General features: G+C 36.5%; 159 protein-coding genes, 2 pseudogenes and 1 riboswitch (1 of these 162 cut by a window edge). Of the genes and pseudogenes, 119 read left to right on the top strand and 42 right to left on the bottom strand.

Features of this window, described 5'->3' with window-relative positions; translation table 11 throughout:
* The 4 genes from atpB to atpD all read right to left on the bottom strand — a co-directional run.
* Positions 1 to 276, bottom strand: the beginning of a protein-coding gene (gene atpB, locus IR022_RS13785) for a F0F1 ATP synthase subunit A (protein WP_194204149.1). Its footprint begins 816 nt before the window's first position; 276 of the gene's 1,092 nt are visible here — the first part of the coding sequence; it begins with the start codon at positions 274 to 276; its stop codon lies beyond the left edge, outside the window.
* A complete protein-coding gene (locus tag IR022_RS13780; protein ID WP_194204148.1) occupies positions 269 to 679 on the bottom strand; it encodes a hypothetical protein in 411 nt (136 codons plus the stop codon). The genes atpB and IR022_RS13780 overlap by 8 nt, the downstream gene beginning before the upstream one ends.
* 3 nt (positions 680 to 682) lie before the next feature.
* Positions 683 to 928 carry an ATP synthase F1 subunit epsilon gene (gene atpC, locus IR022_RS13775; RefSeq protein WP_050708155.1) on the bottom strand — a complete coding sequence of 82 codons (246 nt, stop codon included), beginning with the start codon at positions 926 to 928 and terminating at the stop codon, positions 683 to 685.
* Positions 929 to 1,037: 109 nt separating this feature from the next.
* Positions 1,038 to 2,564: a F0F1 ATP synthase subunit beta gene (gene atpD, locus IR022_RS13770; protein WP_050708154.1), complete on the bottom strand. Its 1,527-nt coding sequence runs from the start codon at positions 2,562 to 2,564 to the stop codon at positions 1,038 to 1,040.
* Between the two features lie 389 nt (positions 2,565 to 2,953).
* Between atpD and IR022_RS13765 the strand changes: the two genes are divergently transcribed.
* Complete coding sequence (locus IR022_RS13765; protein ID WP_194204147.1) at positions 2,954 to 4,147, top strand: saccharopine dehydrogenase family protein; 1,194 nt, start codon at positions 2,954 to 2,956, stop codon at positions 4,145 to 4,147.
* 109 nt (positions 4,148 to 4,256) lie between these two features.
* On the opposite strand, the gene aldA is transcribed toward IR022_RS13765, so the two are convergent.
* Positions 4,257 to 5,693, bottom strand: coding sequence for an aldehyde dehydrogenase (gene aldA / locus IR022_RS13760; protein WP_194204146.1), 1,437 nt, complete (start codon positions 5,691 to 5,693; stop codon positions 4,257 to 4,259).
* Between the two features lie 168 nt (positions 5,694 to 5,861).
* Positions 5,862 to 6,389 (bottom strand): hypothetical protein, encoded by a 528-nt coding sequence (locus tag IR022_RS13755; protein WP_194204145.1) that lies wholly within the window; start codon positions 6,387 to 6,389, stop codon positions 5,862 to 5,864.
* Between the two features lie 127 nt (positions 6,390 to 6,516).
* Positions 6,517 to 6,583, top strand: a riboswitch (Fluoride riboswitch).
* A 27-nt stretch (positions 6,584 to 6,610) separates the two neighbouring features.
* Between IR022_RS13755 and IR022_RS13750 the strand changes: the two genes are divergently transcribed.
* The 13 genes from IR022_RS13750 (at position 6,611) to IR022_RS13690 (ending at position 21,555) form a co-directional block, all read left to right on the top strand.
* Entirely contained in the window at positions 6,611 to 7,933 is a 1,323-nt protein-coding gene (locus tag IR022_RS13750) for a voltage-gated chloride channel family protein (RefSeq protein ID WP_194204144.1), read from the top strand.
* Positions 7,934 to 8,010: 77 nt separating this feature from the next.
* Positions 8,011 to 8,883: a YicC/YloC family endoribonuclease gene (locus IR022_RS13745; protein ID WP_050708150.1), complete on the top strand. Its 873-nt coding sequence runs from the start codon at positions 8,011 to 8,013 to the stop codon at positions 8,881 to 8,883.
* A gap of 132 nt (positions 8,884 to 9,015) precedes the next feature.
* Positions 9,016 to 9,579, top strand: a complete 564-nt coding sequence (gene gmk / locus IR022_RS13740; RefSeq protein ID WP_194204143.1) for a guanylate kinase — start codon at positions 9,016 to 9,018, stop codon at positions 9,577 to 9,579.
* Entirely contained in the window at positions 9,576 to 10,151 is a 576-nt protein-coding gene (gene nadD, locus IR022_RS13735; RefSeq protein WP_194204142.1) for a nicotinate (nicotinamide) nucleotide adenylyltransferase, read from the top strand. Before gmk ends, nadD begins: the two co-directional genes overlap by 4 nt.
* A gap of 77 nt (positions 10,152 to 10,228) precedes the next feature.
* The gene (locus IR022_RS13730) at positions 10,229 to 11,410 is read left to right on the top strand and encodes a M24 family metallopeptidase (protein WP_194204141.1); all 1,182 of its coding nucleotides are present in this window, start codon (positions 10,229 to 10,231) and stop codon (positions 11,408 to 11,410) included.
* Between the two features lie 108 nt (positions 11,411 to 11,518).
* Positions 11,519 to 12,352 carry a dihydropteroate synthase gene (gene folP, locus IR022_RS13725; RefSeq protein ID WP_194204140.1) on the top strand — a complete coding sequence of 278 codons (834 nt, stop codon included), beginning with the start codon at positions 11,519 to 11,521 and terminating at the stop codon, positions 12,350 to 12,352.
* Between the two features lie 92 nt (positions 12,353 to 12,444).
* Positions 12,445 to 13,239, top strand: coding sequence for a diadenylate cyclase CdaA (gene cdaA / locus IR022_RS13720; protein WP_082204015.1), 795 nt, complete (start codon positions 12,445 to 12,447; stop codon positions 13,237 to 13,239).
* 179 nt (positions 13,240 to 13,418) lie between these two features.
* A complete protein-coding gene (locus IR022_RS13715) occupies positions 13,419 to 14,393 on the top strand; it encodes a lytic transglycosylase domain-containing protein (RefSeq protein WP_050708145.1) in 975 nt (324 codons plus the stop codon).
* A gap of 165 nt (positions 14,394 to 14,558) precedes the next feature.
* Positions 14,559 to 17,393 carry an excinuclease ABC subunit UvrA gene (gene uvrA, locus IR022_RS13710; protein WP_194204139.1) on the top strand — a complete coding sequence of 945 codons (2,835 nt, stop codon included), beginning with the start codon at positions 14,559 to 14,561 and terminating at the stop codon, positions 17,391 to 17,393.
* A gap of 83 nt (positions 17,394 to 17,476) precedes the next feature.
* A complete protein-coding gene (tpx, locus tag IR022_RS13705; RefSeq protein ID WP_194204138.1) occupies positions 17,477 to 17,977 on the top strand; it encodes a thiol peroxidase in 501 nt (166 codons plus the stop codon).
* A gap of 218 nt (positions 17,978 to 18,195) precedes the next feature.
* A complete protein-coding gene (locus IR022_RS13700) occupies positions 18,196 to 20,481 on the top strand; it encodes an NADP-dependent malic enzyme (RefSeq protein ID WP_050708142.1) in 2,286 nt (761 codons plus the stop codon).
* Between the two features lie 70 nt (positions 20,482 to 20,551).
* Positions 20,552 to 20,896: a DUF4878 domain-containing protein gene (locus tag IR022_RS13695; protein WP_194204137.1), complete on the top strand. Its 345-nt coding sequence runs from the start codon at positions 20,552 to 20,554 to the stop codon at positions 20,894 to 20,896.
* Between the two features lie 71 nt (positions 20,897 to 20,967).
* A complete protein-coding gene (locus IR022_RS13690) occupies positions 20,968 to 21,555 on the top strand; it encodes a YiiX/YebB-like N1pC/P60 family cysteine hydrolase (protein ID WP_194204136.1) in 588 nt (195 codons plus the stop codon).
* Positions 21,556 to 21,567: 12 nt separating this feature from the next.
* Here IR022_RS13690 and dgt read toward each other — a convergent pair whose 3' ends face one another.
* The 3 genes from dgt to lgt form a co-directional block, all read right to left on the bottom strand.
* On the bottom strand, positions 21,568 to 22,896 hold the full coding sequence (dgt, locus tag IR022_RS13685; RefSeq protein ID WP_194204135.1) for a dGTP triphosphohydrolase: 1,329 nt from the start codon (positions 22,894 to 22,896) through the stop codon (positions 21,568 to 21,570).
* Positions 22,897 to 23,179: 283 nt separating this feature from the next.
* Positions 23,180 to 24,382 carry an FprA family A-type flavoprotein gene (locus IR022_RS13680; RefSeq protein ID WP_050708138.1) on the bottom strand — a complete coding sequence of 401 codons (1,203 nt, stop codon included), beginning with the start codon at positions 24,380 to 24,382 and terminating at the stop codon, positions 23,180 to 23,182.
* Positions 24,383 to 24,397: 15 nt separating this feature from the next.
* Entirely contained in the window at positions 24,398 to 25,249 is an 852-nt protein-coding gene (gene lgt / locus IR022_RS13675; protein ID WP_050708137.1) for a prolipoprotein diacylglyceryl transferase, read from the bottom strand.
* 333 nt (positions 25,250 to 25,582) lie between these two features.
* Here lgt and IR022_RS13670 point away from each other — a divergent pair, with 333 nt between their 5' ends.
* The 9 genes from IR022_RS13670 to ahpF all read left to right on the top strand — a co-directional run bounded on the left by IR022_RS13670 (position 25,583) and on the right by ahpF (position 36,964).
* Positions 25,583 to 26,023 (top strand): DUF6769 family protein, encoded by a 441-nt coding sequence (locus tag IR022_RS13670; RefSeq protein WP_194204134.1) that lies wholly within the window; start codon positions 25,583 to 25,585, stop codon positions 26,021 to 26,023.
* 91 nt (positions 26,024 to 26,114) lie between these two features.
* Positions 26,115 to 27,245 (top strand): efflux RND transporter periplasmic adaptor subunit, encoded by a 1,131-nt coding sequence (locus IR022_RS13665; RefSeq protein WP_194204133.1) that lies wholly within the window; start codon positions 26,115 to 26,117, stop codon positions 27,243 to 27,245.
* Between the two features lie 109 nt (positions 27,246 to 27,354).
* Positions 27,355 to 30,447, top strand: a complete 3,093-nt coding sequence (locus tag IR022_RS13660; RefSeq protein WP_194204132.1) for an efflux RND transporter permease subunit — start codon at positions 27,355 to 27,357, stop codon at positions 30,445 to 30,447.
* Between the two features lie 74 nt (positions 30,448 to 30,521).
* The gene (locus tag IR022_RS13655) at positions 30,522 to 31,709 is read left to right on the top strand and encodes a TolC family protein (protein ID WP_194204131.1); all 1,188 of its coding nucleotides are present in this window, start codon (positions 30,522 to 30,524) and stop codon (positions 31,707 to 31,709) included.
* 28 nt (positions 31,710 to 31,737) lie between these two features.
* Entirely contained in the window at positions 31,738 to 32,160 is a 423-nt protein-coding gene (locus IR022_RS13650) for a Fur family transcriptional regulator (protein WP_194204130.1), read from the top strand.
* Between the two features lie 242 nt (positions 32,161 to 32,402).
* Complete coding sequence (locus IR022_RS13645) at positions 32,403 to 32,756, top strand: DUF3244 domain-containing protein (RefSeq protein ID WP_194204129.1); 354 nt, start codon at positions 32,403 to 32,405, stop codon at positions 32,754 to 32,756.
* An 80-nt stretch (positions 32,757 to 32,836) separates the two neighbouring features.
* Entirely contained in the window at positions 32,837 to 34,159 is a 1,323-nt protein-coding gene (locus IR022_RS13640; protein WP_194204128.1) for a tetratricopeptide repeat protein, read from the top strand.
* 575 nt (positions 34,160 to 34,734) lie between these two features.
* Complete coding sequence (ahpC, locus tag IR022_RS13635; RefSeq protein ID WP_050708130.1) at positions 34,735 to 35,301, top strand: alkyl hydroperoxide reductase subunit C; 567 nt, start codon at positions 34,735 to 34,737, stop codon at positions 35,299 to 35,301.
* Positions 35,302 to 35,407: 106 nt separating this feature from the next.
* Positions 35,408 to 36,964, top strand: a complete 1,557-nt coding sequence (gene ahpF / locus IR022_RS13630) for an alkyl hydroperoxide reductase subunit F (RefSeq protein ID WP_050708129.1) — start codon at positions 35,408 to 35,410, stop codon at positions 36,962 to 36,964.
* 104 nt (positions 36,965 to 37,068) lie between these two features.
* Here ahpF and IR022_RS13625 read toward each other — a convergent pair whose 3' ends face one another.
* Positions 37,069 to 37,890: an aldo/keto reductase gene (locus IR022_RS13625; RefSeq protein ID WP_050708128.1), complete on the bottom strand. Its 822-nt coding sequence runs from the start codon at positions 37,888 to 37,890 to the stop codon at positions 37,069 to 37,071.
* A gap of 460 nt (positions 37,891 to 38,350) precedes the next feature.
* Here IR022_RS13625 and IR022_RS20380 point away from each other — a divergent pair, with 460 nt between their 5' ends.
* From IR022_RS20380 to IR022_RS13500, 25 genes and pseudogenes are all read left to right on the top strand, one after another.
* Complete coding sequence (locus tag IR022_RS20380; protein WP_410492739.1) at positions 38,351 to 38,518, top strand: DUF3915 family protein; 168 nt, start codon at positions 38,351 to 38,353, stop codon at positions 38,516 to 38,518.
* Between the two features lie 164 nt (positions 38,519 to 38,682).
* Positions 38,683 to 41,928, top strand: a complete 3,246-nt coding sequence (locus IR022_RS13615) for a SusC/RagA family TonB-linked outer membrane protein (RefSeq protein WP_194204127.1) — start codon at positions 38,683 to 38,685, stop codon at positions 41,926 to 41,928.
* Between the two features lie 13 nt (positions 41,929 to 41,941).
* Entirely contained in the window at positions 41,942 to 43,738 is a 1,797-nt protein-coding gene (locus tag IR022_RS13610; RefSeq protein ID WP_194204126.1) for a RagB/SusD family nutrient uptake outer membrane protein, read from the top strand.
* Positions 43,739 to 43,759: 21 nt separating this feature from the next.
* Complete coding sequence (locus IR022_RS20250; RefSeq protein WP_317174073.1) at positions 43,760 to 46,114, top strand: hypothetical protein; 2,355 nt, start codon at positions 43,760 to 43,762, stop codon at positions 46,112 to 46,114.
* 10 nt (positions 46,115 to 46,124) lie between these two features.
* Positions 46,125 to 48,251, top strand: coding sequence for a hypothetical protein (locus IR022_RS13600; RefSeq protein WP_194204208.1), 2,127 nt, complete (start codon positions 46,125 to 46,127; stop codon positions 48,249 to 48,251).
* A 127-nt stretch (positions 48,252 to 48,378) separates the two neighbouring features.
* Entirely contained in the window at positions 48,379 to 51,990 is a 3,612-nt protein-coding gene (locus IR022_RS13595; protein ID WP_194204125.1) for a DUF4450 domain-containing protein, read from the top strand.
* Between the two features lie 251 nt (positions 51,991 to 52,241).
* Positions 52,242 to 53,324, top strand: a pseudogene (locus tag IR022_RS13590) (glycoside hydrolase family 105 protein); the annotation flags it as partial.
* 120 nt (positions 53,325 to 53,444) lie between these two features.
* Positions 53,445 to 56,222, top strand: a complete 2,778-nt coding sequence (locus IR022_RS13585; RefSeq protein ID WP_194204123.1) for a glycosyl hydrolase — start codon at positions 53,445 to 53,447, stop codon at positions 56,220 to 56,222.
* A 2-nt stretch (positions 56,223 to 56,224) separates the two neighbouring features.
* Complete coding sequence (locus tag IR022_RS13580; RefSeq protein WP_194204122.1) at positions 56,225 to 57,901, top strand: glycoside hydrolase family 28 protein; 1,677 nt, start codon at positions 56,225 to 56,227, stop codon at positions 57,899 to 57,901.
* 117 nt (positions 57,902 to 58,018) lie between these two features.
* Positions 58,019 to 59,482, top strand: a complete 1,464-nt coding sequence (locus IR022_RS13575) for a rhamnulokinase (RefSeq protein ID WP_194204121.1) — start codon at positions 58,019 to 58,021, stop codon at positions 59,480 to 59,482.
* 42 nt (positions 59,483 to 59,524) lie between these two features.
* Positions 59,525 to 60,781, top strand: a complete 1,257-nt coding sequence (locus tag IR022_RS13570; RefSeq protein WP_194204120.1) for an L-rhamnose isomerase — start codon at positions 59,525 to 59,527, stop codon at positions 60,779 to 60,781.
* Positions 60,778 to 61,806 carry an L-rhamnose/proton symporter RhaT gene (rhaT, locus tag IR022_RS13565; protein ID WP_194204119.1) on the top strand — a complete coding sequence of 343 codons (1,029 nt, stop codon included), beginning with the start codon at positions 60,778 to 60,780 and terminating at the stop codon, positions 61,804 to 61,806. Before IR022_RS13570 ends, rhaT begins: the two co-directional genes overlap by 4 nt.
* A 66-nt stretch (positions 61,807 to 61,872) precedes the next feature.
* Entirely contained in the window at positions 61,873 to 62,682 is an 810-nt protein-coding gene (gene rhaD / locus IR022_RS13560) for a rhamnulose-1-phosphate aldolase (RefSeq protein ID WP_194204118.1), read from the top strand.
* Between the two features lie 131 nt (positions 62,683 to 62,813).
* On the top strand, positions 62,814 to 64,115 hold the full coding sequence (locus tag IR022_RS13555; RefSeq protein ID WP_194204117.1) for a glycoside hydrolase family 105 protein: 1,302 nt from the start codon (positions 62,814 to 62,816) through the stop codon (positions 64,113 to 64,115).
* Positions 64,116 to 64,168: 53 nt separating this feature from the next.
* Positions 64,169 to 65,071 carry an AraC family transcriptional regulator gene (locus IR022_RS13550; protein WP_194204116.1) on the top strand — a complete coding sequence of 301 codons (903 nt, stop codon included), beginning with the start codon at positions 64,169 to 64,171 and terminating at the stop codon, positions 65,069 to 65,071.
* Between the two features lie 235 nt (positions 65,072 to 65,306).
* The gene (locus IR022_RS13545) at positions 65,307 to 66,287 is read left to right on the top strand and encodes a lipoate--protein ligase (RefSeq protein WP_194204115.1); all 981 of its coding nucleotides are present in this window, start codon (positions 65,307 to 65,309) and stop codon (positions 66,285 to 66,287) included.
* Positions 66,288 to 66,338: 51 nt separating this feature from the next.
* Positions 66,339 to 67,430: a glycine cleavage system aminomethyltransferase GcvT gene (gene gcvT / locus IR022_RS13540; protein WP_194204114.1), complete on the top strand. Its 1,092-nt coding sequence runs from the start codon at positions 66,339 to 66,341 to the stop codon at positions 67,428 to 67,430.
* Positions 67,431 to 67,465: 35 nt separating this feature from the next.
* The gene (gene gcvH, locus IR022_RS13535) at positions 67,466 to 67,843 is read left to right on the top strand and encodes a glycine cleavage system protein GcvH (RefSeq protein ID WP_050710859.1); all 378 of its coding nucleotides are present in this window, start codon (positions 67,466 to 67,468) and stop codon (positions 67,841 to 67,843) included.
* Between the two features lie 20 nt (positions 67,844 to 67,863).
* Positions 67,864 to 69,201, top strand: coding sequence for an aminomethyl-transferring glycine dehydrogenase subunit GcvPA (gcvPA, locus tag IR022_RS13530; RefSeq protein WP_194204113.1), 1,338 nt, complete (start codon positions 67,864 to 67,866; stop codon positions 69,199 to 69,201).
* Between the two features lie 3 nt (positions 69,202 to 69,204).
* A complete protein-coding gene (gene gcvPB, locus IR022_RS13525; protein WP_194204112.1) occupies positions 69,205 to 70,659 on the top strand; it encodes an aminomethyl-transferring glycine dehydrogenase subunit GcvPB in 1,455 nt (484 codons plus the stop codon).
* Positions 70,660 to 71,024: 365 nt separating this feature from the next.
* Positions 71,025 to 72,380 carry a dihydrolipoyl dehydrogenase gene (lpdA, locus tag IR022_RS13520; RefSeq protein WP_194204111.1) on the top strand — a complete coding sequence of 452 codons (1,356 nt, stop codon included), beginning with the start codon at positions 71,025 to 71,027 and terminating at the stop codon, positions 72,378 to 72,380.
* 18 nt (positions 72,381 to 72,398) lie between these two features.
* A complete protein-coding gene (locus IR022_RS13515; protein WP_110309937.1) occupies positions 72,399 to 73,145 on the top strand; it encodes a biotin/lipoate A/B protein ligase family protein in 747 nt (248 codons plus the stop codon).
* 187 nt (positions 73,146 to 73,332) lie between these two features.
* Positions 73,333 to 74,655, top strand: coding sequence for a dihydrolipoamide acetyltransferase family protein (locus tag IR022_RS13510; protein WP_194204110.1), 1,323 nt, complete (start codon positions 73,333 to 73,335; stop codon positions 74,653 to 74,655).
* Between the two features lie 30 nt (positions 74,656 to 74,685).
* Complete coding sequence (locus tag IR022_RS13505) at positions 74,686 to 76,719, top strand: thiamine pyrophosphate-dependent enzyme (protein WP_050710853.1); 2,034 nt, start codon at positions 74,686 to 74,688, stop codon at positions 76,717 to 76,719.
* 45 nt (positions 76,720 to 76,764) lie between these two features.
* Positions 76,765 to 77,271: a flavodoxin gene (locus IR022_RS13500; RefSeq protein ID WP_050710852.1), complete on the top strand. Its 507-nt coding sequence runs from the start codon at positions 76,765 to 76,767 to the stop codon at positions 77,269 to 77,271.
* Positions 77,272 to 77,408: 137 nt separating this feature from the next.
* On the opposite strand, the gene IR022_RS13495 is transcribed toward IR022_RS13500, so the two are convergent.
* Positions 77,409 to 78,632, bottom strand: coding sequence for a DUF4374 domain-containing protein (locus IR022_RS13495; protein ID WP_050710851.1), 1,224 nt, complete (start codon positions 78,630 to 78,632; stop codon positions 77,409 to 77,411).
* Between the two features lie 103 nt (positions 78,633 to 78,735).
* Positions 78,736 to 81,147, bottom strand: a complete 2,412-nt coding sequence (locus IR022_RS13490) for a TonB-dependent receptor (protein WP_194204109.1) — start codon at positions 81,145 to 81,147, stop codon at positions 78,736 to 78,738.
* 306 nt (positions 81,148 to 81,453) lie between these two features.
* Here IR022_RS13490 and IR022_RS13485 point away from each other — a divergent pair, with 306 nt between their 5' ends.
* From IR022_RS13485 to IR022_RS13370, 24 genes are all read left to right on the top strand, one after another.
* Positions 81,454 to 82,188, top strand: coding sequence for a lysophospholipid acyltransferase family protein (locus IR022_RS13485; protein ID WP_050710849.1), 735 nt, complete (start codon positions 81,454 to 81,456; stop codon positions 82,186 to 82,188).
* A 650-nt stretch (positions 82,189 to 82,838) separates the two neighbouring features.
* On the top strand, positions 82,839 to 83,825 hold the full coding sequence (locus IR022_RS13480) for an acyl-ACP desaturase (protein ID WP_050710848.1): 987 nt from the start codon (positions 82,839 to 82,841) through the stop codon (positions 83,823 to 83,825).
* Positions 83,826 to 84,088: 263 nt separating this feature from the next.
* On the top strand, positions 84,089 to 87,679 hold the full coding sequence (locus IR022_RS13475; RefSeq protein ID WP_194204108.1) for a glycoside hydrolase family 2 TIM barrel-domain containing protein: 3,591 nt from the start codon (positions 84,089 to 84,091) through the stop codon (positions 87,677 to 87,679).
* A 398-nt stretch (positions 87,680 to 88,077) separates the two neighbouring features.
* On the top strand, positions 88,078 to 89,514 hold the full coding sequence (locus IR022_RS13470; protein WP_194204107.1) for an alpha-L-fucosidase: 1,437 nt from the start codon (positions 88,078 to 88,080) through the stop codon (positions 89,512 to 89,514).
* A 176-nt stretch (positions 89,515 to 89,690) separates the two neighbouring features.
* Complete coding sequence (locus IR022_RS13465; RefSeq protein WP_194204106.1) at positions 89,691 to 92,876, top strand: SusC/RagA family TonB-linked outer membrane protein; 3,186 nt, start codon at positions 89,691 to 89,693, stop codon at positions 92,874 to 92,876.
* A gap of 104 nt (positions 92,877 to 92,980) precedes the next feature.
* Positions 92,981 to 94,513 (top strand): RagB/SusD family nutrient uptake outer membrane protein, encoded by a 1,533-nt coding sequence (locus IR022_RS13460; protein ID WP_050710844.1) that lies wholly within the window; start codon positions 92,981 to 92,983, stop codon positions 94,511 to 94,513.
* A gap of 33 nt (positions 94,514 to 94,546) precedes the next feature.
* Positions 94,547 to 95,221, top strand: a complete 675-nt coding sequence (locus tag IR022_RS13455; protein ID WP_194204105.1) for a fasciclin domain-containing protein — start codon at positions 94,547 to 94,549, stop codon at positions 95,219 to 95,221.
* A 25-nt stretch (positions 95,222 to 95,246) separates the two neighbouring features.
* Positions 95,247 to 96,317, top strand: a complete 1,071-nt coding sequence (locus IR022_RS13450) for a hypothetical protein (RefSeq protein ID WP_194204104.1) — start codon at positions 95,247 to 95,249, stop codon at positions 96,315 to 96,317.
* 125 nt (positions 96,318 to 96,442) lie between these two features.
* Positions 96,443 to 97,114: a TonB-dependent receptor plug domain-containing protein gene (locus IR022_RS13445; protein WP_194204103.1), complete on the top strand. Its 672-nt coding sequence runs from the start codon at positions 96,443 to 96,445 to the stop codon at positions 97,112 to 97,114.
* A 56-nt stretch (positions 97,115 to 97,170) separates the two neighbouring features.
* Complete coding sequence (locus IR022_RS13440; protein WP_194204102.1) at positions 97,171 to 98,694, top strand: hypothetical protein; 1,524 nt, start codon at positions 97,171 to 97,173, stop codon at positions 98,692 to 98,694.
* 11 nt (positions 98,695 to 98,705) lie between these two features.
* Positions 98,706 to 100,595 carry an alpha-L-fucosidase gene (locus tag IR022_RS13435; protein WP_194204101.1) on the top strand — a complete coding sequence of 630 codons (1,890 nt, stop codon included), beginning with the start codon at positions 98,706 to 98,708 and terminating at the stop codon, positions 100,593 to 100,595.
* A 277-nt stretch (positions 100,596 to 100,872) separates the two neighbouring features.
* A complete protein-coding gene (locus IR022_RS13430) occupies positions 100,873 to 104,964 on the top strand; it encodes a two-component regulator propeller domain-containing protein (RefSeq protein ID WP_194204100.1) in 4,092 nt (1,363 codons plus the stop codon).
* 163 nt (positions 104,965 to 105,127) lie between these two features.
* Positions 105,128 to 106,987, top strand: a complete 1,860-nt coding sequence (locus IR022_RS13425; RefSeq protein WP_194204099.1) for a TonB-dependent receptor plug domain-containing protein — start codon at positions 105,128 to 105,130, stop codon at positions 106,985 to 106,987.
* An 85-nt stretch (positions 106,988 to 107,072) separates the two neighbouring features.
* The gene (locus IR022_RS13420; RefSeq protein ID WP_194204098.1) at positions 107,073 to 108,833 is read left to right on the top strand and encodes a pectate lyase; all 1,761 of its coding nucleotides are present in this window, start codon (positions 107,073 to 107,075) and stop codon (positions 108,831 to 108,833) included.
* Between the two features lie 123 nt (positions 108,834 to 108,956).
* Entirely contained in the window at positions 108,957 to 110,096 is a 1,140-nt protein-coding gene (locus IR022_RS13415; protein WP_194204097.1) for a glycoside hydrolase family 105 protein, read from the top strand.
* Positions 110,097 to 110,120: 24 nt separating this feature from the next.
* Positions 110,121 to 112,259 carry a TIM-barrel domain-containing protein gene (locus IR022_RS13410; RefSeq protein WP_194204096.1) on the top strand — a complete coding sequence of 713 codons (2,139 nt, stop codon included), beginning with the start codon at positions 110,121 to 110,123 and terminating at the stop codon, positions 112,257 to 112,259.
* 25 nt (positions 112,260 to 112,284) lie between these two features.
* The gene (locus IR022_RS13405; RefSeq protein ID WP_194204095.1) at positions 112,285 to 115,245 is read left to right on the top strand and encodes a glycoside hydrolase family 88 protein; all 2,961 of its coding nucleotides are present in this window, start codon (positions 112,285 to 112,287) and stop codon (positions 115,243 to 115,245) included.
* Positions 115,242 to 117,839: a glycosyl hydrolase family 95 catalytic domain-containing protein gene (locus tag IR022_RS13400; RefSeq protein ID WP_242053256.1), complete on the top strand. Its 2,598-nt coding sequence runs from the start codon at positions 115,242 to 115,244 to the stop codon at positions 117,837 to 117,839. The genes IR022_RS13405 and IR022_RS13400 overlap by 4 nt, the downstream gene beginning before the upstream one ends.
* The gene (locus tag IR022_RS13395) at positions 117,836 to 119,278 is read left to right on the top strand and encodes a DUF362 domain-containing protein (RefSeq protein ID WP_194204094.1); all 1,443 of its coding nucleotides are present in this window, start codon (positions 117,836 to 117,838) and stop codon (positions 119,276 to 119,278) included. Before IR022_RS13400 ends, IR022_RS13395 begins: the two co-directional genes overlap by 4 nt.
* A gap of 16 nt (positions 119,279 to 119,294) precedes the next feature.
* A complete protein-coding gene (locus IR022_RS13390) occupies positions 119,295 to 121,463 on the top strand; it encodes an alpha-galactosidase (RefSeq protein WP_194204093.1) in 2,169 nt (722 codons plus the stop codon).
* A 51-nt stretch (positions 121,464 to 121,514) separates the two neighbouring features.
* Positions 121,515 to 123,503, top strand: coding sequence for a hypothetical protein (locus IR022_RS13385; RefSeq protein ID WP_194204092.1), 1,989 nt, complete (start codon positions 121,515 to 121,517; stop codon positions 123,501 to 123,503).
* A 117-nt stretch (positions 123,504 to 123,620) separates the two neighbouring features.
* Positions 123,621 to 124,865, top strand: coding sequence for a glycoside hydrolase family 88 protein (locus IR022_RS13380; RefSeq protein ID WP_194204091.1), 1,245 nt, complete (start codon positions 123,621 to 123,623; stop codon positions 124,863 to 124,865).
* Between the two features lie 235 nt (positions 124,866 to 125,100).
* Entirely contained in the window at positions 125,101 to 127,545 is a 2,445-nt protein-coding gene (locus IR022_RS13375) for a glycoside hydrolase family 2 protein (RefSeq protein ID WP_194204090.1), read from the top strand.
* A gap of 123 nt (positions 127,546 to 127,668) precedes the next feature.
* Complete coding sequence (locus tag IR022_RS13370) at positions 127,669 to 128,847, top strand: alginate lyase family protein (protein WP_194204089.1); 1,179 nt, start codon at positions 127,669 to 127,671, stop codon at positions 128,845 to 128,847.
* Between the two features lie 65 nt (positions 128,848 to 128,912).
* Here IR022_RS13370 and IR022_RS13365 read toward each other — a convergent pair whose 3' ends face one another.
* From IR022_RS13365 to ureA, 10 genes and pseudogenes are all read right to left on the bottom strand, one after another.
* Positions 128,913 to 129,800: an urea transporter gene (locus IR022_RS13365; protein WP_194204088.1), complete on the bottom strand. Its 888-nt coding sequence runs from the start codon at positions 129,798 to 129,800 to the stop codon at positions 128,913 to 128,915.
* A gap of 41 nt (positions 129,801 to 129,841) precedes the next feature.
* Positions 129,842 to 131,017, bottom strand: a complete 1,176-nt coding sequence (locus tag IR022_RS13360) for a porin (protein WP_194204087.1) — start codon at positions 131,015 to 131,017, stop codon at positions 129,842 to 129,844.
* A gap of 67 nt (positions 131,018 to 131,084) precedes the next feature.
* Positions 131,085 to 131,786 carry a hypothetical protein gene (locus IR022_RS13355; RefSeq protein WP_194204086.1) on the bottom strand — a complete coding sequence of 234 codons (702 nt, stop codon included), beginning with the start codon at positions 131,784 to 131,786 and terminating at the stop codon, positions 131,085 to 131,087.
* A gap of 6 nt (positions 131,787 to 131,792) precedes the next feature.
* Positions 131,793 to 132,641, bottom strand: coding sequence for an urease accessory protein UreD (locus tag IR022_RS13350; RefSeq protein WP_050708295.1), 849 nt, complete (start codon positions 132,639 to 132,641; stop codon positions 131,793 to 131,795).
* A gap of 93 nt (positions 132,642 to 132,734) precedes the next feature.
* Positions 132,735 to 133,376, bottom strand: a complete 642-nt coding sequence (gene ureG / locus IR022_RS13345) for an urease accessory protein UreG (RefSeq protein WP_050708296.1) — start codon at positions 133,374 to 133,376, stop codon at positions 132,735 to 132,737.
* Positions 133,377 to 133,454: 78 nt separating this feature from the next.
* The gene (locus IR022_RS13340) at positions 133,455 to 134,141 is read right to left on the bottom strand and encodes an urease accessory protein UreF (protein ID WP_194204085.1); all 687 of its coding nucleotides are present in this window, start codon (positions 134,139 to 134,141) and stop codon (positions 133,455 to 133,457) included.
* A 15-nt stretch (positions 134,142 to 134,156) separates the two neighbouring features.
* Complete coding sequence (ureE, locus tag IR022_RS13335) at positions 134,157 to 134,666, bottom strand: urease accessory protein UreE (protein WP_050708298.1); 510 nt, start codon at positions 134,664 to 134,666, stop codon at positions 134,157 to 134,159.
* Between the two features lie 160 nt (positions 134,667 to 134,826).
* Entirely contained in the window at positions 134,827 to 136,548 is a 1,722-nt protein-coding gene (ureC, locus tag IR022_RS13330; protein ID WP_050708299.1) for an urease subunit alpha, read from the bottom strand.
* Between the two features lie 72 nt (positions 136,549 to 136,620).
* Positions 136,621 to 136,920 (bottom strand): annotated as a pseudogene (ureB, locus tag IR022_RS13325) (urease subunit beta); the annotation flags it as partial.
* A 19-nt stretch (positions 136,921 to 136,939) separates the two neighbouring features.
* Positions 136,940 to 137,242, bottom strand: a complete 303-nt coding sequence (gene ureA / locus IR022_RS13320; protein WP_050708301.1) for an urease subunit gamma — start codon at positions 137,240 to 137,242, stop codon at positions 136,940 to 136,942.
* A 1,139-nt stretch (positions 137,243 to 138,381) separates the two neighbouring features.
* Here ureA and pdxY point away from each other — a divergent pair.
* Positions 138,382 to 139,206 (top strand): pyridoxal kinase, encoded by an 825-nt coding sequence (gene pdxY, locus IR022_RS13315; protein ID WP_050711457.1) that lies wholly within the window; start codon positions 138,382 to 138,384, stop codon positions 139,204 to 139,206.
* Between the two features lie 34 nt (positions 139,207 to 139,240).
* On the opposite strand, the gene IR022_RS13310 is transcribed toward pdxY, so the two are convergent.
* The 11 genes from IR022_RS13310 to IR022_RS13260 all read right to left on the bottom strand — a co-directional run bounded on the left by IR022_RS13310 (position 139,241) and on the right by IR022_RS13260 (position 161,823).
* Entirely contained in the window at positions 139,241 to 140,557 is a 1,317-nt protein-coding gene (locus IR022_RS13310; RefSeq protein WP_194204084.1) for a TolC family protein, read from the bottom strand.
* A 31-nt stretch (positions 140,558 to 140,588) separates the two neighbouring features.
* Positions 140,589 to 143,633, bottom strand: a complete 3,045-nt coding sequence (locus IR022_RS13305) for an efflux RND transporter permease subunit (protein WP_194204083.1) — start codon at positions 143,631 to 143,633, stop codon at positions 140,589 to 140,591.
* A 98-nt stretch (positions 143,634 to 143,731) separates the two neighbouring features.
* Positions 143,732 to 144,823, bottom strand: a complete 1,092-nt coding sequence (locus IR022_RS13300; RefSeq protein WP_194204082.1) for an efflux RND transporter periplasmic adaptor subunit — start codon at positions 144,821 to 144,823, stop codon at positions 143,732 to 143,734.
* A gap of 193 nt (positions 144,824 to 145,016) precedes the next feature.
* The gene (locus tag IR022_RS13295; protein WP_050711460.1) at positions 145,017 to 145,832 is read right to left on the bottom strand and encodes an SDR family oxidoreductase; all 816 of its coding nucleotides are present in this window, start codon (positions 145,830 to 145,832) and stop codon (positions 145,017 to 145,019) included.
* A 16-nt stretch (positions 145,833 to 145,848) separates the two neighbouring features.
* Positions 145,849 to 147,024 carry a mannonate dehydratase gene (uxuA, locus tag IR022_RS13290; protein WP_194204081.1) on the bottom strand — a complete coding sequence of 392 codons (1,176 nt, stop codon included), beginning with the start codon at positions 147,022 to 147,024 and terminating at the stop codon, positions 145,849 to 145,851.
* 76 nt (positions 147,025 to 147,100) lie between these two features.
* Positions 147,101 to 149,224: an alpha-glucuronidase family glycosyl hydrolase gene (locus IR022_RS13285; RefSeq protein ID WP_194204080.1), complete on the bottom strand. Its 2,124-nt coding sequence runs from the start codon at positions 149,222 to 149,224 to the stop codon at positions 147,101 to 147,103.
* 172 nt (positions 149,225 to 149,396) lie between these two features.
* Positions 149,397 to 152,048 carry a glycoside hydrolase family 3 C-terminal domain-containing protein gene (locus IR022_RS13280; protein ID WP_194204079.1) on the bottom strand — a complete coding sequence of 884 codons (2,652 nt, stop codon included), beginning with the start codon at positions 152,046 to 152,048 and terminating at the stop codon, positions 149,397 to 149,399.
* A 77-nt stretch (positions 152,049 to 152,125) separates the two neighbouring features.
* A complete protein-coding gene (locus IR022_RS13275; protein WP_199330314.1) occupies positions 152,126 to 154,060 on the bottom strand; it encodes a sialate O-acetylesterase in 1,935 nt (644 codons plus the stop codon).
* A gap of 6 nt (positions 154,061 to 154,066) precedes the next feature.
* Complete coding sequence (locus IR022_RS13270) at positions 154,067 to 156,574, bottom strand: glycosyl hydrolase 115 family protein (RefSeq protein ID WP_194204078.1); 2,508 nt, start codon at positions 156,572 to 156,574, stop codon at positions 154,067 to 154,069.
* Positions 156,575 to 156,799: 225 nt separating this feature from the next.
* Entirely contained in the window at positions 156,800 to 158,755 is a 1,956-nt protein-coding gene (locus IR022_RS13265) for a RagB/SusD family nutrient uptake outer membrane protein (protein WP_194204077.1), read from the bottom strand.
* Positions 158,756 to 158,766: 11 nt separating this feature from the next.
* Complete coding sequence (locus IR022_RS13260; RefSeq protein WP_194204076.1) at positions 158,767 to 161,823, bottom strand: SusC/RagA family TonB-linked outer membrane protein; 3,057 nt, start codon at positions 161,821 to 161,823, stop codon at positions 158,767 to 158,769.
* Positions 161,824 to 162,283: 460 nt separating this feature from the next.
* Here IR022_RS13260 and IR022_RS13255 point away from each other — a divergent pair, with 460 nt between their 5' ends.
* Together IR022_RS13255 and IR022_RS13250 are read left to right on the top strand one after the other, a co-directional pair.
* Entirely contained in the window at positions 162,284 to 166,387 is a 4,104-nt protein-coding gene (locus tag IR022_RS13255; protein ID WP_194204075.1) for a hybrid sensor histidine kinase/response regulator transcription factor, read from the top strand.
* A gap of 268 nt (positions 166,388 to 166,655) precedes the next feature.
* Complete coding sequence (locus IR022_RS13250; RefSeq protein WP_194204074.1) at positions 166,656 to 169,361, top strand: endo-1,4-beta-xylanase; 2,706 nt, start codon at positions 166,656 to 166,658, stop codon at positions 169,359 to 169,361.
* Positions 169,362 to 169,449: 88 nt separating this feature from the next.
* On the opposite strand, the gene IR022_RS13245 is transcribed toward IR022_RS13250, so the two are convergent.
* A complete protein-coding gene (locus IR022_RS13245; protein ID WP_194204073.1) occupies positions 169,450 to 170,259 on the bottom strand; it encodes an MBL fold metallo-hydrolase in 810 nt (269 codons plus the stop codon).
* 178 nt (positions 170,260 to 170,437) lie between these two features.
* Here IR022_RS13245 and IR022_RS13240 point away from each other — a divergent pair, with 178 nt between their 5' ends.
* The 5 genes from IR022_RS13240 (at position 170,438) to IR022_RS13220 (ending at position 177,152) form a co-directional block, all read left to right on the top strand.
* The gene (locus IR022_RS13240; RefSeq protein WP_194204072.1) at positions 170,438 to 170,887 is read left to right on the top strand and encodes a GNAT family N-acetyltransferase; all 450 of its coding nucleotides are present in this window, start codon (positions 170,438 to 170,440) and stop codon (positions 170,885 to 170,887) included.
* A gap of 191 nt (positions 170,888 to 171,078) precedes the next feature.
* Complete coding sequence (locus IR022_RS13235; protein ID WP_242053252.1) at positions 171,079 to 174,300, top strand: S41 family peptidase; 3,222 nt, start codon at positions 171,079 to 171,081, stop codon at positions 174,298 to 174,300.
* A gap of 217 nt (positions 174,301 to 174,517) precedes the next feature.
* A complete protein-coding gene (locus IR022_RS13230; RefSeq protein ID WP_194204070.1) occupies positions 174,518 to 175,063 on the top strand; it encodes a lipocalin family protein in 546 nt (181 codons plus the stop codon).
* A gap of 256 nt (positions 175,064 to 175,319) precedes the next feature.
* Positions 175,320 to 176,180: a deoxyribonuclease IV gene (locus IR022_RS13225; protein WP_194204069.1), complete on the top strand. Its 861-nt coding sequence runs from the start codon at positions 175,320 to 175,322 to the stop codon at positions 176,178 to 176,180.
* Between the two features lie 39 nt (positions 176,181 to 176,219).
* On the top strand, positions 176,220 to 177,152 hold the full coding sequence (locus IR022_RS13220; RefSeq protein ID WP_194204068.1) for a DUF1848 domain-containing protein: 933 nt from the start codon (positions 176,220 to 176,222) through the stop codon (positions 177,150 to 177,152).
* A 46-nt stretch (positions 177,153 to 177,198) separates the two neighbouring features.
* Here the strand turns inward: IR022_RS13220 and IR022_RS13215 are convergent, their stop codons facing one another.
* Complete coding sequence (locus IR022_RS13215; protein ID WP_194204067.1) at positions 177,199 to 177,654, bottom strand: GNAT family N-acetyltransferase; 456 nt, start codon at positions 177,652 to 177,654, stop codon at positions 177,199 to 177,201.
* Between the two features lie 147 nt (positions 177,655 to 177,801).
* Between IR022_RS13215 and IR022_RS13210 the strand changes: the two genes are divergently transcribed.
* Both IR022_RS13210 and IR022_RS13205 read left to right on the top strand, forming a co-directional pair.
* Positions 177,802 to 178,221: a hypothetical protein gene (locus IR022_RS13210; RefSeq protein ID WP_194204066.1), complete on the top strand. Its 420-nt coding sequence runs from the start codon at positions 177,802 to 177,804 to the stop codon at positions 178,219 to 178,221.
* A gap of 106 nt (positions 178,222 to 178,327) precedes the next feature.
* Positions 178,328 to 179,263, top strand: a complete 936-nt coding sequence (locus tag IR022_RS13205; protein ID WP_194204065.1) for a helix-turn-helix transcriptional regulator — start codon at positions 178,328 to 178,330, stop codon at positions 179,261 to 179,263.
* 167 nt (positions 179,264 to 179,430) lie between these two features.
* Here IR022_RS13205 and IR022_RS13200 read toward each other — a convergent pair whose 3' ends face one another.
* From IR022_RS13200 to IR022_RS13170, 7 genes are all read right to left on the bottom strand, one after another.
* Positions 179,431 to 180,015, bottom strand: coding sequence for a sugar O-acetyltransferase (locus IR022_RS13200; protein ID WP_194204064.1), 585 nt, complete (start codon positions 180,013 to 180,015; stop codon positions 179,431 to 179,433).
* Positions 180,016 to 180,135: 120 nt separating this feature from the next.
* Positions 180,136 to 181,290, bottom strand: a complete 1,155-nt coding sequence (locus IR022_RS13195; RefSeq protein WP_194204063.1) for an aldose epimerase family protein — start codon at positions 181,288 to 181,290, stop codon at positions 180,136 to 180,138.
* 179 nt (positions 181,291 to 181,469) lie between these two features.
* On the bottom strand, positions 181,470 to 183,215 hold the full coding sequence (locus IR022_RS13190) for a sodium:solute symporter (protein ID WP_194204062.1): 1,746 nt from the start codon (positions 183,213 to 183,215) through the stop codon (positions 181,470 to 181,472).
* Positions 183,216 to 183,320: 105 nt separating this feature from the next.
* Entirely contained in the window at positions 183,321 to 184,988 is a 1,668-nt protein-coding gene (locus IR022_RS13185) for a ribulokinase (protein WP_194204061.1), read from the bottom strand.
* A 110-nt stretch (positions 184,989 to 185,098) separates the two neighbouring features.
* A complete protein-coding gene (gene araA / locus IR022_RS13180) occupies positions 185,099 to 186,604 on the bottom strand; it encodes an L-arabinose isomerase (RefSeq protein WP_194204060.1) in 1,506 nt (501 codons plus the stop codon).
* Between the two features lie 101 nt (positions 186,605 to 186,705).
* Positions 186,706 to 187,389, bottom strand: coding sequence for an L-ribulose-5-phosphate 4-epimerase (locus IR022_RS13175; protein ID WP_050710194.1), 684 nt, complete (start codon positions 187,387 to 187,389; stop codon positions 186,706 to 186,708).
* A 186-nt stretch (positions 187,390 to 187,575) separates the two neighbouring features.
* Entirely contained in the window at positions 187,576 to 188,268 is a 693-nt protein-coding gene (locus IR022_RS13170; RefSeq protein WP_050710193.1) for an NUDIX hydrolase, read from the bottom strand.
* Positions 188,269 to 188,724: 456 nt separating this feature from the next.
* Between IR022_RS13170 and IR022_RS13165 the strand changes: the two genes are divergently transcribed.
* The 37 genes from IR022_RS13165 to IR022_RS12985 all read left to right on the top strand — a co-directional run.
* Positions 188,725 to 188,982: a GlsB/YeaQ/YmgE family stress response membrane protein gene (locus tag IR022_RS13165; protein ID WP_050710192.1), complete on the top strand. Its 258-nt coding sequence runs from the start codon at positions 188,725 to 188,727 to the stop codon at positions 188,980 to 188,982.
* A gap of 569 nt (positions 188,983 to 189,551) precedes the next feature.
* Positions 189,552 to 191,711 carry a TonB-dependent siderophore receptor gene (locus IR022_RS13160; RefSeq protein WP_194204059.1) on the top strand — a complete coding sequence of 720 codons (2,160 nt, stop codon included), beginning with the start codon at positions 189,552 to 189,554 and terminating at the stop codon, positions 191,709 to 191,711.
* A 10-nt stretch (positions 191,712 to 191,721) separates the two neighbouring features.
* Positions 191,722 to 192,741, top strand: coding sequence for an ABC transporter substrate-binding protein (locus IR022_RS13155; RefSeq protein WP_194204058.1), 1,020 nt, complete (start codon positions 191,722 to 191,724; stop codon positions 192,739 to 192,741).
* The gene (locus IR022_RS13150; RefSeq protein ID WP_194204057.1) at positions 192,741 to 193,427 is read left to right on the top strand and encodes a class I SAM-dependent methyltransferase; all 687 of its coding nucleotides are present in this window, start codon (positions 192,741 to 192,743) and stop codon (positions 193,425 to 193,427) included. Before IR022_RS13155 ends, IR022_RS13150 begins: the two co-directional genes overlap by 1 nt.
* Positions 193,428 to 193,452: 25 nt before the next feature.
* On the top strand, positions 193,453 to 194,466 hold the full coding sequence (locus IR022_RS13145; RefSeq protein ID WP_199327726.1) for a FecCD family ABC transporter permease: 1,014 nt from the start codon (positions 193,453 to 193,455) through the stop codon (positions 194,464 to 194,466).
* Positions 194,457 to 195,236, top strand: a complete 780-nt coding sequence (locus IR022_RS13140) for an ABC transporter ATP-binding protein (protein ID WP_199330313.1) — start codon at positions 194,457 to 194,459, stop codon at positions 195,234 to 195,236. Before IR022_RS13145 ends, IR022_RS13140 begins: the two co-directional genes overlap by 10 nt.
* A gap of 41 nt (positions 195,237 to 195,277) precedes the next feature.
* Complete coding sequence (gene nikR / locus IR022_RS13135) at positions 195,278 to 195,676, top strand: nickel-responsive transcriptional regulator NikR (protein ID WP_050710561.1); 399 nt, start codon at positions 195,278 to 195,280, stop codon at positions 195,674 to 195,676.
* Positions 195,677 to 195,960: 284 nt separating this feature from the next.
* A complete protein-coding gene (locus IR022_RS13130; RefSeq protein WP_194204056.1) occupies positions 195,961 to 199,827 on the top strand; it encodes a TIM-barrel domain-containing protein in 3,867 nt (1,288 codons plus the stop codon).
* Positions 199,828 to 200,902: 1,075 nt separating this feature from the next.
* Positions 200,903 to 201,298 (top strand): type VI secretion system tube protein TssD, encoded by a 396-nt coding sequence (gene tssD / locus IR022_RS13125; protein WP_050710635.1) that lies wholly within the window; start codon positions 200,903 to 200,905, stop codon positions 201,296 to 201,298.
* Between the two features lie 187 nt (positions 201,299 to 201,485).
* The gene (locus tag IR022_RS13120; protein WP_194204055.1) at positions 201,486 to 201,947 is read left to right on the top strand and encodes a hypothetical protein; all 462 of its coding nucleotides are present in this window, start codon (positions 201,486 to 201,488) and stop codon (positions 201,945 to 201,947) included.
* A 16-nt stretch (positions 201,948 to 201,963) separates the two neighbouring features.
* Positions 201,964 to 203,337, top strand: a complete 1,374-nt coding sequence (locus IR022_RS13115; RefSeq protein WP_194204054.1) for a DUF5458 family protein — start codon at positions 201,964 to 201,966, stop codon at positions 203,335 to 203,337.
* Between the two features lie 94 nt (positions 203,338 to 203,431).
* Positions 203,432 to 203,851: a type VI secretion system tube protein TssD gene (gene tssD, locus IR022_RS13110; protein WP_050710632.1), complete on the top strand. Its 420-nt coding sequence runs from the start codon at positions 203,432 to 203,434 to the stop codon at positions 203,849 to 203,851.
* On the top strand, positions 203,851 to 204,297 hold the full coding sequence (tssD, locus tag IR022_RS13105) for a type VI secretion system tube protein TssD (RefSeq protein ID WP_194204053.1): 447 nt from the start codon (positions 203,851 to 203,853) through the stop codon (positions 204,295 to 204,297). The genes tssD (IR022_RS13110) and tssD (IR022_RS13105) overlap by 1 nt, the downstream gene beginning before the upstream one ends.
* On the top strand, positions 204,294 to 204,773 hold the full coding sequence (locus tag IR022_RS13100; RefSeq protein WP_194204052.1) for a hypothetical protein: 480 nt from the start codon (positions 204,294 to 204,296) through the stop codon (positions 204,771 to 204,773). Before tssD (IR022_RS13105) ends, IR022_RS13100 begins: the two co-directional genes overlap by 4 nt.
* Before the next feature lie 26 nt (positions 204,774 to 204,799).
* Positions 204,800 to 205,243 carry a GPW/gp25 family protein gene (locus IR022_RS13095; RefSeq protein WP_050710629.1) on the top strand — a complete coding sequence of 148 codons (444 nt, stop codon included), beginning with the start codon at positions 204,800 to 204,802 and terminating at the stop codon, positions 205,241 to 205,243.
* 4 nt (positions 205,244 to 205,247) lie between these two features.
* Positions 205,248 to 207,083 carry a type VI secretion system baseplate subunit TssF gene (locus IR022_RS13090; protein ID WP_194204051.1) on the top strand — a complete coding sequence of 612 codons (1,836 nt, stop codon included), beginning with the start codon at positions 205,248 to 205,250 and terminating at the stop codon, positions 207,081 to 207,083.
* 10 nt (positions 207,084 to 207,093) lie between these two features.
* Positions 207,094 to 207,957, top strand: coding sequence for a TssN family type VI secretion system protein (locus tag IR022_RS13085; RefSeq protein WP_194204050.1), 864 nt, complete (start codon positions 207,094 to 207,096; stop codon positions 207,955 to 207,957).
* Between the two features lie 46 nt (positions 207,958 to 208,003).
* Positions 208,004 to 209,158 (top strand): hypothetical protein, encoded by a 1,155-nt coding sequence (locus tag IR022_RS13080; protein ID WP_194204049.1) that lies wholly within the window; start codon positions 208,004 to 208,006, stop codon positions 209,156 to 209,158.
* 6 nt (positions 209,159 to 209,164) lie between these two features.
* The gene (locus tag IR022_RS13075; RefSeq protein ID WP_194204048.1) at positions 209,165 to 210,115 is read left to right on the top strand and encodes a type VI secretion system baseplate subunit TssG; all 951 of its coding nucleotides are present in this window, start codon (positions 209,165 to 209,167) and stop codon (positions 210,113 to 210,115) included.
* A gap of 13 nt (positions 210,116 to 210,128) precedes the next feature.
* Positions 210,129 to 211,964 carry a type VI secretion system Vgr family protein gene (locus IR022_RS13070; protein ID WP_194204047.1) on the top strand — a complete coding sequence of 612 codons (1,836 nt, stop codon included), beginning with the start codon at positions 210,129 to 210,131 and terminating at the stop codon, positions 211,962 to 211,964.
* Positions 211,965 to 212,005: 41 nt separating this feature from the next.
* Positions 212,006 to 213,157, top strand: coding sequence for a DUF2931 family protein (locus tag IR022_RS13065; protein WP_194204046.1), 1,152 nt, complete (start codon positions 212,006 to 212,008; stop codon positions 213,155 to 213,157).
* Between the two features lie 11 nt (positions 213,158 to 213,168).
* Positions 213,169 to 214,365 (top strand): DUF2931 family protein, encoded by a 1,197-nt coding sequence (locus IR022_RS13060; protein ID WP_194204045.1) that lies wholly within the window; start codon positions 213,169 to 213,171, stop codon positions 214,363 to 214,365.
* 11 nt (positions 214,366 to 214,376) lie between these two features.
* The gene (locus IR022_RS13055) at positions 214,377 to 215,570 is read left to right on the top strand and encodes a DUF2931 family protein (protein WP_194204044.1); all 1,194 of its coding nucleotides are present in this window, start codon (positions 214,377 to 214,379) and stop codon (positions 215,568 to 215,570) included.
* A gap of 11 nt (positions 215,571 to 215,581) precedes the next feature.
* Entirely contained in the window at positions 215,582 to 217,423 is a 1,842-nt protein-coding gene (locus tag IR022_RS13050) for a T6SS phospholipase effector Tle1-like catalytic domain-containing protein (protein WP_194204043.1), read from the top strand.
* Positions 217,420 to 218,220: a hypothetical protein gene (locus IR022_RS13045; protein ID WP_194204042.1), complete on the top strand. Its 801-nt coding sequence runs from the start codon at positions 217,420 to 217,422 to the stop codon at positions 218,218 to 218,220. Before IR022_RS13050 ends, IR022_RS13045 begins: the two co-directional genes overlap by 4 nt.
* A gap of 13 nt (positions 218,221 to 218,233) precedes the next feature.
* Entirely contained in the window at positions 218,234 to 220,186 is a 1,953-nt protein-coding gene (locus IR022_RS13040; RefSeq protein ID WP_194204041.1) for a DUF4280 domain-containing protein, read from the top strand.
* Between the two features lie 129 nt (positions 220,187 to 220,315).
* A complete protein-coding gene (locus IR022_RS13035; protein ID WP_194204040.1) occupies positions 220,316 to 220,876 on the top strand; it encodes a hypothetical protein in 561 nt (186 codons plus the stop codon).
* Positions 220,877 to 221,008: 132 nt separating this feature from the next.
* Positions 221,009 to 221,572, top strand: a complete 564-nt coding sequence (locus IR022_RS13030; RefSeq protein ID WP_194204039.1) for a hypothetical protein — start codon at positions 221,009 to 221,011, stop codon at positions 221,570 to 221,572.
* Positions 221,573 to 221,752: 180 nt separating this feature from the next.
* On the top strand, positions 221,753 to 222,295 hold the full coding sequence (locus IR022_RS13025) for a hypothetical protein (protein WP_194204038.1): 543 nt from the start codon (positions 221,753 to 221,755) through the stop codon (positions 222,293 to 222,295).
* Complete coding sequence (locus IR022_RS13020) at positions 222,264 to 223,040, top strand: hypothetical protein (RefSeq protein ID WP_194204037.1); 777 nt, start codon at positions 222,264 to 222,266, stop codon at positions 223,038 to 223,040. The genes IR022_RS13025 and IR022_RS13020 overlap by 32 nt, the downstream gene beginning before the upstream one ends.
* An 18-nt stretch (positions 223,041 to 223,058) precedes the next feature.
* Positions 223,059 to 223,877 carry a hypothetical protein gene (locus IR022_RS13015; protein ID WP_194204036.1) on the top strand — a complete coding sequence of 273 codons (819 nt, stop codon included), beginning with the start codon at positions 223,059 to 223,061 and terminating at the stop codon, positions 223,875 to 223,877.
* Complete coding sequence (locus tag IR022_RS13010; RefSeq protein WP_194204035.1) at positions 223,870 to 224,616, top strand: hypothetical protein; 747 nt, start codon at positions 223,870 to 223,872, stop codon at positions 224,614 to 224,616. The genes IR022_RS13015 and IR022_RS13010 overlap by 8 nt, the downstream gene beginning before the upstream one ends.
* A 433-nt stretch (positions 224,617 to 225,049) precedes the next feature.
* A complete protein-coding gene (gene tssO / locus IR022_RS13005; RefSeq protein ID WP_194204034.1) occupies positions 225,050 to 225,547 on the top strand; it encodes a type VI secretion system TssO in 498 nt (165 codons plus the stop codon).
* Between the two features lie 4 nt (positions 225,548 to 225,551).
* Positions 225,552 to 226,064, top strand: coding sequence for a type VI secretion system transmembrane protein TssO (locus IR022_RS13000; protein ID WP_194204033.1), 513 nt, complete (start codon positions 225,552 to 225,554; stop codon positions 226,062 to 226,064).
* 6 nt (positions 226,065 to 226,070) lie between these two features.
* Entirely contained in the window at positions 226,071 to 226,955 is an 885-nt protein-coding gene (locus IR022_RS12995) for a PKD domain-containing protein (protein WP_194204032.1), read from the top strand.
* Positions 226,956 to 227,050: 95 nt separating this feature from the next.
* Entirely contained in the window at positions 227,051 to 229,564 is a 2,514-nt protein-coding gene (tssR, locus tag IR022_RS12990) for a type VI secretion system protein TssR domain-containing protein (protein ID WP_194204031.1), read from the top strand.
* 54 nt (positions 229,565 to 229,618) lie between these two features.
* Positions 229,619 to 230,686, top strand: a 1,068-nt coding sequence (locus tag IR022_RS12985) for a DUF2931 family protein (RefSeq protein WP_194204030.1), incomplete at its 3' end; no start/stop codon positions are given.

Raw genomic sequence — 230,686 nt, 5'->3', positions numbered from 1 at the left:
TGCAGCGTGTCCATGATCGAATCTGGCTGATGAGAATACATTCCATCCACTGTTTTCGCCTTTTACTATGACTGGAAGTGAAACGACAATCTGATGATCTCCCCAAGTTGTAATATGCCACTGGTAAGAATCTGCAAGGTGATCAAGAATTAATTCTTTAACATTCAAGCTTTTTTCACCTTCTAAAGAATGCTCCTCAGACGATGCGTAAGAAGACGTACTTCCTATCACAAATAAGCATACCAGTACAAATATGTATTTTAATCGGCTATTCATTGCTACTATTTTTTTCTTTGATACGCTTCTCTATCTTCATAAAGATGAATGTTTCGGCGATCAGGTATAATAAATAAAATAATATAAAAACAGCTACAAAAGCTTTGATGTTTTCTTTCACCGTAAGCACATACACAGTAACAAAGATCAGTGAAGTAATAACTTTTATGACTTTGGTTAGCATATACATGTTCACTAACTGTTTTTTATCTTTCTTCTGACTACATTTTTCGACCAGAGATACTACCAATGATTCTATTATCAGATAAAATATGGCAAGACCTACAAACCAATTCCAATCAAATGTGGGCAAAAAATAGGACAGACCAACTCCAATGCAACCACTGATTATGAGACCGAAGGCAGTTATAGATATAATTAGTTTTGTTTTGAATATATTCATAAATTATTCTACGCAAACGGTAACTATATTTTTTTTGACTTCAACGAACCCACTTTCGATGACTACTTTCAGAGGTGAACCTTTTTCTATTTCGTATGAAATTTCACCTTTATGCAAAGAAGATATAAGTGGAGCATGATCGGGTAATATGCTAAACTCTCCCTCTGTTCCCGGTAGTTTTACGGATAAAACTGTTCCTTGAAACAACATCTTTTCGGGTGAAACTATCTTTAATTGTAATTCTTTCATTGCTTATAAATAACATTAAATGTTTATTGCTGTATTTTATAATTATAACTGCCTTTGGCTATTACACCCAGTCACAGCAATAAACAAGGTCTGCTACCTCTTTAGGTTATTAACCTTTAGAAGCTTGAGCCATTAGTTTTTTACCTTTCTCAATAGCTTCTTCAATTGTTCCTACATTTAAGAATGCTTGTTCGGGTAGGTTATCTACCTCGCCGTCAAGTATCATTTGGAATCCTTTGATTGTATCTTTAATATCTACAATTACTCCAGGAACTCCTGTAAACTGAGTAGCCACGTTAAATGGTTGAGATAAGAAACGTTGTACACGTCTTGCTCTGTTTACTGTTTGGCGGTCTTCATCCGAAAGCTCTTCCATACCTAATATGGAGATAATATCTTGAAGTTCTTTATTTCTCTGTAGTATTTGTTTTACACGCTGTGCAACATCATAATGATCTTGTCCAACCACATTTGGATCTAAGCTGCGTGATGTTGAATCCAGAGGATCCACCGCAGGATAAATACCAAGTTCGGTAATCTTACGACTTAATACTGTTGTTGCATCCAAGTGAGAGAATGTTGTTGCAGGAGCAGGGTCAGTCAAGTCATCCGCAGGCACATAAACAGCCTGAACAGATGTGATAGATCCATTCTTAGTAGAAGTAATACGCTCTTGCATAGCTCCCATCTCTGTAGAAAGGGTAGGTTGGTAACCCACAGCCGAAGGCATACGACCTAATAGTGCTGATACCTCAGAACCTGCTTGTGTAAAACGGAAGATATTATCAATAAAGAATAATATATCTTTTGGTGCACCATCTTCGTGGTCTGCGTCACGGAACGATTCCGCAACAGTTAGTCCCGAAAGAGCTACTGACGAACGTGCCCCAGGAGGTTCGTTCATCTGTCCGAACACGAGCGATATTTGTGATTTTTCAAGTTCTTTAGGATCTACTTTAGATAAATCCCAATGACCTTCTTCCATGCTTTTCTTAAATTCGTCACCATAACGAACAACATTCGATTCGATCATTTCTCGTAGTAAATCATTACCCTCACGAGTACGCTCTCCAACTCCGGCAAATACCGAATATCCGTTGTGTTTTTTAGCAATATTATTGATAAGCTCCATAATTAATACAGTCTTACCAACTCCTGCTCCACCAAAAAGACCAACTTTACCCCCTTTTGCATAAGGTGCTAATAAGTCGATAACCTTTATTCCTGTAAATAGTACATCACGAGAGGTTATAAGATCTTCAAATTTAGGTGGTTCTCTATGTATAGGTAATCCTCCTGAATTATCAAGAGTTTCCATTCCGTCAATAGCTTCTCCTACCACATTTAGTAAGCGACCCTTTACTTGATTACCAATTGGAACAGTTATAGCCTTACCGGTTGCAATAACATCAAGATTTCGTCTTAAACCGTCCGTACTATCCATTGCAACACCACGAATAGTGTTTTCTCCAATATGTTGTTGCACTTCAATAATTAAAACTTTACCGTTGGGTCTTTGAACGTGTAATGCTTCATATATCTGGGGTAAGTTTGGTGCTGAACCTTCTTTTTGCTCAAAATAGACATCCACCACTGGACCTATGACCTGAGATATACGACCTACTAATTGTGACATAATTATATATTTTTTATTTTTTCTCTTCAATAAGTTTACTGTGCAGGGTCTTTGCTGACGGGTGTGTCAGAAAAGCGATGTTCGCAGTAAAACGCAACAACAATTTATTATTTTTATGCTTTCCAGGTTATCCAATATTTCTTCTTTAAGAAATATGAGTCTTTACAATCAATAACAGTATTTAATAACTTTCATCCTTTATCCGTGCATTGCAATAATGTTATTTCCGTAAGGGGCGAAATATTATATTATTACTATCTGTTTGCGATGATTGTTGAAGCAAATATAGCCAATATTTCATTTTTAAGTTTTATTTTTGTGGGAAAAATAAGTGTACTTACTATTTTTTAAGTATAAATTAACAATATGCTTTTAATACAATTTATAAAATGGGTAGAGTCTTAATTATTGGAGCAGGTGGTGTGGGCACTGTAGTGGTGCACAAGGTCGCTCAAAATCCGGAAGTATTTACAGAAGTAATGCTTGCTAGCCGCACCAAGTCGAAATGTGATGCTATTGCCCAAACTATTGGGGGTGGTAAAATTCAAACAGCTCAGGTGGATGCTGATAATGTAGAGGATTTGATCAGATTATTCAATTCTTTTAAACCCGAGTTGGTAATAAATGTAGCCCTTCCATATCAGGATTTGACTATTATGGATGCTTGTTTGGCATGTGGAGTCAATTATTTAGATACAGCCAATTATGAGCCTAAAGATGAAGCTAAATACGAATATAGCTGGCAGTGGGCTTATCAAGATAAATTTAAAGAAGCTGGTTTAACTGCAATTTTAGGTTGTGGATTCGATCCGGGAGTAACAAGTGTTTTTACTGCTTATGCAGCAAAACATCATTTTGATGAGCTACATACATTAGATATTGTAGACTGTAATGCTGGGGATCACGGAAAGGCTTTTGCAACTAACTTTAATCCGGAAATCAATATTCGTGAGGTTACTCAAAAAGGAAAATATTGGGAAAATGGAGAATGGGTGGAGACTGAGCCACACGAAATTCATAAACCTTTGAATTATCCAAATATCGGTGCAAAAGAATCGTATGTGATTTATCACGAAGAATTAGAATCGTTGGTGAAGAACTTTCCTACTTTGAAACGTGCTCGTTTTTGGATGACTTTCGGACAAGAGTATTTGACTCACTTACGTGTAATTCAGAATATCGGAATGGCTCGTATTGACCCTATTATATATAATGGTGTTGAAATTGTTCCTATTCAGTTCTTGAAAGCTGTATTACCTGATCCGGGAGAGCTTGGAGAAAACTATACTGGCGAAACATCTATAGGTTGTCGTATCACAGGTATAAAGGACGGAAAAGAACGCACCTATTATATATATAACAACTGCTCGCATGAAGCTGCATTCAGAGAAACAGGTATGCAAGGTGTGAGCTATACAACAGGTGTACCTGCAATGATTGGAGCAATGATGTTCTTTAAAGGCATTTGGCGTAAACCGGGAGTATTTAATGTAGAAGAATTTAATCCTGATCCATTCATGGAACAATTGAATATACATGGATTGCCTTGGCATGAATTGTTTGATATCGATTTAGAAATGTAATATCTCAATTATATCAAAAAATAAAAAGACTCGGGGTAATTACTCCGAGTCTTTTTATTGTATAAACTAATTTTAAACTTATCTTATTCATGTTTTTATTCGTCCCTTATTATCCTTTAGTTTCAAGGTAAACAACATGAGTTCTTAAGTATTCTTCTAAACCGTGTTTGCCATCAGCGCCACCAATGCCCGATTTTCGGCATCCTGCGTGAAATCCTTGCATTGCTTCGAAGTTTTCGCGGTTGATGTATGTTTCGCCGAATTTAAGAGCTCTTACGAGTTTAAATGCAGTATCTAAATTTTGAGTGTAAACCGAAGAGGTTAGACCGAACTCCGAGTCATTCGCCCAAGCGATAGCATCATTAATGTCGGAGAATTCAACAATCGGAAGTACAGGCCCAAATGTTTCTTCTTGAATAATATCCATTTTATTGGTAACTCCGTCAAGTACTGTTGGCTCAAAGAAATATCCTTTGTCGCCTATGCGTTTACCTCCGCAAACTAATTTAGCACCTTGTTTGATTGCTTTATCTACTTTCTCCTGAACCGATTTTAAAGCATTGGATTCTACTAATGGACCCATATCTAGGTCTTGAATCTTATTCGGGTCTCCCACTTTTACGGCTTTCATTCCTGCAACTAGCTTAGTCATGAATGCTTCCTTCACGTTTTTGTGTACATAAACACGTTCAGCACAATTGCAAACTTGTCCAGTATTGATGACTCTCGAAGCTATAATTGCTTTAACTGCTAAATCAAGATCGGCATCGTCCATTACAATTGCAGGAGCTTTTCCTCCTAACTCCAGAGATACTTTTGTAATATTTGGTGCGGCAGCAGCCATCGTTTGTTGTCCCGCAGATACACTACCTGTAAGACTTACCATTCCTACTTTAGGGTTAGCTGCCAATTCGTGACCTATAACAGAGCCTCGTCCATTCACCAAATTGAAAACACCTTTTGGTACCCCGGCTTCCTCTACTATCTGTGCAAAGATATATGCATTGATAGGTGTTAATTGACTTGGTTTTACAACTATTGTATTTCCGGTAACAAGTGCAGGAGCAGCTTTACGTGCAATGAGGAAAAATGGGAAATTCCAAGGTAAAATACCTGTTGTTACTCCAATTGCTTTTTTGAATAAGAATATATTTTCGTTAGGGCGATCACTTTGAATTATTTCACCTTCATAGCGGCGAGCCCATCCTGCCATATATTCGAGGTAGTCGGCAGTAAATAATGTTTCTACATTGGCTAAGCCTTGAGTTTTACCACCTTCTTGTACAATAATATCTGTTATTTCTTTTTCTCTTTTGCGGATGCCGGCAGCAATTTTAAGTAGGTAACTGGCTCTTTCAACAGCAGGAATTTTTTCCCATTGGTCTTGAGCTGCATCTGCTGCATCAATTGCTTTTTTTGTATCATCCAATGTGCCATCAGGCATACGAGCGATAACTTCTTCTGTTGAGGGGTTTAGGACATCAATCCATTTTCCGGAAGTATTTTCGATGAATTTACCATCGATAAACATTTTTAATTCTTTCATGGCGTTACGAATAGTATTTTTAATTGGTTAAAGATTATTAGCCTTAAATTGTGATAAGTAGCTATAATCCCAAAAATATGAAAATACTTTAGACTTCCGGCACGAAAGAATGCGAAAAAAACAAAAAAAAGACTCTTGCTTTTGTCCTTTCGACTGTGTTAAATGGATTCAGTTGATCTCTTTTTCAGAAAGTAGGCTATCGGGTTCTCCGATAGTTTCGGGAGATATATTCTCGCTAACACTCTTTTTTTTCCTTGAACAGTAAATAAAAGACCATATTAATCCAATAATACTAACAAAAAGTAAAAGATGTATGCCACCTCCTGCATTTTTTAGTTTAAACATCTTGGAGCTGATGAAGTAAACATACATATATAGAGAAACAAATATCCCCAAAGCTGAAGTTAAGAGCAAAATGAAGTTGGCTGTACGATATTTTATTTTAAATAGGAATGTTGCCGATAGTAAACCTAGTAACGGTACAATATAAAAGACATACGCCAGATGTGGTGAGTCTTTTTTTGAGAAGAACATTATCGTATTCGATATTTTAGTAGTCTTTTTATAGAGTGAAGGTAGATCCCAACCTGTAACGATAAGTTTGCCCCAACTAATCCAAGTAAGAGAAAAAGCAACAAGGATGAATATTATAATAATAGTCTCGAATCTGAGTAAAGAAGTATATTTTGATTTCATGAATAAGCCGTTTTTAATTCGGGCTCAAAAGTATGTAAGAGTTGTAAATCCTGCAACAAAAAAACTGCTATTTTAATGAGTCCTTTTTTTATTTTTTAATATAAAGCAATTATATTTGTGGTGTGATAAATACCCGGGAAATGGTGTCTTCCTTAACCAACCGCCTTGAACAAGCTGATGACGCCTTATTATTAGATATTAATATATTTAATTTATAAGGTATGAAGCTATTAAATAAAGAAACAAACCCATTTTCTGTGCGAAAAATCAGAATTCGATTTCTACTACTCCTAAGAAATTTTCCTGCGATATTATATATTCTTAAATGGATATTGATTACTGCGATTATCGGTGTCTGTATTGGCTCGGCTTCGGCTCTGTTTCTACACTCTTTGGACTTCGTAACCAATTATAGAGAATCACATATCTGGATTATATCATTGCTCCCGATAGCAGGTCTGATTATTGGATTGCTTTACCACTATTATGGTAAAGAAGCCAATGCTGGAAATAATCTCTTGATTGACACCATTCACAAGCCCGAAAAAAGAATTCCTTTTCGAATGGCTCCTTTAGTCTTTTTGGGAACGGTAGTCACTCACTTGTTTGGAGGTTCTGCTGGACGCGAAGGTACAGCTATTCAGATGGCAGGGGCTATTGCAGATGTGTTTCGTAAGCCTTTTCGGTTAACAGCCCAAGATAGCCGTATTTTGCTTGTTGCAGCTACTGCTGCCGGATTTGGTTCTGTCTTTGGAACACCTTTTGCCGGTGCAATCTTTGGTCTTGAATTTTATTTAATAGGCAGATTAAGGTATAATGCGCTGCTTCCTGCTCTTTTGGCTTCGGTTATTGCTGATTGGGTAACGAAGGCTTGGCAGGCAGAGCATACGCATTATACAATTTCTTTTGTTCCGGATATTTCCCCTCTCAATTTATTGTACACAATTCTTGCAGGTATTGCATTCGGACTTTGTGCTGTACTTTTCAGTAAAGGAATTCATTATGTGACGAATGTTTTTAAAACAAAAATAAAATATCCGCCTCTTCGACCTTTTATTGGTGGTATAATTGTAATTATTGCTGTTTGGGCAATTGATACTACCGATTATATCGGGTTAGGCATTCCTATTATTGTAGATTCGTTCGATAATCAATTGGAGCCTTATGCTTTTCTCCTGAAAATAGCATTTACAATAGTAACCCTTGCCGCAGGTTTTAAAGGTGGTGAGGTTACCCCCCTGTTTTTTATAGGTGCTGCATTGGGAAATGCACTCTCATTATTTATTCCACTGCCTATGGTTCTGTTGGCGGGAATAGGATTTGTAGCGGTTTTTGCCGGAGCTACTAACACGCCTATTGCTTGCTCTATAATGGCTATCGAGTTGTTTGGTGGCGGGTGTGGCGTATATGCTGCAATTGCATGTGTTGTTTCTTATTTAATATCTGGACATACAGGTATTTATGGAAAGCAAATGGTAGGCGAGCCCAAGTATGGCAAGTATCTACATGAGAAAGGTAGTCGCTTGGACGAAATAAAGCGCTGAGGAATATATTTGAAGAGTGAATTTTGACCATAGTTTCGTCTAAAAAAGTTACTTTTGTAAAAAATAAAACAAATTATATGATACAATCGATGACAGGATTTGGCAAAGCAACAGCCGAATTATCAAATAAGAAAATTACTGTTGAGGTTAAATCTTTGAATAGTAAACAACTAGACTTGTCTGTGCGTATTCCAAGTGTTTATAAAGAGCAAGAGCTGAATGTGCGTAGCCTGATAGCACGTCGCCTTGAGCGAGGCAAAGTTGATTTTGCCATTTATATCGAAAACACAAGTAAAGAAACTACATCGCAAATTAATCAAAATGTGCTTGAAGCATATTATAACCAGATAAAAAATTCTTCTGAAAAGCTAGGAGTAGCTGTCCCTGCAGATTGGTTTCAAGTATTATTGAGACTGCCTGATGTGCTGAAATATGAAGCTCAGGAAGCTGACGAAGAAGAATGGAAAGTGGTATCTGAAACTATAAATAAAGCATTAGATCAACTTGTAGAATTTAGAAAACAAGAAGGTAAAATGTTGGAAGATTTATTCATTCAGAAGGTTACTAATATCAGTACTCTTATGACAGATATAGAACCTTTTGAAGCGGAGAGAGTTGAAAAGGTAAAAAATCGAATCATCGAAGCCCTTCAAAAAATTGAGAATTTTGACTATGATAAAAATCGTTTCGAGCAAGAAATGATTTATTATATTGAAAAACTTGATATTAATGAGGAAAAAGTACGCTTAAGAAATCACCTTAAATATTTCCTTGAAACATTGAACGATACTTCGGGACAAGGTAAAAAACTAGGATTTATTACTCAGGAGATGGGGCGTGAAATAAACACAACAGGTTCTAAAGCAAATCATGTTCAGATGCAGCAAATAGTTGTTCAGATGAAGGATGAATTAGAGCAGATTAAAGAGCAGGTGCTTAACGTACTCTAAATCTTTAGATGTAGTTGCGAAATTGTAAAAGTAAGGGCAAGTATATATACAATGTTATCTCGGTAATTGCTATAAGTTGTATTTATACTTGCCAAAATAATAAATAGGTCTAAAACCTTAGTGTAAATTTTAATGGGTAAACTTCTTATCTTCTCGGCACCTTCGGGCGCAGGAAAATCGACAATAGTAAATTATTTATTACAGCAGAATCTGAATCTTTCTTTTTCTATTTCGGCTACAAGTCGTCCTCCACGGGGGACCGAGCAACATGGGGTAGAGTACTATTTTTTATCTCCCGATGAATTTAGAGAGAAGATAAAAAATAATGAATTTCTGGAATACGAAGAGGTTTACTCTGATAGGTATTATGGTACATTAAAATCAGAAGTTGAACGCATTATGAATAATGGCGGCAATGTAGTTTTTGATGTAGATGTAGTTGGAGGTTGTAATATTAAAAAGTATTATGGCGACAAAGCATTGTCTGTATTTGTTGAACCACCATCGATTGACGAACTTAAGGACAGATTAGAGAAAAGAGGTACAGATAGCCCCGAAGTAATAAAGGATAGAATAGCGAAAGCCGAATTTGAGATGACATTTGCTCCTCAATTTGATGTGGTTATTCATAACGAAGACCTGGAAGTTGCTAAAACGGAGGCTTTGTCTGTAGTCTCTAAATTTTTGGAACAATGAAAGTCGGTATTTTCTCAGGGTCATTTAATCCGATTCATATCGGACATATGGTGTTAGCTAACTTCATCACCGAATTTACGGATATAGATGAAGTTTGGTTTTTGGTGACACCACAAAATCCACTGAAAGAGGATACTATTTTGTTAGATGAGAATACTCGTTTCGAGATGACAAAACTGGCATTGGCGGAATATCCTAAATTGAAAGCTTCTGATTTTGAGTTCTCTTTGCCAAAACCATCCTATACTATACATACTTTGGAGGCTTTGAGCGAAGCTTATCCCGAAAATACATTTGCCCTGATTATTGGAGCTGACAATTGGGAGGCATTTGATAGATGGAGGGATTTCGAAGAGATATTAGAGCAATATAGAATATATGTATACCCTCGATTTGGTTATCGTATTTCTATCTCTAAGAAATTGAAGGATAGAGTTGAAGCTCTTAATTCTCCCGTTATAGAAATCTCGTCTACCTTTATAAGAGAGGCTTTGATTAAAGGTAAAAATATGCATGCATTTTTATCCGAAAGTGTACATAAGTATATCATTGAAAAAGGCTTATACCTGTAAAGCATAATTGTTGTTTCGGGTAGTTCTAGCTTTTAAATAAGAATAATAAAAGGTCTGAGACCTTAAAATATAAAATTATGGATTTCAATACATCTTTATTCAACGATTTGCAATCACGTAAAGAACGCCTTCAAAACGAAATGCAAAAAAGTGGAGTAGATGCTTGTATCCTGACAACAGGGGTTAATGTATTTTACGTAGCCGGATCTATCTACAATGGATATTTCTATTTGCCTGCTGAGGGAGAAGCATTCCATTTTCTAAAAAGAACTACTGAGGCGGTTTTAGAAAATGCAATATTTATTCGCAAACCAGAACAAATTGTAGAAGAATTAGAAAAACACGGACTTACTTTACCCAAGAAAGTATTATTGGAAGTAGATACGCTATCTTTTACAGAATGTAGCCGACTGATTTCTTCTCTTCAAATTACTGAAACCGTAAATGCTTCGGTATTGCTACGTCAATTACGTTCCGTAAAATCGGAGTTCGAAATATCTCAAGTAAGAGAATGTGCTAAAAAGCATGTTGAAGTTTACAAGCAAATACCTCGCCTATATAAAAAAGGAATGACCGACCTCGAATTACAATTCGAGATAGAACATCTTATGCGTAAACATGGTTCTTTAGGTATATTCAGAAGTTACGGTGCTAACATGGATATATATATGGGAAGTTTACTTGTGGGTGAAAATGCTGAAAGTCCATCTCCTTTTGATTTTGCTTTAGGTGGAAAGGGTGGAAACCCCATACTTCCCCTTGGAGCTTGTGGTGAAGCCATAAAGCAAGGTGATGCAATTATGGTAGATATGGCTGGTAACTATGGTGCTTGGATGACAGATATGACTCGTGTTTTTTCTGTGGGAAAACTTTCGGATTTGGCTTATAAAGCACATGAAGTTTCGAGAGAGATACATGAAATTATCAAGCAGAATACTAAACAAGGAACAGCTTGTGCCGACCTTTATAATACAGCAATGGATCTGGTGAAAAAGAACGATCTCGAAGCTTATTTTATGGGGACAAAGCTACAAGCTAAGTTTGTAGGACATGGGGTTGGTCTCGAAATAAATGAACCACCTGTACTTACACCTCGTTCGAAAGAAGTTTTTGTAAGCAATACTGTTTTTGCACTTGAACCCAAATTTGTAATTCCAAATGTAGGGGCAGTAGGTGTAGAAAATACTTATTTAATACATGACGATAGTATTGAGAATCTTACAGTTTTAGAGGAAAGTATAATCGATCTGGAAAAATAAAAGTCTTAGTTAATTAAATAAATGAAAGTATTTAATGATATGCTTTCTGATTATAACAGTCTATCGCTGTGCATACCAAATAAGAAAATAGATCAGAGATCTTAAGATATGGGAAAAACGATAAATATTAAGGGCGAATTACTGGATCTATCCACTCCTGTTGTGATGGGGATACTTAATATTACTCCCGATTCTTTTTATGAAGGAAGTCGCAAACAAAATGTGGCTGACATATTAAAGAGGGTAGAGGAGATACTTCTTCAAGGGGGTACAATGGTTGATATAGGTGCGCAATCTACGCGCCCTTCATCTCAATTTCTCACTTCAGAAGAAGAGATAGACCGTCTATCACCAGCTTTGTCTGCTATCAATAAAGAGTTTCCCGAAGTTGTTTTGTCTGTAGATACTTTTTATGCAGATGTTGCCAGAATCTGTGTGAAAGATTATAATGTGGCAATTGTTAATGATATTTCAGGCGGTGAGCTCGATTCTCAAATGTTTCAAACTGTTGCTGACCTTCAAGTACCCTATATTTTGATGCATATGCGGGGAACTCCTCAAACAATGCAACAATTGAATAAATACAACGATTTAGTTCCTGATATTGCTTATTATTTCTCAGAAAAAGTAGCCCATTTGCATCGGTTAGGGGTGAATGATATTATACTCGATCCCGGTTTTGGATTCTCAAAAGACGTCCCTCAAAATTACGAATTGATGCGTCATTTGAATTTCTTTGAAAATTTTGAATTACCTTTGCTTGTAGGCATATCTAGGAAAACGATGATAACCAAGTTCCTTGAAGTCTCATCTTCTCAGGCTCTTAATGGTACATCTGTACTGAATACATATGCTTTAATGAATGGGGCTAATATCTTACGGGTACATGACGTAAAGGAAGCTTGTGAGGCTATTAAGATAGTTGAACAATTGAAAGTTTAGGTTTCAATCTTATTTATTATATTGGCTAGAGCAATACCTAAGATTGTTGTAATTATCAAAATATGACAATAAATATTTAACGTTACTTAGCATTGGAAAATTTCGGAATAAAAGACATTATAGATATTCTGCTGGTTGCATTCGTTATGTATCAGTTGTATAATCTTGTCAAAAAATCGGGAACTACCACTATCTTTAAGGGTATCATTGCATTTATTATACTTTGGATTCTTATAGCCCATGTGCTGCAAATGAGACTTATGGGAGCTATTCTCAATAAGTTTGTAAGCATCGGGATGTTCGTTATAATTATCCTCTTTCAGGACGAAATTCGGCGGTTCCTTATGACTTTGGGTGCTAATAGTGTATTCAGATCATTGGTGAAACTCTTCGGAGGAAAAAGTAAAGATACAGGAAGCAATGCTTTTGTGACTCCAATTGTTTTGGCATGTATGAATATGTCGAAATCTTATACGGGGGCTCTTATTGTTATAGAACAAGAAATGTCGTTGGGGCTTTACGAGCAAACCGGAGAATATATAAATGCTGATATAAGCACACGTTTAATAGAGAATATCTTTTTCAAGAATAGTCCACTTCACGATGGAGCTATGATTATTTCCAAAGGGAAAATAAAGGCTGCAGGATGCATACTTCCAGTATCTCAAAATCCTAATTTACCCAAACAGTTTGGTCTTAGACATAGAGCAGGATTGGGTATAAGTCAGGAAACTGATGCGCAGGTAATAACCGTTTCGGAAGAAAGGGGTAAAATCTCATTCATGAGCAGAGGACACATATATCCTAATATAACCCCTGAGAAATTGCAGGAGTTGTTAAATCAGCCTGTTGAAACTGCTGAAAAATCGGAGCGAGTACATAAATAAAAGGATACAAATAAAAGTTCAATTTTAATGACACATTTTAAAATCTGAACTTACAATTATAGTCACACTTAACTTAAAAGTAAAAAAGGTTTTAAACCTTAAATTAGGATTTTTTGGGAAACCGAAAGTAATAATTTCCCTAACTTTACATCGAAAATATAATCTAAAGGAAATTTATAATGAAGAAATATATAATACTGGCAATCTCCGCTATCTGTGTATGTTCGTTAGGAGTTATTCTTCTGTCAACTTCTGAAGCGACACTAGAGGAGCGTAAGAATCCTAAAGTGCTGGCTATGACAACATCCATAGATATTCCTGAGGAGGTAAGTTTTGCCGGGGAGAAATTAAAATTAGATCGCTATGATCTTCATGAACGTTTCGATCGCGAAATAAATAGTTTCGCATATTTGCATTCTACTACACTTCTACTTATAAAAAGAGCTAATCGTATATTCCCTATTATAGATCCAATCTTGAAAGAGAACGGTATACCCGAAGATTTTAGGTATTTGGCCGTAATAGAAAGTTCACTCGATCCTAGAGCCGTATCATCTGCTAAAGCATCAGGCTTGTGGCAGTTAATGCCTGCTACGGGAACTCAATTTGGATTGGAAGTATCTAGCGAGGTAGACGAACGATACTCTATTGAAAAATCTACATTAGCAGCATGTAAGTATCTGAATAGTGCTTATCGGAAATATGGAAACTGGTCGAGTGTTGCCATGTCATATAATGCAGGTATGGGACGTATTAGTGGAGAGCTAGATAAACAACAAGCGGAGGATAGTGTAGATTTATGGTTGGTAGAAGAGACTTCTCGTTACTATTTCAGAATGTTGGCTATCAAATGTATTTTCGAAAATCCATATAAATATGGTTATGTAATATCTGCTGAGCATCTTTACAAACCAATTAAATTTAAATCGGTTGAAGTTTCGGAAAGTATACCCGACTTAGCTTCTTTTGCAAAAGACAATGGGGTAACTTATGCACAACTAAAAGATTTCAACTCTTGGCTACGAGACCGAAAATTGACTATCACGGCTAAAAAGCCAAGCACATATACCATTCTTATACCCGATAGCGAATCGCTTTACTACAAAAGGGGCGAAAAAGTAAAAGTGTATGATAAAAGATGGATTACAGAATAATGTTCAAAAGGTATTTTATATTAGATAAAATACCTTTGATGTATTATTTCTGGGAAGGTGAGAAACTTTCATATTATAATTTATTGGGCAAATAATCATTTGCCCTGCAATTTTTTAATAACAAATAGGTCAGGCGACCTTAAAAGGAGCGTTTAGGATAAAATAATGGATCAGAAAGTTGAAGAAACTGAATTAATATCTGTATACGGTGCACGTGTACATAATCTAAAAAATATTGATGTTGATATTCCCCGTAATTCGCTAGTCGTTATTACTGGATTGAGTGGCAGCGGAAAATCATCCCTAGCTTTCGATACAATATTTGCAGAAGGACAACGACGTTATATAGAAACATTTTCGGCATATGCCCGCAACTTCCTTGGCGGAATGGAGCGTCCTGATGTGGATAAGATAACGGGATTGAGTCCGGTTATCTCGATTGAACAAAAAACTACGAATCGTAACCCTCGTTCTACGGTTGGAACAACGACCGAAATATATGACTTCTTACGACTTTTATATGCAAGAGCCGGAGATGCGTATTCGTACCTGACGGGTGAAAAGATGGTGAAGTACACTGAGGATCAGATACTAGAGCTTATCTTAACTCGTTATCTGGGTAAGAAAATATACATCTTAGCCCCTGTTGTAAGAAATCGTAAAGGACATTATAAAGAACTTTTCGAACAAATCAGAAAGAAGGGCTATTTAAATGTACGTATTGATGGCGAAATCCGTGAGATTCTACCAGGAATGCGTGTTGACCGTTACAAGAATCACAGTATTGAAATTCTTGTAGATAAGATGGCTGTCTCTAATAAATTTGCTGATCAATTAAAGAACAGTGTTAGAGTTGCTATGAAGCAAGGTGAGGGGCTAATCATGATTCAGGATGTTGAGTCGGGAGAAGTTCGTCATTATAGTAGCCAGTTGATGTGCCCTAGTTCGGGTTTATCTTATGGAGAACCTGCTCCACATAATTTTTCGTTCAATTCTCCTTTTGGCGCATGTCCTAAATGTAAGGGTTTGGGAGTTGTCAATCAGATCGATATGGATAAGATTGTGCCGAAACCCGACCAAAGTATACATGCCGGAGGTATAGCTCCTTTGGGTAAGTATAAAAACTCTTTATTTTTCTGGCAGATCGAAGCTATTTGTGAAAAATATGGTGTAACGATAAAAACGCCTATCAAAAATATTCCTGCGGAGGCTTTAGACGAAATAATGTTTGGAACGGATGAGAAACTCGAAATAAAAAACGAGACTCTGGGAGGTTCTACTTATAGCGTTACATTCGAAGGTGTTGCAAAATACATTAATATGCAACAGGAGAGTGAAGCTTCTGCAACGGCTCAGAAATGGGCAAACCAATTTATAAAGACTACCACTTGTCCTGATTGTAAAGGGCAACGTCTCAATATAGAAGCTCTGCATTATAAGATCAACGAGAGAAATATTGCCGAATTGTCGGTTATGGATATCCAAGAACTTTATGATTGGATACAGACCATGGATGAGCATATCTCGGAAAAGCAAAGATTTATAGCAGAAGAGATCAAAAAAGAAATTCTTTCGCGATTGACTTTCTTGTTGGATGTTGGATTGAGCTATTTGTCTCTTAATAGAGCATCTGCTTCCTTGTCGGGAGGTGAAAGCCAGCGTATACGATTAGCTACTCAAATTGGGTCGCAGCTTGTAAATGTACTTTATATTCTTGATGAGCCTAGTATTGGTCTTCATCAAAGAGATAATGTGAGGCTGATTAAATCATTGAAGAAATTACGTGATTCGGGCAACTCTGTAGTTGTAGTAGAGCATGATAAAGATATGATGCTCGAAGCGGATTACATTATTGATATGGGACCTTTTGCAGGTCGAAGAGGGGGCGAAGTCGTTTTTGCAGGAACTCCAGAAGAAATGCTAAAAGCTGATACGATGACTTCAGACTATCTGAATGAACGTAAAATGATAGAAGTACCTAAGAAAAGGAAAAAAGGAAACGGACATTCTATTGAATTAAAAGGTGCAACAGGTAATAATCTCAAATCAGTAGATATAAAAATACCTTTGGGAACACTCACTTGTGTTACCGGAGTATCGGGTAGTGGTAAATCGAGTTTGCTTAATGGGACTTTGTTACCAATACTTAGCCAACACTTTTTCAGGTCATTGGCAGATCCTCTTCCATATAAGTCTTTCAAAGGAATGGAATTTGTGGATAAAGTGATCAGCGTAGACCAATCGCCTATCGGGCGGACGCCTCGTTCTAATCCGGCTACTTATACAGGAATATTCTCAGATATTAGAAACTTATTCGTAAGCCTTCCCGAAGCCAAAATCAGAGGCTATAAGCCTGGTAGATTCTCCTTTAACATAAAAGGAGGGCGTTGCGAAACGTGTGGGGGAAATGGATACAAGACAATTGAAATGAACTTTTTGCCAGATGTGTTTGTTCCATGTGAGGATTGTCACGGTAAGCGTTATAATAGAGAAACTCTAGAGGTTAGATTTAAAGGAAAATCTATTGCCGATGTTTTGAATATGACCATTAATGCGGCAGTTGAGTTCTTTGAGAATACTCCAAATATTTTACATAAAATAAAAGTCCTGCAAGATGTAGGTTTGGGCTATATTAAGCTAGGGCAACCGTCGACCACTCTTTCAGGAGGGGAATCGCAACGGGTTAAACTGGCTACCGAACTGGCTCGAACCGATACCGGTAATACTATTTATATTTTAGATGAACCAACTACGGGACTTCATTTTGAGGATATAAGAGTTTTACTGACTGTATTAAATCAACTTGTTGATAGGGGGAATACCGTAATTGTAATTGAGCATAATTTAGATATAATTAAATGTGCCGATTACATTATTGATATGGGACCTGAGGGCGGTTCTGGCGGTGGAATGTTAATGATGCAGGGTACACCTGAAGAATTAGTGAAAAAAAACGTAGGAATTACGTCGGAATTTCTTAAATTAGAGTTAAAAATGTAAAAAAAGAGATTTTTGTGAGATAAATAACAAAAAACAGATTAAATTTGCTCTTGAATTAGAGAGCATCAATAAAACAATAGATTATGGCAAAAATAAGTTTTAAAGGTGGTGAGGTTAATACTATAGGTGCATTACCAAGTAAAGGAACTCAAGCTCCTAATTTTACATTAGTAAATGGTCAGTTAGCAGAAGTGTCTCTTTCTGATTATAAAGGAAAAACAGTTGTTTTGAATATTTTTCCGAGTTTAGACACTAGTGTATGTGCTGCTTCTGTTAGAAAATTCAATCAGGAGGCTGCTAAATTAAACAACACAGTTGTTTTGGCAGTATCAGCAGACCTTCCTTTCGCTGCAGGAAGATTTTGTACAGCAGAAGGAATTGAAAATGTAACTCCGGTGTCAGTTTTTAGAAGCCCGGAATTTGGAAAAGATTATGGTGTGTTGATGACAGATGGTCCACTTAAAGGCCTTTTAGCCCGTGCAGTGGTAGTTATCGACCCAAAAGGAAATATATCGTACATTGAGTTGGTTCCTGAGATTACGCAAGAGCCTAATTATCAGACCGCAATCAACTCTATTGTGTAGTTTTGTAAAGTTTGTGTTAAGAAGGAGAGTCTGCGAAGTGATTTCGCGGACTTTCTATTTTTATAACACTTGCTTTATTTTTAATCCACATATATAAAGAGCAAATCACGCTTTTTTCACTAACTTCGTTTTTGTATCAGAATCCATTATTTCTGGCATAATTCTTCTATCATTTAAGAATTTAATTTGTAAAATAATCTAGAACCTGTATTGGCATTATGAGAAAAGTTACCAAAGAAGCAGCCTTGCTTTATCACTCGAAGGGCAAACCCGGAAAAATAGAGGTAGTTCCAACCAAACCTTATAGTAATCAAACCGATTTGGCATTAGCCTATTCGCCGGGCGTAGCAGAACCTTGTCTCGAAATAGAGAAAGATCCAGATACGGCATACGATTATACCATCAAAGGTAATTTAGTAGCAGTTATATCAAACGGTACATCAGTACTAGGGCTCGGTGATATTGGTGCTTTGGCAGGTAAACCCGTAATGGAAGGTAAAGGATTACTTTTTAAGATATTTGCAGGTATAGATGTATTTGATATAGAAGTGGATGAAAAAGATCCTGAAAGATTCATACAAACAGTAAAGGCTATTTCTCCAACTTTTGGAGGAATCAATCTTGAAGATATAAAAGCTCCTGAGTGTTTTGAAATAGAACGTCGACTAAAAGAGGAACTTGATATCCCCGTTATGCACGACGATCAACATGGTACAGCCATCATCTCGTCTGCTGCTTTATTGAATGCTTTGGAAATTGCAGGAAAGAAGATAGAGGAGGTAAAGCTTGTTGTGAGTGGTGCAGGAGCGTCTGCCGTAGCTTGTACTAAATTGTATATGAGCTTAGGTGTGCGTAAAGAGAATGTTGTGATGTGCGATAGTAAAGGGGTTATATCTTCAAGCAGAACAAATTTGGATGATCAAAAGAAGTTCTTTGCTACTGATAGAGATATTTCTACTTTGACAGAAGCTATGAAAGACGCTGATGTTTTCTTAGGCTTGTCTAAAGCAGGAGTGGTAACTCCCGATATGTTGAAATTGATGAATGATAATCCTATTGTATTTGCTTTGGCAAATCCCGATCCGGAGATTGCTTATGACGATGCAGTTGGAGCAAGAGAGGATGTTATATTTGCAACCGGAAGATCTGATTATCCTAATCAGGTAAATAATGTACTAGGATTCCCTTATATATTTCGTGGAGCTTTGGATGTTAGAGCCAAAGGTATAAATGAAGAAATGAAATTGGCTGCCGTAAAAGCTCTGGCTAATTTGGCAAAAGAATCGGTTCCCGATGTCGTAAATGCTGCTTATGGGCTTCAACGCACTGTATTTGGACGAGATTATTTTATCCCCAAGCCATTAGACCCTCGTTTGTTAACTGCTGTGTCTATTGCTGTTGCAAAGGCTGCAATAGAATCGGGTGTTGCGCGTAGACCTATTGACGATTGGTCTGCTTATGAGAATAAACTAACCGAGATGATGGGGTATAGCAATAAATTGGTGAGACAGTTGACCAGTCTGGCTAAAAAGCATCCCAAGAAGATTGTATTTTGTGAAGGTAATCACATCAATATGATAAAAGCGGCTGTTATTACTAAGAACGAAGAGATTTGTGATCCTATTCTTATTGGTAATGCAGAACGTATACAACGAATTGCAAAAGATAATAATTTGAATATTTCAGGTATTGAAATTATAAATCATAGAGCTTTGACCGAAGATATTCGTCGTGATAAATATGCTCGTATATTATCTGAAAAAAGACAAAGACAAGGTATTACCTATGTTGAGGCTTTTGAGAAAATGAATGACCGTAACTATTTCGGTATGATGATGGTTGAAACCGGAGAAGCTGATTCTCTTATTACAGGGGTGTATAGTCATTACCAAGAGTTTGCTCAAAAGGCTATTGAGGTAATAGGTTTACGTCCAGATACCGATCATTTTGCAGCAATGCATATTTTACAGACTAAAAAGGGTACATTCTTTATTGCTGATACGCTAATAAATAGATGGCCTAATAAGGATGCTTTGGTTGATATTGCAAAATTGACTCACAATGCAGTGAAGTTTTTTAATATTGATCCTGTAATGGCAATGCTATCTTTTTCTAACTTTGGCGCAGATAAAGACGGAAGTCCTCATAGTATTGCTCAGGCGGTAGATTATTTGCATAAGAATAATCCGGAGATAGAAATTGATGGAGAGATGCAGGTTAACTTCGCTCTAAATAAGGAATTAAGAGATACAACATTCCCTTTTAATACATTGAAGGGTAAAGATGTAAATACACTTATATTTCCCAATTTAAGCTCGGCAAATGTAGTTAGCAGATTACTTGTCGATTTGGGAATATCGGGTGAAACAATAGGACCTATTCAAATGGGGTTGAACAAGCCAGTACATTTTACAGATATAGAAAGCTCGGTGCGAGATATAATAAATCTAACAACGGTAGCTGTTATTGATGCAATTGTATATGAGAGTAAATCGTCAAATTAATAAATTGAAGGTATCCAAATAATGGCGAAAAGCTCGTATGGATGCTTGCTAAAATAATAAATAGATATTTATGAAAAAAATAGTATTACTATTATTCGTTTCGGTTGCTTTTGTTTCTTGTAATAGTAATTCACCGAAAGTAGCTGCCGAAAAATTCACCGAAAGTATGGCTAAAGGAGATATGGAAGGTGCTAAAAAATACGTGACTGCAGGAACTGCTTCTCTTATTGATATGGCAACTCAAATGTCGGGTGATGCATTACCTAAATATCCTGACTTTAAGTTTGAGATGATTAAAGATTCAATTGTTGGAGATTCAATAGCTTGGGTTACTTATTTATCGCCTCAGGGTAATCAAGAGGAACTTAACTTAGTGAAACGAGATGGTGAATGGAAAGTTACAATGGGTAAATAAGGCACAGACCTTTTTATTACCTCGGTAAATGTTATTACCCGTTACTGTTTTATATATTATACGGTAAATAGTTGGATACTCTTAAAATCTTTTTGTTAAGCTTGTTTTTGTTATTATTGGGCTGTCATAAGAATGAAAAGATCAATGATAATGGATTAAATACACAAGAGTTTCAAAATGGAGATATTATATATCGTCATGGGAATGGATTCTTCTCTGATTATTTTAGAAAATCATCAAATAGAGAACAATTGTATTCCCATGGCGGTATTGTTGTTATAGACAGTAGCCAAGTGTATGTAATACATTCTGAGGCGAGCGAGTTTACAGGAATAGGAGGTGTCAGAAAAGAGGAACTAAACACTTTTCTGAAAGATATATCTACTTGGGGAGTTTATAGATTAGATACAACACAAATAGTTCGAGATTCTATCGTTTGCGTTGCTACTCAATATTTGAATAAGGAGACACCTTTCGATCTCGATTTTGACAATAGTTCTGATGAGAAAGTATATTGTACGGAATTGATCGCTATTTCGATCAATAACGCCATCCATCGGAATTTGATAAAACCGACGGGAACTATTCGTAATAAGCAATACTACGCAATTGATGATACTTACCTTATAAAAGAAATGAAGCTAATCATCAGAAAATAAAAATAGGAGATCTTAAACGGCAGGTAAACTCATACCTGTTATCTTTCGGTATAAATCTAAAGCATAAATATCGGTCATTCCCGAAATATAATCCAAGATAGCCAATACACGCGTGTATAATGACGGGTCTTGTACCTCATACTGCTCGGGAACCCTTCTTAATAAAAGTTGAGAATATGCTTTGTCCGGATCGCGTATTGCATCCATCAATGTATCCAATAGTAATCCGATGATGCGATGTCCTGCAAGTTCTATGTCCAGAACATCTTTAGCTCTATAAATGTATTTGACACTGTATTCAGTACACGTTTTGTATGCTTCTCTCGAAAGATTAGGAATATGTTTGATTAAAGCTCCATTGAAAGTTCCACTAAGAATTTCTTCTTCGTGGTCTATGAATACCTGAGCACATTCATTTACAAGCAAGCCTATAACATTAGATCGTAAATAAGCCAATTGTTCATTTACATCGTTTACAAGCAGCATCGTTCTTCTCATTTTTTCTTGCCTTTCGGGAGGAAAGAAATTCATAAAAAGTTCTATTGTTCTTTCAGTTGTCAGAATATGTAGTTTATGAGCATCCTCAATGTCCATAATCTTGTAACATATATCATCGGCAGCCTCTACAAGATAAACAAGAGGGTAACGAGCCAATCTAAGGGGCTGTTCCTGCAATTTAGGTATTCCTAGTTCATCTGCTATTTTTGTTACGTCAGCCTCCTCTGCTTGGAAGAATCCAAATTTACCTTTACCATGTGCTAATTCTGATGAAAAGGGATATTTTATGATAGAAGCCAACATGGAATAAGTCATAGCAAAACCTCCTTTTCTACGTCCTATAAACTGGTGGGTTAGTAGGCGAATTGAGTTTGCATTTCCATCGAAATTAATAAAGTCTTCCCATCGTCCATCACCTTTTACTATATCGTGATAAAGTGGTTGTCCTTTACCTTCTGAAAAATAAGTGGCAATGGCTTTTTCTCCCGAATGTCCGAAAGGAGGATTACCCAAATCGTGAGCCAAACAGGCAGCAGCAACAATTGATCCTATTTCTTCAAAAGCTGCTGGAGAATCCGGATATTTTGTGCGTAGCGCCTTAGACACCATCAAACTGATAGATCGTCCCACAGAAGATACTTCTAAGCTGTGCGTTAATCTATTATGTACAAATACACTGCCTGGAAGTGGAAATACTTGAGTTTTATTTTGAAGCCTTCTGAAAGGCGATGAAAAGATGAGGCGGTCGTAATCTCTTTGGAAATCGGAGCGATCATGTTGTCTTTCGTCATGAAATTCTTCCATTCCAAAACGTTTAGACGATAATAGTTTTTGCCATTCCATATTTAAGTAGATGAAAACGTTTAATGATATATTCTAATTTGTACGGGGTAGGGCTTGCTCTATGCATTCAATTGCTGCAAATAGATAAGCTGTCCCCTAAACCTAAACACTAAAAAGGTCTAAGACCTAAAGATAGGATTAAATTATTTTTTAGTCAATCTATTGAGCTATAAAAGACAAACGAGACTATTATAATAGTCTCGTTTGTGAAGTTATTCTCGTTTATAAGAATGAATCGTCTTTTAATCTAATGGAGAAAAGAATAAAAAGGTTTGTAACCTGTTTATCTATCCAGAATTAGTTTATCAGCCATAGTTTTACCTAAAGCTATACAAGCATCATAAGTTTGAAGGCTCATCGATTGTTTCATTTCTACGGGAGTACCTATTATCTCGAAATTGGTACTTTCAGCAAACTGTGCTATGCGTTTAAGTGCTGCACCTGCCCATGTATATGAACCAAAATAGCTGAAATATCTGTTTTTCATATCTCTTTCTTCTATTTTTGCAAGAAGAGTGGCTACCTCTGGAAACAATTTATTGTTATAAGTAGGCGATCCTATTATAAGACCTTTATACTTAAATATATCACGAATAATATATGAGTGAGAGCGTTTAGATGTATTATGAAGTATAATTTCTTTAATACCTTGTTGAGCCAATTCCAAAGCTATTGTCTCAGCCATTTGCTCGGTATTTCCGTACATACTTCCGTAGGCTATAACTACACCTTCATCGCCTTCGTATTTACTTAGTTTGTCATAGATCGAAATAACTTTACTTATTTGCTCGGGAATAGTCCAGATCGGACCATGAGTAGAGCAAATATAATTGATTTCGAGGTGACTTAGTTTTTGTAATGCTTTTTGAACGGGAGAACCAAACTTACCTACCACATTTGAATAATAACGTACCATCTCGTCATAGTAACGCTCTGGGTGTAATTGTTTGTCGGTAATTCCACCGTCAAGTGTACCGAATGTACCGAATGCATCTCCTGAGAAGATCATTTTCTCGGTTGTTTCATAAGTCATCATAGTTTCTGGCCAGTGTACCATTGGTGTTAGATAAAACACTAAGTTGTGTTTACCTAAGCTCAATTGTTCGCCGTCTTCTATAACTAATACACCGTCAGTAATACCATAAAATCCGCTTACCATATCGGCAGTTCTCTTGTTGCCAACAATCTGAATGTTTGGATATTTGGTTTTAAGTAATCTTAGCGATCCTGAGTGATCGGGTTCCATGTGATTGATTACTAGGTAATCAAGTTCCTTTCCGTCTAGTGCTGTTTCTAATTTCTGTAGAAAAATGTCTGAATAACAGATGTCTACAGTGTCGAATAGTGCTGTTTTTTGGTCTACAATTAAATAAGAATTATACGAAACTCCTTTAGGGAGAGGCCATAAATTTTCGAATAAAGCCTTTGTTCTGTCATTAACGCCAATATAGTATAAGTCTTCCTTTATTTGAATAGGTTTTAACATAATACAAATAATATATTATTTTTTATCGATAGTTTGTTCTTTGTTTTTAAGGGCATTATATACTAACCAAACACCCCATATAACGAATGGGATACTTAGTAATTGTCCCATATTAATACCTATACTTGCTCTCATTTGTACTTCAAAAGGCTCTTGTACGTTCTTCATGTATTCGATAAAGAATCGAGATAAGAAAATTCCGATTAACGAAATACCTAATATAAGACCTTGTTTCTCTTTAGCACGTGTTTTGTAAAACATATACATGGTCAGAATAAATATCGCAAAATATATGACAGCTTCATATATTTGTGTAGGGTGGCAAGGTAATTCTCCTGCTCCTCCATCTACAAGAGGCAAGTGCCAGCTTCTATCTCTCACGAAATTGAATCCCCAAGGCATTGTTGTTGGGCCTCCGTATATTTCGGAATTCATAAGATTTCCTACGCGAATAAAAGCAGCTCCAATGGCGACCCCTACAATAAGGCGATCGAGTGCCCATATAATACTTTTTTTACTGACGTTGCGGCAGAAAAGCCAGATACCGATAGTCATCCCTATTGCCCCACCATGACTGGCAAGACCGCCTTCCCAAATCTTGAGAATTTCGATTGGATGAGATAGATAATATCCTGGGTCATAGAATAGACAATGTCCAAGTCGGGCACCTATTATAAGACCAATTAATACATACACAAAGAGAGAATCGAACCACTTTTCGGGAAGTTTTTCCGATTGATACATTTTTTGTACCACATAAGACGTACAAAGTACTCCTATTGCCCAACATAATCCGTACCAACGGATTTCTCGTCCAAAAATATTAACTAATTCAGGACTAACATCCCATGTGATAAAAGCAAGCATAAATAAATGTTATTAGAACAGACTTCTTTATTAAATATACAGATGATATTATGTTATAAAGAGGGCATATTACTATTAAAGACGCAAATATACAGAAAATAAAATAGATTTATCTAGCTAATAAACCATAAAATATTTTGTGCGAATACTTGGTTTTTAGTGGCTTTTAATTGATTATCCCGGATAAACCTTTTGTAATGATTTCTGTTATATGTGTAAGCTGTTCTAAAAAAATGCATTATTTTTGAAGTTATAATACTACTAAAATGGTAAATGCAACCAGGTTGCAAGATAGAATTGTTACTTTTGTAGTCTGATGTGGTAGAACAAATTATGAATAAGAAGAAATTTATAATACAAATATGTTTGATGCTCGCTTGTATATTTTTACAGGTTCACATTATTCTACCTCATTTTCATCACGATGGAATTGTATGTATAACCAAAGAAGGAAATACTGAATGCCTAAAATGTCACTCTTCCTCTGAAAGTCATAATCATGCGAAAGACCATTGTGCTGATACTCTTGATAAATGCGATTTGAAACAGATTGTTATGCGTCAGTATGATTCTGATGATGATACCAATAGTTTACATTCAATAGATCTGCTTACTGTGTATTGTCTGATTTATCCATTGACTAATCTTCATTTAGAGTATCCATATTCTTCCCTTGATTGGACTCAAATACCTTATTTCGATAATTATACTTCCCCTTTTACTGGCTCTGCAAAAAGTTTAAGAGCCCCTCCTGTGTCTTCCTTTTTAGGATAAACCACGTAAATTAATTCGTATTAGTCAAGATTGCTAAACACATCCGATTTGTGTTTTGGTCGGGCATAAATTGTTTATTAAAAGAAACAAAATGAGAAAAAATATATTGTTTGTATTCAGTCTTATAATTTTAGGATGGGGATGCTCAGGACATGGCGATCACTCGCATGATGAAGTAAAAACGGAAGAAGGCGATCACACAGATGAAGTAGTCTTTACTGCCGAACAGGCTAAAGCTATAGGTTTGGAGACTGTTACAGTAGAAGTGGGAGAGTTTCATGAAGTTATTAAAACCAGTGGGCAGATTCTTTCAGCACCTGGAGATGAAATTGTTGTGTCGGCTACAGCAAGTGGTATCGTCACTTTAGATAGAAATTCTCTTACAGAAGGTCTTTCTGTAAAAAGGGGAGAGTCATTACTTTCTATATCTTCTCAAGATCTACCCGATGGCGACCCAGGAGTGAGAGCTAATGCTGCCTATGCAATAGCGGAGAAAGAGTTTCAGCGTGCACAATCTCTTATTGGAGACAAGCTTATTTCGGAAAAAGAATATAATGAGGCTAAGTTGAATTACGAAAATGCAAAAGTGTCTTATCAATCTTATTCTAAAAATAGAGCAGGTGGTGGAGCTGTAATATCATCTTCTCTTAGTGGTTTTATCAAAGCCAAATTAGTAAATGAGGGAGAGTATGTAGAAGTAGGACAGCCTTTGTTTAGAATTACTCAAAATAGAAAACTTCAACTTCGGGCAGATGTTTCCGAGCGCTATTATAAATCGCTGGGTACTGTTATATCTACTAATTTCAGAACACCTTATGATAATCATATTTATGAATTGTCGGAACTCGAAGGACGATTGGTTTCGTATGGTAAGTCGGTAGGAAGTGAGGGTTTTTATATTCCGGTGAATTTTGAATTTAATAATGTCGGTAATATTATCGCAGGTTCTTATGTAGAAGTATTTCTTCTGGGAAAATCACGTCCCGATGTAATTTCAATACCACTATCAGCATTGGTTGAAACGCAAGGATTGTTCTTCGTTTATGTACAGGTTAATGCTGATGATTATCGGAAACAAGAGGTGAAAACAGGAGTTAGTGATGGTAAGAAGATTGAAATTATATCAGGATTGAAAGCCGGAGACAAAGTGGTAGTCAAAGGTGCATACCATATAAAACTTGCGGCTGCGTCAGGATCAATTCCTCATGGTCATACTCATTAAGAGGGTCGTATAACCTTGTTATTGCTTTGGTAAATATTACTCCAAAGCCTGCTATACTATTGTTTATGGCAGTAATTAATTTTGAATACTTACATTAAGAGGAATTGATATGTTAAATAAAATAATACACTTCTCATTAAACAACCGGATTGTGGTTCTGGTGGCTGCCTTTCTACTCTTGATAGGAGGAACTTACACAGCCAAAAATATGGAAATAGATGTATTTCCAGACCTTAATGCTCCCACGGTGGTGGTGATGACCGAGGCCAATGGTATGGCTAGTGAAGAGGTTGAACGCCTTGTTACTTATGCTATTGAAGCCGGAATAAATGGTGCAACTGATGTTAGAAGGGTGCGCTCGTCATCTACAACAGGCTTTTCTGTGGTATGGGCAGAGTTTGAGTGGGGAACCGACATTTATAAAGCTAGACAAGTGGTGGCTGAAAAGTTGGCTGCAATAGCTGGAGAGCTTCCCGATAATATAGGGCAACCTACTCTTGGACCTCAATCTTCTATAATGGGAGAGGTAATGACTATTGGTGTTTCCTCCGATACTACTTCGTTATTGGATTTGCGGACTCTAGCCGATTGGGTAATACGTCCTCGATTGTTATCTACGGGAGGCGTTGCGCAGGTTACGGTAATAGGAGGAGATATAAAAGAATTTCAGATATTGCTTGATCCCGGACGTATGAAACATTACGGAGTGGGATTAAATGAAGTGATGGCTGTGGTTCAGGATATGAACAGAAATGCTTCAGGAGGAATACTATACGAATATGGTAACGAGTATATTGTCAGAGGTATTCTTCAGAGTGAAAATATAGATCAGTTAGGTAAAGCTGTTATAAAGAAGCAAGGCGATGGTGTGATTCTTATTAGCGATATTGCAGATATAAAAATAGGAGGAAAAGAGCCTAGACTGGGTGTGGCTTCCGAAAAAGGGAAAGCGGCAGTATTGATCACTATTACAAAACAGCCTAATACAAATACAATAGAGCTTACCAAGAAATTGGACGCTTCTATCATTGATCTTCAAAAGAATCTTCCATCAGATATTAAAATATCGAGTGATATTTTCCGTCAGGAACGTTTTATACAAAATTCGATTGGTAATGTAGAAAAATCGTTGTACGAAGGATCTATTTTCGTGGTAATTGTACTCTTTCTCTTTTTAATGAATACACGTACTACGTTGATTTCGTTGCTAGCTATACCTTTATCTTTATTAGTATCTATATTAACCCTTAAATTTATGGGGCTAACTATCAATACGATGAGTTTGGGGGGAATGGCTATTGCTATCGGCTCATTAGTAGATGATGCCATTATTGATGTGGAAAACGTATTCAAGCATCTTCGAGAGAATAGGGCTAAGCCGAAAGAGGAGCAGTTACCCGTACTTCAAGTCGTTTTCGAAGCCTCTAAAGAGGTGCGTATGCCCATCCTTAATTCAACTTTAATTATTGTGGCTTGTTTTGTTCCTCTATTCTTTCTGAGCGGAATGGAAGGTCGTATGCTTATGCCGCTGGGTATTGCCTTTATAGTTGCTTTGTTTGCGTCTACGGTTGTCGCTTTAACAGTAACACCGGTTCTTTGCAGCTACTTGTTGGGCAAGACCAAAGGTGATAAAGAAGAAAAAGAACCTCGTTTGGTTTTGACTTTGAAATATTGGTACGAGAAGAGTTTACATTGGGCTCTAGATCATCAGAAAAAGGTGTTGGGTATTACAGGACTGCTGTTAATCTCGGCAATTGTAATCTTTTTTACACTTGGGCGGAATTTTCTTCCTCCTTTCAATGAAGGGTCTTTTACTATCAATATAAATGCTTTACCGGGAATTTCGTTAGATGAGTCGGATAAAATAGGGCGACAAGCCGAAGAGGCACTCTTAGGCATTAAGGAAATACAGACCGTGGGTCGAAAAACGGGTAGGGCAGAGCTCGATGAGCATTCTTTAGGAGTAAATACATCGGAGATAGAAGCTCCATTTATTCTGGGTGATCGTTCAAAAGATGAGCTTTTGGCTGAGGTTCGCGAGAAGTTAAATGCCATTCCGGGTATTGCAGTTGAAGTAGGTCAGCCTATTTCTCACCGTCTCGATCACATGCTTTCGGGTACTAAGGCAAATATTGCGATAAAGCTTTTCGGGGATGATCTGAATCAGCTTTATAAAACAGCCAGCGAAATACGCGATGCTATCCAAAATATAGATGGTATTGCCGATCTGAATGTTGAACAACAAGTGGAACGACCCGAATTGAGGATAACCCCTAGAAGAGAAGTATTAGCTAAATACGGTATTACATTACCCGAATTTTCGGAAATCATTACAACCATGTTATCGGGCGAAGTTGTTTCGCAAGTGTATGAGAATGGAAAAACGTTTGATCTTACAGTTAAAGTAAATGATGATTACAAAGATCAGGCTGAAAAAATAAAGAACCTGATGATTGATGCTGACGGAATAAAAATACCGCTGGAATATGTAGCAGATATACGCTCATCTATGGGACCTAATACTATTAGTAGAGAGAATGTAGAACGTAAGATCGTAGTGTCGGCTAATGTTACAGATCGCGATTTACGAAGTGTAGTAAATGAGATACAGGAAACAATAGGTACTAATATTCAGTTTCCTGAAGGCTATCATGTAGAGTATGGAGGTCAGTTTGAAAGCGAGCAGGCAGCATCAGAAACTTTGATGATAACTTCTTTCTTTGCCATTCTCGTCATATTCTTATTGTTATATAATCAGTTTAAGAATGTATCTCAGTCTATTATTGTACTTATCAATCTGCCATTGTCTCTTATCGGAGGTATATATGTTATCTTGTTTACTACGGGCGAAATAAGTATTCCGGCTATTATCGGGTTTATTGCACTCTTTGGAATTGCCACCCGAAACGGTATATTGTTAATGGCTCACTACAATGATTTGCACAATAGGGGAGAAACTATCGAAAATAGTATTATTCATGGATCGCTAGATAGATTAAATCCTATCTTAATGACTGCCCTTTGTTCGGGATTGGCTCTTATACCTCTTGCCGTACAAGGAGATTTGCCTGGAAATGAAATTCAGAGCCCAATGGCTAAAGTTATTTTAGGAGGTTTGCTAACGTCTACACTGTTGAATATGTATATCATTCCTATCATTTACAGAATGATGCAGCAACGGGCATTGAATAAAAAGAAGTAATACTATGAAGCTAATTAAGGTCATATTTCTTTTTATTTCATTAATGAGTGTAATAACTAAAAGTAATGGTAATTATGAAATACAACAATAAATATATTATACTTATCTATGTATTGATACTCTCTTGGGGAGTAAATGCTCAGGATAGCTTTCAGCAGGTGTTGAGAAATATAGAGTCTAATAATACAACTCTAAAAGCACTGCAAGAACAGACTAAAGCGGATAAGATAAGTAACAAAACTGCTCTTAATCTGGAGAATCCCGAAGTGGGTGTAGGTTATTTGTGGGGTAGTCCTACGGGTGAAGGTAACCGAAAAGATTTGAGCATAACCCAATCTTTTGACTTCCCGACAGCTTATCGTTACAGATCGCAGGTGGTTGCGGGACAGAATACGCAAGCCGATTTAGCGTATAGGCAACAAGCTAAAGAGATTTTGCAAGAAGCCAGAGCTTTTTGTGTAGAGCTTGTATATCAAACAAAGGTTTATGAAGAATTGATAGAACGGGTAAAGTTCGCAAGAGAATTGAGAGAAGCCTATCAAATACGTTTCGATAAGGGAGATATTAATATTATCGAATACAACAAGACTAAGTTGAATTTGCTGAATGAAGAGAAAGCTTTGCAAATCTGTGAGGTGGAAATTGCGACTCTTCGGGCTGAATTGGAGCGGATGAATGGAGGCGAGCCTCTGATGGATGTCTTGGATACTTATTCTAATTATGTGCTGCCGCTAAGCTTCGATCAGTGGTTTACTATGGCTAAGGTGAATAATCCGGCTCTTGAATTAGCCGAAAAAGAAGTTGATGTGAGCCGTAAGCAGGAGAAACTCACCAAAGCTTTAAATCTACCTAAAATATCGGCAGGATATATGAGTGAGCGTCTTTTGGGTGCTACCCATCAAGGGGTTACTCTTGGAATATCTATTCCGTTATGGGAGGGTAAAAATACGGTAAAACATCAAAAAGCCCAAACTTTAGCTTTGCAGGTACAACACAAAGACTCGGAGCTTCAATTTTATAATAATCTAAAGAATCAATATAGTAGAGCCAGTACTTTGTCGGGTTTGCTTCGCGATTATGAAGAAGTATTAAATGTATCTAATAATAAGAGCTTGTTGAAGAAAGCTTTTGATAAAGGTCAATTATCTTTGATTGATTATTTGTTAGAATTGTCGATCTATTATGATACAATAGATGAATATTTGGAGAGGGAGCGAGATTATCAGCTAGCTTTGTCCGAACTTCAACAATGGGATAGCTAACTTTGAGAACATATAAAAGAGTTATATAATGAGTATAGAATATGTTGCCCGATTAGAGGAAAGAGGAGTAAAACCTACTGCCGTAAGATTATTGATCTTTAAGGCAATGCTGGAATATCCTCAGGCATTTAGTTTGTCGGATCTTGAAATAAGTCTTGATACCGTAGATAAGTCGACCCTTTTTAGAACCATATCATTATTTCATGAGAAGTTGCTGATCCATAGTATTGACGATGGCTCAGGGTCGGTTAAGTACTCGGTTTGTAGCTCCGATTGTAACTGTTCCATTCAGGATTTGCATGTTCATTTCAACTGCCATAACTGTAAAAAGACTTTTTGTATGGAAAATATTTCTATACCTAAAGTTCAGTTACCTCAAGGCTTTCTGTTGGAAAGTGTAAATTTTGTATTGAAAGGTTTATGTGATAAGTGTTCGAAGATTAAAGAATAACTATAATCATTTCTTTTGCTGGAAGGAAGATACTCAAATCTGAGTATCTTCCTTTTTTTTATAACTTTTTTATAATTCTTTCTTTTAAAAATATTAAATGAATATCTGATCTGTGCTACTTGATATTTTTCAACTTATTTTACTGGAAAATCCCGTATAGGGTATAAAAAACTCTGTAATATAGGTTATTATTAGAGTCTATCAGTTTAAATTTTTTTTGCATGATTAAGAATAGAAATACTATGAAAATTACAAGCTTATTGATTATCATTAGCTGTATTGCTTTATTATTTACTTCCTGTGAGAAGGACGAAATGGGTATAGGTACTACTGGAGGTGGCGGTATGGATAACTCCGTAGAATCTACATCTAGTAGATCTGGACTTCAATCACTTGATTTGAATGTAGATTTAGGTCAAGTAAGTGTGAACATAACCAATACAAATGAAGAAGTAGTTTTTTATAAAGAAGTAGATACTTCTTTGGACGAAAATACGTCTATAGATATTTCTAGTTTGCCTTCTGATATCTATTATATTGATATTGTTGGTAAGGATGGGGAAATTATTGAACATGATAGTTTTATTCTAAAATGACAAGAAAGCATACAACAGTTTCAAAAGATTAATTATTGAAACTGTTTTTTATTTTTTCAAAGGTTTTAAGAAATTCACCTATGAGAGTAACATCAAACTTTATACTGCTTCTAATTACTACTATTATATTATTTTCTTGTAAAGAAAATAACCATTCCACAGAACTATTAAATAAAGCTCAAGCTATACTGGAGACTAATCCTGATCAGGCACTTAGATTAGTTGATTCTATTGAAAATCCAAAGAATCTTGAAAAAGATGCTTACATGAAATATATAGTAACTTATGTGGGAGCAAAAAAGGAAACAAAAGCTGATATAACTACAGACACTATAATCTTCGAGGCTCAAAATTATTTTAGTAAAAAGGGTGATTTTCCAAATTTAGCATTAGCAAGTTATTATGGAGGATGGGTATATTATGAAAATAATAAATTACCAAAGTCATTGGAAGCTTTTATGCATGGGGCTTATGCTGCTGACAAATCAAACAATTATCTTTTGGCTGGTAGAAGTTTCAATAATATCGGATATATTTATTTTGAACAGGAAATTTTAGATAGTGCTATAGTCAATTATAAAAAGGCCTTGTTTTATTATGATAGAGTAGAGAATATAGATCAAAGAAAATTAAAAACATTAACTAATATAGGAAGATCATATGAAGATTGTAATAAATTTGATAGTGCCTATTTTTATTTTAATAAAGCCTTAGATAAGTCAATTGAAATAAATAATGAGGAATATCAGAGCTTTTCTTTACAGAACTTAGGAATTGTTTGTTATGGTCTTAAAGATTATGATAAAGCGATTGAGTATCTCGAGTCTGCATTGGCTATGAATATTACGAATGAAGTGGAATCTAGAAAAATGCATCTAGTATTGTTGAAAAGCAATAATAAAAAACAAGACTCTAAATCAGCGAAAAAATATGCTGACTTAGTTACTGCAAGTTTACCTGAGGTAAACTATATTCATACAATTAAAGAGATATATGCAGCTCTTGCCGATTATTACCAACAAATAGGGGATTATAAAGAAGCTTTACATTATAGGGATTTAGAAAAAGAAGTCACGCAACAGATAAAAGAAGATACTGAAGTTGCAGCCTTACTCGGTGCTGATAAAAATTTCCACTTAACTTTAAAAAGGCAGCAGATAGATCAGTATAAAGCTCAAGTTTGCTTCTGGTTAATAGTTGGCGGTGTTGTTTTTATTTCAATATTAATTTTATCAGCATTTCTCTTTAAATTACATAAGAAGGATAAAAAGGAAATAGAATTACAAGCACAAAAATATGATAATATAAAGAGTCAGTTAATTTCTATGGGGATTGAGTCTAAAGCTAAAGAAGCAGAGATAGCATCTATGCTGGCGGATGAGGAAGACGATGAGGATGAATAGTCCCTGCATAGAGTGAAAGTATTAGATATATAATAAAGGTTCGAGAAAATTCCATTCTCGAGCCTTTATTGTTTTAAATATCTAAATTGATTGAATGAAAATCCATTTTGAGAATGAGCTTTCTTTGTTTATAAGATATGACAGATATAATTTTTTATTCTCATAATATATTTAGTTTGGCTTAGCTAATAGATGATATTTATTTGTCAATAATGATACGATAGAGAAAAAGTGTTTTCTAATGACTCTCAAAAAGTAAAAAATGAAATATTAGTTAAAAAAATGTCTTTTTTTAGATTGATGATTTTTAAGATTGTTTTGTATTGATTGTTAGATTCTTGAGTGGATTTTGTAGTTGACAGAAGTCTCTCTGTTGATGTTTGCTTTGCAACCTTAATGAATGTTTTGTAACTTATTGTTTTTGTTAATATTTAGCATTGTTAAGTATCAGATTTCGAATTTTAGAGGATATAGTCGATATAGGTATTTTCTATAAAGGATAGTTTGTTTATAAATAAAAACTATATATCTTTGCATCATCATAAACGAAATTTATCAACTTAATAATAAAAAATATGGAACCAATTATCAATTCTCAATCACCAGAGTTCAAAGTACAAGCTTATCACAATGGAGCTTTCAAAACAGTTAGCAGCGACGACGTAAAAGGAAAATGGGCTGTTTTCTTTTTCTACCCAGCCGATTTTACATTTGTTTGTCCTACTGAATTAGTAGACATCGCAGATAAATACGATCAACTGCAAGCAATGGGTGTTGAGGTGTATTCTGTAAGTACAGATTCTCATTTTGTACACAAAGCATGGCATGATGCTTCTGAAACTATCCGTAAAATCAAATACCCAATGTTAGCCGATCCAACAGGATTGTTGAGTCGTGCATTTGGTGTAATGATCGAATCAGAAGGAATGGCATACAGAGGAACTTTCTTGGTGAATCCAGAAGGACAAATCAAAATTGCTGAAATTCATGACAATGGTATCGGACGTAATGCTGACGAATTGCTACGTAAAATTGAGGCTGCTCAGTTTGTAGCTACTCATGATGGTGAAGTTTGTCCAGCTAAATGGAAAAAAGGAGATGAGACTTTAAAACCTAGTATTGACTTGGTTGGTAAGATCTAATTAAGGAATACTGAGACCGGCAATTGCCGGTCTTAATTTTTCAGATATCATCCGCTTAAATAACTATTAGGTCGAAGACCATTAAACTGAAAATAAAAATTTAGATATGTTAGATTCCTCTTTAAAAGAACAATTACGTACTGTATTTGCAGAGCTTAAGGCTCAATATACATTTGATATAGCAGTGTCTAATCAACATGAAAGCCGCAACGAATTACTCGAAATGTTATCAGATGTAGCTTCTTGCTCAGATAAATTATCCTGTGAAGTGAATGAAGGAAATGGACTTGAGTTTTCGCTCCTCAAAGATGGCGAAAAAACAGGCGTTAAATTTCGTGGCATTCCTAATGGACATGAGTTTACCTCATTATTATTGGCTATACTGAACAGCGATGGTAAGGGAAAGAATATTCCGGATGATTTCATTGTAGGTAGAGTGAAGGCTTTGAAAGGACCTATTAATTTGACTACTTATGTATCTTTAACATGTACCAATTGCCCTGATATTGTTCAGGCTCTGAATGCAATGGCTATCCTAAATCCTGAGATTTCTCATGAAATGGTTGATGGAGCATTGAATCAGGAAGAAGTTGATGCATTAAAATTACAAGGAGTTCCTGCTGTATTTGCAGATGGTAAGTTGCTTCATGTAGGAAGAGGAGATTTTGGAGAATTGTTATCGAAACTCGAAAATCAATATGGTAGCGACGATCAGAAGATCGAAACCGGTACTTCTAAGAATTACGATGTAGTTGTAGTCGGTGGAGGTCCTGCCGGTGCAGCCGCAGCAATATATTCGGCACGTAAAGGCTTAAGTGTAGCATTATTGGCTGAACGTATTGGAGGACAAGTTAAAGAAACTGTGGGTATTGAGAATATGGTTTCTGTTCCTAAAACCACAGGAGAAGAACTTGCCAATAATTTGAAACTACATATAAAAGACTATGCTATTGATGTATTAGAGCATCGCTTAGTCGAAAATGTAGAGGTAGAAGAAGGTCATAAGGTTGTATATACCAATGTAGGAGAGAAGTTGATAACTCCTGCTTTGATTATTGCAACAGGTGCAAGCTGGCGTAAACTTAATGTTGCTGGTGAATCTGAATATATCGGAAGAGGTGTTGCTTTTTGTCCTCACTGCGATGGTCCTTTCTACAAAGGAAAGCATGCAGCGGTAGTAGGCGGTGGAAACTCAGGTATTGAGGCTGCTATTGACTTAGCAGGTATCTGCTCGAAAGTAACTGTTTTCGAATTTTTAGATGAGCTGAAGGCTGATAAAGTGCTACAAGAAAAAGTAAGAAGTTTGCCTAATGTAGAGATTATTCTAAGTTCTCAAACTACGGAAGTAGTTGGAAATGGTGATAAGGTTACAGGCATCCGTGTAAAAGATCGTAAGACAGAACAAGAACGTGTTGTTGATCTGGATGGTATCTTTGTACAGATCGGATTGGCTGCTAACAGTTCGGTATTCAAAGGCGTGGTAAGTACGAATCGTTTCGGCGAAATAGAAGTAGATAGCCATTGTCGTACGGATGTTCCGGGTATTTATGCTGCGGGAGACGTAACTACCGTTCCTTACAAACAAATTATTATAGCTATGGGTGAAGGTGCAAAGGCTTCCCTTTCGGCTTTCGAAGATCGTATCAGAGGTGTACTCTCTTAAATATATAATAAGAATAGAAAAGGCTGCCCATATTGGGTAGCCTTTTTTTTATATTATGCTCTTTGGTTATTATATTTACCAAAGCAATAAAAGGATCTGCGACCTTAGAAATTAAAGTTGTCAGGATCTGACCCTAAGCGCAAGCCTTTGTGTAAAGAGCTTATCTGTTTAACTTCAGTATCTGTCAGTTGAAAATCGTTGATATTCAGATTTTCAATTTGTCTTTCTTTATGCACTGATTTTGGAATCACAATTACTCCACGTTCCAGATTCCAGCGAAGTACTATTTGTGCGGCACTTTTATTATGCTTCTTGGCTATTTCAAGAACCACGGGGTTACTCAATACATCCGATTGCCCTGCACCTAATGGTCCCCATGCTTCGGGGTATATGCCCTTTTCTTTGCAATAGTTAATAAGAGATTCTTGGATAAGGTAAGGATAGCACTCAATCTGATTTACTGCCGGGACTATTTCAGCCTGTTGTAATAGATCATCCAGATGATGAGAGTGATAATTACTTACACCTATCGCTTTCACTTTCCCTGCTCTGTATATCTCCTCCATTTTTTTCCAAACACTTACATAAGTTCCCCTCACAGGCCAATGTACGAGGTATAAGTCTACATAGTTTGTGCCTAGTTTTTCGAGGCTGGCATCAAGAGCTTCTTTTACTTTGCCTGATCGCTGATCGTCATTCCAAAGTTTGGTTGTCAGGAATATTTCTTGGCGAGGTACTCCCGAGTCTTTAATTGCTTTACCTACTTCTTCTTCATTGCCATAAATCATCGCAGTATCTATATGTCTATATCCAACAGATAATGCCGATTTCACTGTCTCATATGCTACGTTTGCATCATTTACTCTAAAGACACCAAGCCCTATGGCGGGTATCCTTACTCCATTGTTTAATATAAATTCTTTCATATAATATTATTGTTAAGGTCTCAGACCAATTTATTCGTTGTTGTGGAGGCGGCAATTAATATTTACATATTATTGTAGTCTGCTTAGATCTATAAATATAACAATAATTGTTTTCTTTAGTTTATAATTTCCTCTTTTTTAGACTTTTCTCCAATTAATCTTTCATATGGGTTGGTACTGCCAATTGTATGGGTTTTCTCGAAATTTGGACTAAGTTATTACGATCAAATCCTTAATGATTAATCTCATTATATATAATAGGTAGGGATTAGTATGAGTATATATTTGCAATGATGATACCAAATACTCATTTCGAACGACTCATCGGATAAAATGAAAAATGAGTAATATGAGTAAGCTTAACTTTAGATCTTATTGCCTTTATGTTAAATCTATCTCAACAATTCTTTAGTAATGCACAGAATTTTATCGCCGAAAATTTGGTGGGTAACTCTATTTTATTAGAGAGAGAGAGAGAGAGAGAGAGAGAGAGAGAGAGAGAGAGAGAGAGAGAGAGAGAGAGAGAGAGAGCTATAAAATAAGAAAAAGAAATGTAATATCCTTACACCTTTATAATATAGGTATAGGTATTACTCTGAATGATATAAAGACAGAAAAGCCTGTCTGAGAATTAATTCTCAGACAGGCTTTTCTGTGTGCCTAAAATCGAAAAAGAATAACCGAAATAAGAACTGAAAAACCATGAAATTCTACATTCGGAATTGAAATGTTAACCTGAAATTTTTTACTGTACTCAAATAGTTTTAATCCTTAACTATAAATTGTAATATCATGAAAAGATGTGTGAAAAAGTCTAAGAAGCTTTTCTGTTTTAAATTCTTACTCCTCTTTATATTCTTCTCGCTTGTTGGAAATGTGGTTTATGCCCAGAGCGGTATCACCATTTCTGGAACAGTGAAAGATAATATGGGAGAGTTACCGGGTGTAAGTGTTACCATAAAAGGTTCAACATCTGGCGTGTTTACAGATATCGATGGTAATTATACCATCACTGTACCTAATGACAAAGTAACCTTAGTGTTCTCTTTCATAGGGTATGAATCTCAGAATGTACCGATTGGAGGTGCTCGTAAATTGGATATTGTGATGAAGTCTGACGATAAATTGTTAGACGAAGTAGTTGTTATTGGTTATGGAACTGTGAGAAAGAGAGATTTGACGGGAGCCACAGGATCGGTCAAAGGTTCTCAGATTGCAAAGATCCCCGTAACTACTGCTGCACAAGCTATAACGGGTAAAATTGCGGGTGTAAATGTTGTTACACAAAGTGGAGCACCGGGTGCAGATATTAATATAACCGTTCGTGGAGGAACTTCTGTTACACAGTCTACATCACCTTTATACATTGTAGACGGTTTCCAAATGGAAGATGGTTTAAAGATGGTAGACATTAATGACATTGAGTCTATTGATGTTATGAAAGATGCTTCTGCTACTGCTATATATGGAGCACGTGGTTCGAATGGGGTTATACTTATCACAACAAAATCGGGTAAGAGTGGAAAAACGGAAGTGAATTATAATACGTTTGTAAGCTTTGAGAAACTTGGTCAGAAATTAGATTTATTGAATACTCCTCAGTATGTAAAATATCAATATGAGTTTCAAGCCTTAGCTGGAAATGAAGAAAAATGGGCAAACATGTTTGGTGGAAATGTTTCCGATCCCGATTTCTTTACAGGAGCTTTTGGACGTATTGCTAGTGAATACGGAAATCGTGCCGGAATTGATTGGCAGGATGCTGTTTTTGGTGGTACAGCTATTCTTCAGAATCATAACTTGAGTATTACAGGAGGTAGTGAGAAAACTAAGTTTATGCTTAGTTATAACTATACCGGACAGGACGGGTTATTAGATAAATCAGGGTATAATAGAAATAGTATTCGTACTAAAATAAATCATGAAGTAAGTAAACGCATTCGTATGGATTTTGGAGCAAACCTTCAAAATACAAATATTGAAGGTGGAGGCTCTTTAGGTGGTATGCTTAAAATGTCTATTCTGCAACCTGTAACGGGTGGTATTCGTTTCACGAATGAACAGATGTTAAATACAGATCTTGGTGATGAAATGTTAGCAATAGATTCTCAATATGATATATCGAATCCTCTTATTACCAATGATGCTATAACTCAGAATAAATATACAAGAGAGGCTACTGTGAATTTGGGGTTAGAAATAGATATTGTAAAAGATCTGACTTTCCGTACAGCAGGAAGCTACTATTGGAGACAAGTACGTACTGATTATTGGGATGATGGTCGTACGAGAACTGCCGAAGTAAATAAAGGCCCATGGGGACGACGCAATAATGCCGAGAAACTAAATTGGCAGGTAACAAACACTCTCTCGTGGAAGAAAAACTTCGGATTACACAATATCAATGTGATGTTGGGACAAGAAACCATGTACATTGAAACTATGAAACTGGATAATTCTTATTATGAATTTCCGGAAAGTAATTTTGGTCTGAATGATGTGAATATGGCAAAAAGATCGACTTACAACTCAGATAAAGGACGAGAAGGTTTGGTGTCGGTTTTTGGGCGTATAATGTATAACTATGCTGATAAGTATTTACTGACGGCTACTCTCCGTGCTGACGGAACTTCTAAATTTATCAAAGGAAAACAGTGGGGAGCTTTACCTTCGGCTTCGGGTGCATGGCGAATTTCCGAAGAACCTTTTCTGAAAGATCTGGATATATTTGATCAATTGAAACTTCGTATTGGCTATGGTACTACGGGCAATTGTAATATTGATGACAATATGTTTAGAACAGATTATGGGTCGACTCTTTATTCTATGAATAATGGAATAGTAAATGGTCTGAAACCCGGAGATAAGTTAGGTAATAAATTGTTGAAATGGGAACAAACAACTTCTACAAATATAGGTCTTGATGTTTCAGTGCTTAAAGGACGGATAAGTCTTACTGCCGATTATTACAATAATGTTTCGGATAATCTGCTGATTGAAAATCAAATTCCAACCTCTTCAGGTTATAAAACACAATTTCAAAATTCAGCATCTATCCGTAACAGAGGTTTTGAGTTTGTTTTGAATACGGCGAATATTGCCTCTAAAGACTTCACTTGGACTACCGACTTTAATATATCGTTCAATAAATCGAAAGTCTTAAGATTATTCTCTGATGATATTTCTTATTGGAGAAAGAATTACGAATCACGTGTTGATTTCTGGATTGAAGAGGGCAAATCTTTAGGACAATTCTATGGTTATAAGTATGATGGTGTATATACAACTGACGATTTTAATCAGAATTCGGACGGAACTTATACTTTAAAAGATGGAGTGCCTTACCTGAAAGGAAAGAATACTTCCACTCTAAAACCGGGTGATGTGAAATACAAAACTACTGCCGGACAAACGGATGCAAATGGTAATCCGGTTTGGTCTACCGACGATCGTACGGTAATAGGTAGCGCCGAGCCCGATTTTACGGGAGGTATGGTGAATACCTTCATGTATAAAGGTTTTGACCTTAGTGTATTTTTCACTTTCTCATCGGGTAACCAAGTATTTAATATGAATACTCAGCGTTTCCTTGGTCCATATCTACCCAATCAGAATTCACTAGCTGCTATGAATGACCGTTTTACATTAATTGATCCTGTTACCGGTAAAGAAACAACAAATCTAGCTCGTTTAGCAGAGTTGAACCCTGATCAGCATGCAAGCGATGCTTTATGGAGCATACATTCTGATAACAAGATTGCTATAACCGATGCTTTAGATTATTATTTGGAAGATGCTTCTTTCCTTCGTTTAAATACCATAACATTGGGTTATTCTCTGCCCAAAACGTTGCTTAAAAAAGCTTGGATAACTAATGCCCGTATATATTGTACACTAAATAACATCCATACTTTTACTAATTATACAGGTTATGATCCGGAAGTGTCATCTACAGGAAGCTTATTAACAAAAGGTGTTGACAACTCCGCTTACCCCAGATCTAAAAGTTATGTTATAGGCTTAAATTTAACCTTTTAAAGAATAAACCAGTATGAAAAAGATAATTAATATAGTATTGATCCTAGCCACAGCTATGAGCTTTAGCTCATGTCAGGATTGGCTGGATATGGAGTCGGAAAGTAAATTCGATAACGAGACTGTTTTTGAGAATGTAGACAGAGCCGAAATGGCTGTTATTGGTTGTTATACAAGCATTTTTAATAGAGAATTGTATTATCAATTAGGTATGGGTACCGATGAGTGTATTTCGACAGAAGGAGATACTAACTCCAAAAATCAGGTTGCAAACTATGTATTTAATACATCAAATATACCTACGTCTACCTATACTGCTATGTATGCAGGAATAGAATATGCCAATATTTGTATAAAGAAACTAGAGGGAATGACTGGTGCTACGGAAGCTGAACAGAAAAAAATAAATATGCTATTGGGCGAATCGTATGCTATCCGTGGTATGAATTATTTGAATATTGTTCGCTTTTTTGGTGATGTTCCTTATTCTACAATACCTGTTGAGGATGCAGGAACATTCTTTTCGTCGCGTGTGAGTCGCGATATTATAATGGATGGTTCTGTTGAAGACCTTCAAAAAGCAGTAGAGCTTTTGCCTTGGCAGGGAGAAGGAATGGTATCTTCTATTGAGCGTTTTACAAAGAATTCGGCTTATGGAATTTTAGCACGTGTAGCCTTATACGGAGCCGGTTATTCTTTACGTTGGGATTTGAATACCTACGATCCGGGATCAGTAAAAATGGCTCAGCGTGAAGATGGAGCTCGTATCAAAGAATTATATGCAATAGCTAGAGATGCTTGTAAGGCTGTTGTTGACAGAGGCGAAAATGATTTGATTGATTATGAAACTGTTTTTCGTGATTTAGTGAATGGACGATATAATAAGGAGTCAATGTTAGAATTTGGTCAGTATGGAACCGATGTAAATGGTTCGGCTATTGGTTATACAAATGGAATGTTTTGCCATACAAGTTCAATGTTTCAAAAAGCTGGGCCAGCCATGACTGCTCTTCCTACATATTGGTTTGATTTCGAAGAAGGAGACGTGCGTCGCGATGTAACACTTTGTAACTATGGTATAGCAGCCGACAATACTCGTCAGATGAGTGCCTATCCAAGTATGAGTATTGGTAAATTTCGCGTTACATGGAAAAAAGAAGAGGGTACAGCTATAAATAAGCGTGATATCAACTGGCCTTTTTTACGTTATTCAGACGTATTATTGATGTATGCTGAAGCTGAGAATGAATTAAATAACGGAGTTCCTGCTGCAGCGAAATGGGCATATGAAAAAGTAAGATTACGTGGGTTTAAAAATGATGTCTCTAAAATTGGTACTACACCAACCAGCTATCAAGGATTTAGAGATGCTATTATTAATGAGCGTAAACTAGAACTAGGTTTCGAAGGAATGCGCAGAACAGACCTTGTTCGTTGGGGAATCCACTTCGAAGCACTTACTCAAGCAAAAAAGAATGTAATAGATATGGCGAATCATGCAGGTAAATATTCTAATATTGATCGTTACAGAGCATATAAAAAAGAAAAAGCTACATCATTCGAAGATCCTATTGTAGTAGTGCCTTATATTGGTTATAAATCGGAACCAACAGATAGCGAAAAAGCTAAGCTGAAAGCGGACGGATATACTCTTCTTGATATGTACAGCAATGTATCGCTACATTACACACAAAAGCTGGAAGCAAATGCAACATGGGTACAAGGAATTTTCAGAGGCTTAGAAAAGAATAAAGTTGAACTTCTACCTCTGAACTCTGAGACTATTGATACCAATATTGGTCTGAAAGGTTAACAACACCCCTTGTATTAAAAGATGTTGAGGTATATAACGATATTTTTAAGCATATTCTGCTCCTTTGGTTTATCTGCTCAATCTTTGGCTTTTCCTACCGCCGAAGGATATGGTAAGTATACAACCGGAGGACGTGGAGGACGAGTACTCGTCGTTACAAATCTGAATGATGCGGGAGAAGGCAGCCTCCGCAATGCTATCGAGCAAAGCGGAGCACGTATAATCGTGTTTGCGGTAGATGGAACGATAGATTTAAAGTCGAAACTTATCATAACTAATGACAGTGTCACCATTGCCGGGCAAAGTGCGCCCGGTGATGGGATCTGCTTGAAAGGATATCCCTTTTATATACGAGCCAATAACGTGATAGTTCGTTATATCCGTTCACGAATGGGAGACCTGCATGGAGTAGAAGACGATGCTATAGGAGCCATAAAAGTAAAAGACTTAATCGTCGATCATTGTTCCGCTTCATGGTCGGTTGATGAATGCCTTTCTATTTATAATTCAGAAAATGTAACGGTGCAATGGTGCATGATTACCCATAGCTTGTCTAAGTCGGCACACTCAAAAGGCGCACATGGTTTCGGCGGTATTTGGGGCGGTTGCGGAGCTACTTTTCATCACAATTTGATGGCTCATCACAGTAGCCGTAATCCTCGCTTTGCATCAGATGGATGTTCACCAGTGGACTTCCGTAACAATGTTGTTTATAATTGGGGATTCAAATCCGCTTATGGAGGGGGGCGTGATGGGAAAGTAAACTTTGTAGCTAATTACTATAAACCCGGTCCTGCCACATCTGAAAATAAACGTGCTTGGTTTCTCGATCCTGCAGAAGATGGTACAGGCTCTTACTATCTGTCCGATAATGTAATGGCAGGCAGCGAACCTGTAACTTCCGATAATTGGAAAGGGGTAGGAATAAACAATAGAGTTCGGGCAAATGAACCGTTTCCATTTGTAGCTATTAATCAAAATTCAGCCGAAGTCGCTTATCAAAGGGTATTGGCTGAGGCAGGTTGTAGTTTTCGTAGAGATAGTTACGATGCTGGTGTAATCGAAGAAGTTCGTACAGGTACAGCCAATGGTGGCGAAAGTTATGGCAGAGGTAATAAAGGTATCATAGATTCTCAAAATGCAGTTGGAGGATGGCCTCAGTTACAGCAAGGGAGATATTCTAAAGACAGCGATGGTGATGGGATACCCGATGAGTGGGAAGTACAACACAAATTAAACCCGAATGATAATAAAGATGGAAATATGTACAATCTCAGTAAAGATTATACAAATATTGAAGTCTATCTGAATTCTTTAGTAGATTTAGATACACATTATTTTTCTGTACTGAAAAAAGAACAGGATAAAAATGTCATACAAAAATATCCGCAGGATAAGATTTCGGATTTCAGTAAGAATCTTCAACTTATAGGACGGATTCTCGAATCGGAAGGATATTATGTTTGGTGTTGTGCTCCTATCTATGGAGAAGATGGTAAGGTGCATGTATTCTATTCCCGTTGGCCCGAAAAATACAAAATGGGAGGTTGGATACATAAATCTGAAATTGCCCATGCTGTAGCCGATAAACCCGAAGGACCTTATACTTATGTGGAAACAGTGTTAGCACCTCGTGAAGGTTATTTCGATGCAACTACTTGCCACAATCCGCATATTCAGTATTTGAACGGTATGTATTATTTATTCTATATGGGCAATAGTGATGGTACGGTTTATACGAAACGAATCGGTTTAGCGAAATCGAAATCGATAAACGGACCTTGGATCAGATCGGATAAGCCGATTTTAGAGGCCGGCGAAACAGGGACTTGGGATGATTGCAATACAACTAATCCTGCATTTGTTTCTAATCCTAACGGACAAGCTTGGTTATACTATAAATCGTGGAACAAGGAAGCTTATCAGAATGAGAAAGGAGCCATAAGAGCCAATCGTAAATATGGTTTGGCGATTGCCGATAATATCGAAGGAGAGTATAAAAGATATGAGAGTAATCCTGTTGTAGATTTCTCAAAATACGGAGATAATAAGCAAGTAGAAGATGCTTATGTATATATTGAAGATGGTAAATTTAAAATGCTGATGCGTGATATGGGATATTTCGATCATGAAGTAGGTTTGATTTTTGAATCTATGGATGGAATAAATTGGTCGGAACCTCAAATTGCTTGGTTTGGAGCCGATGTCTATTTGGAAGAACCTCCTGCTCCTTCGCATTTAAAAAGATACGGACGTTTTGAGCGTCCTCAGTTATTAATGAAAGATGGAAAGCCTGCATATCTTTTCAATGCTATGCAAGGAGGTCAATATGGAACCTCCTCCGGTTTTGTCTTTAAAATCAGTACAAATGAATAATCGTTTTACTATGAAAAAATGGAGTTTTATTGCCTTAACTGCTTTCTTGGTTGCTTGTAGTGCCGGAAAGCAGGAAAAGATAGACAGATATGCACTTGTAGAGAGAAACACCCCGAAAGTAACCGAGTTTGAAGAATTATCTTCTTTATCAGTTGGTAATGGCAATTTTGCTTTTACGGTAGATGCAACAGGATTACAAACTTATCCTGAACTTTATTCAGCCGGAGTTCCGTTGGGTACACAATCTCAATGGGGATGGCACAGTTTTGCTAATCCTGAAAAATTCATGCACGAAGAAACACTGAAAAACTATAATTTCAGAGGATGGGAAGAACCTTATGCCGTTCAGTTCAATGAACCGGGCAGACCGAAAGAGGCTGCCGATTGGTATCGTGTAAACTCTCATCGCCTGCATTTAGGAAATGTAGGATTAGAGCTTACTCATGCAGATGGAAGTACCGTAAAGGCGAATGAAATAAAGGGTATAAATCAAACGCTCGATCTTTGGAAGGGTGAGATTATCAGTCGTTTTGAATTGGATGCTGATTCTGCCTTGGTTCAAACGGTGTGTAATCCAGATAAAGACCAGATTGCAGTAGCCTTAAACTCGGAATTGATGAAAAAAGGCAATATGAAAGTCAATTTCAAGTTTGCCTATCCGACAGGAAAACATACGGATGATGCTTCCGATTGGTCGGTTCCCGAAAAGCATAAAACTGAGATATTGTCGCAAGACGACCAATCATTAGTATTTAAACGTACATTGGATAGTACCACTTATTATGTAACGGTTAAATGGGAGGGTAAAGCATCTGTAAGCCGGAAAGAAGCACATCATTTTGTGTTGAGCCCCGAAAGCAAAGATTTTTCTTTCACCTGTGAATTTACAGATAAGAATCCGGCAGAAACAAAAAATACAGCAAAGGAAGCTTTCGATGCTTCAGCTAAATATTGGCAATCGTTTTGGGAAAAAGGCGGTGCTGTCGATTTCTCAAAATGTACGGATATCAGAGCCAAAGAATTGGAGAGACGAGTTGTTCTGTCTCAGTATCTAATGGCTATTCAATCAGCAGGAATGTACCCGCCACAGGAAACAGGACTTACTTATAATAGTTGGTTTGGCAAATTTCACTTGGAAATGCATTGGTGGCATGCTGTTCAGTTTGCGTTGTGGAACAGAACCGATTTATTGGAACGCAGTATGGACTGGTACGCAACGGCTTATCCTGTAGCTAAATCTATAGCTGAAAGACAAGGATTCAAAGGTATACGTTGGATGAAAATGACAGACCCATCGGGAATAGAAGCACCCTCGAAAGTTGGTTCTTTCTTGGCATGGCAACAGCCTCACTTTATTTATATGGCTGAACTGATTTACAGAAACAATCCTTCGCCCGAAGTTTTGAAAAAATACAACTCCTTAGTACAGGAGACTGCCGAATTTATGGAGTCGTTTGCCACTTACGAAGAATTAGAAGGACGTTATGTATTAAAAGGTTTGATCCCTGCCCAAGAATCTTTAAGGGCATCGGAAACCATTAATCCTCCTTTCGAATTATCTTATTGGCACTATGCCATGTCTGTTGCTCAGCAGTGGAGGGAAAGATCGGGAGAGAAGAGAAAACCGCAATGGGATGAACTGATCGATAAATTATCGCCGCTTGCGGCTTTAGATGGTTTATATCTTGCTGCCGAGGATGCAGTAGATACATACAAAGATATTCGTTTTACATCCGATCATCCTGCTGTGTTGGGAGCTATGGGCGTCTTGCCTCAAAACAAACTCATACGTCCCGATTACATGAAAAATACATTAGATTGGATTCTGGAAAACTGGAACTGGGGTAAAACCTGGGGGTGGGATTATCCTATGACAGCCATGTGTGCCGCCCGTTTAGGTGAGCCTGAGAAAGCTGTCGAAGCTTTATTAATGGATAAAAGAACAAATACATACTTGATAAATGGTCATAATTATCAGGATTCACGCCTAAGAGTGTATCTTCCCGGCAATGGCGGATTGCTAACAGCCGTAGCCATGATGTGTGCCGGATGGGATGGAAATAAAGAAGAAACTCCCGGATTTCCAAAAGATGGAACTTGGAATGTGGTTTGGGAGGGTTTAAAACCTATGCCTTAAAGGATAAATTTATATTGATGAAACGTAGGGGCGTATCCCATACGCCCTATCTTCTATGTTTCGTGCGTACGCAATACGCTCATACAGTGAAAATAGTTTGTGAAATTTTAAAATCCTTGTCTATAACATGAGACACTTTGTCCTGATACTTTCTTTACTTCTTTTTTCTTCTGTAAATATCTTGGGACAACCTCAGGGATATTGGCATGGAAAAGAAAGAAAACTACGATATACTCCCGAAGGGCAAGACCTTATCATTGTAAATGGAGATAAGAAATTCAATCGGGCATTATACGGAACAAATACTGCTTTCCGCATAGAAACAGGCGATTTACCCGAATTTGGTTTTTTCATGCCAAACATGGGAGGAAATATGCAATTGGGATTAATCAAAGACGGTAAAAGTCTTTGGTTGAATGATGCGGAATATATTAAGTCTATTTATCGTGCAGGTAGTCGGATTTATGAGATAAAAGATCCCTTTATTCAATCGGGAAAACTAACCATTTCAGTATTGGCAATGGCAGATGCCGAGGGTCTGATAATGAAAATAGAATCTGAAAATATTCCTGCTGGCGTAGAACTGATAACTACTTTTGGAGGGGCAAGCAATAAACGCTTTTTCAGAAACGGAGATTTAGGAGTGGATGATCCCAATGCTTTTGGCTTGCATCCCGATGCTTGCATAAATAACGAATTTGCGATAAATGGCAATTCGTTTATTTTGGAATATGGTCAGGAAACAAAGGGGGGATCACAAAAAATAGCAGGTGTATATCCCGAAAATTCGGCATTGAAATTAGTTTCTCCGTATGCTATGACAACTCCTTTGAATGTCTGGAAATCGGTTGTTGTCGAAAATAAACCGATTGTGATTTCTAAAACTGCTCTACATTCATCTAAAACTTATTATTTCGCTATCCAAAATAATAAAGAGAAGAAACTCCTTTATGCAGAACTGAAGAAGTACTTTGAAGATGCCGAAACGAAGCGTAAATCAATAGCAGAAACAGTGAAAATAAATACCCCCGATCCGTATTTCAATACATTGGGAGGCGTTTTAAGTATCGCTGCCGATGGTATTTGGGATCCCGATTGTTGGCAACACGGAGCCGTAGGATGGCGTATGCCCCTCAACGGATGGCGTGCGGCTTATGTAGGCGATGCCATTGGTTGGCACGACAGAGCCAGAAAGCATTTCGATGGGTATGCAGCTTCGCAGATAACGAATGTTGAACCAACTATTCCGCATCCTTCGCAAGATCAAAAATTCAATTTAGCACGAGCTGATAAAACTTGGGGTACACATATGTATAGTAATGGTTACATTACCCGTAATCAGTACAGCACGAATCAGATGCACCATTACGATATGAACCTCTGCTATATTGATGAATTGCTTTGGCATTTCAATTGGACGGGCGATATGGATTATGTACGTAAAATGTGGTCTGTATTGAAAAGTCATTTGGCTTGGGAGAAACGAAACTTCGATCCCAATGATGACGGACTTTATGATGCTTATGCCAGTATTTGGGCGAGTGATGCACTGCAATATAATAGTGGCAGTGTGACGCATTCATCAGCCTATAATTACAGAGCCAATAAAATAGCTGCTCAAATTGCTTCAAAAATAGGAGAAGACCCTAAGCCTTATGCCGATGAGGCAAACAAAATTCTGAAAGCTATCAATTCAGAATTATGGATTGATAATAAAGGATGGTGGGCAGAATACAAAGACTTTATGGGCAATAAAATGATCCATCCCAATGCTGCCGTTTGGACGGTTTATCATGCCATAGATTCGGATATTCATACACCTTTCCAAGCTTATCAGGCAACACGATACATTGATACTCAGATTCCACACATTCCCGTTTTAGCTAGGGGATTGGATGATGAGGGGTATCAGACAATTTCGGCAACTAATTGGTTACCTTATTCGTGGTCTATTAATAATGTGGCTTTTGCGGAGGTGGCTCATACTAGTTTGGCATACTGGCAATCTGGTAGGAATGATGAGGCTTTTAAACTATTCAAAAGTTCAGTTTTGGATGGTATGTATCTGGGCGGTAGTCCCGGAAATATCGGGCAGGTAAGCTTTTATGATGCTGCACGAGGCGAGTGTTACCGTGATTTTGGCGATCCCATAGGAGTATATTCGAGGGCACTTATTCAAGGGCTTTTCGGGATTTTACCCGATGCAATGAACGATCGTTTGGAAATCCGTTCAGGTCTTCCTTCTGCTTGGGATTATGCTTCTGTTTCGACTCCTGATATCGATTTTGATTTTAAAAGAAAAGGCAATTTTGATACATATATTATCAATAGTAAGTTCGAAAAATCATTGAATCTCGATCTACGACTAAAGGCTCAAAGAGAGAATATATTATCTGTAAAAGTAAATGGTAAACCTCATAAGTGGTCTTTAGAAGAGAGTGTTGGACAGCCTCTCATTAAGATTGAAAGCGAACCATCAACTAGTTATACAGTAGAAATAGAGTGGGGCGGAAGTAAATTAGATCAGCCCTCGTATATCTCAAACGGTGTAAATGGTGAGAATTGGAATCTATCAACTAAAGCAAAAATCCAGAAAATATATGATCCTCAAAATGTATTATTGAGTACAAAATCAAAAGCTAATAGTGTTACTGGCCGATTGAATGGGGAGGTAGGACATCGTACATTATTTGCTCAACTAAAACAAGGACAAATGACATGGTGGCAACCTATCGATATAGAAATAAAAGAACCTGTTTCTATTGATTATGATGCCGAAGCTACCAATTTACAATTTACAGTAAAAAATAATCTGAGTCACGATTTGAATGTACAATTGCTTATAAATAATTCAGCTCAGCCGCTAACTATAAAACAGGGAGAAATATCCAACTTAATTACGATTCCAGAAAAGAATGCAAGATTGGGAACAAACGTATTGCAATTACTTGAAAATGGAAAAATTATTTATAGAACGAATCTAATTAATTGGAATTTAAGGAATCAATCGCCCAATTATGAAACGATCAATATAGATAATGCTCTGAATGCTTCGGTTACTCAGATTTTTAAGAATGAATATCTGACACCCCGTTCACCCTATACAACATTGCAAGTGCCGAAACAAGGAATAGGCGAATGGTGTCACCCGACAATGACAGCTAATATAGATGATTCCGGTTTGCGGAAAGCAACCAACGGAAATCTATTTATGACACCATTCGGCGTTCCATTTCGGACTCAAGGTGAACCAAAAGCTAATAATGTCGCTTTTACCACTTTATGGGATAATTACCCCAATCAGTTATCAGCACCTTTGACGGGTAAAGCATCTCATGCTTATCTGATGATGGCGGGAAGTACCAACCATATGCAATGTCATGTCGTAAACGGAACTGTTACAATTAATTATCAGGATGGAGCAAAAGAGGCTTTAGAATTGATAAACCCTGAAACATGGGCACCTATCGAACAGGATTTCTTTATAGATGGGCAAGCATTCAGATCGAAACAGCCTCGCCCTTATCGTGTTGTTTTTAAAACAGCAGTGGTAAGCCGTGATCTGGAAACCGATTTCAAAATAAGTCCTACAGAGGTCTATGGTCGCACTATTGACGGTGGTGCAGGAATAATTCTCGATCTACCTTTAAATCCTCAAAAGGAATTAAAGAACATCGAAGTAAAGGCGGTAGCCAACGAAGTTGTAATCGGATTAATGGCTGTAACGGTGGTAAGATGAGTTGACGACAGTCAACAGTCAATAGTAATCAGTCAACAAGTAGACAAGTAAACGAGGCTTGTCTACTCGTCTACTTGTTTACTGAAACAGTCAAAAGTCATACAATAAAGATCAAAATGCTTATTTTGAAAGGATAAGCATTTTGTAGTTTTATAAACTGTAACCTATATAAAATATTTATGAGAAACTTATTCCTAATACTGATCGCTTTATTTACAATACAATCAGCTTATTCGCAAAAAACAGGAATCCTTTTTGCCGATTCCGAAATGAAACGTTTTCCTCAAGCATGGCAATTAGATCATGGTAAAGGACTTTATTTCGGGTATTCCCAAGGATTAGGATGTCAGGCGATGCTTGATGTATGGAAGCAAACAGGCGATAAAAAATATCTAGATTATGTGGTGCAATGGGCTGATACCATTATCAACGATTTAGGAGAAATATATCTTTATAAAGTAGAAACTTATAATATCGACTATATTAATTCGGGAAAAGTTCTGTTTGATGTTTACAAGCAAACAGGAGATGAAAAATATAAGTTGGCTATGGACAGGTTGGTAAAACAAATGAGTGTTCATCCCCGTACTCTCGAAGGAGGATTTTGGCACAAACTTATCTATCAGCATCAAATTTGGTTGGATGGTTTGTATATGGGTTCTCCGTTTTTGGCTCAGTATGCTATCACATTTAATAAACCCGAATGGACTGAAGATGTTATTAATCAATTTTTGATATGTGCTAAACATACTTATGACCCTGCAACGGGGCTTTATTATCATGCTTGGGATGAGAGCAAAAACCAGCTTTGGGCAAATAAGGTAACAGGTCAATCACCTAACTTCTGGGGACGTAGTATCGGATGGTGGTTTATGGCTTTGGTGGATGTTTTGGATTTTATTCCTCAAGAAAACCCTCAGAGAGGCGAACTTATCAGAATAATAAACGGATTGGCTGAAACTTTACCCAAATATCAGGATAAAACAGGACTTTGGTATCAGGTTTTGGACAAAGGTGATAAGCAAGGCAATTATCTTGAAGCATCCGTATCGTCTATGTTTATGTATTCTTACGCTAAGGCTGTTAACAAAGGGTATATCGACAAAAAGTATAAAGCTGTTGCCGAAAAGGCTTACAATGGATTGATGAAAAATCTGATTGTGAAAAATGCAGACGGTACTCTTACATTAACCAAGTGTTGTGCAGTATCAGGTCTTGGAGGTAATCCCTATCGTGACGGAAGTTTCGAATACTATGTTAATGAACGTATTCGGGATAATGATGCCAAAGCAACAGGACCATTTATTATGGGATGTTTACAATTGGGCAAGTAAAAGGGGGGACAGATATATTTACTACTTCGGCAAATATAAGTATAACTGATAGTTATGGCTATATGATATTATCTTAAATACTAATTGTTACTTAATCGGTTTGAAACCTTATTAGGGCGAATGAAAAAGAAAAACACAATACTCTGTTTATTTAGCATACTTTCTTTGTGTTTATCCGCACAACAAATAAGCTGGCCGCAAATAAAATCTGAGATGAAACCCGCAGCACGTTGGTGGTGGATGGGGAGTGCCGTCGATAAAGATAATCTTGCTTATAATATGAGCGAATATGCCCGTAAAGGTATGGGAGGACTCGAAATCACTCCTATATATGGTGTGCAGAACAATGAGGCAAATGAGATTCAATACCTGTCGCCTCATTGGATGGAGATGCTTAAATATACAGAAGTACAAGGTAATCAACTTGGTTTGAAAATAGATATGAATGGTGGCACGGGCTGGCCTTTCGGTGGACCTCATGTAAGTATAGAAGATGCTGCAACAAAAGCTATATTTGAGGAATATAGCTTGCAAGCCGGACAACAATTAAATGAAAAAATAGAAGTAAAAGATGAAAAGCAAAAAGCAATTGCAACCTTTTATCGTTTGATGGCTTTTTCGGATAAAGGAGATAAATTAGATCTTACTTCTAAGGTCAAAAACAATACACTTTCTTGGACAGCACCCAAAGGTAACTGGCGATTGATAGCTGTTTTCAATGGAAAAACATTGCAGCAGGTAAAACGGGCTGCTCCGGGAGGTGAAGGATTGGTGATGAATCATTTTTCGAAAACGGCTGTTTCAAATTATTTGACTCGGCTTTCAAAAGCCTTTCAGGATAATAATGCTAATTATCCTAATTCTTTCTTTAACGATTCGTATGAAGTATACGGAGGTGATTGGACTCCCGATCTATTTGAACAATTTGAGAAGAGAAGAGGGTATAAATTAGAAAATTATTTGCCCGAATTTATCTGCCCAAAAAGAACAGATACAACAGCACGTATAATTGCCGATTATAGAGAAACTCTGGCTGATCTACTTCTTGAAAATTTTACCCATCAGTGGACAAATTGGGCACATCAGCATGGCAGTACTACCCGAAATCAGGCACACGGATCACCTGGAAATCTGATCGATTTGTATGCAACTGTAGATATTCCTGAATGTGAATCGTTTGGTATATCCGATTTTCATATAAAAGGACTTCGGAAAGATTCGATAAAAAAGATAAATGATTCTGATCTATCGATGCTTAAATATGCCTCTTCGGGTGCACATCTTACAGGAAAAATATATACGAGTTCCGAAACATTTACTTGGTTGACCGAGCATTTCAGAACTTCACTTTCTCAATGTAAACCCGATTTGGATTTACTGTTTCTTTCGGGAGTGAATCACATCTTTTTTCATGGAACAACCTATTCGCCCAAAGAAGCTAAATGGCCGGGTTGGAAATTTTATGCTTCGGTAGATATGTCGCCCACCAATAGTATTTGGAGGGATGCAGATGCTTTTTTTGAGTATATCACCCGATGTCAGTCTTTTCTACAAGAGGGTAAACCAGATAACGATTTTCTACTTTATTTTCCTGTGTATGATATGTGGCACGAGCAAGACGGACGATTGTTGATGTTCGATATTCATAAGATGCAGCAACGTGCACCTCAGTTTATTTCGGCTGTAAATAATATTGTGAACTCAGGATATGATGTCGATTATATTTCAGATAACTATTTACTATCGACACAGGTTGTTGATGGTAAGCTTGTCACATCGGGCAATACAACATACAAAGCTATAATTGTACCCTCTGCCGAGAAAATGCCGATTGAAACATTATCTCATTTATTGAAATTAGCGAGGGGCGGAGCAAAAATTGTTTTTATAGAAAAGTATCCGAATGATGTTCCCGGATTTAAGAATTTAGACAAACGAAGAGCAGAATTAGTAAAGCTTATAAATCAGATTTCTAAGGCAGGATTATTTGTAGAAGTAAATACCCAAACATTGGGTAAAGGACAAATAATAACAGGATCAGATTATGCTAAAACGTTGGATGCTTGCCATATTCAGAAAGAAGAAATGAAAACCTTACACGGTCTACAATATATCAGGCGAAGCAATGGCGATGGTTATCATTATTTCATTTCGGCACTTAAAGCCGAAGATACAGGTGGTTGGATAACTTTGGGTGTGGATGCCGAAAGCGCGATGTTTTTTAATCCGATGGATGGAAAATCGGGATTGGCTAAGATTCGTAGAGAAGGAAATAAAACCCAAGTATATCTGCAACTCGAATCAGGGCAATCGATTATACTGAAAACATTCGATAAGAAGATAACGAATGTTACCGATTGGAATTATTACACTCCTCAAAATCTATCTATAATGCTGAATAGAGATTGGACAATGACGTTTTTAGAAAGTAGTCCTGCGATCACCAATCATCTTAGATTAAACAAACTCGGATCATGGACCGAACTAGATCATCCTGATCTTAAAACAAATATGGGAACAGCCTTATATTCTACTGAATTTAACTTACCATTGATACAGAGTGATGAATGGGAGTTAGATCTTGGCGATGTCCGCGAGAGTGCTCGGGTAAGAATAAATGGTCAAGATGTGGCAACCCTTTGGGCTGTTCCTTTTAAAACCAAGGTTGGTAAATACCTGAAAGAAGGTAATAACCGAATTGAAATTGAAGTAACTAATCTACCGGCAAATCGTATTTCTGAATATGACCGACAAAAAGTTGATTGGCGAATATTCAAGGAAATAAATTTTGTAAAAATCGATTATCAAGAAGGAGATTATTCAGGATGGGAAACAATCCCTTCGGGTTTACTAGGTCCTGTAACCTTAACTCCTTTGACTATTGAAAGCTTGAAATGACTATGAAAAAACATGTAATTATAATAACCTTATTCGTTGTATCTGTTTCTAATCTCTTTGCGAAAGAAGAGGGAGGATATGAATATCTATATGAAAATCTACCTTTTGAGATGCCTAAATTGGCTCGTCCGACTTTTCCTGCCAACAAAGTATCCATTATAGATTTTGGCGGAATAGGCGATGGAATAGCTTTAAATACAGAAGCTTTTGCAAAAGCGATAAGTGCTTTGGCGGCTAAGGGCGGTGGGCAATTAACTGTGCCTTCGGGTGTATGGCTGACAGGACCTATTGTTTTCAAAAGCAATATTAATCTGCATTTGGAAGATAAGTCCATTATTCTTTTTTCGCCCGATAAAAATCTATATCCTTTGGTTGAAACGGTTTTTGAAGGGTTCGATACACGCAGGTGTCAATCGCCGGTTTCGGGCAGAAATTTGGTAAACGTTGCCATAACAGGAAGCGGAGCGATTGACGGTAATGGTCATTATTGGAGACCTCTGAAAAAGCAAAAAGTATCGGATAGTTTTTGGAAAAGTGCAACTTCTAAAGGCGGAGTATTCAAACGTGATGATTATTGGATGCCTTCGGCTCAATATCTGCATGGAGATACTATCAGCAATATGAATGTACCTCGAAATTTAAAGACCGAAGCTGAATGGGCTTCTGTACGGGACTTTCTTCGCCCTGTGATGATTAGTTTTCAGCAATGTAAAAATGTATATCTGCAAGGAGTTATTTTTCAGAATTCACCTGCATGGAATATTCACCCTTTTATGTGCGAAAACATTATTCTCGATGGGGTTCAGGTGAGAAATCCGTCTTATGCTCAAAATGGTGACGGATTGGATTTGGAATCGTGCAAAAATGCGATCATTGTCAACAGTACTTTTGACGTTGGGGATGATGGAATCTGTATTAAATCGGGTAAAGATGAGGATGGTTTGAAACGAAATATTCCTTGTGAGAATGTAATCGTAGATAATTGCACCGTATTCAAAGGGCATGGCGGTTTTGTAGTCGGCAGTGAAATGTCGGGCGGAGTGCGGAATATATCCGTTTCTAACTGTCAGTTTTTAGGAACAGATGTGGGTTTGAGATTCAAAAGCAGCAGAGGACGTGGCGGAGTTGTTGAGAATATTTATATAACTAATGTAAGTATGATTGATATTTCTACCGAACCCATTCACTTCAATCTTTATTATGGAGGAAAATCGGTAGTAGAAACTCTCGAAGATAATGATGCCGAGCCTGTAACTGAAGTGATACCTCCTGTGGATATTACCACACCTACCTTCCGCAATATCTTTATAAAAGATGTAACATGCAGTAAGGCTCGGAAAGCTATGTATTTTTATGGATTACCCGAACATAATATCGATAATATAAATGTTGAGAATGTGGTTATTCATTCACAATTAGGAGCGGAAATCATGGAATCAAAAAATATTACACTGAAAAATGTAAATATTTATCCACAAGAAGGTGCTGCTCTGACTTTAAGAAATGTCAGTAATGTAAAAGTTGAAGGCTTTACTACAGATTCTAAATTGCCTACGGTATTTGATATTTCAGGATCAAGATCAATAAATATAGTAATTTCTTCACCTTACAACGATAACCAACTGAAAATAGGCTCAGATACTAAAACGGGAGTGGTGAAATTGATATATAAAAAGTGACAAAACCTGTAGTCTTTGTCTCAAATACACTATCTGTATAAATGAGAAGAGACACTACATTTGCTTTACTCAATAAATTTTTATTCACTTAAAAGGATAGACCTTAAATCTAAATAAATGAATACACAAAACTTTCTGGCAGTTGATATAGGGGCATCAAGCGGACGCACTATACTTGGTACTCTCGATAACGGAGTCCTCAAAATTGAAGAATTAACCCGTTTTGCTAATCCTCTGATTGAAGTAAACGGTCATTTTTACTGGAACATATTATCGCTTTATGAGTCGATTCTTCTCAGTTTGAAGAAAGTTGCTCAGGAAGGAATCAAGATATCGTCGATAGGTATAGATACTTGGGGCGTCGATTTTATAGCCATTGATAAAAATAAGGAAATTATAGGGATGCCTTATGCGTATCGTGATCCTCATACAGTAGATGCTCCTGAGAATTTTTTTAAGCTTATTCCCCGTAAGGATGTGTATGCAGCAACAGGGATTCAGATAATGAATTTCAATTCGTTGTTTCAGTTCTTTGCACTTAATAAAAATGAAGCCACTTTGTTGAAAGAGGCTGATAAGATTATATTCATGCCCGATGCTTTATCCTATTTGCTTACAGGTGAGGTGGTAATGGAATATACGATAGCTTCGACATCCCAGGCTATGAATCCTTATAAAAAAGAACTGAATTGCGAATTGCTCGAAAAGGTTGGTCTTAATAAAGAAAAATTCGGACGTTTTGTTTTACCTGGAACGATAATCGGAAGTTTGTCAGAATCTGTATGCAGGCAAACAGGGCTTGAAAGTATTCCCATTGTGGCGGTTGCAGGGCACGATACAGCTTCGGCGGTTGCATCAGTGCCTGCCGAGGATGAATGCTTTGCTTATCTGAGTTCGGGAACGTGGTCATTAATGGGGATCGAGCTAAAAGAGCCTATTATAAACGAAAAGACATACAATCTCAATTTCACAAACGAGGGTGGGGTAGACGGTACAATCCGTTTCCTTAAGAATATATGTGGTATGTGGCTTTTAGAGCAATGTCGTAAAGAATGGGATGCCAATCTCACTTATCCCGATTTGATTGAGCAGGCATCAAAGAGCGAACCGTTCAAATGTTTGGTGAATCCCGATGCTGATGTGTTTTCCAATCCGACAGTAATGACGAAAGCAATAAGTAATTATTGTAGCAATACAGGTCAGCCAACGCCTCAAACTATCGGTGAATATGTTCGCTGTATATTCGAAAGTCTGGCATTACGATATAAAGAGATATTCGATCATCTACAGGAATTAGCTCCTTTCGAGATCAAAAAACTGCATGTAATTGGAGGTGGTTCTAAGAATAACTTGTTGAATCAGTTTACTGCCAATGCGTTGAATGTGCCTATTATAACAGGACCATCGGAAGCTACAGCTATTGGTAATATCATGTTACAGGCAAAAGCTTTGAATCTGGTGAATAGTTTATCGGATATGAGGGCGGTGATAAATAATTCGGTACATCCCGAAACATTTTTACCTCAAGATACTGAGGTGTGGAATAAAGCATATGTAAAATACTTGCAGATAAGTAAATAAAAGAATAACAAATAGGTCTGAGACCTTAAAAAATAAATGACCATGAAAAAAGAAGTATTAGTAGAAAAGGCATACGAAATCGCAAAGGAACGTTATGCGGCAGTTGGTGTTGATGTTGATAAAATACTAGCAAAAATTCAGGAAATATCAATATCGCTTCATTGCTGGCAGACGGATGATGTGGTTGGTTTCGAGAATCTCGGAAATATGGGTGGTGGCGGTATTCAGGCTACGGGAAACTATCCCGGAAGAGCCCGTAATATAGATGAAGTACGTGCCGATATTGAAGAAGTGTTGAAATATGTAGGTGGTAACCATCGTTTCAATCTACATGCCATATATGGAGATTTTGGTGGAAAGACTGTTGATAGAGACCAAATTCTACCCGAGCATTTTACAAGCTGGATGGATTGGGCGAAAGAAAAGAATCTGAAACTGGATTTCAATTCAAGTTCGTTCGGACATCCTAAGAGTGGAGATTTAACGCTTGCTAATCCGGATAATTCGATCCGTGAATTTTGGATCGAGCATACAAAACGTTCACGTGCCATATCGGAGGCAATGGGTAAATTTCAAAACGACCCTTGTATTATGAATTTATGGATACACGATGGAAGTAAAGATATTACTGTAAACCGTTACAAATACCGTCAGATATTAGAGCAATCGCTGGATAATATATTTGCTACCAAGTATGATAATATGAAAGATTGCATCGAATCGAAATTGTTTGGTATAGCATTGGAAAGTTACACGGTTGGTTCTCATGACTTCTACATGGGATATGGTGTGAAGAACCAAAAAATGGTAACATTAGATACAGGTCACTTCCATTTGTCGGAAAGTGTTGCCGATAAGATTTCGTCTCTGTTGCTTTATACTCCTGAGATTATGCTTCACGTAAGCCGCCCTGTACGTTGGGATTCTGATCACGTGGCTATCTTGAATGATGAAACTATCGATCTTGCTAAAGAAATAGTAAGAGCAGATGCTTTGAAAAGAGTACATATCGGTCTCGATTTCTTCGATGCATCCATCAACCGTATCGGTGCGTATGTAATCGGTATCAGAGCTACTCAAAAAGCTTTCCTTCAAGCATTGCTTGAACCACTAAATATCCTTCGTGAATACGAGTCGAAAGGACAATATTTCGAAAGACTTGCACTTCTTGAAGAGTCTAAAGGTCTTCCTTGGAATGCGGTATGGGATTATTTCTGCTTGAAAAACAACATTGCTGTGGGCGAAGATTTTATTCCGATGGTTCAGCAATACGAAAAAGAGGTAACATCTAAACGATGAATACATTAATAGGTTTAATTATAATTGCGATAGGAAGTTTGGGTCAATCCAGCTCATACGTTCTCATTAATAAGGTCAAAGATTGGTCTTGGGAAAATTTCTGGTTGATACAAGGGGTGTTTGCATGGTTAGTATTCCCTTTTTTGGGAGCTTTATTGGCTACAAACTTCCAGTCGTTAATTGACGTATATTCGATAGAATCTGCTGCTACTCTGAAAACCATTTTCTATGGTGTTTTATGGGGCATTGGAGGCTTGACTTTCGGGTTGAGTATGCGTTATCTGGGAGTGGCATTAGGTCAATCTATCGCCTTGGGTACTTGCTCGGCTTTCGGAACACTTATTCCTGCTGTGCTTAGCGGTAACGATTTGCTGTCGGGCGATGGAGTAATTCTCCTGATAAGTGTTTGCATCACTTTGGCAGGTATCGCAACGATTGGTTATGCGGGTTCTTTAAGGTCGAAAGATATGACCGAAGAGGAAAAGAAAAAAGCTGTCAAAGACTTTGCCCTGAAAAAAGGATTGCTTGTAGCTCTGCTTGCAGGTGTGATGAGTGCCTGTTTCAGCTTGGGGTTGAATGCGGGTGAACCTATTCAGCAAAGAGTAATGGAACTTGGAGCAAGTTCTTTCTTTGCTCAAAATCCCGTAACTCTTTTGGTTACAATCGGAGGATTTCTTACCAACCTTATATATTGCGTATGGCAGAATAAAAAGAATGGTACTTCGGGACAAATATTTACTACACCTTCGGGTTTATTGGTGCGGAATACTTTATTCTGTGCTTTGGCGGGTATATTATGGTATTCTCAGTTTTTTGCATTGGGAATGGGTAAAAGCTTCTTCGAACCGGGTAGTATTATGATTGCCTTCTCGTGGAGTATACTTATGTCACTCAATGTGATATGCAGTAATATCTGGGGTATTGTACTGAAAGAATGGAAAGGTACAGGTCAGAAAACAATTATGGTACTCATATTGGGTATGGCTATACTTATATTTTCATTAGTGTTGCCTAACCTTTTGTGAGATGTGTTATAAATAATAATTCTAATTCTAATTAAACAGGTCTGTGACCTTAAAATTGAAAACTAAATGAAATCAATATTAGATAATCGTCCTGAACTGTCAAAAAAAGTATGGGAAGTTGCGGAAGTGGCAGGCTACCTATGGCAAAAAGGATGGGCTGAACGTAATGGAGGAAATATAACAATAAATATCACTGATCTGGTTGATGATGAAATCAGAAATCTAAAACCAATTAGTGAAAAATATGTGATTGGAAAAGTTCTTCCAAACTTGAAAGGGTGTTATTTCTTCTGTAAGGGAACCAATATGCGTATGCGTGATTTGGCACGCTGGCCTATGGAAAACGGTGCAGTAATTCGTATCGGAGACGATTGTAACAGCTACGAAATTATTGCAGACAATCCCGTTCGCCCTACATCTGAATTACCGTCACATCTATCTATGCACGATTATATGATCGGTAGCGGATCTAATTATAAGGCAGCGTTGCATACGCATCCTATTGATTTGATTGCTATGACTCATAATAGGGAATTCTTGGAAAAAGATAAGCTTACTTATCTTCTCTGGAGCATGATTCCCGAAACCAGAGCTTTCTGTCCTAAAGGATTAGGTATTATACCTTATCTGATGCCCAGTTCTATAGAGTTGGCTGAGGCTACGGTAAAAGCACTGGAGAATTACGATGTGGTAATGTGGGAAAAGCATGGCGTATGTTCTATTAGCGAAAATATTATGGAAGCATTCGACATGGTGGATACCCTTTCGAAATCGGCACAAATATATCTGACTGCTAAGTCGATGGGCTTCGAACCCGAAGGTACTTCTATGGCAGATATGCAAGCTCTGAAAGAGGCTTTCAATTTACCCAAATAAGTAAGGTGTAAAACCTCGTATTTTGAATAATATAGGGACAAACTTGTGTGTTCGCTCTATTTTGAGTAGATGCTCAAATTTGTCCTTTTTTTATTCTTCCTATTATTTCATTAAGAAACAATGTTAACCCTATGTCGAAAAAACTAATACTAGTTGCCTTTTCTCTTTTTACGACAATAGCAACTTACTCTCAAGCTACTCAACCGGCAGATAAAATAGCAATAGCTATTGCTGACAGAATCATATCGGAGACACCTTATACTTTTGTCAATACAAAGACAGAGCAAACCTATACCAGCCTTAAGAATATTCCATTTTCGATGGATATTAAAGTGCAGAATGAGTATAATGACTGGCATTATACAAATGGAGTTCTGAATATAGCTTTGTTAGAACTTGCAGATAAAATCAAGTCAAAGAAATACGAAGATTATGTTTTCAAGAATATGAACTTCGTTTTTGATGAAGATAATCTGAACTTCTTTAAGAAACAATACGATGAGGCATTTAGAGAAGGAGGTTGGAGAGCTATTCGTAAACTGACATGGCATATGATATTCAGAGCTAAACGGTTGGACGACAACGGACCAATGGGGGCTAGTTTGATTGAGCTTCAAATGCGTAAGCCGAATAAGGCATTTCTCAATTACATAAATGAGACTAACGATCATTTGATGTATGCAGAGCCTCGTCTTGATGATGGAACGATAGCTCGTCTGTGGCCTCATGAAAATACAATATGGGCAGATGACTTGTTCATGGGAGTAGCCTTTCTTTGCCGTATGGGTAAAATGACCGGTGATGTGAAGTATTTTGATGATGCAGCCAATCAGGTTTTGAATTATACAAAATATCTATGGCATCCCGAAAAACAAATCTATTATCATTGCTATCATACAGACACCGATGAGCATGGTGTTGCGCATTGGTCTAGAGCCAATGGGTGGATTTTAATGGCACAAGCCGACCTGTTGACCATGCTACCTAAAAATCATCCTAAGAGACAGGCTTTGATCGAAAATTTCAAACAACAAGTGAGCGGAGTAGGCCGTTATCAGGGAAAGAATGGTTTGTGGTATCAGATATTGGATAAAACAGATTCGTATGAAGAGATAACAGGTACTGCCATGTTTGTATTTGGTATTGCCCGAGGAGTGAGAGAAGGCTGGATAGGTAAAGATTTTATTTATGTTGCAGAGCAGGGTTTGAAGGGCATGATGACAAAGATGAGTGATGATGGCGATGTTACTGCAATTTGTGTGGGTACGGGTATTATGCCCTCATTATCATTTTATTATAATAGAAAAACTCAAGAAAATGCTCCTATGGGAGAAGGCCCGGTGTTGCGAGCTTTGGTCGAAATGTCTGATGCAATTAAGTATTCAGAGATATCAGCAGATGATCAGTATGACAAGATTGTGATAAAAAAATAATACCTTTAAGAGCTTGATACATTGTTGTATTGAGCTCTTAATCTTATATACCTATGATACGCCTTAATGATTTTGGTGTTAACTTTAAATACTTATTGGTTAGCGATCGCGATAAGCAATTTGGCTTATGGGTGAATACAGTAGGATTTCAGCCTATTCAAAAAGGAGGAAAATATCCTTTGACAAACCATCCTTCCGACTATTTTTTTAATACAGCTAAAGGTCGTGTCCTTCGTGAATATCAATTACTTTATATAACAAAGGGCGAAGGCTTTTTCGAGTCCGATTCTACAAAGAAAAGACGGGTAGAAAAGGGTTGCCTCATAATGCTTTTTCCTAATCAGTGGCATACTTATAGCCCGCTCTCTGATAGTGGGTGGAACGAATATTATATTGGTTTTGAGGGACCTATGATAGACAATCTGGTTCAAGCATCTTTTTTCACCAAAGAAAACCCTGTGCTAGAAGTTGGGTTTCAAGATAATTTGGTGAACCTCTTTTCTCGTGCTATTGAAACGGCTAAAGAGGACAAAATTGCTACTCAGCAATATCTTGCGGGACTTGTGCTGCATATACTAGGTAAAGTGCTATCAGTCTCGAAAAATATAGTAACCGAAAATGCCGAAATATATCAGAAAATAGAACGTGCTAAGATTATCATGTCTGAAAATATCTATAAAGATGTTGCACCACAGCAAATTGCCGAAAAACTGAATGTCAGCTATTCATGGTTTCGCAAGGTCTTTAAAAATTATACAGGATATGCCCCCACTCAATACTTTCAGGAATTGAAGATCAATCAGGCAAAACATCTTCTGGCTGAAACATCTCAATCGGTCAAAGAGATTGCTTTTGAGTTGAACTATAACTCAACAGAACATTTCTTTTCTATATTCAAGAAAAAAACAGGATTTACTCCTATTGCTTATAGAAATTATCAACGGGGTATAGGCTAATTTTAATACTGTAGTCTCTTTATTAGTATAGATAATGTTTTTCTTTCAGTTTCTTTATCTTAACAAAGAAATTGAAAGCTTGGTATCTTATTGTGATTTCTCAGATTCTACAAATTATCTCTTCATAAACATCCTCTTCCGATATATTTCCTCTTATAAATGTGATATATAAAAACTTTATGTAAATTTATAATTTCAAGGTTCCAGACCTTTTTATTAACTATTTACATTAAACATGATATATATAGCTTTACCAGAAGACAAAATAAGACGCTTATCCTTTTACTTATCCATGGAGGAGTATGTTGCACGCTTTCTCGATGAAGAGGAATCCTTTTTTATGTGGCAAGTAAACCCAACAGTTATTTTTGGTCGAAATCAGTTGATGGAGAACGAAGTAAATTTGGATTATGTAAAGGCGAACGGAATTGAAACTTATCGTCGTAAATCGGGCGGAGGATGTGTATATGCCGATTTTAGTAATATTATGTTTTCGTATATTACCAGAGATTTTAATGTAAGCTTTACCTTCAATAAGTATCTTCAAAGAGTTTCTCATATATTGCAGCAATTGGGAATAAACGCTATTGCTTCGGGTAGAAACGATATTACGATAGACGAAAAGAAAGTTTCGGGAAATGCTTTTTATCGAGCATCGGGAAAAAGCATTGTACATGGTACTATGTTATTTAATACTGATTTGGAAAAGCTTGTTTTGTCGATAACTCCCAATAACCAGAAATTAATTTCGAAGGGTATAGAGTCTGTAAGGAAGAGGGTAACAAACCTCTCGGAGCATTTCGATATGGATATCGAAGCTTTTAAAACTTTTGTTAGAACTCATCTTTGTGATAGTGAGCGAATGCTTACTGAAGAAGAAATAGTGAAGATTGAAGAAATAGAAAAAGAATATCTGAGTGAGGAGTTTATTTTTGGTAATAACCCACGTTATACGCTAATAAAGAAAGATTATAATGAAGCTGGTGAGATAGAAATTCGATTAGAAATCAAAAATAATATAATCAAGGATATTAATATTGTAGGAGATTATTTTCTTATTGGAGATATTGGTGGTATATTTAAATTGTTGATAAATACACCTTATGATAGAGAATCTGTGACTAAGATTCTTCAAGACATAAAAATGGAGGATTATATTTTCAATTTGCACAAAGACCACTTTATAAATACTTTGTTTAACGAAAAAGCGAATTAGAATGTAATTCTAAATGTATTTCTTGAACTTAAATTATAAACCGATATATAAATGGAAACACTTAAAACTTGCTTACACGACAAGCATCTCGCTTTAGGCGCAAAGATGATGCCTTTCGGAGGGTTTGATATGCCTATCGAATATACTTCTATTGTAGAAGAGCACAATGCAGTTCGCCATGCTGCCGGTATCTTTGATGTGTCTCACATGGGTGAAATACTAATTAAAGGCGAAGACAGTGAGAAATATATAAACCACATTTTTACAAATAATATTTCGGGAGCAGCCAAAGGAAAAATATTCTATGGTATGATGTTGTATCCAACAGGCGGTGTTGTCGAAGATTTATTGGTGTATAAAAAAGCAGATAAGGAATTCTTCCTTGTTGTAAATGCTGCTAATATTGCCAAGGATTACGAGTGGATGATAGAAAATAGCAAAGGCTATAATGTTGAGATTATCAATCAATCTGATTATTATGGTGAAGTTGCCGTACAAGGTCCCAAAGCATTTGAGGCAATCGAGAAATATATAGGTATTGAGGTAAACGATCTTGAATTCTATACATTCAAAGAATTGCAATACAATGACGAGGCTATCATTGTTTCGAGAACCGGATATACGGGAGAAGATGGTTTCGAATTATATGGAAGTCACAATTTTATAAACAAAACATGGGACTTACTCGTTCAATCAAAAGAAGTTCTTCCTTGTGGTCTGGGATGTCGCGATACACTTCGTTTCGAAGTGGGGCTTCCTCTTTATGGTCATGAGCTCGATCAGGACATCACACCGCTAGAGGCGGGGCTTGGTTCTTTTGTGAAACTCGATAAAGAAGAATTTATAGGAAAAGACGCTATCCTTAAGCAAAAAGCTGAGGGTGTAAAACGGAAAATAGTTGGTATTGAATTAGTTGATAAGGCAATACCCCGAAGTGGTTATGATGTAGAAATAGATGGTCAGAAAATAGGATATGTAACTACCGGATACAATTCTATCTCTACCGGAAAAAGCGTTTGCTTGGCTCTGATCGACAGTGAATATGCTACCTTGGGTACAGATGTAGATGTTCGTATTCGCAAAAAAGAATTTAAAGGTCAGGTTGTGAAAAAACGATTCTACGAAAAGAATTATAAGAAATAAATCATCATATATATTAATATAAAAAACATAGAGAAATGAGTAAAGTTGTTGAAGGTCTGTATTACACAGAATCACATGAGTGGGTGAAAGTTGAAGGTGAATTTGCTTATATCGGTATAACTGATTTTGCACAACATCAATTAGGAAATATCGTTTATGTGGATATTCCCGAAGTAGGTGATGAAATAAAACAAGAGGAAGAATTTGGAGCAGTTGAAAGTGTAAAAGCTGCAAGTGACCTGCTTTCTCCTGTTAGTGGAACGATTGTAGAAGTAAATGAGAAACTTTCGGACGAACCCGAATTAATCAATAAAAATGCATTTGATAGTTGGATTCTAAAAGTAAAACTATCTGATGCCAGCGAACTAAAAGGGCTTATGGATAGCAAAGCCTATGCAGAAATTTGTGAGTAAAATCTAAAATCTAATAAGCTATGTATAAATACTTTCCACATACAGAAGCTGATATAGAACAAATGCTGAAACGAATCTCGGTAAAATCAGTAGATGATTTGTTTGCCGAGATTCCAGACAGTGTGGTTCTTAAAAAGGAATATGATCTGCCGGTTTCCAAATCGGAAATTGAGATTAGAAAATATTTCGAAAACCTTGGAAACAAGAATAAAAAGCTGACTGTTTTTGCCGGAGCCGGAGCCTACGATCATTATGCCCCGTCTGTAGTCGGCCCGTTAATTTCTCGTTCCGAATTTTTGACAGCATATACACCTTACCAACCTGAGATAGCTCAGGGTACGTTGCAATATATATTTGAGTATCAAAGTATGATTTGCGAACTTACGGGAATGGAATGTACTAATGCCTCGATGTATGATGGACCTACTGCTACTGCCGAAGCCATGTTTATGGTGGTGGCAAGTGCTAAAAAGAAAAATACAGTTCTGGTTTCTCAAACTGTAAATCCTAATATACTTAAGGTCGTAAAAACCTATGCCAAATATAGAGGTATAAATATAGAGGAAATAGCAGAGAAGGATGGATGTACCGACAAAGCAGATATGGAGAGCAAGCTATCTTCGGGCGATGTTGCAGGTGTAATTGTGAGTAGTCCCAATTACTATGGAATCATCGAAGACTATACCGGATACAGTGATGCCATTCATGCCGCTAAGGCTCTTTTTGTAATGAATACTGATCCATCTGCTTTGGCTGTGTTGAAATCGCCGGCAGAGTGGGGCGCAGACATTGCTTGTGGTGATGGACAATCTTTGGGGATGCCTCTCAATTTCGGAGGATCATACATTGGTTTCCTTGCCAGCAAAAAAGATTTGGTACGTAAACTTCCCGGACGTATAGCTGGTGCAACTACCGATGTGGATGGAAAACGTGCTTTTGTATTAACATTGCAAGCTCGTGAACAACATATACGTCGTGAGAAGGCAAACAGTAATATCTGTTCCAACCAATCACTGATGGCATTGTATGTTACTATTTATATGTCGTTGATGGGTAAAGAAGGTCTTCGTGATGTAAATAAACTATCATATAGTGGTGCTCACTATTTATACGACCAGTTGTTGGCAACAGGCAAATTTAAAGCCGCATTTGAGAAACCATTCTTAAAAGAATTTGCTGTGAAAACTTCTTTAAATATAGATGTATTGAGTAAGAAATTACTAGATCATGGTATTCTGGGAGGTATTCAATTAGGCAAATATAAAGATGGAATGGATGATTGCCTGCTTTTCTGTGTGACAGAAAAACGGAGTAAAGAGGAAATTGATCAATTGGTTTCATTAATAAAGGAGGTATAAGCCATGAAATATTACGACAAATTAATATTTGAAATCTCGAAAGAGGGACGTCACGGCTATACTCTGCCCGAAAATCAATTGGCAAAATATTCAATTGAAGACATTCCTTCTACTCTCTTAAGAGAAGAAAAAGCTCAATTGCCCGAAGCGAGCGAATTAGATGTGGTTCGTCATTATACCAATGTTTCTAATAAGAACTTTGGTGTCGAAACAGGTTTCTATCCTTTGGGTTCATGTACTATGAAATATAATCCTAAGATAAACGATGAGATAGCCAATATGCCTGCTTTTTCTTCTTTGCATCCGCTTCAATCTGACGAAACGGTACAAGGAGCCTTAGAGGTATATTATAACTTGGCTCGTTCATTATCCGAAATATCGGGATTAGCAGAATATACATTGAATCCGTTTGCAGGTTCGCATGGAGAATTGGTAGGTCTGATGATTATGCGTCAGTATCATATTAAAAGAGGTGACTTGAAGCGTACAAAAGTAATTGTACCCGATAGTGCTCATGGTACTAACCCGGCAAGTGCAGCAGTTTGCGGACTGGAAATTGTTGAGGTGCATTCTAATGAAAAAGGAACAATCAGTGTTGAAGATTTAAAACCTTTGTTGGATGATACCATTGCAGGAATCATGATGACGAATCCTAATACATTGGGTATTTTTGAAACTGAAATTTTAGAAATAGCCGATCTGATTCATGAAGCAGGAGGATTGCTTTATTATGATGGTGCAAATCTTAATCCGTTGTTAGGAAAATGCCGCCCTGGTGATATGGGATTCGATATTATGCATATCAATCTACATAAAACATTCTCTACACCTCACGGAGGAGGAGGTCCTGGAAGTGGTCCGGTAGGTGTATCTAAAGCATTGGTTGATTTTCTGCCTAATCCTCGTGTGAGGAAAGACGGAGATCGTTATTATCTTAATAATGGAGATGACTCTCTAGGTAGTATATCTGGTTTCTTAGGTAACTTCTCGGTATATATACGAGCCTATACCTATATTCTTTCCTTAGGCAAGGATAATTTGAAAAATGTAGGCCTGTTGGCAACCCTTAATGCAAATTATATCAAAGAATCTTTGAGACAATATTACTATTTACCAATTGAAGGTATTTGTAAACATGAATTTGTTTTCGATGGTTTACTTGATAAATCGACAGGGGTAACAACCTTGGATATTGCCAAACGATTGCTCGATTATGGTTTTCATGCACCAACTATTTATTTCCCGTTATTGTTCACTCAATCTATAATGATTGAACCAACAGAGACCGAATCGTTGGATACATTAAATGCATTTATTGAGGTAATGAAAACGGTGGCTATCGAAGCCAAGGAAGATCCCGAGACTGTCAAAAATGCTCCTTACACAACACCTGTCAGGAGATTAGATGAAACTACGGCGGCCAAAAAGCCTATGCTTATCTATAAAGATCTGCTTTAATCTATATTGATGGTTAATGATTGATTTGCGATTTCTATTGATAATTTCTATCAGTCATTAACCATTCTATGAAACATTTACTGCCCTTGCCTCTTAGTGCTTGGGTAAGTATCATAACCAAAGTCTATTATGATCCGGTAGTACAGCAATAATTATTATGCTGTATTTCCTAATTCTTCTAAAGAGTAACACAACTCAAAATACTTACACGAGGTAAGAACTAAACATTTCTATTATTGTTCTATATTGCAGTGCTGTATAGTATTTATTGTTAAACTATTCAGCTTACATTAGTTTGTATAACACTTAGAATAACAATAATAGACCTGTAATCTTATTATTGTTAACTATATCTCAAATTTATTATGGAATACGATATTGCTATTATTGGAGGAGGACCAGCAGGATATAATGCTGCTGAAAAAGCTGTTGCAGGAGGTTTAAAAACCGTCTTGTTTGAGAAAAAATCTCTAGGAGGAGTTTGTCTAAACGAGGGATGTATCCCAACGAAGACATTACTGTATTCAGCGAAAATCTTGGATAATATTAAAGGAGCATCCAAATACGGAGTTTCCGTTGAGGGTAACGCAGGTTTCGATCTGGGTAAAATTATTGGTCGTAAAGACAAAGTTGTAAAGCAATTGACGCTAGGAGTTAAGATGAAACTAACCGGAGCAGGTGTAACTATTGTAGAGGGTGAAGCTTCTATAAAAGGCGAAGCCAATGGTAGTATTCAGATTACATCGGGTGGGCAAAGCTATTCGGTAAAGTACGTTTTAGTTTGTACAGGTTCTGATACAGTAATTCCTCCAATCAAAGGACTTTCTGAAATTAGCTACTGGACATCTAAAGAAGCTCTTGATATCAAAGAACTTCCAGCTTCATTGGCTATTATTGGTGGAGGTGTTATCGGTATTGAATTTGCATCCTTCTTCAATAGTATGGGTGTAAAAGTTAGCGTTATCGAAATGATGCCTGAGATTTTAGGAGCTATGGATAAAGAAACCTCTGCTCTGCTTAGAAAAGACTATGCAAAGAGAGGAATTGACTTTTATCTGAATACCAAAGTTGTAGAAGTTTCGGCAACAGAAGTTACTATCGAAAAAGATGGTAAATCGCAAAAAGTAAAGACTGATAAAATCCTAGTAAGTGTAGGAAGAAAAGCCAATATCGCGAATGTAGGTTTAGAAAGTCTTAAAGTAGAACTTCTTAAAAACGGAGTAAAAGTAAACGAATATATGCAAACTTCTCATCCACATGTATATGCTTGTGGTGACATCACAGGCTATTCGATGTTAGCTCATACAGCTATCCGTGAGGGCGAAGTGGCAATTAATCATATCTTGGGTATTGATGATGTAATGAGTTACAAAGCTATTCCAGGAGTAGTATATACTAATCCTGAATTGGCAGGAGCGGGTAAAACCGAAGAAGAGCTTAAAGCAGCAGGAATACCTTATAGTGTTCTTAAACTGCCAATGGCTTATTCGGGACGTTTCTTAGCCGAAAATGAAGGTGGTAGTGGATTATGTAAACTTATTGTAAACGGAGACGATCAGATAATAGGATGTCATATGCTGGGTAACCCTGCATCGGAACTTATTATTTTGGCAACGGTAGCTATCGAAAAAGGCTATACCGTTGAAGAATTCCAAAAGATAGTATTCCCTCACCCAACAGTGAGCGAAATTATCCGTGAAACTTTATTTGCTAAATCCTGAACCTGAGAAAACGATTCTATGCTTTGTATTAACAACACATTTACTGATGCATATTTTAATATTGCAGCAGAAGAATACCTACTGAAAAATTTTTCGGACGATATTTTTATGGTCTGGCAAAACGAACCATCCATTATTCTTGGTAAACATCAGGATGTATGGGCGGAAGTCAATATCGATTTCGTACGCGACAAACATATAAAGGTTGTCCGTCGTTATTCGGGAGGTGGTGCCGTTTACCATGACTTAGGTAATATTAATGTAACTTTTATTGAACGTAGTAATAATCTTGATTTTGATAAGTATACCAACTTAACGTTGGATATTCTATCAAGAATGGGAGTTAATGCACAAGCTGATAAGCGTCGTGGGCTGAATATTGATGGGCTAAAGATTTCAGGAAGCGCTCAATCTATACATAAGAATAGGGTAATGTATCATGCTACATTGCTCTATTCTTCTAATTTAGAATATCTTACTACCTCTTTGGAAAGTCACAACGAGCAGCCCGAGAACAATTCAAATATACAATCTAAGATATATGTAAGGTCTGTAAAAAGTCCTGTTACTAATATTAGTCAGCATCTGGCTAATCCCTTAGCAATAGAGGATTTAAAGGCTTTGATATTGAATGATTTTATAGATAATAATTCAGAAAATAAACAATATAAATTTACAGAAGAGGATATAAAGGCTATTTCGTTACTGAAAGATGCAAAATATGCTACCGAAGTATGGAACTTTAATGAGGCTTCTCATAGATAAGTTCTAATACTGATTAGTTTTCTGTAAGTTGCATATAGATAGAATGTTACGGAGGTGTGACATTGTTTAGTTCATTTTGCTATCTCCAGATGTCAACATTCTATGCAGAAAATGCGTTATATTGTTAAATATATGTACACCATACAATAATTGAAACCTATACGTATGTGTTTTTAAATTAATAGTTATGCCAACATTTGAAATAAAAATGCCCAAGTTGGGCGAAAGTATTACTGAGGGAGTTATTATCTCTTGGTCTGTAAAAGTAGGAGACACCATCGAAGAAGATGATGTTCTTTTTGAGGTAAATACCGCTAAAGTAAGCGCGGAGATTCCTTCGCCCGTAGCTGGTAAAATTTTAGAAATCCTTTTTCAAGAAGGAGATACTGTACCCGTAGGAACAGTTGTAGCAAAAGTAGAGTTAGAAGGCGAAGATGCTGGCGATTCAGCAGCGAGTCCAGCACAAGAAACTCCAAAAGCAAGCGAAGCTCAACCAGCACCAGAGAAAAAAGAAGCTCCGGCTACTGAAGTTGCAGCTCCTGCTAAAAAGAACAAAGAAGAAGGTCGATGGTATTCGCCTGTTGTAACTCAATTGGCAAAAGAAGCCAAAATATCTCAAGATGAACTTGATAAAATAGCTGGAACAGGTTATGAAGGTCGTCTAAGCAAAAAAGATATTACAAAATATATTGATCAGACTAAAAATGGTGTTGTTCCAACTCCAGGAGCGGCTAAACCAGCCGCAAGTGCTGCGCCAACACAAAGCGCACCAGCTGCAGCCCCTGCTCCAAAACCAGCTATTCCGGTAGCAGAAGGAGACAAAGTAATACCAATGGATTTTGTAGGTAAGATTGTTGCCGACAGAATGGTAGAATCTGTAAGAACATCTCCACATGTTACTACTATTGTAGAAGTAGATGTAACTAAGCTTGTAAAATGGCGTACTAAAAATAAAGATGCATTCCAAAAACGTGAAGGTATAAGTTTAACTTATCTGCCAGCTATCACAGAAGCTGTAGCTAAGGCTTTAATTGATTTCCCAAGAATCAACTCTTCGTTGGATGGTTACAATATTATTGAGAAAAAACGTATCAATATTGGTATAGCTGTATCGTTGCCTGATGGGAACTTAATTGTACCGGTAATTAAAGATGCTGATAAGATGAATCTTACAGGATTGGCAACAAGTATTGATGCTTTAGCTCTCAAAGCTCGTAATAATAAACTATCGGGTGATGATATACAAGGTGGAACATTTACTATAACCAACTTTGGTTCGTTCAAGAATATTATCGGAACACCTATTATCAATCAGCCTGAAGTTGCAATTTTAGGAGCTGGTATTATCGAAAAGAAACCTGCTGTTATTTCAACTCCTGATGGAGATGTAATCGCTATTCGTCATAAGATGTACCTATCTCTTTCATACGATCACCGTGTAATCAATGGTGCATTGGGTGGAGCATTTGTTAGACGTATTGCTGATTATTTAGAAAATTGGGAAGCTTGATTATACTAAGCAACTGAAAAAAAATATATAATGAAAAAATTTACTATAAAAACCACAGATAAAGACACCCTCCAAAGATGGTTTTATCTGATGACACTAGGACGTGCTATTGATAATAAAGCGCCTGCATATCTACTTCAATCATTAGGTTGGTCGTATCATGCTCCTTATGCAGGACATGATGGTATTCAGCTTGCAATGGGTGAGGTATTTGTGAGAGGTGAAGACTTTATGTTCCCTTATTATAGAGACATGCTTGCGGTTTTAGCTGCTGGTATGACTGCCGAAGAGATAATCTTGAATGGTATATCTAAAGCTACGGATGTGGCTGGTGGTGGTAGACATATGTCGAATCACTTTGCTAAACCCGAATGGAATATCGAGAACGTTTCATCTGCAACAGGTTCTCATGACCTTCATGCAGTTGGGGTGGCTCGTGCTATGGTTTATTACAAACACAAAGGTGTAGCTTATACTTCACATGGTGAGGCTTCAACATCCGAAGGATATGTTTATGAAGCTATCAATGGAGCAAGTACCGAGCAGTTGCCTGTAATATTTGTTATTCAGGATAATGGTTACGGTATCTCAGTTCCTAAGCACGAACAAACTGCTAACCGTAAAGTGGCAGATAACTTTGTAGGATTTAAAAACTTGAAGATCATTCATTGTAATGGAAAAGATGTATTCGATTCTATGAATGCAATGACTGCCGCTCGTGAGTATGCTATAAGTACAAGTAATCCTGTAATTGTTCAGGCAAACTGTGTACGTATGGGTTCACACTCAAACTCTGATAAACAAACTTTATACAGAGATGAGGATGAGTTAGCATATGTAAAAGAAGCCGATCCATTGTTGAAATTCCGTCGTATGCTATTGCGTTACAAACGCTTTACTGAGGAGGAATTGAAGCAAATAGAGGCTGATGCTAAGAAAGAATTGAGCCAAGCAAATAAAAAAGCTATCGCGGCTCCGGATCCAGATCCAAGTACAATTTTTGACTTTGTAACACCTGAACCATATCATCCTCAAAAATATGTGGATGGAACACATAATGAAACAGGCGAATCTAAAAACCTGGTTACAGCTATTAATGAAACATTGAAGGCTGAATTCAGACTTAACCCAGATACTTTCCTTTGGGGACAAGATATTGCAAACAAAGAAAAGGGTGGTGTATTCAACGTTTCAAAAGGTATGCAACCCGAATTTGGTGAAGGACGTGTATTTAATGCTCCTATTGCCGAAGATTATATAATGGGTACTGCAAATGGTATGAGCCGTTTTAGCAAAGATATCCGTGTAGTTGTAGAAGGTGCAGAATTTGCCGATTATTTTTGGCCTGCTATCGACCAATATGTAGAATGTACTCACGAATATTGGAGAACAAACGGACAGTTTTCTCCGAATATCACAGTCCGTTTAGCTGCCGGTGGTTACATTGGTGGTGGTCTTTATCACTCTCAAAACTTAGAAGGTGCATTGACTACTCTACCAGGAGCACGTATCGTATATCCTTCTTTTGCTGATGATGCAGCGGGATTATTACGTACAAGCTTGCGATCAGAAGGATTTACACTATTCTTTGAACCTAAAGCACTTTATAATGCTGTAGAATCATCGACAGTAGTTCCTGACGATTTCGAAGTACCTTTTGGTAAAGCACGTATCCGTCGCGATGGTAGCGATATTACTATCATTACTTATGGTAATACTACTCACCTTTGTTTGGATGCTGCCGAACGTTTGGCTAAAGATGGTAATTATTCGGTGGAGGTTATAGACCTTCGTTCGTTGATCCCTCTTGATAAAGAAACAATTGCTGAATCTGTTAAGAAAACAGGTAAGGTATTAGTAGTACACGAAGATAAAGTCTTTTCAGGATTTGGTGCAGAAATAGCAGCATCTATCGGAACCGAACTATATCGTTATTTAGATGCTCCTGTTCAGCGTGTAGGATCAACATTTACTCCAGTAGGATTTAATCCAATATTGGAGAAAGCGATACTTCCTAATACTGATCGTATTTATGCAGCAGCTAAAGAATTATTGGAGTTTTGATCAAAGAAACTGAAAAAGAATACTAACTATAAACGTGTGCGTATAATGAAAAAGATAGGTTTATTTTATGGTACTAGTACTGTAAAAACAGCAGAGATAGCTAAGAAGATACAAGCTGCATTTGGAGATACTACAATGGGAGTTGTGGCTATTGAAGAAGCTTGGAGAAAAGACTTCGAAGGCTATGATAACATAATCTTGGGAACCTCTACTTGGTTTGATGGAGAATTACCTACTTACTGGGATGAAATACTTCCTGATTTAGATGATTTGAAATTGAAAGGTAAAAAAGTTGCCATCTTTGGTCTTGGAAATCAAGTTGATTATCCTGAGAATTTTGTTGATGGAATTGGACTTCTAGCCGAAACTTTCGAAGCAGGAGGAGCTACAATTGTAGGTCTAACTTCAACTGAAGGTTATACTTTTGAGAAATCAAAAGCATTGAGAGATGGTAAGTTCTTAGGATTGGCTATCGATATCGATACTCAAGCTGATAAAACTGATAAACGAATATCAGATTGGGTGGCTCAACTAAAGAAAGAGTTTAACTAAGAATTCAGAATCAGTAGATTTCTACAAATAAAAAGAGAGAGTAACCAATTGGTTACTCTCTCTTTTTATTTGTAATTTGATTTCTTAGTGAAAGCGCAGTTATAGTTACAACTGTTAAAGAAAACAGGAGAGTTCCTTTAATCTAATTTAAAGAATCCACCTACAAACGTTGTCGAGATTTTAGCACCTCTTTCGCCTGTTGCCGTTTGTGGATCAACACGATATATGTAAGTGCCTTCGGCTGTTGTGATGGGGCAATATACGTATCCACCGTCTACCAAAACATTGAAACGTCGTCCACCATTTCCATTATGAACGGGAATTTCTTCAATATCGGTTATTGTTTGTTTATTTAAGTCGATAATACAACACTTCAACGCTTTATCAGACCATCTGTCGGCTGTTGTCTGAGGGTTAAGCGTACTCACTTCGGCATATAGTAACCCATCTCCAATATATCTGATATGGGCAGGTTTTAATCCTCCCGATTTAGTTTCGAAATCGAAGAAGTAGTCATCAAATTTAGTCTGTCCTTTAGGTATACGAAGGAAAGCCGCATTCTTGGTACTTTGCGAGAATCCGTTAGCTAATGCAGAGTTTGACATGATATACATATCTCCCGATTCTACTTTAAAGATTCCATTATGTGCGTACCATGATCCAGCAGGTCCTGTGCGTGTATCTTTCATAATCGTTTCGAGTTTCATCTCAGGATATGAGTATACAGCAACATAAGTAGTATCAGTAAATTTAGTACTGTAATCTGTTGGATTCATTCCGAAGTAGGTCATATAGACTCTATTTTCACTCATGCAAATCCCCGTGATGCTAGGCCATTCTAATGTGGCAATAGGAGCAATAGGGGTTCTTACTTTATTGGTTATAGATACAGTGTTTATATCTACAGTATAAAAGGTAATTTGGTTTCCACTTGCTGCATTTGCCGGTATTTCGACTCCTAACATAGTATTGTTATCAATTTGAGAAAAGGCTCTAAGTGATTCATCAAAAACAAAGTCTCCTTTTTCTTGTAAAAATCCATTAGCGTCTCGTACTATTCCTGTAGCACTTGTAACACCAAGTCCCCCTACACAAAATATGGTTTGATTACCTTGTTCATAATCGTGATATCCGTTTTGCTCTATTCCCTTTCCTACTGCGGTTATTTTGTCAGACATAAGGTTTTCTGTGCTAACTACGTAATAGGTAGTAGTTCCATTGGCAGTTATTCCTAAACTGATAACATATGGAGCATTCGGAATTTCTGTATTTTCATCATCGGTAGTGTCATCGCATGACGTCATGCCAAGTGAAATAAGTCCGATGAAGAAAAAGTTTGTTATATATTTTATTAATTTCATTTCAATATTGATTTGTTATATAGAAGGTTTAAAACCTTTTTATTGCTTTGGATTAAGTATAATAACAATAGCTATTTCTGTTGCTAAATTATTAATGATGCACTTATCTTAAAAAGTAACGTACTTTAAAGTTGAAAGCTCTACCTGGTTTTTGTAATCTGTAATTATCATACAATTTCTCATTTGTGATGTTTGTACATTCTAATACAAAACCATATTTACCATTTTCTAATGTATAGCCTAAAGCTATGTCGTGCGACATTTGTTGAGGTATTACTTTCTTAGAAGCTTTAGCTCCTAATCCGGGGAAAGACAAGTAATATTTTTGAACATAATCAAATAAATAGTCTAATGTAAGCTCAGAGTTTTTTATAATCACGTTCTGGAATAGAACACCTGCATCTCCATTAGCAAAGAAATATGGAATGTTGGGAAGACGTTCTTTATATGATATATGTTCGAAAATGCCTTCACCTACAAGGCTTCCCGAATTTTTCTCGAATTGTTGATTATCTATGATACTTTGATAAGTAACATTTACACCTGCATGAAGTAGATTTTTCCATCTATATTTTACTCCACCTTCTATTCCCTTAGTCAATACCTTGCCTAAATTCTCATAAGCAGTCGTAGGATCAGTAGTTAAACTAACTCCTTTAAGTATAAAATCTTTAGTGTTTCTGTAAATTAAATTTGTTTCAAAATATAGGATATGTTCATTATTTAAGTGTTGCTCATAAGCAATACCTAAATTCACATTATCACTGCTTTCTGCCTTAAGATCGGGATTTCGTTGTTGAATCAATCCATCTCCAAACATTTCTGTACTTTCGGGTAAACGATAAGCTTGTTCGTAAGATAGTTTAGCTTGTAATTTTGGTAGGATGAAGAAGGTAGTAGCAGCACCATATCCAAAATAGGTTTTGCTGTCTTTTACTTTTTCGAGCCTTGCATTTTCTGTATATTCATCCAATCTTTTATAGGTTGAACTGTTGGTATTGTAAAGTTTGCCGAATACATTTGCATTCCAACGATCATACTTTATTTGCCATCCCAAACCTGTAACATTCTTAGTTAGTTTTTGAGGAATTTTATTCGATTCATTTTCGGGGTCTACCTTGTCATGTATTTTTCTGTTTATAGACGAAAATACATGGTTCAATGTGATAGATTGATGAGTGTCTAGCATATAGCTAACATTTGCAGTTGAGAGCCATTCTCTATTCTTTATTTCCGAATCGGTATATGCTCTTTCGCCTCTGGTCGAATCTTTGATAGATTCTCCTAACCAGTTATAGCTTCTGGAAATAGTGTCTATATTAAAAGTGTTGACACTGTTGTATGCTCCGTAAAAAGAAGCAGATAAACCTTCTGTAAACAAATCATCCTTTTTGTATCGGATAGAAGGTATCAGAGACTCACTTTTTACTTTTACACCACCATATACAGCATCCATAGTTGCGCCTGTTTGCACATCTTTATCATTTTTGGAGACGATAACGCCTGCTAATAAATAATCGGCATACGATTTGTTTGTGATCCCACTTTCAAGCCTGATTCCTCCTGCTTCATAGTTGTCGTGAAAGCGTTTAACCCAACGATTATCTATTATCTTATTTGTATTTAAATCCTTTATCGGAGCAAAAACTTTATAGTTATTATCCGAATAATTATAAAATGCATTTGCACGTACAGTAAAACCTGTTTTGCTATCGGTATAAGCTCCGTTTATAGCTGCTCTGTGTGTATTAAAAGATCCTATTGCATAAGATGCATCCAGATAATTTGCATCTTTACGACTAACAATGTTTACGGCTCCACCCAATGCGTCAGCACCTAGGCTAACAGGAAGTACACCTTTGTACACTTCTACACGTTCAGCCATATTGGTAGATATATTATTCAAATTGAATGAGGGACCAAAATTATCCATAGGTATTCCATCCAGAAAGAATTTTACTTGATTTCCTGAGAATCCATTTAAACTGAAATTGTAGTTTGAACCTACACCTCCGTCTTGGCGTACACGCACCCCCGATACATTGTTTAAGAGTCTATTGAGAGGAATAGAGATAACTTGAGCTCTTTTTAAGTCAAGAACTGTTATTGCAAAAGCTTGTTCTTGTTGCTTACGTGCTTCACTTTTTCCTATTACGGATACTTCGCTTAAGCTGACAGAGTTGTCAACCTCAATATCCAATATTTCCGTTGTTTTATTGGCAATAACTGTAATTGCAGTTTTTTTAGGTTTTACACCTATTCCCGAAATGGTAATAGTTTGTTTTCCACTAGGTATATTCTCTAGTTTGTACTCTCCATTCTCGTTGGTGTATGCACCAATAGTAAGACCTTCGATCGAAATTGTCGCAGGGTAAACAGGAGTCCCTTGAGCATCAATAACTCGTCCGCTAATAGAGCCTTTAGCTTGTTGTTGTGTTGCCGAATGTAATGATAGATTTGCGAGAGAAAAGAGAAGAAAGCTTAGTAAATAAAATTTAGATAATTTAGAATTCATTGTTGAATTTGTTATGTCCTTTTTTGAAGTCGTGAAAGTATAATTTCCAAGTTGTTTATGCAATCGCAATTAATAGGTATTTTCTGCTTGATTGATCCCTCTTGATACCTAGATATGTGTAGAGAGGGTGGCTTGTTTAATAATATTATGGTATATGCTATTTCTTGAAATTTGGTATTCTCTGATGTATAGTTAGATGACTTTTTCTTGAGTTTTTAATCAGTAATAATCATAATATCTTATCATTTTTATATTTTTAATTAACAGAATTTTTGCTAATTTTGAATATCATTGAACTTTTGAATTATGCAAAAATTAATATCATACCCCCTATCGATAATTTATTATCTGCTTTTTTTGATCACTCTACTTATATTTCACCCGATACAATGGATTTGTTTTAATTGGTTTGGATACAATGCTCATAAGAAAAGTGTGGATGCATTAAATTTCTTTTTAACAGCCAACACTTATGTTTTAGGCACAACTTATAAAGTCGAAAATTTAGAAAGACTTCCTGAGGGAGTTCCTCTAATTATAGCTGCAAATCACCAGAGTCTATATGATATTTCGGGTATTATATGGTTTATGAGAAAGGTCCATCCAAAGTTTATTAGTAAAATAGAATTGGGTAAAGGTATTCCTAGTATTTCTTATAACCTGAATCATGGAGGTTCGGTACTTATCGATCGAAAAGATGCAAAGCAGTCTCTATCATCCATTAAGAAAATGGCTGATTATATAGAAGAGAATAAAAGGTCGGCTGTTATTTTTCCGGAAGGAACAAGGAGTAAAACAGGCGCACCCGGTCCTTTTGCTGAAAATGGCTTAAAGATACTTTGTAAATATGCACCTTCGGCCTATATGGTTCCGGTAACTATTAATAATTCGTGGAAAATGACTAAATGGGGTTCTTTCCCAATGGGGTTAGGCAACAAGCTAGTATTTACTATACATGAGCCTTTTGCGATAAAAGGTATTCCCTTTTCTGAAGTCTTTGAGAGGGTTGAACGAGAGGTTGTAGGAAGTATTAAAGTTTAAATTGCAATAGAAGATAAATATTAAGCCTGCTATTAACTATAATATAGATATATCATAAATCTTGTAGTCCTTTTTTGTTGATATGTAATTGGATATATTGATTTTATGGTTTTTTTCTGTAAGTTACATTGACATACTTATTCTATACTATCCTATAAAAAATACAAGCACAACCTTCTTCTATAATTCGTCAAAAAAAGATATTTTCAGAAAAGTTAGAAGTTGAAAAATGAACTGTTAGACTAAGTTTTAGGTTCATAGATAAAATAGATGAGTCTTAGATGTCTTCGAAGCTTATTGTCTGTTTGACATGTTTTACTGTATAGTTCTCTTCTTTATTGTGTCACCTATCGGTTCGCCAGTATTCACTTAATCCAGATCAGGTTCTAAAAATCAGACATATGAGTAGAATTTAAGATTATCTTAAATTCTGCTCTACAAATTGTTCTTCAGTAAATAGTATTCAGATCTTTTTATGACATAAAACTGTTATAGATAACTAAATAAGAGCCCTTTTTATTCTGGTTGATAAATAATCTTAACTTTACTTTTCGTCCGTCTTTTTGTGTAGCAAGTATATTGTTTTCCTATTCATAGATAAAGAGAATATACACTCATAGAAAGTCGTAATTTTAAATAATTATAGTAGAATGTCTATCAAAAATATCAGACTGGAAGTTATGCGCTTCTTGGAAAAGAATGTCGATACCTTTATCGATCAATATTTAATACCTGTTGAAAAAATATGGCAACCAACAGATTATTTGCCTAATTCTGAAAAGGAAACTTTTTTTGACGAGGTAAAAGAATTACGCGAATTGGCAAAAGATTTACCTTACGATTTTTGGGTAGTGTTAGTAGGGGATACCATTACAGAGGAAGCCTTACCAACATACGAATCGTGGTTAATGGAAATTGATGGTGTGGATAATGTAGAACGTAATGGTTGGTCTAAATGGATCAGACATTGGACAAGTGAAGAGAATCGTCATGGCGATTTATTAAATAAATACTTATACCTGTCGGGTAGGGTGAATATGAGAGAGATCGAACAAACTACTCAACATCTTATCAGCGATGGTTTTGATATTGGTACAGGACGCGATCCTTATAAAAATTTTGTATATACAAGTTTTCAGGAATTAGCAACTTTCATTTCTCACAATCGGGTGGCTGAACTTGCCAAAAAGGTAGGGGATGACAAACTATCAAGAATGTGTAAGCGTATTGCGAGTGACGAAATGAGACATCATTATGCATACAGTGAGTTTGTAAAACGCATATTTGAGGTCGATCCAAGCGAAATGATGTTGGCTTTTCAGTATATGATGAAGCAAAAAATTGTAATGCCTGCTCACTTCCTTAGAGAATCGGGTGAAAAAATAAGTACAGCCTTTGAGCAATTTTCTAATGCCGCACAACGTATGGGTGTATATACAGCCAGCGACTATGTGGATATTATGCAAAAACTGATTGACAAATGGCAAATTGATAAAGTTTCAGGATTGACGGACGAAGCTGAACGTGCCCGCGATTTTCTTATGAAATTGCCTGCCCGTATGGCTAAAATCTCAGAGAGAATGGTTGTTCCGGTTGACTCTTATATATTCAAATGGGTACAACCTGCGATGAAATAATAATATATATAAATATGTTATATATAAAAGGAAACTATCTAGGGGTAGTTTCCTTTTTGTATTTTAGCAATAATTCTTTTCCAATTAACTGAATAGATGCCTGATCTATAAAGCTATTTCCCCATCATTGTAAATAGCTCTGATTATCTATCCTAAGACTCAAAAAAGACATTCAAGTTTAAAATTATCGACAAGAGATTATGAGTCTAAAATAAATAACTCCTATCTTTAAAAGACTATAACCGATATAATTCTAAAATAACATGCAAAGACAATCATTTAAGTTTATCTTATTTTTTCTCAGTTTATTATTCTTAAGTTCAAATCTATCCTCTCAGCAAATCAATCCCAATGTTTTGTATAAAATAGTTAGTCCTTCGGGATTGGTCTTGGATAATGTAGACACTCCATCTAACAGTGCTAAATTATTTTTATCGAAAGATAAAAAAGGTAGCGAAGGTCAAGTGTGGAAGATAACTAAGCTTGACAATGGATATTATACAATAACTAACACATTTATCAATAAAAGCCTTGATAATGATAATATGGCTTCGGGCAATGGAAATGCCATTGTTCAGTGGGATGCAAGTGATTCAAATGAAAATCAGCAATGGAAATTTGCCGTAACAGGTACAGGAGCATATGCCATAACTCATAAGAATAGTAGTATGTCATTAGCATTCACGGGGGAAGAAGCCGATGGTGCAACAATATATCAACTACCTAATACTTCTCAATTATGGAGGTTGGTTCCTACTAATCTAAAAGCTCCTAAAGAACCGAAAGTAAAGCGAAGTAAAAATGATTGGGAAAACGAAACCATTTTTGCTATAAATAAAGAACCGGGACATGTAACTTACATTCCTTTTCCTTCAATAGAAAGTCTTAAAGCAGATAAAAATTTCGACCAACCTTGGTTAGAGCCATCATCATCACTATATCAGTCACTAAACGGAAATTGGAAATTTCATTGGGTAAAACAGCCATCGGAACGCCCTCAGGATTTTTATAAAATGAATTACGATGTTTCGTCTTGGAAAGAAATACCCGTACCCTCTAATTGGGAGATGCATGGATATGGAACTCCTATTTATACAAATATTACTTATCCCCACAAAAATAATCCACCTTTTATTCAACCTCAAAAAGGGTATACAAATGAAACGGAGGTAAATCCCGTAGGCTCGTATCGACGCGATTTTTCTATTCCTGCAGATTGGGATGGAAAAGAAATTATCCTACATTTCGATGGAGTATATAGTGGTATCTATGTTTGGATAAACGGAAAAAAAGTAGGCTACAGTCAAGGAGCTAGTAATGTTGCCGAGTTTAATATTACAGACTATGTAAAGATCGGAGATAATACGATTGCAGCCGAAGTATATAGATGGACAGATGGTAGCTATATTGAAGATCAGGATATGTTCCGTTTAAGTGGCATACACCGAAGTGTATTTTTGTATGCTACACCCAAAGTACATGTGCGTGACTATTTCTTATTATCCGAATTTCAGGGAGATGATTATAGTTCGGCTAATTTTAAAGTGAAAGCTTCTGTTCGAAATTATGATAGCGAATCGTCTCAGGCAACAACTGTGAATATTTTGTTATTGGATATTTCAGGAAAAGAAGTTGCTAATCTAAGTCAGAAGGTTCCAACTTTGAAAGGACAGGAAGAACAGGTTTATGAACTGCAAACAAAAGTAGAGAAACCTCTATTATGGTCAGCAGAAAAACCTAATTTGTATACTGCAGTTGTGACATTGAAAGATAATGATGGAAAAGTGCTGGAAGCTATGTCTTCTAAGTTTGGTTTCCGCAAAATAGAAATAAAGAATAAGCGGGTATATGTAAATAATGAGCAAGTCTTCTTCAAAGGAGTAAATAGGCACGATATTCATCCTCAATATGGCAAAGCTGTGCCTGTTGAATCTATGATGCAGGATGTATTACTAATGAAACAACACAATCTGAATACAATCCGTACAAGTCATTATCCGAACGATCCTCGTTTATATGCAATGTTCGATTATTATGGGTTGTATGTAATAGATGAGGCCGACTTAGAAAATCACGGAAATCATTCTATCAGCAATATGCCAAGTTGGCTACCAGCTTTCAAAGATCGTGTAGATCGTATGATACAGCGAGATAAAAATCACCCATCTATTATTTTCTGGTCAATGGGAAATGAAGGAGGCGATGGTAAGAATTTCGATGAAGTGTGTAAATTAACCCGTATTCTCGATCCTTCTCGCATAGTGCATTATGAGGGGCGGAACGAGTCAGCAGATATAGATTCGCAAATGTATCCTTCAATAGAACGGATGTCAGCATTTGATCAGCAGACATCAGACAAGCCTTATTTCTTGTGTGAATATGCACATGCCATGGGTAATGCAGTGGGAAATTTAGCCGAATATTGGGATTATATCGAAAATAAATCGCAACGTATGATTGGTGGTTGTATCTGGGACTGGGTTGATCAAGGTATTAATATGCCGGGGAAACCTAAAGATCAGTATTATCTGGGAGGCGATTTTGGAGACAAGCCCAATGATTTTGATTTTGTTTGTAATGGACTAACAACACCCGATCGGAGAGTTACTGCAAAATTGTTGGAGGTAAAGAAAATATATCAATACATTAAATTCAAGCCTTTGGCATTGGTTAGCGGAAAGATAGAAATTGAAAACCGTTATGACTTTACTAATCTAAGCGATTTCAATATTACATGGGAAATAACGAAAGATGGAGTAAAAGTAGAATCGGGTACGTTAGAATCTTTGAATTTGGCTCCAAACCAAAAAACTGTAGCTGCAGTGCCATATAATAAGAATCTGGAAGCAGGTAGCGAATATTTTCTGAATGTATATTTCAGTCTTAAAAATGCTACAAATTGGGGCGAGGCTGGTCATATAGTTGCAAAAGAACAATTTGCTTTGAATAATCGGCAGCCACTATCAAATATAGATACTTCTTCGATGTCTGATATACAGGTTACAGAACAGGGTAATTTCTTAAATATTAATGGAACAGACTTCAAAACCATTTTTGATACGGCTACGGGTATTATGACTTCTCTTCAATACAGCGGGCAAGAGATGATATTTAATAAAAAAGGATTTGACCTGAATTGGTATCGTAGTATAAATAATGATAAGTATACCGATCAGAATTATTATCTAACCACAAACGATAAGCCTATTTTCACATATCAGGTAGCTAATGATAAAAAATCGGTAACAGTAGTAACAAGTACTACAGCTACAATTGCAAGCGATAAAGCTGTAAGAATACCTTATCTTCTAAAATATACAATCTATTCTGATGGAACAATTGATTTAGATGCGAGTTTTACCTCTCCTTCGGCAGGTTCTATTGTACGTCGATTGGGATTACAAATTGTTTTACCTGCTGGTATGGATAATATTCGTTATTATGGTCATGGTCCTCATGAAAACTATTCAGACAGAAAGCATTCAGCATTTATCGGAGCATACAATACTACTGCGAAAGGAATGGAAGCCGAGCATTATGTTCGCTCGCAAAGTATGGGAAATAGAGAAGGTGTAAGATGGGTTGAGATAACAAATCAAAATGAACAAGGATTAAGAATATCGTCAAAGGATAGGCTTGGTTTTAGTGCTTTACACTTTACCGATCAAACACTCTGGGATGCGGTGCATGATTTTAAATTGAATGAACTTCGTAAACCAGAAGTTTATTTGAACTTAGATTGTGTACAACAAGGTTTAGGTAATGCCAGTTGTGGTCCACTTCCTCTTCCCGAATATATGATTCCTGCTAATTCATTGCAAGGTTATTCTTTTAGAATACAATCTTTAAAGTGATAAGATATAGATAAAGATAAAGTGAAAAATAACATTTGCTAGATTGATTGGTTTTCTGAGTATATAATACTCGGAAAACCAATTTTTATTTAATCAACTAACAAACATCCTAAGTCTGACTCTTTAGATATGGTTTTTAGTATTTCTAATTAACAAAATATTGCATTTGAGAATCTAAATAGAAATCTCTTATTCTATACTTGAGAGGTTCTATTTCAAAGAAAATAAATCAGTCCTATAATATTAGAAAGTATTAAACAGTTGATAATTAGTTGGTATTAGGCAGGTAATGAACTGATTTTACAAAAAAAAGACTCATTTCTGCAAATGGAGATTACAGTTGCCACCTATTTTTGTACAGAACCTATTACGAAATAAACCTTAAAATTCTACATCCTATGAAAAAAATAATGGTATTCATTATTTTGCTAAGCTTTATCTTTAGCCTTCACGCTCAGAAAGCAAATACATCCACCGTCGATCAGGATAAAAAAATGGAGTGGTGGCGCGAAGCCAAGTTTGGAATGTTTATCCATTGGGGACCTTACTCCATATTAGGAGGTGTATATAAGGGACATAATCAGAATCGAGGAGGTGCTGAGTGGATTATGAACCGATGCAAAATACCAGTAGCAGAGTATCAGCAAATTACAAAAGGATTCAATCCAACCAAGTACGATGCCGAGGTATGGGTTAAGCTGGCAAAAGAAGCAGGTATGAAGTATATTGTTATTACCACAAAGCATCACGATGGTTTTGCAATGTTTAAGAGTAATGCCAGCAAATACAATATTGTAGATTTTACTGTTTACAATAAAGATATACTGGATGAGTTGGCTAAAGCATGCCGTAAGCACAAAATGAAGCTTGGCTTTTATTATTCTCAGGCACAAGATTGGAACAATCCAGGAGGTTCTGTTGCTCGTAAGTTGATGAGAGAAGGATGGCCAAATCCGGATTCAACCAGAATAGATGCATACACCGAAGCTAATAAAGGATACTGGGATCCGGCTCAGCAAACTGCAACAATGGATGAGTATATTGATAAAGTATCTGTTCCTCAAATAAAAGAGTTACTGACTAACTATGGAGATGTTGCTGTCTTATGGTGGGATACTCCAACCCAGATGACAGACGCTTTTGCAGAGAAAATTTCAGCAGAATTAGCTAAATATCCTCAAATTATTCAGAATGATAGATTGAAGCGTCCTAATTTCCCTGGAGATTATAAAACACCCGAAGGTAGAGTACCTAAAGCCGAAGATATTGAAGGTGTTGATTGGGAGACTTGTATGAATATAGGTAGTTCGTGGGGATTTAAAAGCTGGGAAAATGCATGGAAACCCACGGAGGTATTAGTGAGAAACTTGATAACTATAGCTGCCCGAGGAGGTAACTATTTATTGAATGTGGGACCCACACCCGAAGGCGAAATTCCAGAGCCAAGTGTAACTCGTTTGAAAGAGATGGGCGAATGGATGAAAATAAATGGTGAAGCCATCTACGGAACGCAGCGTAGCCTTATTTTTCCTACATGGGGAGAATGTATCCGCAAAGACAATAAAAACAATACAATATTATACTTATGCGTGTTTGAATGGCCTTCGGATGGTAAACTCTATTTTAATATTGACTCAGAAGTAAAAAGTGCGACTTTATTGCAAAATAAAAAGACCTTGAATATTCAAAAAACGACAGATGGTATGATTATCGACGTGCCGACTAAATCTCCTGATGCCATAGTCTCTGTAATAAAATTAGAGCTAAAAGAAAAGCTGCTTCCATTGAAGATTGTATCTAATTCTGTAAAAACATTCGAAATACTAGACTTGTAAAAGCAATACCTTAAGATTTTTTATAACACTAACTGTTTTGTAAACTGTGTATACAATAAAATATTATTGTGGTCAGGGAATGGTCTTGCCATGCCCGAAAACTAATATGATAGAATAAAAAAGGTTTAAGACCTTATTTAACCGTGAAAAACCAAACCTATTAAAATCTAGTTTAAATGAAAGAAAAAGAAAACAAAAAGCCTAAACTGATGAGTCGGTGGCTCGTTTTATTCTTGTTTGTTTTTTGTCTGGGGCATACCCTTTCTGCCCAGACACTAAATGTTACAGGGATAGTGAATGATGATTCGGGAGAACCCATGATCGGTGTAACAATTACTATTAAAGGAACAACAAAAGGTACTATTACCGATTTGAATGGCGGATTTACATTGGCCTGCCAAAAAGGAGATGTATTAAGCTTTGTTTATATGGGTTATAATAATCAAGATGTAAAAATCGATTCTAATAAGAAGCTCGTGATTGTTATGACAGAAAACACAAAACTATTGGATGAAGTGGTAGTTGTGGGATACGGTGTTCAGAAGAAACGGGACATTACGGGAGCAATAACTTCAGTCGATTCTAAACTAATAGAGGAAAGATCTCCGATTAATATTTATGATGCACTTCAAGGTGCAGCTCCCGGTCTTCAGGTTACATCTGCATCGGGTGCCCCGGGAGGTACAAATATGATACAGGTACGTGGGGCTTCTACTTTTGATGATAATGGAGTTTCGCCTCTCTACATTGTTGATAATGTTATAACAAGCAGTATTGATAATATCAATCCATTGGATATCAAATCTATTGAGATATTGAAGGATGCAGCTTCAGCCTCTATATATGGGGCACGTTCGGCTAATGGTGTTATAATAATTACAACAAAATCAGGAGAATCGGGTAAACCAAAAGTAGATCTTCGCTATTTACGAAGTTATAGTTCTATGGCAAATAAGTTGCCACAGGTGAATGCTTTTGATAGGGTATTAAATATGCAAGCAACGGATTTAAGTAACCCTGCAAAAACACTTGAAAAATTTAGTGCAGTAACAGACTCTGTAGGATTGGTAAATAGTGTGAATAATTATTATCAAGATTTATTGACACAAACAGCAATAAGAAATGATGTGAATCTAGGAATTAGTGGAGGTACTGATAAGTTGAAGTACATGGCATCATTTGGTTATGTGGGCGATGAGGGTATTATAAAAACAAGTTATAATGACCGCATTACAGGTCGGTATAACATGGATTTTAATGGATGGGATAATCTTAGATTCACAACCAGAGTGAGTTTTAGTAATAATAAAACGAATAGCATAAACGAAGGAAATGTGTTTCAGACCGCTATGAGACGTCCGCCTAATATGATTATTTATTATCCTGATGGAACATTTGCCCCTCATCATGCTATGGGGGGAAATAGAAACCCCGTTCAAGAATTATATGGACGAGACAATAAGAGAGAACGCTTTCAAGGGGTTATTTATCAGGGAATGGACTGGAAGTTTACCAATTATTTATCGTTGTCTGCAAATATGCAAGGCGATTTGGGTTTAACTCGTAATACTCAATTTGCTTCTAAAGAACTAGATAGTAATGCTGATGAGAGTTTACGCAAAAACACGGCAGCTGATAAAACAACCTTTAATCAAAGGTATTCGGGCGAGATGTATTTAACCTTTAATAAAACTCTGGGAAAGCACCATGTTCTTTCGGCGATGGCTGGGGCAAGTGTAGAAACCGGAAAAAATGAATATTTGAATTTTGAAGGATCCGATCTGGTAACCGAATCAATACATACGATGAATATGGCAAATCTGGATTTGGCTAAAACATATACTACTGCCGAAGATTATGCCCTAGCTAGTTTCTTTGGTCGTGTAGGTTATACGTATAAAGATAAATACATATTTAATGGAAGTGTGAGATACGACGGTTCATCGCGTTTTGGACCTAAAGAACGTTGGGGTGCATTCCCAGCATTCTCTCTAGGGTGGCGTTTTTCTGATGAGGTATTTATGGATTGGGCATCCAACGTAGTTTCCGATGCAAAATTGCGTGGTAGTTGGGGGGTAACCGGAAACGATAGAGTTGGGTATTACGAATATCAAACGCTTTTCACCTCTGGAGAATATAGTTACAATGGTACGAGTGGAGTGGTTCCTGTAGCAACTTATGGTAATCCTAGTTTACATTGGGAAGAAACCAAACAAACGAACTTTGGTCTTGATCTGAACTTATTCAACGGGCGAGTTACTTTCATCGCAGATTATTATATTAAAGAGACAAGTGATTTACTATCTACTATGAGTCTGCCTTATACAACAGGGTATGATAAGATGCGTGTAAATCTGGCGAGTATAGAAAACCGCGGACTTGAATTTTCTCTATCAGGGTATCCTGTTATGACTAAGGACTTTAAATGGAATACAACTGTTAACTGGTGGACAAACAAGAATAAAATAACCGATCTGGCAAAAGAAGATTATGTAGAAAGCAGTCTGTGGTTAGTTGCAAAAGGCAAAGCAGCCGGTCAATGGTATGGTTATAAAAATGAGGGAGTATACGAATATGACTTTAGTAATGCATATACCCCTGATTACAAAACGCGTTTGAATCCAGTATTGAAAAGAGACGAAAATAATAATGTAATAATAGGGCTTAATGGACAACCTATTCTCGAAGGTTATGTATTACCCGATGGATCGAAGTATTCGGGAGATGTTAAGCAAATCTTACAAAATGGAGTAGCCGCAGCTGGAGGAGATGTTATATGGGAAAATATTCCGGATAAAGACGGCAATTATGACAATAAGATAGATGATAATGACCGTAAAGTTCTAGGGAGTGGAAATCCGGATTGGTTCGCTTCATGGGATAATAACTTTACGTATAAAAACTTCTCTCTATCATTCAATTTATACCTGAGCTGGGGAGGAAAAGTATACAATAAACTGAAACAATATTATACTACATGGGGTGGTAATACGCACATGCAACATCCCGAATATATAAGAACAGGATGGAAATATCAAGGACAAATAACACCTTGGTACGCACTAGATTCTCGTACTCGAAAAACTCAGAACAGACAAGAACTTAATAGCCAGTATTTGGAAGATGCATCATTCTTGCGATTGAAGAATATTCGTTTAACCTATAATGTAGAACATAAATTCTTAAATAAAACTCCACTTCGTACTTGTCAAGTATATGTATATACAAATAATTTGGCTACTTGGACTGAGTACTCGGGTTATGATCCCGAAATAGGAGGTAGTGTATTGACTCCGGGAAGAGATAATTCGGCATATCCACGTTATCGTGAGGTTGGATTTGGAATCAATGTAGGATTTTAAGTAAATGAAAGTATTTAATGATATACTTTCTAATTATAACAGGTTATAGTTTTCGTACTTGACTAAGTAATAAAAAGGTCTGCGACCTTAAAATCAATAAAACAATGAAAAAATATATATTACTCACTATCATAGGAGCTTTCGGGCTTATAGGATGCAACGATTTCTTAGATAGAGATCCATTATCCGATATGTCTCCGTCAACCTTCTTCGGGTCTAAGGGAGATATGCGTACTTGGAATGCCGGTATATATGATGCCATGCAAAAGACGTTAAACAGAGCTCATATCGATTGGGGAGATCTACGTTCCGATAATTATACAACAACAGGTTATGAAGACAGTCAGGTGTATATGAATGCTCTTGAATCTACGAAAGAAGAATATAGCTGGAAAGACTTGTATGCATGTATAACCAGATGCAACACTGCAATAGAGAGATATCCTACCATACCCGGTATTATTGAGTCAGACTATGCCAACTATATAGGACAAGCTCATGGAATGCGTGCATTAATGTATTTCTATGCAATACGTGTATGGGGTAGAGTTCCGTTAGTGACAGCACAATGGGATGGAGATGTTGTGAAAGCGCAAGTTACAAGATCGGAAATAGAGGTTGTAAAGAAGCAAATAATGGATGATATAATAAAGGCTGAAGCATATTTGGTAAATACATCAGATAAGTTTTATATCAACTATGCAACTTGTAAAGCTCTTAAAACCGATGTTCATATGTGGTTTAAAGAATATAAAGAAGCATTAGAAGCATCCGAATATTTTGAAAACAACAGCAATTTCGAACTAGTGAAGAATGAAGCCGAATGGAAGCAAATGTTCTTAGTACCAAATTCGTCAAGAGAAGCCATATTTGTTATGGCATGGAATTTCGATGCTGATGGTGGTTCTCTTTGGCCTCAACGTGTAGGTGCATCCAATACCAATAATGGATATAAGATTTCTCAAACACTGTTTCAGGAATTTGTAGACAGACGTTATTCAAATCAGGGTACCGATGGTCGTTTGTGGAATGTTTTGGATACCGTTAAATTATACTCTAATAACAGTAGAATGCCCATATCGTATAATAGCTATTATGCAGTAGGGATAGAAAAAAATACAAAATATAGCGATGTAGACCCTAATAGAGAATATGACTCGAAAAACTCGGTCTATAAATCTCATTGGTTGGTATTATCAACTACCAGTGCAGCTGTTCAACCTCAGATATATCGTTTGGCAGACGTGTTATTGTTAAGAGCCGAGGCTTTAAATCAGCAAGGCAGAGGAAGTGAAGCTCTCGAAATAGTAAACAAAATCCGCAAACGAGTAGGATATTTAGCTGATGCTAAAAAGGAAGTTTCCGCTACATCAAATAAGGAAGAAGTAGAAACAGTTATTTTGCTAGAGCGTCAGTTAGAGTTTATGGCAGAAGGGAAACGCTGGTTTGATCTAGTAAGAACAAATAGAGTGATTCCGGTAATGGATAAGGTTATAAAAGAGCGTCAGTCTGCTATTGGAATAGCTCCAACAGGGTTTGGAGATGAAGGGCGAATACTTGCACCAATATACTATCGCGAATTTGAGGCTAATCCTGCGTTAAAAGGGGACCAAAATAAACCTTATTCTGAAGGATAATTTAAATACAAGTTTGATTAAATCATTAGAATTATGATAAAAAAATATATAAGAATAGCTTTTGCTATTATCGCTTTCCCTCTGGTATTTGCGGGTTGTGAAGTATTTGGTTTGGATTTACAAGAACCTTACGACTATGACTATGAAGCAGGTACTTATGATAATCATATAAATATGACGGTCTGGGAATTTGTACAAACCCGTCAGGATCTTTTTCCGATACTGAAAGAGGCTATTGAGTATGCTGAGATGCAGAATATGTATAATGAGTCGGCGGCAACTTATATTCTTCTTACAGATAAAGCTTTCAATTCAACAACATCTACTGATCTGAGCTATTTTCAGACACATAAATTATATGAAAGACCGGGTGATGAGACAAGTTTGTATGCACCTATATCGATGACTCAATATCCAAAAGAGCAAGTCAAGGAATTTTTACTTTACCATATTGTAAAGGGAGCACATACATGGAGTAATCTTCCAGCCGAACCCAAGTGGTTCGACTCTTATGCTTCTGCCGATACGGCTAAAGTAAATATGTATCTGATAAAAGATCGTAATCCGAATATTGTCTTTAATAACTTTAATGGGCACTACAAGTCTGAAATCAAGCCACGTACAAGTAACCTCCTTTCTACATCGGGTGCGTATATTCATGTGGTAGAATCGTGGATAGACAGACCTACTAAAGACATATTGAAATAAATTGACAAATAAAAATTGTATATATATGAGACATTATATAAAATCACTATACTTTATCTTGCTTTGTGGACTCTTGGCTACAAGCTGTTCGGATGATCATTATGTGGAAATTGATTCGTTGAATACAGACGGAGATGAGTTTTATTGTAATCAGAAAGTTAAGATATGGATGGCTGTTCGCTCTGACGATTTGAGCGAAGTGGATTATCAATGGTCTTGTGAAGGTGGACGCTTAACTCAGCCTCAGGGCTTGGATGAGATGACTTGGCAAGCTCCTAATACTCCGGGTACTTATACTGTATCGTGTACTGTTAGCTCAGGAGGGAAATCTCAAACACGCATTCACAAAATGTATGTATCTAGTTATTTCTTCGAAAAATTCGAAAAAACTCCTTATGGAATTACACCTCAATCGGGGTCGGAAATAATAGCTAAAACCGAATCCATTGGTGGGACAACCAATACTTATGCTCAATTTAATGGCAAATCGAGTACCGAGGTACAACGCTATTTAGAAAAAGTCTTTAATGATGCTCAATTAAAAATTCCTTTTAGTACGATTTCTAAAATAGGATTCATCAGTGCCATTCCTGCTGACTCAATGACTGTAGGGACAAAAAAAGGACCTCCTTCGTTATATTATGCATGGGGTTTAAAGCGTGATCCAAAGCAGACAGATGTAGTATATCCAACTCAATTAAAAGTAGAGTGGTATCCTAACGTAAAAGGAAAAATACCTGTTACATCTCTTGGAGAGAAATTCAACCTAGCCATCTCAATTTCTTATTTAGAAAAAGGAGTTCTCAAAGTTGTTTCATTTATGACGTATGTTGCCAAAGTGTCGTCTTTTGACAATGGGATATACAAAAAAATCTCGATGAGTGTGGATAAAGATTATTACATCTATATCAATTTAGATGGAGAGGAAGTACTTAAATCTTCGTGGCTGAGAGAATTTAGAACGAAAAATAATAGTCAGGATAATATTTATATTGACTGGTGGCGTATCGGATTTCCTAATGGAACGGGGAAAAATCTCCCGGTTTTATATTTAGATGATGCATACGGGGCAAATGATGGAGCAATACTTAAATAAAGTATTAAATAGGTGTGTAGTTTAGATAGTTAGAATGTAGGGGCGAATTGATTTGTTCGCCCTTCATTTATTCTATTTGCTGCATTAGTCTGTCTTTACGTTTATATAACCTTAAATATTAATCTATGAAACAGATACTTTGTGTAATGCTTCTGGTATTTGTATTATTTCCGATTAGAGCCGGAGATATTACAGGACGGATTGTAGACAGAAAAGGGAAGCCTGTTAAAAACATATTGGTAAAAGTCAAAAATACATCTAATACGACCAAAAGCTTGAAAGATGGAACTTTCTTATTGAAGAGTGTTTCAGAAAGTGATACTCTGCAAATAAGTCCTTCAAAAAATAAGAAAGTATATATTCCGGTGAAAGATAATTATGCGTTTGATATTATTCTAGGCAAGGAGAGTCTGAGCTTAAATAGATTAAGCGGCGAAGAATTTTTTGATTACTTAAAAACACTTCCGGTTCGTAATAATTCTAATGTATTGACGAGAGAGGAAATCGAAGAATCGAGCGCCAACTCGTTGATAGATCTATTACGCGGAAATATTCCAGGAGTTCAGATGACCGAAATAGACAATGTACCTATTGCTAAAATACGTGGAGGGAGTTCTATGTCATTAAGTGTAGAGCCTCTTTACATTGTTGATAATGTAGAGTATAACAGTCTTGTAAATGTCAATAGTTCGGTCAATATAAAAGATATTGAGTCTGTAGAGGTGTTGAAAGATGCTTCAATGTATGGCCTTAAAGGTGCAAATGGGGTGATTGTTATTAAAACAAAGATAAATTGATGTGCTTTTTTGAATAAAAAGCATCCATTTAATAGAAACGAGACATCTAATATATTATGAAAATATTACAACATATATTTCTCTTAGTCTTTTTCAGTCTGCTTGCAATTGGCGTAAATGCTCAAGAAACATGGAAGTCTGATTTAGTAAAACTAAATACAGATGGTAGTCTAAGTTATATACCCGATAAAGAAGGAAATATAATACCCGATTTTAGTAGAGTGGGCTACCATCATGGAGACAAAAATATACCCGATTATTCTACTACAATAACTCTTCAACCTCTTATTGCGGGAGATTGTACTGCCCTTATTCAAGATGCTATTGATAAAGTATCACTTATGCAACCCGATGCAACGGGACATAGAGGTACGATATTATTAAAGAGTGGAGAATATAAAATAGAAGGCAATCTATATATAAAAGCTGGCGGAATAATTCTCCGAGGGGAAGGAGATGGTATTGAAGAAACTCGGCTTGTTTCATTAAGCAAGAATCAAAAAGCACTTATAAATATTCAAGGCGAGGGCAAAATAACAGAAGTTGAAGGTAGTCGTATAAAGATAACAGACAAGTTTGTACCTGTGGGTACTCATTCATTTGCAGTGGCTTCAGCTAAGAATCTGAAAGTGGGCGATCGTATTATTGTTTTTCGTCCGGGAACCGATGCTTGGATCGAAGCCATAAGAATGAATAAAATTGTGGAAAGACAAGGTACAAAGCAATGGAAAGCCGAAGAATATAATCTGCATTTCGAACGTGTAATAACTGCCATAAAAGGTAACCTTATAACTATTGATAATCCAATAGTAATGCAATTGGATGAAAAATTTGGAGGTGGCGAAATCTATAGATACACTTATAATGGACGTATCAACGAAATAGGTATTGAACATATGTATTTAGAAAGTATGTATATGGGAGAGCAGGACGAAGAACATAGCTGGATAGGTGTAGAATTTAATCATGCCGAAAATTGTTGGGTTAAAGGTGTAACTGCTCGTTATTTTGCTTATGCTTGCGTGAGCCTCGAAGTAGGAGCTAAAAATATAACAGTACAAGAATGCAAAAGCTACGAAGCAAAATCGATTCCTACGGGAGGAAGACGATATTCGTTTAATAATTGGGGGCAGCAAAATTTATTTATGAATTGCGTAAGTACACAAGCACGACACGATTATGTAACAGGAGCCAGAGTATGTGGTCCTAATGTGTTTTATAATTGTGTGGCAAGAGAGTCTTTGAGTGATATTGGACCCCATCATCGTTGGTCTGTGGGTACATTATATGATAATATAACTACCGATAATCAGATTAATGTTCAGGACAGAGGACAAATGGGTAGCGGACATGGCTGGGCAGGAGTAACACAAGTGTTGTGGAACTGTAAGGCTAGGATTGTAGCAGTACAAAATCCATGGACATCCGGAAATAATTATTGTATTGGTTTGCAAGGAGAGAAAACTCTGGGACATTTCAAAGACCGTCCTGATGGTATATGGGAGGGACATAATAAATCGGGTTTAATACCTGTTTCCTTATATTTGGCTCAGTTAAAAGCTCGTCAAGTGAATAAATAAAAGGATACGCTATGAAAAAACAGATTATATCATTTGTCTTAACCAGCTTATTATTAAGCTCTGTATCTCAAGCTCAAATTAAATTTGACAAAGGGGATGAACAGGGAATGGATGTTGGAAAACTTGATTTGCATCAGGATAGTATTGCAGTGCAAGAAGCACTATCGGATTGGTGGAAAGATTCACAAAAAACTCTTAGTGAGAGAATGTCATGGTATAACGATGCCAAGTTTGGTTGTTTCATTCATTGGGGAGTATATTCTGAAGCAGGAGGGGAATGGAAAGGAAAACCGGTTACTGGATATTCGGAGCATTTGATGAGAAAAGAAAAAATATCGCTTCAAGAATACAAAGATAAACTAGTCATACCTTTCAATCCTGTAGACTTCGATGCAGACGAATGGATGCTACATGCTAAAGAAGCAGGTATGCGTTATTTTATAATTACAGCCAAGCATCACGATGGATTTGCTATGTATTTCTCAGATGTTTATCCATATGATATGCGAATGACCAAATACAATAAAGATCCGATGATGGAATTGAGAGCTGCTGCCACTAAATATGGAATCAAATTTGGATTCTATTATTCGCATGCTTTTGATTGGGAACATCCAGATGCTCCCGGAAATGATTGGGATTATAATAATCCCGGTGGAGACAAACTAATAGGTGGTGCCAATTGGTGGCTAACTCGTACTGATTTTATTCCTCACGCAGAGAAATATGTAAGCGAAAAATCGATACCTCAGATAGTGGAACTCATTAAAAAGTATAATCCGGATATCTTGTGGTTCGATACACCGCATAAGCTACCCTTATATGAAAATATCAGGATACTGAAAAGTATTCGAGAGGCTAGCCCCGATATTGTAGTTAATGGTAGATTAGCACGTTTTGCGGGTGGTAATCTGGGCGATTATATCAATACCGGAGATAGGGCTGCGTACTTTTTTCCTGTGAAAGGATATTGGGAGTCTATTCCTACCACTAACGAATCGTATGGATATAGCAAATACGACTCGTCTCATAAGGCGGTGAGCCATTTTATACGTTTGGTATCTTCAGCAACATCAAAAGGAGGAAATATATTGATGAATGTAGGACCAATGGGAAATGGAAAATGGGATGAGAAAGATGTTGAAATATTTAAAGGGGTAGGTAAATGGCTTTCTGTATATGGAGAAGCCATTTATGGGAATGAACGAACAGACCTTCCTGTTCAGACATGCGGTGTTACAACAAAGAGGGATAATATTACTTATTTGCATATATACAATTGGCCTAAAGATGGTAAACTTATAGTGGGAGGTCTGACTTCTGATATTGATAAAGCTTGGATTGTGGGTAATTCAAACAAGAATGAACTGAAGACAGGCAGATTAAGTAGTAAAGATGTGGAGATCTTCTTACCACAGGTAGCACCTGATACTATAAATACAATAGTGGCTTTGACTTTGAAAGAAAAGAAAGCTGCTTATCCTGTAAGATTGCTTTCTACTTCATCAGAGAACATATTATATGCATTCGATGCGGAGCTTAAAGGTGTAGGTTTGGGCTATGGAGATGGCAAACCAAATAGGAATTATGTAAAAGGATGGAATAATAACAGTCAATCCTTTCAATGGAAATTCCGAATAAATGAAGCAGCGAACTATGATATATATATAGAGTATAATACTGAATCGGAAAAAGATAAAGGAAGCGTTATCTTAAATATCAATGGGAAGCGATATGAGATAAATTATGTACCAAGACTTGAAAAAGATGGAGTAAATAGTATTCAGGCAGGACAGATTAGTATTCCTAAAGGAGAATATATTTGCTTATTGGAAGGAGATAAATATGAGGGAGTCTCTTATCTGAGACCCATAGCTGTGCGTCTTATTCCAGCTAATTGAATATTGGTAAGAAAATAATAAAGTCTTACAATATTTCTGATGTTGTAAGACTTTTTGGGATTATGTGACATTGATAAATGATACCTATCAAGTTTAGCTATAATACCAAATATTTCACTATTTTTATCGAGAGTTGGAATATATCCAAGAGTGAATTAAGTAACAATTAAGTAGGAGCAGACATACATATATTCTAGACCCACCGTGTATAATATATCGAATTAGCTCCCATACCAAAGTAACACATAGGTCTGAGACCTTATTAGCCTTATTTTCTATGAAGAACTTACTATTTCTTCTGCTCTTCTCTATGTCAATAATATGTGTAGAGGGAAAAGATCTATACTACTTTTCTAATTTGTCGCTAGGAAACGGATTATCTCAGATAACAGGAACCTCTATCCTCCAAGATAGTAAAGGATTCATGTGGTTTGGAACACGGAATGGATTGAATAGGTTTGATGGTTACAATTTTGATGTATTTATAACGGATGCAGAAGATAATTCGAGTATAAGTGATAATCATATTTTATGCATGACCGAGGATAATAATCAGAATCTTTGGATAGGAACAAACAATGGACTTAATTGCTTAAACCCTTCTACTAATAAATTTAAGAGGTATTATCTCGAACCTAATAATAAGAACTCATTATATCACAATACAATACTATCTATCTTTTTCGACGATCAGAATAATCTTTGGGTAGGAACAAATCAAGGCTTGAATTTATATGATCAGGCTACGGATTCATTTCGTCGTATAACAATAGATAATTTGTTGGAACATAACCGTGTGAATGCAATAGTAAAGAAAGAGAATAAACTTTATCTCGGTACTTTGACAGAGGGGTTAATTGTGTATAATCTCGAGAATAAACAATATACAGTTTATAAAAATACACCAAATGACGCATATAGCATTTCAGATGATTATGTGAAAGTCCTTTTTATTGATAGGAATGACAATTTATGGGTAGGTACACAAAACAAAGGTATAAGTTATTTAAAAAAAGGAGCAAAGGAATTCACCTATTATAATGAGAATAATGGACTAACAAATAATAATATAAGAAATATTACTGAAGCACCCGATGGAAGTATTGTAGTGGGGACTTTCAATGGACTCAACGTGATAGATAATAAAACAAGAGAGATTACACAATATAAAGAATACTCTTCGGGACAAGGTGCGTTGAGTCATTATTCAATTATTAGCGTTTACTTCGATCGATCTCAAACATTGTGGGTAGGTACTTATGCGGGTGGTATTTGTTATTACAACAGATATGGCCAAAAATTTCAGTTTTATAACCCTAGTGCAAGTTTGAAGGCAATATTGGGAATAATGGGGCCAATTGTTGAGACTCCAAGCAGCCTTTATATTGCAACCGAAGGAGGAGGATTGCTCGAAGTGGATAAAAAAACAGAATCGTTTAAGCATTACTTGATATTTGATAATGCGAATAAAGTTTATCAAAAGAACATAATAAAATCGCTCTATCAAGATGGCTCTCGAATTCTTTGTGGAACCAATCTAGGTACTATTTATAGTTTTGATATGAGTAGCCACAAATTTTCGTTAGAATATGATCTAAAAGAAGAAAGATCTATTTATCAAATAGGTAAAACACGAAAAGGAGACTTGGTGATAAGTGGTGTTAGTGAATATGGTTTTTCTCTGATTTTAGGAAATAAAGATGTAAGAAAAGAATTTCCGGTTATAGGAAAGCAAAATATTCGATTTTCGGATGTACGAAGTATGCTTGAGATCGAGACAAATGTATTTCTTATCGGCACAAGAAATAATGGCTTGTTCTACTATGATTACAATACCCATATATTAAAGAATTATAAGAACAATCCATTAGAAAATAATCCCGATAAAATACCGGAAAACTTTGTTACTTCTATTGTTAAAGATAGTGCGGGAGAGATATGGATTGGAACTTTTGGTGGTGGTATAAGTTTGTTTGATCCTAAATCCGATAAGTTTATTACTTATGGTACAAAAGACAGCCTATTGAATAACAATGTGTGTATGATTGTTGATGGAGGTAACAGGCATTTATGGATTAGCACAAGTACGGGTATTTCCGATTTTAACACAGACGCAAAAACGTTTCAGAATTATACACATTCTAATGGATTGAAAATTGATGAGTTTACACTTCATGCAGGTCTGAAACTTTCTAATAATAATATAATCTTCAGTGGTAGTAATGGCTTTGTAACATTCAATCCACAGCGAATGACGGTCAATCCTTATGTTCCGCCTATTGTCTTTAATAATTTATATATTAACAATGCTAAAATTGTGTCCGGTGGTGAGGATAAAATACTTAAAGAGCAATTGAATTCACAGAAAAAAATTGTGCTCAAGTACGACCAATCCAATATTTCAATAGAGTATAGCGCTCTTAATTTCATTTTTGCCGATAAAAATCAGTATGCTTATAAACTGGAAGGTTTCGATAAAGAATGGAATAATGTGGGATCAAGAAGGATGGCATATTATACAAATATCCCTCCCGGAGAATATCAATTTGTAGTTAAAGGATCTAATAATGATGGTGTTTGGAATGATGAAGGAGCGAGTCTAAAAATCGTTGTTTTGCCTCCGTTCTGGAAAACATGGTGGGCTTATACTTTTTATGTTTTATTTATTTCGGGTATTATCTTGTTTATTATACGCTATTTTACGGAGAGGAAGAGATTGGAAAATGATATAAAACTAAAACAGATGGAAGCGAAAACTCAAGACGAATTCCATCAGGCTCGAAATAAGTTATTCACTAATTTTTCGCATGAACTGAGAACACCACTTACACTCATCATTAATCCTCTAGAAGATATGGTGGAAAAGGAGGACCTTACATCTAAGGTCAGAGAAAATATGATTTTGATGAGGAGTAATGCCCGACGATTACTGCGTTTGGTTAATAACTTAATGGATTTCCAAAAGAAAGAGAGTGGAACGATGAGTTTAAAAATCTCAGAAAATGACTTTGTGAAGTTTTCCGAAGAAATGGTTTTAATCTTTAGGGAGTTGGCAGTTTCAAGAAAAATTAATTTTGAGTTTAATCATACAATCAATGTTGTCAATAATTGGTTTGATAAAAGCTTAATGGAAAAGGTATACTTCAATTTGCTGTCCAATGCGTTTAAAAACGTACCAAATGGAGGGGCTATTGATGTTAATTTAAGTTGTATGACACTATCTGAAATAAAGAAAAATTTCGCAGAAAAAGGTAAGAGTTTTATAAATGAAGATATATCATACATAATATTAGAAATCAAGGATTCAGGGACGGGGATAGCAAATGACGAGCTAGAGAAAATATTTATACCATTCTATCAGGTGGCACAGAACGAACACTCTGCATCGGGTACCGGCTTAGGCTTAAGCCTTAGTAAATCTATAATAGAAATGCATCATGGAGTGATATGGGCTGAAAGCTCCGACGCATCGGGAGCTGTTTTTAAATGTATTCTTCCTATATGTAAAGACTGTTTCATAGACGATGCTTATACCGAAGAAATCGCGGAAGAGACTGAATTATCATACACTATAGATTGTTCGGAAGATAAAGAATCGGAAGAAAAGAAAACGGTAAAACGAACCACTATTTTAGTTGTTGAAGACAATATTGATGTTCGGAGATATATTATTTCTCTATTGAAAGATGCACATAATATAATTGAAGCAGCCAATGGATTGGAAGCCATAGATAAAGCTATAAATCACTCACCGGATCTGCTAATATCGGATCTGATGATGCCCAAAATGGATGGTATGGAAATGTGTAAAAGAATAAAAACCGATTTGCGAACCAGTCATATTCCTGTGATAATGATTACTGCACGTGCAATGACCGACGATATTAAAGAAGGTTATGAGGCAGGAGCAGATGAATATATAGTAAAACCGTTTAACTCGTCTCTATTAATTGCCAGAGTAATAAATATTCTTCAAGCCAGAGAAAGTTTGAAAGAAATATATGGGAAGCGGTTTTCTTTGGAAACTTTGGGCGTTGAGGCTTCTTCTGTTGATGAACGATTTATGCAGAAATTATATGAAATCTTGGAAAAAGATGTCTCGAATCCCGAACTTAACTTGGATGATTTTAGTCGCGATGTTGGAATGAGTAGAGCAAATTTATACCGAAAAATAAAAGCTATCACTAATCTTTCGCCTAATGAGTTTATTCGTAATTTTCGTTTGAATATGGGGGCGAAAATGTTGAAAGAAGCAAAGTTGCCAGTTTCGGAAGTATATGTTGCTGTAGGATTTAATAGTCATGCTTATTTCTCTAATTGTTTCAAAACTTATTTTGGTATGTCTCCTACCGAATACACTAATCAATAGATGAATATAGAGTGCTGATTGGATTGATTTTGTAATTATTTGATTGTTTTTTACAAATGAGCAGATAACTATGTGAGTAATTTTATGATCTGAATACTTTAAATCGAGATACTATGAATTATGTAATTATAACCTTATCTGTTCTTACTTTTATTAATCAAATATGAAAATATTAATTTTCATCTGGGCTTTTATCACTCTACCTTTTGGGTATTTATCAGCTCAAACCATAGGAAAAGATACTATTTCATTGGGTGAAGTAACTGTGATAAGTAGTACAAAAACACAAGTCAACCGCAATCAGATACCAGCCACAGTATCCGTTATAACTCGTGATGAAATAGAAGCTGATGGAGAGTCGGCTTTACTTTCAGTTTTATCCGGACGTGTACCGGGATTGTTTGTTACCGAGCGTAGCATAACGGGGTTTGGGGTATCGTCAGGTTCGGCAGGAACTGTCAATATCAGAGGAGTAGGAGGCGGAAATAAAGTGCTGATGCTTCTCGACGGGCAACCCCAGTGGGCAGGTATTTTCGGACATCATCTTCCTGATACATACGTATCTTCTGATGCCGAAAAGGTAGAAGTAATACGAGGACCGGGTTCGTTGCTCTATGGATCTAATGCTATGGGCGGAGTGATTAATATAATAACACGTAAGGCAAAGCAAGATGGAGTTAATGGACAGGCGCGTTTACAATACGGATCGTACAACACACAAAAATACATGGCGAATGCCAGATTAAAAGAAAATAAGCTGAATGTCTTTGCATCCGTTAATCACGATTGTACAGATGGGCATCGTGAAAATTCGAAATTCTATATAACTAATGGATTTGTTAAGGCCGGCTATGAAATCTCTCATAACTGGAATGTATCGGGGGATGCCATGGTAGCTAAATTTAAATCGAATAATCCGGGAAGTGTCGAACAATTAATGACAGATAATTGGGTGGATGCTCTTCGCTCATCTTATTCTTTTTCAGTGGAGAATAACTATTCCAACTCAAGTGGAGCATTTAAAGCTTTTTATAATTATGGAGATCATGAAGTAAATGACGGATGGAAAAATGGAAAGCCCCGAGATTATTTATTTGAATCGAGAGACCATAATGCAGGGTTTATGCTTTATCAATCGGCTCATCTTTTCAAGGGTAATCTTTTAACTGCCGGACTCGATTATAAAAACTGGGGAGGTCATGCCTGGAATCAATTTCCGGACAAAGAAGTAGACATAATAGATAAAACAGTAAATGAAACAGGGCTTTATTTATTGATGCAACAGACTTTATTTCATAAGCTGACATTAAATGCAGGTATTCGCCTCGAAATAAATCAGGTATATGGTCGTGAATGGGTTCCGCAAGTTGGATCAGCTTATCAACTGAATAAAAATACAACTCTGAAGGCTTCATTGTCAAAAGGCTTTAGAAGTCCCAATCTTAGAGATTTGTATATGTATGTTGCAGCAAATCCCGATTTACGACCCGAATCGATGATGAATTATGATTTTTCAATTCTCCAAAAATGTTTGCAAGGTAAGTTAAATTTTGAATTAACAGCCTTCTACATCGAAGGGAAGGATATGATACAAACTGTTCCTGTAGATGGAAAAATGCTAAATGAGAATATAGGTTCTTTTATAAATAAAGGATTTGAGTTTGCCGTTAATTACTATATTCTACCCTCTTTAAAAGTGACAGGAAATTATAGTTTCCTCCAGACCAATAAAACTATTATTGCTGCACCCAAACACATGGCATTTATTGAAGCCACCTGGAAGATAAATAAATTGACATTGAGTGCAAATACTCAATATATCGATAAGTTATATACTCGGGTGGGATACGATTCTAAAACCGAAAATTATACTTTGCTAAATGCATGGGCTCTCTATAAATTATCGAAAACATTCTCTCTGTTTATGAATGGAGATAATCTTACAGGGCGTAAATATACTATCAACGGAGGGTTCCCTATGCCCGGTACTACTGTAATGGGAGGAATTGATATCACATTTTGACAGTTTCTACAAAAATCTGACTGATTCCTACAAATAGGAAAGATTATTAATGCTGAGATTTGAATATTCCTTAAAACTATTTATTATGAAAGATAAAATAAGGAGGATAACATTATCCTTTATTCTAATCGTTACTAGCAGTTTATTATTTGGTCAATCTCAAAGTGAGTTGGTCTATTTCGGACAAAATGGAAAACTCGAATATAAACCTTATTCAGATAAAGGCGATATAATTCCCGATTTTTCCAATTGTGGATATATGGGCGGTGGTGTAGCTATACCCGATCTGCCGATTGTAGCAGTGGTCGAATCTCCAAGTAAAGGAGATGATACTCCTATGATTCAGTCAGTAATAAATGCAGTGTCAAAACTAAGCCCTGATAAAGATGGGTTTAGAGGAGCTATATTAATAAAAAAAGGAGTATATAATATATCCTCTCCTTTAAAAATAACAACTGGTGGTATAGTTTTGAGAGGAGAAGGAAATAACAAAGAGAGTGGAACTGTATTATTGGCAACCTCTACAAATAAATACAATGTAATCGAATTAGGAATTAATGCGAAACTTACACCTATAATCTCTAGTGAGCAATATATTACGGATAAATATGTTCCGTCGGGAAGTAAAATAATACATGTAAAAGATGCTGGAAAAACATTTAAAGTAGGGGATAATATGGTAGTACATCGTCCGAGTACTGCCGAATGGATTCATGCAATTGGTATGGATTCAATAGCACCGCGTCCATTAAAGGCTGAGACTACGAAGGAGTCGTTTCTTCGGTTTCGTAAATATGGAAACAATACAAATACAAATGGAACAAAACAATGGGAAGCAGGATCTAAAGATTTGATCTTTGAGCGAACCATAGTTTCTATTGATGGCGATAAGGTCACGTTAGATATTCCTCTGGTAAATGCTTTGCAACAAGAATTTGGAGGGGCTAAAATTTATAAATATAATTTTCCAGAGAGAATTGCTCAGTGTGGAATCGAGAATATCTATGGAATGTCGGTATATGATCCAAGTGTGAAAGAGAAAGATAAATACATAGGGGAGTATAATGCTGATGAAAATCATGCAAACAATTTTGTCTTTTGCAATGCTATCGAAAACGCATGGATAAGAAACGTAAGTGTAGAGCAGTTCGACTGTTGTGTTTGGACTTCATCTTCTGCCAAATTTATTACCGGACAAGATTTATCGGCAACTAATCCCATATCAGTTATTACAGGAGGTCGTCGTTATGCCTATTCAGTTTGGGGACAGATGTGTTTGTTTCAGCGTTGTTATTCGAGTCATCATCGACACGAATTTGTATTGGGGGCAAGTGTTGCAGGACCCAATGTTTTTGTAGATGGTGGGGGAGATATGACTTTTGCTTCAAGCGAGCCCCATCAACGGTGGGCAGCAGGTTGTCTCTATGATAATATCACAATCAAAGGACCCGATGGCTCATTACTATCCGTGAATAGAGGATGGTATGGTTCGGGGCATGGTTGGTCTGGTGCGCAGATTGTTTTCTGGAATTGCAGTGCTCCAGTTATTATGGTAATGCAGCCTCCTACAGCTCAAAATTTCGCAATAGGAAGTAATGGGACTATACAGGATAAGTGGGTTGAAAATGGCAGAAGGAGTACAATAGCGGCTATAAATGGAGTTTCGAGAAGCAATTTTCAAGATAAGGGGCTTATCTCTGTTGGTGATGGGTGGATAGAATTAGTTGATCAGACAGTTAATCCAAAGAGTCTTTACTATCAACAATTAAAAGATCGTTTGGGTCTGACCGCTTTGCAGAATGTAATTAGTAAGAGTCAGGAGCAGAACTTAATCGAAAAGAAATAAATCAATAGATTTTACAAATGATTCGATTTTACAAACAATTGAATAAGCATTACAAATTCAATGAATTGTGAGTTACTATATTTGAGTGCCTGAATATATTACCGAACCTTTATTTCTAATACCATGAAAAAGACAATACTATCAGTCTTATTTTTGACAATGAGCATCCTCTCGATTTCAGGATTGTATGCCCAGAAGAATACCGATTTGAAGAATTGGCCAAAAGGCAAAGATCCTCAAACTGTTGGGTTACTGATCGCAAACCACTTTGTAGAGAGTCCTCATAATAGTTTCAGACCACCTGCACCTCCTAAATCAATTACTTATCCTGAAGTATGTGTATGGTATGGAGCCATTAAATTTGCAGAAGTAACTAATAATAAAGTATTACTCCAACAATTAGAGCAACGTTTCTTACCTTTTTTCGATGATGAAAAGCATTTAATGCCACGACCGTATCATGTAGACTATTCGGTTTTTGGTACTATTCCTTTAGAGCTTTATAAACACAACAAAGATCAGCGATTTTACAATATGGGTATGGGTTTTGCCAATGCGCAATGGACGTTACCAATAGACTCTCCCGAAATAAAGAAAAAAGAATATCAAAAATTTTTAGATCAGAATCTTACATGGCAGACCCGCTATTGGATTGATGATATGTATATGATAACAATGGTGCAATCTAAGGCATATCATATTACAGGAGACAAAAAGTATATAGAACGGGCTGCACATGAGATGGTTATTTATTTGGATACGATTCAACGACCAAATGGGCTATTTTACCACGCACCCGATGCTCCTTTCTTTTGGGGAAGAGGCAATGGATGGATGGCGGCAGGAATGAGTGAGTTGCTTACTTCTTTGGATAAGAACAATAAAGATCATTATACTATTATGACATCTTATTTGAAAATGATGGAAAGTCTTAAAAAGTATCAGAGACCAGATGGTTTGTGGGGACAGCTTATAGATAAACCTGAATCGTGGGTAGAAACATCAGGCTCGGCAATGTTTGCATATGCTATGATAATGGGAGTAAAAAATGGGTGGCTTGATAAGAATGAATATGCTCCTTTGGCTCGTAAAGCATGGCTTACATTGGTCGATTATATTAATGAAGACGGAGATATATCAAATGTGTGTGAAGGCACTAACCGAAGAAATGATTATCAGTATTATCTAGATCGTAAGCAAAAAACGGGCGATATGCATGGGCAGGCTCCGATGTTATGGTGTGCGTGGGCATTACTAAAATAAAACAACCTTTGAAAATAATAGTTTATGAAGAAAATCACGATTTCAACCATCTTGAGTCTGGTTGTATTTCTAGTACAAGCCCAGTCAATTCTGTGGGCTGAGGAGTTTCCCGGAGTATGGAAAGGTTCATTTGGTAGCCCCGATTCGTATACTTTGCTGAGTGCTGCCGGTAGTAAACCAAAAGCAAATGTATTGAATAAATTACAAGCAACATTATTTCCATTGAACAAAATGGATATTCATGCTGAAATAATAGATGGAAAAACATATTTGAGGTTTCCTCTTGTTAAGGACGAGCAGATTTATGGTTTAGGACTTAATTTCCAGACAGTACATCAAAGAGGTAAGATTCTCAATTTGCATGTAGACCATTATGGAGGAAAAGACAATGGAAGGACGCATGCTCCCGTACCATTCTATGTCTCTTCCGAAGGATATGGTATATTAATCAATTCGGCTCAATACCTCACCTTTTATGTGGGAACAGGAGTGAGAAAGGACTCAAAAAATCCTCCTGTGGCAAAAGATCGTAATACAGATAAAACATGGAATTCGCGCCCTTATTCCGATGCAGTAGAAGTTTATATTCCTGCTGAAGGAATCGAGTTTTATATATTTGCGGGAGAATCGTCTTTAGATGCCATCAAGAAATACAATCTGTATTGTGGCGGTGGTACGCTTCCTCCTCGTTGGGGTTTGGGATTTACTCAACGCGTACAAAAATTATATACTGCAGATGATGTGATGAAAGAGGCTGCCGAATTTGAAGAAAAAGGATATCCTCTCGATTTTATAGGCTTAGAGCCGGGTTGGCAAACCAAGGCTTACCCATGTTCTTTTGAATGGGATAAGACTCGTTTTCCTGATCCTGCCGAATTTACAAAGAAAATGCTAAATAAAGGTATTCGGCTCAATTTGTGGACTAATCCATATGTTTCACCCGAAGCTTCAATAAGTAAAGAGATAGAACCATATACTGGTTCTCATACTGTTTGGTGTGGTACTGTGCCTGATTTGAATCATCCCGAAGCAAAAAGAATATTTGCAAATCAGTTGGATAAAGATCAGGTGAAAATAGGAGTCAGTGGTTATAAGATTGATGAGGTAGATGGTTACGACTTCTACTTATGGCCCGATATGGCAACTTTTCCATCAGGAATTAGTGGTATACAAATGCGTCAAACTTATGGCGTATTAGCTCAGAAATTAACGGATGAGTTATATCGGAAAGAAAACGCCAGAACATTCGGCTTAGTAAGAGCATCTAATGCAGGAGCTAATAATTTACCTTATGTAATCTATAATGATTATTACAGTCATCAGGATTTTATAACAGCCCTAGTGAATAGTGGATTTTGCGGTGTATTGTGGACTCCTGAGGTGAGAGGTTCTAAAACAGGAGAAGAATGGTTACGCAGATTTCAGTCTGTTACTTTTTCACCCATGGCTATGATTAATGCATGGTCGAGTGGAACTAAGCCTTGGTCGTTTCCCGAAGTAGCTGATCAGGTAAAATTCTATGCAGAATTGCGTATGCAGTTGATGCCTTACTTCTATTCTGAATTTGCAAAGTATCATTTTGAAGGCACTCCTCCTTTTAGAGCAATGGCTTTGGAAGAAGGTTTCAGAAACGAATCGAAAACCATTGCAGGCAGTCAGAGCTTAGAAGATAATCCTTATTTAGAAGCCATTAATAAAGAAGTGAAAGATCAGTATATGTCGGGTGAATATCTATTGGTTGCACCTTTGTTTACAGGACAAAGTACACGTAAGGTTTTACTTCCACAGGGTAATTGGTATGACTTCTATACTGGAGAATTAGCGGGTAACGGGCAGGAAATAACAGTAACTCCCGGATTAGATCGTATTCCTGTATACGTAAAAGATGGTGGTATTATCCCTATGATGGAAACCCGTTTGCATGCTCCAGCTGCAGGTGAAAAAGTGAATATGGAAATTCGACATTATGGAACGAAAGAAAGTTCTTACAATCTGTATGATGATGATGGGGTGAGTTTCGATTATGAGAAAGGAGCGTACTCTTGGAGAAAGATCGAAATTAAAAAGGACAAGAAAGGACTGCTAGTGGGCACTGTGTCTAATGCCGTAAAAGGGAAACCTGATAATATAGCAAAAGTCAGTTTTCGCTTTATGAGTGAGTAATAAGTTATCCTTTAAAGTGAATCTTATGAATAACATTCAAAAAATATCGAGTCTGTTTTTATTACTAGTTATTTGTCTGCAAGTAAATGCTCAGGCTGGGAGAACGGCAAATGCCGATGGCAAAACAGATACATATAAATTGATAGAATCTTTTGGTTATGGGGTTGAGGTGCCCGATTGTAAACATCCTATCAAGCATATTATGCAACAATATGATGATGAACTTCAAAAACAAGTATTTGTTTTTACACTTCATGCTCAATTAGATGACGATCGTTGCGGAGCACAAGATAGGCAACGCACAGAAATAAAGACCTTCGGAACATCGCCCGAATCGATGAAAGGGCATAGAGGAAAAACCCAGAAATATAAATGGAAGTTTAAGCTGGACAAAGATTTTCAGCCATCGCCTAATTTTTGCCATATTCATCAGATAAAAGCTGATGCCGGTCCTAATGCAGGAGCACCGATTGTAACGCTTACGCCTCGTTTCAAAGGAGGTAAAGAGGTGTTGGAATTTAATGTTGTTTCTCCACAAAACTCTTCCACAATCTTGGCAGAAGAAGACTTGTCGTTATTTAAAGGAACTTGGGTAGAAGTAACAGAAACAATATTACATGATAACCCTGGTACAATAGAGTTGGAAATAAAAAGAGTTTCGGATGGTAAAAGGCTTCTCTATGGTAAAAGTAATAAGGTAGATATGTGGCGTGAAGGAGCACGATTCAACCGTCCAAAGTATGGGATTTATCGTAGCCTCAAAGAACCATCTTATTTAAGAGATGAATCTGTATTGTTTGCAGATATAGAATTTATAGAAATATCAGATAAGAACTATACTCAAAGAACAAATATAGGATGGGAGTTGGCCACTGACGTTGAAAGAGAGTTACTTGCTGTTTTACCACAACAAACATTTAATGTAATAGACTTTGGCGCATTAGGTAATAATACAAACGACTGCTCAGAAGCTTTTAAAAATGCCATAGAAAAATGCTATAAAATGGGAGGTGGTGTTGTTCTGGTTCCGAAAGGAATGTACAAATTGAATGCACCTCTCTATTTATTGTCAAACATTCATCTTTTGCTATCCGAAGGAGCTATATTGTCTTTTGATCCTCAAATGAAGTCTGTTTTTTTGATTAGTTCCGATAATCAAGAAAATATCAGATTAACGGGACCCGGAAAAATTAGAGGTAATGGAAAAGGAGCAATATGTTTATCCGATAGTCGAAATATACTTGTAAGTAATTGTGATTTTGAATCTTTGGGAGATAATATTACGATTCAGGCTAATATCAAAAGCGAGAATATTATTCTAAAGAACAATTATTTCAGAAAAAGTGGAAAAAATGCAATTACTCTTGGTGGCAGTACACCAGGAGTAATTCGCAATATATTTGCCGAGCAAAATACTTTTGGAGTCATTCCTAAATACATTGTACATATGTATGGCACAGATAGAGGAGGGCTTCTCGAAGATACTTGGATGAGAGACAATTACTCGGAAGGTTATCCTTGTGAAACAGCTTTTCAATTAGAGCAGTTAGTAAGTGATTCATCTAAAAGTACGAATATTCCTATATTATGGTACAGCTATTTTGAGAATTTCTCGAACTTGAATGTTACCGATAAAGGAATATCTTTTACCTCTTTATCAAAAACAACACAGCCTATCGAAAGTATGTGGTTTAAAAACATACAAATAATAGGTGCTAAAGAAATTATTAATAGACATACAACGAGAGATATTTATGTAGACAATGTGAGTACAAAACCAATTGATTTGTTTGATATTACAGAAACAGGTGTAATAAATGCCTATTTGCCTTATGCACCAGTACCCCAATTTTGGTCGGTGACTGCTGCAGAAAGTACTATGGCACGTTATCCTGATTTTACAAAAGCATATTGGAATGCATGGACATATGTTAATAGTTACATGGCTTGTGCTTTTGAGCATTTATATAAAGCTACGGGAGACGATACATATCTTAAGTATATAAAAAGTTATATAGATAATTTTATTGATAAAGACGGTAATTTTGTTGCTGTTTCCAACTATAAAGGCTTATCGAGAATCCCTAATGTTTGCGATAATCTGGATAATATGATGCCCGGAAATACACTAGTCATGTTATACGAATATTACAAAGAACCTCGTTATAAAAAAGCAGCCGATTATATATTTACATGTCTAAAAGATTATCCCCGAAATAATGATGGTGGATTTTGGCATGGTAAAGGTCTTCATGGACAAATGTGGATAGATGGTGTTTTTATGGGTCAGATGTTTTTGCTTCGATATGGTCGTTCCATTGGTGATGCGGAATATGCTTATGACGAAGCAGTCAAACAAATAAGGACTTATACTAAGAGGGGGGAGCAGGGTAATTCGGGACTTTATGTACACGCTATTTATGAGCTGGGGCATGACGATCGTCTTTGTAAATGGGCAGATACTTCTACGGGTAAATCGCCTGAAGTATGGAGTGAAGGCTTGGGCTGGTATACTTTGATATTAGTTGAAGCATTAGAAACTCTCCCTAAAAATCACAAAGGATATAATGATGTTAAAGATATATTCGTTCGTTTAGCAGCAGCCTTAAAACGTACCCAAGATGTAAGAACGGGAGGTTGGTTTCAGGTTGTAGATAAAGGGAACATGCACCATAACTGGATAGAGACTTCGGGAAGTGCTATGTTTACATATGCATTGCAGCAAGGCATCAATCTGGGAATTCTGAACAAAAAGGACTATGAGTTGGTTGTTAAAGATGGATACAATTCCATTGTTAACCATGCCAAAATAAACGAAAAAGGATTAGTTGATATCTATGAAGCATGCGACGGTGTGGGGGTGCAAGAAAACTATGAAAAATATATTAACCATAAAAAGTCTCTGAATGCTAAAGAAGCCTATGTTGGTTTTGTTTGGGCTACCGAAATAGTAGAAAGAGATGCAATAAAAAAGAATCTAAAATGACAAAAACACACCTCGTAAAATCGGGTTTGGTTGCACTTTCTGTCTTCTTTGCAATGGGGAGCTGCAAGACCGAAGAAACTAAAAGCAATGACCTTAAGCTTTGGTATGATCGTCCGGCACAAGTTTGGGAAGAAGCTTTGCCTTTGGGTAACGGACGGGTTGGCGCAATGGTATTTGGAGAGCCTCAGAAAGAGCTTTTCCAATTGAACGAAAATTCGCTGTGGTCAGGATATCCCAAAGATGCTGATAACCCTAAAGCGGTAGCTGCTTTGCCTGCCATAAGAGAAGCTATCAATAATGGAGATTATGTAAAAGCATCTTCTATCTGGAAGGATAATGCACAAGGACCTTATACTGCTCGTTATTTGCCAATGGCAGATCTACATCTAACGACATTGTTGGACAATGATATTGCAAATCTGTATCGTGATTTGAATATATCTGATGGAACATCTACGGTTAGTTTCGAATCAAACGGAGTCAAATACAAACGGACGGCTTTTATATCTTATCCCGATCAGGTGATGGTAATCCGTCTCGAAGCAGATAAGAAGGAATCTCTATCATTTGATGTTACTTTAGACAGTAAACTAAGATATACATCCAAAGCTAAAGAAGATACTTACTTAGTATTAAAAGGAAAAGCACCTAAACATGTAGCGCACAGATCGGATGAACCCGAACAAATAGTATATGATGAAGAAAAAGGTGAGGGTATGAATTTCGAAGTTCATGTAAAAGTATTAGCTGAGGGGGGAAAACCTACTGCTAAAGATAGTATTCTAAGTATTAATAATTCGGATGCTGTAACTCTGATTCTTTCAGCGGCTACTAGTTTTAACGGATTCGATAAATCTCCCGGTCTCGAAGGTAAAGATCCATCTTTACAGGCTAGGGCTAATCTGGAAGCGGCCTCAAAGAAATCTTATGCTGAATTATTAAACAATCATACAAGAGATTACAAATCGTTATTCGATAATGTCGTTTTAAATCTTGGAGAAGCAAAACCAGAGAAAGAAGCTTTACCTACTGATAAGAGATTGGAACAGTTTTCTACTGACGATAGTGACAACGGCATGGTTACCCTCTATTATCAATATGGTCGCTATCTGACTATTTCTTCTTCTCGTTCAGGTTCAATACCTTCTAATCTTCAAGGATTATGGAATCGCCATGTGCAACCACCTTGGGGTTCTAATTATACGACGAATATAAATACAGAGATGAATTACTGGCCTACAGAGTTAACAGGCTTGCAGGCTTGTCAGGAGCCGCTTCTTAATTTTATAAAGTCTCTATCTATCAATGGACAAAAAACAGCACAAGTAAATTATGGTATGGATACGGGTTGGTTGGCTCATCACAATACGGATGTGTGGGCACAGACTGCTCCAACTGGAAATTATAATATAGACCCGAGGGGATCGCCACGTTGGTCGTGTTGGCCAATGACGGGTGTTTGGTTTTCTCAGCATCTATGGGAGCATTATGCTTTTGGTGGCGATAAGCAATATTTAAAGGAGAATGCATATCCATTAATGAAAGGGGCTGCCGAGTTTGTTTTGCAATGGTTACAGAATGATGAATCGGGTTATCTGGTAACAAATCCGTCTTCTACTCCCGAAAACTTATTTAAGTATAAAGACAAAAGCGGTAAAGAGCAGACAGGGGAAATAAGCAAAGCCACCACTATGGATATGGCTATGATTTGGGATCTGTTGAATAATTGTATTGAGGCTTCAAGGGTATTGAATATAGATAGTGATTTCCGTAAGACTTTAGAAGAAACAAAGGAGAAACTATATCCTCCACATTTAGGTTCGAAAGGACAATTGCAAGAATGGTATAAAGATTTTGAGGAAGTAGACCCAGAACATCGTCATGTATCGCATTTATTCGGGTTACATCCGGGTAAAGAAATATTACCTCGCGTAACACCCGAAACGGCTGCGGCAGCCAAACAAACTTTATTGTTGAGGGGCGATGGTGGCACAGGTTGGGCTATGGCTTGGAAGATAAATTTTTGGGCACGTCTCGAAGATGGAAATCATGCCTACTTGATGTTGAAAAACGGTTTAAGACATGTAGATGCAACCGATGTGTCAACAAAAGGAGGAGGTACTTATTCTAATTTGTTTGATGCTCATCCACCTTTCCAAATTGATGGAAATTTTGGAGGAACGGCAGGTGTTACCGAAATGCTTTTGCAAAGCCATGCAGGAGAGATTTTCCTTTTACCGGCATTGCCCGATAATTGGAAAGAAGGTTCAGTAAAAGGACTTAGAGCGAGGGGTGGTTTTACGGTGGATATGGAATGGAAAAACGGTAAAATAACAAAGGCTGTTATTCATTCGTCTTTGGGAGGAAATTGTAGAGTTAGAACTTTGACTAAAGTATCTTCTAAAGGTTTCGATCTGAAATTGGCAGAAGGTAAGAATCCAAATGAATTTTATTTTAGTGGAAAAGCCCCAGAATTGGTCAAGGGTGACAATGCCTTATTATTACAAAAATTAGAGTTGAAAGAAACATCATTAGTAGATTTTTCAACAGAAAAAGGAAAGAATTACGAACTCCTAAATATATCAGACAAATGAAAGCTAAATTATTAGGAATCTTTCTTGTCACAGTTCTTCAAGCAGGAATGATGGCCGCTCAACACGTGGATCCGAATCAGTCGGCTACAAAAGCTGCCACTAAATATGATTGGAAGCCAGATGCTTCTAACAAACCGATAGGCAATGCAAAAGGAATATATAGAGGCAGAGTTTCGTGGGCTCATATGCCGGGTGTTGCACATTGGGCTGGTGATTGGAAGTCGATGGAAAACTCATGGTGGTCTGATCAAAGTACCGATCAAGATGGAGTTAATGCAATGTTAGGTGCTATTATTCGCTCGCTCTCGGGGCAGAATAAATATGAAGACGCATGGCAGGCAATTTTTAAGTATCACAACAAAACTTTAAGCCGAAATAATGCAGGCTATAAAAAAGGAGAAATAATTGCTATCAAGCTAAATATGAATGGTACATTCCGTATAACCCGACACACCAATGCTACGGATACCTCTCCACAAATGGTGTATGCTATGATAGAGCAGTTGGTTAAATATGGAGGTGTGGATGCTAAAGATATTGTAGTTTATGATGCCAAAAGAGACATATATCCTGAAATATTAATGAAAGTATGGTCTGATTATAAAGATGTACGCTTTCTACAATCTAAAGAACCGGGCGAAGAGCAAAAGCATCCCTATTACGGAGAGTTTCGCAATATTGAAACTCCCCAATGGGTACAGGCGATAGAGTATTCTAATGGAAAATACGATAGAGCACGTAATATTCCCAAGCAGATAAAAGATGCGACTTATTTAATCAATCTGGCTTTATTGAAGGCACACTCTTATCCGTATTCTAATCAGGAAAAAGGAGATGAAGGGCAAACAGCGGTCACCATGATTGGTAAAAGCCATTATGGAACTATACAACAACCCGATGAACTACATGCAATTATTAATACCAACAAAGAAGGTGTAGCGAATGCCTTTTCTCCGATGATAGATATGGCTGCTTCACCCGAATTAGGAGCAAAGTCGATATTATACATTCTCGAAGGTTTGTATTGTGCCCGTAAGCATAATTCGAATCCTGTACACTTTCCCAATGCTCCATTTAATAATCAGGTTTATCCGTATGCTAACCCAGAGTGGCCTTCTTCAATATTGGGTTCTTTGGATATGGTAGCATTAGATTCTGTGGGCTTAGATATTTTATATTCTCAAAGTCAGAACAATAAAGACCCTGAGAATGATAACAGACCATCTATTATGATTCGTGAAAATGCAGATGATTATCTGCATGAAATGGCTTTGGCTGGCGATAATCCTCCATCGGGAACAGTCTATATGCAAGGTGGTAAGAAGGTCGAAAGTCTGGGAGTTCACGAACATTGGAATAATGATCACGATCGTCAGTATTCGCGCAATCTCGATCCTAAGAATGGACGGGGAATTGAGTTAGTCTATATAAAATTATGAAAAAGAAACACACATAATGAAAAAAATATCCTTATTTCTATTTGCTGTTGTTGGGTGTCTAAGTCTATGGGGGCAAGGTGCTACGGACGGTAAAATATTAAAAATTAATACCAATAATTCGAGTTTGACTTTGTTTGCAGGTAACGATAGCTTACTCTATCAGTTAGGGTATGGCAGTTTGCAAGCACCCGAATCTTCTATTCCGCCTAAAGGAATAGCTAGAGAGAAAGAGTTTTATCCGCCATCTGGCAATGGGTTTATTGCTGAGCCAGCGATTGTGGTAAATCATGCTGACGGAAATACATCTACCGATTTGTATTATCAAAATCATGAAGTAAAACAAATTGATTCTAATATTGATTTGACAGTTATTCATTTAAAAGATCCTCAATATCCGTTTTTTGTAGATATATACATCAAGTCTTACAAAAAAGAAGATATTCTTGAAATGTGGACAGAAATATATCACGAAGAAAACGGTGTTATCACTTTGTATAAATACGCGTCGGCATCTCCTATATTTTCAGCAAAAAATTATTGGCTGACCCAATTTTGTGGGAATTATAAAAGAGAAGCTACCTTAGTAGAAGAAAAATTGTCATCAGGAATCAAAATCCTTGATTCTAAGATTGGAGTAAGAGCACATCAAATGAGGATACCTTCATTCATGCTTTCACTGAATCAACCTGCAAACGAGGATAGTGGCGAAGTATATGCCAGTTCTTTGTCATGGCCGGGAAGTTTTCAACTGGCCTTTGATCTTGATTGGAATAATAATCTTCGTGTCCTGTCTGGTATTAATCCTTATACATCAAAATATATTTTGGAGAAAGGAACAAAGTTTAAAACACCCGTTTCAATCTGGACATATAGCGATTCAGGAAAAGGGCAAGCTAGTCGTAATCTGCACACATGGGCAATCAATTATACTGTTCGTGATGGAAAGAAATACCGACCTGTACTCTTGAACAACTGGGAAGCGACACATTGTGACTTTGACGAAAAGAAGATAGTTTCTCTTTTTGATGGAGCAAAAGAAGTGGGTATCGAATTATTCCTACTCGATGATGGTTGGTTCGGTAATGGTAAATATGCTCGTGATGATGATAAGCATGGTTTAGGAGATTGGGATATAGACATGAAAAAATTACCTAGCGGATTGTCTTATTTATGTGATGAAGCTGCAAAATGCAAAATTGGTTTTGGCATTTGGTTAGAACCTGAAATGGTTAATCCTAAGAGTTTATTGAATGAAAAGCATCCTGATTGGGTAATTACTCAAGTAAAACGCGCTCCATTGTATGGTCGTAACCAAATGATTTTGGATTTAACACGTCCCGAAGTTCAGAAATTTGAATGGGATGAGGTTATAGACAAGACTTTGAAACCAAATCCCGGAATATCTTATGTAAAATGGGATGCCAACCGTTATGTGACTCAGCCCGGCTCATCTTATTTGCCAGCCAATAAGCAATCTCATTTATTGATCGATTATAATAATGCTTTGCTCGCTTTGATGAAAAAGACTAAAGACAATTACCCTAATGTGATGATGATGCTTTGTGCAGGTGGCAGTGGACGCACCGATTATGGAAGTATGCAATATTTCCACTCATTCTGGCCTAGTGACAATACCGATCCATTAAAAAGAGTATTTATTCAGTGGGGATTTTCGCATATATTTCCTGCTAATACTATCTCGGCACACGTTACACGAATGGGTGGTCGTCCGATGAAATTTGCAATAGATGTTGCACTAAGTGGTGCGTATGGCATCGATTTAGATTTAGGGAAGTTGACTCCGGAAGAGAAAAAACAAATACAAAGCAGTGTGGAACTGTATAAAAAAAGTCTTCGTCCCATAGTGCAGCAAGGAAGTTTATACCGCTTAAGTTCACCTTATGAGAATGCTAATGCTTCTTTAAGCTATATCTCTCAGGACAAGGATAAGGCGGTTATTTTTGTTTATCAGGTTGAAGATGGTCAGAATAATAAAATAAAATTGAAAGGTCTCGATCCTGCTAAAAACTATACGCTGAAAGAGCTTAATCTTGAAGCGGGTAAAATATCATCTTTTGAATTGGATGGTAAAACATTTTCAGGAGCAGAACTTATGAGTAATGGGTTCACTCCAGTTTGCGTGAAACAGTTGGAGAGTATGGTTATAGGATTAAATGTTGAATAAATTCTCGGATCTTTAAATTAATTTATAGGAGAAGGAGTAAAAACACATAATATGAAAAAATACATCTTATTAGCTTCTATATTGATATTCTGTACTTGGAATGCAGAAGGACAGAATAACCGTTGGCAGTTAGCGGAGAAGGGAGGCATAGAATGGAATATTAAAGGTAATGTGCCACACGATGACCATATAGAAATGAGTGGCAAAAAACTGTCGGTAGTACTCCGTTATGAGGTGGACGCCCATAAGAATTTTTCGGTGAATAGGAGTATTGTATGGCCAATGCTTCGTTTTCAACCCAATAAAACCCGTTCGCATCTCAATAAGCAGTTTGCTTTAGATGTACGCGATTTATTATTGGTTAATAGCCAATCATTGGGACAGGAAACTGTCGATCAAATATTGTTGGAGGGTCTTATGGTGGTTGAAAGCCATTTCGAAAAGAATAACCTTCGAATGACTCGTACTTTATATCCATCAACAACAGAAGCCGCCTATTTCGAAAAATATACGATTCAAAATATCGGAGAGAAGGCAATTTCAGTTGACTTACCAGATTTAGATATGTCCTATATTTCTGACCCCACTGTGGGGATTTATGGAGGATATACCTACGGGGTAAAATCGAGTGAAAAAGGATATTATACTATTGAATCGGGTAAAGATCTGACTTTTTACATTACTTTTTCAGCACGGAAAATAAACGAGTCGGAACTTACTTTCAATCCAGAGAAAGAGCTTATAGCGCGAAAAGAGTTTGTGAATAATATTTGGTCTAATTTGGTTTTAGAAACACCCGATAACGTTCTGAACAGAATGTTTGCCTTTGCTAAAATCAGAGGTTCAGAAAGTATTTATGAAACTAAAGGAGGCTTGATGCATGGTCCGGGTGGTGAAGCATATTATGCAGCTATTTGGGCAAACGATCAGGCAGAATATATCAATCCATTTTTTCCTTACTTAGGTTATGAAACAGGTAATAAATCAGCCTTGAATTCGTTTCGTCATTTTGCACGCTTTATGAACGATGAATATAAACCTATTCCAAGTTCTATTATTGCCGAGGGTGATGGCATATGGCATGGAGCTAAAGATCGGGGTGATGGTGCTATGATTGCTTATGGTGCTGCTCGTTATGCTTTGGCTAAAGGTAGTAAAGCTGAGGCGGAAGAATTATGGGCGTTAATTGAATGGACATTAGAATATTGCAAACGAAAAATAAATGAGAATGGTGTCGTCGCTTCTGATTCGGACGAATTAGAAAATCGCTTTCCTGCAGGAAAGGCTAATCTATGTACTTCGGGTTTGTATTATGATGCTCTTATATCGGCAGTTTATCTGGGTAAGGACTTAGGTAAGCCAAATAATCAACTAAACGAATATAAGAAAGAAGCAGAAGCTTTGAGAAAAAGCATAGAAAAGCACTTCGGCTATAAAGTAGAGGGTTTTGATACGTATCGCTATTATGAAGGAAATGACATTCTTCGTTCGTGGATATGTATTCCTTTAACTGTTGGAATTTTTGATAGATATCAGGGAACTATTGATGCTCTGTTTTCTCCTCGTTTATGGAGTGATGATGGGCTGTTGACTCAAGCAGGTACAGAAACTTTTTGGGATCGTTCAACTCTTTATGCTTTAAGAGGTGTATTTGCAGCTGGAGCTACTGAAAAAGGGTTGGAATACTTAGAAAAATATTCGCAAAGACGATTATTGGGTGAGCATGTACCCTATGCAATTGAAGCATGGCCAGAGGGTTCTCAACGCTATTTATCTGCAGAAAGCGGATTGTATTGCAGAATATTTACCGAAGGGATTTTTGGTATTCGACCCACAGGATTGAAATCGTTTGAGATAACGCCTCATATGCCTTTGATGTGGAATTATATGAATCTAAAATCAGTCAAAGCTTTTGATGAGACCTTTGATATTAATATCACCCGAAAAGAAGATGAATTAGAGGTAATCATTAAAAGTAAATCGGGTAAAGCTCTTAGCAAAAGGATTAAACAAGGAGAAACTATTCAGGTGAAATTCTAATAAAGATACTCGAGAATAGAGAAATAGAGCTGAAAGTATAAATAATTGAACCAAAATTACAAACCAAATTAACCTTTATAGTTGACTTTTGTATCTGAATTGGAAAATTTATATACTATGAGAAAAATACTATTTTGTGTTACGGTTTTACTTATCGCATTAGCTTCTTGTAAGACGGAAAAGAAGGATATTGTGAAAAATGATTTTGATTTTGCTTCGAAGCAATTGACCTTTGCAATGACAGAGGTAAGTAAAGCTATTGAGGAAGAATCAGCGGAAAGCAGGGAAAAAAGAGAGAAAAAGAATTCGGGTCCTTTAGTAAATCCTCGTACAATAAATCCTGATGGAAAACTTTCATTAGTAGCATCTCGTGATTGGACAAGTGGTTTCTTCTCCGGTGAACTTTGGTATATGTATGAATATACTAAGGATAAGAAATGGGAGACAGCAGCCCGTAAATATACAGATCCTCTGGAACGCGAAAAAACAAATGGAGGAACTCACGATATGGGATTCAAAGTTTATTGTAGTTTTGGAAACGGTTATCGTTTAACTAAAGACGAAAACTACAAGAATATTTTACTCAAATCGGTATATACTCTTACAACTCGTTATCAACCCAATGCAAAGATTATCCGCTCGTGGGATCATAGTGGTGATAAATGGAAATGTCCTGTTATTATAGATAATATGATGAATCTGGAGTTGTTGTTCTGGGCATTCAGTGAAAGTAAAGACTCTTTGTTTTATGACATAGCAGTAAATCATGCTCGAACTACTATAAAGAATCATTTTCGAGAAGATTATAGCTCATATCATGTGATTGACTATGATACAATAAGCGGAGCAGTAATAAATAAGCATACTCATCAGGGATATTCTCATTCATCGGCATGGGCTCGAGGTCAGGCATGGGCGGTATATGGTTATACGATGTGTTACAGAGAAACAAAGCTACCTGAGTTTTTAGAGCAAGCAAAAAATATTGCAAATTATATTTTTACTCATCCTAATTTACCGGAGGATTTAATTCCTTATTGGGACTTCAATGCTCCCGAAATACCAAACGAACCAAGGGATGTATCGGCCGCCACTGTTACCGCTTCTGCTCTTTATGAGTTGAGTACTTATGATAAAGATAATAGCCAGAAGTATTTGAATTGGGCCAATACCATAATGGATAATTTATCTAAAAACTATCTGGCTAAAGTAGGAGAGGACAGAGGTTTCTTATTATTGCACAGTACGGGTTCTAAACCAAGTAATCTGGAAGTGGATGTGCCTTTGGTATATGCCGATTATTATTTTTTGGAAGCATTGCTAAGAAAGCAACAACTGGTACAAACTGGAAAATTGTTTTAATAATTTGAGTTGGAGAATCTTTTTCAAGTAATTCCAACGATTAAGTGCTATATTTAAAAGTTGTAACTAACTATATTTGTTTTACTTGTAAAACTATAAAAGAGTTGAGACCTTAAAAGTTATATTGTTAAGTTTTATTTTGGTCGGGATACAATTCATTGTGTTTCGACCAAAATACACTAGAGAATCAACTCGTTTAGAACCTTAAATAAAGAACAACAGAAGACGTATGAATATGTTTAAGAAAATCATCTTATTATGTTTATTTCTGGGGATTTCATTGTATTCTTCAGCACAAATTAATTATGAGCCTCGCACACGGTTAAACGATGGCTGGGAGTTTCTAAAACAAGACTTAGGTAGTATTTGGGAAGCTGTGAGACCTGTAAAAGCCGGAGATCCCGAAAGTGTTCCTTTGTGGACGAAAGTCACTTTACCACATTGTTTTAATGAAGAAGATGCGGTTGATCCTGATGTAAACTATTACGAAGGCTCAGGTTGGTATAAGAAAATGTTGGAGGTAAATAATCCTTACCCTGATGGACGTATTCTATTGCAATTTGAGGGAGCAGGGCAGAAAACAGAGGTGTATATTTTTACTGAAAAAGTAGGCTCTCATCTAGGAGGGTACGATGAATGGATTGTCGATATAACAGATGCCGTAAAGAGATTTCAGGATTCGGATGCAGCTAAACGTTTTGGGGGTAAGATTCCTTTAAGTATTCGATGCGATAATACAAGAGATACAGAGATGATACCCTCTGATTTGTCGGACTTTAATATCTATGGTGGAATATATAGATACTTGAATTTGGTATATGTTCCGGCTCTGTCTTTCAAAGGTATTTATACCAATGCTTCGGTTGATGAGAAAGGCAAAGAAGGTAAGCTTTTAGTGAATGTTGATTTCTCTAACTTTTCTAATATTGCAAATGCAAAACTGGATATAAAAATATATGACCCCAATGGTAAGATTATAAAACAAGAGAGTCAGACGTTAAATGACTTTCAAAGTAAAAATATTTTGTATCTAAATGTTCCTAAACCAATGCTTTGGTCTCCAAAGAATCCTAATCTTTATTCATGCGAATTGACTCTATCATCGTCTTCGGGAACTATAACAAACAAAAATAAATTTGGATTCAGACATTTTGAGTTTAAAGAGAAAGGTCCTTTCTTTTTGAATGGCGAGCGCCTTTTATTAAAAGGAACACATCGCCATGAAGATCATGCAGGATTAGCCGCTGCTATGCCCGAAGACTTGATTATAAAAGAAATGGAGATGATGAAAGAGATGGGTGTAAACTTTATTCGTCTGGGACATTATCAACAATCTCGTATTGTATTGGAGCAATGCGACCGTTTAGGCTTTTTGGTTTGGGAAGAAATACCTTGGTGTCGAGGCGGTTTGGGTGGTGATGTGTATAAAGAGCAGGCACGAAGAATGCTTACTAATATGATTACTCAGCACCGTAATCATCCATCTATTATTTTGTGGGGGATGGGTAACGAAAACGACTGGCCTAACGATTTTCCCGAATTTGATAAAGAAAAGATTCGAGCTTTTATGACAGAATTGCATAATCTGTCTCACAGTCTTGATGATAGCCGATTGACCTGTATTCGTCGTTGCGATTTCTGTAAAGATATTGTAGACGTATATTCACCTTCTATTTGGGCTGGTTGGTATAGAGGTATATATACAGAATATAAAAAGTTTTCGGAAGAAGCCAGAGATCAGGTTAACCATTTTCTACATGTAGAGTGGGGGGGAGATGGTCATGCCGGACGTTATGCTGAGATTGATTATAGTGATTTGAATAAAGTGAAAGCCGGAGATCCTTCAATATTTGAGTCTATTGCAAAAGCTTCAAAGGACAATACTTGGAACGAGACATACGTCTGTGATATTATTGATTGGCATCTGAAAGAGCAAGAAACAATGCCTTGGTTAACGGGGGCAGCTTATTGGCCTTTCAAAGACTTTTCTACACCTGTACGCCCCGATAATCCGGTTCCGTATGTAAATCAAAAAGGCGTTGTAGAACGTGATTTAACAAAAAAAGAAGCTTTCTATGTATTTCAATCCTATTGGACAGAGGAGCCTATGATTCGAATCTTTGGTCATGGTTGGGAAACACGTTGGGGTAAAGCAGATGAGAAGAAATTAATAAAAGTATATTCTAATTGTGAGCAGGTTGAGTTATTCTTAAATGGTAAAAGTTTAGGAACGAAGAAACGTAATTCTCAGGATTTCCCTGCTGCAGGTTTAAGATGGGAATCATTGTTTCAACCAGGTCAAAATACTTTGAAAGCAGTCGGAGTAAAAGGAAAAGTGAAGATTGAAGACGAAATAGGTTTCGACTATGAAACACGTCCTTTTGGAAAGGAAGCTGAGTTGAAAGTTTCAATAACAGAGGCCGATCAAGATCATGTTTGGGTAGAAGCCGAATTAAAAGATAGTAATGGGGTTGTATGTTTAGAGTCTCGTCAATTTATACGTTTTGAATCTGTAGGGGACGGACAATTAGTCAAGAATCAGGGAACATCTACGGGATCGAGTAAAGTACAAGCTTATAACGGACGTGCAAAAATAAAACTGGCTAAAAATAAGGGAGAGTCTGTAATTGCTGTTAAGTCAGAAGGACTAAAAACTGTTTTTGTAACAGTTAAGGAGTAAAATAAGATCTGTTTCTAGTTTATATTGTCGCAGAACTTGATAAGGCTCTGTTATGATTCTAGAATATATTCTTAGATGTTTTTATTCGCTTATGCATGTTTTACAAGACTTAATATTTAAATTATGAAAGAAAAAAAAACTGTAATATTATTATTCTCATGCTTTTTATTGTCTGTTTTTTTATCATGTTCCAATAACATTGATTGGGCAAATAAAACAGAGGTAACATTGCATAGCATAATCATGAAGAATGCTGAATGGGCAATGTCTGAAAAACCTCAGACGGTGACGGATTTTCGATGTGATAGGAGTGCAGGAGGTATTCACGATTTTTATTCAGAAGGAGACTATTGGTGGCCTAACCCGAAAGATTCGGATGGAGCTTATATACGGAAAGACGGGCAGACTAATCCTGATAATTTTGTAGCTCACCGATTGGCTATGATTCGCTTCAATAAAATAGTAGGAGCTTTAGCATCTGCATATTTAGTAACAGGAGATGAGAAATATGTAAAACATGCTTTTGTACATATAAATGCTTGGTTAACTGATTCCTCAACAATGATGAATCCCAACTTACTGTATGCTCAGGCTATTAAAGGTATCACGACGGGAAGAGGAATAGGTATTATAGATACTATTCATTTGATGGAAGTAGCACAAGGAGTAGCTTGTATGCAAGATGCAGCTTGTGTAGATAAGGAAAATTTGAAAGCTGTTAAAAATTGGTTTTCTGAATATATTGTTTGGATGACAACACATCAGAATGGTATCGACGAGATGAATGCACAAAACAATCATGGAGGCTGTTGGGTAATGCAATTGGCTGCTTTTGCTAAATTAACAGGTGATAAGGATAAACTAGATTTTTGTAAAACTCGCTATAAGAATGTATTATTACCTGAGCAAATGGCTGAGAACGGAAGTTTCCCTCGAGAAATTTCCCGAACAAAGCCTTATGGATATTCTTTATTTAATCTGGATGTGATGGCAACTATCTGTCAGATATTATCTACTCCTGATGATAATTTGTGGGAATATACTACGTCAAAAGGCTTAAATATGAGAAAAGGAATTGATTTTATGTATCCATATATCAAAGACAAATCAACATGGACTTATCCTCGGGATGTAATGTATTGGGATAATTGGCCTGTGGCTCAGCCTGCTTTATTATTCGCAGCAAAAGCATATTCTGATGAGAGGTACTTTGAGTTGTGGAAGTCTCTTGATCATGAGCCTACTATTGAAGAGGTGGAAAGAAATTTACCAGTGAGGAATCCCCTGATTTGGGTGAACTAACAAAACAAAAAAATAGACTGTCTCATAAAAAAGGCAGTCTATTTTTCCGAATAATGAAAAGGTATTTATTCTATATTGGAAGAAGGTATAAATCTTTTTACCAATACGTCTCTTATTATCAGAGTTAACCAAGTACCCATTACGAATGGGAAGGTAAGAACAGGCAGATCACATCTAATCATAATCTCTTCGGTTATGCCCGATAGCAAAACTGCAATGATTACATATAATCCATCAATTTTTCTTGTTCCTGCAAATGCAATAGCACATAATACAGGGTTGAAGCTGAACATCCCTAGCTTTACATCTTCGATACGATCTTTCAGTAAGATAGCAATCAGAACACCAAATAGTGCACCAAAAAGTCCGTATAAGGCAGATGTTGGAGAGCTAACATAAACAGCAATAAAGAAGATTATACCGGATATAAGGCTACCTTGAAAAATAACGTCACCAAATCCTAAACCATAGTCCATCAATGAAAATGGAGTATAATCAATTATATCAACCAAATAATCGGGTGATGCTGCCGGAACTGGTGTAAGACTATGAAAGACGTATAGAGAAATCCAAACCAGCACAATAAAAGGAAATGTAAATACTGGTACTTTTTTCTCTATACAGAAATTCATAATTAAGGTACTTATAGCCGACAATATTATAATAGCCGCCCAGATAACTATCGTAGGTTCGAAAAATACGATTAAGGCAACACCTACCAATGTAGCATTAAATCCATAAAGTCCCGAATTAATATTATCTTCATTAAATTTTAGAAGTTTAGCAGTCATCGTTCCTACAACAACAGCAACAACAGCAGCCAATGCCATCAATGGCGAATTTATGACAATACCTATGAGGAAAAGCAAGCCTGTGAGTGCATTGTTTTGCAACATAATTTGCCCCACACCTTTAAGGTAGGGATCCCAGAAATATACTTTATTAGTTTCCATTATTATATTTATTAAAAAGTTGGATTATAGTATATCATTTACTAAAATAAAACAAGAGGGCTTACAATTCCGATAAGGACTTGTGCTGTATTGTTATTTGACATATTCAGAGTGTTTTTAGCATAATCGGAGAAGTTGTTATAACGTCCTACATAAGCTGCGAAAAGTTTTACATTGTAAGGCTTGTATATATGATATTCAAGAGCTGCAGTAAAACCCCATTGAGTTCTGATGTGATCGTTTGCATCAGAATCAGGATTTCCGTCCCAATAATTAGAATTTGTCATACCCATAATTGTAGTACTCCATCTGGGTGCGAAAAAATATTCAGCTCTTACCCAATGCTCCATGTATTTTACATCTTGTGCTCTGTGGGCAGGATTATATCCAAGTAAATTACTAATAACACCAGTATTATCTAAATCTTCGGTGCTGTATTTGAAGTCATATTGTAGTGTAAGGTTAGGCATCTTGAATTGATTACCTAATGCCAATAAATTCCAATGTTGGTTTTTAGCTAAATTATATATACTATAACTCCACATGGTACTGAATTTTTCATCAGCAAAGTCACCTTTCCAATTTACTGTTCCACCTAGCGGAGCTCTAGCTGCTTCTACACCGGGAGTTTCGCCGTAACGCATGTCAAATGATCGGCTATTAGAATTTACTACTTGAACTGTGAAGTTTTGATGAGGTGCAGCAGTCCAGCTAGCTTTCACACCCGACAAGAAGAAATCACCATATTGTACCATATCATTATATGTATACATGTATACAGGATTTAGAAATAACTCGTAACTACCCCATTCTGAAAGCATTTTACCAGCAGTAAGAGAAAAATTAGGAGCTATATCATAAGTAACATTGGCCAAATCGATAGAATGCTTCAGTCTATCAGTTGTGTTTGGATCCGAAGAGTTATTAGCATATCTGTCTCGGAATACAAAACTGATTTTATCGGTAACTTGTCCTGAAATTTCCAATCGAAACTCATTCATCTGAAATTTAGAATTGTCAAAATGACTATCCGTAAAATTACTATTTGATGCAAATCGCATATTTGCAATCATATTTACATCTTTAAAATATTTTCCTTTGTTCAGTGAAATAAGTGGCTGAGGCGAATCTTTAGACTCAGTCTCCAAGCCTGTATCTTGTGCAAATGTATAGCTGCACAAAAGTACACTGATAAGTATTAAAATAACCTTTTTCATAAAATCATGTATTAATGTTTGTAATTAATCCGTAAAATATATTGTGTAAAAACCTTAAGTGTATTGGTTACCAGTTCCAAAAGAGCATTCCTGCTCCGCAAATTGTAACAACTCCTCCTCCTATTGCATAGGAATAGCGTTCGAGAACATTTGTTTTTATAAGAGAGAACCCGTAATAGCCAAGCAGGACGATGCTAAGCATAGTGAGTACTGTAGTTAACGTAAAGGTTCCTATTATTAAAGATATTTCGGTTACAGAACGTGTAACACCTGAATAAAAAAGAAGTGGTATAATTGGCTCACTGGGCCCCATTACAAATATTGCAAGTAATATCCATGGAGTTACTTTTACTCTGTCTTGAGGATATACAGTTTCGCCATGTTTATGTGTGTATACGTAAATATCGTCACCATTATATACATCAAAATGTTTGTGAGGCTTATTGGTATATGCTTTGTATAATCCCCATATAAGGTATATGCCTCCTAGTATGAAAAATCCCCAGGCTGCTATATTTCCTCTGATACCCTGAAACCAGTCGAGTTTTGATAATTGCCAACCAAGAACTAAGCCTATTAGCCCGATCAGAACCGAACTCAATACATGTCCTATGCCGCACGCAACAGTCCACATTGCTGTTGTAAATAATGACCATTTTTTAGCCCGTGAAAATACAATGAAAGGCAGATAATGATCGGGACCGGATGCTGTATGAATAAAGCTAATGGCTACCGTTGTTAAGAGGAGAGTCAGTAATTCCGGATTCATGGTGTTTTAATTTAAAGACGTAATTTTCTTTTTGGCTGATATCAGGTCTTTTTCCAGAGTTTGTGAACTAGGTGTATTTAATTCCCATAAATACTTCTCTATTTCTTTGAATGAGTCTAATAATTGCTCTCCACCATTTCCTAAAATTCTTACTATTATAGAATTTGGTAGGGGTTGAGATACACCATAAATAATGTCTTCTTCTAGTGATAATAAGTCGTGAATATACTCAGCTTGGCTATTAATATCTTCATTTCGTGTATTGACATGCAAGAGTGTAGCTTGGTGTGTATATCCTTCGAGTTGTCCTATTGAGTTGAGATTCATTAATGCGGGCTCAATTAGTATATTGTCTTTTATTATCAGTTTATTATTGTGATATATTTCGGTGAGATTCTGAAATTCCTTAAAAAGGAATATTTCTCCGGAATGCTTTCTGCCGCAAGTGATTATTTCTCCGTATGTAAATATAGATTCACTATCCATATACACACTGTTATGTGCTTTGAATATTGAGTGTTCGTGAGGAACTATGGGGTGTTGTATATAGCTGATTTCGCTATTTTCTTCCAGTGTTATAATCATCTTCTGGCTGGCACCATCTTCCATCTTGAAAAGCCTCTGATAAGATTGCGTCTGTAGTTGAAGCCTTGCATTTTTTTCTGCTGTTATATCAATATCATAGCAGTCGTTATCAAGAATACCCGGCGATGAACTCATTATCATGAGATAGAGAGCTGGATCGGGACGGTTTTCACCAACGTTTGCCAATCTGAAAGGACGGGTGAAATATGTATCTTTAAGATACGTTTGTCCGTCTTTGTGTCCTATTTTTAAGTCAAGCTTATTAATCATGGTATAAACGTTGTAAGAGAGTTCGTTTTATTTATTTCAGTAAGAAAATCGGGCAAGTGTCAATTTTTGATAATTGCCCGATTATTTTTTTGCTTATCTAATTAAGCCTTCGGGTTCTGGAGTATTTTCAAGCAATGCATATTTTTTGATCCATGCAATCACTGTATCCAGACCTTGTAGTGTCATTAGATTGGTGAAAACAAAGGGTGCTCCTTTTCTCATTTTCTTTGAGTCGCGTTCCATTACTCCAAGATCAGCAAGCACATAAGGCGCTAAGTCGATTTTGTTGATAACAAGAAGATCTGATCGGGTAATACCCGGACCACCTTTTCTAGGAATTTTGTCGCCTTCGGCTACGTCGATAACAAAAATGGTTACGTCAGCTAAATCGGGACTGAAAGTTGCCGAAAGGTTATCGCCACCACTTTCAATAAAGATGATTTCGATATCATCAAAACGGTTTGCCAATTCGTCAACCGCTTCAAGATTCATACTTGCATCCTCACGTATAGCTGTGTGAGGACATCCTCCTGTTTCTACACCTATAATTCGGTCTTGTGGTAGTTGACTGTTTCTTGTTAAGAATTCAGCATCTTCTTTTGTGTATATGTCGTTTGTAATTACGCCTATACTGTATTCATTCATCAATCTGCGTGAAAGGCGTTCTAATAGAGCTGTTTTACCTGATCCTACTGGACCTGCTACTCCTACTTTTACATATTTTCTCTTGTTCATTTCTTTTGTCTTTTATAAAGTGTCACTAAATCTTAATATCTCAATCTTTTGCGTATTCTTGTAATTTTATTTTCTAGATTACGACATGTATAATCTGGAGTAGAGCTTTTCGTGTTCCATACAACGAATATCAAACCCAATATTACAAAGCCCTACAAGGTTTCTGTCAAGAGCTAATACTTTGGGTACTGTTGATTGGATTACTTCTTGCATTTTGTATAAAATATCTTGCCCGGAAAGCTGACTTAACGGTACTAATTTTACAGCATTAGTCACTATTCCTACTGCTGCATTGTAGAGAAAAGCGTATACTGCTTCGTGAAGTGGAATTTCGAACAAAGCTGCATACAAACCAAATGTAATTGAGTAATGCCCTTCTGCATCCTGTGAAGCAATAGCTGCCTGATACTCTTCTATAATTGGAGATGTTGTTTGCCTGTCGAATATCTTCTGAAGTCTTATTCCTAATTTACGGCTGGCTTGTTTTATTTCAGTAGGAGCTTTGAGTGCTGCACATTCTTGGTCAAGAGTAACAAGAGCTTTTATATCGTTATTCAATGCAATCTCATACGCCAGCTTTACAAAGGAAGCATCGTTATAAAGTATATTATTTGTAATCATGTTGTGAACAAATGCCTCTGTTGATGCATCGTCTTTTACAATTTTGTGTTGCACGTATGTTTCCAGTCCATTGGAGTGTGAGTACCCTCCAATAGGTAGTGTTGGATCACTTAAGTGCAGTAACTTCCCTAGATAAGCGTTCATAGTTGTATGGATTTATTATTTGCCTAACCCCATTATTTTCGAGAAAATAGAGTTTCCTTCTCCGTGCGAATGTCCGTGGCTGTGTGGTTGTACACTTGCATTTACTATATTCAGTAGTTTTTTATGCACCTTTTCAGTGTGATATCCACTTGCATTTAACCATTTAAAAATGGGTTCTTCGTAAGGGATAAGTATTAAATCGTCCTGAATAAATACTGGTAAATGTTTATTACCTATTTCGTAAGCTACACTTCCCATTTCTACCATATTATGCGGTGTTACCTGTATGGCATCACAAGGAAGAATGTCAATAGCTATTATTTTATCCTCGTCCATATAAATTACGTCGTCTTGACGAAGGCGTTGTCCTTCTTTCATAAAACGTATGGCAACTTCTGTTCCCTCATTGGTTTTGCGTCGTTGTATGCGTTTGTTGGCTTCGAACCATTGAATTTGGATCAATTCTACTCTGCGATTAGCTATCTCTATGTCTTTTAGGCTACCTAATATTTGTTCTATTACCATAATCGTTTTAGTCTTTAATACAGCTAACTGTTTATTGGTCGTGTAATTTCTTCTTATGTACTTTGATCACGACATTTCAAAGTCATAAATGGTATTGAGATTTTTTAGTAACCGGAATGTTTAACCGCATTCCGGTTATTGATATCTATTTTACTCTATTTTAGAATAAGAAATAGCGTTGTCCCAATGGAACCGTAGTTGCAGGTTCGCAAGTGATTTTAACACCGTCTACTTTTACTTCGTAATTTTCAGGATTTACGGTAATTTCAGGTGTTTTATCATTGTGGATCAAGTCTTTCTTGGATACATTTCTACATCCTGAAACAGGAAGAAGAGTTTTTTCCAATCCATATCCTTGTACTGTTCCGTTATCGTAAGAAACTTTCGAAACGAATGTAAAGCATGATTTATTTAAAGCTTTACCATATGCTCCGAACATGTTACGATAGATAACAGGTTGAGGTGTTGGTATAGATGCACTAGGATCTCCCATACGTGCAGCTATCATCATACCGCCTTTGATAATGATTTCGGGTTTTGCACCAAAAAAAGCAGGTTTCCATAATACGATATCTGCATATTTACCTGGTTCGATGGAACCTACGTATTGAGAAATACCTTGTGCTATTGCTGGATTGATGGTGTATTTAGCAACATATCTTTTAGCTCTGAAGTTGTCATTTCCATGACCTTCGTCTTCAGCTAATGCACCTCTTTGTTTTTTCATCTTATCGGCAGTTTGCCAAGTACGGATGATAACTTCGCTGATACGTCCCATTGCTTGTGAGTCGGAACTCATGATGCTGAATACTCCCATATCGTGAAGAATATCTTCAGCTGCAATAGTTTCGGGTCTGATACGTGAATCTGCAAATGATACGTCTTCTGGAATAGTACGTTTCAAGTGGTGACAAACCATTAACATATCAAGGTGTTCGTCTATTGTATTTACTGTGTAAGGACGTGTTGGATTAGTCGATGCAGGTAATACGTTAGGGTACATTGCAATCTTGATAATATCAGGAGCGTGTCCTCCACCAGCACCTTCTGTGTGGAAAGTATGGATTACACGGCCGTTGATAGCATTCATGGTATCTTCCAAAAATCCTGCTTCATTCAAAGTATCTGTGTGGATAGCGATCTGAACGTCGTATTTATCAGCTACAGTTAATGCTGTATCTATTGTTGCAGGAGAAGTACCCCAGTCTTCGTGAAGTTTCAACCCTAGGGCTCCGGCTTCAATTTGTTCTATTAGTGGAGCTTCGGTTGATGAATTACCTTTTCCGAATAAACCAAAGTTCATAGGAAGACCTTCTAAAGCCTGTAACATACGTTCGATATGCCATGCTCCAGGAGTTACGGTAGTTGCATTTGTACCATCGGCAGGTCCTGTTCCACCACCAATCATAGTAGTTGTACCACTATATAAAGCATGTTCAACCTGTTGTGGACAAATAAAGTGAATGTGTGTATCAATAGCTCCTGCGGTTGCAATTAAACCTTGTCCACCATGAACCTCAGTTGAAGCACCAATAATCATATTGGGAGCTACTCCATCCATTGTATCAGGGTTTCCGGCTTTACCTATACCTACAATCTTGCCATCTTTAATACCTAAGTCAGCTTTTACAATACCAGAGTGGTCTATAATGATAACATTGGTTATTACCATATCTAGAACACCTTGGTCGCGTGTTGCTACACTTGATTGAGCCATGCCATCGCGGATAGTTTTACCACCTCCAAATTTATTTTCTTCACCGTATACAGTGTAGTCTTTTTCTATTTCGACAATAATCTCAGTATCGCCCAAGCGCACTTTATCTCCTTTGGTTGGACCATACATTCCAACATATTTGGTTCTATCTATTTTTAGGCTCATGGCTTATTTGTTTTTGAAGTTTTTACTTTTTAATAATTCGATGCCGCGTTGCTTGTTATAATCAAGTGAAGTGTCGCCATCTACCAGATTATTATTACCAAATGCACGACGTAAGCCTCCATAGGCAACAAGTTCTACTTCTTTCTCTTCTCCCGGTTCAAAACGTACAGCTGTTCCGGCAGCTATATTCAAACGCATACCAAATGCTTTTGCACGATCGAAGCTAACAGCACGGTTTACTTCAAAGAAGTGGTAATGCGACCCTATTTGTACAGGACGGTCTCCTGTATTGGTCACCTTTACTTTTACAGTTTTACGGCCAACATTACATTCAATGTCCCCTTTTGCGATAAAATATTCTCCAGGTATCATAATTTTGAATTTAATTTGTTTAACGTATAGGGCTGTGTACTGTTACTAATTTGACCCCGTCTGGGAATGTAGCTTCAATCTGCACATCGGGTATCATTTCTGCAATACCTTCCATAACATCATTCTTAGTGAGCAGAGTTGCTCCATATTGCATCAGTTCGGCAACTGATTTTCCATCACGCGCTGCTTCGAGTAAATGACTCGAAATGTAAGCGATAGACTCGGGGTGGTTCAATTTCAACCCGCGTTGTTTACGCTTAGCTGCTACCTCTCCTGCTAGATGTAGCAACAGTTTTTCTGACTCTCTTGGTGTTAAATGCATAATAGGGTATTTTTTATATTAAATAGTGTACAACTCGAGTCTGGTTTTTGACAACTTAAGACTCTTTATTGGTTACGTATTATAACATATGTTGAGGGATATTGTTTTCTTAAATATGAGATTTGTTGTTACGTTTTGATTTTTTTTTTGTTTGAATGGTGTTTTTATGTACTTTCTTGTTTTGCTTAGTTTTTATCTTCTCATGTTGGTTTATGTATTGTATCTTGCTTTTTAACAGGTGTTTGGTTGTTATTTGTGTGTTTTTATTTTACTTTTTATTAATTTTTTATGTTATTTGCATGCTGTGCAACATATTACAAAATAAAACGAAGTGCTATCTTTTTGATAATTCGTAACACGAATATTTAATTATTAAAATTAACGAATAAAAATGTTGTAAAGTTAATTTGTTTAAGTGTGTGTTATTTGTGTAAATTAACAAATGGACTGTTTGTAGGCAGGTGTTTGCTTGTTATATGAGCTTCTTCTTTAGCATTGTCTAATTTGGTGATATCTTTTATTTTTTCACTAATGCTATTCATAACAGTTAAACTTTATTTATTGTTCATTATATGAAATAGGTCTCAAAATGTGGGATAAAATTGTATTAGATAAAATATAGAATGTAATTTGTCAATATCATCACGTAATGAAAGGATTAAGTGATAAAAGAAGATTCTATTAGATTGTAATGGAAATGGTAAATTCATAATTTATTTTCTGAAGATAATAGTGTGAGCATTTATGCGTTGTTTTAATGTTTTCACATTTAGATGTTTATAGTGGTTTGTGCCTGTGTGTGATATTTATTATGTTTTATAACATGTTTAGGGTCTGAATAAAAATATGTTTCCAAGATTGTCTTGGTTCGGTGATTTTCTATAAAGGGAGTATATGACTGATTGTAAAGAAAAGGGTTGTTTTAATATTAGTATTTGGCATTCTTTATGACCGTGTTTTATACAAATTCCACTCTTTACGTCGAAAAATAAATCGATTAATACTATAATCAAAATCTGTTTAGCAATTCTTATTAGGTGATCATGGGACACTATTTGGAAAAATATGAGAAAATTTAGATACTATTACTATTTTTCGTACATTCATATTATAATCTCCGAAAGAAACAGATTCTTATAATGAAAAATAAAATACTTTCTATACAAAGTAAGGTTGTATATGGTTATGTAGGAAATAATATTGCAGAGTTGGCAATCCAATTACATGGATTAGATGTGATTTCGTTTCCAACAGTTTTTTTATCAGCACATACAGGGCATAGACCCATTCATGGAAAAGCTATTTCAAAAGAATTTTTTGAAGAACTGATTCTGGGAATCGAAGAGATTGATGTCTTGAACTCTACATTTTGTGCTATCACAGGGTATATAGGTTCTGAAGATATTTTACTCTCTTCGTCAGAGTTTATACAAAGAATAAAAAAAGCATACCCCGAAAAGTTATATATCTGTGATCCTGTGATGGGTGATATAAGTACGGGACTTTATGTTCCGGAAAGTGTCGCGGCAAAGTTGATGGCTACTCTTATTCCTCATTGTGATATACTAACGCCTAATTTTTTTGAACTGGAATATATTCTTCAACGTAAAATATCTACAATAGGGGAGATTAAGGAGTCTGTAAAAGCCAATTCACTTTTAGCCAAAAAGATTATAATTGCAACAGGTTGTCATTTAGAAGATACCCCCGAAGGACAGATTGAGACTATTGTGATAGAAGGAGATAGAATAGAACGAATTTACTCATACAATATAGATATTGATACAGTAGGTACGGGAGATCTTTTTACGGCGATTTTTGCATCACAGCTAGCTAAGGGTAGAGATATTGTTGCTGCTGCTATAATAGCTTCAGAAACAATAAGCAGTGTGCTTGGGTATATAGTAGAAAAAGGGATGGATGAAATGAATGCCGAATGTTTACTGAAATATATCAGAGAGTGAAAGATCGTGTATAACCTTTCACCCTCATTATAATTTAATATATGTAAGACAGCATTTTTCCACTAAGCTGAATTAATGATATTTCGCAAAGCTTAGTGTTGTATTGTGCAAGTATGAGCCGATCTTCGGCTTCTAATAAACTGTTTTGTGCTTCACGCAATTCTATACCAGATAAATCACCCAGTTTATAACGCTCGAGAGCAATTGTATAATTATCTTGGGCGGTTTGGAGATTCTCTTTCTCCAGATTGGTAAGTTCCATGTTATTTTGATATGCCATCCACATTTTCGAAAGATCGGTTCGTAGAGAAAGTTCTACTTGTAGATATTCAAGCTCTTTATTTTGAACTTCTATTACGGCATTTTTACGTTTACGCTCTCTATTAAAACCATCAAAAATATTGAATCCGACAGTAACACCATAGTTAAAGCCTAAGTTTTTTTGACGGTCAAAAGAGCCTACCTCATACATGTTTTGAGTGAATCCGTATCCTGCATTTACTTTCACATAAGGAAAGTACTGACTTTGTATGGCTTTCAGATCGAGAACACTAATGTTTTTGTCTCTTTTATATAATTGAAGGAAAACATTCGAACCTTGTAAATTTCTCCAGATATCATCTTTGTTAAGAAATGGATTAAAGTCAATGATAGAGTCAGTGATTGATAAAGGTTGTTCTACATCATCCATCGCCATCAGTTGATTGATTTGTACAAGGGAAGTAAATATAACTTCGTTCTGCTTGATCAGCATCGAACTATCTGCGTTGAAGTCCACTTTTGCTTGTTGTAATTCGAGTCTCGATCCCGCACCTATACTGTAACGAGCCTCTACTATTCTAAGACGTTCTCTCGATAGTTTTACTGCGTATCTAAGGTTATTTAACCTTATCTTTTGTTGTATATAATTATAATATTCATTGGAAATATTCATCACGAAATTTTCAATGGCTAATCTTGTATTTAAGTCTCCTATTTGTTGAAGTTCTTTTAAGCGCCCATAATTTGCCTGAATATTAAATCCATCAAAAACAGTCCAATCTAAATTAATACCGGCATTTAGTGCTTGATTATGCACGCCACTATTCTTATTTATATCTCCCGAAGTTAAACGTTGTTCTGTATTATTTACCGTTCCCGAATAACCACTATTTAGGTTTAAATAGGGTAGGTATCCGGCATTACCTATGGTTAAATTATTATCGGATATACGTTCATCATTGCGGGTTATTCTTATTTCATAATTACGATCTAAGCCTATTTCGATACAGCGCTTTAAATCGAAAACATCCTGCGCAAATAGACAATAGGGTAGGGCGAACAGTAATATAATAATGTAATGTTTCTTCATAATTTCAAAAAAATCAAATTTAATCAAAGCCTTAAGCTTTCTCTTCATTTTTTTTAGGCTTCTTTGTTCTATCAGTAGATATATATAAATACATAACAGGTACAATAAATACTGTAAGGAATGTAGAGATAGTCATCCCTCCAATTACAGCAATACCCATTGCAATACGTCCGTTTGAACCTTCGGCATTAGCCAATACCAATGGTAATAAACCTAATATGGTTGCAAAACTGGTCATAAGAATAGGGCGTAAGCGTTGTACTGATGCTCCTCGAATAGCTTCAAGTCTATTCATGCCGGTTTCTTGGCGTTGATTAGCAAATTCGACTATAAGAATACCATTCTTTGCAACTAAACCAATGAGCATAATAATACCTATCTGACTAAATATATTCATTGTAATACCTCCAATATACATGAACAGCAATGCACCTGCAATAGCTAAAGGTACGGTAAGCATTATGACAAGAGGGTCTTTGAAGCTTTCGAACTGCGCAGCTAATATGAGGAATATAAGTACTATGGCTAATAGAAATGCAAACATAAGGCTTGAAGAACTTTCTCTGAAATCTTTAGAATCGCCAGCTAATGCTGTGCGAAAATTCTCATCCAGAGTTTCTTTTGCTATGCGATCCATTTCGTTTAGTCCTGCACCTATTGTTACTCCCGGTGATAATCCTGCGGATACGGTTGCCGAGTTGAAACGATTGTAACGATATAGTTGTGGAGGTGCTACACTCTCTTCGAGTTCTACCAAGTTATCTAATTGAATCATATTTCCGGTTAGATTTTTGACATATATCGATTTTAAATCTAATGGAGTATTTCGTTGTTGGCGATTTATTTCTGCTAATATCTGATACTGTTTTCCATTCATATAGAAATAGCCCATACGCTGTCCGCTCAGTGCGTATTGAAGCGTTTGCCCAATATCGCGAGTGCTGACACCCAATAAGGCAGCTTTATCTCTATCTATTTTTATTCGGGTTTCGGGTTTCGTAAATTTCAGATTTACATCAGCCATCTGAAATAAAGGACTTTCATTTACCTTTTGCATAAATAGAGGTATAAACTCTTCCAACTTCTTAATATTGGGGGCTTGTAAAACGTATTGAATAGGCATACTTGTACGACGTCCTCCAAAAGTAGATTGTTGTTGAACAAAAGCCCTAGCTTCGGTTTCCTTGCGAAGTATGGGAGAAAGTCTATCGGCTATCTCCATCTGACTCTTTTCGCGATCGTTAATATCGGGTAGTATCACAGTTATATTTCCACCACCACTTCTTGCACGCATAATATTAGACAGCCGTTCAGGTACTACTGAGTCAACTATCAGAGATACCTTTTCTATATAATCCCTATAAAATTCGTATGTCGCACCTTCGGGGGCACTCACTCTTATCGATATTTGAGATCTATCTTCTAATGGAGCCATTTCTGATGGTATATTTTTACCTAGAAAGATAATTCCTATAAATGTGATTATTATGATAGGCCATACTAGAAATTTATGAGCTAAGAAGTAATTTAAACCTTTACTATATAAAGAATTCAGCCCTTTGAAGAAAGGATCGGTAACGCGGTAGAACCATCCCGGTTTATCATTCCTTTTTAGCAATTTAGTGGCTAACATTGGGGTAAAAGTAAGAGCGACAAAGGATGAAATAATTACAGACCCTGCAATAACCATACTAAATTCGCGGAATAAACGCCCTGTCATACCTTCAAGAAAGACAATAGGGAAAAATACTGCTACTAATGTTATTGTTGTAGAGATAACGGCAAAAAGAATTTCTTTAGTACCTTCTATACCAGCTTCAAGTGGAGCCATTCCGTCCTCTATCTTCAGATAAATGTTTTCTGTGACCACAATGGCATCGTCAACTACCAATCCTACTGCCAGAACAACGGCTAACATGGATAAGACATTAATAGAATATCCTGCAATATACATTACGAAGAAAGCACCAATCAATGATATCGGAATCACCACACAGGGCACTAATGTGACACGCCAGTCGCGTAAAAAGAGAAATATAATTATTACTACCAGAAGAAAAGCTATGTAGATTGTTTCTTCTACTTCGCTGATAGATGTTCTGATGAATTTAGTATTGTCAAAAGCAATTCCAAGTTGTATATCATCGGGTAAATCTTTTTTCATTTGTTCCAATCGAAGCATTGTTTCGTCTGAAATTTCTATCTGATTGGCTCCGGGTTGAGGTATGATAACGACACTAACCATGGGTATGCCGTTTTTGCGCATAATGTTTCTTTGATTCTCTGGTCCTAGTTCTGCTGTACCGATATTCCCGAATCTAACAACATTATAATTATCTTCTTTGACAACGAGGTTATTAAACTCCTCGGGTGTCTCCATCAATCCGAGTGTTCTTATTGATAGTTCTATTTTGTCTCCTTCTATACTTCCCGAAGGCAGTTCGACGTTTTCTTTATCAATAGCATTTTTTACATCCATGGGAGTTATTCCATAGGCAGCTATTTTAACTGGATCGAGCCATAAACGCATCGAATATCTATGCTGCCCCCATATTTCAACGGCACTCACATTGGGGATGGTTTGCAAACGCTCTTTAACGGTAAGTTCGGCTATTTCACTCAATTCGAGTAGAGATCGTTTTCCACTCTGAATAGTCATTTGTATGATTGGATTGGCATCGGCATCAGCTTTCGATACAGTCGGAGGATCACAATCACGAGGTAAATATCTTTGTGCACGTGAAACTTTATCGCGTACGTCATTGGCTGCTGTTTCCAGATCAACATTTAATTCAAACTCAACCGTAATATTGCTCGAACCTTGACTACTACTTACAAGTGAGCGAATACCTGGAATACCGTTGATATTTTGCTCTAAAGGTTCAGTTATCTGACTTTCTATAATTTCAGCATTTGCTCCCGGATAAGATACGCTTACTGTAATAATAGGGTTATCTATATTAGGATATTCCCGAACGCCCAGATAAGTATAACCAATCATCCCCAAAATGAAGATAATTAGCATAAATACCGTTGATAGAACGGGACGTCGTATACTTAATTCTGAAATAGTCATATGTATGTAAACTTTTGATCGTAACTTGAAAACAACAACTTAGCTATCTTTTTACTTGATTGGAAACTTCATTAATAAAAAAAAGGTTCTTTTAGACCTTAATCTATATTATCGAGTGTGACTGGCATTCCATCTCGTAATTGCATAACTCCGCTAACAAGAAGAGTATCTCCCAATTTCAGCCCATCTAAGACCTGAATTGAAGAAGCTGTTCTCATTCCTTTTTTTAATTCTACCTGATGCGCTTTTCCATCTTTATAGATATAAGCAATATCTCGTCCCATTTCGGCAACTGTTGATAAACTGGGAATAACTAATGTGTTTTTTATCTCCTGCAATTGTATCTCAATATTAGCAGAGTGTCCGGGCTTTAATTTACCTCCTTCATTTTGATAAATGGCACGGGCTTTTAAAGTAAGTGTTTGCTTGTCAAGATTGGACTCAATAGCATATACCGAAGCTTTATATTTATTAAGATCATTATCTAAGGTGAAAATAAGGGGAGTGCCTGCTTTTATATCATTGGCTTGTCTTTCGTTGACCGAAAATTCGATTTTAAGGGGAGATATTTTTGTGAGCTTAGAGATAATTGTTGAAGAGGTAGCGTAAGCACCTTCACTCACAAGACGTAGACCGATAACTCCCGTAAAAGGTGCTCTAAGTTCAGTTTGAGCTATCTTTGCTTTTACTAATTCTATGTCGGCATGCAATTTACCTAATTCGGTGTTTACTGATTCGTATGCTTCCTGACTTACTGCATCTTTTGCTAAGAGTGATTTTTGACGAAAAACACGATCTTCAGCCAGAGGTTTTTGAGCTTCGAGTTTCTTTAGTTCTGCTTGTAGAGGGCTGTCATTTACTTTGGCTAATAAATCTCCTTTTTTGACGAAAGATCCTTCTTTAAAATAAATCTCAGTAATTTTCCCAGAGGTTTCGAATGCTAAATCAACTTCTTCATCGGGAATCAATATTCCCTTTGTTCGAAAAACATCATTTAAATTCTCAAATTTTAATACCTGAGCATTTACATTCAATGATCTTTGTTCTCTACTTCCTCCTTTATCCCCTCCAACTATTTGAGAGTCTTTATTTCCCAATGGGAGCATGTTTTTTATGTTGGGGTAAAATGCCATTCCGGCAATTATCAATACGATAGCAATTATCAGTGCTATTTTAGCCTTTTTATTCATAAATATAATCAGTAAGGGACAATTGTGTAACTACGTAAGGTATTTGACAAATATAAAGACAAAAGGTTTAATTTGGTATTCGAATTTATTTAATTATTCTACAAACAAAATAACAGACAGATATAAATAAAGTAAAAAACCGCCTGTTATTAGGATTAATAACAGGCGGTTTTTATTTTATGATGTAAATTATTTATACTCCGCTAAAGGCTGAAAATCCACCATCTACAGGAAGAACAACACCTGTAATAAAACTGGCGGCAGGACTACACAAAAATTGCACGGCTCCGTTCAGTTCCGTAATGTCTCCGAAACGATTCATAGGTGTTTTTGCTAAAACCTTTTGACTTCGTTCGGTCAGAGACCCGTCGGGATTGATAAGTACGGCTCTGTTTTGATCTCCAATAAAAAATCCGGGAGCCAATGCGTTTACTCGTATACCATCACCATATTTCAGCGCCATCTCGGTAGCCAACCATTGAGTGAAATTGCTGATTCCTGTTTTTGCAACCGAATAACCGGGTACTCGTGTAATAGCCGAATAGGCAGCCATAGAAGAGATGTTTATAATGCTTCCGCTTTTTTGTTCTGACATTACTCTACCGAATACCATAGATGGATAAACCGTGCCATTCAGATTGAGGCTGGTTACCTTTTCCCAATCGGCTATCTTCATATCAAAAAATGCCTGATCGGGTGCTAATGTTGCTCCCGGCATATTACCACCGGCTATATTCAGAAGTATATCAATACGTCCCCATTTGGCGAGAATTTCCTGTGCTACTTTTTCTAGACTCTCTATATCGAGCACATTACCTATGATTCCGATTGCTTCGCCTCCCAGATCGGTTAGCTCTTTGATCCTTACATCGAGTTGTTCTTGACGAATATCTATGGCAACTACTTTGGCGCCTGCCTCTACAAAACTCTTTGCTATGCTACCACCAAGAACGCCTCCTGCTCCTGTAATGACAGCAACTTTACCTGCAATACTAAATATTTCGTTCATCTTATTGTGTTTTTATTTATTGTATTTTCAAATCATTATTTATTGTTGCCATCACACCATCTAATTGGGCTAGGGCGTACATTCTTCCATAAAATGAATAACCGGGATTATATCCTTTATCGCCATCATCCAACATCAAACGACCGTGATCGACACGCATGGGAAGCGAAGGATTTTCCTTTTCGAATACTCTTACTACGTCAATCAAATGTCCTCTTCCTTCTAGATGGGGGGCTTCTATAAAATTCCCATTTTCAAGAATATCGGTACTGCGGAGATGCACAAAGTGCGTGCGTGAAGCAAATTGAGCGGCCAATTCCGGTACATTGTTGTGTATTCCCGAACTTAGCGATCCTGCACAGAATGTCAATCCGTTATGAGGGTTATCGACAGCCTTCAAAATCCAGCTAATGTCATCACCACTGGTCACGATACGAGGTAATCCTAACATCTGATAGGGTGGGTCATCGGGATGTACACACATATTCACACCATATTTTTCACAGACAGGCATTATCTGTTCTAAGAAATATCTCATATTTTGGCGTAATGTATCACGGTCTATCCCATCATACAGCGAAAGCAGGCGTTTGAAAATAGCTATGGGATTTTTGTCTCCTTCTTTGATATTACCATTTATAAAACCTTGTGTTTTTACGATAATAGTATCTATTAAAGCATCTTTTTCGGCTTCGGTTATTGTTTTACCAAGTTCTTTGACCCGTGCTAACTCGTCGGTTGTATAATCTTTTTCTGCATCTTCACGTTGAAGAATATAGCAATCGAAATAAGCAAATCGGGTTTTATCGAAATAAAGAGATGAAGTCCCATCCTCCCAAGGATATTCCAAATCAGTACGAATCCAGTCAATCACAGGCATAAAGTTGTAGCATATTGTTTTAAGACCTGCTTTACCCAGATTTTCCAGACTTATTTTGTAATTTTCGATCAATCTGTCTCTCTCTTCTCCTGCATATTTGATAGCTTCGCTAACAGGCAGACTCTCGACTACTGACCACCGAAGTCCTGTATCCTCAATATACTTTTTCAGATCGAGAATAGCTTCTAAAGTCCAGATTTCGCCATTAGGTATATCGTGTAGAGCTGTCACTATTCCTTCTACACCTATCTGTCTGAGCATTGGAAGGGTTATTTTATCTTTCTTACCAAACCATCTCCAAGTTTTTTCCATGATTCTAATAATTATTGTTTGTAGTAGTAAACCTATGTGTTCATCCTATTTTAGATGAATACATAGGTTTACTGCTTTAATTGTGATGTTTCATATCCAGTTTTATCTTCTTCAACTCCTCCAATTTGTGCATGGGCGGTTCTATATCTGAAGGAATTGGACGTTTAGAAAATGTCTGAAAATAAAGCAGACACGCATCTTTCCACCAAACAGCATCCTGTGATTGTATCTCTAATTTCGATTTTACATCATTGAAACGCTGTTCATCTATATATGGCTGCATTTGATTCCATGTTTTCTGAAAACTTCTGACTTGTTGAACTCCTGAGTCGTATTTATAACATAGTTCCTCCCACATAATATGCCCGTTTTTCATCTTATAGTTCCAAGGTATATGATGAAACCAAAGTAGTAAATTTTCAGGACAACGTGATGGATCATTATAGATTTCTTTCAAAGGTGAGAAATATTGTGAAACAGCATTGCTTCCTGTCGTAGTACGATCAAATCCGAGTCCGATAGAGTCGGCATTGTGATAATACCAAGGCATCCAATCGGGGCGAGCATTAGGCACATCTCCCCAAGGTTCAGGGCCATAATGATGTCCGAAAGCAAATATATGATGTAAGCCCATCGGCATCATGTAGTCAACAACTGCTTCACGAGATGTTAGCATGATATCTTTCACAGGATTCACAAAGTCTTTGTTATTAGAGAAAGTCATCTTTATCCATTCATCAGCAATCTGTTCCGAAGTCAATTGATGATCCCAAGCCAATCGTCCGAAAGCATACCAATTAGATTGTGCAAAATGATGTCCGCACCAATTAGTATCTTCGCCGATATTGGCAACGGCTGAAATGGCAGTCAGTGTATGAGGGCTCAATGTACCGTCTGTTATCTTAGCAATAGTAGAACCTTCTCCGTTTGAATAGGTATCACTGTCAAGTGTTTCTTTGAATAAGGGTGCTAAATAAGCCAGATGATTCGAAAACCCGAGATACTCTTGTGTAATCTGAAATTCTACCATTTCGGGCGTTTTTTGCATAGCTCCAAATAATGGGCTGAACGGTTCACGAGGTTGAAAATCAATAGGTCCGTTTTTGATCTGTATGATTACATTATCTCTGAATTGCCCGTCCAAAGGCATAAACTCCAGATAGGCTTGTTTTGCCCTGTCTTCATTGCTTGGGTTGTAAACAAATGCACGCCACATCACTATTCCGTTATATGGTTTTAAAGCATCTGCTAACATATTGGCACCGTCGGCATGAGTACGCCCATAATCTTGAGGGCCCGGTAATCCTTCGGAATTGGCTTTTACTAGGAAACCTCCGAAGTCGGGAATCAGATTGTATATCTCTTTTGCTTTATCGTTCCACCATTTTATAACCTCTGTGTTTAATGGATCGGAATTGGGTAGTCCTCCTAACTGTTTAGGGGATGAAAAGTTAACAGCCAAATATACTTTTAGACCATAAGGGCGGAATACATCTGCTAAAGCTTTTACTTTGGTCAGATATTCTTTGCTTAGTATTTGGGGGCTTGCATTTACGTTATTTAAAACCGTTGCATTTATTCCTATCGAGGCATTTGCACGGGCATATGCTTCGTATCGTGGCGATAAAGTATTGGGTAATTCATCCGATTTCCAGAGCGAGTATCCGGCATAACCCCTTTCGACAGTTCTGTCCAGATTATCCCAATGATTAAGGATGCGGATATCGTATTTAGGAGTTTCTTCGATATTTACAGATGCTGACAATTGATTTGTTTGGATCAATCGCAGAAAATGGAATACTCCGTAAAGTAGCCCTACCTCAGTGTTCGATGCAATGGCAATACTATTTTTGCCTTCCCTGTTTATATCTCGGATAATGTACCCATCCTTGCCTAAACCATCAAAGTCTTTTTGTGGAATAATAGAAGCTATATTTTTACTCTTTGAAGTTCCTATAATCAAAGAACTATTACCGATTGTTTGGCTTATTTGTATATCTTTTCCTGAGAAAGATTGCCATGCAATAGAAAGTTCATTAAGAGCTTTATCTAAAGTCGGACTGTTTTCATCCATCGTTACTTTCGAAAAATCATAAAGTATTTCAGGAGGTGTATATCTTAACCATAGTTTGCTCCCCTCTTCCGCAAAAAGCGAAAAGGCGAACAGAAAAAGAATCAATGCGTTTATTATGTATTTCATAAGTTGTAAGGTTTCAGACCTGTTAAAGTACACCATTTTGTTAAACACAAAGTACACAAAGTCAATGCACAAAGCACGGAAAGCTTTTTCTAGTCATTATTTAGAAGTGTTCTTTGTGAAAAATCTTAGTGATCTTTGTGTTTAACTCAATGGATATTATTTTTAAATGGAATTAGTCTTTGATATAAAACGTATTTCCAGTAATCTGAATTTCTTTTTGAACCACTTGTTTCGAATTGATGGCTTTGCTGTCAGGTTGTTTTCCTCCGATCGAAAGTAATACTTTACCTGTAGAAACCTGAGCCAGATTTTCTTTATCACGTCCGGTCATTTGTTTTGGAGTTACAGTGAATTCAACGGTTTTGGTTTTTCCTGCTTTTAAGTGAATACGTTTGAATCCCTGCAAAGCTCTGATGGGAGTTTTCAATTTGCTGTCGGGTAGGGAAACATACAGTTGAACAACTTCGTCACCATCCATCTTGCCTGTATTTTGTACATCTACCGAAATAGTTATGTTATCACCAGACTTGATTGTTTCGGGTGCATTTTTGATAGCGTATTCAAAAGTGGAATAACTTAATCCATAACCAAATTCATACAGTGGAGCACCTTTGAAATAACGGTATGTCTTGCCTGTCATATCATAATCGCTGAAAGCAGGTATTTGATTGATATCCTTATAGAATGTCAACGGTAAACGTCCGGCAGGATTGTAATCTCCGAAAATAATATCGGCTAGGGCAGTTCCTCCCTCTTGTCCGGGATACCAAGCTTCGATAATGGCAGGTATGTTTTCGGCTTCCCAATTGAATGCTAATGCACTACCGTTCAAAAATACCAATACGGTTGGTTTTCCTAATTTGTGAATCTCACGAATCAAATCGGTTTGCGTACTCGGTAGTTTTATATCCAAGCGGTCGCCACCCGAAAAGCCTTCTACCTTTACAGGCATTTCTTCACCCTCTAATAAGGGGCTTAGTCCCATACACAGTACGATCAGATCAGATGATTTTGCTAAATCAATAGCTTCCTGTTTTAAGTTTGGTTTCGGTGTGCCCCAAAGCAAGCGCATAATGGCATATTCGGTATTATCTTGAACATATTCTAAGCGAATATTATAGGCTTTTCCACCCTCCAGTTTCATCAATTCATATACTTTACGAGGATGGTGTACATCTTTCCATTTGGTAACTAACGAGTCATTCAAATACAGGTTGAATCCTGAGAAACCTTCACCACCTAAAGCATATTCACCCGATGTGGGAGGTACAAGTACACCTGTCCATCGTACAGAGAATTGATCGTATTTCATGTCTTTGAAAGGAGCAGTTGTCCACCAGATAAAATCTACATTCGGATCGATTTGCGAGTGTGCAGGTTTTCCCTCCCATTTGATATTGGAGAAATACTCAGCCTTAAGACCTTTTTGAGATTTACTTGCATCCGTAAATAAATATTCGGAAGGGATGGCTTCAAAGTAGGGTAGTTTTTCAGCCAAAGCACACCCTTGGGCATAAACAACTTCTGCATTCGGTAGTTTTTCACGCAGCCCTGTTAACGGGGTTTTAGGATTAGTAGGGTAGCCGTTGTAGTTTCCCAGCAGTACCTCTAAGTCATCTGCATTGGGTCCTATAACAGCTACCTTTTTCACCTCTTTGCTGAAAGGCAATAGATTATTTTCATTCTTTAGTAATACCATTGATTTGCGTGCAGCATCCAATGATAATGCCTGATGTTCTTTACTTTCTACTACATCGTAAGGTATTTGAGCGTATTTTACATCTTTATCATTGTCCATCATGCCAAGTTTAAGCAAGGCAAGGAGTACACGATGAACCGAAACATCCAATTCGGCTTCGGTAATTAAACCCTGCTCAACAGCGGCTACCAAATGAATATAAGTATCACCGCAATTGAGGTCTGTGCCTGCCTTTACTGCCATTGCAGCCGCTTCTTCGGGAGTAGATACTATGTGATGAGCATTTTTTTCGTAAAAATCACGAATCGCCCAACAATCGGAAACAATATACCCTTTGAATCCCCATTTTTCACGAAGCATGCTTTCCAAAAACTTATTACCGCAACAAGGTGCTCCTCTGAAACTCTGATAAGCACACATCACCGAATATACATGGGCATCCTGCACGGTTCTTTTGAAATGAGGCAGATATGTTTCTTCCAGATCGTAATCGTTAGGCCATACATCAAACGAATGTCGTGTCGATTCGGGTCCGCTGTGAACGGCAAAATGTTTGGCAGTAGCTACCAGTTTAAGGTATTTATCGTCATCTCCCTGCAATCCTTTGATGAAAGGAACAGCCAGCTCAGCAGTCAGATAAGGATCTTCTCCGTATGTTTCCATTCCCCGTCCCCAACGTGGATCACGGAAAATGTTGATATTCGGAGTCCAATAAGTTAATCCCTGATAAATGCCACGCTTACCTCTCGAAGCATACTCGTGATGTTTGGCACGTGCTTCGTCCGAAATAGCGTTTGCAATACCAAACATTTCGTCACTATCCCACATGGCAGCCATACCGATTGCCTGAGGAAAAACGGTTGCTTTACCCGAACGGGCGACACCATGCAGGCACTCATTCCAGAAGTTATGAGCAGGAATGCCCAGACGTTCTACTCCGGGACAATCGTACCGCAGCATATCTACTTTTTCCTGTAACGTCATTCGTGATACAAGATCGGATGCTCTTTCCTCAAAAGAAAGAGAGGTGTCCTGATAAGGTTCAATCTTTTTGCTGTTGCATCCCGTCAATGTTAGGATGCTTAGACCAAGCAAAAAAGGTTTTAAGTTTTTAAATATTTTCATAATTATCATTATTAAGGTCTGCGACCTATTGTTACTTACTGTTTATATCTATATGGATAATAAAAAGGTCTGTGACCTTACCAATTATCTGTTCTGAAGGGACTAGAGGGTAGACCTTCTTTATTCCGTAAGTTAGCTCCTTCGGGATTGTCTGCCCAAGCATATCTGACAGCAAGAGGACTCTTCACTTTGTCACTCCATACAATCACTTTATCCCCTTCAGTTGTAGCATCTGCCCAAACAAATTGTTTGTCTTCTCCTGCAACAGCAAAGCCTTTGAGTTTTTCAGTAGAGGCAAAACCGTTTCCAATCTCAGTAAACGAAAGGGTTATTTTATTACCATCCACAACCATGCTATTGTATCGAGGTGCTGAACTTATGATCTTTTTATCATCGTAAGCGATTTTCATTGCGCAGAGAGCCAAACGGTGTCCAACTTCTTTTTTATTTAAAGGGTGAATGTCGTTCCATTCTCCCAAATCTATATTAACAGTCATCCCTGTATTTGGAATCTCTAAAACTTTTGATTGTGCTTCTCGTAACATTGCCCAATTGCTCTCGGAAGGCTGTTCTTTAGCCATCATAAAGTTGGGAAGCTGTGCTAAAATAAATGGTAAATCAGCTCTGTTCCATTTCATCCGCCAATCAGTGATTAATGCCGAAAGCATGGCACTATATTCAGTGGATTTGGATGTATTTGCTTCACCTTGATACCAGATCACACCTTTGATAGGATAATCAATTACCGGAGCTATCATGCCATTGTAGAGCCCCATGGGTTTATACTGAAAAAAGGTCTGTGGAGCTAAAGGTTTCATTTCTGCCCCTAATTTATATTTCCATTCTCCTGTCAGGTCAATGGATTCATCCCCAACAATAACTTGATATGGTTTGTCTTCTACAAATCCGCCTTTTCCTATGGAGTTAATAACACGTACTGCTACTGAATTTTTCCCTTCATGGAGAATCCCCAAAGGAATAGTATAAATACGTGGAGGATATTGATAGGAGGTTGTTCCCACAAATTTGCCATTGATATATGCCGAATCGCTATCCACAATACAACCTAAACGAAGTACGGCAGGTTTACCGACTATTGAAGCCGGAAGTTCAAAATCTTTGCGAAACCAAAATGAACCGTTTATATTTCCGATTCCTTTATCAACCCAATATCCGGGTAAATTGATTGTTCCCCAATCGAATGTATTCAAATCACTTTTAAACCAATCGGATATACCTTTGTCTTTCTGATTTAAAGTAGAATACCATTGATTTGCGATTTTTTTTTCCTGAGCTTTGATACTATCTATGTAACCGACTTGAGCAAATTGCTCGGCTGTTTGTAAATCGGACGGAAATTGTTTCAAAGCATCTTTGCTAAGCCAGGCTTCGATGGGCGAGCCTCCTGCACTCGAGTTGAGTAATCCGATCGGAACTTTATATTTATCGTATAATTCTTTGGCAAAGAAGTAAGCTACTGCCGAAATATCTAGTATATTTTCAGGCGTTGCCGATTTCCACGAACCGCCATTAAGGTCATCATTCGTCTTTTCAAAGTTGTAGTTTAGAGGAACTTTTAAATGTCGGATATAAGGATTATTTATCTGACTGACTTCCTGTTGATATAAATCCAATACCCTGCGGATCGGAATTTCCATATTTGATTGCCCCGAACACAGCCAGACATCACCAATCAAGATATCATGGATAGAAATATCATTTATCTGCATTTGATAAGCACCTCCTGCCTGTTGAGGAGGAAGTGAGACTTCCCATTTCCCATTTGAGTCAGCGGTAGTCTTATATGACTTATTCAGAAACCTAATTTCAATGCTTTCGTTTTCAGATGCCCATCCCCAAAGTTTTAGCTTTGTATCTCGCTGTAAAACCATACCATCACTAATCAGGACGGGGAGTTTTACCGATGCTCTGCCCGAAACAGTACATAGTAAGGTGAGTAGCATTATAAATGCTACCTTCCTTATTGATATGTGTTTTTTTATGATTTTCATCTCATTTTATTTTTCGACTTTACTTTCAGGAGCACCTAAGTAACTGGTTTTTAAACCTCCTAAATCGAGCATTACTTTTTGTAAGACAATTCCCGGATCTAATATTCTGAATCGTATGGTATGCAATCCCGCCTTGTCAATCCGATGGTTTGTAACCGATTCGATAATGCTGTTGGCAACCCAAACTTCTCTTTCCTTTTCAGTATATGTCTGATTGAAATTGACTATTTGTTCTTCACCTCCATCAATAGATACAGCATATCGTAACCCTTTATTCGAATTAAAGTTGAGGGTGGGAGAGAGCAACACAATCAACCGTGCCTCACCTGTACTTGTCAGATCCATATCGTATTCAAGATATACATTATCGCCTTCTTTGGGAGAAACTGTTACAGGGAAAGTGGTAATTCCCGAAAGAGTTTTTCCGAAATCGGGAATCACTTTCCACGATATGCTATTGCCATCTTGTAGACGGGTAAAATGTTCAGCTTCAATAGATACATATCCGTCTGCTTCGGAGAATACTTTTTCTTTGTATTCCATGGTTGACATTATGTACTCGACATGAGGCATCACGCTTTCTTTGGGTTGCTGCCAATAAGTATATCCGATACGGACTTGATCCATCATATGTGCCCATTTACCACCTGAGATATTCTCGTTGTAATGTACGGTCAAAAGCGAATCCCTCTCGAAACATTCTTTAGCCTTATCTGCCCAATAATTTGCCTGAACGTCTTGTTTCTCGGCATAAAAACGATTCTTAGCAACAGCAAAATACATTTCATATAGATTGGAGCAGGCATTGATAGGGAATAATACCAATTGATCGAAAGCATCTTTGTAATTATTAGGAATCACATTGTATAAACGCATGGCATCTATAACCAGATTTCTGTAATCGTTAACTACGGTTTCGAATTCATTGTAATTTTCGAGACTGTATGTCTTCTCATTCAACAATTCAGGAGTAACTCTGCGATTGTATTTGGTATAGAGATTTATCAGGCGAGCCGATTCTTTAGCATATTTTTCGCCAAATTGTTGAGCAGACCATTCTTCGGTATGCTGTAAGAGATTATCTGCATTGAATCGATTGGGATTCCAAGCCATATCGAGAAAGAAACTGATGGGATATTCCATCGGTTTCAGATCACCTACGTTTACTATCCATATTTTATCAACACCATATTGATAAGTCAGGTTCATTTGTTCCCAGATACGTTGGACTTGGCTGACATTTATCCATTTATAATTGCGAGGTCCGCCTACATAATCGAAATGATAATACATACCATATCCGCCTTTACGTTTGGGAGCATTCAGGTCGGGAAGCTTGCGAACATTTCCCCAATTGTCATCACACAGCAAAAGAGTAATATCATCAGGTACACGCATTCCTTTGTCATAATAGTCTTGTACTTCTTTGTATAAAGCCCATACTTGTGGCACGGTTTCCGCTTTTTTACCTGTAACTTTCGATATAATATTTCGTTGATCTTTCACTATCTTTTGAAGCAGGGCAACATTGCTTTCTTCGCTCATCGGTTCGTCACCATCGCCACGCATGCCCACTGTTACTATGTTTTCCCAGTTTTTCATACGTTCGATACCTTCCCTCCAAAATTCCTGTAATATCTTTTGATTTTTGTCATAATTCCAAGCACCCTTTCCGTATCTGCTCCATTCGGCATGAGCACGCCCCATTGGTTCGTGATGCGAAGTACTTATTACAATCCCGTACTCATCAGCTGTTGGTCCATTAAGAGGGTCATCATCATAAAATGCACTTCCCCACATGGCAGGCCAGAGAAAATTACCCTTTAAGCGAAGAATCAACTCAAATACTTTCTCATAAAATTGATGATTGTATCCTCCGAAAGTAGCTTTACTCCATCCTGTTAAGGCAGGAGCTTCGTCATTTAAGAAAATGCCCCGATACTGAACGGCAGGTTCTCCTTCGGTGTATGTGCCCGGTTTTACATATAAATCTTTCTTGTTTTCGACAGGTATATCTGCCCAATAGTACCACGGCGAGACGCCTATCTGTGCCGATAATTCGTAAATACCGTATATTGTACCTCGTTTGTCGCTGCCTGCGATAACTAAAGCGGCATCTATTCCGTCGGTGGGATTCTGTACTGTTTCTATAATGTACTTTTCGTTCTTTCCTGTAAGGTCTTTAGCTTCTATTTTTCCTTCCTGTATCAGATTATCAATAATTGACGATTGACCGACAGTGCCGATAATTACAGAAAACTTCGTAGCTTCCGATGAAGGAATATTTCCCGTTACTTTTCGTAAATCTTCTTTCAAATCGTTTACTGCACGCAGTACACCTTTGTAATCCGTATCATCTGTAAGTATAGATGCAGGCTTTCCATCAATAGCTAAAGGAAAGTAAGAGGCATTCTTCTGAGTGAATACAAACTGCTCTTTGTCAAAAGCAGATATTGTATTCGAGAAAATAAGAAGCTGTAAAAATATGATCAGGTATAAATTTCTTTTAGCCATAGTTTTCTATTTATAATCATACAATTTTACATATTGAATACTACACTCCTTTATTGAGATACAGAAATGTGAGCCTTGATTCCTTCCTTAAATTTGACTTCATCAATAACTTCTGTTTCAATTTAATAAAGTAAGACAATATACTTTATTTTCATGTATTATATTCTTTATGTAATGAGAAATCAGCCGGACGAACCGAATCGTCCGGCTGATCTCCATGATTTATTAATAACCCGGATTCTGATAAGCTGCTTTATCGGCAGCACTCATTTCCATACCATCTATCTGACCTGTAGGAATAGGGCGTAAATAGAGATAGGGTTGAATATTTCTGGTACCTTTTTTAGGTGTATGATCTCCGGGAGTAGTTCCGCAAATTTCAAAAGAAGAAGCAAGATCGCTCCATTTTTGAGTACGTACTAAATCCCACCAGCGATAGCCTTCGCCAAAGAACTCGCGTGAACGTTCAGCTAAGATATAGTCAATAGTTATTGTGGCGGGAGTTGCTGCTATCATTGCTGCACTATTATCCTGTACTTTAGCCATATTACCGTTGTTACTCCAATTCCACTTACCGGCACGGGCTCTAAGCACATTAACCAGTTCTCGGGCACTTTGTCCCGCTGTTGTAGTTGCTCCTTTTACAGCAGCTTCGGCTGCTACCAAATAAAGTTCGGAGAACTTGGCAATAGGGAAAGGACGGGTGATACTACCATTGGGTTGTCCGAGTCCGGTGCCATTGTCTGTACGATAAGTACCCAGTTTCCAAAGATTTGGAAAGGCATATCTACTTATGCCGCTTGGTGCTATCACAAAATCGGATCTACCGGGCAATACGCCTGCACCAACATTGCTTTTGTAGACAGAATTAGAGTAATCTATAGGTGTCGTTGGTTCTTCATCAAGTATAGTAAGGATTGCATCACCCGGATATACAGGCATGCCATTTGCATTGTAAAGAACCTCATTTTTCACCCCCGCTTTGTTCCAGTTGGCACGGAAAGAAGTTACAAATGTACCATCGTAACGAGAATCAATAGCCTTATCAGTAAAAGTCTTTGTCACTACATCGATGGTAGGTGCTATACGTGTCCATGGACGTCCGTAGGCTTGAGCGGCTTCACGTTGAACAGATCTTATTTTAGCTCCTGCCCAATCGGCTGTAGTGGCACTTTCGAGACCAGTATAATCCCATGTAGCCATCCAAACAGCAAAGTTTCCAGGAGATCCTCCGGTGTTATATGAGTGGCTTTGCTCTCCATCGTAATATTCGCTCGATTCGGTATGATCTGCATATAACAGCATTTCCTTATTACGGTCGTTTTGTGCCAGATTAACATCATAATATGTTTGTTGCAAGCCGAAAGGACCGGGATTGGCAATGGCTGCTGTAGCTATATTATAAGCTTCCTGATAATACCATTGTGCATTGTGTCCATCAGGATCTGTTCTTGGAGTCTCCGGATAAGTAGGTATGTTCTTGGGGTTTTCGAGCCACCAGCCATAAGTCAGATAAGCTTTTGCTAAGTATAAACGAGCTAAAGTTTTGGTAACACCTCCGGTAACACGTCCGTTGTCAGGTAAATCGGTTATTGCGGTAAGCAAGTCTGGAAATACTGCCTTAGTATATACTTCAGGAACAGTATTGCGGACAGAAGTTCGAGAAGTGGAAGTGTTGAACTTCAATTCACCTGCTCCTAAATCAAGAGGCACTCCTCCAAAAGTTTGTACCAATGTAAAATAATCAAACGCTCTGAAAAACCTAGCCTCCGCAATTAATGCTTTTGAAATAGTTTCTATTTGGGCGCCATTTTCAATAATACCACTGGCTGTGTTGATATCGGAGTATGCTCTACCCCATAGTACATCGGAACGGCTACTGGAAGGATTCAACGATCCTGCTCCTGAGAGGTCCATATCCTTGGAGTTATTATCTCCGAGACTGCCGTATGTATATTCATCAGTTCCGGCTTCACAGGCTATCAGCCAATAGCCATTTCCATATACGTAGCGTAGATTTCCATATAGCGAGGTTATTCCCCCTATAACACCCTTTTCGGTTTTAAAATATTCGGGAGTATAAATACCACGTGGAGTTTCGTTCAGAATATCGGAACACCCTATAAAGAGAGATGCTAAAAGGAGTGTCGCTATATATTTTTTTATATCTGTTCGTTTCATATCGGTCTTTTTTAGAATGTTAGATTTAATCCTATCAGGAAGTTACGGGTCGAAGGGGTGTTTGTTCCTATAACCAGAAGACGTTTTTGGTATCCGGTGGTAACTGCTTGATTTTCGTTACCCAGAGAGTTTGTTTCTGGATCCATTCCCGACTCATCATAATAGGGCGAAAATAGGACAAACGGATTCTGTATCGTAGAATAAACATATAGTTTGTTGACACCTAATTTTTTAGATAATTGAGGATTGAAAGTGTATCCTAATGTAATATTACGTACTTTGAGATACGTTGCATCGAAATAGCCGAGGGTAGTACCATACTTAGGATTATCGTTACTTGTTATTCCTCCAGGTTTAGGATATTTAGCATCTGTATTTTCGGGAGTCCAATAATCTACTTTCACGTTTCCTCTTCGTCCGTTCAACATATTGAGATATCCTGTTGAAGAATAGAGGGAACTAATAAGGGTTCCACCTCTTTGGAATGCTCCTATGACGTTAAAATCGAATCCTTTATAAGCTACGCGGGTATTGAAACCTCCCTGAAAATCAGGATTTACATCTATGATTTGTCTGTCACTGGCATTAATCGCTCTCTTGGGTGAACCGTCTTCGTTAAACTCGCCGGTATATTTTACTTTAACCATACCTGCATTTCCTCCCGGTTCGAGAATATCACGGTATTTGTCTTCTTCCTGCCAAAGACCTATTTTCTCATAATCGTATATTACGTTAATGGGATGTCCCACAAACCACCAGTTATTTTCATCTGTTGTTTGTCCTGAAGCAAGTGCAACCAATTTGTTTCGGTTAGTATATAGATTAATACCAAGATCCCATGTCCAACCATTGCTATTATCTAATATGGTTCCATTAAGTGTAAGTTCAAATCCTTTATTTTGAGATTTTCCCACATTAGCCATATAACTGCCTACACCTGTTGTTGAAGGTAGATTGACTCTCAACAAAATATCTTTAGTGTTCTGTACATAATATTCAGCACTTCCCGAGATTCTGCCATTTAGGAATGAAAAATCGACACCATAGTTCCATGTTTCAGAATATTCCCAACCTAAATTTTGATTTGGTAGTTCAGAAACATAATATCCGACTGTATTTTCATTACCAAAATTATAAGGTCTGGTACTTAGAAGTCCAAGAGTTTTGTAAGAATCGATAGATTCATTCGAAGTTTGTCCGTATCCAACTCTTAACTTTAGATTATCCATCCATGTAACACCTTCCATAAAGGCTTCTTTTCTGATATTCCAACCTGCAGATACAGCAGGATAAGTATGCCATTTATTACCAGGAGCTAATCTTGAGGAAGCATCAGATCTAAATGCCAAACTCACCATATAACGATCGTCATAAGAGTACATCGCACGTCCCATCCATGACATCAAACCGCTTTGGTAATATCCTTGATTGGCAGGACTTACTGTAATTTCACCTGTAGCTTGTCCCAAATTGTAAAACTGGAAGGCATCATCAGGAATACCCTTTGCCGACATTTGAGATTTGTTATATTGAGTCTCTTCAGCTGAGTATAATGCTACAACATTTAACGAGTGTTTTTCTGCAAAGATGCGGTCGTAAGTCACTAGATTTTCGACTGCCCAGTTAGTTGTATGTGAATTAGAGATGGTTGCTGTTGAAGGATTGGTTGGATCGTAACTAAATACACCTTCTCCCGTATAACTTCCTGTATTGTTCTGGCGATAGTTTAGACCTAAGTTTAGTCGGTATTTCAATCCTTCTACACCCGGAATTTTTACTTCACCATATACTGTATTGTATGAGCCAAATGCTCTACCTTGATCTATCCATTTGTCACCTAGGGCATCTATCGCATCTCTTGAATATGCCCACTGTTCGTCAGCTGCCATTTTTACGGTTCTTTTCCACGTACCGTCTGCATTATAAGGGTTGGAGATTGGTGTAAGACTTAAGCTACCGTATGTACCCAAATTACCTCCATTGGAGACAGAGTAGTTATTATTTGTAATAAACCCAAATTTCAAACTCTTACCTATTGCCTGATCAAGTGTACCTCGCATTGAATAGCGGGTAAAATTTTGTTGAGGTATCAAGGCTTCATCACGTAAATAGCCAAGGCTGAAATTATAACTGCCTTGTTCAGTACCACCTAAGATGCTTAAATCGTGATTGGTTACCATACTGTTTTGATATAATAGATCTTGCCAATCGGTATTTACATCATTCAATTCGTCAGGTCCATTTTGGTATTTTCCGGCAAATTCACGAAGTTTTACATACTCTTGTCCATTCATCATCGGATATTTGGCAAAAAGAGTTTTCATTCCGACAAATCCATTGTAAGATACCGATGCTTTAGCTCCTGCTAGCCCCTTGTTAGTAGTGATCATTAAAACTCCATTTGCTCCACGAGAACCGTAAATGGCTGTTGATGAGGCATCCTTTAGAATGTCGATACTCTTAATGTCACTGGGGTTAATGTCACTTATAGATCCTGGAAACGGAATTCCATCCAATACAATTAGTGGGTCATTACTTGCATTAAGAGAACGTGTACCACGAATACGAATTTGCATGGGAGAACCTGGTTTAGATGAGGTTTGCGACATGTCTACTCCGGCAAGGCGACCGTATAGAGCCGATGAAACATCGGTGGCTGCCATTTCCTTTATGGCATCTCCTTTTATGGAAGCCACTGAACCTGTTACAGCCTCTTTGCGTTGAGTACCATAACCGATAACCACTACTTGATCTAATACTTGTGTATTTTCTTGTAGCATGACATCAATTTTGGTTCTTCCTGAGACATCGACTGTTTGGGTGATATACCCTAAATAAGAAAAGTCAAGTTTAGCTTTAGAGGAAACATTCAGGGTGTATTGTCCTTCCAAATCGGTGACAATACCATTAGCTGTGCCTTTTTCTACCACACTTACTCCTATAACAGGATCACCTTGGGCATCTTTCACAACTCCTTTTACGGATATATTTTGTGCAGACAACCACAGTGGAATAAAGAGAAATAATAATAAAACCCGAATGGGTTTCGTGATAATAATGTCTTTCATGATGTTGGTAATAAAATTAGTAATTCAGAGGTTACTCTTTTTTTCTTTGGTATTTAATGAATAGAAATTCTAAAATATGCTTGCGGCATTTGTACTCATTTTGAAGATTTAGATTTAAATTATTTAACATTTTTTGTGACGTTTCGAAATTATGAATAAATAAACTATTGCCCCTTGTAAAATGTATCTTATTATTTTGATGCTGTAACATATTTTATGTACTCGTTACATTTTGTTTTGTGTATGTTACATCTTATTGTTCATAGTACGATAACCCTTATTTATCGAGATTTTAGGCATTATTTCTCGACTTAGTATTTAGAATATTCTTTATATTTGGAGAAATACTATTTATGTACCCTTAATAGATCTAATATCCACAATCCTATAAGCTTTTATTGTATAATAAAGTTAGATAGAGCTTCTTGTGGAAGTTTTAAATGAACCAATGTGTTAACAAATGAAAAAAACAATTGTTCTAATATTACTAGCATTAAGCATTATATTTTGCAATGAATTATTAGCCCAAAACCGAGAATACTATTCTACTGATAATGGGTTATCTAATAGCCTTATCAATCAGATATATCAAGATAAAAAAGGCTTTATATGGATTGCGACCGAATATGGTCTAAATAAATTTGATGGGATTAACTTTACTATCTATAAGCATATTGATGGAGACTCTACTTCGCTTAAGCATAACTATGTGCGTACTTTATTTGAAGATAGTTCGGGCAATTTTTATGTCGGAACCATCGTTGGGTTAATGAAGTATGATTGGTCTACCGACTCGTTTCAAGACATAAAGATGTATCGTGATGGAAAGATCGTTCGTCCTCATATAATTTCTATTATCGAAACTCATAATGGTGATATTTGGCTGACAACATCAGGACAAAGTATTTTTATCCTGAAAAAAGGGACTGATAATTTTTTGTCTGACCCCATATTAAATAAATCTCTTAGTAGCAGTTTTCTCAATTCTATTTTTCAAGACTCAGAGTTTAATATCTGGATAGGTTCTGAAAATGATGGACTTAATTGTTATGATCCGCGCACAAAAAAGACTACTGTGTTTAAAGCTCCGCACGATATTAGCAGTAACAACATATCGGCTATTAAAGAAGATATAGAAGGAAATATTTATGTAGGTACACTTACTCAGGGTTTGAACAAATACAATCCGAAAATGCAAACTTTCGAGCCTATTTTATATAAAGGTAATACGCAATTACTGGTCAACTCATTAATGATAAACAAACAAGATCAACTATATATTGGTACTGACGGACAAGGGTTGATGATGTATAATAAGGAAAAAAATATAATAGAAGATTATGAAGTAAACTCTCCTCCTTTTGACTTTTCAAAGGGGAAGATACATTCTATTCTTCAAGATAAGGATCAGAATTTATGGTTGGGGATTTTTCAGAAAGGCATTATTTTTATTCCGGTTTTAGAGAATAAGTTTAATTATTATGGATACAAATCATTCAAAAATAATCCGATAGGATCAAGTTGTGTTACTGCAATTTATAAAGATAAAGAAGGTATTACATGGATAGGTACTGATAATGATGGTATTTACGGGATAAATAATAAGGGAGTGAGGGTTTCTCATTTTTATCAGACAGCCTCTCCAACCTCTGTTCCTAATATTATACATTCCATTTTCGAAGATTCTTCAGGCGATATGTGGTTGGGCTCATATACTAATGGGTTGGCTAAGTTTAATTCGAAGACGGGACATTGTGACTATGTTAAACGTTTTAGCAAAGAAAAGGTATATTGTATAAGGGAAGATAAAAATAAAAATTTACTTATTGGTACATACGGTTCAGGCTTTTTCATGTTAGATAAAGAAGGGAAAGAGGCAATTCATTATGAATCATCTAAACAGGAAAATGATAGCCTTGCCATTAATGAATTATCAAACGATTGGGTTAATTATCTGATTTGTGATAAAGAAGGCTTAATTTGGATAGGTCATTATAAAGGTGTAAGTTGTTTCGATCCTTCTAAAAAGACATTCCTCTCTTACTTTGGTAAGAATAATTTATTACCCGGTACTGTTGTTTTTTCGTTGTTGGAAGACAAAGCTGGAAAAATTTGGATAGGGACTTCGTCTGGATTATATTGCTTCGATAAGCAAACTCAGCAAATGAAATTGTACACAACGAAAGACGGATTGTCGAACGATGTGATATGTGGTATTTTAGAAGATGATCAAAACAATATATGGATCAGCACTTACAATGGAATAAGTAAATTTAATAGTAAGGATAACCGTTTCATTAATTATTATGCGAGTGACGGGTTACAAGGAAATGAATTTACGAGAGGAGCAGTATTTAAAGATAGCAAGGGGACACTATTTTTTGGAGGAATAAATGGAGTGACAAGCTTCGAGCCTAAAGAAATAGTAGAAGAAAAAAGAGAGTTAAATCTCCTGTTAACAAATTTCTATCTGTTTAATCAACCCATAAAAAAAGGGGATAAATCGGGAGGTCGCGAAATAGTTTCAACTTCGGTTTTAGATGCCGATTCGTTTATTTTATCGTATTCAGATAACACTTTTAGTTTTGAGTTTTCTACTCTCGATTTTATTAATCCCGAGCGTATATCGTATCAATATATGATTGAAGGCTTAAATTCAGAGTGGATGAGTACTTCTCCCGGAATTAGTAGGGTAACATATAATAATCTGACTTCGGGTACTTATACTTTCAAAGTAAGGGCTTACGATAATGATAACTATTCGCCTGTTAAAACTATTCGTATTGTGATTACTCCTCCTTGGTACAAAACGGTGTGGGCATATGCTGGCTATGGACTATTATTCATCTTCGTTATATATGGAATAGTTGGCTATCTTTTTTCTAAGATTAGGCATAAGCAGGAAATAATGGAAAAGGATCATGCCGAAAAGATTAGCGAAGCCAAGTTGCAGTTCTTTATTAATATTTCGCATGAAATAAGAACTCCTATGACGTTAATAATTAACCCACTGGAGAAATTAATTTCGGAGAATAAGGATATTGATAAGCAAAAAGTCTATATGATGATTTATCGAAATTCGCAGCGTATACTTCGACTAATCAATCAGTTGATGGATATTCGTAAATTGGATAAAGGACAAATGAGGCTCAAATGTCGTGAAACAGATATAGTAGGCTTTATCGAAGATCTGATGCTTACGTTTGAATATCAGGCAAAAAAGAATAAAATAGATTTTACTTTCGAGCATGAAGACAAGTTGCTGAAAGTATGGATTGACCTAAATAATTTTGATAAAGTTCTGTTGAATATTTTTTCGAATGCTTTTAAATTTACACCTGAGCAGGGAAAAATTACTGTAAAACTAACAGCGGGAAAAGACTCTTCGACCAGAGGACCGTTGAAAGAATACTTTGAGATCAGTGTATCTGATACGGGTATTGGAGTTGATAAAGATAAAATAGAAAAGATATTCGAACGCTTCTATCAGATTAATAATGATCAGACTAATTCTAATTTTGGAACGGGTATCGGTCTGCATCTTTCACGCTTGTTGGTAGAATTACATCATGGGGTTATTTATGCCGAAAATAGAAGTGACAGACAAGGAAGTCATTTTATAATTCGGATACCTTTAGGAAACACTCATTTTAATCAGGAAGAACTTCAAATTTTCGAAGAAAGTGAATTGTTGATTGAAAACCGTACTATAAACAGAGCAGAAACAAATAATAAATTTGAGGAAGAATTTGAGGAAGAAACAAATAAACGTACCAAGTCGAGGACAAAATATCGTATTCTAATTGTAGAAGATGAAGATGAAATAAGACAATACATGAGAGATGAATTATCTTTAGAATACCGTATTAAAGAGTGCCCGAATGGAAAAGAAGCCCTTGAATATATTCTGAAAGAAAAGCCAGATTTAGTGATAAGTGATGTAATGATGCCCGAAATGGATGGCATAACCTTAAGTCGGAAGATAAAGCAGAATATTAATATAAATCATATACCGATTATCTTGCTGACAGCAAAGTCGAAAACCGAAGACAGGCTCGAAGGGCTCGAAATAGGTGCAGATGCGTATCTTGTAAAACCCTTTAATACGGATGTCTTAAAACAAACTATAAGTAACTTGATAGCTAATCGCGAACGATTGAAGAGCAAATTCAGTGGAAGCCAGCAGCAGGATGATAAGATTGATAAGATAGAGATGAAGTCTTCGGACGAAATCTTGATAGAAAAAATAATGAAGGTAATCAATGCAGATCTTTCTAATCCCGATTTGAATGTGGAGATGCTTGCAAGCAGTGTTGGAATGAGCCGTGTGCACATGCACCGAAAATTAAAAGAATTGACCAACCAATCAGCTCGCGATTTTATTCGGGGGATAAGGTTAAAACAAGCAGCTACATTATTGAGAAGTAAAAAGCTATCAGTTTCGGAAGTTGCTTATGCTACGGGATTTTCCAATTTATCGCATTTCTCTAATTCATTCAAAGAGTTTTATGGTGTATCGCCTTCTGAATATATTAACTCGAATCCTTCTGAGGAATCTGAGTGATATATTGAACCTAATTTGTGAATATTAAATACTATAACTCGTAAACGGATGTTGTTATTTATTAGTACATTTTAGAGGTACAACTATCTTTAATATTTAAGAAACTCTGGCAGCAAATAGGTATGAGACCTTATTTGTAACAAAGAGGAAAATAAATGTTACAAAAAAGAGAGCCGAGGTTTCGTGCTCAAAAGGATGTGTAACAAATATTCTTTTGTGCTTATTGTACTCGTTCTACTTTTGCATATCATCATACTATTATAATGTTATGCAGAAAATTTTAAAACTAATACTGGTCACTGCTATAGGTTTTCAATTTAATCCTTTAGCAAATACGAAAGTCTTGGCACAAACTAATCAGGCTAAGTTTGATTATTTTGAATATCGGGGAAATGACAGCCGTTTTAATCGAAAAATAGACCCCAAGAGTGAGTACTTTAATCCGATAGTCACCGGTTTTTATCCTGACCCGAGTATCTGTCGAAAAGGGAATGATTACTATATGGTACATTCTACATTCTCATATTACCCCGGCGTAGCTATATTACACAGTACAGATTTAGTGAACTGGACACAAATTGGTTTTGTCTTGAATCGCCCCTCACAATTAAATCTAGATGGTATCAGATTGTCAGGAGGAATATATGCACCCGATATACAATATAATAAGTATAACGATACTTTCTACATGATAACAACAAATGTAGATGGTATTGGCAACTTTATAGTGAAAACGAAAGACCCGCAGCTAAATAATTGGTCTGAGCCTATATTGCTTCCTAATGTGGGAGGCATAGATCCATCTTTATTTTTTGACGATGACGGCAAAGCATATATTATACATAATGATGCACCTGCAGGAACTCCTGAATGGAATGGGCACAGGGCGATTTGGATACATGACTACGATACCGAAACAGACAAAACTTTTGGAGAACGTAAACTATTATTGGATGGAGGTGTAGATCGAAGCACAAAACCTGTTTGGATAGAAGGTCCTCATATTTATAAAGTAAAAGGTAAATATTATCTGATGGCTGCCGAAGGAGGCACAAGTGTAAATCACTCCGAAGTAATACTTCGTGCAGATAATGTAAAAGGTACGTATGTCCCTTATGAAAATAATCCTATTCTTACCCAACGGGGTATGGCTGAACCCCGTCCGGATATAGTAACGAGTGTTGGTCATGCTGATTTAATAGAAACTCCCGATGGAGAATGGTATGCTATATTCTTAGGATGTCGTCCTTATGAGGGAAACTATTATAATACGGGGCGTGAAACATTCTTATTGCCAGTAAAATGGAAAGATGGCTTTCCTGTTATACTAGATAAAGAAATCCCTGTTCCGACAGTTGTGAAGAAAAAAGGACTTAGCCCAAGTGATACAAACTTTTTCTCAGGTAATTTTACTTGGAGAGATGATTTTCAACTGAATACTTTAGCACAAGAATGGTTAACTATACGTACACCTCGTGGTGAGTGGTGGCATTTAAAAGATGGCAACCTTGTATTAGATGCTATTCCTAGAAGTATATATGATGTAGATAACCCTGCTTTTATAGGTAGACGTCAGCAACATCTTATTTTTGAAGCAGAAACAGAAGTACAATTTACACCTAAAAGTTCTCACGAGCTGGCAGGATTGGTCTGTTATCAAAACGAAGCATTCAACTTTGTTTTTGGAAAAACGATAGATAATAACAGAGAGATATTAGTCTTGGATCGTTCAGAAAAAGAAAGAAAGCGTATTGCTCAGGTTTCCATCCCAGACGAATATTTACAAAGCTCAGTCCGATTAAAGGTTGCAGGAGTTAATGATAAATATAGCTTTTCTGCTTCTTTTGATGCAGGAAAGACATGGCAAATAGTTGCCGAAAATGTGGATGCTAAAAATTTAAGTACACAATCAGCAGGAGGCTTTACGGGTGCCATGATAGGAATATATGCTTCTTCGGCAAATATAATTCCTGCATTGAAAGATGTATATAAGGACGATTTTCTAATAGGAGTAGCCGTATCAATGAATCACTTTAGAGGTCAGGAAGCAGCTATGATAAAAAAACACTTCAATAGCATAACAGCAGAAAATGATATGAAACCATCAAACCTCTTAGTAAAGGGTGGGGGATATAATTACAAGAATGCAGATCGTATAGCTCATTTTGCTCGTGAGAATAATATGAAACTGCGTGGACATACATTGGTTTGGCACAATCAAACTCCCGAATGGTTCTTCTTAGATGATAAAGGCAATCCGTTAGATTCGACCGAATTATATAATCGTATGGAGAAGTATATGACAGATGTTATGACTCATTTCGAAAACGATGTATATTGCTGGGATGTAGTGAACGAGGCATTATCTGATAAACCCGATGAATTTTACAGAACAGATAGCCCTTGGTATAAAGCTTGCGGCGAAGGTTTTATAGAACGAGCTTTTAGAACAGCACATCGTATTAATCCCAATATAAAATTATTTTATAACGATTATAATCTTGTGCAACCACAGAAACGAGAAAAAGCCTATAAATTGCTCAAACGTTTGAAGGAAGCAGGTGTACCTATTCAGGGAGTAGGCATGCAAGGGCATTGGAGTATGCAGGATATTACATGCGAGGATATTCAGAAATCAATAGATATGTTTTCGTCTTTAGGTCTTGAAATTCAGATTACCGAATTAGACCTTACTGTTTATACCACATATCATGGTGAAGGAGCCAAAATACAGGTAAAAGAAACTCGTGCATGGACACCTGAGTTGGCTAAACAGCAAGCCGATATTTATAAAATGATATTCGAGGTTTTCCGAGCTAATAGAGGGAAAATTACAGGAGTTACTTTCTGGGGACTGGCTGATAACTATACATGGTTACACAATTTTCCTGTACCGAATAGACATGACTATCCCTTCATTTTTAATAATGAGCTAAATATGAAGCAGAGTTTTTGGAATATAGTGGAATTCTAATTGTTAATTCGAGGTTTATGTTTTTGGTAGTAGGGGGTATTCTATTTGAATACTCCCTATTTTATAATGCTACTCAGGTAAGATAGTCTTACTCTATTTCGATTCTTAATCCTACACCTACTTCGTGAATGGAGATATGCTTATTTATTTCAGCCTTGGCTTTAAAGGAAACACAATGACAGGGATATAATTCTTCAATCTTATTCTCTTCGAAATATTTGATAGTACTTAGAAGCTGAGGAGAGATATCAAATAAATGGAATCCTCCAATAACACCAATAATACGCTCTTCTTCTGTTACTTGTTTAGCATATTCAATAATATTGCAAATGCCACTGTGTGAACAGCCTGTAATAATAAATATTCCGTCATCGCATTTATAGACAAGTGCAGTATCGTCCAACAATAAATCATCAGATTCAGAACCGCAGTCTTTTAATATTCCTATTGGTTGTCTTTTTTCGAAATCATTTAAAGTAGGGATTTCTCCCAGAAAAGTAATATTATCGCTAATTTTAATAGGCGTCTTTGATAAAGTCAGCTTACAAAGTTTCTCTAATTGCTTAGCAGTGAAAGGCGATCCTATAGATTCGTTTTCGAATGTTTTTTCTTTAAAAGCATCAGGGTGAGCAACAATTCTCGTATTAGAAAGATCTACTTTTTCGCATAAATACTTTAATCCTCTGGTATGATCATCGTGCCCATGAGAAATAGCAATCGTAGATACAGCATTTAGGTCAATAAGCAAAGCTTCTGCATTTTTTATGAATACATCCGAATATCCAACATCCAATAATAACTTGACCCCATTATCTTCAATATAATAGCAAACAGCAGGTTCGCCACAATAGTACTGATCAATCAGAGTGTTATTATCTACTAATACTGTTAATTTCATGAATAGGCTTTTAGCTGCTAAATAATAGCAAATATAATAATATAAAATTGAAGAAACTATGATTAAAAAGCTGAGCTTTCCACTTAAAGATACACTCCTTTATAGTTATTTATATAAGTATTTCGAATACAAAATTAAAAATTGTACTTTTGAAAGTTCAGCTTAAAATTAAAAGAAGATGATAATAAGGAAACACACCGATAGTGATAGGAAACGGATAATGGAGTTGTTAAAGTTAAATACTCCCGAGTATTTTTCGCCTGAGGAAGAAGAGGACTTAATTGATTATTTAAATAATCATGCCGACAACTATTATGTTATTGAAGACGATAATGTGATAGTAGGATGTGGCGGTTTTAATCTATCGGAAGATGGAGAGATAGGCAAAATATCGTGGGATATTTTTGATCCTCAAAGACAAGGTAAAGGTTATGGAAGTGCATTGACTAAATTTAGAATTCAGAGAATAAAGGAAATTGAAGGAGTGAAGATTGTCTCGGTAAGAACATCACAATTAGTATATCCGTTCTATGAAAAATTTGGCTTAGAACTTCGAGAAGTTGTAAAAGATTATTGGGCTAAAGGCTTTGATTTATATAGGCTCGACTCGGATATAAATCTCATTTAATAATTGATATTTTGATTGTCTATTGATCTTTCTGGAGTGATAAATGCGATGCAAATTATTCTTTATAGAGAAATTTGAATAGATAATTGTAAAAAACAGAATAAAGAGTTTCTCTTTCCATGCAAACTTCTACCTTTGCTTTTATATGAAAAATTAACTATTACATTATTATGATTATTAGAAAAAGGATAATGTTACTTTTATTATCTGTGGCATGTTCTGTTCCGCAGATTTTTGCACAAGAAGCACGTTTGTTACGTTTCCCATCTACAAATGGACAGGAAATTGTGTTTTCTTATGCAGGTGATTTATACAAAACACCAATTAATGGCGGCGAAGCTAAACGACTTACTTCTCATGTGGGGTACGAAATGTTTCCAAAGTTTTCGCCCGATGGTAGAACAATTGCTTTTACAGGGCAATACGACGGTAATACTGAAGTATTTAGTATACCATCGTCGGGAGGAGAACCTCTTCGTTTAACCTACACGGCAACAAATAGGAGAGATGATATTGGCGACCGTATGGGACCCAACAACATTGTAATGACATGGACACCTGATGGGAAAAATATAGTGTACCGTAATCGCATTAGCGATGGTTTTATAGGACTTCTTAAGCAGGTTAGTAACGAGGGAGGATTGTCAGAAACTATTCCATTACCCGAAGGTGGCTTTTGTAGTTATTCGCCTGATGGTAAAAAGTTAGCATATAACCGTGTAATGCGAGAATTCCGTACATGGAAATACTATAAAGGAGGTATGGCTGATGATATCTGGATATATGATTCTGCCAATAAATCGGTTGAAAATATAACAAATAATGATGCGCAGGATATTATGCCTATGTGGATTGGTGATGATATTTATTTTATCTCCGATCGCGATCGTACAATGAATATCTTCGTATATAATACAAAGACGAAACAAACTTCTAAAGTAACAAACTTTACTGAGTATGACGTGAAATTTCCAAGTCATCATGGTAATACAATAGTGTTTGAAAATGGAGGATATATTTATAAACTAGATGCTATAAATAAGCAACCTGTTAAAGTAAATATCTCGTTATCTTCTGATAATATTTATGCTCGTAGTGAAATTAAGAATGGCGAAAAATATTTGAATGCAGCAAGCCTTTCTCCTGATGGAGAGCGCTTAGTGGTTACTGCACGTGGAGAAATATTTAATCTTCCTGCTGATAAAGGTGTAACAAAAAATATAACACGTTCGCCAGGTGCGCACGATCGTGATGCACAATGGTCGCCCGATGGAAAAACGATTGCTTATATTTCAGATAAAACGGGTGAAACCGAATTATACATACAAGATGCAATAGGATCTGAGGCGGCTATTCAACTGACAAAAAATAATGATACTTATATTCGTGATTTCAATTGGAGTCCCGATTCTAAATCGATCGTATATACAGACCGAAAGAACCGAATTAATTTAGTAGATGTTTCAACGAAACAAAAAACTATATTGCTGACCGATCCTGTAAGTGAGCCAAGTGGTGTAACTTTTTCTCCTGATAGTAAATGGCTTACTTATAGCCGTATGGAGTCTAACGAATTCAATGTGGTATATGTGTTTAATATTGCAGCTAAAAAGGAAACAGCTATTACTGATAAATGGTACGAATCGTATAGTCCAGCTTTCAGTAAAGACGGTAAATATTTAATATTTGCTTCTGCTCGCGATTTTAATCCAATCTATGGGTCTAAAGAGTGGAATCATATATACCCTAATACAAATGGTATTTATGTAGCTCTTTTATCAAAATCAACACCTTCACCATTTCTTGAAAAAGACGCAGAAGTAAAAGTTGAAAGTAGCAGTACTCCTAAGTCGAGTGATCCAAAGAAAGCAGCGGCTGAGAAGAAAGATTCTGCAACAGTTGTAAAAGTAGATTTTGACGGAATAGCAGATCGAATTGTAAAACTTCCTCTTGATCCTTCTAATTATTGGGGCTTTTATTCGGATGGAGCAAAGGTATATTATAATAAAGGTGGATCGTCTTTTGTTTTTGACCTAAGAACTCAAAAAGAAGAAACAATAGCAGAAGGTGCTACTATATACATTGAGAACTACGATAAGAAAGCTTTGTTCTTGAAGAACAAGCAAGTATTTGTAACTAATATTCCAGCTGGAAAAGTAGATTTAAAAGATCCGGTTAATCTTTCTAACATGAAGATTACTACCGATTATCCTCAGGAATGGGCTCAGATATTTAATGAGGCATGGCGTGTTTATCGCGATGGATTTTATGTGGAAAATATGCATGGAGTAGATTGGAAAGCAATCAAAGAAAAATATGCGGTTCTTTTACCATACGTAAAAAATCGTTTAGACCTTAATTATGTTATTGGCGAAATGATTGGCGAGCTGAATTGTGGTCATGCATACGTAAATCCGGGAGAAGTAGATCGTCCAGAGCGTATCAATACGGGATTGTTAGGTGCTGAAATCTCTAGAGATAAGAGTGGATTTTTCCGAATCGAGAAAATATTGCAAGGAGCTTCGTGGAGTAAAGATTTACGCTCTCCTTTCACTGATGCGGGAATAGAAGCAAAAACTGGAGACTTTATTGTTGCAATTGACGGAATTCCGACCAATAGTGTGAATGATATGTATTCTCTATTAGTTGGTAAAGCAGGTGTTCCTACTGAAATTTCATTGAATAATAAAGCTGAATTGGCAGGAGCACGTAAAATAGTAATAAGTCCTCTTGCTGAGGAATATTCATTATATCACTACGAGTGGGTACAAAATAACCTAAAGAAAGTAGAGAAAGCTTCGAATGGTAAAATAGGTTATATCTATATTCCTGATATGGGACCTGAAGGGCTTAATGAATTTGCACGCTATTTCTACCCTCAATTAGATAAAGAGGGATTGATTATAGATGATAGAGCAAATGGTGGAGGTAATGTATCACCAATGATTTTGGAACGTCTTGCTCGCGAGCCTTACCGTTTAACAATGCGTCGTGGTTCAACCCGTATTGGTACTGTTCCAGATGCAGTTCAAGTAGGACCTAAAGTTTGCTTGATTAATAAATATTCGGCTTCCGATGGAGATCTTTTCCCTTGGGGATTCAGAGCCTTAGGCTTAGGTAAACTTATCGGTACACGTACTTGGGGTGGTATTGTTGGTATATCGGGTTCTTTACCATTTATTGATGGAACAGATATACGAGTACCTTTCTTTACCAGTTATGATGCTAAAACAGGACAATGGATTATCGAAAATCATGGGGTTGACCCAGATATTCTGATAGATAATGATCCCGTTAAAGAATGGAATGGCGAAGATCAACAGCTGAATAAAGCTATTGAAGAAGTAATGAAAGATCTTAAAACCAGAGAACCTCTTAAACCGGTTCCATCTCCAAGAGTATGGAATAAATAAAGAGAGTAAAAAATAAATATAGAATAGGCTTACATGAAAATGTAAGCCTATTTTTATAGTAGCCAATCTTCTTTATAGGGTTGGGGCTAGTTGGATTGCAAGGTTTATGGAAATTGGTAGTGCCGAACAAAACAATGTTTTTCAGTGTTTTAATTAGAATTGAAGCTTTCCTTAGAAAGCTAATATCTACATATATATTCATTAAAACTACCAGATTATGAAAAATAGAAATTTATTGATTGGTTGCTCGGCATTAGTTGTAGGTGCAACTCTTGCTTTTGCACTTAAGTCTTGTAAAACAATACCTAAGGGGGCTGTTGCTGTAAAACCATTCGATAAGGAAAAATATTTAGGGAAATGGTATGAGATTGCACGTCTGGATTTTCATTACGAAAAGAATATGAATAATACATCAGCCGAATATTCATTAAATGAAGATGGTAGTATTAAAGTTGTTAATAGAGGGTATAATTACATAAAGAACGAGGAAAAGGAGGCTATTGGCAAAGCTAAATTTGTAGGCTCATCGGATGAGGCAAAACTTAAAGTATCTTTTTTTTGTCCATTTTATGCAGGTTATAATGTAATCGCCATAGATTCTGATTATAAATATGCCTTGATTGCAGGTAAGAGTCTTAAATACTTATGGTTGCTCTCACGAAAAAAAACGATGCCCGAAAAGGTAAAGCAAGCTTATCTTAAAAAGGCAGAAAGTCTGGGATATGATGTATCTAAGCTCGTATGGGTAGAACACCGTAAATAAGTTTATTTATATTGAGTGTTATATGTGTTAACTTTTATCTATTTATAATTGTTGTTGATAGACTGCATGAGTAAATAATATATGGACTATCTTTATATGCTAAAGATTGCATAACGAGATATTCTAAATACTGAAAAAGTAGAAGTATATTAATTATATTTCGTCGCTATAGTGTTAGATATTGCAATGTCTGACACTATTTTATTGTATGTGGAATATTGTTTTTGAGTAATATAACTAATAAGTAAAATAAAAAATGTTGAATATAGGATGTCATTTGTCTATATCGAAAGGCTATGAAGCCATGGGTAAAGACGCTTTAAGTATTGGTGCAAATACTTTTCAATTTTTCACACGTAATCCTCGTGGAGGTAGTGCTAAAGAGATAGACCCGAAAGATGCCGAGGCTTTGGCTCGATTAATGGCCGAAAATAACTTTGCTCCTATATTAGCACATGCTCCATACACCCTAAACCTATGCTCAGCTGAACCCAAAACTAGAAAGTTTGGTAGAGAAATGATGGCTGATGATTTGCGAAGAATGGAACAACTACCATGTAAATTATATAACTTTCATCCGGGCAGTCATACCTCTCAGAGTGTTGATGTGGCTATCGGACAGATTATAGAAGCGCTTAATATGCTTATAACTCCCGAGCAAACTACAATTGTATTACTCGAAACAATGGCAGGTAAGGGGAGCGAAGTGGGCAGAACATTTGAGGAATTAAAGCAAATATTGGATGGCGTAACTCTACAAGATAAAATGGGTGTTTGCCTCGATACTTGTCATTTATACGATGCAGGGTATGATATTGTAAATGATCTGGAGGGAGTTATTTCTCACTTTGATGCTGTAATTGGCTTAGAAAGATTATACGCTATACATTTAAATGATAGTATGAATCCTAAAGGAAGTGGTAAAGATAGGCATGCAACCATTGGCGAAGGTACAATTGGTTTGGAGACGATGAAGCACGTAATTAATCATCCAAAGTTGACTCATTTACCTTTCTATCTGGAAACTCCTAATGAGTTAGATGGTCATGCCAAAGAGATTAAAATACTCAAAGAACTATATCAAGAAACGGACCGTACTACAGTAAAAGCTATCTGATAGATAAAATTGAAGAAACCTCGAAAAGTCGATAAGGGTATGATAATAAGTGCGAGTAGACGTACAGATATTCCAGCTTTATATTCCGATTGGTTTTTTAACCGATTGAAAGAGGGATATGCTCTTGTACAAAATCCAAGAAATCCTTATCGATTTAGTAAAGTATTGTTGAATCCACAAGTTGTGGATTGTTTTGTGTTTTGGTCGAAGAATCCACTTCCTATGATCAATAGGCTGAGTGAGTTGGATAATTATAAGTATTATTTTCAGTTTACATTAACTCCCTACGAAAGAGATATCGAAATAAGATTACCGTCGGTTGAAAAAAGAATAGAGATATTTAAGCGACTGTCAGATAGAATAGGAGGCGACAAAATTGTTTGGAGATATGACCCTATTTTTATTAATGAGACGTATTCTATAGAGTTTCATCAGGAAGCATTTTTTCGAATAACTTCACAGCTGAAAGATTATACGGAGAAATGTATAATTAGTTTTATCGATCATTATGCTCATATAAAAAACGTTTTTGATAGGTTCCATATAAACCCAATGTCAGATTATGAGATTAAATTGATAATGGAATCTTTCTCGAAAATAGTATCTGAATTTAATCTGAAACTCAAAACATGTGCGGAAGATATTGATTTGAATGAATTCAATATATCTCATGGTGCCTGTATTGATAAAGATTTGATAGAGCAAATTATAGAGTGTCCACTGATTGCTAAAAAGGATAAGAATCAGCGGGCTATGTGTAATTGTATAGAAAGTGTAGATATTGGCACTTATGATACCTGCTCTCATGGTTGTATATATTGTTATGCAACCACTAACGGTGATAGAGTATATCGGAATATAAAGTTACATGATAAAAAATCCCCCAAACTTTTAGGTCATCCTAATGAGACAGATATTATTACTCTTAAAGAAATGAAAGCCTTGAGAACAAATCAAAAGACATTGTTCTGACAGAATAAAGCTTGTTGTATATAAGTGATTATACTCTAAGTTAAGTTTAAAAATGATATAGCATTTCACTCTTAGCATCTATAAAACCATATTTTACATAGACTGATCTACCTGCATCTGTAGCATTTAGTAAGATTTTTTTATAACCTAGATTTTTAGCTTCATCCATTATCAATGAAAAAAGATGGGAAGCTATTCCTTTCCCTCTAAAGTTTGGTACAGTGTACATGTTGCTAATATAGGCTACTTTTCCATTGCGAGAATCTCTGTTGGGAGGCAATAGATAAAGAGTTAATCCGCTTGTTGCAACAATCTCATTATTGTCTAAAGCTATCCATGCCACAAAACTATTGTTATTAAGAGCATTTTCGAAGTATGCTTTATTATTTATAAATAATTCTTCTGTATCTGTACTAATGTTATTAACTTCATTAAGAAAGTCTACTCTTGTTTTTGCCAGTAAAGAAATGTCATCTATTGTAGCCTTGCGATATTCTATCATATTCAATTCAATATTTTATAATTATAAAGAGGACTAAATATAGGAAGTTTCTGATAATTATTTCAAAAATTGCGACATAGGGTTGTCGCAACCCCTATCTATTTTTGTTGTTGATAAGAGAATCGTTAAAACAAAAAACAGACAATTATGAAATTGAAATTACAATTGGTTTTTCCTGGAACATGCGAAGAAGCCTTTAACTTGTATAAAGAAGCTTTGAATGGTGAAATTGCTTTTCTATTCAGAAAAAGAGAGGATAAAAGTATTGAAGTTAGCAAAGAAGAGGGTGAGGAAATTTCTCATATGGTTCTAAAAACTAAATACTTTGAAATAGGAGGGCAGGATGCTGATAGAGGAGAAATAATAAATGGCGGAAATAATGCCAAACAAGTGTTGGTTTTTACCAATATGGAAGAATTAAACAACGCATTTGATTTACTTTCTAAAGATGGAGAAATTACAACTCCTCTCGAAAAGACATTCTTCTCAGAAGCTATTGGTGAAGTGGTTGATAAATTTGGTATCCGATGGCTTATAATGATGACCGATGACGATTATTCTGCTTAATAATAGCAGTGTATATGAAAAAAAAGGATTGGTAGAATTTTTTATTATTCTGCTGATCTTTTTATTTTTAGTAGTAATTTCACCATAGTAATAAATTACCATGCCTATGAATCGTATAGATCGGTTATCTGCCATCTTAATAATGCTTCAATCTTCTTCATCCGTAAAAACGAAGCATATCAGCGATCGCTTTAATATTAGCGTTCGAACGGTTTATAGGGATATAAAAGCTTTAGAAGATGCAGGTATTCCTATTACAGGAGATTCTCGTGTAGGTTTTTCGTTGGTCGAAGGTTTCAAACTACCACCACTCATGTTTACCGAAGAAGAGGCTTTTTCATTTTTGGCAGCAGAAAGATTAGTTGATAGGTTCTCTGATTTTGGCTTTAAAGAGAATTACCGATCAGGTATTGAGAAGATTAAAGCTGTGATGCGTTTGGCTGAAAGAGAGACCATTGATAACTTTAGTCCTACTATTGATTCATTGGATTTTCAATTTCAGAATCCGACTGATTCTCAGAATATTCTGCAAGCGGTAATGAGACAAATTGCAAATAGAAAGCAAATTGTGATTTCTTATTTCTCTTATAATAAGCAAGAGTTGTCAGATCGAAAGATAGACCCGATAGGTATATTTTTCTCGATGTCTAATTGGTACTTAATCGCTTTTTGTCATATTAAAAAAGATTACCAAACTTTTCGTGTCAACCGAATTAAGAATATTATTGAGACAGACAACAACTTTGAACGTGAGCATCCATCATTTAAATCGTTATTAAAATCACTAGGCGATAAGCAAGATTTACACGAAGTGATTCTTGAAGTAAATAAAACAGAATATTCACTGATTGATGAGAGTAAATACTATCAGGGGTTGATAAAAGAGAAAGAAGAAGGAGAGAAAATTGAATTACATTTCATGGTTTTCTCTTTAGAACGATTTGCCCGATGGTATCTTTCTTTTTTAGATGTCGCTAAGATTTTGTATCCGCAAGATTTTAAGACGATTATCAAAACTATAATTAATAATGCTAAAATGTAGCTATGCCTTATACCTCTCCCTTTATTTACGGTATAACTCATTCATATAGATTGGCAATCAATCTCGACGGAATTTAAGGATATGTCTTAAATAAAGAAGGTAGTTGTTGGACTGCAACTACCTTCTTTATAAAATATTTCAATATATATTAGTTATACATATCGGAATTAAGGTATTTGTATTTTAGATAAATCTTCATCTTTATTCAGTTTTCGGATAACTCTTGCAGGATTACCCACGGCAAGAGAGTCGGATGGGATGTCTTTTGTGACTACCGACCCTGCTCCAATAACGCATCTATCGCCAATAGTTACACCGGGGCAAATGGTAGAATGTCCACCAATCCAACAACGTTTACCTATTGTTACCGGTTTGCAATCTTCCCATACATCACGCTCGTTAGCATCGAGAGGATGCTGAGCTGTATAAATGTGTACTCCGGGAGCAATTAGAGTTCCATCACCAATAGTAACCTTTGCTCCATCCAAAATAACTGCTCCAAAATTGATGAAGACTTTATCTCCTGCATAAATATGATCACCATAATCACAATAGAAAGGTGGCTCAGTATAAAAGTTATTAGCAGAATTTGGAAATAATTCTCGCATCACATCATGAAACTTATCTGTATGATATTCTGTAATATTCAGTTTGTGAAGAAGCTTTTTTACTTCGGAGCGGATAGCTGTCATTTCTTCGCTATGTGCCCAATAAGGCTCTCCTGCAAACATTTTTTCTTTTTCGGTTCTCATTCTTATATTTTAGTTGTATCGCGTTTTCGTTGGTAAGAGCAGAATTATGTATTTGTTCTCCGTGAACGAACATATTGGTTTGCCTCTACGCCAAAGCGAAAAGAAAAGTCTTAGACCTTTTTATTTTTTTGTTGAAAATTTATAAATACAGGTTTGTACATATTCTTCTCCCGGATTTAGTCTTGTTGACGGAAACTGTGGTTGATTAGGAGTATCCGGATATTTTTGTGTCTCTAAAGCTACAGCTTCTCTGTAATTATGAGCTTTGCCGTATTTACCGATAACTTTCCCATCCAGAAAATTTCCACTGTAAAATTGTATTCCGGGTTGGTCTGACCATACTTCCATTACTCTACCACTTGTAGGATCGTATAAGCTTGCGATAAACTCTACATCTTTCTCAGTTTTACGATCTACAACCCAATTATGATCATATCCTAAGCCGTTTTTTAGTTGTTGGTCGTCAGCATCAATTCTAGCTCCAATAGTTGTTGGAGTTCTGAAATCAAATGGTGTTCCTTCAACCGAAGTAATTTTTCCCGTTGGAATTAAAACACTATCTACGGGAGTTATGCCACTAGCATTGATCGTTAACAGATGATCGGTAATAGTTCCATTGCCTGCTCCTTTAAGGTTGAAGAATGAATGATGCGATAGATTTACATGTGTTGGCTTATCAGTTGTGCCACTATATGTAATCTTAAATTCATTTTCAGGAGTAAGTGTGTATATCATTTTTACGTTTACAGTTCCGGGGAATCCTTCTTCTCCATCGGGAGAAATATAAGACAATTGTATTCGATTTTTGCTTACGCTATCCACATTCCATATCTTCATATCAAAACCATCGGGGCCACCATGAAGCGTTTGTCCATTATTATTAACGGGCAATTGATATTTTACACCATCAATCGTAAATTGTCCTTTTGCAATACGATTTGCATATCGCCCCACAACTGGACCTAGACAACGCTCTCCTTCATAATTCAAGTATTTATCGATGTTGTCATGTCCGAAAACAATGTCCTCATATTTGCCACCTTTATCGGGAGTCCAAAGAGAAATAACCCGTCCTCCAAAATTAGAAACTTGCATGGTTATGCCATTTCCCGAATCTAGAGTATAAAGTTTAATGTCTTTGCCATCTACTATTTTTGTAAATGCCGAATCTGCCATCAATGTAATTTGTGATCCTGCAGTTTGTTCAGGTTTAGCTTGTTTATTTCCACATGAGAATAAACAAAGTGCTATTCCTAGATAAAATATCTTTTTCATATATGTATAAATTAGGGTTGTTTATCTAATATCATAGTAATAAAAAGGTCTGAAATCTTAAAGATAGAAAATTCTCACTGTTGTATAATTACTTATAAATAACAGTGAGAATAATCAAGAAATACAAAATAACTAGATAAATATAAATTGTCTTTTATTTTAGTAAAGAATATATCTGTTTACCAGAAGTACCAATAGAATAATCCACAAAGAGCAACAACTCCGAGCGATGCAACAACATCCCACTTGTCCCAACTCTTTCCGATAACTTTTTTGTAATCGTCGGTGAAGGTGATAGCCTCTATTTGTTGAGCAGTTGGTTTCGGAGTAAAGAACGACACTACAACCATCAGCAACATGATGAAAACAAGCAGCCAAACTTCAAAAATAAGCCAATTGGTTTGCCAAAACCAAGTTGTACACTCCCAGTACCAGCCTGTCATTACGTCTTTACCTGTGTTTGTAAATATGTTGGTCAATAAGCGTGTCATACCGATAATAAAACCTACTATCATACCTGCTTCTCCCGCTTTCGGTGTAATTCTTTTAGAAAATATACCTAGTGCAAATACTGCTACCATTGCAGGAGCAAGCAACGATTGTATGCCTTGCAGATAATCATAAAGACTACCAAGGCTCATCATAATAGGTATCCATACAATACCAAGTATCACTACAACAACTGTTGCAATACGACCTACTAAAACATAGGTAGCTTCGCTTTTCTCTTTGAACTTAGGTTTATAAAAGTCTTCAGTAAACAGCGTAGCACAAGAGTTGAAGAATGCTGCCAAAGAAGCAACCAATGCAGATATAAAACCTATGGTAACAATACCCTTCACACCGGCAGGTAATACAAACTTAACCATTGAACCGAAGGCGGTATCAGGGTCGTCCAATGTAAACCCACTGTCGGGACGTGCAGCCAATGCAGCAGCTACCATACCCGGTATCAAGAACATAAATACTGGTAATAGTTTAAAATAGCCGGCAGCAATAGTACCTCTGCGTGCACGTTTCATTACTACATCGTTAGCCTCTCCCTTGCGTTGTCCGAGTACACGTTGAACGATATGTTGATCGGTACACCAATACCAAAAACCGATAATTGATGCTCCGATGAATACCCAAAAACCGGGATAATCGTCGTACAATGGGTCACCCGTATTGAAATGGAACATATGATTTGTACCATGTGCAGCTCCGTCTGCTCCTACATTCAGTGTTTTAGAATAATCAATCATTGCAGTCCAACCATCAGCGATACTGCCGTACCCTAGAGCTGATAATCCCAGGAAAAGTACGAGAAACGAACCAATGATAAGTATCGGGGTTTGAATTGCAGATAGTGTCATTACACCTTTCATCCCTCCGAAAACAGTAAATACACCAGTTAATACTATCAAGCCGATTGCTCCATACCAGAAAGGTAAGCCAAGAAGACTTTCCATAAAGATACCTCCAGTAAATGCTGTTACGCTCACTTTGGTCAACACGTATGCTATAAGAGTGATGATAGACAGCCATGAGCCTGTAGCTGGTGTATAACGATATTTGAGAAAGTCGGGCATTGTGATGATTTTACCCATCTTATTGTTCATCAATTGATAGAAGGGTACAAAGAGCCACCCGAGGAGGAGTATCATCCAACCTTGCATTTCCCAGTGTGCCATGCCTACACCCGCTTTAGCACCCGTTCCGGCAAGCCCTACAAGGTGTTCCGAACCGATGTTTGCAGCAAAGATAGCTGCCCCAATGATGTACCATGGCTCTCCCTTACCAAATAGGTAGTCCTCGCTATTGGCACCTTGTTGCAGGCGCTTGTCTTTTTGTACCGAACGCCAAACTGCCCATGTTACCGCCAATATCCCAATAGCGATAATCACCCAGTCGAGCCAGATAAATTCATGTGAATTCCAATTCATACGTATAAGATCATTTAAGTGATGTAAAATGTTTTTTGCTTCATTTTATAGCTATAACTACCTTTTGTTGTTACGCCTACTAAGGCAATAAAAAGCTCTGAGAGCTTATGAGAATAATTCTGTTTCCGTAAATTTTCCAAGCTTTTGATACTTATCATACAATGCCATATACACTTTATGATTTTCAAGATTGGGCTTGTATTCAGATGCAAAACCTTGCCCCATGGCTGTTTGTGCTTCTTTTATAGTTGGATGCACACCTGCTGCAACTGCCGCAAACATAGCTGCACCAAAGGCACAGGCTTGTTCTGATTTAGCCACTTTAATAGGCATATCCAATACATCTGCCAGCGTTTGCATAACAAGTGGAGATTTCAATGAAATACCTCCGATTCCTATTACACTTTCTATTTCGATACCATTTTCAATGAAACGGTCTACAATTGCTTTCGAGCCGAATGCTGTGGCTTCGACCAATGCTTTAAAAATGATAGGTGCATCACTTGCAAGATTCAAACCTGTGATTGTGCCTTTTACCAATTGATTAGCATCGGGAGTTCTGCGTCCGTTCATCCAGTCGATTGCTAAAACGCCACTTTCGGATACAGGTATTTTTGCTGCCTCAATCGATAGGGCAGGGATCATTTTATCTAAAGCTTCCGCTATTAGTTTATCTTTTGTTGCCTGATCTATTAAAGAGGATTCTTTGATCAGATTTTCGATTGGCCATGCCAATACCGATTTAAACCAAGCATATATGTCACCAAAACCCGATTGTCCTGCTTCTAAGCCAATCATTCCGGAAACTACCGAACCGTCAACCTGTCCGCATATTCCGGGAATTAGTTTTCCGTGCATGCTTTCATAAGGCACAATCATTATATCGCAGGTAGATGTTCCGATTACACGTACAAAAGTCTTAGGACCTATTTCAGCGCCTACAGCTCCCATGTGACAATCGAAAGCACCAACTCCAACAGCTACATTTGTAGTAAGCCCCAATCTGTCTGCCCATTCCTGAGTAAGATTACCTACTTTAACATCGCTTGTGTATGTCTCTTTAAATAGTCTGTCTCTATAGCCTTTAAGCAGAGGTTCTACTTCTGTCAAGAAATCATCAGTTGGTAATCCGTCCCATTCTTTTAGCCACATAGCTTTATGACCTGCTGCACAACGGCTTCTTATTATATCAGATGGTTTTGTGGTATTAGTAATTAAAGCAGACATCCAGTCGCAATGTTCTATCCAGCAATAAGCTGCATCACGAATTGTTTCGTCAATTTTTAGTACATGGGCCATTTTTGCCCAAACCCATTCGCTCGAGTATATACCGCCTTCGTAAGCTGTATAGTCGATAGGCCATCTTTTAGCTACTTCATTTATTTTTGCGGCTTCCTTTACTGCTGTATGATCTTTCCAAAGTACGAACATCGCATTCGGGTTTTCTGCAAACTCCGGTCTTAAAGAAAGTACTTCACCGTCTTTATCTATAAGTGCAGGTGTTGAGCCTGTGGTATCGAAAGAGATTCCTACAACATTTTCGGCTGTACCTTTAGGTGATTTGCTTAAAGCTTCTTTTACCGATTCTTCAAGGCTCTCTATATAATCAAGAGGGTGTTGTCTATATTGGTTTTTATGTGGGTCACAGTATTTGCCTGCTGCCCAACGTTTGTAGTATTTTACGGATGAAGCTATTTCTTTGCCTGTTTCGGCATCGATGATAACGGCCCGACAAGAATCAGAACCATAATCTAGTCCAATTGTATATTTCATATTCTATTCAGAGTTAAGATTAAATAAAAGGGTTGAGTAAGGTTTGCAATTTAGACCTAAAGCCCCGAAGATAAAATATCTTCAAGGCTATTGGTCAAACTTTAACTAACTTACTGTAATGCTTTATTTAGCAAATAGAACACTTCGTTTACTTTCAATTCGAATTTAAACTTATTGATTGTTGTGTCTTTATCAATAGTTATCAATTCGATTCCGGCTATGTCTGCATAATCTTCCAAAAACTCATTGGTTAATGCATATGAGAATGAAGTATGATGAGTACCTCCGGCTAATATCCAAGCTGCTGCACCTATTTCCAGGTTAGGTTGTGGTATCCACAAAGCACTAGCTACTGGCAATTTGGGTAATGCTGCTTTAGGTTCAATAACATCTACATTGTTTACAATCATACGGAAACGGTTGCCCATATCAACAATAGTAGCTGCAACACCTGTTCCTGCATGGGCTGTGAAAACCAAGCGTGCAGGATCTGCTTTACCACCGATACCTAATGGATGAACTTCTAATCGTGGTTTTTGAGTTGTAATTTCAGGAGATACTTCTAACATGTGAGATTGGAGAATTGCACTTTGTTCTCCATCGAAATGGTAGGTGTAATCTTCAAGGAAAGATGTTCCTCCGGGTAATCCTTTAGCCATTACCCACATGGTTCTGAGTAAGGCTGCTGTTTTCCAGTCACCTTCTGCACCAAATCCGTAACCTTCTGCCATTAAACGTTGACAAGCCAGACCCGGTAATTGGTTCAAACCGTGTAATGCATTGAAATTAGTTGTAAATGCTTTTGCTCCTTTGTCTTTCAAAAAGCGACGAAGAGCTATTTCTTCACGAGCAGCCTCGCGTACTTGTCCATGATTCTTTGCACCTTTTTTACAATCGTCAGCAAATATATATTCTTTTTCATATTCTGCAACTAGAGCATCTATGTCTGCTTCTGTTACTTTATCTTGAAAAGCTACTAAATCGCCAACACCATAATAATCATTATGATATCCTAATCTTAATTCGGCTTCTAGTTTATCACCATCGGTTACAGCTACATTGTTCATGTTGTCGCCAAAGCGGACAATAATCATGCCCTGAGCATCTGCCCAAGCTGCTGCAACACGTTGCCAAACGGCTATTTTGTTTTGAACTTTGGCATCAGACCAATGTCCTACAACTACTTTTCTGTTTTTGCGCATACGGCTAACCATATGACCAAACTCGCGGTCGCCATGCGCCGATTGATTCAAGTTCATGAAATCCATATCGATTTCAGACCATGGAATTTCTTTATTGAATTGAGTGTGAAGATGTAAAAGTGGTTTTTTGTAATCTTTCAATCCTTGAATCCACATTTTAGCAGGTGAGAAAGTGTGCATCCATGTAATGATTCCAGCACATTTAGGATCGTTATTTGCCTCAGAAAAAGCTTTTGCTACTTCGGCAGAAGAGTTTACTGTTCCTTTAAAAACAACTTTTACGGGTAGTGTACCTGCATCATTCAAACCTTTTACTATTTCGGTCGAGTGTGCATTTACCGATACAACAGCATCTCCGCCATATAACAATTGTGCGCCGGTTACAAACCAAACTTCTAAATCTTTAAATTCCATGATATATAAATTTTTTGATTAATAAGGCCTGTGACCTTTTTACTTTTTTTTGTATTAAATAGTTAATCTGTGAATGAGTATAAAAGATTTATCTCAGAACGTTATTGACCGTAATAAGCATCGGGTCCGTGTTTTCTAAAGAAATGCTTCTTTATAAGGTCATCATTCATTTTCAATTGAGGATTTACAGCGAATGATATAGATGCCATTTTAGCAACTTGTTCCAACACAACTGCATTGTATACAGCATTATCTGCATCTTTTCCCCATGAAAAAGGACCGTGATTATTCACTAAAACTCCGGGTGTATATTCTGAATTCAAATCCTTGAATCGCTCCACAATTACATTACCGGTTTCCAGTTCGTATTTGTTTTTTATTTCGTCAGGGGTCATTTGTCTGGTGCAAGGTATCGCATCCTTGAAGTAATCGGCATGAGTAGTTCCGATATTTGGAATATCACACCCTGCTTGTGCCCAAGCTGTCGCATAGGTCGAATGGGTATGTACAATTCCGCCAATTGCAGGGAATGCTTTGTATAAGACGAGGTGAGTAGCTGTATCGGAAGAGGGTTTTAATTTCCCTTCTACTACGTTACCATCCAAATCAACAACAACCATATCTTCGGCTGTCATTGTATCATACGATACTCCCGATGGCTTAATAACAACTAATTGAGAATCTCGATCTATTGCACTCACATTTCCCCAGGTAAATATTACCAATCCGTGCTTTACTAGATTAAGGTTGGCCTCGAAAACTTCTTTCTTTAATGTTTCTAACATGCTATTACAAGGTTAAAAAAGGAAAATAAGTGTTTTGAATACACTTGCAATATTACGAATAAGTGTATTAAGTAACACTTATCCGATATGTGTTATAAAACATATTAATAATAAAAAATGCCTTACAACAGATAATATTCTAAATAATCGGCTATAAGACATCATTTTATGATACCTTGATGTATGTTATAATGAAAAGAAGTATCCTTTTTTTAGTAGAAGATCGTATTTCTCTTTATTGAATTTGTAATAGAAAGCTCCTCTTTTTGAGCTCGATTTATCTTTGTCTTCTTGTTTTTCGAGAATGTCCATCTCTAAAATCTTCTTTCTGAAATTTCGTTTATCTAAAGGAGTTTGATAGATTGCCTCATATAAACTTTGAAGTTGAGGCAATGTGAACTTTTCAGGAAGAAGGTTGAAACCAAGTGGTTTGGTTGCAGCTTTGTTCCTCAGAATTTCGATTGTATCGTTTAATATTAGATTGTGGTCAAAAATAAGATCACCAACTTTATCCAGTTCCTCCCAACGAGCATCATGCACTTTGCATAATTGATCATCAAACGATTGTATATCTATCAAAGCATAGTAAGCTAAGGAAACAACGCGCTCTCCCGTATCACGTCCAATCTCACCATATGCACCTACTTGCTCCATAAAGACATCTTGAATGCCAGTATATTCAAATACGACTCTCGAAACTGTTTCCGAAAGGCTTTCTTCTGCCCGAACGAATCCGCCCATGAGAGAATCTTGTCCTTTCAATGGCTCGAATTTACGTTTTGATATAAGAAGATACAATTTGTCGTTCTTAAATCCGAGAATAAGGCAGTCCACAGAAACATAAAATTTTTCCTGATCTTTATAAAATAATGGAGTCATATTGAGTTTCTAAATTAGCATTGAATTAAAAGATGTAAATATATTGAAAATTTATTGAGTGTAAAACTAACAATTATTCTGCTCTCAATGAAGATTCGTAGATATTAATTAGATTTTGACTACAAACATACGGTATTTATCACTTTATTGGAACCTTCTATTCTGAAAGTGTTTTTTCTTAGTTGTAGTATTTATCGGAACGAGAAGGGTGCTTGAAATGTAAACATTTGAATGATAGAGCTGAAATTAACGGGCAAGCAAAAATCTATTTAGCAGATGAAATTTACCTTTGAAATAAGTGTCTTAGAAAAGTGCAATGAGTATTTTTTTGTATAAAGCTCAGGTTCCCTAATGCATAATAAATCGAACAAAACCTTCTTCTTCCTTGTTTTATATAAATATTGACAGACTTCTACAATTGGAGTTTACATAAATATTAATTTAAAAATTTAGATTATGGAAGGTTACGGAATTATATGGTCGATAATTATTGGTGTTGCCGCAGGTGCTATTGCCGGTTGGATTATGAAAGGAAATGGATTTGGCTTTATTGTTAATTTGATAGTAGGTCTTGTAGGTAGTGTCTTAGGCGGATGGATTTATGGCTTACTAGGTATTAGTACCGGTGGAATATTCGGGGTATTAATAATGTCGGTAGTAGGAGCTGTTGTTTTACTTTGGATTATATCGCTGTTCCGGAAGAAGAACGTCTGACAATAGTCAACATATGACGAAGATGTATTTATTTATATAATCTTGAAATATCGAAAAACGAGTAAAGGCAGGTTTAACCTGCCTTTACTCGTTTTTCGATATTTACTTTTCTAAACTATCCTTCCCAAGGATGGATTCTTAGTTTTATCTATCCCACGCTGCTAGATGTTCTATGATTCAAAATGGTTTGCTATAACCATAGTTCTCGCTCTTTTTGAAGAAGGATTATAAATAAAATAAATAATTGCATTCTTTTTATCTATCGAATTTAGTTAAAGCTTATCTCTCATTGTCTGATTGTGTCTTTTTTTAGAGTTTCTTCTCTTTGTTGTATTAACTATGAAAATCAATCATATATATATTATTCTTCTTTAAATATATACACTCTATGGTTTGCAAATTAACACATGGGTAATGTTTGTTCACATAGTTGTCAAAAAAATGAAAAACAAAATCATTGAATGTTTGTTCATAAATGTAAGTAGCAAAAAAATAATATTCGTGCTACTATTGACAATAACAGCGCTGAGTCTAACAAAATAAGTTTAATGTAAATATCTATCATACCTATGAGGAAAGTATTGTTAATTGGATCTATAACCTTCCTATTATCTTTATCTTATGTGTGTGCTCAGGAAGCACCCTTAGAATCAGATAGCGTTAAGAGTGTCACTCTATTAGAGGTTACGGTAAAGGCTCAGCCGTATAAAAAATATAATCTGGATAATATCTCCAGTAGTTTGAGAATACAAGGAGAAATGCTTAAGACTCCCCAGAATATACAGATAATCAATGCATCTGTTTTAAAAGATCAGCTATCGTTAAATTTAACAGAAAGTGTTACTCGCAATGTGAGTGGAACATTTCGTGAAGAATTGCATAATGGTGTTTCTCCCGACATATATACACGTGGAGGATATATAAGTGCTCAACGCAATGGAGTTGATCTTCGTCCTTTGTTAAAAGGTCCGATTGGCGATGATGTTGCCATAATTGAGAGTGTAGAGTTTATAAAAGGCCCATCGGGTTTTATGAATTCAATAGGAGATCCTGCGGGTTCGTATAATATTATCACCAAAAAGCCTACTGGCACGAACCGAAAAACTTTCAGAATGATACAAGGTAGTTTTGGGTTGATAAGAGCTGAAGCCGACTTGGATGGAACAGTGGATGAGGATGGAAAGTTATTGTACCGTTTCAATATAATGGGAATGAATAAAAAAGGCTTTCTGCAATTCGATAATAATGATCGTATTTTGATCGCACCTTCTCTTAAATATGTAATTGATAATAAAACATCGTTATCGGTTGACTACATCTACCAACGATTAAACTATATGTTTTTGAGTGAAGCACAAATCTCACCAAATGGTTTTGGATCATTACCTGGAGATTTTAGTATAAGCGATCCGAATTTGAGACCATATAGAGCTAATGACCATAGTGTTTTTGTAAACTTCCAAAGGAAATTCAATGAAAATTGGGCTTTTACTACACAGGTATCAAATATAAATAGTCAATCGGAAGGAACTATCTTTTGGGTATATGGAAAAAATGAAACAGACCCTGATATTCTCGACCGCTATTATGTTTATGATGGTATGAAATATAACATCTTTTCGACACAGGCGTTTACGCAAGGTAAATTTTCGACCGGACAAGTAAAGCATGCTTTACTTGCGGGAGTAGACTTTAACCACAAACGAAACAAAACACAAGATACTTGGAATACGGCAACTACTATTTATCCATTAAGTATGTCTAATCCTATATATTCGAATGTTATCAATAATAATGGGATAGGTGGCGACTTTAATTCGGAGAATGGAATAAATGCTCCCGAAAATTTAACTGATAGCAGATTATATTACACTTCTGCATATGTGATGGATGAAATATCTCTGTTACGCGATAAACTGAAAATTACGGGAGGACTCAGGTTGACTCAATCCGATGCCGATTTCAATCAGTATGGAGAGGAAACCGATGCCTCAGATTGGGTGCTTACACCAAGGTTAGGAGCCAATTTTCTTTTAACAGAATCTTTCAGTGTCTATGGATTATATGATAATACTTTTATCCCTCAGGCAGGTATAGCTTATGACAAAACTGCATTAAAGCCTATTCGTGGTGTTAGTTATGAAGCAGGATTAAAAAAGGATTGGTATAATAAAGCTTTAAGTACAACTCTTTCATTTTATCACATTACTCGTAGTAATAATATTGTTAAAGACCCGGTAAATAACGATTTCTACCAATCAGGAGAAAATGAATCAAAAGGAATAGAATTTGATATTCGAGGACGTATTGCTAGAGGTTTGAATGTAATTATCAATTACGCTTATACCGATTCGAAGATTACTAAAGATGATAAGAATCCAGCTATGGTTGGAATGGCTACACCTAACCGTATCAAACATATACAGAATACTTGGGTTAATTACGAATTACCATTTAAGGCACTCAATAGCTTTAGTTTGTCTTTAGGGTATCAATATATGGTAGGAAGAGCTGAAAGGTTTACATCTATTGATCCTCAGGAATTAAAAGACTTTTTCAGAATGGATGGAGGAATCGCTTATACAAAAAAGAAATTCAGTGTAAATCTGATGGTGAATAATATCTTGGATACACATCAGTATTCAACAGGTTGGAAGAAGAATGATATGTATTATTGGGTACAATTAGCTCCAATCAATTACCGTTGCTCAGTTACTCTAAACCTATAAACTATTTACCATGCGTATTATTTTTATATTCCTAAGCTTAATAGCTCTCGCAAGTTGTAGTAATCAAAATTCAAAGGATAAGAAGTCGGATAGTTCTTCTGCTATTTCGGTGACCGATATTCAAGGAAATGAGATTAATTTATCTAAACCGGCTGAGAAAATTGTATGCTTGTTCGATCCATCAGTAGATGTGATTTATATGTTACAAGCTCAAGATAAGTTAATCGGAATTCCTGCTGAGACTTATTTTGATAGTGAATTATATGATTATTACAAACACATCGATTCTCGTATCCTAAATAAGGAATTGGCAACACCGGGAAGTAATGAGCTGGCGAGTTTAGAAAGTATTATTCAGTTGGGTCCTGATTTAGTTATTGCTCAGCAATTGCCCGAAAGTGTAGTTAAAACCCTTCAAGGAATGAATATTCCGGTTTATATTGCTGCTGCCGCAAGATACGAAGACTTGGTAAAAGAAATGAAAGACATTTCGATTCTGACAGGCAAAACCGAAAGAGGAGAGGAGTTAATCACTTATGCGAAAAATAAAATAAAGGATTTACAAGAGCGTACAGCTTCACAAGGTGATTCAAATCATAAAACGGTCTATTTTACTTGGGCAAACGGACGTATCTTCTCTACCGCAGGTCGTAGCAGTATGATGAACGATTGCCTCGATTTGGCTGGTGTAGAAAATGCATGCCCATTCGAGATGGATAAACCAAACATTAATCCCGAAACTTTGATTGGATGGAATCCTGATATGATTGTGATGTGGAACGATAGTCCTGATTTGTTTTATAATAAAAAAGAATTGGGCGGGGTAACAGCAATTCGCGAAAAGCAGATTCATAACCTTATGCCGATGTTTTTTTATAATCCTCATACATTCAAATCACTATGTGCAGCAGTTGCTATACACAATTGGGCTTATGCTTCTAAGGGTGGGGATGGTACAAATGAGATAAAAGAAATACTAGGGGAGCTTTACGGAACAGAAACCAGTGAAAAACTTATAAAATATTTATAATGATTACAGAAATTGCTAAATATTGGGATAAACAAAGTGCCATATGGAGTGAAGAAAAAAAAGAAGCATGGACTTTGCCCGAAACCACATATTGGTTGGAATACTTTAAATCGCTCTTACCTCATTTACCCGGAAATCAAGTTTTAGAAGTAGGAACAGCCTCGGGTTATTTTGCTAATATCCTTCATCTTGCAGGATACGAAGTTACAGCGGTAGACTTGTCGCCCAATATGGTTGAGGAAGCTCAGCGAGTTTCTGCAGATTTGGGTCTTCCGATTGATTATCATGTAATGGATGCTCAGGAACTACAATTTCCCGAGAATCAATTTGATCTGGTGTTTACCCGATTAATGACTTGGACAACTCCCGATGTAGAGAAGTTTTATGCTGCAAGCTTCAAGGTCTTAAAATCCAAAGGTTTGTTTTTGAACTTCGATGGCGATTTTGGAGATATGTGTTTTTCGCAAGAAGGACACGAAAAATATCCAGCCGGTATAATGGAAGAAGCAAACATTATTAAAAGTAAGTTGGATATCAGCAAACACAGTCGTCCACAAAAAGATATGGAATTGTTAGAGAAAGTTGGCTTTACGAAAGTAGAGGTTGACGAGAAGGCTCAAAACAGAATTTTGCATAAGCCCGAAAATGAGGAAGCTCTCTTTCAATTAACGGCTATTAAACTCTAATCTTAACACTCTAAATATATCTGCATTGAGTAGAAAAATTGCTAATATAATATGTTTTGGACTACCTTTGCCAATGTTGGTAATCTCTTTGTTCATAGGCTCATCTGCACAAGTAAATGTTTTTGACTATTTGCCTTTACTATATAAGAAATTGGCTGATAGTGTTATGACTGCGAGCGAGATTACTCAGTACGAAATGATTTCGAATATCCTCTTCAACGTCCGGATGCCGCGAATATTACTTACCTTTTTGGTGGGGGCAGCTTTGTCTACATCAGGCGGTGTATTGCAGGGGATATTTCGAAATCCATTAGTAGATTCCTATATCTTAGGCATTTCATCAGGTGCGGCTTTTGGGGCATCGTTAGCAATTGTTTATTCGTTGAGTTTTGTCAATGTTTATGCCTTTGTAGGTGGCTCTATAGCAGTTATTCTAACTTATATGATTGCCGGTTCTCATAAGCAAATATCTACGGTCTCTATTATCCTTTCGGGAATGATCGTTTCGGGAGTCTTTATGGCTCTGCTTACTATGGTTCAGTATATTAGTAACCCTTACAAATTGCAGGCTATTGTACAATGGGCAATGGGCAATTTACATGCTGCTTCTTGGATAGAGTTGAAGCAGGCTTTTATTCCAATATTGATTTGCTTAGCTATTGTATTTTTATATCGTTGGCGTATAAATTTATTGGCATTGGGTGATGATGCAGCCAAATCGGTAGGTGTGAATCCCTCTTTTGACAAATTGATTTTGATTGTGTGTGCCACTTTAATGACTACTACAACGGTAGCCGTTGCCGGTATTATTAGTTTCTATGGATTATTCTTGCCACATATTGTAAGAATGTTACTTGGCTCGGACAATAGTAAATCAATTCCGGGAAATATTTTCTTAGGAGGAAGTTTTCTTCTGCTAATTGACAACTTATCTAGGGCTTTATTTGTTTTTGAAGTACCAATAGGAATTTTCACTACTATACTGGGTGGAGCTTTCTTTGTTTTCTTAATGAGAAAAAATAAACTGAATTGGAATTGATTACAGAGGCTATACATATTGAAGAAATGCATTACTCGTATGGCGATAAGCCCGTGCTTAATGGAGTAAATGTTGTATTTCCCGAGAATAAGTTTTCGGTCTTGTTGGGTATTAATGGGGGAGGGAAGTCTACCCTGTTTAAAATTATTGCCGGGTTATTGAAAGGGCATCAAGGAAATATTCGCATCTGTGGTCAGGATATGGATAAGCTGCGTTTCAAAGACAGAGCTTCGCTTATAGGCTTTCTACCACAATTTACCCAGTCAGTTTTTTCGTTTACAGTTGAAGAGATTCTGTTAACAGGTCGTACTGCCTTTTCGGGTTTCGCTCCTAAAAAAGAAGATCGCTTATTAGTTGATAAAATATTAAAAGACTTATCCATTACACGATTAAAGGACAAATCTTTTACTCAGCTTTCTGGAGGCGAGCAACAAATTGTAATGATTGGGCGATTATTGATGCAAAAGCCAAAAATCTTACTTCTGGATGAACCAACCAATCACTTAGATGTTTATTATCAACACTATCTGATGGAAAAGTTGAAAGATTATTCGGAGAACGATTTTACAGTAATTGCAATTATGCATAATCCGACTCTCGCTTTTCAGTATGCAGATCATTTTTGTTATCTGCATCATGGCAATATTTATACGCCTACCAATCCTGCTGCTCCTAATGTTGAGTTGTTGGAAAAAGTATATGGTATGAGCTTTGTAGAATTTACAAGAGATGATAAAAAATTTATGCTACCCTTTGGTGAGCTTCAATGAAGTTGTCTCTAATTTTAATGGAAAAATAAAAAACAAGATAAATGAAAGTAGTTCGATTTGGAGTCTCAGTAGAAAAGGATGTATTAGATTTATTGGATAATTATATTATTAGTAATAAATTCCCTAACCGTTCTCAAGCTATTCGTCACTTGATAAAGAAGGTGGAGGTAGAAAGTCAATTGGATTCCAATAAAATTGTTGGGGGTTCCATTACATTATCGTTTGACCATCACAGGAGAGAATTATTAGATCGAATAACCGAGATACAACATCAATTTTATCATGTAATCCTTTGCTCTCAGCACATACATCTCGATCATGATACTTGTATGGAAATTATTGCTTTGAAGGGTAATGCTTCGGTCTTGAGAGATTTAGCTAATCAACTAACCGCTGTAAAAGGTATTATTCACGGCGATCTGTCGATTACAATGGTATGATAATTCTAGATATAGATAAATAAAAAACATCTTTTATTTTGATTAACTGAGGGGATCCTTTTGGATACCCTCAGTTATTTTATTCTAAGACTTCTACAAAAAGTCGAATTCAATCTCAAATAATCATTGTAGTTAGTTTCCTGATCTTAATAGTTTTTGAGATGATTGTATTTGTAATTTCTTTCAGCCGCTTTTACTATATTTAATATAGATGAAGCTCAGAAGTGGTGGATATTTTTTAATTTTATCATATTTAAATCACCTTAAATTATATAGTCTAAATTATGAAAAACTTAACTGGTAATTTTAAACACAAGAAACAAGCTCTGCTTGTATTGGTTATACCTCTGATGTTTTCGTATTCTTCAGCGTATAGCATTGAACAAACAAGGAATGCTGTTGAGATTACACAGCAAAATCAACATGTGATTAGTGCAAAAAAGATAAATCCAACAACTGTTGAAGTATTATTCTCTAACAATCAGAGAATGGCATTCGATTTTTATGGCGAAAATATCTTTAGAGTTTTCCTGGATAATTCAGGTGGGATAATAAGAGATCCCGTAGCAAAACCCGAAGCGAAAATTTTAGTTGATAATCCTAGAAAATCTATTTCTAAACTAGATTTAGAGGATGATAACAGTTATATATCTTTTTCTACCGAAAAAGTGAAAGTTCAGTTAGATAAGCAAACGTCTCTTTTGAAAATCACTAATCTTGAAACCAATAGAATTGTATTGGAAGAAGCTGAACCTGTTCTTTTTGAGAAAGGAAAAGTCGTCTTAACATTCAAAGAGAATCCTCAAGAGTATTTTTACGGAGGTGGAGTTCAGAATGGGCGATTTTCGCATAAAGGAAAAGCTATATCTATTGAAAACCAAAATAGCTGGACTGATGGCGGAGTCGCTTCGCCCACTCCCTACTATTGGTCTACCAATGGATATGGTGTGATGTGGTATACTTTCAAAAAAGGGAAGTATGATTTTGGAGGAAGAGAAAAAGGCATTGTAAAGTTATCTCACGATACAGATTACCTAGATGCTTTTTATATGATAAGTGATGGAGCTGTGCCTTTGTTGAATGATTATTATCAACTTACAGGAAACCCTGTATTATTACCCAAATTTGGTTTCTATCAAGGTCATTTAAATGCTTACAACAGAGATTACTGGAAAGAAGACGAAAAAGGAATTCTTTTTGAGGATGGAAAGCGTTACAAGGAAAGTCAAAAAGATAATGGAGGGATTAAAGAGTCTTTGAATGGAGAAAAAGACAATTATCAGTTTTCGGCTCGTGGAGTAATCGACCGCTATAAAAATCATGATATGCCATTAGGATGGCTTCTACCTAATGATGGCTATGGTGCCGGATATGGACAAACGGGAACTTTGGATGGAAATATTCAGAATTTGAAGAGCCTGGCTGATTATGCTCATAAGAATGGTGTTGAAATTGGTCTTTGGACTCAATCGGACTTACATCCTAAACCCGAAATAGACGCTCTCTTGCAAAGAGATATTGTAAAGGAAGTAAGAGATGCGGGTGTGCGTGTCTTAAAAACAGATGTGGCTTGGGTAGGTGCAGGATACTCTTTTGGCTTGAATGGTATTGCTGATGTGGCTAATATTATGACCTATTATGGAGATAACAGCAGACCTTTTATCATATCGCTTGATGGTTGGGCAGGTACACAACGCTATGCCGGAGTGTGGTCGGGAGACCAAACCGGTGGAGTATGGGAATACATTCGTTTTCACATACCAACTTATATTGGGTCGGGATTATCGGGTCAACCTAACATAACCTCTGACGTAGATGGAATTTTTGGCGGTAAAAATCTGGTAGTTAATACCAGAGATTTTCAGTGGAAAACATTTACTCCTATGGAATTGAATATGGATGGATGGGGAGCTAACGAAAAATACCCTCATGCGTTGGGTGAACCGGCAACATCTATAAACCGATGGTATCTGAAACTTAAGTCAGAACTTATTCCTTATACATATAGCATTGCCAAAGAGGCCATTGACGGAATGCCTATGATTAGAGCCATGTTCTTGGAATATCCTAATGATTATACTAAAGGGAAATCTACACAATATCAATTCTTATACGGAGCTAATTTTTTAATTGCACCTATCTATCAAGAGACGAAGTCGGATGATAAAGGTAATGATATCCGCAATGGAATTTATTTACCAGAAGGTTCTTGGATTGACTATTTCTCAGGAGATAAATATGAGGGTAATTCCATTATCAATAATTATGCATCACCATTGTGGAAACTTCCGGTATTTGTTAAGAATGGAGCTATTATTCCAATGACTAATCCCAATAACAATGTTTCCGAAATAGATAAAGGCATTCGTATATATGAAATCTATCCATTTGGGAACAGTTCATTTACTGAATATGATGATGATGGAACAACTGAAGCATACAGATTGGGTAAGGGAGTTACTACTTTAATTGAATCCAATGTTAGTGGCAAAAATAATGTAGTGCTGACTATACATCCCTCAAAAGGTGATTTTAATGGTTTTGTTAAGCAAAAATCGACAGAATTCAGGATAAATGTAACGGAAAAGCCAAAGAAGATTTCAGCTCAGGTTGGGGATAATAAAGTGAAATTAGCTGAGGTAAATTCGAAGGACGAATTTTTGAAAAAGGAAAATGTTTACTTCTACGATGCTGCCCCAAACTTAAATAAGTTTGCAACTAAAGGTAGTGAGTTTGAGAAAGAAGTTCTTATTAAGAACCCGCAGCTTTTTGTAAAGTTGGCTTCTTCTGATATTACAACTAGCAAAACAACCCTGAATATAGAAGGGTTTTTATTCGAGCCTTCTGATAAGTATAGAGTAACATCGGGTTCAATAAAAGCTCCTGCCGCTGCTCAAGTTACAGAAGAAAATAGAGAAGCATATACTTTAAAACCAACATGGGATAGAGTAGACAATGCAAATTATTATGAAATTGATTTCAACGGAATGCTTTATACGACGATAAAAGATACGGAGTTGTTATTTGATGGATTGAATGTAGAAACGACTTATCCTTTCAAAATACGCTCGGTAAATAAAGATGGATATTCGGATTGGGCTACATTCAGTGCTACAACTAAATCTAATCCTTTGGAATTTGCTATTAGAGGAATTGTAGGTGAGACTACTGCTGAAAATGAAGCAGAATCGGATATTGAAAAACTATTCGACTTTGATGAAAGTAATTTGTGGCATACTAAATGGGGAACAAACTCTATTCCATTCGATTTGATAATGGATTTGAAAACAATAAATCAATTAGATAAGTTTCATTATTTGCCACGTATTGGAAGAGGAAATGGAACATTATTGAAAGGGAATGTCTTTTATCGTAATGACAAAGAAATTTGGATGGAAGCAGGTTCATTTGAATGGGCAAATAATGACGAGGTCAAAGTATTTGATTTTACAAATCATCCGACAGCTCGCTATGTGAAATTATCTGTTACGGATGGGGTTAAAGGCTTTGGTTCGGGTCGAGAATTATATGTATTTAAAGTGCCTAATACTGAAAGTTATCTTCCGGGAGATATTAATAATGATCGCCTGATTGATAGAAACGACTTGACATCATATACTAATTACACCGGATTGAGAAAAGATGATGCTGATTTCGAAGGATATATCAGTAATGGAGATATCAATAAGAATGGTTTGATAGATGCTTACGATATTTCTGTTGTTGCAACACAGCTGGATGGTGGTGTAGGAGATGATAAAGTCGCAAAAGTTACTGGAGATATTGAGATAAGTACAAAGAGGCAAAATTTGAATAAAGATGAAGTATTCGAAATTTATGTTAAGGGAATTGACCTTCGATCTCTAAATGCTTTGAGCTTTGCTTTGCCATATGATCCACAGAATTATGAGTTTATTAGCATAGAGCCATTAAATATGAAAGAAATGGAGAACCTTACTAATGACAGACTTCATACAAATGGAGTAAAAGCTTTGTATCCAACATTTATCAACATAGGCAACAAAGAACCTATTGAAGGTACTGTGGATCTCTTTATCTTGAAATTTAGAGCTAAGCAAAAATTGAAATTTGATTTGAAGATTATAGATGGATTTTTAGTTGATAAAAATTTAAATACACATAAGTTCTAAAATAATAGATAAGAGAGTTATTCTCGTTTATGTAAAATATTAAAAAGCCACTCATGACACGCTAGTTGTGAGTGGCTTTTGTGATATTTACCAATAAAGTACCACTGCTCGTTATCTCTCTCTCTTAGATGTATTGCCTGAAACAGCTCTCATTATTTGAAAATTTTATTGCTTCTTCATTTATTATTAGACCTTTATTCGTTAAATATGATATGGTTATTTTTTTGTAAATGTGTTAATATTGGTAATAGATAATTGTTTTGTGATTTTTTAGTTAGTCTCTTTTTATTTTTGTCTTTTCTGGAGCTAAATAAATGAGATTATCATCGTGTATTAATAATTTATTATATGTTTCCTTATTAATTGATTATACTCTAATTACATCTTTCAATTTTATATGAGTAGGTTATATATAAATATGATCTATCAATAATTTATTTGTTATTTAAATAAATATTTAATAATAGCTTATATTTTCTCTGTTTTTATAAAGTGTAGATTATCAGTTGTATAAATGAAATTGTTTCTTAAGAAAATCTACATTTTTGGTAGGGCCACAAATTTTAATGAGATTTGTTCTCACTTTAAAGTTAAAAAACAGGTCGTTAATTAAATTTAACATAGTTGTCAAATGTTTGATAGATAATGTTTTGTTGTGATATTTAAAGAAGTATTGACAAGATTAATTTTTGTTCACTTGTCAGTTGTTTTTAACATACTTATATTCGTAAACGTAACACGTATTGAAAACTTTATAAAACTAGTCTGCCTTACCTTGTTGCAAATTTTATTTTATACAACTTTATAAAACCATACTAAACTAAAAATAATAAAAAGATAATGTTTTATTGAGCTTAATTGGGTAAATATCCCATTAGATTAAGAGCTAACACTAATATACACGCCGATAATTAAGTGAAAACATAATTATCAATTCGAATTTTTTAACGACGAACAAAAACGACGAAACAATTACAAACAAAGAAACTAACAAAAAATCATCCCAAGAACTATATAGAATAATCAAGCCTGATACTCTGTGTCAGGGAATATCAACACTTTAAATTATACAATTATGGCTTTTAGAGCAACACTAAATTTTGGGGGCAAAGAATTTGATGTCCTTGATTGTAGTTACAAATTGAGCAGAGATATCGACTCAAAAGGACGTCCTGCGTCTAACATTTATGGCGGTATTATTAAAGTACATGTAGAATCAACCGAAGATACATCTATTTTAGAAGGCTTAGTAGCACAATTTAAACCTAACTCGGGTAGCATCGTATTCAAAAAAGGAGACGAAGAGGCTAAGATGAAGGAACTTACATGGGAGAACGGGTATATTGTTTCTTTTGAAGAAAATATCGATGTAGTTGGCTCAAAACCAATGACTCTAACATTTGAGGTTTCTGCTCAAGTATTAAAAATTGGTGGTGCACAGTTCGAACAAAACTGGCCTCTAAACAACTAAAAAGTAGAACAGAAGCGGAGTGGATTTCTCTCTTCCCGCAAAGTAATTGAGATATCGCTCCGTTCTGCTCTCTGTTTATTATTTCCTTACAAACAAAGAATATTGATGCTTGTCGAAAGTATCAACTTTCCTCTTTTGTGCCTGTACTGGAGATAACAATCAAAGATAATCATTAAATTAAAGATATATGATAAATAACTATGAAATTGGTGGAAATGAGGTCAAAATAGATTCCTCAGAGGCTATCTCAGCAATTCCCGAAAATAGAACATTAGTTGTCGAAAAATTGACGTCTGATGAGCCTATCAATCCGTCTGCTGTAACGGGATTAACGTCTATCGAGCAAGTTTTTGCACATTACAAACCAGAGGTTGATGTGGAGTTTCAGAATGCAGATGGTCAGTCTGTAAATGAAACTTTTGGCTTTACTTGCGTCGGAGATTTTAACGTGAAAAGCATGACTGCTCAAAGCCCTTTTCTAAAAGGTGTAAATACCGAAAAAGACTTCTATGATAACCTTACAAAGCAACTTCGTTCGAATAAAGTCTTGCAAAGAGCTTTAGAAAATCCTGAGGCAAAAGCTGCTTTCGTAGCTGCTCTACAAGGTGTATTGGCAGAAATGGACGAGGTCGAAAATATATCAATGTAAAAAACAAACAACAATAATGGCAGAGAAAGAAGCAGTGCAACAAGATGTTGCCGAAAAGGTAAAAGCTACCAAGAAGGCCGGTTCGATTGAATCATTGGATCAGGCAATAAATACATTGGCAAAATTCGGAGGATTCAATTTTTTGGAGTCAGCAGTAGATGGTATTGCGGCAATGAGCCCCGAACGTAAAGCTCGCAAGAAAGCATTCTTAGTGGAGGATGGTCATGCAGCACAAAGAGCTGATTTACGTAATAATATAAATCTTTGGCTTGATATTTTAGGATCTTCAGCAACCACTAGTGAGATGCTTGATAAATCTCAAGAAAAATCAACAGCTGTATCACAATTATTGGCAGAAAATCAATTGGCTGCTGTAGAAGCTGTAAAAGATTTGGAGAAATCTTATCGCAATGTGATGTTGTTCTACAAAAACACAGAATCAGACAAACTGACTAATGTTACCATCGTGAATGCTTCTGCAGAGCAGACCTCAGACTTGGATAACTCACGTTTTATTGATTATGTTGCTAATGAACTGAAACAGAATTATGATAAGCTAGATCTACGTAACAATTATTCTTTGATGGTAATCCCTGGATATTTAGGTAGTGCTAAAGTTATCGATAAATGGTCGAAGATCGCTTATGAGAATAAAGTTCAGCTATATACCGACTTCATGGATTTGGATAAACCGGATGATGTTGTTGATATGTTTTTCAATGCAGGACTTGCTTCGGGTGAAGCTTATAAAGCGAATACTTGTTTAGCTTGTAACTGGTTGATAGGTAGAGGTAAATATAGTGAGTTGGGCGAAGAAGATGATCTACATGTATCTCCTGCTGCTGCACTTGCCGGAAAGATATATGGTACACTTATGTCTCAGATTACTGCCGGAAAGAAGCATGGAGGAATCAATGAAGTTGATAGTGTAGTATTTCCTCTAAAGAAGAGCGAAATTTCTCAGTTGGACAAAATGGGATTAATTCCTATGGTAAACGAGTATGGCAAAGTAATGGCGTTCTCGGGTAAAACATTATTCAATGGAGATAATTTAGGCTTACAAACTTATTCGGTAGTTCGTGTATTCGACTATATCATGAAAGTTTTGTTTGATTTCTTAAATCGCAGAGCATTTGAGAATTGGAGCGGAAAGACTGAAAGAGATCTTAGGAGCCAAATTATCAAATTTCTAGATGGTGTACAAGGACCTGATCGCCTGATTGAGAAATTCAAGATCGTGCGCTTCGAACGTGATCCTAACCAAAAAGACCGTATTTATTTGGATCTTCATATAACTCCATATTTTCCTGCAAAAAGTTTTGTTATCAAAATGGACGGAACAAAAGGAGAAGAAGAGAATGCATGGAATACAGAGGTTGAACAGCAGTAATAATATTTTCAATATGATGGCTCGCACAAAGCACTCGTTATAATGATAGATAATCAAAGAGTGCTTTAGCTGCCTCCTTATTTAAGTATGAACTATGGATGGTAAAGGTATATTCAAGCTTCGTAAGCCAAGTGAAGATAATATTCAAAATCTTTATTTTGAGAATTACGATCTTATGCATTGCGAATACTCCTTTGATAAGGGTATTACAAAAGAAGGGAAAGTGAGAACAGAGGTATTGGCAGGTAATATAAGAGTAGCATTACCTATGTTGCCTACTGCTGAGTTACTGTCTTGGGCATTCGATCGTAGCAAGAAATACAATGGAGAAATAACCATCCACGATGCTCATGAAGAATCTTTAGATAAGATATACTTTGAAGAAGGTCGCTTGGTAGGATTCAGAATGCATTATGAACCCAATGAGGATAAAGAGAATGTAATTCTTTTGCTTTCGATTAATGCTCAGCGTATGATTGTAGGCGATGTTGAATATATAAATCGTTGGAGCTGATGGGATTCTTTGATCGTTTTAGAAAAGGCAAGCTTTTCTATGGGAAGAATATGCCTGCCATGGTAACCGAATTTCGGTTCATGAAGAAAAAGTATATTCTAGAAGAATTCGATTTAGAATTTAGACAAGATGTGAATGAGAAGAACAAACCCGATAGTGATACTTATGGCGGTATTCTTACACTGACATTTAGTGAGACTCCCGACCAGTGGATTAACTTATGGATGATGAATCCTTATGAAAAAAGAGATGGTGAAATAAGGTTTCTTACAAATGAGAGTAAGATAACGGAAGGTGCAGCATTGATCATAACATTTCAGGATGCTTACTGTATCAGTTACCAAAAGACATTGAACCCCAAAGGAGCGGGAACTCTGACAACTTTAATTGTTTCGCCTCGCAAAATAAAAGTGGGAACCGAAGAATTTGAAAATAAGTGGAAATGAGCATCACAGAACATACTATAACCGAATTGTATTTATACCTGAAACTCGATATATGGAATTCAGGCCGTGTTGCCAGATGGGGACACGTTAAAAAAGTAGATATAGAGAATGATAACTCTACCAATACAGGGTATTATCTACCTAAAGCATTGAATAGCTATACATCGTTTTCTCCCGCAAAGCAGTTGGGCATTGGGTTATATTTATTGGACTTACATCTAGTCAAAAGAGATGTCTGGAATAGGCAACTTGTGTACTTAGCTGTAATAGCTGTATGCCAAACTACAATGGCACAGATAAAAACTATGTATTGTATTGAAATAACTAATTCGATAGAATTGGGAGCACTTCGAGAACTTATGACAGATAATCCGGCTCAATCGTCTATGAGGAAACGTAAGTCACCCTTCAGAGTAAGTAGGACTCCAAGAATGTTTGATTCCAGTCCGATAAATTCAGTTCGAAGAAAGCACTAATTAGATAAAGTATTGCATCAATAATTATGAAAAAGATCTGTTATAAAGCTCCTTTTAACTTTCAGTCTATCGTTACAGGTGTTGCGGATACAATGCCTATGTGTACCGAATTGGAGTCAATTGATGATTACTTGGAATTATTAATAACAACCTGCCCGGGCGAACATAAGTTTAATAAAAATTTTGGGTGCAAGATATGGGATATGGATTTTGAAATGGTTGTTTCTAGAAAAGAGTGGCTTGATGATTTTCAAGGACATATTTTAAGTGCTGTGCAACGTAATGAAAGCAGATTAAAAGATGTGACCGTCTCTATAGATATTCTGGAAGTAACTAAAGAAGATCATGTGATGAAGACCACGGCTATTAAAAAAAAGGTCATGGTATATATAAATGGGATCATTACTTCAACAAATATACCTTGCGGATTTAAGTATGCATTATTTCTAGGGCCTTTATCAACAGAATAATACAATGGCAGATTTATCAACAGAATATGGACATAAAAGGAGTATACTTGATCGTATGATCAGGGTTACCTCTGAGTATATGGGTATCAAGCAAAATGAATTGAGAGATCCAATGGCTCTTCTTTTGCTGGAGTGCCTAGCAGAGGAAGTTTATAAAATATCCGGAGAGTTTGATAATATGGAAGACCGGATATTAGATAAGTTAGCTGATATGCTTGTATCTGATGTAAAAGCTATAGCTAGGCCGGCGCATGCTGTTTTGCATGCCATCCCATCTGAAAGTAAATGTCTGGTTACACCTCAAACATCTTTTACTTTGCAGGCTGATAATGATCTTACTTTTTTTCCGGTATGTAATACACAACTGTTTAAGGGTGATATCAAGTATTTTGCCCACAAAGGACTATTCTACTCTATTGATAAGACACAACATAAAACATTACTTTCTAGGGCTAAGAAAACATCCGAATTTGCAGATAACACTTTCTGGATGGGGCTAGAAGTGGATGAGAAAATAAATAACTTGGAAGAGCTTTCGTTCTATATTGATTTTACGAATACCTACCAAAAGATGAACCAATTAAGCCTGCTACCATATAGTATATGGAAGATGCAGGATAGAGAGATACCTATAACCAGAGGTATTCCTTGTAAAAAAGAAAAATACGCAAACCACACTTTGGAATTGTTTTCTGGATATGACTTGTCCTACAAAATAAATGATTCTATAAAAAAAGAATACGATCCTTACTTTCTTCATATAGGTGAAAGCTTCGATATCACAGAAAAAAGAGAATTCTTTCCTGATAAATTAAAGGAATATTATCCAGAAGGGTTTTTGGAAGATTTTACAAAGCCTCTTATATGGATTGAAGTTGCTTGTCCTTCAGAGGTTACAGACGAGGCGATCTCTTCGATACGTTTGAATATTAACTCTTTTCCTGTTGTCTGTAAGAAGTTAATATCCAAGACTATCGAGTTAAATCGAGTAGTACCCATAATCCCGTTAGATACTGGTAATGACGAGTCATTTATATCCGTTTGCTCTCTGATAGATTCGATGGGTAAAGAATATTATGATGTGCCATTTAAAAACAGTGATTTATATGGAATTTATGCTTTACGCCGTGGAGGTTGTGAGAGATACGATAAGCGCGAAGCAAGGCAGTACCTTCTAAATATACTTACTCATATAACTAAAGAGGCATCATCCTTTATGTCAGGGGAAGCGGACGAAAAGAATGATATGGAGGAAATACAGGAAGATATAAGTTTATTATTGAAAGGTTTGCGTAGCATCGTTTTGAACTCCAAAGATAGATATGAGATTAAAAATTATATTCTTTTGAGTCCACAAATAAATGATAAGAATCTTTACTTCGTCAACTATTGGGTGACAGTTAATAATATTCCAGAGAATATGAACCAAGGATTGGTAATGCAGGCTGAACCTGGATTACAATTAGATCCGAGTTCTATTGTATTAGTGTCATCCGTAAAAAAAGGGAAAGGTGCACCAGGTGAATCAGAAAAATATAAGATATATAGTAAAACGATAACAAATAGTCGCATACTGGTTACTAATGATGATATTAAAGCTTATTGTATGCAGGAATTCGGAGATTCAATAAGTGAGGTTCAGATACGAAAAGGACTAATTGAAAGTGAAGATTCATCAATCGGCTTTATTCGGACTACCGATGTTTATTTAAAACCACGTAGAGGATTGAATAATTATATGGGGCAACGTGATGAAACTTACTTTTGTGAGTTATTGAAAAAGAATTCTCCTTTTACGTTCAGATACAGGGTATTTATTGATAAAACACTCTCAAACTAAGATAATTTATATGGAACTTGTATTAAGTAATTTTGTGCTATTATATTTATTATTGCCACTTGTAGGACTACTACTTGGGGTGGTAATGTTCTTTATTGCCAAAAAGAACAGGCTTTTGAGTGATAAGAAAGTTATATTCTATTTTCTTGCAACCTGTTTGTTATTGGCTGCTCCTGCCTTTTTGGGTTTTATAGACTATTGGTTTATGCCCTATTGCTATATCGGTCTACAAGTTCTATACTTATTATTGGGTTGGTGGAATCTCAAGCTAATGAAATATTTTGTTAAAGGTATCGAAGAAAAACCCTACTATGTAGAATTTCTATTGGTGTTTGTACTTATGATTGTTGGTGCAGGGTTATTCTCATTGGTCTTTAACCTATGCAACGAATTACAATATGGTCTATGGGCAGCGACCTGCTTGCTAACTTTTATTTTCCCATCTCTTTTTATGAAAACATACCGAACCTTCATGGATATACCGTTGGAAGTGTATGATATCTGGTCATATAAAGAAGAGTCGGATGAGATAGATGCCGAATATATGGATAACAACAAGATAATTGTAGTAGAACTAGAAATTTTTAAACAAGTAACACACCGAGAACCTCTGAACATAAAAGTTAAAGCTTCGGAGAATATGCCTTTTGGTATATGGTTCAAATTGTTTATAGGCGACTATAATAAAAAATCACCTAATGCAGCAGTTGCTTTTGATGATGAGAGTGATTCATATGGCTGGATGTTTTATGTGAACTCAAGCATATTGGGGCGTAAGAAATATATAGACCCAAGATTATCTTTTATGGCTAATAAAATAAAAGAAGAAAATGTGATCATAGCTAAACGTGTTCAATATAAAGAATACAACTAGTGATCAAAATATAGAGGAGTTGAAAAAATGAATAATATATAGGATCATGGATAATAAGATATATAGATTGGTTAATTGGAAAGAAAATATGGATGTAGATTGTTCACATTTAGAACAATTGGAAAACTATTTCATAGACCGTCTTTGTGATACAAAAGCTGTAATGATGAATGGTCATAATTACGGCTTACTACCACCTTTTGGAGAGAATAAAGTATCAAGTAGATTTGAGATTAGCGAACAGCTTACAGGTAAGGTGGAAATAAAACTTAGAAGTTGTAATGCAATTACTGGTGGAGGGTGTCGTATATCTTATAACCCTGGACAATCGAACTTTCTTTTGTATACGCATACTTTTTCTGAAGAAAAAGAGTCTCAATCAAAAGGAAATGGTTTTTGGGATGTAATTCTTACGGTTGATCCCTTTAAAAGAATCCCAACTGGCATTCCCGATGGAGAAGAGACTCCTCCAAGGCATCCCGATACTACTGAGTATTATGGGTTGACTATTGCTCCACAAGGGCAAGTAAATAAGGAACAATTAGGGATGTTTCATTTAGTAATAGGGCGTATCAGACAAAATGGTAACCGTTATGAAGTGGATACACAATATATTCCTCCTTGTGTAAGTATGAGTAGTCATCCCGATTTATTGGATTATTATGAGCGCTTTGGTAGCTATTTGAATGATATAGAAAGAGCTTCAAAGATAATTATATCAAAGACTCGTGAAGGAACTAGAAACTCACCTTTGGCTACGCATATAGGCAATGTGTGTGAAGACCTGATGAGGTATATTGCATCCATCTATTTTGCATATCGAAATACAGGGCGTACAGCAGCTCCGGTAGAAATAGTAGGTTACTTTTCAACTCTGGCTCATACCTGTTTTATTAGTTTGAATTTTATTTCGAGAACACAACGGGAAGAGTTGCTTAAGTATTTTTATGAATGGAGTGATGTAACTCCAGGTTCATTCGAAGAATTGTTAGCAAATAGTTTGAATGTTATATATGAACATGGCAATATCCGTACAATTATGTTACAGATAGAGTCATTTCTGCGAGTTATGGGTGAATTATGGTTGAAACTAAGTTCATTGGAATATATCGGTCAGCATAAAGAAAATATTGTTATATCGGAACGTACTAATCAAACAGATGCTCCAAAGGTAAAAAGTGGCTGGACAATTTTAGATTAAGAAGCAATGGAGACCAAAAGTAGTACTCGAAAAGAGAAAGTAAGAGCTGTCAATACACTTGGAACAGATTTCCGTGCAGAAGTTATTGCCGCTGGACTAATTGCCACAGGTAATGCCGAGGATAAAACGATGATCATCCGTCAGAGAGGTGATAAAAGACATGTCTCGAAAGATATTGATAGGATCGAAAATGATTATTCCGTTTATGACATGATGGAGTACTTATACATTTATACTAATAGATTTGGTATATATGATTCGTTACCCGAGGGAATATTTCATCAACCTAGCCATGTTAAAAAACAAAAGACAAAAGATGACATCATTCATGAGATACGCGGCTATCGTGATCAGGAATTTTTTGCCCGAAGGTACTTTCAGCCTTTCGAAATGGTGTTTGATAAACTTTTAGTAGGTGCTCAAGAGTATGAACAGAAATTTGATAAGGCTTATTTTCATTCCAATCTTTCCGAAATTTTTGAAGACCAATGGGATATTCTCAAACATTTGACTTTAGCGCAGGCTCTTTTATTTATACGTATTATTCCTGTTATAGCCGAAGTCTCAGAAAGCAAAAACTTGTCTGAAAAAGTCATGTCTATTGTATTGGGCTTTGAGGTCACGATAAATGAGGACAAAAAATCGTGGATGAAACTTGAACCTCAAGATCGAGTAAAGCTAGGGCAATGGAAACTAGGTAATAATTCTATACTTGGTAACTCAGTTGAAAGTGATGATCAAGATTTGATTGTTACAATAGGACCTCTAAGTCCTCAGGAAATGAAACTATTCGAATCAGGTAAGTCGAATGATCTGATTTTAAAAAAACTAATAGATATAGTACTTCCTTTTGATAGGAATAAACAAATAAAATACCGAATCTCTAAAGAAGAGTCTAAATTCCGTTTATCGGGTAAAACGCATAAAGCATATCTAGGCATTAACACAACCCTATAAAACATAAAAACATATGGCAACACAAAGTTATTTAGAAGAGAAACTGGCTACCAATGCCTTAGTTTATGTAGAAGGTAAAAAAGTGAAGTTTGATTCATTAGTTCTTGATCAAGCATTTGGTCAGCATCATACATTCCAAATTAAAATGGATTATGATAGCCTGAATCAAGAATTTATGAGTAATCCTCTGGAACAAATGAATCTGATCGGTAAGATTCTTGATATAGAACTTCTACAGGGTAATGATAGTGCCAATGCCTATGAATTTAAAGGTGTTATAGCAGATGTTAGCAATGAAGGCGAAGACGGAAAGCACGGTTATCTCATTTTACAAGGATATAGTACAACCGTACTTCTGGAGAGAGGTAAACGTATGGATGTCTTTAGTGAAATGACCTTGCAAGAAGTTTTTAAAGAAGTAACGGATGGTGTAATTAACAAACGGTTGTCGTGTGTAAATAGCCCTGCGTATACAGGAAAGGTAAGTTTCCTAATGCAATATAATGAAAGTGATTGGCAATTCTTACAGAGATTGTCTGCCATATCGGGAGAAACCTTGTTCTATACAGGGCGAGACCTTGTTTTCGGTCAGTATAAAGATTGGGATCCGATGGAGGTAACCTACGATAAAGAGATTACCCAATTCAGATCAGGGGCAAGGCTATTAGCTAATAACTTTACAGGCTACCAGTATCTTTCCGATAATGACGATATGTTGATCCAGGATGCACCGGAAAGAATAGACGATGCCAATGATTATGTGAATACCGCAGCATTACAAAGTAAAGAACTTACAGAAAAACGCCCAGTAAAAGCTCCTGTCTTATTAAATGTAGAAGACAAAGGATCACTGGACGAAATAGTGAAACGGAATAAAGTAACCACTGCATCGCGGACTGTTTACGTAGAAGGAAAAGCCAAAACTTGTGCACCAAGAATAGGACGACTACTAACTATACGTATGCCTGGAAATATGCCCGGAGCAAGTAATCTGGGAACCTATCGCATAATAAAAGTACGTCATGTTATAGATCAAGGAAGCAGATATCATTGCGAATTTGAAGGTATACCCTCGGCTTTGAAGTTTTTCCCCGTACCCCAACTTCAAATGCCTCTTATCGGTCCATTATTAGGACAGGTAGTTAAAAACAATGATCCTCAAGGACAGGGAAGAGTGTGTGTAGAATTTCCTTTCGCAACAAACCGTGCAAGCGAAACTTGGATGCGTGTGATGTCACTCAATGCAGGTTCGAGCAATGAAGTTGGTAAAAATAGAGGAATGGTGTTCGTACCCGAAGAAGGCGATCAGGTGATGATTGATTTTGAATATGGAGATCCTAACCGTCCATTTGTAAAAGGAAGTATGTTTCATGGAGCCAACGGTAAGGGAGGGGGAAGCAATAATGCTGAAAAAAGTATTATTACCCGAAGCGGAATAAAGATTGTATTTAATGATGACCAAAAATCGCTACATATCGAAGACCCCAGTGGAAATACTTGGGATATGGATGGTAATGGAAATATAACGGTTAACACTCCCGAGACACTGACTTTAAATTCAAAAAACATGATTGTTAACGTAGAAGAAAATATGGATATAACGGTTGGAGGAGATATGAAAACGTCTATAGGGGGCAATCAAAGAATAGAAGTAGTAGGTGACGTAGAACGTACGGCAACTAACTTGAAAGATTCTTTTTCTTCAAATTCAGAAATAAATATAGGTGAAAAACTTACGCAAATAGCTGGTGAAACTGATATTATAACTACAAATGGAGATATGATAGTAAAGAGTGCAGGAAAAGCCTTAGTGCAAGGAGCAACAGATGCGAGAGTAAGCAAAGGATAAAATTATGTTTTCTATTTAATAAGATTCGTTATTAACTAAATATGAAATTACAATTATTCTCTATACTTCTATTGATAGTTATTGCTGTAACTTATGTAAACTGTAACGGAATGGAAAATAAAAAATATGAATGGCTTCCTACTGAATGCGCCCCTAAAATGTATCCAGTTTGGATTGTAAGCGGATATTTTTCTTCGGAAGAAAAAATAGTTGCATTTGTTCCTAATTATGACTTTGTAGATAATGGCTGGGGAAAGCATGGTTCTACCGAACTGGTTGGATCTGAGCTGAAATTGCTGCCAGATGAATTATTTATCGAGTGGTTTTCCTTTACCGAAAATAAATTTTATAAAGGTACTTTTAGCTTGCCCAAAGATACTATTATTGCCCTCATGGAGCGAGGATTTCCCGTTATCGACAAGCGGTTACATCAGACGTATCGGTATCTCTTGGTAGGGCTTGCTCCGGGAGGAACGGTGGCAGTATGGTTGCGCAGTAGTGACGGATGGGTTACAGAAGTGGGACATTACCAGGCAGAGGAAATAACTCGTACTCTCGAAAGTTTTCTCGGAGAGTTACGAACATGGGGATGGGTTCAGGAATTGGATATGGATCCTAAAGACGTAACACAGGAAGATTTTAGGAATTCCTTTCTTTATAAAAATGAATCTCGTGCAGGCAGGCATTTAGACAGTATTCAAGGGAAAATACCCTTTGGCTTATGGGACAAATACCGTGAAAAATTTCTTTTTAGGGTGAGGATGGATTACGACGATCCTACCGCCGTTACAGACATGGTCTTATCGGAATATTATAATGGGGAAGAGGAATCCGTGCAGATTTATCCTCAAAATGACAATGGTTTTAAAATGCGTGCCCGTATCCGCTTCTTCAACACCTATTGGTCATTTGGTCGTACTTTGAAAGAAACAACAGTAATGATGGACGAAACCGAACTGATGGAGGCATACAATACTCTCTACGAAGGTAATCCCAACCGCGAAATAGAGTTGCGAGTACACGTCAATAAAGAGAATAATTTTATCCGCTTGTGGTTGTCTGACCCCCATGCCGAATATCCGAAAGAATTGGAGCTGACCAAGGCATATATAAAAATATACCCGGTAAGCGAGACACTTCGACATCGATATTTGGTATTCAGAGAAGAGTTTAAGGATATGTATAATCAATAAAATAATACACTATGACATATGACAACCCCAATATAAAGCAAGAAGAAAAAACTAAAAAACTAAAAATACTGCATATACTTCTATTAATAGTTATTGCTGTAACTCATGTAAACTGTAACGAAATGGAAAATAAAAAATATGAATGGCTTCCTGGTAGGTGTGCCCCTCAAATGTATCCGGTATCTATTGTGTATGGTTATTTTTCTTCAGAAGAAAAATACATTGCATCTGTACCTCGTGGTATTCTAGTAGATAACGGCTGGGGAAAGCAGGGCTCTATCGAAGTAGTTGGCCCTGACCTAAAAACCCTACCGGATGAATTATTTATAGAGTGGTTTTCCTTCACCGAAAATAAATTTTACAAAGGTACTTTTAGCTTGCCCAAAGATACTATTGCTTCTCTCATGGAGCAGGGATTTCCTGTTATTGACAGGCGGTTACATCAGACATACAATTGTATCTCGGTAGGGCTTGCCCCGGGAGGCAGAGTGGTAGTATGGCTACTAAGTAGTGACGGATGGGCTACAGAAGTGGGACATTACCAGGCAGAGGAAACAACTCGTACTCTCGAAAGTTTTCTCGGAGAGTTACGAACATGGGGATGGGTTCAGGAATTGGATATGGATCCTAAAGACGTAACCCAGGAAGATTTCAGAAATTCCTTTCTTTATAAAAATAAGTTCTCCACAGCAGGCAGGCATTTAGACAGTATTCAAGGGAAAATACCCTTTGGCCTATGGGACAAATACCGTGAAAAATTTCTCTTTAGGGTGAGAATGGATTACGACGATCCCAATGCTATGACTGATAGGATAAAGTCAGAATATTACAATGGAGAAGAGGAATATATGCAGATTTATCCTCAAAACGACAATGGCTTCAAAAAGCGTGCCCGCATCCGCTTTTTCAATACCTATTGGTCGTTTGGTCGTACTTTACAAGAGACAACAGTAATGATGGACGAAACCGAGCTGATGGAGGCATACAATACTCTATATGAAGGTAATCCCGACCGCGAAATAGAGTTGCGGGTACATGTCAATAAAGAAAATGATTTTATCCGCCTATGGTTGTCTGACCCCCATGCTGAATATTCGAGAGAACTGGAACTGACCAAGGCATACATAAAAATATACCCTGTAAGCGAGACGCTTCGACATCAATATCTGATATTTAGAGAAGAGTTTAAGGATATGTATAATCAATAAAATAATACACTATGACATATGACAACCCCAATATAAAGCAAGAAGAAAAAACTAAAAAACTAAAAATACTGCATATACTTCTATTAATAGTTATTGCTGTAACTCATGTAAACTGTAACGGAATGGAAAATAAAAAATATGAATGGCTTCCTACTGAATGCGCCCCTAAAATGTATCCAGTTTGGATTGTAAGCGGATATTTTTCTTCGGAAGAAAAAATAGTTGCATTTGTTCCTAATTATGACTTTGTAGATAATGGCTGGGGAAAGCATGGTTCTACCGAACTGGTTGGATCTGAGCTGAAATCGCTGCCAGATGAATTATTTATCGAGTGGTTTTCCTTTACCGAAAATAAATTTTATAAAGGTACTTTTAGCTTGCCCAAAGATACTATTATTGCCCTTATGGAGCGAGGATTTCCCGTTATCGACAAGCGGTTACATCAGACGTATCGGTATCTCTTGGTAGGGCTTGCTCCAGGAGGAACGGTGGCAGTATGGTTGCGCAGTAGTGACGGATGGGTTACAGAAGTGGGACATTACCAGGCAGAGGAAACAACTCGTACTCTCGAAAGTTTTCTTGGAGAGTTACGAACATGGGGATGGGTTCAGGAATTGGATATGGACCCTAAAGACGTAACACAGGAAGATTTTAGGAATTCCTTTCTTTATAAAAATGAATCTCGTGCAGGCAGGCATTTAGACAGTATTCAAGGGAAAATACCCTTTGGCTTATGGGACAAATACCGTGAAAAATTTCTCTTTAGGGTGAGGATGGATTACGACGACCCCAACGCTATGACTGATAGGATAAAGTCAGAATATTACAATGGAGAAGAGGAATATATGCAGATTTATCCTCAAAATGACAATGGCTTTAAAAAGCGTGCTCGCATCCGTTTCTTCAATACCTACTGGTCGTTTGGACGTACTTTGAAAGAAACAACAGTCATGATGGACGAAACCGAACTGATGGAGGCATACAACACTCTCTACGAAGGTAATCCCGACCGCGAAATAGAGTTGCGAGTACACGTCAATAAAGAGAATAATTTTATCCGCTTGTGGTTGTCTGATCCCCATGCTGAATATCCGAGAGAACTGGAGCTGACCAAGGCATATATAAAAATATATCCGGTGGATGAAAATGATCGACACCGATATATTGCATTCAGGGAGGAGTTTAAGGATATGTATAATCAATAAAATAATACACTATGACATATGACAACCCCAATATAAGGCAAGAAGAAACTACCTTAAAAAAAGGCTACATGACTTTTGGTGTTTTTTTTGATGGAACTTTAAATAACCGAACCAATGTGGCTGCCCGTGAACAATACGAGAAAGAACTTGCTGACACCAAAAAGAAACACTTTTCGTATGCCCCGAGTCAATATGCTAAAAATGGGAAAAAGGACGAGGAGAGTAGCTATCATGGCGATTACTCAAACGTTGCACTGCTGAACAAAGCTTATCGGAAAAGTGAAGATGTAATAAATCTTTATATAGAAGGCATAGCCACAGAAGATCTGGAGGCGGATGATAGTGAAGGGGCAGGTTTTGGAATGGGTGATAGTGGTATACGGGGAAAGGTAAAAAAAGCTTGTATGAAACTAGCCAATAACTTTGATGGTGACAAGTTTGGGGGGCTAAATATTGATATATTCGGTTTTAGCCGTGGTGCAGCTGCTGCTCGTAATTTTGCCTATGAGATAACTCGTTCAGATGGTATCGAAAAAGAAGGGACGGTTGACAAACAAAAATATAAAACAAAAGGAGTGAAAGCCGGTGGTTTTCTAGGCTATTTTCTAGGGAAAAAGGGTCTTGATATTGCCAATATCACGATCAATATACGTTTTGTAGGTTTATTCGATACTGTGGCATCTTACGATCCCGAAGGCCTTATTAAAGGTCCTAAGGTCATTAGCTATGCACCGGCATTGATCACACCAATTTCATTTAACGTTGATCCTAAATTTAAAGAAGGAGCCAAACTTTTGCATATGAATGCCGGAATTGCCAAAGCGAAGAAAGCCGTACATTTAGTGTCAGACGACGAACACCGTAAAAATTTTGCCATAACTCCTATCCAAAAAAGCACAAAAGCCACTGAGAAAAAGCTACCAGGAGTGCATAGCGATATAGGTGGCGGATACCGTAATAAGGCTTATGAAGAGGTGGAAATAAAACTCCAATATAGGGGAACTGACGACTTGTTAAAAAGAGCACAAGCTTTGAGAGCCCAAGGTTGGTATACAGATAAGAAGGATGAACTAAGTGTGAAAGAAGAAACTTCTAATTCTTTTGACCGGATGGTTCGATGTAATAAGCTGTTGGGAAAGCGCCAGTTAAGTAACAAGTATGCTTATATTGTCTTAAATATTATGGCAGAATATGGCTTGGAGGTAAACGATAAAATGTTTGATATGAAGAAGCTACAAAAAATACCTTCTCTACCTTCAAATCAGGGAGCAATAGCCGAAAGTGCTTGGTATACCTATATGAATTCGAGTCTCGCCGAATTATTCTTTAAATGGAAAGAGGATGTAAATACTTTTAGGAAAGATAATATCAGAGGATATACTGGTCCAGTTCCGGACGAAAATATTATAGCTACGCTTAAACCTCAAAGAGAACAGGATTGGAAGAAGTTTATAGAAAGTTGGCTTGATTGCTCAACAAAGGATGGAAAATTAGCTGAGTTGTCCATGCCTGTAGATTCGGATGAGGGACTTCTTATTTATGCTCAAAAGCGCATCCATAAAATTATATCGGGAGAATCGAAAGGTTGGAACTATATCCCTTCATCTACCATATTCAATACCTACAAGCTCAATCATTATAATGAAGATTCTGTCAATAAAGTAAAAAATGCCTTATTTAAGAGGATTATCGACCAGATCTACCTGAAAGGCTTACGAAACAGATATTTACATTGGTCGGCGCACTACAAAGGTCTTTTATTTAAGGAAAATATGGTTATACCACCACCACATAGGCCTAGCGAAAATAATTCGCCTACAGAGAGTGGAATAAGAGAAACCTATTATGCATGATGGATAACACAGTATCTTATAGGCTTACATGTAGTTTAGTAACACTTAATAATGGAGTAAGCGAGAGTAACGTATATGAACATATAATTCGGATACGTTTTCTAAAAAAAACGGGAGAGAAGGCTACTGTTTACAATAGAGAATTAGATATGTATTTTAGTGATAAATCAGCATTATCTATTGTTTTTGAATTAGAAATAAGTAAGGTACGCCTATTTTTATCTCCCAGATTAGGACGTGCTTCTGAATTTTTGAGAGCAACATATCACAGGTATGATTGGATGCAGCTTCTTGTCAGATTAACAGGAAAACCTGTTTCTATCAATAATAAAGAAGAATTGAAGCAAAGATGGGTGAAAATGAAACAGAAGTTAAAAGAAAATTATATTGGTGGAGTTGTGGATAATTATTTTGATAAACTCGATAAGCAATTTATAACAGATGGTGCTGTTTTGGGTGCTGCATCTCAATATTTTTATTTTGGGCTTGTATTTCCACAAATTCCTATGAACCATCTATCAGGATGGTCACAAAAACGAATGATAGAGTTATCGGAGTATGAAGAAGAATTCTTTGAGGAACAGATAACTCATAGTGAAACAGAAGGTAATATTGAAAATTACCTTATTACAGGGAATGTTTTACCTGATAGCCGTACTATTCTCTTGAAATATCAAGGGTATATAAGTAAGAAAAAAATAGAAATTTTACCTGAAACAGCATCAATAGATATAAGCTTTCAGAGGTCAAATATTATCACTCATTGGAATTTCAAATTACAGCGAGTTCAATTATAAAATTATTATCACTATGGGGTTAGTATCAACTATAACAAACTTTGTTTGCAACCTCTTTGGTATAGAAACCAAAGACGAAAAGGCGAAGCAAAAACAAGAGCAGGTATCAGAACAAGGATCATACTCATCTATGTCAGAAGAGGAGTCAACTTCTGATCAAGAAAAAGAAAAGAAGGAAGAGCAGTGGGCAGATGTAAGCGAACCATTAAAGTTCGTTTGTCAGGGAGGCAAAGCACAATGCACATTCTGCAATCCTCCTATGGCAGATATAATTGTAACATCTTCCACTATCCTGTTACAGGATAAGCCATGGGCTAGTATAAAGGACAAAGACGGAAAAGTCAATTTCAACTTTACAGGGGTATGTACTCATCCTTCCCAACAAAAGCCCGGTGCTCCACCTCCTCCTTGCAAGGCTGTTATTAGTCTAGGCGAGTGGAAAGATTTCTCAGAGACTATGGTGGGTAATAATAATGCTTTACTCGTTAAATCGACTATTCCTTGCATGATCAGTGGGCAGGATTTGAAAATTATTGATAGTGGACAAAGGGCTGAATTGAGTGAAGTGGAAGTAATGGTAACCGAGCCCGAGCAGGTAGTGCAGTCGGTAGAGATACTTAGTGGTGATGTTCCGGAACCTGGAACAGTCATTCAATATGTAAACATAAAGAAAGATGCTAAGTATGTGGATGGAACAGACATTACACATATTGATAGACTGGGGCAGAAACTGAGATTTAAAGTCAAGTTCGATAAACCAGGAGTATCGAAGTTTAAGGTCAAACTGATCCCTGAGACTACTAATGCTGTCTACACTGCAAATGAAAAAAGCAGGAACCCTAATTTTAAATATAGTGAGGGAGAAATAGAGTTTACTACCGATGCTAATGGTGAAAAAATTGTATACGGAGATAAGGTATTTGTAAGTCCTGCGGGTGGAGATATTTTCACTATTTCGGTTAAGGACATGCTGGGGACGGAAATTATGACAGCTGGTAAAGTAAAAACGCAACGCATGATGTACTATGTGGAAGCTAAAATGACCGGGCTTACTACAATTGCTTCCAACCTAAGTACTTTTACCAATGAATACGACAAACACAATATCACTTTTAAAGGTCTACCCGGTGTAAATATTGCCCATATGCTGAATATAGGTAATACAGCAGATAGCACCACCTTTAAAAGTCGTATACAGACGGCTTATGCTGCATCTAGCGGACCATCTAAAAGTCCCTATTGTGTGATTATCGGGTACACCGATCATTTGGCGGTGAAAACTGAAAATCAAAAGATTCCCTTTTTTAATGTAATAGGGGGAAGCATAACTCCCATTATAATATCGATAGCTGATCCTACAACAAGAGAAACTTATGCACTTTGGAAGGATATCATTCCAAGTGAAGATTGGTTTGTGGAATGCTACTTTATAAAAAATGGAGGGACTGATGCTGATAAAGTAACCATTGAAAAAACAAAATGTACGCCTATCCAAAATACTCTGTATGCAACCGGTTATTGTGATAGTGTAAGTGTGGATATTAGTTCTCTTCCAGCGGATATAGGTACAATTACGTTAAAAGTTAACTGGGTAGACCGGATGCGTGGAGGATTGTCATTTGGAGGGACAAATATAGTGGCTATATGTACCAAAGCATGGTGGCGAGCCAAAAGCGAAGCGGCTATGTGCCAGACTATAATTCATGAAATAGGGCATCAACTAGGGATGGTTTCCGATGGAAGCGGTAAATTACCCGCCAAAACATCTTATTTTTATGACAGTAGTAAAGGGCATAAAGGCAACCATTGCCATTACGATATTGCCGCAGGACAAGCCCGTTATGATTCAGAAACGGATGGTACTAATTCTAAATGTGTGATGTATGGAGCAACCAATGGAAAGTCTGCTTTTTGTGTAGAATGTGCCAAAGCGCTGAGAAAAGTTGATTTGGTAGCGGGAGTATAATTAATAACAAAAGATAAGATGAAAAAACTAATTTATATAGTAATACTATTTCTATTTCCTTTTACCGTCTGTATATCATGTGACAGCTTACAAAATATTCAAGTAAATAATAATAAACAATCAGAACTGATGAAAAATATACATTTTATACCCAAAGAATTTAATGAAATAAAACTAGGATATTACGAAACAATTGAAAATGAGTGTTCACCGACATTCCTTAATGGTGAGATAACTTTAAATACAATAACAATCAATACTCCAGAGAAGATTGTATACAAACTACATAGCGACAATTTTACACCTGTTATTCCTGTATGTGCTGCATATATAATTTCTTTGAGAAGAGGATTTAAGTATCATAAGCTATCCGCAAAGATGCTCCACATTAGAAAACTTGATGAAGAAACAGTGTATTCAGGTGAGATTATCGACAAGGATAGACAATATGAACACCCTGAGCCGCACCCTCGCCAGAGAGAGAGAGAGAGAGAGAGAATAGCAAAGGAAGAAGAGGCTCAGAAATATAATGATAATGAGCTAAATGAGGGGCAAGCTGGTGGTGGTTATATGAATGTCAATCTGATGGAATATATAGATATCCCTTTCAAACCAGGCAAATATGAGGTATATCTATCTTTTTGCGGTTTAGAATCAAATCATACTATTGTCGAAATTGTAGAAGAGTAAAGCTCAAAAATAAAGAATAAGATGACAAAATCGGTTCATGTAATAATACTTTGGCTGACATTCTTTCCCATTTTATTAGGATGTGGCAGCTTACAAAACCCCAAAGTAATTAACGAAAAACAATCAGAACCGATGAAAAATATACATTTTATACCCAAAGAATTCAATGAAATAAAATTAGGATATTATGAAACAAAAGAGAGTCTTGGTTCTCCCCAATTACCTGGTCAAGTGATGACAATTAATAAAATAATTATCAATACCCCCAATAAGATACTATATACTGCTAAAAATGAAAGTATTACTCCTGTTATACCTGTATGTGTTGCATATATAATCTCGTTAAAAAGAGGGCTGAAGTATAACGCCCTATCAGCTAAAATGCTTCACATAAGAAACCTTAATGAAAAAACAGTTTACTCAGGGGAAATTGTGGACCAGGATTTACAATATGAATATCCCGAGCCAAATCCTTATCATGAGGAAAAAGAAAAAGAAAGAATTGCAAGAGTGGAGGAAGCACAAAAATATAGCGATGAAGAACTCGAACAACCTGGTTTAGCTGGAGCTAATTATATAAATGTAAATCTCATGAAATATGTAAACATTCCTTTCAAACCAGGCAAATATGAGGTATATCTATCTTTCTGCGGTTTAGAATCAAATCGTACTATTGTCGAAATTATAGAAGAGTAAAGGTCAAAAAAACAGGGATAAGATGAAAAAAAAGCCTATTATCAAAAAAGAACTGCAGATAGGGCTGAAAGGGAGCAGCAACGAAAAAAGAATCAAGCCATAAGAGACGGCACGCTCGAATTATCGGAAGAAGAAGTAAAACAGTTAAAAAAGGAAAAAAAATGGAAGAATAAAGATAGTATGACCAATGGCTACTATGATGACCTTAGGCAGGCTGATGAGGATAAAATAGAAGAAGAGAATGACCGGCGAGAGTACGACGCTTTTAAGCAAGAAATAGGAAAAGAAAAGAAGAAGTATAATGACCTATTGACAGATCAAGTGAAAAAAGATATGGAATCTATGAAGCAGTTGATCAAATGTGTATCAAACGGGAAGTATTTGATATTTGGCTCTTGCAATTCCGGATATGATAAGGTTTTAATGGAAGAATTAATGAAACTGACCAACTATAAGGTAAACTTAATTGGTATCTTTGAATTGGCAGCCTATAACAAAGACGAGAAATCATCGGGGCGTATAGATGGGGAGATTCTTTTTGGTAAAAAAAATAATCTAAATCCGAACTTCAAGTATTTACTGTTAGAAAAAGAAGAAAGCAAAAACAATAAAGCATTAGTATACACGACAGATAATAAGGTCGTTTCGTATAAAAACCTGGAAGTTGTACCTAATAACATAAAAGTAACAAATGATGAAAGCACCTATTTCAACCTACGGTAAAAGAATTCTATTCCTATTTCTGTTCCTTCTAACAATTTCATGGAATAGGGCTTATTCTCAGGAATTACTAGTATCTATTCTGGATAGTTTACAGGCAGATAGCACACCAGTCAGTACCATTGTAGAACAAGATTCATGTAATTATTTCGATAATATGGCAAACAAGAAAAACTTCCGATTTCGAGACAAAGACATGGTGTATATCAATAGCTACAAACACTATTCTATGTACTTAATGGTTTCGCAAGATCGTCTAAGCAAAGTAGAATCTTATCAGGGCCTTCAAAGTTCGGGAGTCAAATTAGCTGTACTTTTTGATACTAAACTTCAACGCTGTTATTACTTCAAATATTCGATGACACTCTGGTTCGATTTTCAAAACAAAGAAGCTAATACAGCTTTGATAGATGCTGAATTCACGAGAAATATACAATATATAGTAGAACTTGATAAGCAATTTGACCGTATATGGGGCATATCTATTTTTGTAACAAGGAATCAAGTTGGTACCAATATATCTGAAAGAGGAGATTTGAGAACATATTTAACTTTTTTTTTATGTCTAAATAGTATTTGTTTTAAGAGTAAAAGTTTATTGGAAAGAAATCTGAATATTGCCAATATAACTTATCAGGAATTAAATGATCGGTTTGGTATTAATCAAGTTGAGAATGATAGCATAGATTCTCCGGTAGGAAAAATTGATCCGGAAAGGTTATTTACAGGTAGTCTACCCGGATTTTAGTCTGTAATTGCTCAACTTATGAATAAAATGATGGAAGCATATATTTTGACTTACCGTAAAAGAGTTTTTTTGTTACTGTTTCTTTTAACTATTTCATTGAACAGTATTTATTCACAAGAACTATTATTATCCATTTTGGATAGCTTGCGAGCAGATAGTAAACTTGTAAGCACAATTATAGGAAAGGATTCATGTGATTATTTCGATAATATGACAAACAAGCGAAACTTTCAGTTCCGAAACAAAGACATGATATATATCAATAGTTACAAAAACTATTCTCTATATTTGATGGTCTTTCCTCAAGGTTTATTGAGTGCCCCGCCACCTTACTCCGGTTTTCACGATTGGGGTGTAAAACTGGGAGTTCTTTTTGACAGTAAACTTCAACGGTGCTATTACTTCAAATATTCGAAGACACTCAGGTTCGATTTTGAGAACAAAGAAAATAATACCGCCTTGATAGATGCCAAATTCACGAGAAATATACAAAATGTAATTGAGTTGGATACTTTACTAAATCCATTATGGAGCATTAATGTCCGAATTCTAAAGGATTGGTATAATTCTGAAGAAATTGAAAAAGGACGAATAAGCTCCTGTGATATATTCTTTTCGAGCGAAAATACTTACTCTTCTAAAAGTAAATTGCTATTGGACAAAAAATTGAATATTGCCAATATAACTTATCAGGACTTAAGTAACCAATTTGGTATAACTGCTGCTGATAAGGACTCGATGAAGCTTAATATTCAAAAAGTTGATTTAGATGTATTATTTGCTGGAAGTTTACCTGGTTTTATAAAAATGGAGACGAAATCAGGTACTTATGAATAAGACATTATTGATTTTTATATTTGTTGAGTTGAGTTTATACGCAACTTCCCAAGAAAAATTAGTTGATGTGTTAGCCCATTTATCTGTATATAATACGAAAATAAATACAAAACTAGAAAGCGTTGAATCTGATTATTTCGCGATGATGGCAAAAGATAAAAATTTTGCATTCAAACGAGAGAATATAGATAAAGAGATCGTATTTATAAATAAACATAAAGATATCTCTGCTTATCTAATAGTGCCCTCTTTCATATTTAGCAAAAAAAGGGTAAATCCTGACACTGAATATAAGTACACGCTCCTTTTTGACAGGAGAGAGTCGAGATGTTATTTAATCAAATATTATCCTAGTAATGTTAAGTCTCATGTTACATATAGAAATATAAGAAAAAATTTAACTTCACTGTCCGCTGATTTTGCGGGAAAAATAACTCTTATAATAGAACTGGATAAAAATTTCAATCCAATTTCAGGAATCCAATTTGCAGTAATGCCTGGAAGAGATATTGAATATGGAGATATGATTGGATACTTCGTTTATAAAAAAATAGATGGAAATTTCAAAATAAACAAGATAGTTGAAAATGAATCTCTAAACATATATGAAACATTATATAATGAACTGATTGATAAACTATCTGTTAAACAACGTGATACCTGTGATTCAAATGGATTTGTCTGGGATTTGAATATTAAAAGTTTATTTGAGGGATTAGAATCGGCAGGAATAAAATAGAGTAAGCAATCAAGGATTGATGCCTGCTATTTTTCAGAAAAAAAATTAGACTTATGAAAACTTATCTACTAACAATACTATTTTCAGTCTTTTCTTTTTGTGCTTATGCACAAAAAGAGACTTTGATTATAAAAGTAATTAGGCATCCCAAGGAAGAGATTAAATGCGGGCTGATGACAAGTGTGGGATCATATCAGGTCCTTGTTAAGTATAAATACGTGAACCTTGTTCTTGAGTAATATTATCTAATAAGACTAGATGGAAATATGTGGTTGCTTACTTCCTACAGAACCTCATAAGTGCCTTTTATAATAAGTATGGGATAATCAAAAAATATATTTTATTTTGGATAATTTATTGATTTTTTGGAAAATAATGAAAGTGAAATTAATTGACTGTAGAACCATCAATTTAGTAAAAATGTAAATGATAGATGAAAGCAAAAAACAATAAGGAAATCAATCGTGGTTACTGGAAATTCTCCATGTTTTTAGCCACATGTGTAGTAATAGGTGTGACTACTTACTTCTGCTTCTTGCAGACTAATAAAATCGAAGTAGGTCGTATTGTAGAAAAGACAGAAGAGTATGACAAGATATATGTCCAACAAATAGAACTTGTAAGTCGAATCGATTCTCTGTATCAGTACATGCTACTATTTAATACTAATAAGAATGATGCGATGCTCCAAAATCTAGTCAGTAAACGCAAGCAAGAGATACTAGCATCAATGGAAGATATGAATGGGCGGGATATAAAGATGTATCAAAGGCTGATGAGTCAGGTAAATTCATTCTTAAGTGCCAAAGATTCCATTCGTATATTGGGGACAGAAGAAGACCTGATACGAATTGACCTGAAAAAATGTATGGAAGAGAATAAGCAGGCATCTCGTAAATTAACTATCGGAAGCATAACACTAAATAAATAAGGTAATGGAGGCAAATACTCTTAAGCAAACACAAAATCAAAAGGAACGCATAGTAGGATTTACTTATGTTAGTCTTCTATTCTTCATAACTACGGCTCTCTGTTGCGTCTGTATATTTTACTATAATTTTGAGACAAAAACAACTTCTCAAAAAGAATTTGCCATATCTAAAATGGATCGTATTAGAGCATTTCAAAAATTGCAGAGCGATGAAATAATAATAGTGGATTCTATTTACAATAAAATAAAAGATTTCAATCCAGGGATTAGTGCTAGTTATGAGGAAAACGATATTAAGTTCTACCTGAATGATATTAAAGGCATCACAGAAAAGAACACTTATGATACTCGTTATAAAGTATTCGCTCAGGTGTCTAACTTCTATAATTTATGGTTTGCAGATAAGAAAGAAGTCTGGACTAAACGACAAAATATTGCCGTATTTACCAAGAATCTTGAAAGTTGTGAAATAGGATTACAGAAAAAGAAGGACGAACTAAATAACACAAAGAAATAAATTGCCATGAGTAAATTACTTAATAACAGGACATATATTATCATTGGAATTATTGTTGTTTGCCTTGGAATGGCCTTCTTTGTGCGCTCGTGTTTGACAAAAAGAGAAGTTACAGCTATGGTTAGCCCTTTGGATGTGGAGTTGGGAAGCTCGATAGCATATGCTGATAGTACCAGAGGTGCAGACACTTGGTATTGGGAGTTTGGTAATGGAGACTCTTCACCTCACCAGAAAGGTGAATATACTTATTCGGAGGCAGGTAAGTATCAGATACGTCTAACCGTTGATGGCAGTTATATTAAAAAAATCGTAGTGAATGTACGTCCTAAAAAACAAGATGATGATGAACACTTGATAAAAATAGAAGCACCTAAAACTGCTTTGCAGGACGAGTATATAATTTTCAGAGGAGAAGGAACATCCAATGAATGGCGCTGGGAATTTGGAGAGACTGGCGCGGTAGATGCAAAAGAAAAAACAGCAATTTATAAATATAGCTTGCCTGGAACCTATGAAGTACTCTTAACTACTGAGGAAACTAAATATCCTATTCGCCACACAATAGAGATTACGCCTCAATATTCAGAAAGTGATTCGACTGATATTGAGACTATGATTGGTAACGATATCAAATTGAAATTACAGGCTATTGTAGACCAAAAACCGTTTAACACGAATTATAATTATATAATGACTAGTTATCTGTGTAATAATCCTAATGCGCAAGTAATTGTTAATAATTCGAAGCGTAATGATTTTTATTCTTATTGTCAAGGATTGAAAATTATAGGTCGAAAACAAACCATCATAGAGAATGTGTTGGTGGAATTGGAAGAGGATAAGGAAACCTGTGTTAAAAAGATAATTGTAATACAAACTGACACCAATTAAGGTTATAAGATCACAGACTCTTTACTTCTATACCTGTAAGATTAATCACTGGGTATGAAGTAATAAAATAGCTAACACTACTTACATAATACAAAATGAATAGTATATATCGGAAACTAACGACCTCTTTGCTACTGTTGCTACTTTTATTAGCATCATGTGGTCCTATCCATCGTTTTACAAGTGTAAAAAAAATTCCAAGGGAGTATTCACTTAACTATTGTGGAGGTGATATAAGAGCGCCGAAAACAGATTTGAATAAAGAACCTTGGATTGTCTTCTCTGATAGAGAAAAGAACAAAACACTTAATAATGCCGGAGGTAATGTAAAGGCTAAAGATGTAGATTACCTTGATCCCTTTCTTGTAATTGGTACAAATGGTGATTACTTACGACTGATAAAATATACCCCTGATATTTTAAAGAATGGGAAATTAGACTATAAAAAAGCGGAATACTATGGTTGGATGCATAAATCTAAACTAATGCTTAATCAACAATCGGTAACGGATATTGCAAGTGGCAGGAAAAATAAAATGTTAGCAATCTTTGCTGATACGATATCGATTAATGAACCTGTAAAATTCTTCACAACAGATTCTATTAAGTTATATAAGGATCTGGAAATGAATTCTCAAACTGGAGTTATAAGCCCCTATAGTATTATTTACCAGATGAAAATGTCTGAGGATGGACTGATGACACTAATAGCAAAGAAACCTTATATAAAAGCAGAAGATATAAAAACGGAAGTATTAGGATGGGTAGATAATTCCCTTATAAAGGATATTGGTACTGGGTTGCACGTAAATCAGGCTAGTTTACCCGAAGAGTCAACGCGTTTCTTTATAAGGAACCAAGAAGAGGTGATGATTACGGAAGATATGATGGATGTAAACAGTTTACTGACTGAACAATATTCAACGATCAGATATAATCCAGTGTCTTCATATTCGTGTAAAGATTCTCTCGTTGCATTCAGAACGCGGATGGTATTGCCTGTATTCGACTATAGTAATAACTCTATATTGAATGTAAATGGTAACAGTATAACTCATAAACAATTCAGAACAATAGTAAAAGGGCTTAAAAAGATCAATATTTGTTTTGTGTTTGAAGGTAAAGAGAAAACAATTTCCAATTTTCCACAAATAGTCAATGCCTTGCAAGGACTTCAGCCACTATTTGAAAAGTCCGATGAAACATTTTCATTCCAGTTTAGCTGTGTGATGACTTTTGACGATTCTAATAAAATGCTTCGTCCTGCTAGCACAGAATTAACACCCGAATATTCGGATATGATCAACTATTTGTCAGGAACAGTGAAAAATAAAGATAAGCTGCGTACCTCGATGCTTCCTCGAACATGGGCGGGATTGAGAAAAGCTGTAGATATGTTTGATGATCATAAGGATGCTACCAACCTTATTGTATTGATTGGCGAAACCGGATATGCGAACGATGGGCTAGATGCTGGATTGTTGAATAAACTTCTTAAGAATAACTGCCGAATATTGGGCTTTCAAGTATATGCCGGAGTGGGAGATGAGTACAATAATTTTGTATTGGATATAGAGAATATGATTAATTCGTATGCAAATGGCATGCTCAAGACCAAGAAGGAAATTTTAGTTTCTCCAAGTCAGATAAAACGAAGTAATAGTTATATAGGAATCGGTGAAACAGAGAATAGTTATAGACTAGATTTTCCTGATAATAGTATAACACAAGGTGCTTTATTTTTTCCTCGTAAATCGGAATTGTTATCAATGGAAATACTTTCCAATAATATTGATACTATACTACAAGAAATAAAGATGGACAATAGCCGTGTTATTCAATTTATGGATAAATCTTTTCGTTCAGTGGGTAATAACCGAACAGTATTCGATAGCCTATTTGTTCAAAATTATGGCATAGATACTACCCGTCTACCCGCCAAGAAATTTATTGCAAGTTTTAGTCATGAGACACCGGGATGGTATATGCCTTCACGCATTGTTGTTCTGGAGGACACTATTAATAACCATGTAGATTATCGTCTAATGTTATCTGAAAGTGAGATGAAAGAACTTAAAGAGTTTGTGGCAGCACTGTCAGAAAAGGAAGTGGATTATATATATAAAGTAAGAGAACGAGAAGAACAGAAGCAGAAACCGTGTAATTGTCCAGAAGATGATTTATTTGCAGAGTTGGATAGAGAAGCTAAGGCTGCGCTTCAAAATGATACAATAATGGGTCGGGAAGAATTCTATATTAAGATAGTAGCTCCCGGAGGATACGCAAATACAAATAATGTACGTAAACATCTTTCGAAACTTCTGCTTACACCAATCAAATATTGTAAACTGTGTAAAGAGAAGAATAGTAATCTTAAAAAAATGACTCTAGCTGAGGCTCAATATCGGATTACGGGTAGTCCTACTTCGAACGAGCTATTGAACTCAATAAGGATAGAAGAAATAAAAAATAAAAAGGCAGTTCCAGACAAAAAATTAGAAGAATTGATCATTTATTATAAGAAAATGAAGAAAGAGCTTGATAAAGCAGAGCAATTTGAATCTAACGGACAAATATATTATTGGGTGGATAGGAAACTACTACCATAATAAAGATAGCAACTGTCAATATATAAAAATCGATCAATATAAAAGTACATACCTATGAAACTAAAACTGCCATATATCTTATCATTATTATTGATGATATTTCTTAATACAAATTGCAAAAATATGGAAAAAGAGAAAGATACATTTGTGTGGCAATCAACAGTCCCTGCGCCCGAATTTTATCCTGTACAGGTTATAAGCGGTGGTTTTTACAAAGGAGATGAAGCTGTACAATCTGTACCTGGCGGACAACGCATAATAGAATCCGACTGGGGATATTCAACAGGTGATAATAATTCGGGGCGTGGACCGCTTCCCGACGGGTTGGGTATTGAATGGTTCTCTTTTGCCGAAAACAAATTCTATTCAGGTTCTTTTGACCTACCTTATGATACAATCAAAAAACTCTTTAATACACAGATGATAGAAAGTGTTAGAAAAATCCCCTGTAGATTTGATGAAATCAGTGTGGGAATGGCACCGGGAGGTATGGTTGTTGTCTGGGTAAGGGGTGGGGGAAGTCACTCGGTAGATATAGGACGATTTCAGGCAGATGAAGCCCCGGCCAGAGATTTGAATGAATTTTTGCCTTCGACACATGTGTGGTATGATTGGGCAGACAGGGCTGCCGCACAGAAAGATTTTGCCGATACATTTATGGGTTCTTTACCCAAAAGAACAGCTAATTTTCAAAAGAACGGATTATCTCCGGGCTTGTATGATAGCTACCGAAAAAAATACAATATACGCATCACTCCTAATTTTGGGAATAAAGCTGCTATTGTTGACCAAATATATATTGAATATTACAGTGGAGAAAGAGATCTTATTGCTTTAGAACAACTCCAGGACACTTTCTATTCACCTAAGTCACCTATACAAAGGCTTACTATGACCTGGTCATTCGGCAGAAAAATTCAATATGTCCGTATAACAACAGAAGAGGAGGAACTTTTTAAAATCTATAAACAGATGTACGAAGACGATCCATCACGGGAGATCGAATTACGCATTGATGTAAATGAAGAAAACAATTTTGTACGTGCCTGGTTTTCGCAACCGGGATTGGAATACCCCCGGGAAGTCGAACTGGTAAGATCAGACATCGGTATATATCCCAAA

This window comes from Dysgonomonas sp. GY617, from assembly GCF_015233815.1.
Classification (GTDB): Bacteria; Bacteroidota; Bacteroidia; order Bacteroidales; family Dysgonomonadaceae; genus Dysgonomonas_A.
The sequence above is the reverse complement of the archived record's forward strand: the minus strand, read 5'-3'. Positions and strand labels throughout refer to the sequence as shown.

What these genes read in the sequence shown, in the direction of transcription:
- IR022_RS13405 (WP_194204095.1), top strand. Translation starts at nt 112,285, where the DNA reads ATGAATAACATTCAAAAAATATCGAGTCTGTTTTTATTACTAGTTATT.
- IR022_RS13075 (WP_194204048.1), top strand. Translation starts at nt 209,165, where the DNA reads ATGGAGACCAAAAGTAGTACTCGAAAAGAGAAAGTAAGAGCTGTCAAT.
- tssD (WP_194204053.1), top strand. Translation starts at nt 203,851, where the DNA reads ATGGGATTCTTTGATCGTTTTAGAAAAGGCAAGCTTTTCTATGGGAAG.
- rhaT (WP_194204119.1), top strand. Translation starts at nt 60,778, where the DNA reads ATGAATACATTAATAGGTTTAATTATAATTGCGATAGGAAGTTTGGGT.
- tssD (WP_050710632.1), top strand. Translation starts at nt 203,432, where the DNA reads ATGGATGGTAAAGGTATATTCAAGCTTCGTAAGCCAAGTGAAGATAAT.
- IR022_RS13445 (WP_194204103.1), top strand. Translation starts at nt 96,443, where the DNA reads ATGAAACAGATACTTTGTGTAATGCTTCTGGTATTTGTATTATTTCCG.
- IR022_RS13245 (WP_194204073.1), bottom strand. Translation starts at nt 170,259, where the DNA reads ATGAAATTAACAGTATTAGTAGATAATAACACTCTGATTGATCAGTAC.
- IR022_RS13765 (WP_194204147.1), top strand. Translation starts at nt 2,954, where the DNA reads ATGGGTAGAGTCTTAATTATTGGAGCAGGTGGTGTGGGCACTGTAGTG.
- IR022_RS13070 (WP_194204047.1), top strand. Translation starts at nt 210,129, where the DNA reads ATGGCAACACAAAGTTATTTAGAAGAGAAACTGGCTACCAATGCCTTA.
- IR022_RS13650 (WP_194204130.1), top strand. Translation starts at nt 31,738, where the DNA reads ATGAGTATAGAATATGTTGCCCGATTAGAGGAAAGAGGAGTAAAACCT.
- IR022_RS13615 (WP_194204127.1), top strand. Translation starts at nt 38,683, where the DNA reads ATGAAAAGATGTGTGAAAAAGTCTAAGAAGCTTTTCTGTTTTAAATTC.
- nikR (WP_050710561.1), top strand. Translation starts at nt 195,278, where the DNA reads ATGAAAGTAGTTCGATTTGGAGTCTCAGTAGAAAAGGATGTATTAGAT.
- IR022_RS13200 (WP_194204064.1), bottom strand. Translation starts at nt 180,015, where the DNA reads ATGAGAACCGAAAAAGAAAAAATGTTTGCAGGAGAGCCTTATTGGGCA.
- IR022_RS13050 (WP_194204043.1), top strand. Translation starts at nt 215,582, where the DNA reads ATGACATATGACAACCCCAATATAAGGCAAGAAGAAACTACCTTAAAA.
- IR022_RS13485 (WP_050710849.1), top strand. Translation starts at nt 81,454, where the DNA reads ATGCAAAAATTAATATCATACCCCCTATCGATAATTTATTATCTGCTT.
- IR022_RS13085 (WP_194204050.1), top strand. Translation starts at nt 207,094, where the DNA reads ATGGAACTTGTATTAAGTAATTTTGTGCTATTATATTTATTATTGCCA.
- tssD (WP_050710635.1), top strand. Translation starts at nt 200,903, where the DNA reads ATGGCTTTTAGAGCAACACTAAATTTTGGGGGCAAAGAATTTGATGTC.
- IR022_RS13095 (WP_050710629.1), top strand. Translation starts at nt 204,800, where the DNA reads ATGAAAAAGATCTGTTATAAAGCTCCTTTTAACTTTCAGTCTATCGTT.
- IR022_RS13575 (WP_194204121.1), top strand. Translation starts at nt 58,019, where the DNA reads ATGAATACACAAAACTTTCTGGCAGTTGATATAGGGGCATCAAGCGGA.
- gcvPA (WP_194204113.1), top strand. Translation starts at nt 67,864, where the DNA reads ATGTATAAATACTTTCCACATACAGAAGCTGATATAGAACAAATGCTG.
- IR022_RS13195 (WP_194204063.1), bottom strand. Translation starts at nt 181,290, where the DNA reads ATGAAAAAGATATTTTATCTAGGAATAGCACTTTGTTTATTCTCATGT.
- IR022_RS13295 (WP_050711460.1), bottom strand. Translation starts at nt 145,832, where the DNA reads ATGAACGAAATATTTAGTATTGCAGGTAAAGTTGCTGTCATTACAGGA.
- folP (WP_194204140.1), top strand. Translation starts at nt 11,519, where the DNA reads ATGGGAAAAACGATAAATATTAAGGGCGAATTACTGGATCTATCCACT.
- IR022_RS13040 (WP_194204041.1), top strand. Translation starts at nt 218,234, where the DNA reads ATGGGGTTAGTATCAACTATAACAAACTTTGTTTGCAACCTCTTTGGT.
- IR022_RS13390 (WP_194204093.1), top strand. Translation starts at nt 119,295, where the DNA reads ATGAAAAAAATATCCTTATTTCTATTTGCTGTTGTTGGGTGTCTAAGT.
- tssO (WP_194204034.1), top strand. Translation starts at nt 225,050, where the DNA reads ATGAAAGCAAAAAACAATAAGGAAATCAATCGTGGTTACTGGAAATTC.
- IR022_RS13230 (WP_194204070.1), top strand. Translation starts at nt 174,518, where the DNA reads ATGAAAAATAGAAATTTATTGATTGGTTGCTCGGCATTAGTTGTAGGT.
- IR022_RS13610 (WP_194204126.1), top strand. Translation starts at nt 41,942, where the DNA reads ATGAAAAAGATAATTAATATAGTATTGATCCTAGCCACAGCTATGAGC.
- uxuA (WP_194204081.1), bottom strand. Translation starts at nt 147,024, where the DNA reads ATGGAAAAAACTTGGAGATGGTTTGGTAAGAAAGATAAAATAACCCTT.
- IR022_RS13225 (WP_194204069.1), top strand. Translation starts at nt 175,320, where the DNA reads ATGTTGAATATAGGATGTCATTTGTCTATATCGAAAGGCTATGAAGCC.
- nadD (WP_194204142.1), top strand. Translation starts at nt 9,576, where the DNA reads ATGAAAGTCGGTATTTTCTCAGGGTCATTTAATCCGATTCATATCGGA.
- IR022_RS13060 (WP_194204045.1), top strand. Translation starts at nt 213,169, where the DNA reads ATGACATATGACAACCCCAATATAAAGCAAGAAGAAAAAACTAAAAAA.
- IR022_RS13515 (WP_110309937.1), top strand. Translation starts at nt 72,399, where the DNA reads ATGCTTTGTATTAACAACACATTTACTGATGCATATTTTAATATTGCA.
- IR022_RS13380 (WP_194204091.1), top strand. Translation starts at nt 123,621, where the DNA reads ATGAGAAAAATACTATTTTGTGTTACGGTTTTACTTATCGCATTAGCT.
- IR022_RS13375 (WP_194204090.1), top strand. Translation starts at nt 125,101, where the DNA reads ATGTTTAAGAAAATCATCTTATTATGTTTATTTCTGGGGATTTCATTG.
- IR022_RS13400 (WP_242053256.1), top strand. Translation starts at nt 115,242, where the DNA reads ATGACAAAAACACACCTCGTAAAATCGGGTTTGGTTGCACTTTCTGTC.
- IR022_RS13545 (WP_194204115.1), top strand. Translation starts at nt 65,307, where the DNA reads ATGATATATATAGCTTTACCAGAAGACAAAATAAGACGCTTATCCTTT.
- IR022_RS13265 (WP_194204077.1), bottom strand. Translation starts at nt 158,755, where the DNA reads ATGAAACGAACAGATATAAAAAAATATATAGCGACACTCCTTTTAGCA.
- IR022_RS13160 (WP_194204059.1), top strand. Translation starts at nt 189,552, where the DNA reads ATGAGGAAAGTATTGTTAATTGGATCTATAACCTTCCTATTATCTTTA.
- IR022_RS13100 (WP_194204052.1), top strand. Translation starts at nt 204,294, where the DNA reads ATGAGCATCACAGAACATACTATAACCGAATTGTATTTATACCTGAAA.
- IR022_RS13020 (WP_194204037.1), top strand. Translation starts at nt 222,264, where the DNA reads ATGATGAAAGCACCTATTTCAACCTACGGTAAAAGAATTCTATTCCTA.
- IR022_RS13625 (WP_050708128.1), bottom strand. Translation starts at nt 37,890, where the DNA reads ATGAAAGAATTTATATTAAACAATGGAGTAAGGATACCCGCCATAGGG.
- IR022_RS13500 (WP_050710852.1), top strand. Translation starts at nt 76,765, where the DNA reads ATGAAAAAGATAGGTTTATTTTATGGTACTAGTACTGTAAAAACAGCA.
- gmk (WP_194204143.1), top strand. Translation starts at nt 9,016, where the DNA reads ATGGGTAAACTTCTTATCTTCTCGGCACCTTCGGGCGCAGGAAAATCG.
- IR022_RS13595 (WP_194204125.1), top strand. Translation starts at nt 48,379, where the DNA reads ATGAGACACTTTGTCCTGATACTTTCTTTACTTCTTTTTTCTTCTGTA.
- IR022_RS13415 (WP_194204097.1), top strand. Translation starts at nt 108,957, where the DNA reads ATGAAAAAGACAATACTATCAGTCTTATTTTTGACAATGAGCATCCTC.
- IR022_RS13170 (WP_050710193.1), bottom strand. Translation starts at nt 188,268, where the DNA reads ATGACTCCATTATTTTATAAAGATCAGGAAAAATTTTATGTTTCTGTG.
- IR022_RS13065 (WP_194204046.1), top strand. Translation starts at nt 212,006, where the DNA reads ATGAAATTACAATTATTCTCTATACTTCTATTGATAGTTATTGCTGTA.
- IR022_RS13550 (WP_194204116.1), top strand. Translation starts at nt 64,169, where the DNA reads ATGATACGCCTTAATGATTTTGGTGTTAACTTTAAATACTTATTGGTT.
- IR022_RS13660 (WP_194204132.1), top strand. Translation starts at nt 27,355, where the DNA reads ATGTTAAATAAAATAATACACTTCTCATTAAACAACCGGATTGTGGTT.
- IR022_RS13120 (WP_194204055.1), top strand. Translation starts at nt 201,486, where the DNA reads ATGATAAATAACTATGAAATTGGTGGAAATGAGGTCAAAATAGATTCC.
- IR022_RS13025 (WP_194204038.1), top strand. Translation starts at nt 221,753, where the DNA reads ATGACCAATGGCTACTATGATGACCTTAGGCAGGCTGATGAGGATAAA.
- IR022_RS13510 (WP_194204110.1), top strand. Translation starts at nt 73,333, where the DNA reads ATGCCAACATTTGAAATAAAAATGCCCAAGTTGGGCGAAAGTATTACT.
- ahpF (WP_050708129.1), top strand. Translation starts at nt 35,408, where the DNA reads ATGTTAGATTCCTCTTTAAAAGAACAATTACGTACTGTATTTGCAGAG.
- IR022_RS20250 (WP_317174073.1), top strand. Translation starts at nt 43,760, where the DNA reads ATGTTGAGGTATATAACGATATTTTTAAGCATATTCTGCTCCTTTGGT.
- IR022_RS13305 (WP_194204083.1), bottom strand. Translation starts at nt 143,633, where the DNA reads ATGACTATTTCAGAATTAAGTATACGACGTCCCGTTCTATCAACGGTA.
- IR022_RS13490 (WP_194204109.1), bottom strand. Translation starts at nt 81,147, where the DNA reads ATGAATTCTAAATTATCTAAATTTTATTTACTAAGCTTTCTTCTCTTT.
- IR022_RS13220 (WP_194204068.1), top strand. Translation starts at nt 176,220, where the DNA reads ATGATAATAAGTGCGAGTAGACGTACAGATATTCCAGCTTTATATTCC.
- IR022_RS13745 (WP_050708150.1), top strand. Translation starts at nt 8,011, where the DNA reads ATGATACAATCGATGACAGGATTTGGCAAAGCAACAGCCGAATTATCA.
- IR022_RS13215 (WP_194204067.1), bottom strand. Translation starts at nt 177,654, where the DNA reads ATGATAGAATATCGCAAGGCTACAATAGATGACATTTCTTTACTGGCA.
- IR022_RS13045 (WP_194204042.1), top strand. Translation starts at nt 217,420, where the DNA reads ATGATGGATAACACAGTATCTTATAGGCTTACATGTAGTTTAGTAACA.
- tpx (WP_194204138.1), top strand. Translation starts at nt 17,477, where the DNA reads ATGGCAAAAATAAGTTTTAAAGGTGGTGAGGTTAATACTATAGGTGCA.
- IR022_RS13190 (WP_194204062.1), bottom strand. Translation starts at nt 183,215, where the DNA reads ATGAATTGGAATTCACATGAATTTATCTGGCTCGACTGGGTGATTATC.
- IR022_RS13700 (WP_050708142.1), top strand. Translation starts at nt 18,196, where the DNA reads ATGAGAAAAGTTACCAAAGAAGCAGCCTTGCTTTATCACTCGAAGGGC.
- IR022_RS13255 (WP_194204075.1), top strand. Translation starts at nt 162,284, where the DNA reads ATGAAAAAAACAATTGTTCTAATATTACTAGCATTAAGCATTATATTT.
- IR022_RS13570 (WP_194204120.1), top strand. Translation starts at nt 59,525, where the DNA reads ATGAAAAAAGAAGTATTAGTAGAAAAGGCATACGAAATCGCAAAGGAA.
- lpdA (WP_194204111.1), top strand. Translation starts at nt 71,025, where the DNA reads ATGGAATACGATATTGCTATTATTGGAGGAGGACCAGCAGGATATAAT.
- IR022_RS13235 (WP_242053252.1), top strand. Translation starts at nt 171,079, where the DNA reads ATGTTACTTTTATTATCTGTGGCATGTTCTGTTCCGCAGATTTTTGCA.
- dgt (WP_194204135.1), bottom strand. Translation starts at nt 22,896, where the DNA reads ATGGAATGGCAAAAACTATTATCGTCTAAACGTTTTGGAATGGAAGAA.
- IR022_RS13340 (WP_194204085.1), bottom strand. Translation starts at nt 134,141, where the DNA reads ATGAACGCTTATCTAGGGAAGTTACTGCACTTAAGTGATCCAACACTA.
- rhaD (WP_194204118.1), top strand. Translation starts at nt 61,873, where the DNA reads ATGAAATCAATATTAGATAATCGTCCTGAACTGTCAAAAAAAGTATGG.
- atpD (WP_050708154.1), bottom strand. Translation starts at nt 2,564, where the DNA reads ATGTCACAATTAGTAGGTCGTATATCTCAGGTCATAGGTCCAGTGGTG.
- IR022_RS13165 (WP_050710192.1), top strand. Translation starts at nt 188,725, where the DNA reads ATGGAAGGTTACGGAATTATATGGTCGATAATTATTGGTGTTGCCGCA.
- IR022_RS13210 (WP_194204066.1), top strand. Translation starts at nt 177,802, where the DNA reads ATGAAATTGAAATTACAATTGGTTTTTCCTGGAACATGCGAAGAAGCC.
- IR022_RS13645 (WP_194204129.1), top strand. Translation starts at nt 32,403, where the DNA reads ATGAAAATTACAAGCTTATTGATTATCATTAGCTGTATTGCTTTATTA.
- IR022_RS13580 (WP_194204122.1), top strand. Translation starts at nt 56,225, where the DNA reads ATGAAAAAACATGTAATTATAATAACCTTATTCGTTGTATCTGTTTCT.
- IR022_RS13730 (WP_194204141.1), top strand. Translation starts at nt 10,229, where the DNA reads ATGGATTTCAATACATCTTTATTCAACGATTTGCAATCACGTAAAGAA.
- IR022_RS13670 (WP_194204134.1), top strand. Translation starts at nt 25,583, where the DNA reads ATGAATAAGAAGAAATTTATAATACAAATATGTTTGATGCTCGCTTGT.
- IR022_RS13600 (WP_194204208.1), top strand. Translation starts at nt 46,125, where the DNA reads ATGAAAAAATGGAGTTTTATTGCCTTAACTGCTTTCTTGGTTGCTTGT.
- IR022_RS13260 (WP_194204076.1), bottom strand. Translation starts at nt 161,823, where the DNA reads ATGAAAGACATTATTATCACGAAACCCATTCGGGTTTTATTATTATTT.
- gcvT (WP_194204114.1), top strand. Translation starts at nt 66,339, where the DNA reads ATGGAAACACTTAAAACTTGCTTACACGACAAGCATCTCGCTTTAGGC.
- IR022_RS13370 (WP_194204089.1), top strand. Translation starts at nt 127,669, where the DNA reads ATGAAAGAAAAAAAAACTGTAATATTATTATTCTCATGCTTTTTATTG.
- IR022_RS13395 (WP_194204094.1), top strand. Translation starts at nt 117,836, where the DNA reads ATGAAAGCTAAATTATTAGGAATCTTTCTTGTCACAGTTCTTCAAGCA.
- IR022_RS13410 (WP_194204096.1), top strand. Translation starts at nt 110,121, where the DNA reads ATGAAGAAAATCACGATTTCAACCATCTTGAGTCTGGTTGTATTTCTA.
- gcvPB (WP_194204112.1), top strand. Translation starts at nt 69,205, where the DNA reads ATGAAATATTACGACAAATTAATATTTGAAATCTCGAAAGAGGGACGT.
- IR022_RS13115 (WP_194204054.1), top strand. Translation starts at nt 201,964, where the DNA reads ATGGCAGAGAAAGAAGCAGTGCAACAAGATGTTGCCGAAAAGGTAAAA.
- IR022_RS13555 (WP_194204117.1), top strand. Translation starts at nt 62,814, where the DNA reads ATGTCGAAAAAACTAATACTAGTTGCCTTTTCTCTTTTTACGACAATA.
- IR022_RS13310 (WP_194204084.1), bottom strand. Translation starts at nt 140,557, where the DNA reads ATGAAGAAACATTACATTATTATATTACTGTTCGCCCTACCCTATTGT.
- ureG (WP_050708296.1), bottom strand. Translation starts at nt 133,376, where the DNA reads ATGAACAAGAGAAAATATGTAAAAGTAGGAGTAGCAGGTCCAGTAGGA.
- IR022_RS13360 (WP_194204087.1), bottom strand. Translation starts at nt 131,017, where the DNA reads ATGAAAAAGGTTATTTTAATACTTATCAGTGTACTTTTGTGCAGCTAT.
- IR022_RS13585 (WP_194204123.1), top strand. Translation starts at nt 53,445, where the DNA reads ATGAAAAAGAAAAACACAATACTCTGTTTATTTAGCATACTTTCTTTG.
- IR022_RS13035 (WP_194204040.1), top strand. Translation starts at nt 220,316, where the DNA reads ATGAAAAATATACATTTTATACCCAAAGAATTTAATGAAATAAAACTA.
- IR022_RS13450 (WP_194204104.1), top strand. Translation starts at nt 95,247, where the DNA reads ATGAGACATTATATAAAATCACTATACTTTATCTTGCTTTGTGGACTC.
- tssR (WP_194204031.1), top strand. Translation starts at nt 227,051, where the DNA reads ATGAATAGTATATATCGGAAACTAACGACCTCTTTGCTACTGTTGCTA.
- IR022_RS13665 (WP_194204133.1), top strand. Translation starts at nt 26,115, where the DNA reads ATGAGAAAAAATATATTGTTTGTATTCAGTCTTATAATTTTAGGATGG.
- IR022_RS13000 (WP_194204033.1), top strand. Translation starts at nt 225,552, where the DNA reads ATGGAGGCAAATACTCTTAAGCAAACACAAAATCAAAAGGAACGCATA.
- IR022_RS13015 (WP_194204036.1), top strand. Translation starts at nt 223,059, where the DNA reads ATGAATAAAATGATGGAAGCATATATTTTGACTTACCGTAAAAGAGTT.
- IR022_RS13010 (WP_194204035.1), top strand. Translation starts at nt 223,870, where the DNA reads ATGAATAAGACATTATTGATTTTTATATTTGTTGAGTTGAGTTTATAC.
- IR022_RS13715 (WP_050708145.1), top strand. Translation starts at nt 13,419, where the DNA reads ATGAAGAAATATATAATACTGGCAATCTCCGCTATCTGTGTATGTTCG.
- IR022_RS13155 (WP_194204058.1), top strand. Translation starts at nt 191,722, where the DNA reads ATGCGTATTATTTTTATATTCCTAAGCTTAATAGCTCTCGCAAGTTGT.
- IR022_RS13030 (WP_194204039.1), top strand. Translation starts at nt 221,009, where the DNA reads ATGAAAAATATACATTTTATACCCAAAGAATTCAATGAAATAAAATTA.
- IR022_RS13430 (WP_194204100.1), top strand. Translation starts at nt 100,873, where the DNA reads ATGAAGAACTTACTATTTCTTCTGCTCTTCTCTATGTCAATAATATGT.
- IR022_RS13185 (WP_194204061.1), bottom strand. Translation starts at nt 184,988, where the DNA reads ATGAAATATACAATTGGACTAGATTATGGTTCTGATTCTTGTCGGGCC.
- aldA (WP_194204146.1), bottom strand. Translation starts at nt 5,693, where the DNA reads ATGAAAGAATTAAAAATGTTTATCGATGGTAAATTCATCGAAAATACT.
- ahpC (WP_050708130.1), top strand. Translation starts at nt 34,735, where the DNA reads ATGGAACCAATTATCAATTCTCAATCACCAGAGTTCAAAGTACAAGCT.
- IR022_RS12995 (WP_194204032.1), top strand. Translation starts at nt 226,071, where the DNA reads ATGAGTAAATTACTTAATAACAGGACATATATTATCATTGGAATTATT.
- IR022_RS13150 (WP_194204057.1), top strand. Translation starts at nt 192,741, where the DNA reads ATGATTACAGAAATTGCTAAATATTGGGATAAACAAAGTGCCATATGG.
- IR022_RS13750 (WP_194204144.1), top strand. Translation starts at nt 6,611, where the DNA reads ATGAAGCTATTAAATAAAGAAACAAACCCATTTTCTGTGCGAAAAATC.
- IR022_RS13755 (WP_194204145.1), bottom strand. Translation starts at nt 6,389, where the DNA reads ATGAAATCAAAATATACTTCTTTACTCAGATTCGAGACTATTATTATA.
- IR022_RS13280 (WP_194204079.1), bottom strand. Translation starts at nt 152,048, where the DNA reads ATGAAAATATTTAAAAACTTAAAACCTTTTTTGCTTGGTCTAAGCATC.
- IR022_RS13300 (WP_194204082.1), bottom strand. Translation starts at nt 144,823, where the DNA reads ATGAATAAAAAGGCTAAAATAGCACTGATAATTGCTATCGTATTGATA.
- ureE (WP_050708298.1), bottom strand. Translation starts at nt 134,666, where the DNA reads ATGGTAATAGAACAAATATTAGGTAGCCTAAAAGACATAGAGATAGCT.
- IR022_RS13495 (WP_050710851.1), bottom strand. Translation starts at nt 78,632, where the DNA reads ATGAAATTAATAAAATATATAACAAACTTTTTCTTCATCGGACTTATT.
- ureC (WP_050708299.1), bottom strand. Translation starts at nt 136,548, where the DNA reads ATGAGCCTAAAAATAGATAGAACCAAATATGTTGGAATGTATGGTCCA.
- IR022_RS13455 (WP_194204105.1), top strand. Translation starts at nt 94,547, where the DNA reads ATGATAAAAAAATATATAAGAATAGCTTTTGCTATTATCGCTTTCCCT.
- IR022_RS13080 (WP_194204049.1), top strand. Translation starts at nt 208,004, where the DNA reads ATGGATAATAAGATATATAGATTGGTTAATTGGAAAGAAAATATGGAT.
- IR022_RS13205 (WP_194204065.1), top strand. Translation starts at nt 178,328, where the DNA reads ATGAATCGTATAGATCGGTTATCTGCCATCTTAATAATGCTTCAATCT.
- IR022_RS13470 (WP_194204107.1), top strand. Translation starts at nt 88,078, where the DNA reads ATGAAAAAAATAATGGTATTCATTATTTTGCTAAGCTTTATCTTTAGC.
- IR022_RS13275 (WP_199330314.1), bottom strand. Translation starts at nt 154,060, where the DNA reads ATGAAAATCATAAAAAAACACATATCAATAAGGAAGGTAGCATTTATA.
- IR022_RS13505 (WP_050710853.1), top strand. Translation starts at nt 74,686, where the DNA reads ATGAAAAAATTTACTATAAAAACCACAGATAAAGACACCCTCCAAAGA.
- IR022_RS13435 (WP_194204101.1), top strand. Translation starts at nt 98,706, where the DNA reads ATGAAAAAACAGATTATATCATTTGTCTTAACCAGCTTATTATTAAGC.
- IR022_RS13365 (WP_194204088.1), bottom strand. Translation starts at nt 129,800, where the DNA reads ATGGAAACTAATAAAGTATATTTCTGGGATCCCTACCTTAAAGGTGTG.
- IR022_RS13475 (WP_194204108.1), top strand. Translation starts at nt 84,089, where the DNA reads ATGCAAAGACAATCATTTAAGTTTATCTTATTTTTTCTCAGTTTATTA.
- IR022_RS13130 (WP_194204056.1), top strand. Translation starts at nt 195,961, where the DNA reads ATGAAAAACTTAACTGGTAATTTTAAACACAAGAAACAAGCTCTGCTT.
- IR022_RS13640 (WP_194204128.1), top strand. Translation starts at nt 32,837, where the DNA reads ATGAGAGTAACATCAAACTTTATACTGCTTCTAATTACTACTATTATA.
- IR022_RS13680 (WP_050708138.1), bottom strand. Translation starts at nt 24,382, where the DNA reads ATGTTAAAACCTATTCAAATAAAGGAAGACTTATACTATATTGGCGTT.
- pdxY (WP_050711457.1), top strand. Translation starts at nt 138,382, where the DNA reads ATGAAAAATAAAATACTTTCTATACAAAGTAAGGTTGTATATGGTTAT.
- IR022_RS13270 (WP_194204078.1), bottom strand. Translation starts at nt 156,574, where the DNA reads ATGGCTAAAAGAAATTTATACCTGATCATATTTTTACAGCTTCTTATT.
- IR022_RS13355 (WP_194204086.1), bottom strand. Translation starts at nt 131,786, where the DNA reads ATGAATCCGGAATTACTGACTCTCCTCTTAACAACGGTAGCCATTAGC.
- IR022_RS13350 (WP_050708295.1), bottom strand. Translation starts at nt 132,641, where the DNA reads ATGATTAATAAGCTTGACTTAAAAATAGGACACAAAGACGGACAAACG.
- atpC (WP_050708155.1), bottom strand. Translation starts at nt 928, where the DNA reads ATGAAAGAATTACAATTAAAGATAGTTTCACCCGAAAAGATGTTGTTT.
- IR022_RS13055 (WP_194204044.1), top strand. Translation starts at nt 214,377, where the DNA reads ATGACATATGACAACCCCAATATAAAGCAAGAAGAAAAAACTAAAAAA.
- IR022_RS13385 (WP_194204092.1), top strand. Translation starts at nt 121,515, where the DNA reads ATGAAAAAATACATCTTATTAGCTTCTATATTGATATTCTGTACTTGG.
- ureA (WP_050708301.1), bottom strand. Translation starts at nt 137,242, where the DNA reads ATGCATTTAACACCAAGAGAGTCAGAAAAACTGTTGCTACATCTAGCA.
- IR022_RS13090 (WP_194204051.1), top strand. Translation starts at nt 205,248, where the DNA reads ATGGCAGATTTATCAACAGAATATGGACATAAAAGGAGTATACTTGAT.
- IR022_RS13425 (WP_194204099.1), top strand. Translation starts at nt 105,128, where the DNA reads ATGAAAATATTAATTTTCATCTGGGCTTTTATCACTCTACCTTTTGGG.
- uvrA (WP_194204139.1), top strand. Translation starts at nt 14,559, where the DNA reads ATGGATCAGAAAGTTGAAGAAACTGAATTAATATCTGTATACGGTGCA.
- IR022_RS13695 (WP_194204137.1), top strand. Translation starts at nt 20,552, where the DNA reads ATGAAAAAAATAGTATTACTATTATTCGTTTCGGTTGCTTTTGTTTCT.
- IR022_RS13175 (WP_050710194.1), bottom strand. Translation starts at nt 187,389, where the DNA reads ATGTTAGAAACATTAAAGAAAGAAGTTTTCGAGGCCAACCTTAATCTA.
- IR022_RS13250 (WP_194204074.1), top strand. Translation starts at nt 166,656, where the DNA reads ATGCAGAAAATTTTAAAACTAATACTGGTCACTGCTATAGGTTTTCAA.
- IR022_RS13655 (WP_194204131.1), top strand. Translation starts at nt 30,522, where the DNA reads ATGAAATACAACAATAAATATATTATACTTATCTATGTATTGATACTC.
- IR022_RS13420 (WP_194204098.1), top strand. Translation starts at nt 107,073, where the DNA reads ATGAAAGATAAAATAAGGAGGATAACATTATCCTTTATTCTAATCGTT.
- IR022_RS13240 (WP_194204072.1), top strand. Translation starts at nt 170,438, where the DNA reads ATGATAATAAGGAAACACACCGATAGTGATAGGAAACGGATAATGGAG.
- gcvH (WP_050710859.1), top strand. Translation starts at nt 67,466, where the DNA reads ATGAGTAAAGTTGTTGAAGGTCTGTATTACACAGAATCACATGAGTGG.
- IR022_RS13465 (WP_194204106.1), top strand. Translation starts at nt 89,691, where the DNA reads ATGAAAGAAAAAGAAAACAAAAAGCCTAAACTGATGAGTCGGTGGCTC.
- IR022_RS13440 (WP_194204102.1), top strand. Translation starts at nt 97,171, where the DNA reads ATGAAAATATTACAACATATATTTCTCTTAGTCTTTTTCAGTCTGCTT.
- IR022_RS13285 (WP_194204080.1), bottom strand. Translation starts at nt 149,224, where the DNA reads ATGAAATACATAATAAACGCATTGATTCTTTTTCTGTTCGCCTTTTCG.
- IR022_RS13480 (WP_050710848.1), top strand. Translation starts at nt 82,839, where the DNA reads ATGTCTATCAAAAATATCAGACTGGAAGTTATGCGCTTCTTGGAAAAG.
- IR022_RS13460 (WP_050710844.1), top strand. Translation starts at nt 92,981, where the DNA reads ATGAAAAAATATATATTACTCACTATCATAGGAGCTTTCGGGCTTATA.
- lgt (WP_050708137.1), bottom strand. Translation starts at nt 25,249, where the DNA reads ATGCTTGCTTTTATCACATGGGATGTTAGTCCTGAATTAGTTAATATT.
- IR022_RS13780 (WP_194204148.1), bottom strand. Translation starts at nt 679, where the DNA reads ATGAATATATTCAAAACAAAACTAATTATATCTATAACTGCCTTCGGT.
- araA (WP_194204060.1), bottom strand. Translation starts at nt 186,604, where the DNA reads ATGGAATTTAAAGATTTAGAAGTTTGGTTTGTAACCGGCGCACAATTG.